This window comes from Novosphingobium huizhouense (assembly GCF_020179475.1).
GTDB lineage: Bacteria > Pseudomonadota > Alphaproteobacteria > Sphingomonadales > Sphingomonadaceae > Novosphingobium > Novosphingobium huizhouense.
The window spans coordinates 56,437-279,901 of record NZ_JAILXZ010000001.1 but is presented as its reverse complement, the minus strand read 5'-3'; the positions used below and the strand labels follow the sequence as shown (position 1 = coordinate 279,901).

Here is a 223,465-nt window from a genome sequence, read left to right as displayed (position 1 = left end):
GGGCGTTCAGGTCGTCGAGCCCGCCGAACCAGTCGAACACTTCGCCGCTCGCCGGATCGACGTAGAGCGCGTTGATGGTGAAATCGCGCCGGGCGGCATCCTCGCGCCATTCCGTGCTGAAGGCCACGGTGGCATGACGGCCGTCGGTCTCGACGTCGCGGCGCAGCGTCGTGATCTCGACCGGCCCGCCTTCGAGCACGGCGGTGACGGTGCCGTGGGCAAGCCCCGTCGGCACGGCGCGGATGCCGGCGGCGGCGAGGCGCTCCAGCGTCGCCTGCGGCAGCAGCACGCTCGCCATGTCGACGTCCTTGGGCGCAAAGCCCAGCAGCGTATCGCGCACCACCCCGCCGACATAGCGCGCGTTGCCGGGGCCGAGCGCGGCAACCAGCGCGGCGAGATCGGTCCGGCCGAACCAGTCCGAAGGTGGCAGGAGAACCGGCTCAGCCATGCCAGGCGAGCCGTCCGGTGAGGTTGGCGATGATCCCCCCGGTCACCCCCCAGATGCGGTGCTCGCGCCACAGGATCTCGACGTAGGAGACGTTGCGCCCTTGCCAGTCGACGGAATGGCGCTGCTGGTTGGCGGGATCGAGCACGAAGCCCAGCGGCGGCTCGAACCAGCTCGCAACCTCGGCGGGGTTGGGGCGGAGCGGCAGATCGGGCGGGATCATGGCGAGGACGGGGGTGATGTCGTAGCCGGTGCCGGTGCGGTACTGGTCCGACGCGCCGACCACGGTCACGTCGGCAGGATCGATGCCCAGTTCCTCGTTCGCTTCGCGCAGCGCGGCCTCGATCGGGGTTTCGCCCGGATCGAGCTTGCCGCCGGGAAAGGCCGCCTGTCCGGGATGCGCCCGCATGTGCGACGGGCGATGGATCAGCAGCACGCCGGGGCCATCGGGGTGATCGCCGCGATCGGTCACCGCGATAAGCACCGCGGCGGGACGCAGGCCGCTCTCGGGGATCGGACGGAAGTCCTCGTAGGCCGGTTCGAAGGGCTTGGCATGGCCCTCGTCGAACAGCCGCTTGAGCCGGTCGAGCAGCGCGCTCACGCGAGCGGCGCCAGCGCGAAACGCGCGCCCATGCTGGTGACTTCGAGCGCGTCGGCGTCCGAGACGGTGAGCGCGTAATCGATCAGCTGGCCATAGGTGCTGCGGTTGAGCCGCGCCTCGGTGCCATGGCGCACGGCGATGTAGAAGGCGGGCAGCTCGGCTGTCCCGGCGACGCGCAGCGGATTGTCGGGGCCGCAGAGCACGAGGTCGTCGCTGTTCAGCCGGAAGGCGAGCACGGGACGGCCATCGCCATCGTGGCGCACTTCCATGTCGGTGGCGAGAAAGGCCGCGTCCTCGACCTCGATCGACAGGCGCTGGAACGGGGTCTTGAGCCAGTGCCGCCCATCGGCCTCGCGCACCAGCAGCGCGGAAAAGGCCCGGACCATTGCCGGACGCTTGATCTCGCCCCCCTGGTGGAACCAGCGCCCGTCGCGGGCGATGCGCATCTCGCTGTCGCCGGTTTCGGCCGGAGTCCACTGGTCTACCGGCGGAATGCGCCGCGCCTCCACCTCGGCCGCGAGCTGGGCGAGCGAGAGCGAGGCGAGTTCTGGCGGTGGCGTATAGGGCATGTCGGCTCAGCCGATGCCAGAAGCGATCAGCGCCGCCAAGGCCCCAAGGTGCCGTCTTGCGGCAGGACGGCCGGGTTGGCGGTGCGGCACAGCAGGCGGTGCTGCTCGAATGGCCCCGGCAGCGTCCATCCGCCGGTGTGCGCGTTGGAGAAGCCGAAGAAGCGCTCGTAGTATTCGGGATCGCCGATCAGCACCTGCGGCAGCGGCGCGCGCGGGTCGATGGCGGTGAGCGCGGCGGTCATCAGCGCCTTGCCATAGCCCTTGCCCTGCAGTCCCGGCAGCACGGCGACCGGACCGACCATGATCATCGGATGCGCACGCCCCGCAGAATCGGTCAGCGCGACGGGCCAGCACTGGATCGTGCCGGCGAGCATCTCGTCCTCGTCGAGCGCCGCGAACGAGAGCGCGGGCAGCCACTCCATCCCCTCGCGCACCTTGTACGCCGTGCGGGTGTGGCGCTCGGGCTCGAACGCCGAATCGAGCAATTCCTCGACCAGCGCGGGGTCGACATCGGCAAGGGGGATGATCGTGGACACCGCGCGGCGGATAGCGGCGGGGGCCGGGGGGCGCAAGGGCGGGGGCGAAGGGGGAACAGCCACCAAGGCCACGATCCTTCGGCTTCGCCATCCGCCATGCATTGAAGAATTTCCAAAGGAGTGATATCTCATGGGATATGTTTCGGGTCGTGCTCGATACGGATGTGGTCGTCACCGCACTGCGTAGTGCAAGTGGCGGCAGCAATGCCGTCCTTCGCGAGCTCGCCCACGGTCGGCTGACTGCGCTCGTTACGCCGGCCCTGTTCCTCGAATACGAGGCCGTGCTCAAGCGGCCCGAACAACGCTTGGCTCACGGTTTGGGACTGCGGGAAATCGATCGATTCCTTGCTGCCTTTGCGAGCGCGTGCGAGCCGGTCGAGGTGAGCTTTCAATGGCGGCCGCAATTGAGCGACCCCAATGACGAAATGGTGTTGGAAACGGCCGTAAACGGTCGCGCTGATGCGCTTGTCACGCACAACCTGCGCGACTTCGTCAAAGGCGCGGATCGGTTCGGACTGAAGGTCCTACGCCCCGGCGAACTTTTGAAGGAACTGCGATCATGAGCAAGGCATCCTACCCGCTCAAACTGCCCGCCTCGGTCAAGGCCGCCGCCGCGCGACTTGCCAAGGAGGACGGCGTTTCGCTCAACCAATGGATTTCCGTGGCGATTGCACAGAAGATCGGCGTGGTCGAAACAGCCGCGGATTTCCTCAAGCGGCGCGCTGGAATGTCGCAACCGGCGGACATGCTGCCGTTCCTCGACAAGGCGAAGCGGGAGACGCCACCGGCGGGGGACGAGATCTGAAAGTTTCGCCAGGCGTTGGGGGGGCGCCCCCCGGGGCCATTGGCGCTCCCCATGCGTTGCAGCCCATGCAATCGCCGCGCAATCATTGCACTTTACGCCCCTGCGCAAGAGGCCTAGCGCGCGCCTTGCCCGCCCAAAGAGCGGACAGTCCTTAGGGGAGAAGCGCCGTGTTTTCGGGCTTTGACGCGACTGTGCTGGCACGCATGCAGTTCGCCTTCACGGTGAGCTTCCACTTCATCTTCCCGGCCTTCTCGATCGGCCTTGCCAGCTACCTCGCCGTGCTCGAGGGGCTGTGGCTCAAGACGGGCAAGGCGCTCTATCTCGACCTGTTCCGCTACTGGCTGAAGATCTTCGCCGTGGCCTTTGCGATGGGCGTCGTTTCGGGGCTGGTCATGTCCTACCAGTTCGGGACCAACTGGTCGGTGTTCTCCGACAAGGCGGGCGGGGTGATCGGGCCGCTGATGGCCTATGAAGTGCTGACCGCCTTCTTCCTCGAGGCCGGGTTTCTGGGCGTGATGCTGTTCGGCATGGGCCGGGTGGGCAAGGGGCTGCACTTTGCCGCCACGCTGATGGTGGCGCTGGGCACCTTCATTTCGGCCTTCTGGATCCTGTCGGTCAATTCGTGGATGCAGACGCCGACGGGCTACGAGATCGGACCCGGCGGCCAGTTCCTGCCGGGCCCGAGCTGGGCGGCGATCATCTTCAACCCGAGCTTTCCCTACCGCCTGGTCCACACGGTGATCGCGGCGTACCTGACGACCGCGCTCGCTGTCGGCGCGGTGGGCGCATGGCACCTGCTGCGCGACCGCCAGAATGCGCATGCGCGGAAAATGTTCTCGATGGCGATGTGGATGGCCGCGCTCGTCGCGCCGGTGCAGATCTTCGCGGGCGACGCACACGGGCTCAACACGCTGGAGCATCAGCCGGCCAAGGTGATGGCGATGGAAGGCCACTACCAGAGCCACCCGCACGGCGCGCCGCTCTATCTGTTCGGCATTCCCGACGACAGGACGCAAACCCTGCGCTACGCCATCGCCATTCCCAAGGCGTCGAGCCTGATTCTCAAGCACGATCCGGATGCGCCACTCGCCGGGCTGGACACCATCGCGCCCGACAAGCGGCCGCCGGTGTGGATCGTGTTCTGGTCGTTCCGGGTGATGGTGGGGCTGGGCTTTGCCATGCTCGGGCTGGGGCTGTGGAGCCTTTTTGCCCGCGCGCGCAAGAAGCTCTACGACTGGCCCTGGCTGCATCGCGCGGCGCTGGTGATGGGGCCATCGGGCTTCGTCGCGGTGATCGCGGGGTGGGTCACCACCGAAGTTGGCCGCCAGCCCTATACCGTCTATGGCCTGCTCACCACGGCTGAAAGCCGCAGCCCGATCGCGGCGCCCGCCGTCGCGGCTTCGCTGCTCGCGTTCATCCTAGTCTACTGCGCGGTGTTCGGCATCGGCGTGTGGTACATCCTCAAGCTGATGAACCAGGGCGCGCATCCGCACGAAACCGGGCCTGAACAGGACGAGCGCGCCCCGATCCGCAGCGCCGGGATCACGCCGGGGCCGCACCAGCACGCCGCCATAGAAGAGATGGGCGAAGATTCCGGCGCAGGAGCGGTGACATGATGGTCAACTTCGATCTCGCCACCGTCTGGGCATTCATCATCGCCTTTGCCGTGCTGATGTACGTGGTGATGGACGGCTTCGACCTTGGCATCGGCATCCTCTTCCCGTTCTACCGCCCCGGCGCGGAGCGCGATCAGGCGATGAACGCCATCGCCCCGGTGTGGGACGGCAACGAGACCTGGCTGGTGCTGGGCGGCGGCGGGCTGTTCGCGGCCTTTCCGCTGGCCTACGCGATCGTGCTGCCGGCGACCTATCCGCTGATGATCGCGATGCTGCTGGGCCTCGTATTCCGGGGTGTGGCCTTCGAATTCCGATGGCGCGATCCGCGGCACCAGCGGTTCTGGGACAGGGCGTTCTTCGCCGGTTCGCTCGTCGCCGCAATGGCGCAGGGGATGACGCTGGGCGCGCTGCTGCAGGGCGTGCATGTGGAAGGGCGCGCCTATGCCGGTGGCTGGCTCGACTGGCTTTCGCCGTACTCGCTGCTGACCGGCGCGGGCGTCGTCGTCGGCTACGCGCTGCTCGGCGCGTGCTGGCTGGCGATCAAGGTCGAAGGCGATGCGCAAACACGCGCCTTCCGCCATGCCCGCGCCGCCGCGCTGGCGACGCTGCTCGCCATGGCGGCGGTGAGCCTCGCCACCCCGTTCCTGGGCCAGCAATACTTCGCGCGCTGGTTCCATATGCCGCTGCTGATCGCGCTGGCCCCGGTGCCGGTCGCGACGGTCAGCGTCGCCGTGCTGCTGTGGCGCGCGCTGGGCCGGCGCGAGGAATGGCCGCCGTTCCTCTATGCGCTGGCGCTGTTCGGCCTCGGCGCGATCGGCCTCGGCGTGTCGATGTGGCCCTATGTCGTGCCGCAGTCGGTCACGATCTGGCAGGCCGCCGCGCCCGAGCGATCACAGGTGTTCATGCTGATCGGTGTCGGCTTGGTGATGCCGCTGATCCTCGCCTACACCGGCTGGGCCTACTGGGTGTTCCGCGGCAAGGTGGGCGAGCATGGGTATCATTGATCCGCGCTTCGACCCGGCGGGGGCGGAAGGCGTGCCGCTGTGGCGGCGGCTCGGCTGGATGGCGGGGATATGGGTGGCGAGCGTGGTGACGCTGGGGGCGGTGGCCGGGGTGCTGCGGATGTGGTTGACGGGGTAGGGGCGGGGGCAATAGGTCAACAAGGGTTGCGCCAGTTGCGGATGTTAGTCGAGCCTGCGAAGCATTGCGTGACTCGGAAACTAATTGGGGGGAAGTATGTCAAGAGAAGTTGGACTAAGGAGTATCAGAGGCTGGCTGGCGGTTTTGACTGGCTTCGTCGGTGTTCTGATTCCATTGGGCCAGCTAGGAAGTTTCTTGGCGCTGTTAAAGGCAGAGCCAATTCTACAGCCCCGCTTCGGTCAAAATTGGCCGACTTACTTTGCACTGACCTCAGCGATCATTGTTGCTCGCGCCGTCATCTGCTTGCTTGTTGCAAGAGCATTGATTTGGAATCGTCATACTTCGACCCCAAAGACTGCGGCTATCGGGATTTGGGTTGCTCTCTTTCTGCTCGGGCTAGTCAGTGTTGCTATCGCGGGTGCCCTAAATCCCGAACCAGTTCATTACAATGGCGCAGCTACGAACCTTTTTTGGATAGTGCTGATATGCGTAGTTGCAACAGCCTACCTTCTTCGATCAAAAAGGGTCGCCCAAACCTACGGCAACTTTTAAGCCTCAATCGCTCGAATTATTGATTGCGACAGCAGCGTCCGCTCCCCACCTATTTTCCACCGTCACCCCGGGCTGGACCCGGGGTCCCGCTTCTTCTGGCGCGACGTCACGAAGAACAGCGGGATCCCGGGTTAAGCCCCGGATGACGATGCAAGGCGGACGTCGGGTTCGGAGCCAGCTCAACTTTCCGCAAAGGCGAACGGTTCGGCTGTGCGGCGGTAGTCGTCGGGAAGGATTTCGCGGCCCAGTGGCGGTTCGGCGCGGGCGGCGCAGTCGGCGCGGTTGCACAGGCGGCAGGTGACGCCGATGGGCGTGGGCCTCGCCTCCTGTCCCCCAGCATTCTGTCCCGCCGCATAGACCAGCTTGCCGGCGTGTTCGGCGGCGCAGGCGAGGGCGATCGCGCGCAGCGTGCGGGGGCGGCCGTGCGCCCCGCCGCCCGATGACACCGTCCGCGCGATCGAGAAAAAGCGCTGGCCGTCGGGCAGTTCGAGCCACTGCGTCAGCACTTCGTCGGGGCGGCGGAAGGCCGAATGGAGGTTCCACAAGGGGCAGCCGCCGCCGTGCGCGGCAAAGGGGAAGCCTGCGCCGTCCAATCGCTTCGATACGTTTCCTGCTTCGTCCACGCGGATGAAGAAGAACGGCACGCGTTCCTGCCCCGGCCGGCCGAGCGTGGTCAGCCGGTGGGCGACCTGTTCGAAGCTGGTGCCGAACTGTCCGGCGAGCGCCTCGATATCATAGGCGCGCGCATCGACCGCGCGGGCGAACTTGTCGTAGGGCATGACCAGCGCTGCCGCGCCGTAGGCGGCGAGCGCGCGGCGGACGAGCGTCGCCGCTGTCGGGCTGGCAAAGCTTTCGCCGCGCAGCAGGGCCGAAATCTCCGGCCGCAGCGCGGTGTAGGCCATGTGCATCGCCATCTGCCAGGTGCGCTGGGTGGGGTTGAGCGTATCGTCGAGCAGCAGCTGTTCGTTGTGCCGGTCGTAGCGCCGGATCGATCCCATCATCACGTCCGAGGGCAGCAGGCGCACGCGCAGGCCCTGCTGGCGCAAGGCTTCGCGGATCGACCCGGCCTTGTCGATCTCGCCCGCCAGCTGCTCGGCGCGCGAATCGAGCGTCGGGAAGTAGTTGCGCCGATCAGCCACGAAGCGCCGCGCTTCGGCCACCGGATCGACGCCGCGCGGGGCGCCGCCATCGGCCCGCAATCCGGCAAGCGCCTGCTGTTCGCGCACATAGGCACCGTGGAGCCGCAGCATCGCCTCGGTCACGCCGGGAAAGCTGGTGGCAACGTCGGCCACTTCGAGCGCGGGCAGGTCGATTTCGGCGAAGATCGGATCGCGCAGCACATCGGCCAGGCGGCGCGCGTAATCGTCGCGCTCGTCCGCGGCGAGGTCCGCCATGTCGAGCTTGTAGGCGCGGGCGAGGCGCAGCAGCAGGTCGGCGGTCAGCGGGCGCTGGTTGCGTTCCAGCAGCGCGATGTAGCTCGCAGAAATGCCCAGTTCGTCGGCCATCGCCGCCTGGGTCAATCCCAGTTCGCGCCGCAGCCGCTTGATGCGCGGGCCGAGGTAGAGCGGGCGATTTGCTGCCGGACCCATTGCCATAAAATGCGCTCCTGTAACGCCTGCACAACTTTACAAGCATTTTCTGTCAAGTTTGACAACAGGACTTCGCAAGGGGTGTCCGAATCCCCTTGGCCGCCGTTATCCGGGTGCCACGCAAACGAACTCCTGCGCTCCAAGGAACTGCTGCCATGACCTATCACAGCCAGATCAACGAGGCCGCCAAGGCCATCGCGCCCTTCCAGACCACATGGGACGGGATCGAGCCGGAAAGCGTCGCACGCATGCGCCTGCAGAACCGCTTCCACACCGGGCTCGACATCGCGCGCTACACCGCAAAGATCATGCGCCGCGACATGGCCGCCTATGATGCGGACCCGGCGAACTACACGCAGTCGCTCGGCTGCTGGCACGGGTTCATCGGCCAGCAGAAGATGATTTCGATCAAGAAGCACTTCGGCACCACCAAGGGCCGCTACCTCTACCTGTCGGGCTGGATGGTCGCCGCGCTGCGCAGCGAATTCGGTCCGCTGCCCGACCAGTCGATGCACGAGAAGACCAGCGTTCCCGCGCTGATCGAGGAACTCTACACCTTCCTGAAGCAGGCCGATGCCCGCGAACTGGGCATGCTGTTCCGCGATCTCGACGCTGCGAAGAAGGCGGGCGATGCGGTCAACACCCACCGCCTGCTGCACAAGATCGACGAATTCGAAACCCACGTCGTTCCGATCATCGCCGACATCGACGCAGGGTTCGGCAATGCCGAGGCGACCTACCTGCTCGCCAAGAAGTTCATCGAAGCTGGCGCCTGCTGCATCCAGATCGAAAACCAGGTCTCGGACGAAAAGCAGTGCGGCCACCAGGACGGCAAGGTTACCGTGCCGCACGAGGACTTCCTCGCGAAGATCCGCGCGGTCCGTTATGCCTTCATGGAACTGGGCGTCGATGACGGCGTGATCGTTGCGCGCACCGACAGCCTCGGGGCTGGCCTGACCAAGCAGATCGCCTTCGTGAAGGAGCCGGGTGACATCGGCGACCAGTACAACAGCTTCCTCGATTGCGAGGAAGTCGATGCCGCCAACCTCGGCCACGGCGATGTGCTGATCAGCCGCGACGGCAAGCTGATGCGCCCGAAGCGCCTGCCTTCGAACCTGTACCAGTTCCGCGCCGGAACGGGCGAGGACCGCTGCGTGCTCGACTGCATCACTTCGCTGCAGAACGGGGCGGACCTGCTCTGGATCGAAACCGAAAAGCCGCACATCGGCCAGATCGGCGGCATGGTCAGCCGCATCCGCGAAGTGATCCCGAACGCCAAGCTGGTCTACAACAACAGCCCGTCGTTCAACTGGACGCTGAACTTCCGCCAGCAGGTCTACGACGCGATGGTCGAAGCCGGCAAGGACGTTTCCGCTTACGACCGCGCCAAGCTGATGAGCGTGGACTATGACGGCACCGAGCTGGGCGTCGAGGCGGACGAACGCATCCGCACCTTCCAGCGCGATGCGGCGCGTGAGGCCGGCATCTTCCACCACCTGATCACCCTGCCGACCTACCACACCGCGGCGCTCAGCACCGACAACCTCGCCAAGCGCTACTTCGGCGAAGAGGGCATGCTGGGCTACGTCAAGCAGGTGCAGCGCGAGGAAATCCGCCAGGGCATCGCCTGCGTGAAGCACCAGAACATGGCCGGTTCGGACATCGGCGACGACCACAAGGAATACTTCGCCGGTGAAGCCGCGCTCAAGGCCGGCGGCGCCCATAACACGATGAACCAATTTGCTGCCTGACGGCAGCAGACACCCCACACGCTTACCTTTCGCGGCAATCACGCCACGAAGATCCAAGGAGGACGACCAATGTCTGAACCGCAACGCGCCCGCGCGGTCCTCTCGACCGAGGACTTCAAGCTGATCCGCGAAGCCGTACTGCACTACCTGAAGGCGATCGAGGACCAGCCGGAATCGGTGAAGTTCTCGAACCTCTACCATCGCCTCGGCAGCGCCATGGGCCGCTGAGGCATCACGAGACTTTCCTGGGGAGGAAAGCGGGCCCGTCGCACCACCGGTGCGGCGGGCCCTTTCATATCTTCATCATTTCATTGCCAAATTGTATCAAATTGCAACTGCGAGACTCTTGCAACATCGTTGTAAGACGCCAACCATAGTCGCGCCCCGACCGCTCTCGTTTGTAAGTCAGGGGACCTAACCATGATCAATGCTCCGGCGGGCCTGCGCCCGCGTCGCGCCGCCATGCGCGTGCTGCTCGCCTGCACCGCCGCGCTCGTCGCCGCGCCGGCCTTCGCCGCCGAAGCCGATGCCGGCGCAGAGGATGAAGCCACTCGTTCGGCGCGCGAGATCGTGGTCCAGGGCGACATCGGCTTCCGCAATCGCGAGGAAGCCGGCGCCGAGCCCAAACTCGTCTACGACACCGAATACTTCCAGCGCTTCGAGCCGCTGACTGCGGGCGATGCGTTGAAGCGCGTGCCTTCGGTCACGTTCCTGTCCGACGTGCTCGAAAGCGACGGGGCGCGGCTGCGCGGGCTCGATCCGGGCTACACCCAGATCCTGATCAATGGCGAGAAGGTCCCCGGCGCCAATGCCGACCGCTCGTTCTTCCTCGACCGCATTCCCGCCGAACTTGTCAACCGGGTGGAGATCGTCCGTTCGAACTCGGCGCGGCGCACCGGCGATGCCGTGGCCGGCACGCTCAACATCGTGCTGCGCGATGCGCTCAGCATGGACGGCGGCTACGTCAAGGGCGGCGGGCTGTTCTTCGACGACGGCAAGGTCAAGCCGAGCGGCGGCCTCTACTATGGCGGCGCGCTGGGGCCAGGACGGCTGCTGATCGGCGCCAACGTGCAGGGGCGCTACAATCCCAAGGACAAGAAGAGCCTGCGCTACGGCGATGGTCCCGAAAACAACCCGAACTTCGCGACCGAGGAATTCGATAACCGCGAGGACCAGAGCGACGTGCGCAACGGCACCGACTATGCCGGCAACGCCGCCTGGTCGTTCGACAACGGGCCGACCCGGTTCGAAATCTCGGGCAACTACGTGCGCACCGAGCGCGACCAGATCGAGCGCTCCTTCGAGTACGACGACCTCACCGCCACCAGCGGGCCGATCGACCTCGCCGATGACGGGCACCTGCTGACCGACAACTACAACCCGGTGTTCATCACCCAGGAAAGCTGGGCGGCGCAGGGCAAGCTGGCGCACGACTGGTCGCTCGGCACGACCACGCTGCGGATGGGCTACGCCTCGTTCCGCGACGTGACCGACGAGGAAGAGCACGAGATCGACTTCGACCGCGACGAGCCCCGCTATACCGGCGATCTGACCCGCCAGCGGATCAAGGATCGCGAATTTTCGGCGCAGATCGAGCAGACCTTCAAGATCACCCCCGAGGTCGATCTGGCGGTCGGCGGGTTCCTCCAGAACAAGCGCCGCAACACCGACATTTCGGCCACGCGCAACCGCTTCAACATCGACGCGGACCTCTCGGGCTACGACCAGTTCGCTGCGCGGCCCGACCAGTTCGCGATTGCCTTCGAGGATCTCGAAGCCGAGCCCGGCGGGCTCAACCGCATCGCCGAGGATCGCCGCGATCTCTACGCGCTGGTCGAGGGCAAGAGCGGTCCGGTGAAGTTCGAGGCGGGCCTGCGCTGGGAGAACACGACCGTGCGGATCACCGACCGCACCGTCGATCCGGCGGACGCAAGCTCGCGGGTCAAGTACGACTTCCTGCTTCCCTCGGCCTCGATCAAGCTCGACGTCGGGCAGGCCGGGCGCCTCACCGCCTCGGTCGCGCGGACCGTGCGCCGGCCCCGCTTCGACTACATCTCGCCCGCGCTGCTCGAGGCCGAGCTTGGCGACAACGACCTGCTCGGCAATCCGCGGCTTCGCCCCGAGACCGCGTGGGGCGGCGATCTCGGCTACGAGCACCGCATCGGCCGGACCGGCGTGGTCGGGGTCAACGTGTTCTACCGCAAGGTCCAGAACCTCGTCGAACTCGCCAACACCGGCGTCGAGGGCTCGGAAGGCGAGGGCACGTTTGTGCTCCAGCCGCGCAATTCGGGCGACGGCGAGGTCTGGGGCATCGAGTTCGACCTCTCGGCAAGCCTCGGCTTCCTCGGCCTTCCCGATACTGGCGTGTTCGGCAACCTGTCACTGATCGACAGCTCGATCCGCGACGAGTTCGGCTCGCGCCGGTTCAACGGGCAGTCGAAGTACGTGACCAACTTCGGCGTGATCCAGAATTTCCGCAAGATCGGGGTGTCGGCCGGCGCGACGTACCGCAAGCAGGGGCCGGCCTTCGACCGCATCGTCGGCGAGGAGATCCGCACGACGTACGGCGCCGACCTCGAGGTCTTCGTCGAGAAGCGCTTCGGCAAGAGCTTCACGATCCGCGCGGTGGGCTCGAACCTGCTCGACGGCAGCAAGGACGAGGCGTTCAACAAGTTCAACACGATCGCCGAGCAGCGGGCGCGCGAATACGACGAGTACGAACTCGAGACCGAGAGCGCGGGGCCGGTGTTCCAGATCGTCGCGCGGTACGCGTTCTGATGCGTGGCGCCGTATTGGGCCTGCTTGCGGGGATGGCGCTGGCCGGACCTGCGAGCGCGGCGCCGGTGACGGTCGAGGTGACGGCCAAGGCGGAGACCGCGCCGGTGGGCACGGGCAACGCCGACGCCGCCGACGATCCCGCGATCTGGCGCAACCCGGCCAATCCCGCCGCCAGCCTCATCGTCGCGACCGACAAGAAGGCGGGGCTGTACCTCTACGGCCTCGACGGACGGCCCCGCGACTTCTCGCCCGACGGGCGGCTCAACAATGTCGATCTGGTCGACATGGGGGCAGCGGGCGTGATCGTCGTCGCGAGCGACCGCAACGACGAGGCGCGCGCGAAGCTGCGGCTGTACCGGCTCGACACCCGCGCGGCCAAGCTGGTGCCGCTGGGGACGGTGGAGGCCGGGTGGGGCGAAGGGTACGGCGTATGCCTGTGGCGGCAGGGCAAGGCCCTGCACGCGTTCTCGGTGATGAAGCACGGCTTCGTCAGCCAGGTCGCGATCGATCTTTCGGGTGCAGCCCCCGCGGGTGAGATCGTGCGCTGGCTCAAGCTGGCGACCCAGACCGAGGGCTGCGTGGTCGACCCGCGCAGCGCGACGCTGTTCGTCGGCGAGGAAGATCGCGGCATCTGGGCCTTCGATGCGCGCGCCGGCGCCGCCATCGACGGGCGGCTGGTGGCCGAGGTCGATGGCGCGCAGCTCGTCGCCGATGTCGAAGGGCTGGCGCTCGCGCCCGTGGGCAGGCGCGGCGGTTGGCTGGTCGCCTCGAGCCAGGGCGACAATGCCTATGCCCTGTTCAAGCTTCCCGGCATGACTCCTGCCGGACGCTTCCGCATCGCGGCGGGCAAGCTGGGCGCAACCGAGGAGACCGACGGGATCGCGCTCGCCACCGGCAGCTTCGGCGGGCAATATCCCGCGGGACTGTTTGTCGCGCAGGATGGCGAGAACGCGCCGGCAGCGCAGAACTTCAAGCTGGTGTCGTGGGCCGACGTGCTCGCAGCGCTCAACGGGGGCAGCCGTTGAACGAGGCCAAACCTCATCTTGGCGCACGGCAACTTTAATACACTACCACTTCGGTAGAGTTTGCGGCAGGATCGAGGCATCCCGAGTCCCAGCGAGCCCGCCTGCCCCATGAAGACCGCGCTGATCATCCGACACGTGCCCCGCGAAGGCGTCGCCGGCTTTCGCGCGCCGATCGAGGCGGCAGGCTATGCGATCGACCGGGTCGACGTGACCGGTGACGACTTCGAGGCGCTCGACCTCGTCGCGCCCGACCTGGTGGTAATGATGGGCGGACCGATGGGGGTCTACGAGCGCGAGGCGCATCCCTGGATCGCCTGCCAGCTCAAGCTGCTCGCGAGGCGCCTCGCCGCCGACCGGCCGACGCTGGGGGTGTGCTTCGGCGCGCAGATGATCGCCGCGGCGCTGGGGGCCGAGGTCTATCCGGGGCCGGCCAAGGAGATCGGCTTCGGCGCCGTTGCGCTGCACGATCCGGCAAGCCCGTTGCGCCATCTCGCCGACGTGCCGGTGCTGCACTGGCACGGCGATACCTTCACTCTGCCCGAGGGCGCCGAACTGCTCGCCTCGAGCCCGCTCTACCCGCACCAGGCGTTCCGCCGCGGCCGCAAGGTGCTGGCGCTGCAGTTCCACGCCGAGATGGGCGAGGACCCGCGTTTCGACGACTGGCTCGAACAGGACATGGACTACCTGCTCCGGGCCGGGCAGTGCCCCGAGGCGCTGCGCGCCGCGCACGCAACGCACGGCGCGAACGCGGTCGCGGCAGGGCGGGCGATGATCGCCGAGTGGCTCGACCAGCTCGGCTGATCCGCCGGCGCGGGGCGGGCGGCGCGAACAGGCGGCTCGAGAGGCCCCAGGTTGACACAGTTGACACGGTCCAGAGAGCGGTTCGCGCCGGTCCGGCACGGGGCCTTCGCGCTGGACCATGACGAGGCGCGGGGCGCGGGACGGCTGCGCGCAAGTTGACACAGTTGACACGGTCCAAGGGGTGCTTTTCACGGCGCCCCGGCGGAGCGAACGAACCCGGTCCGGGCAGGGCCGCAAGGGCGCGATCGTGCGGGCTGGAGCGCGTGACATGGCGCGCCGGTCTACTTCGCGCGCCGCGTGTAGGACAGCGCCTTCGTCGTTACACGTGCAAGGCGCGCGTCAACCGTGGCCCAAGCCCTCGCGCCAGCGCGCCAGCCGTCCCACGGCCTCCTCGATCGTCGCGAGCGGCTTGCAGTGGCACAGGCGGACCACATGGGTCGGGGCCGCGTCGCCCTCCCACAGCGCCGAGACCGGAATCGTCGCGACGCCGGCCTCGCGGACGAGGCGCTCGGCGAAGGTCGCATCGTCGAGCGCGATGCCGGTGGCGGCGAGGTCGATGCAGGCAAACCACGTCGCGGCATTGGCGGTCACCGCGAAGTCGGCCTCGAACAGCCCGTTGAGCAACGCGAGGCGCGAGGCGCTCCAGCGTTCGTGGAGCGCGCGCGGGATCGCCGGGTCGGCAAGGCCCTCGGCCACCGCCCATTGCAGCATCGGCGGCGTGGTGAAGGTGAGGAACTGGTGCGCCTTGGCAAGCACGGCGGCCATTTCCGGCGCGCCGATCAGCCAGCCGACTTTCCACCCGGTGGCGCCGAAGATCTTGCCGGCCGAGCCGATCTTGATCGCGCGGCTCTCCATCCCCGGTTCGGCCAGCAGCGAGCGATGGCGCCGGCCGTCGAAGCGCACCGTTTCCCAGACTTCGTCGCAGATCGCGACGAGATCGTGCTCGCAGGCGATCCGCGCGAGCATGGCGAGATCGTCGTCGCTGGCGACGGTGCCCGCAGGGTTGAGCGGATCGTTGACGATCATCGCCCGGGTGCGGGGCGTGAGCGCGGCGCGGATGCGGGCTTCGTCGTAGCACCACAGCGGCGGCGCGAGCGGCACGAACACCGGCGTTGCGCCGGCGCGGCGGACCATCGGCGCATAGACGTCGTAGGCGGGTGAGAAGACGATCACTTCGTCGCCCGGGCGGACCACGGCGAGGATCGCGCAGGCGACCGCCTCGGTGGCGCCCGAGGTGACGACGACATGGTCCCGGGCAAGGTCGAGGCCCTGTTCGCGCGCATAGAACGCGGCGACCGCGTCGCGCAGCTCGGGCAGGCCGGTCATCGGCGGGTACTGCTGCGAGCGGGTGGAAAAGGCGCGGACCGCGGCGTCGGACAGCGCCTGCGGCGGCGGATCGTCGGGGAAGCCCTGGCCGAGATTAATCGCGCCGGATTCGCGGGCGAGGCCCGACATGCGTTCGAAGATGGTGAGCGGCAGGCCGGTGTAGACGGGCGAAAGACGGTCGGCAGGGGTGGTCATGGGCACCGAAGGTAGGCGAGCCGGGCAAGGCGCGCCACGCCTTTTGGCAGTCGAATGGCCTGTTCCGGGACGCATGACGGCAGGAGATGGGGCGGCGAAGGGGCGCCGGGGACGGACGCCAGCGCCCCCACGCAGCCCCCCCCTCGCAGCCCCTTGCCGCGGCGTCGGAAAGAATGCGGCGGTCCTCGTGGCGACCTTTGTCGGGCGTGCTCTTGCGCAGGCGCGTCGGGGGCCGCATACCGCTTTGCAATCAGACCGTTGCGAGAGAAACCTGATCATGGCCCTGACGTCCCGTGCCGCCGCGCTTTTCCTTCTGACCGCGGCGCCCTTCGCGCTGGTTGCTTCGCCGGCTCCGGTGCTGGCGGCGAGCGCCGCGCCCGAGCGCAGCTTTACCGGAGACGACCTGTTCAAGCTCGAAGGCGCGACCGATCCGCAGATCAGCCCCGACGGCAGCAAGGTCGCCTATGTGCGCAGCTCGGCCGATGTCATGGCCGACAAGGAAGTGCGCACGATCTGGCTGGTCGACCTTGCCAGCGGGCGGCACACCCCGCTCGTTGCCGGCGGGTCGCCGCGCTGGTCGCCCGACGGCAAGCGCATCGCCTATGTCGGGCGCGGCAGCGGGGAAGGGGCAGGCCCGGAACTGCACGTGCGCTGGCTCGACAGCGGGGCCGACGCCAAGCTGACGACGCTGGTCGAGGCGCCGGGCGGGCTGTCGTGGTCGCCCGACGGCAAGGCGATCGCCTTCACCATGCGCGTTGCCGACGAGGGGCTGAAGCTGGGCAAGGCGCCCGACAAGCCCGAGGGCGCGAAGTGGGCGGACGGGCTCGAGATCATCGACCGCGTGACCTATCGCTACGACGATGCGGGCTACATCGCGCCGGGCTTCGACCATCTGTTCCTGATCTCGGCCGAAGGGGGCGCGTCGCGCCAGCTGACCTTCGGCAAGTTCGACGACGGCGCGCCGCTGTCGTGGACGCCCGATGGCCGCTCGGTCGTGTTCTCGGCCAACCGCCGCGCCGACTGGGAGCGCGAGGCCAACGACAGCGAGGTATGGTCGCTCGACGTCGGCTCGGGGGCGCTGACCCAGCTGACCAAGCGCTATGGCCCCGACGGCAACCCGCAGGTCTCGCCCGACGGGCGGATGATCGCCTACCTCGGCTTCGACGACAAGTACCGGTCCTACGAGAACAACCAGCTCTACGTGATGAACCGCGACGGCAGCGGCGCGCGGTCGCTGACCGCCAAACTCGACCGCAGCATCGACGGGGTGATGTGGAGCGGCAATGCGCTGGTCGTGTCCTACGACGACAAGGGCGAGAAGAAGGTCGCCCGCATCGGCCTCGACGGATCGACCAAGCTGCTGGCGAGCGGCCTTTCGGCAGGGACCGGCTACGACCGGCCCTATACCGGGGGGGACTACTCGGTCGCGAGGAACGGCACGGTCGCCTATACCGCGAGCGGCCCCGACCGCCCGGCGGACCTGTGGGTGACGAGCGGGGGCGCCCCGCGCAAGCTGACCGGCCTCAACGCCACGTGGCTGGCCGACAAGGCGATGGCGCCGGTGCGCAAGCTGCCGGTGACCGCGCCCGACGGCCGCGCCATCGACGCCTGGCTGGCGGTGCCGCCCGGGCTGCAGCCGGGCAAGCGCGCGCCGCTGATCCTGGAAATCCACGGCGGGCCGAACGCCGCCTATGGCCCGGCGTTCTCGACCGACGTGCAGCTCTATGCCGCGCACGGCTATGCGGTGCTCTACACCAATCCGCGGGGCAGCACCTCGTACGGGGCGGAGTTCGCCAACCTGATCGACCGCGCCTATCCCGGCACCGACTACGACGACCTGATCGCGGCGGTCGATGCGGCGATCGCGAGCGGGGTTGCCGACCCCGACAACCTGTTCGTCACCGGCGGATCGGGCGGCGGTGTGCTGACCGCGTGGATCGTCGGCAAGACCGACCGGTTCAAGGCGGCGGCGACGCAGAAGCCGGTGATCAACTGGCTGTCCGAGGCGCTGACCATGGACGGCACGACGTTCACCTCGCGCTACTGGTTCGACAAGAAGCCGTGGGAAGACCCGATGGCGTACTGGAGCCGGTCGCCGCTGAGCCTGGTCGGCAACGTCAAGACGCCGACGCTGGTGGTGGTCGGCAGCGAGGACTACCGCACGCCGGTTTCCGAAGCCGAGCAGTACTACGCCGCGCTTCAGATCCGCGGCGTGCCGACCGCGCTGGTCAAGGTGCCGGGCGCGAGCCACCACGGCCTTGCCGGCCGTCCGTCGCAATCGGCGGCCAAGGCGGCGGCGATACTTGCCTGGTTCGACAAGTATCGTACTGACAAGCCTGCCGGAGATGCTGCCGCGAAATGACGAGCAACGCCCGGCGCGGATGCGAGAGGAGTTGCGCGTGATGAAGGGCTTGTTCGACCTGACCGGCAAGGTGGCGCTGGTCACCGGGGGCAACGGGGGCATCGGCCTCGGCATGGCCAAGGGCCTGGCCATGCACGGCGCGAGCGTCGTGATCTGGGGCAACAAGCCGGACAAGAACGCGCGCGCGCTCGAGACGCTGCGCGCCTTCGGCGGCGAGGTGCGGTGCGAGGCGGTCGACGTCGGCGACGAGGCGGCGGTGATCGCGGGCGTCGAGAAGATCGTCGACGAGTTCGGCCGGATCGACACGGCGATCGCCAATGCCGGCATCTCGATCGGGCGGGCGAGCATGTTCGACATCGCGATCGAGGACTGGCGGCGGATCGAGGCGGTCAACGTCCACGGCGCGTTCTGGACGATGCGCGAGGCGGCCAGGCACATGCTGGCGCGGGGCGAAGCCAACCCCGAGGACCGCGGCGGCTCGATCGTGTCGATTTCGTCGACCAGCGCGATCCACGGCGCGGCGCGCAACGAGCACTATGCCGCGAGCAAGGGCGCGGTGGTGACGATGACGCGGGCGATGGCGGTCGAGCTGGGGCGCAAGGGCATCCGCGTCAATACGCTGCTGCCGGGCTGGATTCGCTCGGACCTGACCGGACCGATGCAGGACAACGAGAAGTTCGAGCGCCAGGTGATCATGCGCGCGCCGGTCGGGCGCTGGGGCGAGGGCGACGATTTCTCGGCCATCGCGGTCTATCTCGCCAGCGACGCCTCGCGCTTCCACACCGGCGACGATATCGTGATCGACGGGGGATACACGATCTATTGAGGCGCGTGGCGCGGGCCATGCGGTTGACCACAGGGCGCGCTTGGTGACAAGGAACGGCATGGCCAGCCAGCCCGCCCACGCCGATGCTCCCGTTGCCCGCCCGCGCAAGCTGACCCGGCGCGGCGCCGACACGCGCGCGCGCATCCTCGATGCCACGGTGCGGGTGATCGTCTCTTCGGGGTTCGCCGCAATGACGATCGAGCGCGTGATGGCCGAAAGCGGGATCAGCCGGGGATCGGTGCTGCACCAGTTCCCCAACCGCCTCGCGCTGGCGGTGGCGACCGCCGAGCGCACGCTCGAGGCGGTGATCGAGCTCGCACGCAAGGCTGCCGAGGCCAAGCCCGATCCGTTCGAGCGGATGGCGAGCCATGCCGACGTGATGTGGCAGGCGCATTCGAGCCCCGAAGGCCTCGCGCTCAACGAGATCGTGACCGCGGCGGGCTGGGACCGCGAGCTTGCCGAAGGCATCCGCCCGATCATCGAGGAGGTCGAGGCCGACATCCGCGTCCAGTTCCTCGACATGGCGCGCGAGGCGGGTCTGCCCGATCCCGACGCCTTCGTGGCGCGCGGCTGGTGGCTGGTGGCGAGCGTGCGCGGCCTGGTGATCGAGCATCGCCTGCACCAGCCGCGCCCGATGATCGACGCGGCGCTCGAAGAGATGAAGGCAAGCCATCGCCGCTATTGCGAAGCGCAGCGCGACAAACTGGTCATGCTTGATTAGTTTTGGTTGACCGACTCCCCGCGCGGTGCCAGCTTGGCCGCGCAAACGGCGATGCGGACCAACGCGCGCCTTCGGGAGCAGGCAATGCGGTTCAAGGACAAGGTTGCGATCGCGACAGGCGGCGCTTCGGGCATCGGCGCGGCGTTCGTGCGCCGGCTGCACGGCGAGGGCGCCAGCGTGATGATCGCCGACCTCGATGCAGAGAAGGGCGGCGCATTGGCCGCCGAACTGGGCGAGCGCGCGGCCTTCCGCCAAGTCGATGTGTCCGACCCCGCCGCGATGGCCGCGCTGGCGCAGGCGACGGCAGACACCTTCGGCGGGATCGACGTGCTGTTCAACAACGCCGGCATCGGCTGCTTCGGCGAGACGCCGGATCTCGACATCGAGCAATGGAAGCGGGTGATCGCGATCAATCTCGACGCCGTGTTCTACGGCTCGAAGGCGGTGATCCCGTTCATGCGCCAGCGCGGCGGCGGGGCGATCGTCAACACTGCGAGCGCTTCGGGCATGGCGGCCGACTATGCCTTCACCGCCTACAACGCGGCCAAGGCCGGCGTGATCAACTACACCCGCTGCCTTGCCATCGACCACGCCAGGGACGGCATCCGCGCCAATGCGATCTGCCCGGGGCCGGTCGATACGCCGCTGCTGGTGACCGGCGTCGATGCGATCCAGGGCTTGCGCGCCGACTGGGAGCGGCGCGTGCCGATGAACCGCTTTGCCGATCCCGCTGAGATCGCCGCCGTCGCCGCATTCCTCGCGAGCGACGATGCCAGCTACCTGACCGGGGCTTCGATCCCGGTCGACGGCGGCCTGACCGCCCATACCGGGCAACCCGACCTGCGCCCGCTGATGGGCGCGTGAACCAGACAACCCCCGAGGAGAGTGCCATGACCGACGAAACCGAAAAGGCGATGGCCGACGTCGCTCCGTTCAAGATCTACCGCGCGGCGACGGCGAAGGACTTCAACGAGCTGAGCCACATGGAATATGCCGGGCTCACCCCGATCATCGAGGCGGGCCTCGCCAAGGCGGGCGAAGTGACGGCCAAGGATGCCGGCAACGTCGTCAAGGAGCTGTTCTCGATGCCGGGGATGAGCCTGACCTACGCCTGGTTCAAGAGCGGCTTCCCGCTGCCGCTGCACACCCACAACGCCGATTGCCTCTACTACATCGTGGCAGGCTCGCTGAAGCTCGGCACCGAGGAGCTGGGGCCGGGCGACGGGTTCTTCGTGGGCAGCAACGTGCCCTATACCTACAAGCCGGGCCCGAACGGGGTCGAGGTGCTGGAGTTCCGCACCGCCGACAAGTTCGACATCCGCTTCCTCGGCAAGACCGAAAGCTACTGGAACAAGACCGCGCAGGCGCTGGCCGACAAGCAGGACGCATGGGTGGGCGAACGCAAGCCCAGCGAACTCGCCGGACAGATGGTCCCCGCCGAATGAGCCACGGCGCGACGATGCGGGCCGTGGTTCGCCGCGGCCCGCGCCTGCTGGTCGACGACGTTCCCGAGGCGGTGGCCGGCGAAGGCCAGATCCTGACCAGGGTGCTGTCCTGCGGCATCTGCGGATCGGACCTGCACGCGGTGCACAGCCTGGAGCACACGGTCGAGATGGGCCGCCGCTCGGGCGCATCGGACACGATCGATCCGGCGCAGGACCTGGTCATGGGCCACGAATTCTGCGCCGAGGTGCTCGAAAGCGGCCCGGGCAGCGAAGGCAGGTTCAAGGCGGGCACGCGCGTGGTTTCGACGCCGTTCGCGTTCGGGCCACAGGGCGGCGAGCTGATCGGCTTTTCGACCAGGTTCCGCGGCGCCTATGCCGAGCGGATGGTGCTGACCGAAGCGCTGTGCCTTGAAGTGCCCAACGGCCTTGCCAGCGAGAGCGCGGCGCTGACCGAGCCGCTGGCGGTGGGGCTGCATGCGGTCAATGCCGCGCACCTGACCGACCGATCGGTGGCGCTGGTGGTCGGCTGCGGCCCGATCGGCCTTGCCGTGATCGTCGCGTTGAAGCGGCGCGGCGTGGGGCCGGTGATTGCGGCGGACTTCAGTCCGGCGCGGCGGGCGCTGGCCGAAAGGCTGGGGGCGGACGTGGTGCTCGATCCGGGCGCGGCATCGCCGCACGGGCAGTGGGAAGCGTTCGATGTGCCGCAGACGCTCGCCTCGATGGGGCAGGCGGCACTGACCGGACGCATGATCCGCGATGCGGTGATCTTCGAATGCGTGGGCGTGCCCGGCATGCTGCAATCGCTGATCGAGCAGGCCCCGCCGACGGCGCATGTCGTGGTGGTGGGCGCGTGCCAGGAAGACGACCGCATCCTGCCGGTGATCGCGATCAACAAGCAGCTGCGCTTCAGCTTCGTGTTCGCCTATACCCCCGACGAATTCGCCGAAGTGCTCCACGCGCTGGGCGAAGGCGCGATCGACGGCGCGCCGTTCCTGACCGGCGAGGTTTCGCTCGACGATACGCCGGGTGCGTTCGAGCGGCTGGGCCAGCCGGGGGGCGACGTGAAGATCATGGTCCAGCCCTGGCGGTAAGGCAGCGGCAGGACCGACCGTAAGGCAAACGGGGCGCCTGCTCCCTCAAGCAGGCGCCCCGGGCCCGTCTCCCAAGCGACGGGCCGGACAGGTCCGGCGCGCGCGGGTCCCTCAACCCGCGGCGCCGGACTAGCCGATGACGGTCGGTCCGGTCAGGCGAAGGCAGGTTCCTCGCCGAGCACGCGCGCGGCGTGTTCGCGGGTGAAGGCTTCGGGCGGCAGCGCCTCGGGCCCGGCGAGGACCGCGGCGGCGTGCATGCCGATGGTGGGATCGACCGCGCCCAGCTCGTGATAGCGGTGGCGGCGCGCGCGCGCCCTTTCGTCGAACTCCATGTCGAGCGTCGCCTGGATATAGGCGGTAAAGCGCAGGCGGCGCATGCGTTCGCGGCGCTCTTCCTCGTAGGGTCGGAAATCGGGCGCGGCGCCCGATGCCGTATCCTTGAGGATGTCGCTCACCATGCGCACGTCGCGATAGGTGATCGACTGGCCGAGGCCGAGGATCGGGTCGTTCCAGCCGGCCGCATCGCCCACCAGCACCGCGCCTTGCGCGTGCGGCGCATCGACGAGCGAGCTGTTGTTGTAATAGGCGTAGAGCGGGCCGGCGGGGGTGCCGTCGGCAATGGCGTCGTTGTGCGGCGCGCTCTTCATGCGGAAGGCGGCGAGGAACTTGTCCGCGCCGTCTGCCCCGGCAAAGCGCTTGGCTTGGTCGAGCGCCCAGCCGCCGTAGACGCGCATGCGCGTTCCCCCTTGCGGGAAGGCGAGGAAGGCGAAGTCGTCCTCGGTGCCGATCGCCTGGCGGGTATCGTTCCAGCCTTCGACGCCATCGACCAGCAGTCCCGCGAACCAGTGGTGAGGCTTGTCCTGCACCAGCGCGCGGCCGCAAGCCTTGCGCACCAGCGACTGGCGGCCTTCGGCGCCAACGACGAGCGGGGCGTGGGCGGTGTGCTCCACGCCGTCGTGGACGTAGGTGACGGACGGATCGGCGCCGAGCTGAACTTGCCTGACCTCGACCCCGCGCAGCGTGGTCGCGCCATCGCTGCCGGCCTTGTCGAACAGCGTCTGGCAGTGGACCGGGTGGCGCAGGCACAAGGGCCCCGCCACATCGGGCGCGAAGATGCCGAGGTCGATGGCCTTGGCTTCGGCTTCGCCCGGGGCGACGGTTTCGTCGTAGGTGACGTGGCTGGTGAGGTGGTGGCCGCCCGCCGCCATCAGCGTGTCGTAGAGGCCGACGCGGCGGACTTCGGTAACGCCCCAGGGCGCGATCCATTCGCCGCGCACGCGGTCTTCGTAGACCGTCGACTTTTCGAGCAGCAGCACTTGTCTGCCGGCACGGGCCATGACCGAGGCGAGGGCGGAGCCGGCAAGGCCGCCGCCCACGATAATAAGGTCGTGCCGGCTCATGCCGCCACCGCTGCCGCATAAGTGGCGCGCAGGGCCTTCTTGTCGGGCTTGCCCACCGCCGTCTGCGGGATGGCGTCGACGAAGACGACACGCTTGGGCGCCTGGACCGGCCCCTTGTGTTCGCGCACCAGCGCGATCAGCTCGCCGTCCTCGACCGTCTGGCCCGGGCGCAGCACGCAGGCGGCCCAGACCGCTTCGCCCCACTTTTCGTCCGCAATGCCGAAGACCGAAACCTGCGCCACGGCGGGGTGCTGGGCGATGACGTTTTCGACTTCGCTGGGGAAGACGTTGAAGCCGCCGGTGACGATCATGTCCTTCTTGCGATCGACGATGCGCAGGAAGCCGTCGGGGTCTTTGACCGCGACGTCGCCGGTGTGGAGCCAGCCGCCCGCAAGCGTTTCGCGGTTCTGCTCCTCGCGATCGAGGTAGCCGTCCATGACGAGCGGCCCGCGCACGCAGATCTCGCCCGGTTCGCCATCGGGCACCGGCTGGTTGTCGTCGCCCAGCAGCGCGACGTCGATGTAGGGTACAGGGCGGCCGCACGAGGCGAGGCGCAGCGGGTTGTCGGGATCGTGCTCGCTGCGGCGCAGGACCGAGACGGTCATCGGCGCTTCGGCCTGGCCGTAGAACTGGAAGAACACCTTGCCCAGCCGCTCGATGCCTTCCTTGAGGCGCGCCGGGCTCATCAGCGAGGCGCCGTAGAAGATCGTTTCGAGGCTGGAGAGGTCGTACTTGTCGAAATCGGGGTGATCGAGCAGCGCGTAGATCATCGTCGGCACCAGCATGGTGCAGGTGATCCTGTACTTCTCGATCGCGGCGAGGACGGCGCCGGGTTCGAAGGCGGGGAGCACGACCATCGTGCCGTGCTTCAAGAGCGTGGGGCCGAACAGCGAACCGCCGGCGTGGCTCAGCGGCACGACCGCGAGGACGCGCGGCTCGATCGGCCATTCCCACTCGCTCATCATGATCGACAGCGCGGTGCCGCCGGTGCGCGGGTTGCCGGGGATCGCCTTAGGCTTGCCGGTGGTGCCGCCCGAATAGGACAGGCGGGTGATCGTGCCCGGGTCCATGACCGGAGGCACCAGCGGGCCCGGCGTGTACTGGCGGGCGAGCGCGAGCAGGTCCTGGCCGCTTTCGCCATGGCCGAGGCTGAGCACGACCTTGAGCCGGTCGGTGCGCGCGGCGAGTTCGGCGGCGCGGCGCTCGAACTTCTTCGGATCATAGAGCAGGACTTCGACGTTCGCGTCCTCGATGGCGAAGAGGTGGTCGTCGGCCGAGCCCATCGGGTGCATCGCGACGAGGCAGCCGCCGGCATAGCCGATGGCGTTGTGCAGCAGCAGCACCTCGACCGAGTTGCCGGCCAGCAACGCGATGCGCGTGCCGTTGCCGATGCCGGCGGCGATCAGCGCCTGGGTCAGCTGGCTGGTGGTGTCGAGGATCTGGCCGCCGGTCCAGGCCGGTTCGCCCGCGAGTTCGACGATCGGCTTGTTGCGATCGCGTTCCAGCGCATTGAGGACGGCGTTGACCGGGTAGAGCGAAGGGTGGAGAAATTCGGTCACTGTGCGGCCTCCTTCATGCCTTCGAGCAGCGGGGCGATGAGGTTGGGATACCAGTTCTGCGCGGTGGCGCGGCCCAATGCGATGCCCTGCGCGATGGCCTGGGAGCCTTCGTCGGTGAAGTTGGGCAGGACGTAGAGATCGCCGTTCCCGATCGCGTCGTAGACCATGCGGACCAGCTCGGCGCGGGGCAGACCGTTGTCGACGGCTTCGCGCATCGATGCTTCGACGGCCGCCAGAACCGGGTTCGACAGGCGCTGGGCAACTTCACCTTCGAGCGCGCCCGAGGTCTTTTCGGGGAACATGATCTTCGACTGGACCACGCCCGGCATGACCACGGTGACGCCGATGTTGGGCACGCCTTGCGTCTGCAGGTCGAGCCAGAGCGCTTCGGTCAGCGCGAGGACGGCGTGCTTGGTCATCGAATAGGAGCAGAAGCCCGGATTGACCGTGATGCCCGCGCCCGAGGAAACCGTGACGACGTGGCATTCATCGCCTTGCGCGATCATGCGCGGCACGAAGGCCTTGATGCCGTGGATCACCGAGCGCTGGTTGACGCCGATCACCCAGTCGTACTGGTCGAGGCTGACTTCCCAGGTGACGCCCGCGGCAAAGACGCCGGCGTTGTTGAACAGCACGTTGACCTTGCCGAAGCGGTCGACGGCGGCCTGGGCCAGCGCTTCGACGTCCTCGTACTTCGCAACGTCGCCCTTCAAGCCGAGCACGTCGCCCTTGGCAGAGAGCGTCGCGACGGCCTCGCCGAGGGTGTCTTCGCGGATGTCCGAGATCACCACTTTCGCGCCGCGATGGAGCGCGCCTTCGGCCAGCGCATAGCCGATGCCCGAAGCGCCGCCGGTGACGACGACGACCTTGCCGTTCAGATCCTGCATCATGCCTTCTCCAGCACGTGGATGGCGCAGGCGGTGCCCATGCCGGGTCCTCCGCCGACGACGTGGGTGAGACCGATGCGGGCCCCTTCGACCTGGCGTGCACCGGCCTTGCCGCGCAGGTGGGTGGCGACTTCGTAGATGTTGGCGATGCCGGTGGCGCCGAGCGGATGGCCCTTGGACAGCAGGCCGCCCGAGACGTTGACCGGAACCTTGCCGCCAAGCGCGGTGACGCCTTCGTCGATCAGCCGGCCCGCTTCGCCATCGGCGCAGAGGCCGAGGTTTTCGTAGTGGACGAGTTCGGCGGTGGCGAAGCAATCGTGCAGTTCAACCAGGTTTACGTCGTCCGGGCCGATGCCGGCGCGCTCGTAGGCCGACTTGGCGGCGAGGCGCGTCGCGGCGCTGAAATCGGGCATCGCCATCTGCCGTTCGGCAAAGGGGTTCGAGCTCATCTCCGAGGCGCGGATGCGCACGGCGCGGTCCATCAGGCCAAGGCGGCGGACTTTCTCCTCCGCCATCAGCACCGCCGCGGCCGAGCCGTCGACGTTCACCGAGCACATCAACTTGGTGTTGGGGTACGCGATCATCTCCGCGCCCATCACTTCCTCGAGCGGCGTTTCCTTGCGGTACATCGACTTGGGATTGAGCGTGGAGTGGTGGTGGTTCTTCACCGAAACTCGCGCGAACTGCTCGAAGGTCGTGCCGTACTTGCGGGCGTGCTCGATGCCGATCTGCGCGAACATCGCGGGCATGGTGTACGAGCCGACGAGACCCTCGGGCGAAGGGCCGCCGCCGGTGCCGCCGAGCAGGCCCTTGCCCATCTGCTCGACCCCGACGGCCAGCACGGTGTCGTAGAGCCCGGCCTTGATCGCGATCCAGGCATCGCGGAACGCCGTGGCGCCGGTGGCGCAGGCGTTGGCGACGTTGACCACCGGGATGCCGGTCTGGCCGATCTCGGCCAGCATGCGCTGCCCGACCATGCCGTTCGCCTGGCCGAGGTTGCCGCAATAGAGCGCCTGGATGTCGCGGATCGAGAGCCCGGCGTCGTCGAGCGCGAGCAGCGCGGCTTCGGCGGCGAGGCCGGGGACGGTGCGGTCGGGGAAGCGACCGAACCGGATCATGTCGATGCCGACAACGTAGACGTCGCTCATGCCGCTGGCTCCTTCACGCGGGGACGAACAGGTAGGTGAGGTAGGGTCCGTCCGCGCCCGCCGGGTTCACCTCGCGGAAGACCATGCGCACGGGCATGTCCGGGGTGACGGCTTGCGGGTCGACATCGACCAGCGTGCCCTTGATGTGCGCGCCATCGTCGAGATCGACGATCACGTCGACGAACGGGGTGGCGACGCCCGGGAAGCTGCGGTGGACCACGGTCCAGGCCCAGACCTTGCCGGTTTCGGCGAGGCGGACGGCCTCCATCCGGTCGCGCGCGGTGCACTTGGCGCAGACATCGCGCGCGCCGACGTAGGTGTGGCCGCATTCGGTGCAGCGGCTGCCGGCGACGTAGGGGTGCCCGTCGTTCGGCGCGATGATCGGCAGCAGCGGGCGGACCAGCTCGGAAACGGTCATGCCGCGTCCTCCGGCGCGGGGGCGTGCGCGGCCATGGCGAGATGGAGCGGGAGCACCGCTTCGGGGTTCCAGGCGATGCGCTGGCCGGTGGTGATGCCGCCATCGACGACGATGTGCGTGCCGGTGACGAACGCGGAATCCTCGCTCGCCAGAAACAGCGCGGCGCCGGCGATGTCGGTGGGGGAACCGGCGCGGCGCAGGGGCTGCATCTGCGCCGCGCCTTCGACCAGCGCGGCGGTCATCTGGTCCGCCGCGGCCCGGTCGAGCCCCAGGGTCATGCCGAAGATCGGCGTCACGATCACGCCAGGGCAGATCGCGTTGACCCGGATGTTGTGGACGGCGAGGTCCGCCGCCGACAGCTTGGAAAGGTGGATGACGCCCGCCTTGGCGACGCCGTAGGCAAGGCCCCAGCCGGCTTCGAGCCCGGCGATCGAGGCGATGTTGACCACCGACCCGCCGCCGCGCGCGATCATCAGCGGGGCTGCGTGCTTGGTGCCGAGCATCGGCGCGCGCAGCAGCAGCGCGTGGGTCTGGTCCCAGCCGTCGACGGTCATGTCGAGGGAGCCCGCCGGAGTGCCGCCCGCGCCGGCGTTGTTGACGAGGATGTCGAGCCCGCCGAACTCGGCAGCCGCGGCGGCGCAGGCGGCGGCAATGTCGGCCTCCTGCGTCACGTCGCAATGGCGATAGGCGACCTTGCCGGCAAAGCGCGCGACGAGGTCGGCGCCCTTGCCGTCCTGCAGGTCGGCTGCAAGGATCTGCGCCCCTTCGGCGACGAAGCGTTCGACGATGCCGAGGCCGATCCCCGAGCAGCCGCCGGTGACGAGCGCGACCTTGCCCTGGAGGCGGCCCATCACGACACCTGCCGCGACAGGTAGGCCGCTTCATGGATCGCGTTGGCGTAGGAGCGCGGGCTGCGCGCATCGCCGACGACGTGGACGGTGACCGGCCTGCCCATGAACGCGCGTTCGAGCGCATTGTCCTTTTCGCGGCCCGCGCAGATCACGATGGTGTCGGCCTCGATCCGCACCTCGCCGTCGGCACCGGCGAACACCGCTTCGTTGCCCTCGATTGCCTTGAGCGCAAGGCCCGGTTCGGCGGCAAGGCCGGCATAGGCCATCATGCCCATGATCGCCCAGACGCGCGAGCCGACGTAGTTGGCGGGCGCGTAGGCTGGCGCCGCATCGACAAGGCGGACGTCGTGGCCGCGCAGCTTGTAATCGATGGCAAGTTCGGCGCCTTCGGCCGCGCCGACCACGACGACGCGCTTGCCGATCGCGGGCGGATCGTCGCGGCGCATGGCCTCGTCGATGCGCAGTGCAAGGCCACCGGTGCGCGCTTCGGCGAGGCCCGGCACGTCGACGGCAACGGGTTTCGCGCCGGTGGCGATGACGACCACGTCGGGGTTCTCGGCAAGGATCGTCGCGATGTCGGCCTCGACGCCGCAGCGCACGTCGACCTTCGACTTGGCGATCATCTTGCGGTGATAGTTGGGCTGGTAGCGCAGCATTTCCATGTTGGGCAGGCCGGGGTAGTTGCCCGCCCAGTCCATCGCCCCGCCGAGCGTTGCCGCCTTTTCGAACAGCACGACCTCATGGCCGATCTCGTCGGCGGTGAGCGCATATTCCATGCCGCCCGAGCCGCCGCCGACGACCACGACTTTCTTCGGGCGGTTGGTCGGCACGATGCGGTATTCGTCCTCGCGCCCGAACACGGGGTTCTGCGCGGAGCCTGCCCAGCCCTTGCCGAAGATGTTGCCCTGGAGCAGCGAGGCGCCGGTGTGAGTGGACAGCCGGATCTCGTCCTCGCGGCCCTGCATCATCTTGTTGGGGAAATCGGGATCGTCGAGCGACAGGCGGCAGACGCCGGCGAAGTCGGCGCCGGCTTCGTCGACCATCGTGCGCAGGTGATCGGGGGTGATGAGGTTGGCCGAGCCGATCAGCGGCATGTCGATGCCGCGCTTCTGCAGTTCGGCGCGCAGCTTGAGGATGTTGTCCTTGTTGACGACCTTGGGCGTGTAGAACGACGGGCCGATGAACTCGGTCGAATGGATGTCCGCCCGCCGGCTGGGCGCGCCGAGCATCGAGCCGAAGGTGCAGTCGAGCACCGAAATGCCGAGCGCATGGAGGCGCGGGGCATAGTGTTCGGCGAAGTATTCGATGTCGTAGCCGCCCTCGAGGTTCTCGTCGCAGCACAGGCGCGGAATGAGCGGGAAGTCCTTGCCGCACAGCTCCTGCGTGCGCTCGATGATCGCCTCGCACATGTAGAAGCGGTCGGCGTACTTGTCGGTGCGGCCTTGGTTGGCGAGCAGCGACAGGTTGGTGTGCGGCAGCGAGCCGTGGCAGAAGTGGAACGAGAGGAAATCGAACCCGGCTTCCTTCGCGCGGCGCCCCGCCTGCGCAAAGCTTTCGACGATATCGTCATAGACTTCGGTGGGGACGACGCCGCTTTCGGGGTTGCCGATCACGTACTTGTTGCTCGGGCCCCAGGCGACGGTGCCCGGGATCCAGCCCTTGCCGGCCTCGAGCGGGATGGTGGTGCCAAGGCCCGGGATGAGCCCGCCGTAGAACAGCTGGATGCCGGCGAGCGAGCCGTTGTTCTTGATCTCCGTGACGGTGTCGCGGAATTCGATGACGTAGTCCTCGTCGTAGAGGCCGAGCATGCGTTCGTTGATCAGGCCATCGCGGCGCACGCAGGTCGCGCCGACGATCGTCGCGGCATAGCCCCCCTTGGCGAGCGAGCCGTAGGCGGCGGCGAGGCGGCGCGTGGCGTACCCCTGCGGGTCCGACAGGTTGAGCGTGGTCGGAACGTGGATCAGGCGGTTCTTGAACGTGAGACCCTTCGCCTCGAAGGGCTCGAACAGCTTGCTCATGGTCATCCTTTCCCGGCGCCGCGTTTTGGTCTAGCGGTCGCCCCGTGATCTAAGTCACCTGACTTAATTGTACGATTAACTACAGGCGGGCGCAGTGCAAGTCAATTCGGTTCCGGTTATCGAAGAGAGCGAGAGCGATACCTCGCGCCTGCTGCTCAGGACGGCGCGCAAGTTGTTCGCCGAGCGCGGAATCCGCGCGGTGACGGTGCGCGAGATCGCGCGCGAGGCGGGGCAGCGCAACCAGGGCGCGGTCGCCTATCACTTCGGCACCAAGGACGCGCTGGTCGAGCGCATCCTGGTCGACGGGGCGCAGCGAATTGAGGCGCGGCGCCATGCATTCCTGGCCGAGCTGGAAGCAGCCGGCGGCCCGCACACCGTGCGCGAAGCGGTGGCGGCGGTGATCGTGCCCTCGGTCGCCTTCGCCGACGAGGACGAGGAGCACGGCTCGTACTTCAACCGCTTCCTGATGCGGCTGGCGCTCTACGATCCCGGGCTGATCGACCGAACGCTCGCCGGGCGGTACAACGCCGGCTACCAGCGCTGCCTGACGCACTTGCGTCGCCTGCTAGCGCACCTGCCGCGCGAAACGCAGAGCCGGCGCTTCGGCTTCTTCGGCAGCTACATCTCTGCGCTGCTCGCCGAGCGTGAGGCCGTGCTTGCCGAAGGGTCGGCCGAACGGCGCCGGTGGCGGTCGGACAAGGCGCTCGACGACCTGATCGTGACGGCGGCGGCGCTGCTCGAAACGGCATGATAAAGAGCCCGGTCGCAAGATCGGGGCTACCGTAATACCACCATTTTGGTGCAGTAGTGCTCCCCGTGCGAGCCCGATTGGGCGCGTCACCGGGGTATTCATATCATGTTAGCAAGAATAAAATGCCTGGTTAATCGCCATGCGCCGAGGCGCAGTGCCGTGGAGTGGGATGGCGATGACTTCGTAGGTCATTGTCGTCATTGTGAAAAATCCATCAGGCGTATTCGCCGCGGGCATTGGGTACTGCGCGAAGACCAGTCCGCTCCGGCCAAGGGCAGCACTGCACGCTGATTCGCGCCCGCCGCATCAGCGCAAGGTCCAGAACTGTACCCCTTCGGCTTCGAGGAAGGCTTCGGCATCGCGGCCGCGCAGCATCGCCAGCGTGGCCAGCGTGCCGGCCTCGAGGCAGGTTCGCGCCGCGACGGTGACCGAGCGCGGCGGGTCGGCGACCGGCCAGCCGCTGCGGGGATCGAGGATGTGGCCGTAGCGCACCCCGTCCTTGAGCAGGAAGCGCCGCGCATCGCCGCTGGTGGCGAGGCCGGACGCCGCGAATTCGAGCACGCCGCCCGCGGCCCTGGCAGGATCGACCGATTCGATCGCGACCTTCCAGCGGCCGCCGCGCTTCGCCGCAGTGGTGCGCAAGTCGCCGCCGAAGTTGACCAGCGCGGGCAGCTGCGCGCCGTTCAGGATCACCTGCGCGGCGCGGTCGACGGCATATTCCTTGGCGATGCCGCCGAGATCGATCTCCATGCCGGGCGGCAGGGCGAGCATGCCGTCGCGCCAGCGCACCTTGTCCCAGCCGACCAACGGCAGCAGCGCCGCCACCTGTTCGCTCGTGGGGAGATTGGCCGAACCATCGAAGGTCCAGGCGCGCCGCAGCACGCCCGAGGTCGCGTCGAACAGCCCGCCCGACAGCGCGTGGAGCTGCGCTGCATAGTCGATCAGCCCGGCCGCCTCGGCGTCGAGCGCGATCGCCGCGCCGCCTGCGTTGTTGATCTGCCAGACCACGCCGGTGTCGCGATAGCGGGTGAACTTGGCCTCGATCCGCCGCGCTTCGGCTTCGGCGGTGCGGGCGAGGCGCACGGCGAGCGCGCCGTCGTCGCACTCGATCTGGATCTCGCAGGGGCTGGCCATCGCCGAAAAGCGGTGGTGGTGGACGGGCACGTCGGGACTCGACCTTTCAGCGCAAGTGGTAGCGCAGGCCCGCGACGAGGCTGGTCGATCGCGAGCCGGCGAAGAGATCGACCTTGGCCATCGTGCCGGGGGCGTCGCGATAGAAGCGCTTGCCGTTCTGCACGTAGCGCTGGGCCGAGCCGTAGAGCTCGACGCGATCGGACAGGTGCACCCCGCCCTTCAGCCCGAAGGTCCAGGCGCCGAACGCGCCGAGGCGGCTGTCGGCGCTGACGTAGGTGGGGGTCGGCTCGTCGAGCAGCAGGTAGTTGCGGAAGAAGTCGGCCTTGCTCTGGTGGTAGTAGCGCACCAGCGGCTCGACGTAGGCGCTGCGACCTGCGGGGAGGTGTTCGGACAGGCCGAAGGTCCAGGCGGTGATCCCCCAGCTGTCGTGATACCAGCGCGCGGTGGCGTCGGTGACATAGGAGCCGAGCGCGAGCTTGCTGGCGAGGAACAGGCTGTTGCGGATGCGCCGGCGCGGGCGGCTTTCGTAAACGTAGAAGAACGGATCGCCGCTGTCGCGGTCGGTCAGGGTGACGAGCTTGTAGGGATCGGTGTGGTAGCCGCGGCTGTTGCCGGTGCTCCAGTTGAACTGGACCAGCCACGCGGGCGTCAGCACCTGGGTGATGCCGAGCACGAGGCTGTCGACCCGCTTGATCCGCTGCTTGCCGATCGCAGGATCGCCCATGCTGCCGAGCGGCATGGGAATGCCGGTGATCGGCTTCGATTCATCGTGCTCATAGTTGTAGCCGAGCGAGAGCGTGGTGTTCTTGTCGAACAGGTCCTTGGCAAGGCCGACGCGCCACGACCACGAGGTGTAGTCGCTCTCCCACGAGGCATTGCCGCCGAGGCTGAGCCGGAACCCGGCGCGCGCGGGCAGGGTCAGGCCGAGGTCGCCGGCCTTGCGCTGGTCCTTGAAGTGCGGGTCGACCGGGAGCGTGCCGGCGGGCGCGGTATAGGCGCCCGAGGCGCCGGTGCGGGTATCGGCGGCGGGCAGGTGGCCGCCGGCGGGAAGCGGTCCGATGAAGTCCTGGTCGTAGCGCGCGCGCGTCGCCCCGTTGGGGGTTGCGCCGGTCAGGCTGTCGTAGGTGAAGCGGCCCGACACGGCGAGGCCGTCGGCGCCGGTCCAGGCAAGCCCGGTCTCGGCCTCGACCGCTCGGACGCGGCCGCCGTCTTCCTGGTAGTATAGCACCGCGCTGTCGGCGACGAGCGCGTCGACGTCGCTGGCGCTCTGGTCGTAGGCATTGCCCGGGGCGACGGATGGTGCGTCCTGCTGCTGTTGCTGGGCGGCCGCGGGCAGGGCGACGAGGCCGGCGGCGAGCGCGCCGATGGTGGCAGCGATCCCGCCCGGCTTCAGTTGCACCCGCAGCCTCCGCCGTCGAACCCCCGCCCGCCGGCGGCGGCTTCCTTGCTGAAGTAGGTGTGATCGTCGAAGGCGAGCAGCGCCGGTTCGACCGCGAGCTGCATCGACTTGCGCGCGAGCACGTCGCGTTCCCACGGTCGCGCGCCGAGCTTGAGGTGCGGCGCGGCGCCGTCGTGCGCGCAGGCGGCGAGCGCGAGCGTGCCGGCGGTCAGCGCGAGCAGCGCGAGACGACGATCGACGGACATGGCCTTTCCCCTTCGAACGGGCGCGATCAGTGTTCGCGCACCAGCGTGGCGACGTGGGCTTCGTATTCGCCGGTCTTGCCCGGGAAGAAGCCCTGGTGGCGGAAGCGCATCGCGCCCTTGCGGTCGAACACCAGCGAGGTCGGCATGTCGGCAACCTTCCATGCCTTCGCGCTCGCGCCCTGGGCGTCGTAGATCACCGGAAGGGTCGAGTGGACCTGCTTGAGGAAGGCGTCGGCCTGCGGCTTCTGCCGGTCGAGGTTGACCGTCACCACCGCGACGTCGTTCGGATAGCGCGCGGCGAGGCCCTGCATCCACGGGAACGAGAGCTTGCACGGACCGCACCACGAGGCCCAGAAATCGAGGTAGACGACCTTGCCGCGATAGCGCGAGAGATCGGGCGGCGCGGCATCGGCGGCGTGCGCTGCGAGCGGCGCGAGCGCGAGGCCGGCGAGAGCGGAACCGGCAAGGGCGAGCAGGCTGCGGCGGGCGAAGGTGCGCATGGGGCGATGGCTCCGGCAGGCGGTCACAGGACGAAATCGCTCGACGCGAGGGTGTGGACCCCATCGATCTTGATGCACCAGTCGGCGGTCGTGTCGCCGTCCATGTTGCCATAGACGTAGGTGTTGCCGCCCGAGACCTCGTAGCGCAGCTGGCGCCCGGTGTGGTTGGTGAACTTGTTGGTCGAAATGAACAGAAACGCCTGGTCGCCGGGCTGGCCGTAGCCGCTTGCCGAGACCAGCGCGTCGATCTGGCTGACGTCGATCTTGTCGCCGCTGGTGAAGTCGACGATCTCGTCGGCGCCGATCGAAGTGCGGCTGGCGAAATCGCCGGGCGCGAAGACGAAGACGTCGGCGCCCGCGCCGCCGGTGACGATGTCGAGCCCGGCGCCGCCGATCACCCGGTCATTGCCGCCGCCTGCAAGGATCGTGTCGTTGCCGGCAAGGCCCGAAAGCACGTTGGCGGCATCGTTGCCGGTGAGCGTGTTGTTGCCGCCGTTGCCGGTGCCGTCGATCGCGCTCGTGCCGGTCAGCAGCAGCTTCTCGACATTGGCGGCAAGGGTGTAGCCGATCGAGGCCCGGACCGTGTCGGTGCCCTCGTTGAGGTTCTCGATCACCGTGTCGCCGGCATTGTCGACCACGAAGGTATCGTCGCCGAGCCCGCCGCGCATCGTGTCGGCGCCGAGGCCGCCGTCGATCAGGTCGTTGCCGCCCAGCCCCGAGAGTGCGTTGGCCGCGGCATTGCCGGTCAGCGCGTTGGCGAGGTCGTTGCCGGTCCCGTCGATCGCGGCCGTGCCGATCAGCAGCAGCTTCTCGACATTGGCGGCGAGGGTGAAGGTGATGCTGGCCTTGACGGTGTCGGTCCCTTCGCCGGCGTTCTCGATCACCTTGTCGCCGACATTGTCGACGACATAGGTGTCGTCGCCGAGCCCGCCCTTCAGCGTATCGGCGCCCGCCTTGCCGTCGAGCAGGTCGTTGCCGCCAAGGCCCGACAGCGTGTTCGCCGCGGCATTGCCGGTGAGCGCGTTGGCGAGATCGTTTCCGGTGCCGTCGATGGCGGCGGTGCCGAGCAGCAGCAGCCGCTCGATATTGGCGCCGAGCGTCCAGGAGATTTTCGCCCGCACGGTGTCGATTCCTTCCCCGGCGTTTTCGGTGACGGTGTCGCCGAGGTTGTCGACGACATATATGTCGTTGCCGAGCCCGCCGCTCATCGTGTCGGCGCCGCTGCCGCCGTCGAGGGTGTCGTTGCCGGCGAGGCCCTGGAGCGTGTCGCGCCCGGCGAGGCCGAGGATGATGTCGTCGAGCGCCGTTCCGACGAGATTGTCGATGCCGCTGGTGCCGTTCACGTTGGCCATGTCGTTCCTCCGCGCCCCGCCCGGCAGCCTAGCGCGCGCGCTGCCGCGCCTTTTGACCTAGCGCAAAGCCGATGGCGGATTTGCGACAATTCCATCCGTTCCGGCGCCGACATCGGCACTCTCCCGGGTCAGAGCGCGGTGCGGCGCTTGAAGAAGGCGATGACGTCCTGCTCGACCTTGCGGGTCGCGCTGCCAGGTTCGTCGACGAGGTGCCAGGTGAGCACCGAGTGCGGCGGGATCGGCGCGTCGGGATTGGCGTCGCGGTCAGGGAGTTCGACGGTGACGCAGCGTTCGCCGAACGTCTCCTTGAGCATCGCGAACCGCGCGTCGGGCACGTAGCCGTCGCTGGGGAAGCGCAGCGCCATCATCGTCAGGTCCTCCTCGACCATGCGCTTCTTCGCGCAGCCGATCTCGGCCGGGCTGGCGTCGATCGTGCCGGCGCCTTTGCGGCCGAGGGGCAGCGAGGGTTGCGACAGGACTGGTGCGACGACCGAAGGCTCGGTCATCATCGCCAGCGCAAAGCCGCCGGTGAAGCACATGCCCACCGCGCCCACGCCGCGGCCGCCGCACTCGGCGTGCGCCTTGCGCGCCAGCGCGCGCAGCCAGTCGACGATCGGGCTGGACCTGCCGTTGGCCCAGACATTGAATTCGCGCCGCACGCAGATCGACCAGATCATCTGGCGCACGGTGTAGCCCCGGCTGGGGCTACGCCCGTCCTCGCCGAACAGGCTGGGGCAGTAGACGGTCATGCCCTGTGCCGCCACGCGATCGGCAAAGCGCAGCACCTGGGGGTGGAGGTTGGGCATTTCGTGCATGACGATCACCGCCGGCCCGACGCCCTTGCGCCAGACGCGGCGGGTCCATGGCCCAGCGGCGAAGTCGAACGCGTCGTAGCCGGCGAAGGCTTGCGCATTCTGCATGGCGATCTCCCCCCGTATCTGCCGGCAATGTGGACTGTCCGGCGCGCCGAGGCAATCGGGGAGAGCCCCCTGGCGTTGGGGCGCACAAGGCGTTTGCAAAACAGGAGCTTGTGCCTAAACCCCGGGTGCATGCGCAACCTTGTCCGTCCGGCCCTTGCCGTCCTCGCCGCAGCGCCTGCTGTCCTGTCCGCCCCCGCCCGCGCCCAGGCGGCGCCCGATTCGGTCGCCTGGGACATCGTCTCGGGCCTGACCACCGAAGTCGGCCAGCGCCTTGCCGGCAGCGAGGCCGAGGCCCGCGCGCGCGACTGGGGCGCAAGGAAGCTGGCAGCGCTGGGCTTTCGCGAGGTGAAGGTCGAGCCGTTCACCATTCGCGGCTACCAGCGCGGGGTGGACAAGGCTCGGATCACCGCGCCGGTGCCGCAGATGCTCGCCGTGACCGCGCTCGGCTACAGCGGCGCGACCGCCGACAAGGGGATCGAGGCCGAGATCGCCTACTTCCCCACGCTCGCCGCGCTCAAGGCCGCGCCCGATGGTTCGCTCGGCGGCAAGATCGCGTTCATCGACCACGCGATGCGCGCGGCGCAGGACGGATCGGGCTACGGCCCCTACGGACAGGTGCGGCGCGAAGGGCCGAGCGTCGCCGCGCGCAAGGGCGCGCTGGCGGTGGTGATCCGCTCGGTCGGCACCGACAGCCACCGCAACCCGCACACCGGGGTGACCAGCTGGGCCGAAGGGGTCAAGCCGATCCCGGCAGGCGCGGTCTCGAACCCGGATGCCGACCTCGTCGCCCGGCTGGTGAAGCTCGGCCAGCCGGTGCGGATCGCGCTGACCCTGACCGGCAGGACCGTCGAGGGGCTGCCTTCGGGCAATGTCGTCGCCGACCTGCCCGGGCGCGACCCCGCGCTGCCGCCGGTGCTGGTGGGCTGCCACCTCGACAGCTGGGATCTCGGCACCGGGGCGATCGACGATGCTTCGGGCTGCGCGATCGTGACCGCCGCCGCGCTGCGCGCGCAGGCCGCCGGAAAGACGCTGCGCACGATCCGCGTGCTGTGGGCGGGAAGCGAGGAAATCGGCGGCTTCGGCGGCGAAGCCTATGCCAAGGCCCACCCCGAGCGGCACGCGCTGGCGATGGAGAGCGACTTCGGCGCCGACCGGGTGTGGCGGGTGCAGACCCGCTTCGCCGCGGCGGACAAGCCGCTGGCGGACCGCATCGTCGCGGCGCTGGGGCAGATGGGCATCGTCGCCGGGCGCGCCACGGCCGGCGGAGGCACCGACGTCGAGCCGGTGATCGCGGCGCAGAAGCTGGCGGTGGTCGATCTCGGCCAGGACGGCACGCACTACTTCGACCTGCACCACACGCCCGACGACACGCTCGACAAGATCGATCCGGCGGCGCTCGAGCAGAACGTGGCGGCCTGGGCGCAGGTGCTCGCGCTCGTCGCCAATGCCGAGGCGATCGCCAGCGCCCCGGCCGGCGCGGGCGACTGATCAGCCTTCGGGAAACTCCACGACGGTCGTCACGCCGCCGAGGCTTTCGACCGTCATGGTCCCGCCGAGCTGGGCGACGAAGCCCTTGATGATCGCGGTGCCTAGGCCGCGCCGCGGCTGGGGCAACTCGGCTTCGGGGGGCAGGCCCGAGCCGTTGTCGCAGACGGTCAGGCGCAGGCGCGCATCGCCAGTGCGCGCGATCACCACGCGTACGGCGGGGGCCGAATGGTCCTCGAAGGCGTGCTTGAAGCTGTTGCCGAGCAGCTCGCTGATCAGCAGCACGACCGTCATCAGCCGTCCGGGTTCGAGCCGGGCATCGGCCACTTCGACATCGAGCCGCACGTGGTCGGCCGAACCCACCGCGCGCGCATGGTCGGCGGCGCGGCGGATCTGCTCGACCAGCGGCAAGTCGAGCGCGGCCGGGTCGTAGAGCTGGCGGTGGACCTCGCCCATCAGCTCGATGCGCGCGTTGGCGCGGTCGATCGCGTCGAGCGCGGTGGCAGGGTCGGCGGCGATCTGGCGGCGCTGCATGCGCAGCATCGCGGCGACCGTGGCGAGGTTGTTGGCGACGCGGTGCTGGAGCTCCTTGAACAGCAGTCGCTCGCGCTCGGCGGCGAGCGTGAGGCGGGCCTCGTTCTCCTCGAGCCGTTGCTGGCGATGGACCAGCCCGTCGATCAGCATGATGTCGACCGCGACGACGAAGCCGTAGAACAGCATCGCGGTGGCGACGCCCGAGGTGACCGCGAAGCTGTAGACCGGCGGAACGAAGAAGTACCACGCGGCGAGCCCGGACAGCACCGCGCACAGCACACCCGGGCCGCGCCCGGCAAGGAACGTCGCGACGATGACCGCGGGGAAGAAGGTGAGGAACGGGAAGCCCGGCGGGAACAGGTGGTCGGCCGCCCAGCGCACGGCGAGGCCGAGCGCGAACAGGGCGATGCCCAGCGCATAGCCTGCGATCCGACCACGGACCGGCTGAAGGAGTTTGCGCGGGAAATAGGGCATCGTCGCCGCCACTGTGCCCGCGCGTTGTTGCTTTTGCAACTGCTCGAAGACGCGGAACGGGCAGGCGCAGGAACGACGAAGGCCCGGAACGACGAAGGCCCGGAACGACGGAAGGCGGAATGCCTTGCGCCGGCCGGGCCTCGCGGAGTGTCGCGCCGAAGCGCGCTAGCTCGTCAGATGCGCTCGATGATCAGCGCCGGGGCCATGCCGCCCGCCGCGCACATCGTGATCAGGCCGTAGCGGCCGCCGGTCCGCTCCAGTTCGTCGAGCGCGGTGCCGATCAGCATCGAGCCGGTCGCGCCGATCGGGTGGCCGAGCGCCATCGCGCCGCCGTTCGGGTTGACCTTGGTGCGGTCGAGCTGAAGGTCGCGGATGAACTTTTCCGCCACGACCGCGAAGGCTTCGTTGATTTCCCAGTGGTCGATGTCTTCCTTCTTGAGGCCGGCCTTCTCGAGCACCTTCTTCGCCGCCGGAACCGGGGCATTGAGCATCAGCGTCGGGTCATCGCCCTGGTTGGCATAGGCGACGATGCGGCCGCGCGGCTTGAGGCCGTGCTTCTGCGCATATTCGGGCGAGGTGATCAGCAGCGCGGCGGCGCCATCGACGACGCCCGAGCTGTTGCCGGCGTGGTGCACGCCCTTCCAGTTGAGGTCGGGGTAGCGCCGCTGGATCTGCTTGCGGAAGGTGAAGCCGCCGCCCTGGTCGAAATCGGCGATGCCGTCAAAGCTCGCCTTAAGCGAAGCAAGGCCCTCGGCGGTGGTTTCGGGGCGGGGGAACTCCTCGCGATCGAGCGCGACGGTGCCGTCGGGGTTGTAGACGGTGACCAGCGACTTGTCGAAGCGGCCTTCGCGGATCGCGCGGTCGGCGCGTTCCTGGCTGACGAGGGCGAGCGCGTCGAGCTCTTCACGGGTGATGCCTTCGAGCGCGGCGATCGCGTCGCCGCAGACACCCTGGTGCGACTGCGGATGGATCGCGTCGAGCTCGGGATTGCCCGAGCCCATGCCCAGCGGACGAATGCCGGCGTTGGCCTGCTCGGCGCCGTAGGCGGCGGTGAAGCTCATCATTTCGGTGCCGCCGGCGATGACGCAGTCTTCCATGCCCGACATCACGGCCGCCGCAGCGAGGTTCACCGAGGTGATGCCGCCGCCGCAGAAGCGGTCGAGCGTGGTGCCAGAGGCGGTGATGTCGTAGCCCGCGGCGAGCGCCGACATGCGGCCGAGGTCGCCGCCCTGCTTGCCCACCTGCGACGAGGTCGACCAGATGATGTCGTCGACGGTCGAGGTGTCGAGGTTGTTGCGGTCCTTGATCGCCTTGAGGCAGGTGGCGGCAAGGTGCTGCGGATGCAGGTGCGACAACGCGCCCTTGCCGGGCTTGCCGATGCCGCGCGGGGTGCGCACGGCGTCGATGATATAGGCTTCGGCCATGGTTCTCTCCTCAACAGTCCGGCGAGACCCCCCTCTGGGGTCCGGCTCTGAGTCCCGGTTGTTTAAACGAGCGATTAAAGCCTGGCCCGGCTTTCCGCAAGGGTAAAGCTGCACGCCGGGCGCCCTCGACAGCGCGTCGCCGCTGGTCCACAGATCGGCGCGAGGCAACAGGAGACCACCAGCGATGACCGAGGCTGCCCTGCTCGAAGGCGCGCACGCGCTTTCGGACAAGATCGTGGGCTTGCGCCGCGCGATCCACGCCGAGCCCGAGCTGGGGCTGCATACGCCGCTGACCCGCGACAAGGTGCGGGCGGCGCTCGCCCACCTGCCGCTGACCTGGCGCGAAGGACCTTCGACCACCGGCCTCGTTGCAACGCTCGAGGGCGGGGCGGGAGCGGGGCGCACGGTGCTGCTGCGCGGCGACATGGATGCGCTGCCGATGCCCGAGGAGACCGGGCTTGCGTTCGCCTCGACCATCCCGGGGCGGATGCACGCCTGCGGCCACGACACCCACACGGCGATGCTGGCGGGGGCGGCCGAACTGCTGTGCGGCCGGCGCGACACGCTGGCGGGACGCGTCCAGTTCATGTTCCAGCCGGGCGAGGAAGGCCATCACGGCGCGCGCTTCATGCTCGACGACGGGCTCATCGACCCGCTGCCCGACGCCGCCTTCGCGCTCCATATCATGCCCGACAGCCCGCACGGTCTCGTCGCCGGGCGCAACGGCGCGCTGCTGGCCTCGGCCGATCAGTTCACGATCACCGTCGAAGGGCGCGGCGGCCACGCCTCGATGCCGCACCAGACGCGCGACCCGGTCCCTGTCGCCTGCGAGATCGTCACCGCGATCCAGGCGATGGTGACGCGCAAGTTCGCCGTCTCCGACCCGGTGGTGGTGACCGTGGCGAAGATCGAGGCGGGCACCGCGCACAACGTCATCGCCGATCGCGCGGTGCTGACCGGCACGATGCGCACGCTCTCGCGCGAGAGTCGCGAGCGCCTGCCCGCCGAGCTCGAGCGGCTGGCGACGCATATCGCCGCGGCGCACGACATGACCGCGCGGGTGCGGATCGAGCCGGGCTTTCCGGTCACCGTCTGCGACGAACGGGCGGTGGCGCTGGGCGAGGCGGTGACCGGCGACCTCGTGGGCGCGGAACGCTTCGTCCGGCTGGCCCACCCGATCATGGGCGCCGAAGACTTCTCCTACGTGCTGGAGAAGGCGCCGGGCGCGATGTTCTTTCTCGGCGTCAGCCACGAAGGCGACGACTGGCGGCAATGCTGCGGCATCCATTCGACGCGGATGATGGTCGATGAAAGCGTGATGCCGCTGGGCACGGCGCTGCTCGCGGGCTGCGCGGTGCGGTTTCTGGAAAAGGGGTTTGCATGATCTGGTTCGGTGGCAAGGCGCCCGGCGAGGACTATCTGCGCGGCAGCTTCAAGACCGCCATGCCGGGGTTCCTGGGCATCGAGTACGTCTCGATCGACGACACCTCGCTGACGCTGCGGATGCCGGTGACCGAGAAGGTCCACCAGCCGTTCGGGCGGCTCCACGGCGGGGCCTCGGTGGTGCTGGCCGAGACTGCGGGGTCGATGGCGGCGGCCTTCTGCGTCGATCCGGAGAAATTTGCCTGCGTCGGGATGGAGATCAACGCCAACCACATCCGCCCGGTGCGCGATGGCTTCGTCTATGCAACGGCAACCGCGGAATCGATCGGCCGGACGACCCAGGTCTGGTCGATCCGCATCCGCGACGAGGCCGAGCGGCTGGTCTGCATCTCGCGGCTTACGGTCGCGGTCATCCCGGTCGAGCGCAAGTAGCGGACCCGCCTTGCCCTCGCGGGCGGTGCAACTGTTTTTGCATGATTTTCAATTGCAGGAAGGGAACCGGATCGCGAGCGCCTGCATTAACGCGCAAGGGATTGCAGCGCGCAAACAGAGACGAGACCGGGAACCTTCATTGTCCACACATCGGGAAGATCAGGCGCATCGGGCGTATGACGACAGCCCCGATCGCTTTCGCGCCAGTCATCCGGAGGATGCGTTCTCCGGAGCGAACGGCGTGCTTTTCGAGCAGGCCATGGCGCAGACGCGCATGGCAATCTGCCTGTGCGATCCGTACGCGCCCGACCAGCCGATCGTGTTCGCCAACCGCGCGTTCCGCGACCTGACCGGCTACGACGAGAGCGAGATCGTCGGGCAAAACTGCCGCTTCCTGCAGGGTCCGGGAACCAGCCGCGAGGCGGTGGCGCGCATCCGCAAGGCCCTGGCCGAAGAGGACGTGGTCGTCGTCGAGGTGCTGAATTATCGCAAGGACGGCACCGCGTTCTGGAACGCGCTCCACCTCGGGCCGATCTACGACACCAGCGGGCGCCTGCTCTATTTCTTCGGCAGCCAGTGGGACGTGTCGGACGTGCGCGCTGCGCGGGCCGACGAGCGCCACGCGCGCGAACTGGCGCGCGAGCTTTCGCACCGCATGAAGAACATGTTCGCGGTGATCGGCGGGATCGTGAACTTCACCGGGCGCGCGCGCGGGATCGAGGTCGAGGCGCGCGAGATCAACGACCGCATCCAGGCGCTCGGCCGCGCCTACGAGACCACGCTCGACGAGGCCTCGTCGGGCTCGATCGAAGTCGGCCAGGCGATCCGCTCGGTGCTCGGCCCCTACGATCCCGAAGGACGTCGCATCCGCTTCGAAGGCAACGGCCTGCGCAGCGATTTCTCGGCCGTGTCGGTGCTCGGCCTGTCGCTCCACGAACTCGCCGCGAATGCGGTCAAGCACGGCGCGCTGAGCGAGCCCGACGGCCACGTCACGGTGCGCTGGAACCGCAACGGCGGCGCGACCCAGCCGACCATCGTGATCGACTGGCTCGAGGAAGGCGGCCCGCACGTCGACATCGCGGGGGTGACGATGAGCCCCAAGGCGGGCAGCATCGTCGACCGCATGCTGGGAATGGCCCGCGGCAACATCGAGCGCGAGTGGCGGCCGCAAGGGCTCCGCGCGACGCTGCGCCTGCCGCTGCGCGAGGAGGTGGGATGAGCGAATTGCCGCGGCAGGTTCTGGTCCTCGACGACGAGCCGTTGATCCTGCTCGATCTCGAGTTCGCGGTGGAGGACGCAGGCTGCGTGCCGCTGACCGCGCTCGAGGCCGAGGAGGCGCTCGAGATCGTCGCTGCCGAGGCGATCAGCGCGGCGATCCTCGACGTTTCGCTGGGGCAGGGCCGGACATGCGAGCCGGTCGCGCGCGCGCTGGCGGCGCTGGGCGTTCCCTACGTGCTCCACACCGGCGACCTCGACCGCATGGACGAGGCGGTGCGCCGGCTCGGCGGCGTGCTCGTGCCCAAGCCGACGCCCGCCGCAGTCGTGGTGTCGCGGGCGCTGCAGACACTTGCCGAGCCGCAGCGCCAGGCGGGCTAGTCCCGCACCTCCTAGCCCCGCACCCTTTAGCCCCGTTCGGGCAGCTTCAGCATGGCCGCGATTGCGCCGAGCATGTCGCGCGAGAACGCCTTGGCGATGCGCGCCTCGGCAATGACGTTGAAGGCGTGGATCGCGCCGGGATAGCTGTGCAGTTCGACGGGCACGCCCGCATCGACCAGCCGCCGCGCGTAATCGAGATCCTCGTCGAAGAACAGGTCGAGACTGCCGGTGCCGATCCAGGCGGGGGCGAGGCCGGAGAGGTCCTCGGCAAGGCTCGGCGAAAACCAGCCCTTGCGGTGGTCGTCGGCGGCATAGTCGCCGCGCAGCGCCTCCCAGCCGAAGCGGTTGGACTGGCGGGTCCAGATGAATTCGCCGGTGGTGCGGTTGCGCCAGCGGCAATCCTCGCCGCCGGTGCGATGATCGATCATCGGATAGACGAGGATCTGCGCCGCGAGCGGCGGGCCCGCGAGGTCGCGGGTCATCTGCGCGACCGCCGCGGCAAGACCGCCGCCCGCGCTTTCGCCGATCACGCCGAGCCGCGCCGCATCGACTCCGAGCGCGTCGGACTGTCCCGCCAGCCACTCGAGTGCGGCGAAGCAGTCTTCCTGCGGCCCCGGAAACGGGGTCTCGGGCGCGAGCCGGTAGTCGACCGACGCGACCGGGATGCCGAGCGCCCGGGCCATGCCCGAGGGGCCCGCCATCATCGCCTTCGCCGAGCCCATGATCATGCCCCCGCCGTGGATGTGGAGCAGCGCAGGCCGGCCCTGTGCGCCGGGCTCGGAATCGTACCAGTAGACTTCTAGCTCGCCCGCAGGTCCGGGGATGCGGCGGATCTCGGGCGCGATCGGCGGCGTACCGAGCGCTGCATAATTGGCCTCGCTGGCGCTGCGGATGGCGGGGAGGAGTTCGCGGGTGAACGGCACCGCACGACCCAGCGCATCGAGCAGCGGCAGCGTCTCGGGATCGACGAGATGGATCGTATCGCGCTGTTCTGTCATATTTCCTCTCCAACCTGTGCCGGTCTTTTCCTGTCGCTTTGTGCTTGCACGAGGGGCTCTTGTCGAGCCAAGGGCGACAGCGATCAGTTGCGATGCGAAACCGGCACGGGGATTCGAGACGATGCAGGACAGGGTGCTCCCCCTCGAAGGAATCCACAATTTCCGCGACTACGGCGGCTACAAGACGCGGGGTGGTGCGCTGAAGACCGGCGTGCTGTGGCGCTCGGGCCAGCACGCCGAAGCCACCGAGGCCGATCTCGAGACGGTCCATGCGCTCGGCATCGGCACCGTGATCGACTTGCGCGGCGACAGCGAGCGCGCGGTCTACCCGTGCCTGCGCCATCCCGAGTTTGGCGCGGCGGTGGTGTTCGAGCCGGGCGAGACCGCCAGTCTCAAGGGCGCGGCGGTGCACGAGGAAATGGCCCGCGAAGTCGTCACCGAGCAGGACGCGATCAATGCGATGACCGCGCTTTACGAACGCCTGCCGTTCCGCCCGGTCCTGACCGGGACCTACCGGCTTTACTTGCGCACCCTGGCGCAGAACGACCATCCGACGTTGCTCCACTGCCTTGCCGGCAAGGACCGCACCGGGGTTGCCGCGGCGCTCGTCCACACGCTGTTGGGGGTGCACCCCGACGACGTCATGGCCGACTATGTCCTCACCAACACCGCCGGCAACGCCGAGGCGCGCATCGCCGCGGGCGCCGGCGCCGTGCGCTCGGGCTTCGGCGCGACCATGGAGGACGGCGCGGTGCGCGTGCTGATGGGAGTGCGGCCCGAGTTCCTCGAAACCGCCTTCGCCGCGATCCGCAAGGAATACGGTTCGGTCGAAGCCTATGCCGAGCAGGCGCTGGGCGCGGGGCCGGACGCGGTGCGGGCGATGGAAGCCAACCTCGTCGCCTGAGCGATCAGAGCATCGAGCGGTGGCGTTCCACCGCATAAGTGCGCATGCGGCTGCGGTCGAACAGCTTCACCTCGTCGTCGACGATCTCGTTCATCGTCGCCGGGTCGGCCATCGCGGCGAAGCAGGCGTCGCAGGTCGCCTGGTCGGGAAAGTCGATCTCGAGGACCACGTCGTAGTCGTGCGCGAGCGTGGCGCCGTCGAGCGGATGGAGGTGCAGCCGCTCGTAGCGGCTGGCCCAGCCCGACAGCACCTTTTCGCCGATCAGGCGGTGCTTCGTTTCGTAGTAGGCGATGAAGTCGGCCTTGCTCATGCCCTCGCGGCGCTTGAGCAGGGTGAGCACGGTCACCGTCATTCCGCGAACCTCGCTTGCCGGAGGGGCGGACGCGCAGAGCCGATGCGTCGACGCCCGCGCGTCCGCTGCGATCACATTTCGGGTTCGGGAAGGTCGGCGTCGTCCTGCAGGTACCAGTTGAGCCATTCATGGAAATACTGGTTGCCGCGCTCGTTGCGCCCGAAGGTGAGTTCGTCGTGCGCGCCGCTTTCGAGGCCCTTCTGGATTTCCAGCCCGATCAGGTAGTCCTCGGTATAGGTCACGTCGCGGAAGAAGTTCATCGCCGCATCGACATTGGCGCGATCCTCTTCGTCGCGGATCGGCTCGCGGCGCAGGTAGTTGAGCACGGTGCGGTTCTCGCCCGGCGTCGGCCCGGGGAACAGCTGGGCGACCTGGGTGATCTCGGGCGCGATGAACGCCGAGACGTTGGGGAACATGATGCGCACGAAATCGAAGCCGTTGTTCTCCTGCGTGCCCCACTGATCGCGGGGCACGTCCTTGAGCGCGTCGGCGATCTTGTGGTGCGGGAAGCCGATGCGCTGGTGCGGGCCGAAGCCTTCGTAGTGCATGCAGTTCGACGGGGTGCGCGGGAAGATCGTCTCGGGGTGGAGCGAGGCGAAGTGGTAGCCCTCGAGATAGCCGTCGTAGGCGATCTTCCAGTTGGCGCCCTCGATCACGCGGCTGCCCATGTAGGTCCACGAGCCGAAGTCGAGCGCTTCGAAGTCGTCGAGGAAGCCGCGGTAGAACTTGTCGACGTCGAGCGGCGCGTTGGGCGTGAGCACGACGAAGATCATACCGGCCTTTTCGGCGCAGGGCAGCTCGCGCAGGCCCATGCCGGGCTTGTCGACTTCGCCGAACTTGCTCGCCTCGGAAACGCCGATCAGGCGGCCGTCCTGGCCGAAGGTCCAGCCGTGGTACTTGCAGGTGAAGCGCGGGCAGTTGCCGTGGCCTTCGCTGGCGACGGGCGCGCCGCGATGCGAGCACACGTTGAGGAAGGCGCGGACCAGGCCCTGTTTGTCGCGGCTTATCAGCACCGGCAGGCCGACCGCTTCCATCGCCTTGTAGTCGCCCGGATTGGGCATCTCGGCGGTGAAGGCGAGCATCAGCGGCACGCGCTTGAACACCAGCTCCATTTCCGCCTTCCACTGGTCGGGATCGGTGTAGCTGGCGGTCGGAACGCGCATCGTCTTCTCGGTGAGGAAGGTCTGCTTGTTCTCGACATAGTCGCGCATGATGGCGGCCACTTCGCCAATGCGTTCGATGCGGTCCATGGCGTTGAAATCTCCCAAGGGGTCAGGCGGTCCGTTCGGACTTGTCCGGTTCGACATCGCCGATTTGGCGACGAGGGAAAAGCTGTGACACTTGGCAGGTGGCCGCCTCTCCCTTTGACCAATTGAGGCCATCGTCGCGGGGACGGATGAGGGCGCCATGCGCACGACAACGACGCCGCCATGGGAGTGGCTTGCAATTCCTCCGGCTCATCACGCGGCCTATGTCGCCGCCGGAGCCTACCAGCCGACCACAATTGCCGACCTTGCGATCGCGCGGGCGGCGAGTGACCCCGACTTCGTCTGCATGGTTGACGCCGAGGGCAGCCACACCTTCGCCACGCTGCTCGCCGAGGCGCAGGCGCTGGCGGCGGCGCTCGCCGCGCGGGGGCTCCTGCCCGGCGAGGTCATCGCCTTCCAGGTGCCCAACTGGCGCGAGGCTGCGGCGATCAACCTTGCCGCGGCGCTCGGCGGCTGGGTGGTCAACCCGATCGTGCCGATCTACCGCGACGCCGAAGTGACGATGATGCTCGCCGATTGCCGCGCGCGCGCGATCTTCGTGCCCGAGAGCTTCCGCAAGGTCGACTATGCGGCAATGGCGCGGCGCTGCCAGGCCGCGCTGCCCGATCTCGCGCACGTGTTCACGGTGCGGGGCGAGGGGCCGGACGACTTCGCCGCGCTCGTCGCCCAGGGACGCGGGATGCGGTTCGAGCGCCCGACGGTCGATCCGCTGGGCGTGAAGATGGTGCTCTACACCTCGGGCACCACCGGCCGGCCCAAGGGCGTGCTGCACAGCCACGCGACGCTGCAGCGGATCGTCGCGCGCAGCGGCGAGCACTGGGGGTTGAAGGCAGGCGAGGCGACGCTGATGCCATCGCCGGTCACGCATGTCTCGGGCTATGCCAACGGGCTCGAGGCCCCGCTCATCTGCGGCATCCGCTCGGTGCTGATGGAAGCCTGGGACGCGCGCGAGGCGCTGGCGCTGATCGAGCGCCACGGCCTCGTCGGCACGGTCGCGGCGACGCCCTTCCTGGTCGAGCTGGCGGCAGCGGCCCGCGCGGCGGGAACCGGGGCGCCCAGCTTCCGCTTCTTCGCCTGCGGGGGCGCGGCGGTGCCCAACGACCTGATCCCGGCGGCGGACGCGGCATTCGACAATGCCCATGCCTTCCGCGTGTTCGGCGCCTCGGAAGTGCCGCTCGTCAGCTTCGGCTGGCCGAACGATCCGCAGCTTGCCGCGACCACCGACGGCGAGGTCGTCGACTACGAGGTGCGCATCGTCGATGGCGCGGACAACGACCTGCCGCTCGGGCAAGAGGGCGAGATCCTCGCCCGGGGCCCCGCGATGATGCTCGGCTATGCCGATGCGCAGCAGAGCGCCGAGGCGATCACCGCCGACGGCTATTTCCGCACCGGCGACCTCGGCGTGCTGTCGGCCGATGGCGCGATCACCATCACCGGGCGCAAGAAGGACCTGATCATCCGTGGCGGCGAGAACATCTCGGCCAAGGAGATCGAGGACGTGCTGCACACGCATCCGGCGGTGCGCGAGGCGAGCGTCGTCGCGATGCCGCACGCGCGGCTGGGCGAGGGCGTGTGCGCCTACGTGATCCTGTCGGACAAGGCCGATGCTGGGGCGCTTGCCGCGCATGTCGGCGCGAGCGGGCTCGCCAAGCAGAAGATTCCCGAGCGCTTCGAGTTCGTCGACGATTTCCCGCGCACCGCGAGCGGCAAGGTCCGCAAGGACCAGTTGCGCGCAGACATCAAGAAAAGGGTGGCGGCGCCGGCCTGACGGCTCAGGCCGTGGCGCGAAGCCTTGCAAGCTCGGCGATGTGCTCGGGGCCGATCCCGCAGCATCCGCCGATGATCGACGCTCCCGCCTGCGCCCAGGCGCGGGCGAAGGCCGCATAGCCTTCGGGCGTCAGGTCCTCGCGGATCGGGTCGAGCCCGGAATTGGCTTCGGAATCGCTGTTCATCGGCGGGAAGGCGTTGGCATAGACGCCGATCGGCAGCGCGCGGCCTGCGGCGCCCGCAGCGCGCGCCTGCTCCACCGCGGAAAGCATCACTTCGGGCTGCGAGCAGTTGAACAGCAGCGCCTGCGCGCCCGCGCGCAGGGCAAGGTCGACCGCTTCCTCGACGCTCTCGCCCGAGCGCAGCGCCGGAGCCGCGCCGGTGTCCTCGTCCTGCAGCGTGAAGCTGAGCCACAGCGGCTTGCCCGTGCCGGCGACGAGACGCGCGACGAGCTCGGCCTCGGCGAGCGCGGACAGCGTTTCGGCCTGCCAGTGGTCGACGTGGGGCGCGAGGGCTTCGACCAGCACTTCGAGCACCGGCCGCGCCCGGTCGAGATCGACGAGGTCGGGGCGGTAGGAGCCGCAGACCGGCGGCAGCGAGCCGGCGACGCGCACCGGGCGGGCGGCGCCATCGGCCGCCTCCCGCGCCAGACGGCCGGCCAGTGCGGCCAGCCGCGCGCCGTCGCGGGCGAAGCGCTCCTCGGAAATGTGGAAGGGCACGACGGCGTAGGAATTGGTGGTGATCACGTCGGCGCCCGCCGCGATGTAGGCGTGGTGGACCCGCGACACGTATTCCGGCGCCTCGATCAGCGCGAGAGCGGACCACTCGGGCTGGCGGAACGGGGCGCCGCTGCGGGCGAGTTCGCGGCCGGTGCCGCCGTCGAGGATCAGGACCTGCGTCATCCGTGCGATCTAGGCCCGCGCCGGCGCGCGATGCAAGCGCGGCCGGGGGTTTTGCCCGGTCCTGACAAAAAGGGCAGTGCCACCCTGCGCGCGCGCCGGGCATCGTCCGCGCCAAGCAACCGACAACGAACCTTACGGGATCGAGGAGAACGTCATGGATCTGGGCCTCAAGGGCAAGAAAGTCATTCTGACCGGCGGCAGCCGCGGCATCGGTCGCGCCACCGTCGAACTGTTCGCGGCCGAGGGCGCGGACGTCGCGTTCTGCTCGCGCAATGCCGAGCAGGTCGCCGAGACCGTCGCCGCGCTCGAGGCGCATGGCGGCAAGGTCCACGGTTCGGCCTTCGACATGGAAGCCGGCCACGACGCCTATCGCGCCTGGCTCCAGCAGGCCGAGGCGGCGCTCGGCGGCTGCGACATCTTCGTGCCGATGATCTCGACCTCGGGCGCCGGCGCCACGGGCGACTGGCACAAGACGCTCGACTTCGATATCATGGGCGCGGTGATCGGCGCCGAAGTGCTCGACGAGGCGCTGAGCAGGAGTGGCGAGGGCTCGATCGTGATCACCGCTTCGACCGCCGGGCTCGAGACCTTCATCGTGCCGCAGGGCTACAACGCGCTCAAGGGCGCGCTGATCGTCTATGCCGGCCAGCTGAGCCAGGCGCTCGGTCCCAAGGGCATCCGCGTCAACACCGTCTCGCCCGGGCCGATCAAGTTCGCCGGCGGCAACTGGGAAGCGATCGAAAGCGCCGTGCCCGATCTCTACAACGCCACCCAGGCGCAGTTCGCGCTCGGCCGCTGGGGCGGCCCCGAAGAGGTCGCAAAGACCATCGTGTTCCTCGCCAGCCCGGCCTCGTCCTACACCACCGGCACCAACGTCGTGATCGACGGCGGCTACACCAAGCGCGTCCAGTTCTGAAGGCGGCGAGGCCATGACGATCGGGGCCCGCGGCATCCAGCACGTCGGGGTGTCGGTCCCCGATCTCGACAAGGCGCGCGAATTCTACATCGACCTGCTCGGCGCCGAGGAGGTCGGCCCGCCGTTCGAATGGAGCGCCAATCCGTTCATCGATGCGGTCGTCGGGCTCAAGGACAGCGCGGCGCGCCAGTTCATGTGCCGGCTCGGCAATGCGCATATCGAGGTCTTCGAATACCTCGCACCCCGCTCGGCGCCGCAGGATCCCGACCAAGGGGTCAACCGCTACGGCTACACCCACTTCGCGGTGCAGGTGGAGGACGTCCAGGCCTGCTACCGGCGGCTGCTCGAGGCCGGAATCCGCGTCCACACGCCGCCGTCGATGGGGGGCATCACGGTGGACGAGGAGGGCCGCAAGCAGGGCTATGCCGCGACCTATTGCCGCGACTTCTTCGGCAACGTGTTCGAGATCATGGAGATCTATTCGGACGCCCAGATCCGCCCGGTCTGGCGTGAAGGCGAGGGCGTGATCGCACCGTCGTGAAACGGCGCGGGCGATGACGCGGGGCCTAGTGCCGCGCCATCGCCCCGCCGTCGACCCACAGGCCGTGGCCGGTGACGAACCGCGCGTCGTCGCTGCACAGGAAGGCGACGACGTCGGCGATGTCCTGCGGCTCGCCGAGCCGGCGCAACGACGCCTTGTTCTCCCAGAACGTCTTGTATTCGGGCATCTCGGTGAAGGCGGGCGCGGTCATCGGCGTGTCGATCGCGCCGGGCTGGACGCAAGTTGCGGTAACGCCAAACGGACCGAGCTCGGCGGCGATCGCCTTCGTCAGGCCGAGCACCGCGTGCTTGGATGCGGCATAGGCGGCAAGGCCCTCGTCGCCGAAGCTCGAGGTGGTCGAGCCGATCGTCACGATCCGCCCGTTGCCCGCCGCCTTGAGCAGGGGCACCGCATCGCGCACCAGCCGGAACACCGCGAACACGTTCACCGCGAAGACGCGCTCGAAATAGGCGTCCTCGTGTCCTTCGAGCGGGGTGAAGGCGCTGATGCCGGCGCAGGGCACCAGCGTGTCGAGCCCGCCCATCGCCACCACCGCCCGCGCGACGAGATCGGCGCTCGCGCCTTGCGCGGCGACGTCGGCGAGATGGTCGACTTCGCCTTTCAGGTCGCAGGTCAAGACCTGCGCCCCCTCGGCCCGCAACCGTGCCGCGACGGCCGCGCCGATGCCCGATCCGGCGCCCGTGACGATGGCCTTGCGGCCCTTGAGGCGCTCACAGGCCATCGGCGATCTTCAGCACGAGCTTGCCGGTGTTGGCCCCGGTGAACAGCCGCATGAACGCGGCGTAGGCGTTCTCGAGCCCCTCCTGCACGTCCTCGTCGATGCGCAGCCGGCCTTGCGCCATCCATCCGGCCATGACCGCCCCGCCTTCGGCAAAGCGCGGGGCATAGTCCATGATCAGATAGCCGTAGAGCGTCGCCTGCTGCGCCAGCACCTGCCACAGGTTGCGCACGCCGATCTTCTGCGGCGAATTGTATTCGCTGATCAGGCCGCACAGCACGATCCGCGCATGCTTGGCGAGGTTCATCAGCTCGGCGTCCATGACATCGCCGCCGACGTTCTCGAAGACCACGTCGGCGCCTTCGGGCGCGGCGGCGCGGATCTCGGCGGCGAGCTGGTCGACGCTCTTGCCCTTGTAGTCGATGGCGACATCGAAGCCGTAGTCGTCGAGCAGGCGGCGGCACTTGGCCGCCCCGCCGGCGATGCCGATGACCCGCGCGCCCATGATCTTGCCGATCTGGCCGACCGCCGAGCCCACCGCGCCCGCCGCGCCCGAAACCAGCAGCGTTTCGCCGGGCCGGGGCTTGGCCACGTCGACGAGGCCGAAATAGGCGGTGAGGCCGACGGCGCCCATCGCCGAGAGGAACTTCGAGGGCGAATCGACCAGTGAAGGGTCCACCTTCATCGTGAAGCCGCCGGCCTGGTTGACCGAGTAATCCTCGAGCGCGTTGAGACCCATGACCCAGTCGCCGACCTGGAATTCGTCGGTATTCGAAGCCGATACGACGCCCACCGTGGTCGCGCGCACCGGATCGCCGAGCGGGATCGGCGGCATGTAGCTGGGCGCATCGTCCATCCACCCGCGCTGCGCGGGATCGAGCGAGGCATAGCAGTTGCGGACCACGAAGCCGCCCTCGGGCGCGTGCGGGATCGGCTCGGAGACGAGGTCGAAATCTTGCGGCACGGGTTCGCCATGGGGGCGGCGAGCCAGCAGGAATCGGCGATTCACGGACATCTTGCGTACTCTCCCTTATCTTGTCCGAAGCATGCCCTGCGGCGCACGGGACACACCTGTAACAAGTTGCAGTTGGTTCGGGCAGCGGTGGTGTCAGGATTGGCAGCGTGGAAACGGCGTCAACGATGCGCCGTTCGGCCATGGGAGGATGACATGGGTAACGCGTTCGCGCGGAGGGCCACGCTGGCCGCTCTCGCTGGCATTTCGACAATCGCACTTTCGGCGCCCGCCTTCGCCGCGGACGAACAGGCGCAGGCGCCGCAGACCGCGCAGGCCGACGCCACGGCGGTCGACGATGGCGCGATCATCGTGACCGCCCGCCGCCGCGACGAAACGCTGCAGTCGACCCCGGTCGCGATCACCGCGGTCAACACCGCGATGCTCGAAGCCAAGGCGGCGGTGAACATCGGCGATCTCCAGGGCGCGGCGCCCGGCCTGCTCATCACCCAGCAGAATTCGGGCGCGCAGGCCGCCAACATCTCGATCCGCGGCCTGACCTATGCCGACATCGAGAAGTCGCAGACCCCGACCGTCGGCGTCGTCGTCGATGGCGTCACCATCGGCACCAACACCGGCCAGCTGCAGGATGCCTTCGACATCGCGCAGATCGAAGTGCTGCGCGGACCGCAGGGCACGCTGTTCGGCGCCAACACCATCGGCGGCGTGATCAACATCACCCGCAGCAAGCCGACGATGGAGCCGGGCCTGAAGGCCGAGCTGACCTATGGCCGCTGGAACACCTGGGCGGCCAAGGCGATCGCCAACTACGGCGACGGCGAGACCTGGGGCATCAAGGCCTGGTACTTCCACAACCAGACCGACGGCTTCTACCGCAACGTCGTCCGCAACGTCGATGCCGGCTGGAGCAAGGGCGACAGCTATGGCGCGAGCCTGCTGTTCAAGCCGACCGGCAGCGCGTTCGATGCGCAGTTCACGATCGAGAACGTCGTCCAGACCTTCGACCCGGTGGTGAGCAACATCACCAAGACCGGCGAAGTGTTCTGCGGCTTCATCCCGGCGCGCGAATGCAACCGCAACACCACCGACGACCTCTACACCACCTTCGGCGCGGCCGCGTCGAGCCGGTACAATGCGCCCAACGGCACGCTGGAGATGAACCTCGATCTCGATGCGGTGAAGCTGACCTCGATCACCGGCTGGCGCCATTCGAAGGAGACGCAGACGCAGGACTTCGACGGTTCGTCGACCGACCTGTACTATGTCGATCGTCGCCAGCACTACACCCAGTTCAGCCAGGAACTGCGCGCGGCCGGCAAGCTGATGGACGGCTTTGACTACGTCGTCGGCGGGTACTTCTTCAAGTCGAGCTACGACCTGACGCAATGGTCGCGCGTGTTCGGCTTCTCGCCCGACGTGCCCCCGGTCGATTTCGACAAGAACGCCCAGCATGTCGAAGGCAAGACCGAAAGCTATGCCTTCTTCGGCGACTTCAACTGGGAAGTGGTCGACAAGGTCCGCCTGTCGTTCGGCGGTCGCTGGAGCCACGACAACAAGAAGCTGACCAACAGCTTCGCCACGTCCGGCCTGATCGGCAAGGGTGACGCAAGCTTCAGCAAGTTCACGCCGAAGGTCGGCATCGACTATCGTCCGAACAACGATCTGATGGTCTATGCCTCATGGTCGCGCGGCTATCGTTCGGGCGGCTTCAGCCCGCGCGCCGCGACTGCCGAGACCGCCAGCACGCCGTTCCAGCCCGAGACGGTCGACGCTTTCGAAATCGGCGCGAAGCTCGCCGCGTTCGACCGCAAGCTCGAGCTCAACCTGGCCGGCTACGTGTCCGACTACAAGGACATGCAGCAGAACCTGACCGTGCCCGGCGGTCCGACCGGCAACCAGACGATCACCGGCAACGTGCCGGGCGGCGCGCTGATCAAGGGCATCGAGATGGACGGCAGCTTCCGCGTCTCGAACAACCTGAAGATCACCGCCTCGGCCGCGTACATGGAATCGCACTTCCGCAACTTCGTCACCTGCGGCGTTGCCGGGGGAGCCGAAGCGGTCAATCGTTGCAGCCCCGACGCTGCCGCACCGACCGGCCTGGTCCCGGTCGACTTCTCGGCCAACCGGCTGATCTACGCGCCCAAGTTCACCGGCTCGCTCGGGCTCGAGCACACCCTGCCGACGAGTTTCGGCAAGGTCGTGACCAACGTCGGCTGGCGCCACATCAGTCCTTACGACGAGCAGCTCTCGGTCGCCTCGCAGACCGTGGCCAAGGACGCCGCAGGCAAGATCACCGGCATTACCGTCAACGGCAACGACCCGCGGGTCCGCACCGTCACGCAGGACCTGGTCGACGCCAGCATGACGTTCAACTTCAACCTGTCGAACGGCTCGGAGGCCTACTTCCGCGTGTTCGGCCGCAACCTCGCCGACATCCGCACTACGACCCACGCGTTCACCGTGGCCGGGCTGTGGTCGTTCGGCATGGCGCTCGAGCCGCGCACCTTCGGCGGCACGATCGGCATCAAGTTCTGACGCCGGCGCGGTGTAAACTCTCTACCACCCTCGGGGGCGGGGCCTTGCGGCCTCGCCCCTTTTTTTACGGAGTTCTGTAATGTCCCGACTTTCCGGCAAGATCGCGCTCGTCACCGGAGGCGCCTCGGTGCCCGGCCTCGGCAGCGCGACGGCGAAGCGCTTTGCCGAGGAAGGCGCCAAGGTCTGGATCACCGACCGCGACGCTGCCGGTGCGCAGGCCCGCGCCGACGAGATCAACGCGGCGGGCGGACAGGCGCGCGCGATGGGCCACGACGTGACCGACGAGGCGGCGTGGGATGCAGTGTTCGCCGCGATCGAAGCCGAGGACGGCCGGCTCGACGTGATCGTCAACAATGCCGGGATCGCCGTTCTCGGCCCGATCGCGGAGGTGACGACCGCGGACTGGAACCGCCAGCTCGGCGTCAATCTCGACAGCGTGTTCTTCGGCACCAGCCGGGCGGTCGCGCTGATGCGCAAGACCGCGACCAAGGGGTCGATCATCAACATCAGCTCGGTCGCGGGGATGATCGGCGTGCCGGGTTGCAGCGCCTATGCCGCGTCCAAGGGCGGGGTGCGGCTGTTCAGCAAGACGGTTGCGATCGAGACCGCGCGCGAAGGCATCCGCGTCAACTCGGTCCACCCCGGCATGATCCTGACCAACATCCAGGGCGTGGCGCAGGAGGACAATGCGGCCAACTTCGATGCGGTGCTCGCCGCGGTGCCGATGGGCTTCATGGGCGAGCCCGAAGACATCGCCAACATGAACCTGTTCCTTGCTTCGGACGAGGCGAGATACGTGACCGGCGCCGAGTTCGTCGTCGACGGCGGGATGACCGCGGTCTGAGCTGCACCGCCGCGCCGGCGCAAGGGGCCGGTCCGCTTCGGTCGGGCCGGCCTTTTTGCACGAAGGCGCGGGTCAGTCGTCGCCGGCGACGCGGACGATGACCTTGCCGATGGCCTTGCCGCTCAGCATCCGGTCGTAGGCGACGAGCGTGTTCTCGATGCCCTCGCTCTCGTCGAGCGGGACCGCCAACCGGCCCTCGTCGTGCCATTGGCGCAGCACCGGCAGGAACTCGGCGCCGCGTTCGAGGAAGTCGGGGATGAAGAAGCCCTCGATCCGCAGCCGGCGCATCAGCACCTGGTCGAAGCGCGCGGGGCCGGGAAGCGGCGCGTCGGCATCGTAGGCCGCGACCATGCCGCAGATCGCGACGCGGCCGTAGTGCGCCATGTTCGGCAGGACCGCATCGAGCAGCGGCCCGCCGACATTGTCGAAATAGGCGTGGACGCCGCCCTCGATTGCCGCAAGCCCGGCGGCGACATCGTCGGCCTTGTAATCGAGCGCGAGGTCGACGCCGAGCGTTTCGCGCAGGAACGCGCACTTGGCCGGGCCACCGGCGATGCCGACGATCCTTGCGCCGAGCGCCTTGCCGACCTGGCAGGCAAGGCTGCCGGTGGCGCCCGCTGCGGCCGAGACGACCAGCCATTCGCCCGCTTTGACGGCAGCCACTTCCTTCACCCCGACATAGGCGGTCCAGGCATTCATGCCGAGCGCGCCGAAGTGCTGGCGTACGTCGGCAATGCCGTCGTCGACCACTTCGAGCCCGGCGAGCGCGGGGAGCATGGTGGCGAATTCGGCCCACTGCCCGAAGCCGCGCACGAGCGCGCCAACCGGGAAGGCGGGGTCGCGACTTTCGGTCACGCGCCCGAGCACCAGCCCGACCATCCTGGAGCGGAGCGGCAGCGGCGGCTGGTAGCCGTCGGTGCGCGGGCTCATCCACATCCGGGTGCCCGCGTCCATCGACAGCCAGCCGGTGCGAACCCGCACTTCGCCCTCGCCGAGCGGCGCGAGCGCTTCCTCGCGCAGCGACAGCGCGGCGGCAAAGTCGTTGCCCCTGGGATGGCGGTCGAGCTGCCAGAAGCGATTGGTGCTGGTCATCGGGGATCCTCTCGTTCGTGGCGACGGGATCGGCCTGCGGGCGGTGCGGGGCAACTGGCCAATCCCCGAGGTCGGGGTGCGAAAGCGCCCGCCCTCGGCAGGGAGAGCGGGCGCCTTGCAGGTCGGCCGAGGGGACGCGCCGTCAGAATTCGACTTGCGCCTCGACGCCCCAGGTGCGGTTGGGGATGCGATCGCTGAACCAGAACGGTCCGGCATAGCTCGACCGCACGATGCGCCCGCCATCGTGGAAGGCGTCGTTGACGAAAGCCGAAATCTTGTACTGCTTCAGCGAGGCGAGGCGCCCGGTGTAGGTCAGCGAAGCATCCACCGCGGTGTGCGCCGGGATGATCTCGCGGCCGAGGCCAGCCGGATCGACGCTCGACTCGGTAACGTACTTGTCGATGTACTTGAGGTTGGTGTTGAACACGATCTGGTTGTTGCCGCCGAGCTCGAAGGTGTATTCGCCGCCGATGCTGGTGTTCCACTTCGGCGCGTAACGCAGCTGCTTCGTGGCGCTGACGTCGTTGCCGCTTCCGTCGAGGAACTGGAGGTACTTGGCCTTGAGATAGCCGGCCGAGGCGAACAGGTGGAATTCGGGCACCGGACGCAGCTGCGCCTCGAGCTCGACGCCCTGGAAGCGCGCCTTGCCCGCGTTCTCGACGAAGGTGACCGTCGAAGTCGGCAGCACCGGGTTCGAGCGGATCTGGTCTTCCTGCTTGTTCTTGTACTCGGTCTGGAACAGCGTCACGTTGAAGATCGCGCGGTTGTCCCAGAACTTCGTGCGCAGGCCCAGTTCGTAGCTGTCGACGATTTCCGGCTGGTACGGGCCGATCGAATCCGGGGTCGAGCCCGGGCGCCCGTTCCAGCCGCCCGACCGGAAACCGCGCGACCAGGACGCGTAGGTCATGATGTCGCGAGCGAGTTCCTGGTCGATCGAGACGCGCGGGGTGAAGCGGTTGAACTTGAGCGAGGGATCGCGGCACGGGGCGTAGGTCGAGTTGACGTCGGGGCACTTGTAGGGCCCGCCCTCGGCCGCCGACACCGCCGGCTTCTCGACGTGGAAGTCCTTGGTTTCGTGCGTGTAGCGACCGCCGATGGTGATGCGGGTGGTCGGCGTCACCTTCCAGTAGGTTTCGGCGAAGGCGGCATAGGACTTGACCGTCTGGCCGGCGCTGAAGGTGTCGACGCGGTTGGCGGGATTTGCCGTTCCGTCGGCGATGTAGACGCTCTGGTTGTCGAGCGAATAAGTCGACTGGAAGTAGTAGACCCCGGCGACCATGTTGAACAGGCCGTCGAAGTCGGTGTCGATGCGCAGCTCCTGGCTGAACTGGTCGCCGTGGAGCTTGCGCACCGGGTGGAACAACGGCGTGCCCGGGGCCAGCGCATCGCCGATGTTGTCGATGTCGAGCGAGTCCTTGTTCTTCCAGTAGCCGGTGACCGACACGATCGAGAAGTTGTCGGCCTTGTACTTCATGTTCAGGGTGAAGTTGTCGGCATCGAGCGGCGCCGAGAAGGGCAGGCCGCCATAGGAGACGCGGTAGCCGCTCTTCTCGTATTCCTCGGGATGGCCGCAAAGCGCGAAGACGGTGCAGGCAAGCTCGCCGCCATAGCCGTTGCTCTGCGCGCCGACCGACTGGTTGACCGGGTTGGGATAGTGCGAGCGGTCGCGCAGGTGCTCGTAGGTGAGCAGCGCCTCGAAATCGGGCGTGGGGGTGAACAGCAGGCTGCCCTGGATGTCGAGGCGGTCGAGGCCGGGCTCGGCCTTGCGGGTGGTCGCATCGTAGGTGAAGCTGTTGCTGTTGATCGAGAACACGCCAATCTTGGCGGCAAGCACGTCCTTGATCAGCGGGGCGTTGAACACGCCGCGGTAGTCGTTGCGGCCGTAAGAGCCGACCGTGACCGAGAGCTTGGCGCCGAGTTCGCCGGTCGGGCGCGAGCGCTTGACGTTGATGATGCCGCCGACGGTGTTGCGGCCGAACAGCGTGCCCTGCGGGCCACGCAGCACTTCGATCGATTCGACGTCGAACATGTCGACCAGCGCCCCGGTGTTCGAGGCGAGGAAGATGCCGTCGATCGAGGTTGCGACGGCAGGTTCGAACGAGCGTTCGATGTCGGCGAAGCTGATGCCGCGGATCGAGGCGGACAGCGTGGCGCCCGAATACTGGACCTGGCCGAGCTGGACGTTGGGGATGTACTTGGCCACTGCCCGCACGTCGGGGACGAAGCGCGCCTCGAGCGCCTTGCCGCCGATCGCGGAGACGGCGAGCGGGACGCTCTGCACGTCCTCGACGCGCTTGCGCGCGGTGACGGTGATCTGTTCGATGCCGCTGTCGGCCGAGCCACTGGCCGGGCTGGCGGCCGGGGCGGCGTCTTCGGCAAAGGCGGGCGCGCTGGCGAGCATCGTCGCGGCGAGCGCGGCGGCGCGCAGGGCAGTCCGCGTCGGCAGGTTGGCTGGTGCAAGGCCGGTCTTCATCTTTCCCCCCAAATCAATGTCCCCGGGCGGCGGCCGGATGCCGATCGCGCCGCAGGACGCGTGACGGGAGGAAAGCTCGACGTGCGACGCGGACGGACCACGCCCCTGGCGTGATCGCATGACGGTTCCGCGCTTGGCTGCGGCAGCTCGCTTGCGGGCCTGCTGCAACCGGATGCCTTTTCGGCTTCTCTCCCACCAGCAACATTACGCCGTCGACCGGAAACGGAACCCTGTAAAAAAAGCCAGTCGGATTGCTTTTGTCGGCGACGTCGGCGCGGCTCTGCGGGCCTTTCGTCCGATCCGCCATGTCCCTGATCTTTCTGCTAGTCTGGCGCAAATTGCAGGCGGCGCGGTGCGGGCGGGCGGGTACGTGGCGCGGGAAAGCAACTCTGGGAGGACTACATGAAGGCATCGCTCAAGGGCGTGCTGCTCGCATCGTGCATGCTGGGCGGCGCGCAGGTCGCTCACGCGCAAGCCGCGCAGGCCGGTGACGCCGCCTCCGCCGGCGGCCTCGAGGAAATCATCGTCACCGCGCGCAAGCGCGAGGAATCGGTGCAGACGGTTCCGGTGGCGGTCACCGCGATTTCGGAAAAGGTCATTCAGCAGCGCGATATCACCTCGATCGAGAAGATCGCGGCGGCGACGCCCAACCTCAACGTCGGGCGCGCATCGAACGGTTCGGGCGCGCAGCTGACGATGCGCGGCATCGGCTCGTCCTCGACCTCGATCGGCATCGAGCAGTCGGTGGCCGTCGTCGTCGACGGCGCCTACTACGGCCAGGGGCGCATCATCCAGGAAGGCTTCTTCGACCTCAAGCGCGTCGAAGTGCTCAAGGGTCCGCAGGCGCTGTTCTTCGGCAAGAACGCGACCGCCGGCGTGATCAGCCTGACCACCAACGATCCGGGCAGCGAGCGCGAGTTCGTCGCCAAGGCCGGCTACGAGTTCAAGGCGCAGCAGTACATGGGCGAGTTCATCGCCTCTGGCCCGCTGTCGGACACCTTCGGCGTCCGCCTGGCGCTGCGCGGCACCAAGATGGACGGCGCCTACTACGACAACGTCTCGGTGGTCCGCACCTATACCACCGCCGACGTCGCCGACGGCTTCGCGGCCACGCCGCACACTGCCAGCGTTGCCTCGGACGGGCCGGGCGAGAAGGAATTCCTCGGCCGGTTGACGCTGAAGTACACGCCCAGCAACGACCTGACGGTCACGCTCAAGGGCAGCTTCGACTACAACAAGACCAAGAACAGCTCGTGGAACTACGTCGCCTACGACTGCCCGGCGGGCAAGAGCCAGCTGACCGGCTATGTCTGCGGCCGGGACTTCGTCACCCACCAGAACAACATCCCGACCGATATCGCGGCCAACTTCCCGTTCTCGGAGGAAGACGGCCAGCTCTACAACCGCTACCGGTCGTGGGCGATCAACGGCAACATCACCTACAACGTGGGCGACGTGACGATCAGCTCGGTCACCAACTACAACACCAACAACAACCGCTGGGCTTGCGCCTGCGACTTCCAGTCGAGCGACAACGGCACCTGGGCGACCGAGAACTCGACCTGGCGCTCGTTCAGCCAGGAGCTGCGCGCGCAGACCGCGTTCGACGGCCCGATCAACCTGATGGTCGGCGGCCTGTACCAGAAGACCAAGCGCATCTTTAACCAGTACGTGATGTTCGCGGGGCTGTCGAACAGCGCGGCATCGCCCGAAAACGAGTACCTCGCCAGCACCAAGTACAGCACCACCGATGGCGAGACCGCGGCGCTGTTCGGCCAGGTCAGCTGGAAGATCGTCCCCACGCTCGAACTGGCGAGCGGCGTGCGCTACACGCACGAAACCAAGGACAGCTTCTTCACCCAGCCCTACAACAACCCGGCGCTGACGACGATCTTCCGCCCGCAGGACGACCCGGACGGCCTGGGCGAGATCGCGACCAAGCAGACCTTCGACGACTGGTCGCCCGAAGTGACGCTGACCTGGAAGCCGCAGCGCGGCATCCTCGTCTATGGCGCCTACAAGACCGCCTACAAGTCGGGCGGCTTCTCCAACGGCGGCATCAACTCGAAGTTCTCGCCCGATCCCTTCGCCGACCTCACCTTCAACCCTGAAAAGGCGCGCGGGTTCGAAGCGGGGGTCAAGACGACGCTGGCCGACAACCAGCTGCGGCTGAACCTGACCGCCTTTACCTACAAGTATGGCGACCTGCAGGTCGACTTCTTCAACTCGCCGATCTTCGCGTTCCAGACGTTGACCGCCGATGCCCGGACCAAGGGCGTCGAGCTCGAATTCGAGTATGCCCCGCGCAGCATCGAAGGGCTCAACGTCCACGGCGCGCTCAACTACACCCACGCGCGCTACACCCGCTTCCCGCTGGCGCCGTGCTATGCCGGGCAGACCCCGACCGAAGGCTGCAACCTGGCCGATCCGGCGACCGGCGCGCCGCGCCAGAACCTGAACGGCAAGCCGCTTTCGGTCGCGCCCGAGTGGACCGGGGCGTTCGGCGTCGGCTACGATACGGCGGTGGGATCGGGCTACAAGGTCGGCCTGAACGTCGATGCGCGGTTCTCGTCGAGCTACCTCGCTTCGGGCTTCGGCGCCGAGCATTCGCGCCAGGACAAGTACGCCACGCTCGACGCCGGCATCCGCTTTGGCGCCGAGGACGACAACTGGCAGGTCGCGCTGATCGGCAAGAACCTGACCAACACGTTCTACGTCAGCGGCGTGGTCGACGGTCCCTCGACCGGCAGCGGCACGGGCACGGCAGCAGGCGTCCATGCCGACCAGCTCGGCTTCGGCAACCTGCCGCGCACGGTGCAGGTGACGGTGACCAAGCGCTTCTGACGCGCCTGCGCCATCGCAACGAAAAGGGGGCGGGGCCTTGCGGCTCCGCCCCTTTCTTGCACCGGACTGCGCCGGTGTCGTCAGAAGTCGAGCCGCACTGCGGCCTGCACGGTGCGACCGTTGACCGAGCGGGCGAAGCCGATCCCGTTGGCGGGCACGCTCGACTGGTTCACTTCGAAGATGCCGGTCGTGTCGAACAGGTTCTGCGCGGTGACCGACACCTGGACCCGGTCGATCGGCCGGAACGAGGCATAGGCGCCCACGGTGGTGAAGCCGGGCATCACCAGCAGATTCGAGTCCTGCGCATAGCTTTTGGTGATCGTGACGATGCTCGCTCCGATCGCGGCCTTGCCGAAATCGACCTGCGGGGTGGCGGTGAAGGTCCAGTCGGGCTGGTGGCGCGGCTCGTTGCCGGTGAGCGTCGGGTCCAGCCGGTCGGCGGTGATCTTCGCCTTGGTATAGGTCGCGCCCAGCATCAGGCTGAAGATCCCGCGCTGGAACCCGCCTTCGAGTTCGACCCCGGTCGCGCGATACGACCGGTCGGTGCGGTTGGCCGAGCCGTTGAGCACGTTGTGGTCGTCGGCCGTAACGCGGAAGGCGGTGGCGTTGACGGTGATGCCGTCCTTGCGGAACTTGAACCCGCCTTCAAGCTGGCGGACCTTGTCGGCCTTGTCGCGCGAACTGGCGACGCTGCCGTCGAGCGTGCTCACCACCGGGGTGAACAGGATCTTGTCGGCATTGGCGCGCGCGCCGAGGCTGTAGCGTGCGAACAGCGAGAAGGGCTCGGCCACGCGGTAGTTCACGCCCGCCGAATAGCTCAGGTAGCCGTAGTTGTACCGGACCGGCGCCGGCTGGGTCAGCGGCAGGTAGGCGACGCGCGTTTCGGCCGCGCTGATCTGCCCATCGCCGTTGATGTCGTAGGAGATCAGCCCGTTGCGGCCACCGCCGAGGTCCGCCCCGACGAGCGAGCCGCGGACGCGCCCGCTGTCGTAGCGCACGCTCCCGCCGATCGCGATCTTGCCGATGTGGTAGTTGATCGAGCCGTAGGGCGCGAAGACGCGGTAATCGACGTCGAAGCCGCGCCGGAACAGGCTCGTTCCGCGCGCGAAGGCATAGTAGCCGCCTTGCGTCTGCGGCGTGCCGGCGGCGTTGATGATGTCGACCATCGCGGTCTTGCCGCCGTTGACGTCGACGTCCATCGCCGTGTGCAGCCAGGTGGTCTGGAGCTTCTGCGAGGCGAAGTAGGCGCCGATCGTGGTGGTGAGGTCGCCGCCCGAGAGCTTCCACACACGCGTTGCGCGCAGGTCGTTGGTGAAGTTGTCGAGCGCGTGCGCACGCACGTAGGACACGTAGTAAAGCGCAAGCAGCCCGTTGCCGTTGATCGGCGTGGTGGTCGAGATCGGCTGGCCGGCCAGCGGGCCGCTGGCATAGACCGCGCTCGCGCCCGCACCACCCTGCGCCGCGGCGAAATTGGCGACGCTATTGGCGCTCGACGGGAAGGCGCGATTGAAATCGCCGCTGTTGGCCGAATAGCGCATGCGTTCGGTCACGGTCCAGCCGCCGAGATCGAACTGGGACTCGAGCCCGACCGACTTCGACACCGCATGCTGACCGGTCGAAAGCGGCAGGGCGGCGGGCCGGTTGTTCTCGTCGAGCGTGACCACCGGGCCGAGATAGGGCGAGAGCACCGAGTCGCGGTTCAGCCGGAAGCCGGGAAAACTCCCGAACTTCGGGTCCGCATCGGTCCCGGTGATGTTGACGAAGTAGGGGGCGTAGGTCGGCGAGCGGTCGTCGAGCAGCTTGAGATAGAGCCGGACATAGCCGCCGGCGAACGAGCGGGTCACATTGAGCTTGACCTGTCCGCCGCGCCAGCCGTCGAAGCCGATGTGCCGCGGGCCTTCGCCCTGGCGGAAGAAGCCGCCGACCTGGAAGCGGGTGTTGTCGCCGAGCGGGGCGCCGTAGGTGAAATCGACCCGCTTCTGGTCGAAGTCGAGCCCGCTCGAGGCCTGGATCGAGCCGCCTTCGACGTCTCCGGTGCGGCTGATGATGTTGATCAGCCCGCCGGGCGAGTTCGACGCAAAGGTCGAGGCCGAGCCGCCGCGGATCGTCTCGATCGCGGCGATGCTGAAGTCGTTGCGCAGGTAGACGTCGGTGCCGATATTGAACAGGTCGCCGAATTCGAGGATCGGCAGCCCGTCTTCCTGGATCTGCATGTACTTGGAACCACCCGCGGCGAGCGGCAGCCCGCGCACGGTGTAGTTGTTGTTGCCTTCGCCGATGCCGGACTCGACGCGCAGGCCCGCCATCGTGCGCAGCACGTCGGCGAGCGAGCGTGGTCCGAACTTCTGGATTTCGTCGCCGCGCAGCGCGCTGGTCGAAGTCGCGCTGTCCAGCCGGTCGCGGCCCTTGGCGACGCCGGTGGAGAAGACCTCGACGGGCGGCTTGGTAGCAGCGCCGCCGTCACTCGTCGTGGTCGCGTCGGGTTGGTCGTCGGCCGCAGAAGCCGCCGCCGGTGCCATGGCCGCGAGCGACGCGGCACAGAAGAGAAGTCCGGTGTTCCTCATGTTTCAGTCGTCCTCCAAGGCGGGATCTATAGCGGTCCCGCGCTTTTTTCTGGTACGACTGAGGCTACTTAAGGCGCTTCGCTTAGAATTACGCCTGCAGGGCTTATGGACTTGTCCTGAGTGAAGGGAACCGGGGTGCGTTCAGCAGCCCTTGGGCGCGTGCTGGCGGTGGATGTTGCGGAACGAGCGCGACTTGAACAGCCAGCGGCCGTCGACTTTGACGCAGGTGTCCTCGTAGACGCCGCGATCACGCTTGGTCACCCCGTCCTGGTCGTAGACCTCGCTGGTGTAGCTGCGCATCGTCGCGGTATCGCCATCGACCTCGATCGAGCCGGGCCATGCTTCGAACATGATCCCGGGATAGCCCTTCATCGCCTCGACCCACATCGCGCGGATCGCATCGCGGCCCCTGGTCGTGCCGAGCTCGGGATAGTCGGGCAGCGACCATTCCGCGTCCTGTGCCCAGGTCGCCGACCATGCGTCCGCATCGCAGCGCGTGACCGCGTCGGCATAGGTTTCGAGCAGCTCGCGGATGGCGAGGCGGTCTTCGGCGGGGCCGGTAAAGGGCATGGATGTCTCTCCCGTGGGTGATTTTGCAGGCAAGACTAGCGCCCGCGCCGATGCGGCAAACTATGGGTTAGGTCAGGTGCAGGGCGGCGCGGTTCAGGCGGTCACGACCGGCAGTTCGTCCATCGCCGGCGGCGCGTCGGGCAGGCAGACCTCGATCGTCCCGTCGGTCACGCGCAGCGGGAACGTGCGCAAGTCGCGATAGGCGCTGCCGATGCACTTGCCGGTGGCCATCTCGAAGCGCGCCCCGTGCAGCGGGCACATGATCGCGCCGCGGCGGATGCGCCCGGTCGACAGCAGCGCGGCTTGGTGGGTGCAGCGGTCGTTGACGGCATGAAGGCCGTCCTCGGTCTTGCCGACCAGCACGTACCACCCGGCGATCTTCGCGGCGAGCTTGCCTTCGGCGGGAAATTCGGTCTCGGCGATGACGGGATGCCAGCTTTCGCTCACGGGCGGACGGTCCTCTTCAGGAAAAGGCGATGGGGGTGATGATGTCGCCGCCGGCATAGCTTGCCGCCGCTTGCGCGACCATCGCGTAGAAATCGGTCAACGTCGGCACCGGGGCATAGAGCTCGGTCATGTGGCCGAGCGTCGCGCTGGTGTCGGCGAAGGCGAAGATGAAGCCGTCGTTCATTTCCGCACGCAGTGCGCAGGGCGCGCCCGCGGCGGCGAAGCGTTCGATCGCGGCGTCGACATCGTCGACCCACAGCGCGACGTGATGCAGCCCGAAGCGGCCCGAGCCTTCTGGGAACAGATCGTGGAAGGGCGAGGGGCCCGGATTGTTCTGCGCGACGAATTCGATCATCACCTCGCCCCACTGGCCGTAGGCGCTGGAGTGGTCGAGCGCGCGCTCGACGCCGCGATGGACCGCGCGGGCGAGCGGAATGTGGTCGGCGACGAAATAGGGGCCGGAGCCGAACGCGGCATGGTGCGCCAGCGCCGCCTCGCGCACGTCGTGGCAGAAATAGGCGACCTGGCGGATCGGCAGCTTGGGCAGCGGACTCAAATCGAAGCGCCCCCGTCGATGCGGAATTCCGCGCCGGTGGCAAAGGCGCTCTCGTCGCTGGCGAGGTAGACCGCGATCGCGGCGATTTCCTCGGGCTTGCCGAGCCGGCCGACCGGGTGGACCTCGACGAAGCTCCTGTAAAGCGCATCGGGATCGTCCGATTGCGCCAGCACCTTGTCGATGATCGGGGTGTGGATCGCGCCGGGATGGATCGAGTTGCAGCGGATCGGATAGCCCGCCTGCGCGAAATGCAGCGCGCAGGACTTGGTCATCAGCGTCACCGCCGCCTTGGCCGCGTTGTAGACGACGAGGTTGGCCGAGGCCTTGATCCCCGACAGCGAGGACATGTTGATGATCGAGCCGCCATGCGCCTTCATCTTCGGCAGCGCCGCCTGGATGCCGATGAACACGCCGAGCACGTCGATGTCGAGCTCGTGGCGGAACTGCGCGACGGTGCAGTCCTCGATCGAGCCGAGCGTGGTGATTCCGGCATTGTTGACCAGCACGTCGATGCGCTCGAACGGCGCGACTGCCGCCGCCCACGATTCCTCCGACGTGACGTCGAGCGGCGCGAAGCGCGCATCGGCAAGCTCGCCGGCGAGCGCCGCGCCGTTCGCCTCGTCGATGTCGGCGATGACCACGCGCGCGCCTTCGGCAGCGTAGGCGCGGGCGATGGCCGCGCCGAGGCCCGAGGCTCCGCCGGTCACGAAGGCGAGTTTGTCGGCCAGCCGCGCCATCGCGTTTCCCCCGTTCAGATCAGGACGAGCGTTTTGCCGGTGGTGCGCCCGCTCATCAGGTCGATAAAGGCCTCGGGCAGCCGCTCGATGCCGGTGCGCACGTTCTCGAGCGGCTTGAGCTTGCCGCTGGCGAACAGCCCGTCGAGCATCGCCTGCGCCTCGGCCAGCACCTCGGGATGGTCGTAGGTGATGAATCCGCGCATGGTCAGGCGGTTGACCACCAGCTGCCACAGGTTGCGATTGCCGTGCGGGTGGTCGGCATCGTTGTACTGCGAGACCATCCCGCACACCGCGATCCGGCCGTGGAGGCGCATCAGCGGGAGGACGGCGTCGAGCGTTTCGCCGCCGACATTGTCGAAATAGACGTCGATCCCGTCGGGCGCGGCCTCGCGGATCGTGGCGGCGAGGTCGGGGACGGCCTTGTAGTCGATCGCGACGTCGGCGCCGAGGTCGCGCACCACCTGCGCCTTCGCCGCGCCTCCGGCAAGACCGATCACCCGGCAGCCCGCCGCCTTGGCGAGTTGCACTACGGTGCTGCCGGTGGCGCCGGCCGCCGCGCTGACCAGCACGGTCTCGCCCGCCTTCGCCTTGCCGATCTCGAACAGCCCGACCCAGGCGGTCAGGCCGACCGGGCCGAGCGCGCCCATGTAGTGCTGCAGCGGCACGCCGGGCGCGGCTTCGACCTTTTCAAGGCCCAGCGCATCGCCGCGGATCACGTAGTGCTCCGACCAGGTCGCCATCGTGCGCAGCAGCGTGCCGACCGGCCAGGCCGGATCGTTCGATTCGACCACCTCGCCCAGCGACATGCCGTTGATCGGCGCACCGAGCGCGACCGGGGGCAGGTAGCTCGGGCGGTCGTCGAGGAAGCCGCGGATCGCGGGGTCGCACGAGCACACGCGCATCTTGACGAGGATCTCGCCCGGACCGGGGCGCGGCAGCGGCGCGCTTTCGAGCGCGAAGTCTTCGGGGACCGGCACGCCCGAGGGGCGGCGGGTCAGCACGATCTGGCGTATCTCTCCCATGCAGGCGGGCATACTGCATGGCCCGCGGCGCGCGCGCTAGCCATTGGGCTAGGTTCGGCACCGCCGGCAAATCGGCGATGGTGGGCGAAACCGCCACGACGGGCGGGATCGAGGAGAGAGAAGCGCGATGACCCCCGACGAGATGCAGCAGTTCGTCGTCGACCTCTATGCCGCAACCGGCGTCGGCGACTGGGACAAGGTCTCCACCATGCTGACCGAAGACTTCTTCGTCAGCGAGGCCGACACGCTTCCGATGAAGGGCGTCTATCGCGGCAAGAACGCGCTGCGCGAACTCTATGTCCGGGTCATGGGAATGATGGATGTCGCCGGGCTCGATATCGTCGAGACCTGCGCCGGCGAGGATCACGCGGTGACGATCCTGTCCTTCCGCTTCGCCGATCCCGATCTCCCGCCCGCGCACTTGTGCGAGATGTTCCGCTTCCGCGACGGCAAGGTCTGCGAGATCAAGCCCTATTACTACGATCCGGCCCCGATCGTCGCCGCGTGCGCGGCCAAGGCGGGCGCCACGCCAGCGTGATTGTAAGAAATTAGTAAGCCAACAAGCTGCTGATTTCCGCCGGATTGGCAGAAGCCCCGCTCCCGCCGGGGCTTCTCCGGCAAGGATTGCTAAACGGTTTTGGTCTAGCGTTTGCAGCGTGACCAGAACCTTCGAAACCGGCTCCAGCGCGCTGCCGCGCAAGCTGCCCGCACTTGCCGTCCTTGGCCTCGTCGATCCGGATGAAGGCGATTGGGGGCGGCTTCGGGGGCTGCAGTATTCGAGCCTCGCCCGGCTCACCCCGGCGCGGATGATTGCCCACGCGCTCGCCGCGCTCCTCGCGGTGCGGGCGCTTGCGGGGGCGGTGCACTGGCTGCTGCTGATCGGCTGGGTCGCGCTGGTCATCGCGACGCTGATCTACGGCGTCCGCTTCGATCGCAGCCTCGAGGATGCCGACCGCCGGCGCATGACCCGCGCCGAGATGCACCAGCAGACGATCAGCACCGTCGCGCTCGCGCTGGTCTGGGTCGTGCCGATGGCGGGTTTCGGACCGCTGGCGGACGAGACCCAGCGGCTGACCGTCTGGGGGGTCATGGCCCTGCTGATGACCGGGACCGCGGTCGCCTTTGCCGCCGTGCCGCTGGGAACGGTGTTGTTCTGCTCGATCCTCGGCCTTGCCGGAGTGGCGACCTTCGCGCTGACCGGCAACCTCGTGGCCGCCTTCGTCGCGCTGACCTTCTCGATCGTGGTGTCGGTCGGCAGTCTCGAGTCGGCGCGCACCTTCCTTGCCGGGAAGGTCGCCGAAGCGAGCATTGCCGAAAAGAGCGAGGTCGTCTCGCTGCTGCTGCGCGAATTCGAGGAAGGCGAGGCCGACTGGCTATGGCAGGTCGACGCCTCGCGGCGGGTCCGCTCGGTGTCGCCCCGCTTCGCCTTCGCGCTCGGGCAGGATCCGGAGGATCTCGAGGGCAAGCCGTTGATCCAGCTTGTCGCCGGCCCCTCGTGGGAAAGCGGCCATTTCGATTCCTCGCTCCACGACCTCGCCGAAAAGCTCAAGCGCCGCGAAAGCTTCTCGAACCTGCTGGTGCGGGTGACGCTGCGCGGGCAGGACCGCTGGTGGGAGCTCTCGGCTTCGCCCAAGGTCGACGAAAACGGCGCCTTTTCGGGTTTCCGCGGGGTCGGGTCGGACGTGACCGAGCAGCGCGAGAGCAGCGAGAAGATCGCCTATCTCGCGCGCTACGACACGCTGACCGGGCTGCCCAACCGGATGATGCTGACCGAGGCGCTGGGCGCGGCGATGACCGCCGCCGACCAGTGGCGCAGCCGCTGCGCCTTCCTGATGATCGACCTCGACCGGTTCAAGGCGGTCAACGATACGCTCGGCCACCAGGTCGGCGACCAGCTGCTGGCCCGTGTCTCGGACCGGCTCAAGGCGCTGATGACCGACAACGAGCTGTGCGGCCGGCTCGGGGGCGACGAATTCGCCATCGTCATCCGCGACGCTTCGGACGTCCAGCGCATCCATGCCGTCGCCAAGGCGGTGATCTACACGCTGTCGCAGCCCTACGAGATCGACCACCACACGCTTTACGTCGGCGCCAGCGTCGGCTCGGCCCTGGGCCCGCGCGACGGCGCCACGGTCGAGACGCTGATGCGCAACGCCGACCTTGCGCTCTATCGCGCCAAGGACGAGGGCGGCGGGCAGCACTGCACCTACGAGCCTTCGTTGCACGCCCATGCCGAGGAGCGGCGCAAGCTCGAGTTCTCGCTCCGCCGCGCACTCGAACGCGGCGAGTTCACGCTGCACTACCAGCCGGTGGTCGATGCCGCGGGCGAGCAGGTGGTGAGCTTCGAGGCGCTGCTGCGCTGGAACAGCCCCGAGCACGGCTTCGTCAGTCCGGCCAAGTTCATTCCGCTCGCCGAGGACACCCGCCTGATCGTGCCGATCGGCGAATGGGTGCTGCGCACGGCCTGCCACGAGGCGGGCAACTGGCCCTCTCACGTCAAGGTCGCGGTCAACGTCTCGGGCGAGCAGTTGCTCGATCCATACTTCGCCGAAGTGGTGGTGAGCGCGCTCGCGCAGAGTGGGCTTGCCCCGCATCGGCTCGAGATCGAAGTCACCGAAAGCGTGTTCCTGCGCGACGGCACGGCTGCGCAGGCGACGCTCGAGCGGATCATGTCGCTTGGCTGCGGGGTCGCGCTCGACGATTTCGGAACCGGCTATTCCTCGCTCGGCTACCTGCGCAAGCTGCGCTTCTCGACGATCAAGGTCGACCGCAGCTTCGTCCAGGGCGCGGCGCGCAACAATCCCGAAAGCCTCGCCATCGTGCGCGCGGTGGTGGCGATGGCCGACGCGTTGGAGATGTCGACCACGGCCGAAGGGGTCGAGACCGAGAGCGAGCTCGAGGCGATCCGTCGCCTCGGCTGCAAGAAGATCCAGGGCTATTTCTTCGGTAGGCCGATGGCTGCCGCCGATGCGCTCGGCCTGTTCCACCAGACGGCGCTGCGCGAGCGCGGCGCGGCCTGATCAGCACGCGGTGACCCTCGGGCGGGGCCGCGCCGGGAAGGGCAGGCCCGCCCGCGGCGCTCAGGCGAGCGCGTTGAGCCCGTGGAGCACGCTTTCGAACAGCTTGCGCCCGTCGCTGCCGCCGTGCGCCGGCTCGATCATCCGCTCGGGGTGCGGCATCATGCCGAGCACGTTGCCCTTGGCGTTGAGCACGCCGGCGATGTCGCGCTGCGAGCCGTTGCACGCCTCGAGATAGCGGAACGCAATGCGGCCTTCGCCTTCGAGCCGGTCGAGCGTTTCGGCGTCGGCGTAGTAGTTGCCGTCGTGGTGCGCGACGGGAATCGTTATCGTCTGGCCGGGAAGGTAGGCCGAGGTGAACAGCGAATTGGCGTTCTCGACCTTCAGCTTCACCTCGCGGCAGACGAAGCGGATGCCGGCGTTGCGCATCAGCGCGCCGGGCAGCAGCCCGGCCTCGGTCAGCACCTGGAAGCCGTTGCAGACGCCGAGCACCGGCACGCCGCGGTTGGCCTGCTCGACCACCGCCTGCATCACCGGCGAGCGCGCGGCCATCGCGCCCGATCGCAAGTAGTCGCCATAGGAGAACCCGCCGGGCAGCGCGATCAGGTCGAGCTTTTCGGGAAGGGCGGCATCGCCGTGCCACACGCGGTGGACGTCGCCGCCGCTGATCTCCTCGATCGCCACCGCCATGTCGCGGTCGCAGTTCGAGCCGGGGAAGGTGATGACGGCGGCGGTGAACGGCATCAGGCGGCAACCTTCTCGATGCGGTAGTTCTCGATCACCATGTTGGCGAGCAGCTTGCGGCACATGTCCTCGAGCGCCTCGTCGGTGACGTCGTCGGCGCAATCAAGCTCGATCAGGCGACCGGCGCGAACGTCGTTGACGCCCGAGAAGCCCAGGCCCTCGAGCGCGTGGTGGATGGCGCGGCCCTGCGGATCGAGCACGCCGTTCTTGAGGCTGACGTGGACGCGGACTTTCATGGGCGACGGGCCTTTCGACTGCAAGCGCTGTGGGGACTCGCGCGGCCCTATGCCCCCAAGTGGCGAGCGGGGCAAGTTTGCACAAGCAAGCGTCGGGCAGGGGCGATGCCTCGCCGTCCGCGCGTTCCCAATTCGTCGCAAGGTCGCTATGGGCGGGGAATCGTTTTCCGCCCTATCAGGACCTGCGCTCATGAAGTTCTTCGTCGACACCGCCGATACCGCCGAAATCGCCGACCTCGCCGCCACCGGCCTGCTCGACGGGGTGACCACCAACCCCTCGCTGATCGCCAAGTCGGGCAAGGACTTCATCGAGGTCACCCGCGAGATCTGCAAGATCACCCATGGCCCGGTCTCGGCCGAGGTCGTCGCGCTCGACCACGAGGGCATGATGCGCGAGGCCGAGATCCTGCGCAAGATCGCCGACAACGTGTGCATCAAGGTGCCGCTGACGATCGACGGGCTCAAGACCTGCAAGAAGCTCACCGCCGACGGCACCATGGTCAACGTCACGCTGTGCTTCTCGGCCAACCAGGCCCTGCTCGCGGCCAAGGCCGGCGCGACCTTCGTCTCGCCCTTCGTCGGCCGCCACGACGACAACGGCTTCGACGGCATGGACCTGATCCGCGACATCCGCCTGATCTACGACAACTACGCCTTCGAGACCGAGATCCTCGTCGCCTCGATCCGCCATGGCGTCCATGTCCTCGAGAGCGCCCGGATCGGCGCCGACGTGATCACCGCGCCGCCCGCCGTGATCAAGGGCCTGTTCAAGCATGTCCTGACCGAAAAGGGCATCGACGGCTTTCTTGCGGACTGGGCCAAGACCGGGCAGTCAATTGGCTGATTGACTTGGACGGCGTCCCCGCGCAGGCGGGGAGCCTCGTTCGGCAAGGCGCGTTACCGCTGGGGGTGTCCGTCTTGGCGCGGACACGCACAGGGTGAAGATGCGCGACGAAACTCCTCTCGACCAGTTCCGCACCGTCCTTGCCGGGACGGCGCGCGCGCTCGCCGACGAGCCCGAGATCGAGGTTGCCTGGACCGCCGATGCCGCCAGCCAGTCGGGCGGGAACATGCGGGTTCCGATGCCTGGCCGCTCGCTGCCCGCGGCCCAGGTCGCCGAAGCGCGCGGTTTCGCCGATTCGATGGCGCTGCGCCTGCGCCTCCATAACGAAGCCGTCCACCGCGCCGGCGCGCCGGCCGAACCGGTCGCGCGCGCGGCCTACGACGCGATCGAGCAGGTCCGCTACGAGGCCCTGGGCTCCGAAGGCTATGCGGGGATCCGCGGCAACATCGGCGCGGCCACCGACGTGCGGATCGCGTCCGACCCGATTGCCCGAGCGGGCAAGCCCGAGGACGTGCCGCTCCCCACCGCGCTCGCGCTGCTGCTGCGCGAGAAGCTGACCGGCGAGCCGGTGCCCGAGGCGGCGCAGCTCGGCACCGCGATGGTGCGCAGCTGGATCGAGGCGCGCGCCGGCGAGGACTTCGACGCGCTGGCCGCCTCGCTCGACGACCAGAAGGCGTTCCAGAAGCTCGCGCTCGACATGCTCGGCCATCTCGAGATGACCCGCAAGGATGAGGCCGACCAGCCCGAGACCGACGAGGACGAGGGCGAGGACGAGGAGCAGGAAGGCGAGGAAGAGCCCGAGAGCGGCGAGGACAACCAGGAGCAGCAGCCCAGCGAAGTCGCCGGCGACACCTCCGAGGGCGACGACGAGAGCGAGACCGAGCAGCAGCTCGACGACGCCGAGGACGACGGCGAGGCCGAGATGGCCGACGACGGCGAGGAAGGCATGTTGCCCACGCGCCCCAACCGCCAGTGGACCGACATTCCCGATACCTTCGACTACAAGGCCTATACCGAGCAGTTCGACGAGGTCATCGCCGCCACCGACTTGTGCGACGAGGAAGAGCTGACGCGCCTGCGCGCCTATCTCGACGCGCAATTGAAGGGCCTGCAGAGCGTCGTGTCGAAGCTCGCCAACCGGCTCCAGCGCCGCCTGATGGCGCAGCAGAACCGCTCGTGGGACTTCGACCAGGAAGAAGGCATGCTCGATGCCGCGCGGCTCGCGCGCGTCGTCATCTCGCCCGGCCATTCGCTGTCCTACAAGATCGAGCGCGACGTCGAGTTCAAGGACACCGTCGTCACGCTGCTGATCGACAATTCGGGCTCGATGCGCGGGCGGCCGATCTCGATCGCGGCGATCAGCGCCGACATCATGGCGCGCACGCTCGAGCGCTGCGGGGTGAAGACCGAGATCCTCGGCTTCACCACCCGCGCGTGGAAGGGCGGGCAGAGCCGCGAGCAATGGCTCGCCGGCGGCAAGCCCGCCCAGCCGGGCCGCCTCAACGATTTGCGCCACATCGTCTACAAGAAGGCGGACGAGCCTTGGCGGCGCGCGCGCAAGAACCTCGGCCTGATGATGCGCGAAGGCCTGCTCAAGGAAAACATCGACGGCGAGGCGCTGCTCTGGGCGCACAACCGCCTGCTCGCCCGCCAGGAAGACCGCCGCATCCTGATGGTCATTTCCGATGGCGCGCCGGTCGACGATTCGACGCTCAGCGTGAACAGCGCGGGGTATCTCGAACTGCACCTGCGCCGCGTGATCGACTGGATCGAGAAGCAGAGCCCCGTCCAGCTGGTCGCCATCGGCATCGGCCACGACGTGACGCGCTATTATCGCCGCGCCGTGACAATCATGGATGTCGAGCAGTTGGGCGGCACGATGGTCGAACAACTCGCCGGGTTGTTCGAGGACGAATGACCATTACGGTTCAAAGACGACAATTCTTTTACCGGACTGCTTGATCAATCAGATCATGGTGCTAGCCTGGCGTTGGTAGCTGGGGGGCAAGTCCATTGAAATCGATTGTTGGTCTGCGCCGTTTTTTACGGAGCAGCAGCGTTTTGCTCCTGCTCCATTCAGGCGTCTGCATTGCGCAGGTGTCAGTCGGGGCGGGTGGATCGGCCATAGTCTCATTAGATCGGCAAGCCACGACGGCAACATCTTCGGTTGAGACCGCATCTCCCTGCGGGCGCTGCATTCCCGCACTAACGCCGGTTTCGCTCGTGGTCGACAGCGCGCTCGGAAGTGCGATCAGCAAGACCGGCCAAGTCTTTCAATTGCATCTTGCGAGCTCGATCGTGGTGGACGGCAAGGAACTGATTCCGGCCGGAATTAAGGGCACAGGCGAAGTTGTCTGGGCCAAGCGGGCGGGTGGCAGCGGTGCCGCTGGCGAACTTGTGCTGGCGGCGCGAACTCTCGACTTTGGCGGACGCCTGATTCGCCTGCGATCGATGCGCGTGGCGATTGTGGGCAAGGATGCCATAGGCACGATCGATGCGATCAACGCTGGTGCCGCGGCGGCTATGCCCGTGGCGAGCATCATCGGCTTCGCAATCACCGGTCACGACGTCGTCTATCCTGCCGGGAGCTCTGCAGCCGCCAAGCTGGCAGAAGCATTTGTGATCGATGATGGAGCATCGGCACCGGCCGCAGCTGCGGTGTCCGGTTCTGCGTCTGTCGCACCGCCTGCTTCGGCACCCGCGTCCCCCACTGTGTCTTCGCCGGCTGCGAAAGACGCGGTCCGGCAACCCACCACTGACTGAGTTTCATCAAAGCCTTAGAGGCAGGAGAGAATACCCGATGCGTATGCCAAACCATCTGTCGACGGTGCTCGCCACAGCGACAATTGCCCTTGCCACTGCTCCAGCGGCACATGCTGGCGAAAAGGCCGCTGTCGTCATTCCGCCGCCCCCGGCAGGAAAGGGCCAGATCGTGTTCTATCGCACGGGTACGATCGTGGGATCGGCGATGGGATGCTCTGTCAATGAGAACGGCCAGAAGATCAGTTCGCTCGGCTCCGGTCGCTATTTCATCCTCGTAACCACGCCCGGTCGCCACGAATACACAGTGAAGAGCGAAGCCAAGGACACGCTCGCTCTCGAAGTCGAGGCGGATGAGACGCAGTATGCAATGTGCAAGATCAAGATGGGTATCATGGCCGGTCGTCCCGATCTTGCACCTTCGACCCAGGAGGCCTTCGTGAAGGCAGGAACCGACCGGCTCGTCGATGCCGACGACATGGGACCCGGGCCGGGCGCGTTGCGTCCTGACGAAGTGGCGGCCGCCGTCTCGGCTTCCGCCACCACGACTCCGAGTAAGTGATGCCACGGTGCGTCCGGAGCGGCCAGCCCTAACCGGACGCACCCTTTTCCCGCCAGAGTGTGGACGAATGAGCTTGACCGAAAGCGCTTAACCGATCAATTAAATCGCAAGCAACCTTTCGGGGGAGAGTCCTGTCATGTCCACCGCCACGCTGGATGCGGCGCCGGCCGCCGCTGCCGCCGCCACGCAGATGTCCGTGACCGATGCCGTGCTGTCGCGCCGGTCGATCCGGGCGTTCAAGGATACGCCGGTGCCGCTCGAGGTGCTGCGCCGGATCATGGACAAGGCGCGCTGGGCGCCGTCGGGCTGCAACTTCCAACCGTGGGAAGCGACGATCCTGACCGGCGAGCCGCTCAAGGCGCTCCAGGCCAAGATCCTGCAGAGCCCGCCGCAGGACCCGATCGAATACAGCTTCTCCGATCCCGAAGTGATCCCCGAATGCAAGGCGCGGCTCCAGGCGGTCGGCGCGGCGATGTATACCGCGATGAACATCGGCCGGGGCGACAAGGACGCGCGGATGGAGTTCATGCAGAAGAACGCGACCTCGTTCGGCGCGCCTGCCTTGCTCGTCTGCTACATGGACAGGCGCAACGGCGCGCCGCAGTGGTCGGACACCGGCATGTGGCTGCAGACGATCATGCTGCTCGCGCGCGAGGAAGGGCTCGACACCTGCCCGCAGGAGTTCCTGTCGCTCTATGCCCGGCTGATCAAGGAGCACATCGGCGTTTCCGACGAGAGCCACATCCTGTTCTGCGGCATCGCCATCGGCTACCGCGCCGAGGACGAGGCGGTGAACAACTTCCCCCGCGAGCGCGTGGCCGTGGACGACCACGTCCGCTTCATCGGCTTCTGATCGCTCCAGCACCGGACCCAGCCCCGATGAACGTATCCGAAGCCGTCGAGACGCGCCGCTCGATCCGCGCGTTCCTGCCCGAGGCGGTCGACCGCGCGGTGATCGAGCGCGTGCTCGAAAAGGCGCAGCGCTCGCCCTCGGGCGGCAATACCCAGCCGTGGAATGCGGTGGTGATCGCGGGCGAGCCGCTGAAGCGGCTGGTCGAGGAGACCGCTAGGGTCATCCCGCAGGGCCCGGCGGCGCACGCGCCCGAATACAACATCTACCCGCCCGAGCTCGACGGCGCCTATGCCGAGCGGCGCTTCGGAGTGGGCGAGGCGATGTATGCCGCGCTCGGCATCCCGCGCGAGGACAAGAAGGGCCGCCTGTCGCGCTTCATGGCCAACTTCCGCGCGTTCGATGCGCCGGTGCTGATGTTGGTCCACACGCCGCGCTACATGGGCCCGCCGCAGTGGTCCGACATCGGCATGTGGCTGCAGACGGTGATGCTGCTGCTGCGCGAGGAGGGGCTCGATTCCTGCGCGCAGGAAGCCTGGGCGATCTACCAGAAGCAGATCCGCGCCTGCGTCGCGATCCCCGAGGACCACGTGTTCTTCTGCGGCCTGTCGATCGGCAGGCGCGACGCGAGCGATCCGATCAATGCCTTCCCGGTGCCGCGCGCGCCGCTATCGGAAGCCGTGCGGTTCGAAGGCTTCTGAGCCCATCGCGACGGGGCGACGCCACGAACGTCGCGTCCGTACAATTCGCTTGCGCGCCAATGCGGTAGCTCCGCACTCGCGCCAATCGCGCTTGCGCCTTGCGCGCAAGCGTCCATAACCCGGTCGGATCGGCGCGGGGGATGGCGCGATCGGGGGGAGCGGGAATGCCGGATAGCCACGACCAGACCGGGCAGAGCCTCGGCCAGCGGCTTGCCGGCGGGATCCGCCAACTCGGCGTGCAGCGGGTCGGCGTGCTCGTGCTGCTGCTTGCCGTCGGCGTCGTCGTTGCGCTGGCGAGCTGGACCCTGCCGTTGTTGCGCGACGCCGAATCCGCGCTCTACGACCTGCGCGCGGCGACGCTTGCCCCCGCGGTCGATACCGACAAGCGCATCACGCTCGTCGTCTATACCCCCGATACCAACCGCAAGACCGGCAAGATCTCGCCCGTCGACCGGACGATGATGGCGCAGGCGATCGCTAATATCGGCAAGTTGGGGGCGAAAGCGGTCGGCGTCGACGTCCTGCTCGACAGCGCCCAGCCCGACGATCCGGTGCTCCACCAGGCGCTGCAGGCGACGACGATCCCGGTGTTCCTCGCCTTTACCACCAACAAGGCGAGCCCCGAGAACATCACCTGGGAGCAGGAGCAGGACTTGCGCGCGACGATCGCGGCGGTGCGCGGGCCGACCGTGCGCCCGGCCTCGATCCTGCTCGACAACGACGCCGACAACGTCGCCCGGCGCTGGCCGGCGCGGAAGCCCGGGATGCCGCCGCTGCTGTCGATGGCGATGACCGCCACCGTCCCGGGCGATGCCGACGCGCGCTTTGGCGGCTACACCGGCCCGATCCGCTTTCGCCGCCCGGCCTCGAGCGACCGGCCGGTGTTCGACGAGCTGCCGATCGATTTCCTCGCCGATCCCGAGACCGCCGCCTTCGCGCAGGACCAGATCAAGGGCCGCTACGTCCTGATCGGCGCGCACTTTTCCGACTTCGACAAGTTCGACACGCCGTTCACCCGCACCAACACCCGGATCATGGGCGAGACCCAGACGATCGGCGTCGCGATTCACGCAGCGATGCTCGCGCAAGTGCTCGACCGCGCGCTGCCGCGGGAGATCCCGTCCGTCGCCAAGCTCGGCTTCGCGCTGCTCGCGGTCGGCCTCGGCGCGCTGACCGCGCTCGCCCGCGCGCGCACCTGGCAGCTTGCGCTCGGCGTGGTTGTGCAGTTCGCGCTGGTGCTGCTGCTGCCCTTTGTGATGCAGCGCGCAGGCTTTGACACGCTCAACCTGCCGGCGTTCGGCTGGTTCATGGGCTGGCTGCTCGGCTACCTCGCGGTCAGCTCGGCGCTGCGCGCGCTTAACGCCGCCCAGCGCGAGTTCGCGCAAGGCGCGCTGGGCAAGTACCTGCCGCGCTCGATCGCCAACGAGATCATGCGCAATCCCGAACGGTTGCAGCTGCACGGTGAAAAGCGCGCGATCTTCTGCCTGTTCTCCGACCTCGAGGGCTTCACCAAGCTGACCCATGCGGTCGAGCCGGAAATGATCGCGCGGCTGCTCAACGACTACCTCGACCGCCTGTCCGCGGTGGTGCTGCAATATGGCGGCACGCTCGACAAGTTCGTCGGCGATGCCGTGGTCGCGTTCTGGGGGGCGCCGCTCGCCAAGCCCGACGACGGCGAGCGCGCCATCGCCGCTGCGCTGGCGATGTACCAGGCGGGCGAAGACTTCCGCCGCGCCGTGCCCGAAGGCGTGCCGCCGGTCGGCCGGACCCGCGTCGGCGTCCACTACGGCGAGGCGATCGTCGGCAACTTCGGTGGCGAAGGCCGCATCCAGTACACCGCGCTTGGCGATGCGATGAACACCGCCGCCCGGCTCGAGGGCGCGAACAAGACGCTCGACACGACGGTCCTCGTCAGCCGCGAGGCGCTGGAGCGGCTTGGCGGTGAATTCGCGCAGAGCGCTGGGCAGACGCGGTTTCGTCCGATGGGCACGGTCACGCTGCGCGGGCGGGCGACGCCGGTGGAGGTGTTCGAGCCGCTGCCGCCGGGCGACGAACGCGATGTCGCTCTTGCCGAGGCGCTGGTCGCGGCGCACCGTGCCGGCGATGGCGCGACCGTGCGCAACGTCACAGAGCGAATCGCGCAACGGTCTATGGATGATCGGGCGCTGGCGAACCTTGCCGATCGCCTTGCCCAAGCGCACGAAGGAGAAAGCCATGTTCTGGGTTGATGCCACCAAGTCCGCCAAGTTCCTCGCCACTGCAGCGGGTGTCGTCGCGCTGGTCGCCGGCCATGCCGCGATGGCGCAGGCGGTGGTGGTCCGCTCGACCGGGCCTTCGGCGGCGCAGTACCCGATGGGCAAGAAGCTGCCCGCGAGCGCCACCCTTGCGCTCAAGGCGGGCGACCACGTCACCGTGATCGACCGGTCGGGCACCCGCGTGCTCAACGGCCCCGGCGCGTTTCCCGTCACGGCCGCGGTTAGCCGAGACCAGGCGAGCACGCTGGCGATGGCGCAGATGGCGACGGCCCCGGGCGGCGCGCGCGTGCGCACCGGGGCGGTGCGCGGCGCGCCCACGGCGGCGGGCGAGCCTGCCAGCGGCCCGGATTCGATCTGGTACCTCGATGTGACCAAGGGCGGCACCTTCTGCGTCGCCGATCCGCGCCAGGTGGTGCTGTGGCGGCCCGATCCGGTCGAGACCGGCATGGGCAAGCTGACCGGCGCCAACGGGGCGAGCGCCGACGTCACCTGGAACGCCGGCAATCCGCTCAAGCTCTGGCCGGCCGATGCGCTGCCGATCATCGACGGCCAGACCTATGGCTTCCGCAATCCGGTCGGGCGCACGGTTTCGATCAAGATCAAGCTTCTGGCGCAAGTGCCGACCGACGGGCTCGGCATGGCGAGCCTGCTGGCCGACAGCGGCTGCACCGCGCAGCTCGACGCCATGGCCAACAGCGCGGTGGGGGGCTGAACCGCCACGCTTGACCGGACGCGCCCCGAGCGGGCAAGGCGCTGGCCCATGGATACCACCGCCCGCCCGCTGACGCTGTTCAACAGCCTGACCCGCAGTCTCGAGCCCTTCGTGCCGGTCCACGAAGGCGAGGCGCGCGTCTACTCGTGCGGGCCGACGGTCTACAACTATCCCCACATCGGCAACATGCGCGCCTATGTCTTTGCCGACGTGCTGGGGCGCACGCTCAGCTTCAAGGGCTACCGGCTCACCCACGTCATCAACATCACCGACGTCGGCCACCTGACCGACGACGCCGACGATGGCGAGGACAAGATGGAGCGGATGGCGGCGGCTCAGAAGCAGTCGATCTGGGACATCGCCGAGCACTACAAGCAGGCCTACTGGGCCGATGTGCGCGCGCTCAACATCCGCCAGCCGGCGCAGTGGACCATCGCCACCGACTACGTGCCCGCGATGATCGACTTCGCCAGGAAGATCGCGCCGCAGCACTGCTACGAGCTGGAGAGCGGGCTCTACTTCGACGTTTCGACCGTCGCCGACTATGGCCGGCTGGCGCGCGCGCAGACCGAGGAAGGGGAAGGGCGCATCGAGGCGGTAGAAGGCAAGCGCAACGCCGCCGACTTCGCCATCTGGCGCAAGACGCCTGCGGGCGAGACGCGCCAGATGGAATGGGACAGCCCCTGGGGTCGCGGCGCGCCGGGATGGCATCTCGAATGCTCGGTCATGTCGGGCGAAGTGCTCGGCTTTCCCTTCGACATCCACACCGGCGGCATCGACCACCGCGAAATCCACCACCCCAACGAGATCGCGCAGAACCAGGCGTTCTGCTGCACCAATGGGCTTTCGGTGCCGAGTAACAGCGGCGCGAAAGTGTGGATGCACAACAACTTCCTGGTCGAACGCAGCGGCAAGATGAGCAAGTCGTCGGGCGAATTCCTGCGGCTGCAACTGCTGATCGACAAGGGCTACCACCCGCTCGCCTACCGTCTGCTCTGCCTGCAGGCGCACTATCGCAGCGAGCTCGAATTCAGCTGGGACGGGCTGGGCGCGGCGCTGACGCGGCTGAAGCGGCTGGTGCTGGCCGTCGCGCAGCTGAAGGAGCGGGCAGGTGACGCCGCCCCGGGCGCGCCGGGGCCGAAGTTCGCGCCCCTGCTCGACAAGTTCGACACCGCGATTTCAGACGATCTCAACACCTCGGTGGCCCTCACCGTGCTCGACGAGATCGTCGCGGTGAAGAAGGTCGATCCGATCGAAAAGCTCGCGGCGATCGCCGCGGTCGATGCGGTGCTCGGGCTGGACCTTCTCGATCTCGACCGCGCGGCGCTGCGCCTGCGCCCCAAGGGTGTCGAGGTCGACGAAGCCGAGATCGAGGCGGTGCTTGCGGAACGCAAGGCGGCACGCGCCGAAAAGGACTTCGCCCGCTCCGATGCGCTGCGCGACGAGCTCGCCGCCAAGGGTGTCGAGGTGATGGACGGCGATCCGCTCGGCTGGGAATGGAAGCTGGGCTGAGGCTACCGCTTCGGCACGATCGTCAGCTTGTACGGTATGTACAGCAGAACCTCCGACAGCCCCGCGCGCGTCCATTCGACCGGACGGTTCAGACCTTCGAGCTCTACTCCGTAGTCTGGTCCCAACTTGGCCGCCATTGTCTTGGCGTCGCTGGCGACAATATCGGCAATGGCTGGACGGTACTGGTCAGGCCCGACAATCGAAAGGCTGAGGTCGCCGGTCGTTTCCATCAGCGCACGCCCGGCAGGCTGGACCGATTTCACGAAAGTATTGATCCTGCTTTGTGCGCCCTTCGCATCGCCGCCTGACTGCAAAGGCGCTTTCACCAGGAAAACGATCTTCTGGGAATCAGGACGATCGTCCCGAGCAAGCGACAAGTCGCGGTAGTTCTTGAGAGTGACCGCCTGGATCGTGGTTTCTCCGAACGCTAACGCGACGCCAGCCTTGGGCGCCGCCTCGATGGCGGAAGCGAGCATGGCATAAATTTCACTGGCCCGCTTTTCCGGATCGCGGGTGTCCCCCGTGATGGTCACTTCCTGGACCGCGAAATCGGCAGTTCGGCGAAGGCCGACGGCGGGACGGTTAATGTCGAAATCGTCGGCTTCGCGCCGTTGCGCGGTCACCATGATCTCGTTCATTTCTGCTTGGGCGAGAGCGGTGCTTGTCGACAAAAGCATGGTGGCAGTCAGTGCCAACGAAAAAACTGCCTTCACCTCTGTGCTCTCCCCGCTAGCGTAGTTGCAAAAGAACGCGAGCAGGAGAGCGAAGTCAATGACAGCCGGTCGAACCATCCTCGTCGCCAACGCGATGATCGCGCCGCTTGTCGCAGGGCGGCTCCCCGAATGGGTTGATCTGCGCACCTTCCGCCATACGCAGGAGCTGTTCGACCTCGCGCCCGAGGCCGAGATCGGCTGGTTCGATCTCAACGACAAGGCGCCGATGGCCGAAGCGGTGCGCCGCGCGACGAAGCTGCGCTGGCTAAACTCGATCTATGCCGGCGTCGATGGCATGCCGCTCGATGTCATGGCCGAACGCGGCGTCGTCTATACCAACGGCGTCGGCATCAACGCGGTGACCATCGCCGAATACGTGGTCATGGGCATGCTCACCGTGGCCAAGGGCTATCGCGAGGTGGTGCGGGCGCAGGACCGCCACGAGTGGCTCATGGATTCGCCGGGCAAGGTCGAACTTGCCGGCAGCCGCGCACTGCTGCTGGGCTATGGCGCGATCGGGCAGCGCGTCGACCGCGTCCTTTCGGCGATGGATGTCGAGGTGGTGAAGGTGCGCCGCTCGGGCGGGGAGGGCGCGCTGGGCCCCGACGCATGGCGCGCGCAGCTGGGCACGTTCGACTGGGTGATCCTCGCCGTACCCGCAACGGCTGAGACCGAAGGCATGATCGGCGCGGCCGAGCTTGCCGCGATGAAGTCCGGCGCGGTGCTCGTGAACGTCGCGCGCGGCACCGTGGTCGATCAGGAGGCGCTGGTCGAAGCGCTTGAAGCCCGGCGCATCGGCGCGGCGTTCCTCGACGTAACCACGCCCGAGCCGCTGCCTGCCGAACATCCGCTGTGGTCGCTGCCCAACGCGCACGTGACGATGCACCTGTCGGGCCGGGCGCAGGACAGGATGTTCCAGCGCTCGGCAGCGCGTTTCCTCGAGAATCTCGAGCGTTACCGCACTGGGCAGGAGCTTTCGCCGAAGGTCGACCTCACCCTCGGCTACTGAAAATTCCTTTTTGGTTCCAATGGGGTGACGCAAGGGCAAGGCTTTGGTAGACCTTGCCGCGAGGGGCAGGCCAGGCATGGGCCTCGAACGACCGGGACCGCCCCACGGGCCGCGATCATTGGGGAGAAGGAACGCCGGCTGGCCCCGCGCGCTTCCGAATCGCGCGGAGCGTACCGAATGGCTGGAAACGGCGAAGGGACCAAGGCGTCCGATCTTTTCGTGCAGTGCCTCGAGGAAGAGGGCTGCGAGTACATTTTCGGCGTTCCGGGCGAAGAGAACCTCGACTTTCTCGATTCGCTTTCACGCTCCAAGCAGATCAAGCTGATCCTCACCCGCCACGAGCAGGGCGCCGGGTTCATGGCGGCGACCTATGGCCGCCATACCGGCAAGACCGGTGTGTGCATCGCAACGCTCGGGCCGGGCGCGACCAACTTCGTCACCGCCGCGGCCTATGCGACGCTCGGCGGCATGCCGATGCTGATGATCACCGGCCAGAAGCCGATCAAGAAGTCGAAGCAGGGCCGCTTCCAGATCCTCGACGTCGTCTCGATGATGCAGCCGATCACCAAGTTCACGCACCAGATGGCGAGTTCGGACAACATCCCCAGCCGCGTGCGCGAAGCCTACCGCCTCGCCGAGGAGGAGAAGCCGGGCGCGACGCACATCGAACTGCCCGAGGACATCGCCGACGAGCACACCACGTCGGTGCCGCTGAAGCGCAGCCTGGTGCGCCGTCCGACCGCGGACGCGAGGTCGATCGAGCAGGCAGTCGCCGCGCTCGAGGCGGCCAAGGCCCCGGTGCTGGTGATCGGTGCGGGCGCGAACCGCAAGATGACCGGCAAGATGCTGCGCGAATTCGTCGAGAAGACCGGCATTCCCTTCCTCACCACCCAGCTCGGCAAGGGCGTCATCGACGAGCGTCACCCGCGCTTCCTCGGCTGCGCGGCGCTGTCGGCGGGCGATTTCGTCCACCGTGCGGTGGAGGATGCGGACCTGATCATCAACGTCGGCCACGACGTGATCGAAAAGCCGCCGTTCTTCATGCGCGAAGGCGGGACCCCGGTGATCCACGTCTCGACCAAGACCGCCGAGGTCGACCCGGTCTACTTCCCCAGCATCGAGGTGATCGGCGACATCGCCAACGCGATCTGGCAGATGAAGGAAGCGATCACCCCCAATCCCGCCTGGGCCTTCGACAGGATGCGGTCGTACCGCGCCGCAGAGGTCGCGCACACCGCGCCGCTCGCCGCCGACGACCGCTTCCCGGTGTTCCCGCCGCACCTCGTCCGGCAGGTGCGCGACTGCATGCCCGAGGACGGGATCATCTGCCTCGACAACGGGGTCTACAAGATCTGGTTCGCGCGCGGCTACACCGCCTACCAGCCGAACACCGTGCTGCTCGACAATGCGCTCGCCACGATGGGCGCGGGGCTGCCCTCGGCGATGATGAGCGCGATGCTCTATCCCGATCGCAAGGTCATGGCGATCTGCGGCGACGGCGGGTTCATGATGAACAGCCAGGAGATGGAGACCGCGGTGCGCCTGGGCCTCAACCTCACCGTGCTGATCCTCAACGACAGCGCCTATGGCATGATCCGCTGGAAGCAGGCGAACATGGGGTTCGAGGACTTCGGCCTGACCTACAACAACCCCGACTTCGTCAAGTATGCCGAAAGCTACGGCGCCAGCGGCTACAGGGTCGAGAGCGCCGCGCACCTCGCCGAACTGCTGGCGCATTGTCGTGACACGCCGGGCGTGCACTTGATCGACTGCCCGGTCGACTATTCGCAGAACGACCAGATCCTCAACAAGGACATCAAGGAACTTTCGAAGGCGCTCTAGAAGCCTGGTCGGAACAATATCGTCACCCCGGCCTTGAGCCGGGGTCCCGCTCGCTTGCCGAGTGGGACAAGGAAGCAGCGGGATCCCGGGTCACGTCCGGGACGACGAAGATTGGAAGGCCCGATGAAGCTGAAGGACGTCTACCCGCTCTACCTCAACAACAAGGCGGTGCAGCCCAACACCGACCTGGCCGTGACCGACAAGTTCACCGGCGAGGTCGCGTTCCGCACGGCGCTCGCGACGCCCGACGTGATCGACGAGGCGATCGCCGGGGCGGTGCGCGCCGCACCCGCGATGGCGAAGCTCGCAAGCTACGAAAAGCGCGACGTGCTCGACCACTGCGTCCGCCGCTTCACCGAGCGCAAGGACGAACTGGCCTATGCGCTGTGCGTCGAGGCGGGCAAGCCGATTGCCGATTCCGAAGGCGAGGTCACGCGCCTGATCGACACCTTCCGCATCGCGGCGGAAGAAGCCACGCGCAACTACGGCGAGGTCCAGCCGCTCGACATCAGCCCGCGCGCCAAGGGCTTTATGGGCATGTGGAAGCGCGTGCCGATCGGGCCGTGCAGCTTCATCTCCCCCTTCAACTTCCCGCTCAACCTCGCCGCGCACAAGATCGCGCCGGCGATCGCGGTCGGCTGCCCCTTCGTGATGAAGCCAGCCAGCCTCACGCCGCTCGGCGCGATCATCATGGGCGAGGTGCTGGCCGAATGCGACGTGCTGCCCGAAGGCGCGTTCTCGATTCTGCCGGCGAGCCGCGACGGCGCCGACCTGTTCACCACCGACGAACGGTTGAAGCTGCTCTCGTTCACCGGCTCGCCTGGCGTCGGTTGGGAGCTCAAGGCCAAGGCGGGCAAGAAGAAGGTCGTGCTCGAATTGGGCGGCAACGCCGCGGTGGTGGTCGACAGGGACGCCGATCTCGACCACGCGCTCGCCCGGATCGTGTTCGGCGGCTACTACCAGTCGGGGCAGAGCTGCATCCACGTGCAACGGGTGATCGTCCACGAGGACATCTACGACACCTTTCGTGACATGCTGACCGCCAAGGTGCGCGCGCTGGTCGCCGGCGACCCTAAGGACCGCGACACCTTCATCGGCCCGATGATCTCGCAAAAGGAGGCGGCGCGGCTCAAGGGCTGGATCGACGCGGCCGTGGCAGGCGGCGCGCGCCTGCTCGCGGGCGGCGGGTGCGAGGGCGCGATGCTCGAGGCGACGCTGCTCGAGAACGTCGACCGCAAGGCCGAGCTCTATGTCGAGGAGGCGTTCGGCCCGGCGGTGATCCTGTCGAAGTTCGCCCGTTGGGAGGACGCGCTCGCCGAAGTGAACGATTCGAAGTTCGGCCTGCAGGCGGGCCTGTTCACCCGCGACCTGCACAAGGTGCTCGAAGCCTGGGACGAACTCGAGGTCGGCGGGGTCGTCGTCAACGAGGTCTCGTCCTACCGGGTCGACAACATGCCCTATGGCGGGGTCAAGGATTCGGGGCTCGGGCGCGAAGGCGTGCGCTTTGCGATGGAGGACATGAGCGAGATCCGCAATCTCGTGATCCGGCGCGCCTGAAACTTGCTCCGCTTCTGCGTTTCTGCCCCAAGACTCTGTCGATGTTGGGGAATTTCGGGTGCTTGACGGGCAAATCGGGTCTTGAACCGCAGCGGTGCGCGGCTTAGGCTGGGAAAAAGGGGTCGCATTGCTAAAGCTTCCGCGGGGCCGTCCGCCGGGCGCAACAGCGCCGGCGCCGGCTCGTTTGCGGCAGGAACGAGGGGCAATGCAGGGCACATCCACGGTATTGCGGCAGTTCTGCGCTGCCTGGCGTGACACGCCGCGCGCTGCCCTTGCGGCGGCGCTGCTGTGCTTCGCCATGGCCGGCGCCGCGCTCTGCGCCGCCTTCCTCGCGCCCGCGCCGCTCAAGGCCGAAAGCGCCGCGACGACGTTGCGCGCGCACATGGGCGTCGCCTCCTGCGCCGGCTCGACCTGCCACGGCCGCTCGGTCGCGAGCGGCACGCCGGTGCGCCAGAACGAGATCGCCACCTGGCAGGAAGACAGCTCGCCCGCCGGCGCGCACAGCCGCGCCTGGCGCGCGGTCGAAGGCGCGCGCGGGCAGGAGATCGCTCGCCGGCTCGGCCTCGATGGCGCGGGCGTCCAGCGCGAATGCGCCGGCTGCCACGCCTCTCCCGCCGCCGCCACGGGGCGTGGCCGCCTGTCCGACGGCGTCGATTGCGAAGCCTGCCACGGTCCTGCCGGCGGCTGGCTTTCGACGCACTATGCCGTGGGCGCGAGCCACCGCCGCAACGTGTCGCAGGGCATGACCGACCTCGTCAGCCCGGCGACGCGCGCCAATGTCTGCCTCGATTGCCACCTCTCGGGCGACGGGCGCGGCCAGTTCATCGCGCACCGCATCATGGCCGCCGGGCATCCGCGCCTCTCGTTCGAGCTCGACCTGTTCTCGACGCTGCAGATGCACCATGACGAGGATGCCGACTACGTCCAGCGCAAGGGCGGGCGCACCAATTCGATGCGGATGTGGGCGGTGGGGCAAGCCGAAGCGGTGACGCGCAGCCTCGAGCTGTTCAGCCAGCCGGCCAGGGCGAGCGCCGGGATCTTTCCCGAATTCACCTTCTACGATTGCCATTCGTGCCACCGCCGCATCGTCGATGGCGAGGACGCGCACGTCACCGCGGTGTCCAACCCGGGCCGCCCGATCGCGCAGGGCATGCCTCCGTTCAACGACGAGAACATGATCATGCTGCTCGCCGCGGCCAAGGTCGTCGCGCCCGACCTCGCCGCCGAGTTCGACGCGCGGGCAAAGGCCTTCCACCGCGCGATGGGCGTGGGCCGGGCCGAGACGGTCGCGGCGGTGCAGGCCCTGCGGCAGAGCGCGCAGGCGCTCTCGGCGCGGATGGCGGCGGCCGATTTCGGGCGCGAGCGCACCTTCGCGATCATGGACGCGATCGCCAGCGACGCCATCTCCGACCGCTTCACCGACTACGAAGGCTCGGTGCAGTCGGTCATGGCGATCGACACGCTGCTCAACGGCATGGTCAATTCGGGCATGGTCGGCAGCGGCGCGGCGGCGGGGCTCAGGGTCCAGATCAACCAGGCCTATGCCGCGGTGAAGGAACCCAACGCCTATCGCCCGATCGCCTTCCGCCAGGCGCTGGGCGGGGCGATCCGCTCGATCCGGAGCCTGCGCTGATGGGGCTTGCCGCGTTTCGCCAGCGGGCCACCGGGGTGGTTGCCGCACTGTCGCTGGCGCTTGCCGGGTGCGGCGGCGGCGATTCCTCGGGCTCGGTCGCGCCCAAGCCCACCTCGACCCCCGGCACCGGCCGGCTCTATCCCGAGCTTGCCAGCGAAGCGCTGACCGTGGGCGACGTGCAGAAGGTCATCGCCCAGGCGGTGGGAGAGGCGCAGGCGCTCAACTACCCGGCGGTGATCGCGGTGGTCGACCGGGTCGGCAACGTGCTCGCGGTCTATCGCATGAACGGCGCGCCCACCCGGATGCTGTTCAGCAAGATCACCGGCGCGGGCACCGAAAATCCCGAGCCCGCCGGTTTCCAGGACGTCGACGTCGAAGCCTCGATGGGGGCGATCGCCAAGGCGGTCACCGCCGCCTATCTGTCCTCGAGCGGCAATGCCTTCTCGACCCGCACCGCCAGCATGATCGTGCAGCAGCACTTTCCGCCCGCGCCGAACACCCCCGGGCTCGAAAGCGGGCCGCTGTTCGGGGTGCAGTTCAGCCAGCTGCCCTGCTCGGACCTCAACACCCGCTTCGCCGCGGGCAATGCCGGATCGGCCGCGTTCATCGGGCCCAAGCGCTCGCCGGTCGGTCTCTCGGCCGACCCGGGCGGGCTGCCGCTCTACAAGAACGGCGTGGTCGTCGGCGGCATCGGCGTGATGGCCGATGGCGACTACGCCTTCGACCGCGACGTCAGCAACGTCGACGGCGACGTCGAGGAATACGAGGCGCTCGCCGGGATCCAGGGGTTCGAGCCGCCGGCCGCGATCCGTGCCGACAAGATCCCGGTCGACGGCACCACGCTGCGCTTTGCCGATGCGCGGGTCGAAGGGCTGCACCCGCTCAAGAGCGACTATGCCGCGATCGCGGGCACCGCGGGCACGCTGGTGCCGGTCAACGGCTACTTCGACGGCACCGCGATCCTCCCCGGCACGCCCTACGGCAGCGAGGCGAGCGGCTTCCGCTATGCCACCAGCGCCGAGTTCTCCAATCCCGACGCCTTCGTCCTGACCGACGGGTCGGGCCACAACCGCTACCCGATCCGCGGCGGCGGCGATGGCGCCGAAGTCGGCCAGGCGCTCACCGCCGCCGAAGTGCGCGCGGTGCTCGAAGAAGCGTTCGCGGTGATGAGCCGCGCGCGCGCCCAGATCCGCCGTCCGCTCGACAGCCGCGCCGAAGTGACCATCTCGGTGGTCGATACCTGGGGCACGCCGCTCGGGCTGGTGCGCGGACCCGATGCGCCGATCTTCGGCACCGACGTCTCGCTGCAGAAGGCGCGCACCGCCGCATTCTTCTCGAACAAGGTCGCCGCGGCGCAGCTGCTCGGCGATCTCGACGCGGGCGTGCCCGCCTATGTCGATGCGGTGCGCACCTTCCTCGGCGATCCCGCCGCGCTGACCGGGACCAAGGCCTTTGCCGATCGCTCGGGCGGCAACCTGTCGCGGCCCTATTTCCCCGATGGCGAGGTGGGCCGGCCCAACGGCCCGCTGTCGTTGCCGATCGACCGCTGGAGCCCCTTCGCCACTGGCCTCCAGACCGACCTGATCAAGGCGGACGTGGTGCAGCACGCGGTGTTCGTCGAAGGCTCGCTCAACGCGCGCGACGTCAAGCAGCAGTGCTCGAACGTGCCCGATGCGCCGAACGGCAGGAAGCGGCTCGCCAACGGCATCCAGATCTTCCCCGGCTCGGTGCCGATCTACCGCGGCACGCAGCTTGTCGGCGCGATCGGCATCTCGGGCGACGGCATCGACCAGGACGACATGATCGCTTTCCTCGGCGCGCACAACGGCGGCAAGAAGGCAGGCGGGATCGGCAACGCGCCCAAGGACATACGCGCCGACACGATCGTGGTGAAGGTGGGCGAGGGCGTGCGGCTGCGCTACGTCAACTGCCCGTTCGCGCCGTTCCTCGACAGCAGCGACCAGAACGTCTGCGAGGGCCTGTGATCGCCGCCTCGCTCCTGCTCGCGCCCGCGCTCGTGCTGTCGGCTCCGGTGGCGCAGGCCGATCCGGCGCCGGCGCCCGAGGGGGCTGGCGCCGCGCCCGGTGCGTCCACCCCCGACGACCTGCTGTTCGACGGCCGCCGCCGTCCGGGCTTCGAGAAGAAGCTCCCCGACAAGGTCGAGCAGGACAATCCCGGCGCGGTCAATGCGCCCGAACCCGAAGCGTTCTACGACAAGTACGACGGCGAAGGCCCGCTCGATTCCCTCAGCCTCGACGTCGCCGTGCCCGACCGCTGGCGCATCGTCTCCTCGCTGTGCCCGAAGAAGGACGCGAAGACCGGGGTCACCGATCGCGCGATCTTCACGCTCTACCCGAACCTTGCCGCCGCCTGCCATTCGCAGCTCGATCCGTTCCACCACAACCTGCTCAAGGGCGACCAGCCACTCGCGCGCGGCAAGCGCCCGGGCTTCCTCAAGGGCGACGACTGGTTCCTCGTCCTCAACGGCATTTCCGACACGGTGGTCGAGCCGCGCAGCTTTCCGATCCCGGTCGGCAACCAGACCACCAGCGATCCCAACCAGATCGACGTGTTCGGCCCGTCGAACAGCCTCGTGCTGTCGCAGACCTTCATCGTCGGCGCCTCGCTGCTCAAGGGCCTGACAGCGTTCAAGCCGCCGGTGGTCGAATACCGCCTCGTTCTCGCCGGCAACATCAACCACGTGCAGGTGCCGGCGCGGCGCGTATTGTTCGTCGAGCCGTCGAAAGGCACGAAGCGCACCGATGGCTTCATCGGGGTTCAGGAAGCCTTCGTCGACTACCACATCGGCCGGTTCGACACGAAGCGCTTCGATTTCATCTCCCTTCGCGCCGGCATCCAGCCGTTCCAGTCCGATTTCCGCGGCTTCCTGTTCCAGGACAACCAGCTCGGCGTGCGCCTGTTCGGCAATCGCGACAACAACCGCTGGCAGTTCAACCTCGCCGCCTTCTGGCGGATCGAGAAGGACACCAATTCGGGCCTCAACGACTTCACCAAGCCGCTGCGGCGCAACTGGATCTTCACCGGCAATCTTTACCGGCAGGATTTTCCGGTCGTGGGCCTGACCAGCCAAGTCTCGGTCACCTACGACATGAACCGGGAAAACCGCTACTACAGCGACGACAACGGCTTCCCGGTCCGTCCGGCGCTCCTCGGCGATCTGCGTCCGCGCCAGTACGATATCGTCTACCTGGGCTACGCGCTCGATGGCCACGTCGGGCGCATCAATTTGACCGGTCAGGTCTATGGCGCGCTGGGCGAAGACCGGAACAACTTCCTCACCAGCCGTCCCGCAGTTGTGAAGGCCTTCATGGCTGCTGCCGAAGTCAGCTACGACAAGGACTGGATACGCCTGCGCGCTTCGGGCCTGTGGGCGAGCGGCGACAGCGATCCCTACGACAAGACCGAGGGCGGCTTCGACGCGATCCTCGAGAACCCGCAGTTCGCCGGCGCCGACACCTCGTACTGGATTCGCCAGTCGATCCCGTTCGCTGGCGGCGGGCGGATGGTTTCGGTCAACGGCCGCAACGGCCTGCTCAATTCGCTGCGCCCGTCGAAGGACGAAGGCCAGTCGAACTTCAACAATCCCGGCACCGTGCTCGCAGGTCTCGGCGGCGATTTCGACCTGACCCCGGCCTTGCGCGTCTCGGCCAACGCCAACCACCTGTGGTTCCAGAACACGAAGATCATGCAGGTCCTGCGCAACGAAGGCTCGATCCCCAGGTCCATCGGCTGGGACCTGTCGGTCTCGTCGATCTGGCGGCCCAAGGCGGCGCAGAACGTCGTCTTCCGCCTCTCGGGCGCGATGCTCGCGGCGGGCGCGGGCTTCCGCGACCTGTTCGACCAGAAGAACCACGGGCGCCAGTTCTACTCGGTGCTCGCCAACGCGACGCTGGCTTTCTGATGGAGCGCGCGACGATGCCTTCCGCCCCGTTCCGCCGCCTTGTCGCTGCGCTCACGCTGCTTTTCGCCATGGTCCTCGCGCCGAGCGCGCTTTGGGCCTCGGGCGAGGAAGTCGCGCAGAAGATCACCTATACCCGCGCTCCCCCTGCGCCCCGCATCCAGCCGGGCGAGACGGTCGAGGACCAGTGGGCGGGCGTCGACAGGCAGAACGCGGGCTGCGTCTCGTGCCACACGGCTAGCGATCACAAGACCATGCACGCAAGCCCGGCGGTGGTGCTGTCCTGCGCCGATTGCCATGGCGGCAACACGAAGGTCGTCGCCGACCGGTCCTGGAACCGCGGCTCGATCGACTATCTCGCGGCGATGAAGGACGCGCACGTCCTGCCGCGCTTCCCCGGCGCCTGGGGCTGGCCGAGCTCGGCCAATCCCCGCCGCTCCTATGCCCTGCTTGCCAAGGAAGCGCCCGAATTCATCCGCTTCGTCAACCCGTCGGACTACCGCGTCGCGCGCGAAGCCTGCGGCGCCTGCCACATGCAGATGATCGAGGCCTCGGAGCGCTCGCTGATGAGCACCGGCGCGATGCTGTGGGGCGGGGCGGCCTACAACAACGGCATCGTGCCGTTCAAAAACTATATCTTCGGGGAAAGCTTCACCCGGAAAGGCGAACCGGCGCTGCTCAAGTCGGCCTCGACGCGCATCGGGCCGGACGGCAAGCCGATGTGGGGCACGGTCACGCCTGCGGAGAAGGCGCGCGGCGCGCTGCCCGTGCTCTACCCGCTGCCGCGCTGGAACTCGATCCCGCCCGGTGACGTGTTCCGCGTGTTCGAGGATGGCGGGCGCGTGATCAACCCGCAGTTCCCGGAAATCGGGCTGCCCAATTCGACCGGCGCGATCCAGAAGCTCGACGAGCCCGGGCGCCCCGATCTCAAGCAGTCGAACCGCGGCCCCGCCACGGGCCTGCGCGTCGCGATTCCCGTTCTCAACATCCACAAGACGCGCCTGAACGACCCGTTCCTGTTCCAGATGGGCACCAACGACCAGCCGGGCGATTACCGCTCTTCTGGCTGCGCCGCGTGCCACGTGATCTACGCCAACGACCGCGAACCACGCCATTCATCGCTCTATGGCAAGTGCGGCCGCGACGGGCAGACGATCACCGTCGACCCGACGATCGCCGGCTTGCGCGAAGGCGAACACCGCACCGGCGCCTACGGCAGCTACGACGCGGCAAAGGCGCACCATGAAGAGCGCGTGCGCGGCACCGTGCTCGGCGGCACCGGCAAGTATCTCGGCGGCGATGCCACCGACCCCGAAGCGAGCGCAGACATGGCGGGCGATTGCGCCCGCGCCATCACCTCGGCCGAACAGCTGACCTTCTCGCCCGCGCAAGGCGTCGCGCCGCACGGCTCGATGGACGATCACCGGATGAGCGCGGCCGAAGCGCACGCCACCGCGGGGCTCGATGCCAAGGGCCAGCCGACCGACGGCGCCAATGGGGCAGGCGGCATCCACGGCCCCGCCGCCGGCGGCTACGTGCCGATGCAGCAGCGCGAGCGCGGCCACCCGCTGGTCCACGCCTTCACCCGCGCCATCCCCACGGCGCAGTGCATGAACTGCCACATGCACCAGCCGAACATCTTCCTGAACACCTACCTCGGCTACATCATGTGGGACTACGAATCCGATGCGCCCCGCATGTGGCCCGGCCCCGAGAACACCGCGCCACGCCCCGAAGGGCTGTCCGACGCGGCCTGGCAGAAGGCGTTCAGGACGCAGTTCCACCCGGACATGGTCGAACAGCGCGAAGTGCTCGATCGCAACCCCGAAGGCGCCTCGGCGCGCGGGCTGTGGCGCGACGTCGAATTCCTGCGCAACGTCTATGACCTGAACGCCGGCAACAAGGACACCCAGTTCGCCGACTACCACGGCCACGGCTGGAACTTTCGCGCGATCCTCAAGCGCGACCGGCGCGGCAACCTGCTCGACGCCGATGGCGACATGACGAGCTACGGCACCGACAAGGCGCACATCGTCAGCCCCGACGATCCCGAGAAGTGGCGCAAAGGCAGCGAGGGCAAGTTTGTCGATCCTTCGTACGACAACCCCGGCAAGTCGGTCCATATGATGGACATCCACGCCCAGGTCGGGATGCAGTGCGCCGATTGCCACTTCGCGCAGGACAGCCACGGCAACGGGCTGATCTACGGCGAAGTCGCCAACGCGGTGGAGATCGGCTGCAAGGATTGCCACGGCACGCCCGATGCCTTCCCCACGCTGCTGACCTCGAACCTCGCCGCGCCCAAGGGCGGCACCAATCTCGCCCTGCTGCGCAACGCCGATGGCCAGCGCCGCTTCGAATGGACCGAGGAGCACGGGCGGCGGGTGCTGCTGCAGCGCTCGATCATCGATCCCAAGCTCACCTGGCGGGTCAGCCTGGTGAAGGAATCGGTCGATCCGCAGTACCAGGGCGTGGTCGAACCCGGCGGCAAGCCGGTGTTCAATCCCAAGGCCGCGCGCGCCAAGCTGATGGGCAAGGCGGCGGCCGACGACGGCATGTACCGCTTCGGCCTCGGCATCCCCAAGGACGCGCGCGCCCACCGCGACGACGACATGGCCTGCTTCACCTGCCACCTCAGCTGGACCACCAGCTGCGCCGGCTGCCACCTGCCGATCGAGGCCAACTGGAAGAGCGCGGTCCACAAGTACGAGGAAGACTACACCCGCAACTACGCGACCTATAACCCGCAGGTCGCGCGCGACGACATGTTCCAGCTCGGCAAGCACCAGCGCAACAAGTCGTCGGGCAGCGATCCGGTGCAGTTCGATGCCGAAGGCAACCCGGTGTCGGGCAAGGCGATCACCGCGCCGATCCGCTCCAGCTCGGCGCTGATCCTTTCGTCGACCAACATCAACCGCGAACGCATCTACGTGCAGCAGCCGCCGATCTCGGCGATCGGCTATTCGTCACAGGCCTTCGCGCCGCACTTCCCGCACACCGTCCGCCGGCAGGAAACCAAGCAGTGCACCGACTGCCACCTGTCCGACCAGGACGACAACAACGCGATCATGGCGCAGCTGCTGCTGCTCGGCACCAACTATGTCAATTTCGTCGGCATGAACGCTTGGACCGGCCTGTCCGGCGGGTTCGAGGCGGTGCGCGTGACCGAGTGGGACGAACCGCAGGCGGTGATCGGCTCCTACCTCCACCGCTACGCCTATCCTGACTTCTTCCGCCAGCACGTCGAGAAGAACGGGCGCGAGCTGAAGGACTGGACGCGCGGCGCGATTCTGGATGGCAAGCTGTCAGGCGAAACTACTGGGCGCGAGGAATTCACCAACGTTATCAAGGGCACGGGCGATGCCGTGCGCTGCCTGCAGATGCGCGGCGAATACATGTACGTCGCCGAAGGAACGGGCGGCTTCCGCGCCTATGACATCGCCGCGGTCGCCAACAAGGGCTTCTCTGAGCGGATCACCACCGCGCCGTTCTCGCCGCTGGGGCATGACACGCACGTGAAGACCAGCAACGCCACCTGCATGGCGCTGCCGACCAACCAGTCGATCGCGCCCACCCGCAACACGGCCGAGCTGCGCACGGTCAACCAGGAGCAGCCGTTCAGCCCGGTCTACCACTACGCCTTCGTCACCGATGCGGTCGAAGGGCTGATCGCGGTGAATGTCGACACGCTGGCCGACGGCGAATTCCGCAACAACTTCCTCTCCCGCGCGCTCACCTTCAACCCGGGCGGGGTGCTGACCGGCGCGCGCCACATCACGCTGGCGGGCGATTACGCCTACATCGTCACCGACAAGGCGCTGGTCACGGTCCACCTGCCGGTCGCATGGTCGCCCGATCGCCCGTGCGAGGTTTCGGACAAGACCACTTGCCTCAATCCCAGCATCACCTCGGTCGTGCCGCTCAGGGATCCGCGCGCCACGGCCGTGCAGTTCCGTTACCTGTGGATCACCACGGCCAACGGGCTCGAGCTGATGGACGTGACCAACCTTGCCGAGCCGAAGCCCGTGCCGCAGGCGACCGTGCCGCTCGCCGATGCGCGCCGCGTCTATGTCGCGCGCACTTACGCCTATGTCGCGGCGAAGGCGCAGGGCCTCGTCATCGTCGACGTCACCGCGCCGACGCGCCCGGCGATCTACCAGCAGTTTACCGCCGACGGGCAGCTGAACGATGCCGAGGACGTGATCGTCGGCTCGACCAACGCCTCGCTGTTCGCCTACGTCGCCGATGGCCGCAACGGGATGAAGGTGGTGCAGCTGACCAGCCCGGCGAGCCAGCCCAACTTCTATGGCTTCGCGCCCGAGCCCAAGCCCGAGCTGATCGCCTGGGCGCGCACGCCGTCGCCGGCGCTGGCGATGTCGAAGGGGCTCGACCGCGATCGCGGGGTGGACGAGACCGGCGGCCAGATCGCGGTGTTCGGCCGCCTCGGTTCGCGCCCGTTCAACCGCAAGGAAATGGAGGAGCTGTTCCTCAACAGCCGGGGCGAGCCGTTCAAGGTGTCGAACAGCGTCGACATGAAGCTGTGGGTGGGGGCGAGAACCGCGCCGCAGCTGATGGCGCGCTCGCGGATCGATTGAGCGAAGGCGCGGGCGGCGGGGAAGGGCGCGGCGCCGGGCCGCGCCTTGCGCTCAGTCCCGCGTATTGAGCAGCAGCAGCTCGATTTCGACCTCGAGCACCGGCTCGGGCAGCAGCACCTGGTCGTTGCGGACCACCGCCGCATCGGCGACGAGCACGCCGGGCAGGGTGAACTCGTGCTCGGGCAGCTCGGCGATGAACGCCTCGCCGTCGTCACAGGCCTCCCAGCCCTCGAAGCGCAGCACCAGGCTGTGGCGCGCCCCCGAAAAGGTCACGCTCGCCCACGGCGTCTCGGCGTGGCGGACGATCTGCGCGCGCTCGCCGGCGAGCCTGGCGATGGCGGCGGCGAGGCGCTCGCCCATCGTCGGGCGGACGCGCGGCGCCTTGGGTTCGGTGGTCCCGAACAGGGAGAGATCAAGCAGCATGGACGGTCCCCCAATAATTGTTCATGAAATGTTCCACGCGTTCCACCATCGCGGGACGCGGGTCGCGGCCGTTGCGCAGATCGCCGATCAGGCGGGGGTCGTGCGCGGCGAGGCGGCCGAACTTGGTGACGGGCATGCCCGTCGCGGCGATGAACTTTTCGATCTTGGGCAGGAGCATCGTGGATTTCCTTTTTTCCCGGAGACTCGGCGTTGGATAAATCCTATGTTGACGGAGAAATCCAACTCGTCTAGGAAAAGTCCTTCGAAATCGGAGTAAGGAAATGGCAAGGTTTGGCGAAGGCGCTGATGCCGCAGCGGAAAATGCCATCGAAGGACCGCGCGCGCGGCTGCTCGAACTGGCGACGGCGCGCAATGTCAGCCTCTCGGCGCTCTCCGCGCTGATCGGGCGCAACACCACCTATCTGCAGCAGTTCGTGCGCAAGGGCTCCCCGCGCAAGCTCGAGGAGAACGACCGGCGCACCCTCGCCGAGTTCTTCGGGGTGAGCGAGGCCGAGCTGGGCGCGCCGTTGCGCGACGGTGTCGTCGTGGTCGACCTGCCCGGCGTCGCGCCGCTCCAGCCCGCGCGCCGGCCCGCGTCTCCTGCCGAGCGGCAGGTTGCCGCCGCGCTTGCCGAATGGGCCGACATTCCCCGCCTGCCGCTCGGCGCCTCGGCCGGGCCGGGGGCGATGGCGGGCGAGGAGATTCCCGCAGGGCGCCTGCGCTTCAACAACCGCTGGCTCAAGGGGCAGGGGCTCGAACCCGCCAATCTCTCGGTGATCGAGGTTGAGGGCGATTCGATGGAGCCGACCTTGCGCGATGGCGACGAGATCCTCGTCGATCGCAGCCCGCGCCCGATGCGCGCCGGGGTCCACGTGATCCGGCTCGACGACGTGCTGCTGGTCAAGCGGCTCGAAAGCGGGCCTGCCGGCACGATTCGGGTGATCAGCGACAACCCCGCCTATCCCCGCATGGAGCGCGCGGTAACCGAGGTCGAGATCGTCGGCCGCGTCGTCTGGAAGGGCGGCAGGCTCTGATCCTGCCGCTCTAATCCCCCCTGCAAGGGGAGGGGGACCACCTGCAGGGTGGTGGAGGAGTGGCGTCACCCGCCCCGCCTTGCCATCGGTCCCCCCACGCGCCATCTTCGGCGCATGACCGACGCGACCCAGACCCCCGCCGCCGAACCGCCGATGAAGGTGGCGATCATCCCCGTCACGCCGCTCCAGCAGAATTGCACGCTGGTGTGGTGCACCAAGACGATGCGCGGGGCGTTCATCGATGCCGGCGGCGATCTCGCCCGGCTGCGCATGGCGATCGAGAAGACCGGCGTGACGATCGAGAAGCTGCTCGTGACCCACGGCCACATCGACCACTGCGGCGCGACCGGCATCTTCGCGCGCGAGCTCGGCGTGCCGATCGAGGGACCGGAAGAGGCGGACCGCTACTGGATCGCCAAGCTCAACGAAGATGGCGCCAAGTACGGCATCGAGGGCGAAGCGTTCGAGCCCGACCGCTGGCTGCACGATGGCGACACCGTCACCATCGGCGATCTCGTGCTCGACGTGATCCACTGTCCCGGCCACACCCCCGGCCACGTCGTGTTCCACCATGGCCCGTCGAACTTCGCCATCGTCGGCGACGTCATCTTCCAGGGGTCGATCGGGCGCACCGACTTCCCGCTGGGCAACCACCAGCAGCTGATCGATTCGATCACGCAGAAGCTCTGGCCGCTCGGCAACGAGGTGCGCTTCGTTCCGGGCCACGGGCCGACCAGCACGTTCGGCCAGGAGCGCAAGATGAACGCCTTCGTCAGCGACTACATGCTTAGCTGACGTTCGGCGGTCGATGGTCGACGGGCGCCCGGGATCGCGGGCGCCCGCCCGGTTCACATGTCGAGCGCGATCGTCACCGCCCAGACGGCAAGGCCGATCTGGGTCAGCATCGTGATCAGCGTGCCGACCGTGCGGCCGAAGCCGAGCGGCCCGCCGTCCATGCCCACGCCATGCGCCACGCGGCCGAGCGCATAGAGCCCGGCCACGCCCATCAGCCAGGGATTGCCGCTGCGCGCGGCCTCGATCGCGCCGATCAGCACCAGCACGATCGGCGTGTTCTCGATGAAGTTCGCCTGCGCGCGCATCCGCCGCACCAGGTCCTCGTCGCCGCCGTCGCCGACCGAGATCTTCTTGGCGGTGCGGACCATGCCGATGCGCACCGAAAGCCAGATGTTGATGAAGGCCGCGGCGGCTGCCGAGGCCAGGGTAATGGGCAGGAACATGCCTTTGGTACTCCCCCTCCTGTTTTCGTTCCAAAGGCGAGGCTAGCGCGCCCGCGCTTGCAAAGCATCCCAAAATCCGTATAGGCGCGCCTTCGCCCGCGATTGGCGAATCCCCGTTTCCCGTCTCGTGCCGCGTGTCGCGCAGGGGTTGTGCGACGGAGACGATTTCCCTATCGCGCCCGTGACACAACGACTTTTTTGATCAGGAACAGGTGCCGAGATGGCCGTCCCCAAGCGAAAGACCACCCCGAGCCGTCGCGGCATGCGTCGCAGCCACGATGCGCTGAAGGTCGAAGCCTTCCACGAGTGCTCGAACTGCGGTGAACTCAAGCGCCCGCACAACCTGTGCACCGCCTGCGGTCACTACAACGGTCGCGAAGTCCTCGCCGTCGGCCTCTAAGCTGACCGGACTCGGGGGAATCGCGAGAAGATGAGCCTGCCGCGTATCGCTGTCGATGCGATGGGCGGCGATGAAGGCGTGCGCGTGATGATCGAAGGCGCGGCGCTTGCCCGTCGCCGCCACGATCGTTTCCAGTTCCTGCTCGTCGGGGACGAGGCGCGCATTGCCCGGGCGCTCGAGAATCACCCCAACCTGCGCGCCGCGTCGGAAATCCTCCACGCGCCCGACGTCGTCGCGGGCGACGAAAAGCCGACGCAGGCGCTGCGCCGCGCCAAGACCACCTCGATGGGCCTTGCCATCGATGCGGTGAAGCGCGGGGCTGCCGGCGTCGCGGTCAGCGCGGGCAACACCGGCGCGCTGATGGCCATGGCCAAGCTTGCGCTGCGCACGATGCCCGGCATCGACCGCCCGGCGCTCGCCGCGCTGCTGCCGACGCTCGGCGACCACGATCTCGTCATGCTCGATCTCGGCGCCAATGCCGAATGCGATGCGCGCAACCTGATCCAGTTCGCGATCATGGGCGCGGCCTATGCCCGGATCGTCCACGGCCTCGATGCCCCCAGCGTGCGCCTGCTCAACATCGGCTCGGAAGAGACCAAGGGCACCGACAACCTGCGCGATGCGGCCGCGGCGCTCAAGGCGGCGAGCGAGGAACTGGCGTTCGCCTTCGACGGCTTCATCGAGGCCGACAAGCTCTCGCGCGGGGACGTCGACGTCGTCGTCACCGACGGCTTTTCCGGCAACATTGCGCTGAAGGCGATGGAAGGCGCGGCGCGCTTCGTCGCCGACCTGCTGCGCCGCAGCTTCTCCTCCTCGCTGCGCTCGAAGTTCGGCTTCCTCATCTCCAAGCCCGCGACCGAGCTGCTCAAGCACCACCTCGATCCCAACAACCACAACGGCGCGGTCTTCCTCGGCCTCAACGGGCTGGTGGTGAAGAGCCACGGCGGCGCCTCGGCGCTGGGTGTCGCGCACGCCGTCGCGGTGGCCGCGCGCCTGCTCGAGGAGAACCTGACCGAGCGGATCGCCGCCGACCTGTCGCGCGTCGGGGCCGAGGCCTTCCGCGCGCCCGGGCGCAACGGCGCCAAGGCGCCGGCGGCAGGCGCAGAACAAGAGGTTTCCGGGGAAGGGGCATGAGCGTGCGTTCGGTGATCCTGGGCAGCGGGTCCGCGCTGCCGAAGCGCGTCGTGACCAATGCCGAAATGGCGCAGATGGTCGACACCACCGACGAATGGATCGTCGAGCGCACCGGCATCCGCCAGCGCTACATCGCCGGCGAGGGCGAGACCACCGCCTCGCTCGCGACCGAGGCCGCGCGCCGAGCGCTCGAGGCGGCCGGCGTCGATGCGAAGTCGATCGACCTTATCGTGCTCGCGACGGCCACGCCCGACCAGACCTTTCCCGCCACCGCCACGATCGTGCAGGACCGGCTGGGCTGCAACGGCGGCGTCGCCTTCGATGTCGCGGCGGTCTGCTCGGGGTTTCTCTACGCGCTCGCCACCGCCGATTCGCTGCTGCGCACCGGGATGGCGAAGCGGGCGCTGGTGATCGGCGCGGAAACCTTCAGCCGCATCCTCGACTGGGAGGACCGCACCACCTGCGTGCTGTTCGGCGACGGCGCGGGCGCGCTGCTGCTCGAAGCGCAGGAGGTCGACGAGAGCGACCCGCTCGCGCCCGGGATCATCGCCAGCCGGCTCCACGCCGATGGCGCGCACAACGAGCTGCTGTTCGTCGATGGCGGTCCCTCGACCACCGGCACCGTCGGCAAGCTGCGGATGAAGGGCCGCGAGGTGTTCCGCCACGCCGTCACCAATCTCGCCAACGTGCTCGGCGAAGTGCTGGCGGCGGCTGGCCGCGAGGCGCGGGACATCGACTGGGTCGTGCCGCACCAGGCCAACTTCCGCATCCTCGATGCGACCGCGCGCAAGCTGTCGCTGCCGATCGACAAGGTGGTCGTCACCGTCGACCGCCACGCCAACACCAGCGCCGCCTCGGTCCCGCTCGCCTACGACACCGCCGTGCGCGACGGCCGCATCGCCAAGGGCGATCTGGTGATGTTCGAAGCGATGGGCGGCGGCTTCACCTGGGGCGCCAGCCTCGCCCGGGTCTGAGCCCGTCCGCAAGGGGCCGCTGCGCCCGCGGCTCACAAGAGTTTCACGTCGGGACGCATTTCCTTTTAAGACAGGGCATTGGATTGCGCTGGCGAGAATCTGCGTTATGATCGCCGCCCGGATCGTACTGACGTCTGGGGGAAGTGGAAGAATGCGTTCTGTTGGTACCTTGACCCGCGCCGATCTCGCGGAAAGCATCAATCGCCGGGTCGGTCTGTCGCGGGCGGATTCGCTTGAGATGGTCGAAGCGATCCTCAGCCACATGTGCGACGCGCTGGGCGAGGGCGAGAACGTCAAGATCTCGGGCTTCGGCACCTTTCTCCTGCGCGACAAGGCCGAACGCATCGGCCGCAATCCCAAGACCGGGATCGAAGTGCCGATCACCCCGCGTCGCGTGCTCACCTTCCGCGCCAGCCAGATGCTCAAGGACCGCATTTGCGCCGAGGCCTGACCGGATGAAAGATGGCTGAACCACCACCCGACACTCCGGCCGCCGCCGTGTTCGACGACGGCAAGGCGCCGGACGCCCTGCGCACGATCGGCGAAGTGGCCAAGGCCCTCGGCCTCAAGCAGCATGTGCTGCGCTATTGGGAGGAGCAGTTCCCCACGCTGCGACCGCTCACCCGCGCCGGCGGACGGCGCTACTACCGGCCCGAGGACATCGCGCTGGTCCAGCAGATCAACCGGCTGCTGCACCACGAAGGCTACACCATCAAGGGCGCGCGCCAGGCACTGCTCGCCGCCGCCGGCAAGCCGCAACCCGCCGCATCCGATGTTGCCCCGACTCCGGCCCCGTCCTTGCCCGCATTTCCCGCGCCATCTCCTGCGCCTTCGCCGGCTCCGGGCCTCGCCCTGTCGCCGGGCGGCGGCGAGGACGAGGTGATCGAGGCGCTGCGCATTCTCGCCGGCCACCTCGCCACCATCCGCGACCACCTCGCCGAAGCGGTCGCCGACTAGGCGTCGTTGCCCGCCGGGCCCTCGGCCTGCGCCAGCTCGAGCACATGCGCCGCCACGTCGGGCGGCCAGCCCGCGAGGATCGCGCCGAGCGCCGCCTCGTCGCCCGCGAACAGCGCGCGCGAGGCCGCCTCGAACCCCGGCAGATCGCCCGCGATCGCCGCCATGAAGCGATAGGCACGCTCGCGCCCGGCGCGCGCGCCGGTCCGTCCCGCGTCCTGCTTGCGCGCCTCGTCGATCAGCCGGCGCAGCGCCTGCGAGGCTCCGCCCGGCTGGCCTGCCAGCCAGTCCCAGTGGCGCGGCAGCAGCGTCACCTCGCGCGCGACGACGCCGAGCCGCGGGCGTCCGCGCCCGCGCGGGGCCGCCTCGGTGTCCGGCGCTTCGTCTGCGGCATCGCCCGCCCCCTGCGACGCCAGCCGTCGCAGCGCGGGATGCTCCCCGAGCCGCCGCACCACGTCGGCGGTCGAGCCGCGCAGGTCGAGGTCGAGCGGTCCGCCGGCCACGTCGTCGAAGACCAGGACCGGCGCATCATCGGCTCCCGGCGGCCGCGCGCGCAGCGCGAGCGCGACGTCGACCACGCTGCCGTGGGCGAAGCGGGTGAACCCGGCGAAGGCGGAGCAGGGGATTGACAGGACATCGCGCATCGCGTCATAAATATACCCGGATGAAATAAAGTCAATTCACCCGGTCTAAACAGGAGTTCGCATGCACGGTCCCGATCGCAAGGCGGCCAGCGCCGCCTATCGCCAGCGCAAGGTCGAGGCAGGGATCTACGCGATCCGCTGCAGCGCCACGGGCGAAGTTTGGACCGGCACCGCGCCCGACGTGGCCACCATCCGCAACCGCGTCTGGTTCACCCTGCGCCAGGGCGCCAACCCGCACCGCAGCCTGCAGGACGCATGGACCCGCCACGGCGAGGCGGCCTTCACGCTCGAGATCGTCGACAGCTTCGATTGCGAGGACGAAACCCCGGCGAGCCGCACCCGCAAGCTGCGCGACGGCTTGAACGCATGGGCGCAGCGGCTGGGCTCGATCAAGGTCTAGGAGGCGGGGCAAGGGGGCTTCCCGCTGCCGGTCATGTCCTCGCCGCAAGGGCGCGGTGGCGGGCATGGAGCAGGTAGAAAACCAGGCCCGCTGCGTTCCAGGCAAGGAACGATGTCTGCGTGATCGTCTGCAGCCCGGTGAACAGGTACAGGCACCCGAGGATCGCGACCGGGCAGACCAGCCAGGGCAGGGGCGTGCGGAACGTCGCTCGCGCCTGCGGTTCGCGCTGGCGCAGCACCAGCACGCACAGCGCCACCGCGACGAAGGCGCAGAGCGTCCCGGCATTGGCGAGGCTGGCGATCAGGTCGAGCGGCAGCAGCGCGGCGATCGCGGCGACGAACAGTGCGGTCACCCCGGTGATCCGTGCCGGCACGCCGCGCGCCGACACGCGGGCGAGGCTTTCTGGCAGGAACCCGTCGCGCGCCATGACCATGAAGATGCGGCTCTGGCCGTAGAGAAAGCCCAGGATCACCGTCGGCAGCGCAATCACCGCAGCGCCGGCGACGATGGTTGCGATCCCCGGGCTGCCGATGGTGCGCAGGATCAGTGCGAGCGGCTCGGCGCTCTTGCCGAATGCGGTGTAGTGCACCGCGCCCACCGCGGCGGTGGCGACGAGGATGTAGATCGCGGTGCAGGCGGCCATCGAGCCGACGATCGCGATCGGCAGGTCGCGGTCGGGATTGCGCGCCTCCTCGGCTGCGGTCGAGATCGCGTCGAACCCGTAGAAGGCGAAGAAGATGATCGCCGCTGCGCCCAGCATGCCGTACTTGATCCCGCCTTCGCCGGCCGTGCTGCCATAGCCGTGCGGGGCGAAGGGCTGCAGGTTCGCCGCATCGAAATGCGGTGCCGCGACCGCGACGAACAGCGCCAGGGTAACGAGCTTGAGCACCACCAGGGCGCTGTTGATCCGCGCGCTCTCGTGCGTCCCGCGCATCAGCATGGCGGCCACCGCCGCGATGATGAACACCGCGGGCAGGTTGATCCCGATGTGCTTGAGCGCGCCGTTCTCGACCACCGGTCCGTGGACCAGCGCATCGGGCAGGTGCACCCCCAGCCCGATCAGGAACCCGTTGGCATAGCCCGACCAGCCGACCGCGACGGTCGAGACGACCAGCGAATATTCCAGGATCAGCGACCAGCCCACGATCCACGCGAAGACCTCGCCGAGCACCGCGTAGCTATAGGTATAGGCGCTGCCCGAGGCGGGAATCGCGGTCGCCATTTCCGCATAGGCGAGCGCGGCGCAGGCGCAGATCACCCCGGCGACGACGAACGACCACAGCACGGCCGGCCCGGCCCGATCCGCGCCCACGCCGATCAGCGTGAGGATGCCGGTGCCGACGATCGCGCCGACGCCCATCGCCATGAGATGCGGCCACGACAGCGTGCGCGCCAGCCGCTGGTGGTCGGGCAGGTCTTCGGTCGCGGCAATCGCCTTGCGGCGCAACAGGGATCGCATCTCTATGGTTCGTCCTTGCTTCGCAAAGGGGCAGGCCGCCTTCGCGCGCTCAATCGGGCAGTTCGGGCCCCAGTTCGGGATCGAGGTCGCGCGGGCGCTTCAGTTCGACCAGCTTCGCGCAGCCTTCGTCGAGGTCGGCCCAGCGGTCGATGGCGAGCTCCATCACCGCATAGGTCGCGGTCGGGAACTTCTGCACCACCACGTCGCGCAAGGGGCTGCTGCCGTCGTCGGGCACGAGGTCGAAGATCAGGTCCTCGAGACCGGGATTGTGGCCCACCATCAGCACGCTTTGCGGGTCGCCGCCGATCTCGCGCAGCAGGTCCATCAGCACCGCGCTGCTGGCAAGGTAGATGCGCCGGTCCCATTCGACCGGGAAGGTGCGGCCCCAGGCCTTGCTCGAGGTCTCGATCGTTTCGGCCACGCGCACCGCGGGCGAGGCGACCATGCGGTCGAAGCGCCGCCCGGTCGAGCGGATGTGCCGCCCCATCGCCAGCGCGCCGCGTTGCCCGCGCGCGTTCAAGGGCCGGTCGAAGTCGCGCGCGCGCGCGTCGCTCCAGTCCGATTTGGCATGGCGGAACAGGGCCAGGGTCTTCACGTGGTCCTTCCGTCGAGGGCTGCAGCCGGTGCTGCCGGGTCGCTCCCTGAAACACCGGCGGCGACCAATTGTAAAGCCGCATCGAGTGTCACCCGTCGCACCGGCGTGCCCGGCGGGAAGGCGCTCAGCAGGCGCGAGGGGAAGGCGGCGGACAGGACGACGAAGTGCCCGCGGTCGGTGCCCGAGCGGATCAGCCGCCCGAACGCCTGCGCCAGCCGCGCGCGGATGATGCGGTCGTCGTGCCGCTGCCCGCCGCCGGCGTCCTTCGCCGCCAGCCGCCGCGCACGGTGCAGGATCGACGGCTTGGGCCAGGGGACCTGCTCCATCACCACGACCTTGAGCGAATCGCCCGGCACGTCGACCCCGTCGCGCAGCGCGTCGGTGCCGAGCAGGCTGGCGCGGGGATCGTCGCGGAAGATGTCGACCAGCGTGCCGGTGTCGATCGGATCGACGTGCTGGGCATAGAGCGGCAGGCCTGCGCGGGCGAGCCGGTCGGCGATCCGGCCATAGACCGCGCGCAGCCGCCGGATCGCGGTGAACAGGCCGAGCACGCCGCCGCCCGCGGCCTCGATCAGCCGGCCATAGGCGCCGGCGAGCGCGGCGATGTCGCCCTTGGGCACGTCGGTCACGATCAGCACTTCGGCTTGCGCGGCATAGTCGAACGGGCTTTCCGCGCCGAACAGCCGCGGCGCGACGTCCAGATGCTGCGCGCCGCTGCGCGAAACCGCGCTGTCCCAGTCGTCGCCGCCCGACTCGTTGGTCCGGTCGCACAGCGTCGCGCTGGTCAGCACCACGCCGTGCGCCGGCGCCAGCACGCTCTCGGCGAACGGCTTCATCGGGTCGAGGTAGTGGCGGTGCAGGCCGATGTCCCATTCGCGCCCGTCCGAGCGGTCGACCGCCAGCCAGTCGACGAAGTCGCGGTCGGCCGGCCCGCCGAGCCGCGCCAGCAGCGCGATCCATCCGCCGACGAGGTCGCTCCTCCAGCCGATCGCGCCGCGCGCGCCTTCGATCCGGGCGCGCGCCGGGCCGTCGAGCCAGTCCGGCCCGTCCTCGATCAGCGCCTCGAGCCGCAGGCCCAGGCGCACCAGCGGCTGGCGCAGCGCCTCGAGCGCTTCCTGCGCGCGCCCGGCGATCTCGACGAACGGCCCGTCGAGCTGGGCGACCTCGGTTTCGAGCCCGTAGCCCGCCTCGCTGCCGCCGCTCTCGTCGCGGGCGTGGACCAGCGCGCGCACCGCGGCGAGCAGGTCCTCGAGCGGTCCCGACGGCGTGCCCTCGACGATCCGCGCCAGCCAGCCGTCCGAGGGCAGCGCCTCGGCCGCCGCGACCGCCTCGGCGATCGCCAGCGCGCCCTGCTCGTCGTAGCTCGCGACATCGGCGAGCCGCGCCGAAAGCCCGCGCCGCCGCCCGCGCGACTTGCCTTCGGGGCCGATCACCCAGCGCCGCAGTTCGATCGTCTCTGCACCCGTCAGCGCGGCCGAGAAGGTCGAATCCGCCGCTTCGAATACGTGGTGGCCTTCGTCGAAGACCACCCGCGTCGGCCGGTTGGCGACGTCGCGCCCGCGCGCTGCATTGACCATCACCAGCGCGTGGTTGGCGATCACCAGCTCCGCGCCGGCCGCCGCGCGCGCCGAGCGCTCGATGAAGCACTTCCGGTAATGCGGGCACCCGGCATAGACGCATTCGCCGCGCTGGTCGGTCAGCGCGGTAATGCCGCGCTTGCGGAACAGCGTGCCGAGCCAGCCCGGCAGGTCGCCGCCGATCATGTCGCCGTCCTGGCTATAGGCCGCCCAGCGCGCCACCAGCTGCGCGAGGATCGCGGCGCGGCCCTGGAAGCCGCCCTGCAGCGCGTCCTCGAGGTTGAGCAGGCACAGGTAGTTCTCGCGCCCCTTGCGCACCACCACCGGCGGCTGGCCGCCCGCCGCGCCCTCGCCATAGGCGCGCCGGCTCTCGCGTCGCAGCTGGCGTTGCAGCGCCTTGGTATAGGTCGAGACCCAGACCGTCCCGCCGCTCCTGCCCGACCACAGCGAGGCGGGCGCGAGGTAGCCCAGCGTCTTGCCCGTGCCGGTCCCGGCCTGCGCCAGCACCACGTGCGGCTCCCGGGCGCCCCGGCGCGGCGCGAAGGCGCCGCCCACGGCCTCGGCGAAGGCGAGCTGCGCGGGCCGCTCCTCGGCGCCCTCGCCGGTCAGCGCGGCGAGCCGCAGGCCGATCTCGGCCGCGCCGAGCACGACTTGCGCGGGCTGCGGCCGCTCGGGCGCTTCCTCCCATTCCGGCAGCCGTGCGAACAGCCAGCGCTCGGCCTTGTCGGGCTTGCGCACGTGGGGGGCGAGCAGCCCCGCCCAGGGCCAGCGCAGCCGCGCCAGCGATTGCAGCGCGGTCCATGCGCCCTCGCGCTCGGCCCAGTCCGCCGCCTCGCACTGCGCCAGCAGCGCCGCGGCGGCGCGCTGCAGCAGCTCGGGCACCGCGGCATCGCCCGCCGGCGGCTCGAGCCCGAGCGCCTGGGCGAGGCCCTTGGCCGTCGGCACCACGAAGCGCGCCGGGTGGACGAAGGCGAAGAGCTCGAGCAGGTCGAGCCCCGAGAGGTCGGGATAGCCGAGCCGGCTCGCCACCAGCGGCGCGTTCAGCATCAGCAGCGGCGTGTCCGAGGCCGCCATGATCGCCTCGCCCTTGCCCACGCCGCGCGTCGCTGCGCCGAGCATGTCGCCCTGGCGCAGCCAGCAGCCGCCGTGGGAGGCGTGAATCGCGGGAAGGGGCAGCGGGTCCATCATCGCTCCGGTTGGCGTCTCTCCAGTGAACGGAAACGGAACAGCGGGCAAGTCCCGCCGGCGTCGCCATCCCCCCTTAACACCTCGCCCCGCCGGTCGTTCTTGGCTTCGGAACACGGAACGGAGCGTCTCTCCGGCCCCATAGTGGAGAATGGGAAATGGCAGTCATCAACACCAATATCGCCGCGATCAAGGCGGCCAATGCTTCGAACGCGGCCGGCAAGATGGCCGGCATCGCGATGGAGCGCCTGTCGACCGGCAAGCGCATCAACGGCGCCAAGGACGATGCCGCGGGCCTCGCGATCACCACCACCATGACCTCGCAGATCAAGGGCATGAGCCAGGGCATCCGCAACGCCAACGACGGCATCAGCCTTGCCCAGACCGCCGACGGCGCGCTCAACGAAGTGACCAACATGCTCCAGCGCGTCCGCGAACTCGCGGTGCAGTCGGCCTCGGGCACTTACCAGGACACCGACCGCGGCTACATGGACGCCGAAGTGCAGGAACTGGCGACCCAGATCAACGACGTGCTCGCCAACACCAAGTTCAACGGCAACAACGTCTTCGGTACTGCCGATGCGACCTTCACGATCCAGGTCGGCGGCAATTCGAGCGACACCGTCGACATCACCAGCAAGGGCATCGCCACCGTCACCTTCGACGTCAGCGCCGCCGGCGCCGCGACCACCACGCTCGGCTCGGTCGATACCTCGCTCGGTGAAGTCAGCGCGGCGCGCGCCTCGTTCGGCGCCGGCCAGAACCGGCTCGAATCGGTGATCAGCAACCTCACCGACAACGTCACCAACCTGTCGGACGCGCGCAGCCGCATCCTCGATACCGACTATTCGGCCGAAACCACCACCATGGCCAAGGCCCAGATCCTCAGCCAGGCATCGACCGCGATGATCGCGCAGGCGAACCAGGCCCAGCAGAACGTGCTCTCGCTCCTGAAGTAAGAAAACCCCTTTATTTCATATACTTCAGTCAGCGTCTCCACGGGAAGGCGGTCGTGCCCCGGCACGGCCGCCTTTTCGTCTTGCGCGGCAAAGCGAAGCAATTCGGACCCATCTTTGCCCCCCTTGTTGCGCTGCCGGGGCAAATTCTGATTGATTATTACCGAATACATGTCAGTATTACATCAGGGTTGCAGGAATGCTCGACGGCATTTCGTGGCATGACGATTGTCCCCGGATCGATACCCCGTCCGGTCATCATCACGCCACGCGCTGCGCGGGGTGGTTCGAGCGCCACCCCGCGCACACTGCGGCAGGATCGCCCGCAGCGACAGCATCAGCCGAAGCGCCGAAACGCCGGAACGTCCGAAACAGCCGAACAGCCCACACCGACAAAGCGCATCGCACATGACAGGCCCCGCGCAGCGGCCGGCCCCGCACACCCCGCATTCGTTTCAACCGCGTCACATCGGGCTAGCCGTTCAGGCCCGCGTCCTGCGCATCTCCAGCAGCAGCGCTTCCAGCCGGGCGACGTCGGGCACGGCCTCGACCTCGAAGCGCTCGGTCACCCGGTCGCCGTCGCTGTCGATGTGGCTGCCGGTCTCGATCCGCAGCGTGCCCCAGCCATCAACGGCGACGCGCACGTCGATCGGGCCCATCGCGTCGAACGGCACGCTTCTGACCACGCGCCGGCGCCCCGCGGTCACGCGCAGGATCCGCCGCCCGGTCAGCCCGTAGATCGAGCGCGCCGCCGCGCCGCGCGCCCAGAACGGCGCGCCGAGCATGGCGAAGCCGACGGCGATGAACGGCAGGCCGAAGATCGGAAAGGCGATGCCGAAGGTATAGCGGATCATGCCCGGGGTGCCGCCGGCGCCGAACAGCGGCACCAGCGCCATGGCTTCCCATGCCAGCGCGAACACCGTCCACGGCACCGCGAACAGCCAGATCGCGAACGGCGCGCGCATCCGGCGCGGATCGGGCCGCGCCTGCCACACCAGCCGCTCGCCCGGCAGCAGTTCGCGCGCCAGGATCTCCTGCAGTTCCGCGTCGGTCATCGCTCGTCCCCCTGCCGGTTCCGAAGGCAGCGCAGAGAGCGGCCCCGGAAGCGGCAGGGGGGAGAGTAACGCACCAGGCGTTACCGGCTGCTTGCGCGTGGTCAGGCCGCGTCGAGCGCCTGGGCCAGGTCGGCCAGGATGTCGTCGATGTGCTCGATGCCGATCGACAGCCGCACGTAGCCCGGGCTCACCCCGGTCGCCGCCTGCTCCTCGGGCGAAAGCTGCGAATGGGTGGTCGAGGCCGGATGGATCGCCAGGCTGCGCGCATCGCCGATGTTGGCGACGTGGTAGAACAGCGCCAGCGCGTTGATGAAGCGCTTGCCCGCCTCCGCGCCGCCCGCCAGCTCGAAGCCGACGAGGCCGCCTGCTCCGCGCGTCAGGTACGTGTCGGCCAGTTCCTTCGCGCGGCCCGTGGCCTGCGAGGGGTGGATCACCGCCGTGACCTTGGGATGCGCGGCCAGGAAGGCGGCGACCTTGGCCGCGTTTTCGCTGTGGCGCTCGATCCGCAGCGGCAGCGTCTCGAGTCCCTGGATCAGCTGGAAGGCGTTGAACGGCGAAAGCGCCGCGCCGATGTCGCGCAGCAGGATCACGCGGGCGCGGATGGCATAGGCGATGGGGCCCAGCGGCTTGATGTCGCGCGCCCAGACCGCGCCGTGGTAGCTGGGATCGGGCGTGTTGAGCAGCGGCTGGCGTTCAGGCGACGCGTCCCATTCGAAGTTGCCGCCATCGATGATCGCCCCGCCGATCGAGGTGCCGTGGCCGCCGATGTACTTGGTGGTCGAATAGACCACCACCGCCGCGCCATGGTCGAACGGACGGATCAGCAGCGGCGCCGCGGTGTTGTCGACGATCAGCGGAATGCCGTGTTCGCGCCCGATCGCGGCGACTTCGGCGATGGGGAAGACCTCCAGCTTCGGATTGGGCAGGCTCTCGGCATAGTAGGCGCGGGTGCGATCGTCGGTCGCGGCGCGGAAGGCTTCGGGATCGGCCGGGTCGACGAAGCGCACTTCGATGCCGAGGTCCTTCAGCGTATTGGCGAACAGGTTCCAGGTGCCGCCGTAGAGGTTGGTGGAACTGACGATGTTGTCGCCGGCGCGGGCGAGGTTGAGCACCGCGAAGGTCGAGGCCGCCTGGCCCGAAGCGGTCGCCACCGCCGCCGCGCCGCCTTCGAGCGCGGCCAGCCGCTGCTCGAGCACGTCGGTCGTCGGGTTCATCAGCCGCGTGTAGATGTTGCCCAGCTCCGACAGCGAGAACAGGTTGGCGGCGTGTTCGGTCGACTGGAACTGGTAGCTCGTCGTCTGGTGGATCGGCACCGCCACCGATCCCGTCGTCGGATCGGCGCGCCAGCCCGCGTGCAGCGCCAGCGTCTCGGGGCGGGCCTTGGACAGATCGGTCATCGGCAATTCCTCTCGTGAAACAGGATCGGTGTTTGTCTACCGATTTGATTGATTACTTGGAAGAAGCATTTTCCTACAGCGCCGCAAGCTGATATCTGACGGGCATGTCAGCAACCTTTGCCGCAGATTTCCAACGGTTTCGTGGCAATTTTTCCTGGCCCGGGCGCCCCGTCGAAGTTTTTTCACAGGACTGTGTAAACCCCGTCAACCCCCCTGGTCCCGGCGGGGTCGTCGATGCCCCTTCGCTCTTGCCTTCGCAGCGGCAAAAGGGGAAAGGGCGGTCACCATGACAGACGCCGTTTTCACCGCCGCCCAGACCTCGAAGGCATGGCCGTTCGAGGAAGCCCGCAAGCTCGTCAAGCGCTTCCCGGGCGGCAAGAAGGACGCCGAAGGCAATCTCGTGCCCGTGCTGTTCGAAACCGGCTACGGCCCGTCGGGCCTGCCGCACATCGGCACCTTCCAGGAAGTGCTGCGCACCACGCTCGTGCGCCGCGCCTATGAAGTCCTGACGGGCGGCCATCCCACGCGCCTCGTCGCCTTTTCCGACGACATGGACGGCTTGCGCAAGGTGCCCGACAACGTCCCCAACAAGGACGTGCTTGCGGCCAACCTCGGCAAGCCCCTCAGCCGCATTCCCGATCCCTTCGGCACCCACGAAAGCTTCGCGCACCACAACAACGCGATGCTGCGCGACTTCCTCGACCGGTTCGGCTTCGACTACGAATTCGTCTCGGCCTCGGACCGCTACAATTCCGGCGCCTTCGACGATGCGCTGAGGGGCGTGCTGCGCCACTTCGACGCCATCATGGGCATCATGCTGCCGACGCTTCGCGAAGAACGGCGCAAGACCTATTCGCCCGTCCTGCCGGTCTCGCCCAGCACCGGCGAAGTGCTGCAGGTGCCGATCGAGGTGATCGACGCCGAAGCCGGGCTCGTCCGCTTCACCGATGCCGATGGCGCGGTGGTCGAACAGTCGATCCTCGGCGGCCGGTCCAAGCTGCAGTGGAAGGTCGACTGGGCGATGCGCTGGGTGGCGCTCGGCGTTGATTACGAGATGTGCGGCAAGGACCTCACCGACAGCGTGCGCGAAAGCGGCAAGATCGCCCGCGCGCTGGGCGGGCGCCCGCCCGAGGGCCTGATCTACGAGCTGTTCCTCGATGAAAACGGCGAGAAGATCTCCAAGTCCAAGGGCAACGGCCTGACCATCGAGCAGTGGCTGACCTACGGCAGCGAGGAAAGCCTCGGCTTCTACCTGTTCCGCGAACCCAAGAGCGCCAAGAGCCTGCACCCCGGCGTGATCGCCCGCGCGGTCGACGAATACTGGCAGTTCCGCGAGAAGATCCCCGCCCAGCCGGTCGAACAGCAACTCGGCAACCCGGTCTGGCACCTGCTGCGCGCCAACGGCGAAGCGGCTGGCGGCTCCGGCGGGGAAGGGGAAGCGCTCCCCGTCACTTACGGCCTGCTGCTCAACCTCGTCGGCGTGCTCGGCGCGCACGCGACGCGCGAGCAGGTCTGGTCGTACCTTGCCAACTATGTCGAGAATGCCGATCCGGCGGCGCACCCTGCGCTCGACGGGCTCGTCACCAACGCGCTCGCCTACAACCGCGATTTCGTCGCGCCGACGCTCCGCCGTCGCAAGCCCGAGGAGAACGAGGCGCGCGCGCTCGCCGCGCTCGACGAGGAACTCGCCGCGACCAGCGACGATGCCACCGCCGAGCTGCTGCAGAACATCGTCTACGAGATCGGCAAGGACCCGCACTACGGCTTCGAAACCCTGCGCGACTGGTTCAAGGCGCTCTACGAAACGCTGCTCGGCTCCTCGGCCGGCCCGCGCATGGGCAGCTTCATCGCGCTCTACGGCATCGCCAACACCCGCGCGCTGATTGCCGAGGCGCTCGAGGGGTGAAGCGCCGCCTTGTGACGACCGTTCTGGCCGCGGCGCTCGCGCTTTCGGGCGCGGGCGGGGCGCTGGCCAGGACCGTCCTGTTCGTCGGCAACTCGTTCACCTACGGCCAGGGATCGCCGGTCCGGCGCTATCATCCAGAGCGGGTGACCGACCTCAACGGCGAAGGCATCGGCGGGGTGCCCGCGCTGTTCCGCACGTTCGCCGAGCAGACCGGGCAGGACTGGCAGGTCAGCCTCGAGACCGCGGGCGGGCAGGATCTCGCCTTCCATCTCGACAAGCGCGCAGGCCGGATCGACCGCGCCTGGGACGTCGTCGTGCTCCAGGGCTATTCGACGCTCGATGCGGCAAGCCCCGGCAACCCCGCGCGCCATGTCGCCGCCGCGCTGCGGCTCGCCGAGATGATGGCGCGGCGCAATCCCGCGGTCTCGGTGCGGCTGGTCTCGACCTGGCCGCGCGCCGACCTTGCCTGGCGGCCGGGCAGTCCGTGGTCCGGCAAGCCGCTCGGCGCGCTGGCCGATACCGTCGCTGCGGCCAATCGCCAGGCGGGCGAAGGCTCGAGCCGGTTCGGCCCGCCGCTGCCCGTGGGCGCGGCGTGGATGCGCGCGGTCGAGGCCGGGGTCGCCGACCCCAACCCCTACGACGGCACCGCCTTCGGGCAGGTCGACCTGTGGACCTGGGACCAGTACCACGCCAGCACCGAGGGCTATTACCTCGAGGCGCTGGTCGCCTTCGGCGCGATTACCGGGGTCGACCCGCGCAGCCTCGGCGCGCGCGAGCGCGCCGCCGACGACCTCGGCATGAACCCCGCCGTCACCGTGCGCCTCCAGCAGATCGCCGCCGAGACGCTGGGCATGGCGAGCGCCACCGCGCCCACATTGCGGAAACGTTAGGAAACAATCGGTTCCCCTGCCCGTTGGGGCAGCGATGCCGATCAACGCGCCCACCGCCGAAAGCCTTGCCGAGGAACTGCTCGGGCGCAATTTCGACGACCTCGGCGTCGAGGAGCAGCGCGTCCTCGCCCGCGTCGCCTCGGGCGAGATCGAGGATTGCGACGCGGACGAACTCGCCGCGGTGCAGATGACCTTCGGCCAGCGCCTCGCCGACCGGGTGGCGGCGGTGGGCGGTTCGTGGGGCTTCATCATCGTCTTCGCGGTCGTGCTGCTCGCCTGGATGCTGATCAATTCGAAGCTCGCCGACGGGATCGTGCCCGAGTGGGACGAATACCCTTACGTGTTCCTCAACCTGATGCTCTCGACCCTCGCCGCGCTCCAGGCGCCGGTGATCATGATGAGCCAGAACCGCCAGTCGCAGAAGGACCGCCTGACCGCGCACCACGACTACGAGGTCAACTTGCGCACCCAGCTCGAGATCCTGCGGCTGCACCGCAAGATCGACAAGGTCTTCAACAAGCTCGGCCAGCTCCAGGGCCAGGTCGACGACGTCGCCACCAACACCGAGGCGGTGGTCAACGAAGTCGCCGGGGTGCCGGTCGGCGCCTAGCGCCGCGTCATCGGCGCGGCGGGCATCAGCGCGTCGGACACCGCCTGCGCCTGGGCGCGGGGCACGCCTTCGCGGACCAGCACGGTCGCCAGCGCCTCGCGCGCCGGGACCGCGATGTCGGGCGCGATGCCTGCGCCTTCCCAGTCCTTGCCCGTCGCCGGATCGAAAGTCCTCCCGACCGGGACGAAGGTGGAAAAGCCGTTGGGCAGGTCGAGCCCGTAGCCGAAATGGTTGGCGCCCGCGGTGGCTTCGCCGACGATCGTCGCCCGGCGGGTGGACTTCATCGCTTGCGTGAAGTGCTCGCCCGCCGAGGCGGTCCGCGGCGAGGTCAGGAGATAGACCCGCGCCTTGCGCAGCGCCGGGTTCGCGCCCGGCTCGACCCGGTGCTCCTGCGTCACGAAGGCGGGATCGCCCGCCACCTCGTGCAGCGTGGGCACGCCCTGCAGCGGGCTGTTGCCGCTCGCCGCCACCGACTTGCGCGTCGCCATGCGCACGAGCCCGGTGGGCTTGTCGAACAGCCAGGGCAGGATCGCGTCCATCTCGTCGAGTCCGCCGCCGCGGTGGGTGCGCAAATCGAAGATCAGCACCTTGGCGCCGGCGTGGGTGTCCATGAAGGCGCGCGTCGCCGCGACCTCGTCGTCGTCGCCGGTGAACAGGTTGTAGCGCACGAAGGCGATGTCCGGGCTGATCCAGCGGGCCTGCTCGATTGGCGCCGGGCGCGGCACCGAGGCCGAGTGCGGTGTTGCCGCAGGAGCCTCGTCGGCGGTGAAGCGCACGCGCAAGTGGCCGTCGGGCTGGACCGCCTGCAGGTCGTCGGTCAGCCTGTCGGCAAGGTCCTTTCCGGCGAGCGCATCGTAGGCGCCCCCGGCAAGGTTGCCGCGCAGCATCGCGCCATAGCGCGCGCCGGTCTCGGGATAGACGAAATCGCGCTCTAGCGCGCTCGCCAGCTGGTCGACGACCGCGCGCGCCACCGGCGTCGCGACCGAGACGGCGGGGCGCGAAGCCGGTGCCGGTGCCTGTGCCTGTGCCTGTGCCGCTCCCTGCCCCTGTGCCTGCCCGAGGGCCACGGCCGGCGCGAGGCCGGAAAGAACGAACGGAAGAATGCGGCGCACCATTCGATCAGCTCCCTGATTTTGCCCGCATCCTGGTCATCGCCGGCTGCGCGCGCGAGCCTTGCTCGACGAACCGCCGAGCCCGGGCCGACGAGCGTCAGGGCGCAGGCGCGGCGCGTTCGCGCGCGATCCAGCGGTCGATCTTCGCCTCGAGCACCGGCAACGGCAAGGCCCCGCTCATCAGCACCTGGTCGTGGAAGCGGCGGATGTCGAAGCGTGCGCCAAGCTCCGCTTCGGCCTTGCGGCGCAGGCGCTGGATCGTCAGCGCGCCGATCTTGTAGGCCAGCGCCTGACCGGGATTGGCGATGTAGCGTTCGACTTCGGCGGTCGCGTCGGTGCGGCCCATGCCCGAATTGGCGAGCATGTAGTCGATCGCGCGCTCGCGGCTCCACCCTTGCGTGTGGATCCCGGTGTCGACCACCAGCCGCATCGCCCGCAGCATCTCGTCGTCGAGCGTGCCCCAGTGCTGCATCGGGTCCTTGTACAGGCCCATCTCGTAGCCCAGCGTCTCGGCATAGAGCGCCCAGCCTTCGACATAGGCGGTATTGCCGCCGAAGCGCTGGAAGTCGGGAAGCGCGGTGTTCTCCTGCGCCAGGCTGATCTGGAAGTGGTGGCCGGGCGCGCCTTCGTGGAGGTAGAGCGTGGTCACGCCCGACAGGAACCGGCTCTTGAGGTCGTAGGTGTTGAAGTAGAACACCCCGGGCCGGCTGCCGTCCGGCGCGCCCTGGCTGTAGCTGCCGCCGGCCTCGTACTGCGCCCGATAGGCGGGATAGGCCTGGACCAGCAGCGGCGTGCGCGGCAGGTGGACGAAATAGCGCGGCGCCAGCGCATCGACCTTGCGCCCCACCGCCTCGAAGCCGCGGGCCAGCTCCTCGGCGCTGCGCGGATGAAAGCGGGGGTCTAGCCGGATGCGGTCGAAGAAGGCGGGCAGCGGACCGGCGAAGCCCAGCTCCTGCTTGACCTGCTCCATCTCGGCCTGGATCCGCGCGACTTCGGCGAGGCCGAGCCGGTGGACCGCCGCCGGATCGAGGTCGAGCGTGGTGTGCTGGCGCACCAGCGTGCGGTAGAGCTGTTCGCCGCCCGGCATGGCCGACAGCCCCGGCTCCTCGCGCGCTGCGGCGTAGTATTCGCCGGCAAGGAAATCGCGCAGCCGCCGGTACGCGGGGTAGACCTGGTCGCGCGTGACGTCGAGGAACGCCGCGGCCAGCGCGCGCCGGTCGGCCGCGCGCAGCGAGCGCGCCAGCGGGCGGACCGGCGAGGTGAAGGTCGACTGCGCCGGCGGCGTGGCGAGGATCGCGTCGATCTGGGCGAGCATGTTGCGCACCGTCAGCCGCGGTTCGGTCACCCCGCTGGCGATGCCCTCGCGAAAACGGGCGATCGCGGTGTCGAACACGTCGGGCAGCGCGCGGTCGAGCGCGAGGCGTGCTTCGTAATCGGCAAGGGTGTCGAGCGGCATCGCGCTTTCGGCCGAAACCAGCCCGGGGAATTCGACGTGGAACCCGCCGAAGTGGTTGAACGGGCGCGGCCCGGTCAGCGCGACGGTGGCGGGCGCGAGCAGCGCCTGCTCGTCGAGCTTGCTGGCCCGGAACACGTCGAACGAGATGCGGTGCGCCTCGTCGAGGCCGGCGCGGTCGATCTGCGCGAGCCGCGCCAGCGCTTCGGCGTTCAGTTCGCGCTGGCGGCGGACCAGCTCGGGCGTGAACAGCAGGCGGAAGCGCTCGGCCGAGACCCGTTCGCCGCGCTCCAGCCCGGCCAGCGGATCGAGCGCCTGTTCGCTGCGCGCATCGTCGGCGAAGAGCCGGTCGAGCCTCGCCGCATCGTCCGCCGGCGCAGCGGGCGCGGGCGCGTCCATCGCGGGTAGGGCCGCGGCCGGCTCGCTCGGGGCGGGCTGGACCGGCGCGGGCGCGGGCGCGGGCGCGGGGAGGAGCGGGGCGGGCGCCGGGCGCGGCATCGTGCCGGCGCACCCCGTCAGCGCCAGCAGCGGCGCCGCGGCCAGCGCCAGCGCGGCACGGCCGATCGCGGACGGCGGGCGCAAGGTGGACAGGCGCGGGGCGGAAGACGGGCGCGCGGCGGGGGCCGGGCCGGTCACCACCACGGGCGCGCCCGGTACCATTTGGTCAGCACGTACTTGGTGCCGCGGATCACCGGGGTGCCCGCGTGGAGGCTGCGCGGATTGGGCGTGCCGTCCGGCTTCATGTTGTTCCACACGATCAGCGTGCCGGGCTGCGGCGGGATCGACAGGGGCACCTTGGGAAAGTCGGTCGAACCGCCTTCCTCGACCGCGTTGAGGTAGGCCATCGCGGTCCAACTGCGCTGTCCCCCGCGCGCCTGCTCGGCTTCCCAGAACGCCTGGTCGGGGGAGAAGTGATCGAAGTGGGCGCGGAACTCCTGGCCCACGGTATAGCGCTGGCCCTGGATCGTCTCGCCGTAGGACGGCGCAAGGCCGACGAGGTCGTCGATCCGGCGTTGCAGCATGAGGATGAACGGATCGGCGGGATCGACGTCGCCCGAGTAGCTGGTGCGCCCCGAAAAGGCATCGTTCCCATAGGTTGCCGAAGGCTGCGCCACGGCGTCGACGATGCGCATCAGCCGCTCGCATTCGGCCGCGCTGAAGAACTGCGACAGGCCGTAGATCTCGAATCCCTCGACCGGCAGGCGATAGGCCTGGGGATCGGCATCGAGCCGCGCGCGCACGCTTTCGCCCAGTTCGGCGAGGGCGCGGGTATCGGGATCGCGGAAAGGCGCGCGGCGGGGCGAGGGCATGTCGGTGCCTTGCACCATGGCGCAGCGCGCGACGCCCCGCAAGTGCGGGCGATGGGCAAGCCATTGTTGCGATTGCGACTTGTCGGCGCGGGCCGGCACAGAACCCGCAACAAAGTCGCGCAAACGTTTCCCCGTTCCCCGTCCTTTTCATCCGATCCGGACAGGAAACATTGAAACTTCACCAGAATAATATGATTACAAACCCGTTAACTAGAGGCGGCGCAAACCCACGTGAAAGCTGCGCTCTTCGGTAATTACGTAACGCTCGGGTCGCGGAAGTAGAACGGTTTCACGCTAGACCGGTCGGATATTCGCGACACGTCAGAATGTCGGCAGACGACGACTCTGCGGTTCGGGGAAGGTCGGTTTTTTGGAAGCGAGAGTCGATACCGAAGTCGAAAGCTACCGACTGGCCAAGGCGCTTTACGACCTTCGTCGCCGCCGCGACGCCGCCAACCCGGTCAAGGGTCTGTTCGGCGAACCGGGCTGGGACATTCTGCTCGACCTGTATCTCGCGCGTCATCGCAACGAGGACTTGCAGGTGTCGAGCGTATGCATCGAAGCGGGCGTGCCCTCGACCACGATTCTGCGCTGGATCGCCCGCCTCGAGCGCGAGGGGCTGGTCTATCGCGCCGACGATCGCGGCGATGCGCGCCGCCGCTACGTGCGGCTGACGCCTGATGGCTACGGGCTTATGCAGCGCGTGCTCGGCTCGATCGGCGCCTTGCGCTGACGCGCGAAAAAGGCCCCGCCGCGCGTGCGGCAGGGCCCTTTCCAGCGACGCTCCCGGCGCCTCGTCCGGCAGGACTTACCAGAAGAAGTCGTAGATCACGTCGACCACGCGACCGGTGTAGGTATCGACCAGCAGGACGTCGTCCCAGTAACGCACCCAGCGGTACGGTCCGTAGGCGGGCGGCAGGCGGTAGGCCCAGGGGTCGCTGATCCAGTAGCGATCGGCATAGAACGGCGATCCCAGCGTGATGCCGATGCTCAACCGGCTGTAGCTGTAGTTGCGATAGGGCGAGTAGTAATAACCGCCGCGGAAGATGTTGCGGTTCTGGTTGCGCCAGGCATACCAGTTGTAGCGGTTGTCGCGGCGCCAGTCGTTGTTCCAGCGACGATACTGGTAATTGCCCCAGCGGTTGTAGTCGTTCCAGCGGCGGTCGTTGTCCCAGCGGCGGTCGTTGTCCCAGCGCCGGTCGGCGTCGCGGCGCCAGCTGTCGTTGTCGCGCCAGCGGTCGCGATCCCGGTCGCGGTCCCGATCCCGGTCGGCGTCGCGGCGGTCGTTGTCGCGCCAGTCGCGGTCCCAGCGCCGGTCGCCGTCCCGGCGCTCGCCGTTCCAGCGGTCGTTGTCGTGACGCGCGTTGTCGTTGCTCGACCAGGCCGGGCGCTGTCCGGCGCCGTTCCAGCCGGGCCGGGGCGTGCTCTGGCGCGAGCCGTCGCCGTTCCAGCGCTGGCCGTCCCAGCCGCGCTGCGCAGGCTGGTTCTGGACCTGCTGCGGCGCCTGCGGCTGCGACACGCCGCCCTGCTGACCGCGCCAGGCGGGTTGCGGGCGGTTGGCGGCGCCGGCATTGGACCAGTCGCGGGCGATGCCGTGCGGCGCCTCCTGCCGGACCTGGGGCGCCGGGCGGTCGAAGCCGCCGCGCGGGCCCTGGATTTCGCTGCGCTCGCGACGGTCGCCGCGTTCGCGCTCCTGCGCCTGCGCGGGCAGCGCCGAGGCGAGGGTGGCAAGCGCCAGTGTGGCGCCGATGCCGGTCTTGAGGAAGGACTTGGCACGCATGGCCATCTCTCCGGATACGCGGCGCCGCGATCCATTCGCGGCGTTGTGTGCTATCGCTCTACGCTCGACGCGCTGTCATGGTCCTGAACCGGCCTAGCGCTTTTCGTTCAGGTTTCTCTATGTCAAAGTGAATAGGTCGATGGTGGAAACCACGGATGCGCTTCCTGCCGAGGTGTACCGGCAACTGGCGGCGGCGGTCGCCTCGCGGCGCCACGCGATGCACGCGCCGGTGGTGGCAGGCGGCGATGGCGATGCGCGGGTCATGGTCCTGCGCGGCGTCGACCCGGCGCTCGCCGCGCTGCGCTTCCACACCGATGCGCGCGCGCCCAAAGTCGCGGCGCTTGGCGTCGATCCGCGCGTGACGGTGCTGGGGTACGATCCCGCGGCGCGCGTTCAGATGCGGCTCAAGGGCGTTGCGCGGATCGAACGCGAAGGGGATGCCGCCGATGCGGCATGGGCCGCGACCTCGACGATGGGGCGGCGCTGCTACCTCGCGCTGCGGGCGCCCGGGGTTGCGGCGGCGACCCCGGGCGCAAGCCTGCCCGAGGCCCTCGCCGCGCGCCGTCCCACCACCGCCGAGACCGCCGCCGGCCGCCTCAACTTCGCGGTGCTGCTGGTCAGCGTGCTGACGATCGACTGGCTCCGCCTCGATTCGCGCGGCGGCACGCGCGCGGTGCTGCAGCGGGCGGAACCCGGCGCGCCATGGCACGGCGGCTGGGTCGCCCCCTGATGCGAAAGACCCCGCCGGAGCGTGTCCGGCGGGGCCATTCGACTGCCTTCGAGCGCGAGGCTCAGCGCGTCAGCTTCTTGTAGGCGAGCGCGGTGGGGCGGTCGGCGGCGTCGCCGAGGCGACGGCGCTTGTCTTCCTCGTAGGCTTCGAAGTTGCCTTCGAACCATTCGACGTGGCTGTTGCCTTCGAACGCGAGGATGTGGGTGGCGAGGCGGTCGAGGAAGAAGCGGTCGTGGCTGATGACCACGGCGCAGCCGGCGAAGTTCTCGATCGCGTCTTCGAGCGCCGAGAGCGTTTCGACGTCGAGGTCGTTGGTCGGTTCGTCGAGCAGCAGCACGTTGCCGCCCTGCTTGAGCATCTTGGCCATGTGCACGCGGTTGCGTTCACCGCCCGAGAGCTTGCCGACGTTCTTCTGCTGGTCCTGGCCCTTGAAGTTGAACGCGCCGACATAGGCGCGCGTGCTCATGTCCTGCTTGTTGACGACCATGTAGTCGAGCCCGTCGGAGATTTCCTCCCAGACGTTCTTCTTCGGATCGAGGTCGTCGCGGCTCTGGTCGACATAGCCGAGGTGGACGGTCGAGCCGATCTCCACCGTGCCGCTGTCGGGCTGTTCCTTGCCGGTGAGGATCTTGAACAGCGTGGACTTGCCCGCGCCGTTCGGCCCGATCACGCCGACGATGCCGCCCGGCGGCAGGGTGAACGACAGGTCCTCGAACAGCAGCTTGTCGCCATAGGCCTTCGAGATGTTCTTGACCTCGATAACCTTGCCGCCGAGGCGTTCGGGCACCTGGATGACGATCTGCGCCTTGGTGACGGGGCGGTTGTCCTGCGCGTTCTGCAGTTCCTCGAACTTGCGCACGCGGGCCTTGCTCTTGGTCTGGCGCGCCGCCGGGGTCTGGCGGATCCATTCGAGTTCGCGCTGCAGCGCCTTCTGCTTGCCGCTTTCCTCGCGGCTTTCCTGCTCGAGCCGCTTGGCCTTCTTCTCGAGATAGGTCGAGTAGTTGCCTTCGTAGGGGTAGTACGAGCCGCGGTCGAGTTCGAGGATCCAGCCGACCACGTTGTCGAGGAAGTAGCGGTCGTGGGTGATCATCAGCACCGCGCCCGCATATTCCTTGAGGTGGTTTTCCAGCCACTGCACGCTTTCGGCGTCGAGGTGGTTGGTCGGTTCGTCCAGCAGCAGGATCGAGGGCTTCTGGATCAGCAGGCGGGTCAGCGCGATGCGGCGCTTCTCACCGCCCGAGAGGCTTTCCACGCTCCAGTCGCCCGGCGGGCAGCGCAGCGCCTCCATTGCGATCTCGAGCTGGTTGTCGAGCGTCCAGCCGTCGACCGCGTCGATCTTGCCCTGCAGGTCGCCCATTTCCTCCATCAGCGCGTCGAAATCGGCGTCTTCCGGCGGATCGGCCATGATGTTGCTGATCTCGTTGAAGCGGTCGACGAGGTCGGCCACTTCGCGCGCGCCGTCCTTGACGTTTTCGAGCACGGTCTTGGTCGGATCGAGCTGGGGCTCCTGCTCGAGATAGCCGACGGTGATGTTCTCGCCCGGCCAGGCTTCGCCGGTGAAATCCTTGTCGACCCCGGCCATGATCTTGATCAGCGTCGACTTGCCCGCGCCGTTGGGGCCGACGATGCCGATCTTGGCGCCCTGGTAGAACTGCAGGTTGATGTTGTTGAGCACCGGCTTCTGCGCGCCGGGGAAGGTCTTCGTCATGTTCTTCATGACGTAGGCGTATTGCGCGGCCATGTTTGGTCCTTCGGGGGATGGCTTGGTTGTTGGCCCGCGCTCTACAGGGCGGCGCGCAAGGGAGCAAGCGGGTGGGCGACGAGGCGCACGGCGACGCGCCCCGCTGCGCAGGCTCGAGGGGGCGCGGCGCGGACCCGATCGCGCAGGGCCGTGCCGCACCATCCCGTCACAGCACGAAGTCGCCCACGACCAGCGCCGCGCCGTTGGTCAGGCTGATCGTGAAATCGGCCTGGCCATCGCCGTTGACGTCGCCACTCACGGCGGTCGTTCCCGAGACCGTCACCACGCGCAGTTCGCCCGCGATGTTGTGGAAGCCCTGGCTTCCGATGAAGGTGAACGCCTGGTCGCCGGTGACATTGGCGTTGGCATCGATCTTCGAGACTTCGATCTTGTCGCCTTCGGCATGGCTGAAGTCGGTGATCTTGTCCTTGAACTCGAGCACGGCGTAGCTGAACGTGTCGCTGCCGGTCCCCCCGGTCGAGGTGTCGTCGCCGGCGCTGCCGACGATGAAGTCGTTGCCCGCCCCGCCGTTCAGCGTATCGTTGCCGTCCTCGCCGATCAGGCGGTCGTTGCCGCCGTCGCCGTTGAGCGTGTCGTTGTCGCCGCCGCCGCGCAGGAGGTCGTTATCGTTGCCGCCGTTGATCGTGTCGGCTCCGGCCTCGCCTCTCAGGTCATCCGCGCCGGTGCCGCCGTTCAGCGTGTCGTTGCCCGCGCCGCCTGAGACGAGATCTTCGCCTTCGTCGCCGTTCAGTGTGTCGTTGCCATCGTCGCCACCGAGATTGTCGTTACCCGCGCCGCCGCTGATCACGTCGTTCCCGGCATCGCCGTTGATGACGTCGGTGTCCTCGTTGCCGTTGAGCGTGTCGTCGCCCGCGCCGCCGAAGATCCGGTCGCGGCCGAGTCCGCCGTCGATCCGGTCGTTGCCCTCATCGCCATTGAGCGTATCGCGGCCGTCATCGCCCTTGATCGTGTCGTTCTCGGTACCTCCGCTGATTTCGTCGTCGCCCGCGCCACCCGAAAGCGCATCGGCGCCGGAGCGGCCGAGGATCTGGTCGTTGTCCTCGTTGCCGTTGATCACGTCGTCGCCGTCCTGGCCGTCGAGCAGGTCGACGCCGGCGCCGCCATTGATGATGTCGTTGCCGCTGCCGCCGTTGACGTTGTCGTTGCCGTCCTGGCCGTTGATCGTGTCGGCGCCTTCGTCGCCGCGGATGATGTCCGCGCCCGCGCCCGCGTTGACGAGGTCGTCGCCCGCGCCGCCCGAAACGGAATCGTTGCCCGCGCCGCCGTCGATGCGGTCGTTGCCGTCGCCGCCCACGAGCTGGTCGTCGCCGTCGTTGCCGGTCAGCGTGTCGTTGCCGGCGAGGCCGGTCAGGATGTCGCCCGCCGCACCGCCGACGAGGACGTTGGCGTTGCCGTCCCCGGCGAGGAGATTGGCTTCGGTGGCCGAACCGGTCACGTTCTCGAACCCCGAGAAGACGTCGCCCTTCGCGGCCCCGTCGTTGGCGAACGATCCGTCGAGCGCCAGCGTGACCCCGGCGGAGCGGCTGAAATCGAGCCGGTCGATGCCGGCGCCGGCAGAGACGGCCTCGATCACCGCGCCGGCCACGAAGATGTCGTTGCCCCCGCCCATCGAGACGCTCACCGCGTTCGGGCCGGTCGCGCCGGAATTGTCGAAGAAATCGAGCCCGGTGCCCAGCAGCACGGTGGTGTCGATGCGGCCGCGGTTGACGATGGTGTTGCCGCCGTCGCCCGCCGAGATCCGCCCGATCCGCCCGCCTTCGTTGACGATCGTGTTCGCCCCTGCGCCGAGCGCGATCTCGTCGATGCGCCCGCCGGCGTTGGTCACGGTGTCGTCGCCGTCGCCGCCGGTGACGGCGCCCTTGATCCGCGCGGCGTTGACGAGCGCGTTGCGCCCGTTGCCGAGGTCGATCGCGTCGATCGTGCCGGCGGCATGTTCGAGCGTATCGTCGCCGTCGCCGGCGAGGACCGAGCCGCGGATGGTGCCGGTGTTCTCGAAGCTGTCGGCATCGGCGCCGAGATCGACGTCGCCGAAGATCGTGGCCTCGTTGGTCAGCGTGTCGTTGCCCGCGCCGAGCGCGACGTCGCCGCGGATCCGGCCGAGGTTGAGCAGGCTGTCGGCCAGGGTGTCGGTCTGGATCGCGAAAGTATCGGTGCTGGTGATCAGGCCCTCGTTGACGATCGTCGCCCGGCCGGTGTGGGTCTCGATGCCGACGACCCCGCTGATCGTGCCGTAGTTGCGCACGCGGAACAAAGGCGCTGTATCGTCGGCCACCACCGGCTGCAAAGGCGGCGAGCCGGGATTGTCGACTCTTGCCTGGTCCAGGTAGATCGCCGCGCCGTCGAGGCTGACGATCTCGCCCCGGTTCTCGACGCGGACGAAGCCGCCCTGCAGGCGCACGCCGTAGAGGTCCCCGGTCAGTTGCCCGGTCGAGGTTACGGTCAGCCGCGAGGCTGCGTCGTCGACGCGGATCGCGGCCTCGGCGCCCGACAGCGAGCCGCCGACGACGAAGCGGTGGTCGGTGCCCTGTCCCCACACCGCGGATTCGCCGGTCGAGGTCACCTGGTAGCCGACCGGGGCGATGAGCGTGTCGTTGCCCTGCAGGACGATCGAATACCAGTCGGTCACAATATTTTCAGAAAAGCGCGTGGTCATTTCGGTCCCCTTCGTGCCCGGATCGCAGGCGCATCCTCTTGCGTCACCGAAGCCGATGCTCCGATGCTGCGGGTGATCCTGAAAAACGCGGCGGCCACAGCCAGACCCCCGGCATTTCTACAGTGGGTTATGTCACCGTTTCGGAGATTTGATTGTACGGATTCGATGGAATTTTGCCCGGACCGGACGATCTTTCCGGAAATTCTCTCAAGACATTGATCGTGCAGGGACAATTTCGCGGAAGCGATGGCGCCACGCGCCTCTTTTATCTGACGCGCGTGTCAGTTATAAGCGCGCCATGCCCCGCATCACCCCAGCCGATCGCCGCGCCCGCATCCTCGAAGCCGCGCGCGAGGCCTTTGCCGAAAAGGGCTTTGCCGGAACGCGGCTGGAGGATGTCGCGGCCAAGGTCGGCATCAGCCGCCCCGCGCTCTACCTGATGTTCGACAGCAAGGAGGCGGTGTTCCGCGGCCTCGTCCATGCGCTGGTGGGCGAGGTGCTGCCGGTGGGCCTGCCCGAGAACCTCGGCAACGTGCCCGGACCCTATGCGCTGCGCGGCTTCCTGCGCGCGGCCTTCGTCAGGCTCACCCGGCCCGACCTTGCCTTCCTGCCGCGGCTGATCGTGGGCGAGGGGCGGCAGTTTCCCGACCTCGTGCGCAGCTATCACGACGAGGGCGTGGCGCGCGTGCTCGACGTGGTCGAGCGGATCATCCGCCACGGCGTCACCCGCGGCGAGTTCATCTGCGCCGACCCGGTGCTGGCGGCGCGCAGCGTGGCGGGCGGGGTGATCATGACCGCCTTGTGGAAGAACGTGTTCGAGCCGGCAGGCGCGCCGCCGATCGACGTCGAAGCGATGGCCGCGCTCCATGCCGACCTGGTGATCGACGGGCTCGCGGCGGGCCGGGGCGAGGCGCGGTGAAGACCCCGCCGCGGCCCGTGCTCGCGCTCGGCGCGCTCGCCCTTGCCGGCGGCGCGGCCTTCGTGCTGACCCCGCGCGACAAGCCCGAGGCCTGGCTCGGCTATGTCGAGGGCGAGGCGCTCTACGTCGCGGCGCCGGTGTCGGGCACGCTGTCGACGCTGCCGGTCCAGCGTGGCGGCACGGTCGCGCCCGGGACCGTGCTGTTCGCGCTCGATCCGCAGACCAGCGACGCCGCGACCGCGCAGGCGCGCGCCGAGCTCGCCAATGCCGAGGCGCAGCGCGCCGATCTCGCCGAGGCGCGCCAGCGCGCGCCCGAACTCGACGTCTCGCGCGCGGCGCAGGCCTCGGCGCGGGCACAGCTGGCGCGGGCCGAGGCCGACTATCGCCGCTTCGCCGCGCTTGCCGCCAAGGGCTTTGCCAGCCGCACCCAGCTCGATGCCGCCCGCGCTGCGCGCGATGTCGCCGCCGCCAGCTTGCGCCAGGCGCAGGCCGAGGAGCGCAGCGGCGAGCTGAGCGCGGGGCGTGCGCAGCAGCAGGCCGCCGCGGCCGCCGGAGTCGCAGGCGCGCAGGCCGCGCTCGCCGCGCAGCAGCGCCGCCGCGCCGAGATCGAACCGCGCGCCGCCGTGGGCGGGACGATCGAGCAGACCTTCTTCAATCCCGGCGAATGGGTCCCGGCGAACCAGCCGGTGGTCGAACTGCTCCCCGCCGACCGGCGCAAGCTGCGCTTCTTCGTGCCGCAGCAGCGCATCGCAGGACTGCGCCCCGGCGCGCAGGTCCGCTTCACCTGCGACGGCTGCGCGGGCGAGCGCACCGCGACGATCCGCTACATCGCGCCCCGGCCCGAATTCACGCCGCCGGTAATCTACAGCGAACGCGCCCGCGCCAAGCTGGTGTTCCTGGTCGAGGCCACGCTACCGGCCGACCGGCCGCTGCCGCCGGGCCTGCCCGTCGCGATCACCCCGCCGTGAGCGGCCCGGCCGAGGCGGGCGAGGCGCCGGTCATCGCGGTCCGCGGCCTGACCAAGCGCTTCGGCGGGCGCACGGTGGTCGATGCGGTCGACCTCGCCGTCGGGCGCGGGCGGATCTGCGGCTTCCTCGGCCCCAACGGTTCGGGCAAGACGACCACGCTGCGGATGATCTGCGGATTGCTGATCCCCGATGGCGGCACGGGATCGGTGCTCGGCTTCGACATGCTGCGCGAACGCGCCGCGATCAAGGAACGCGTCGGCTACATGACGCAGAAGTTCGGCCTGTTCGCCGACCTGACGATCGCCGAGAACCTCGAGTTCTTCGCCCGCGTCCACGGGCTCGACCGGCGGCGCGAGCGGGTCGCCGAGGCGCTCGAGCGGCTGGGCCTCGCCACGCGCGGGCAACAGCTCGCCGGCAGCCTGTCGGGCGGGTGGAAGCAGCGCCTGGCGCTGGCCGCCTGCGTGCTGCATTCGCCCGAGATCCTGCTGCTCGACGAGCCCACCGCCGGCGTCGACCCGCAGGCGCGGCGCGAGTTCTGGGACCAGATCCACGCGCTGGCCGCGCAAGGCATGACCGTGCTCGTCTCGACCCACTACATGGACGAGGCCGAGCGCTGCCACGAGATCGCCTACATCGCCTATGGCCGGATGCTGGCGCGCGGCACGATCGACGAGGTCATCCGCGATTCGCACCTCCACGCGCTGCAGGGCGAGGGACGGCTTGCCGACGGGCGCGGCGCCGATCGGCTCGCCGCCGAGATCGAGGGGCGGCCGGGGGTCGCCATGGCCGCGCCGTTCGGCACCGCGATCCACGTCTGCGGACCCGACCGCGCGGCCTTGCGCGCGGCGGTCGCGCCCTGGGCCGAGGCGATCGCCTGGCGCGAGGTGGAGCCGAGCCTCGAGGACGTGTTCATCCACCTGATGCGCGGCGCGCAGGACAATTCGGTGGTGGTGGCGCCATGACCGCGCCCCGCCGCGCTCCGCTGCGCGCGACGAGCGGCCGGCGGGCCGTGGTCCAGCGCATCCTGGCGATGATCTTCAAGGAGATCCGCCAGATGACGCGCGACCGCGGCACCGTCGGAATGATGCTGGCGATGCCGCTGATCCAGCTGATGATCTTCGGCTTTGCCATCAACAACGACCCGCGCGCGCTGCCGATGGCGGTCGAGGTGAACGATGTCTCGCCCTTCGCGCGCTCGGTCGTCGCCGCCTTGCGCAACACCAGCTACTACCGCGTGGTGCAGGTGGTCGACACGCCGGGCGAGGGCGAGCGACTGCTGTCGCAGGGCGAGGTGCAGTTCGTGGTCACCGTGCCGGTCGACTTCGGCCGCGACCTCGTGCGCGGCGCGCGGCCGCAGCTGCTGGTCACCGCCGACGCGACCGATCCCGCCGCCACCGGCAACGCGCTCGGCGCGGTCGAGCAGGCGGTGGCCGGCGCGCTGAGCCACGACCTGATCGGCCCGCTGGCGTTGCGCGCGCAGGGCGCCGGCCCGGTCGAGGTGGTGCTCCACCGCAGCTTCAACCCCGAAGGGATCACCAGCCACAACACCGTGCCCGGGCTGCTGGCGGTGGTGCTGTCGATGACGATGGTCATGCTCACCGCGCTGTCGGTCACGCGCGAGGTCGAGCAGGGCACGATGGAGAACCTGCTGGCGACGCCGCTGCGCCCGTTCGAGGTGATGGTCGGCAAGATCGTGCCCTACCTGTTCATCGGCGTGGTGCAGATGGTGGTGATCCTGATCGCGGCGCGGGTCATCTTCGAGGTGCCGTTCATGGGCTCGATCGGGCTGACGCTGGTTGCGACGTTGCTGTTCATGGTCACCAGCCTCGCGCTCGGCTTCACCCTGTCGACGCTGGCGCAGAGCCAGTTGCAGGCGATGCAGATGAGCTTCTTCTACATGATGCCCTCGATCCTGCTGTCGGGCTTCGCCTTCCCGTTCCGCGGCATGCCGCTGTGGGCGCAGTGGCTGGCCGAAGTGCTGCCGACCACGCATTTCATCCGCCTCGTGCGCGGGATCATGCTCAAGGGCTGGACTTTCGCCGACGCCGCGCCGCAGCTGGGCGTGCTTGCCGCGATGCTGCTGGTGCTCGGCACGGTCGCGGTGCGCCGCTACCAGGACACCGTCGCCTGACGCCTGGCGCTCAGTCCTTCGGCGCAGGCGCGCCGTCGGGCAGGACCAGCACCGTCACCGGCCTTGCGCCGAGCCACTTGCGTGCGGTCGCCTGAAGCTCGGCCGGGGTGATCGCCGAAAGCCGGGCGCGCGCCCTGGCGAAGCGGTCGAGGCGGTCGGGCCGCGACTGCGCGCGCTCGGCAAGCGCCATCCAGCCGCCGTTGCCCTTGAGCGCGTTGTCGAGCCTTTCGAGCATCGGCGCCCGCGCCCGCTGGAGCACGTCGGCATCGACCGGGGCGGCGAGCAGGCCCTGCACCGTCTCGGCAAAGGCGGCGCGGGTCGCGGCGATGTCGGCGACATCGACCGAGGCGTTGAGCGTGAAGGTGCCCCAGCCGCGGTAGACCCGCGACATCGCCGAGCTGGCGCCGGGCGAATAGGACTTGCCGAGGCGCTCGCGCACGGTGTCGGTCACCTCGATCCCGGCGACTTCCTGCAGCAATTCGAGCCGCAGCGTCTCGAGCGCGTCGCCATCGTCTGTGGTCGGCCAGACCAGCCGCACGATCGCCTGGTTCGCCGCGCCCTTGTGGCGGATCACGACGAGGTCGCGGCGCGCGGTGAAGTGGCGCTCGCGCGCGGCTTCGCGCGGGGCGAACTCGGCCGCGCGCGGCGGCAGGGCGCCGAAGGTCCGCGCGACGAGGTCGATCGCCTGCGCCTCGTCGAAGTCGCCGACCAGCGCGAGCTCGATCGCGCCGTGGGCGAAGGGGTCGGCGATGCGCCGGCGCAGGTCCTCGAACGTCAGCTTCTGGTAGGTTTCCTCGCTCTGCAGGGTGAAGCGCGGGTCGTTGTCGGTGAGGATCGCGCTCAGCTCGTTCGCCAGCGCAAGGCCGGGCGTCGCATCGCGGCGGGCGAAGAAGTTGGTCATGTTCTGGCGGAACAGGACCTCGGCCTCGGGGCGATAGCCGGGGTCGGTGATGGTCGCGGCAAGCAGTTGCAGTTCGAGCGCGAGATCGCGCCGGGTGGTCGTTCCCGAAGCGAGGAAGGTCTCGCCGCTCGCGGCGATGCCGTTGAACACCGAGCGCCCGGCGAGCAGCGTCTGCAATTCGTCCTGGCTGTGCTTGCCGAGCCCGCCCATCGCGAGCACCGAGGTCAGCTCGACCGCCGTGGGATCCTCGCGCGTCTCGAGCAGTTCGCCGCCGTCGAGCGAGAGGCGGACCTGGATGCGGTCGGTCTCGATCGTGGTGCGCTTGAGGTTGAGGCGGACGCCGTTGGCGAAGCGGATCGTGCGGATGCCGAAGGCGGGGTCGGTCGCATCGGCCACGACCGCGCCGGCGGGTCCGAAATCGCCATAGGCGAAGCTGCCCCCGACCGCCGAGGCGGCGCGGGGGTCGGCCTGTTCGCGCGCGTGGTTCCACGCCTTGCGCAACGCCGCGGCGCCGCCCTTCGGCGGCGTGCGCCCCTGGAAGCGCAGCAGCGGATCGCGCAAGGGCAGGGCCTCGTCCTTCAGCGCGGCGAGCACCGCGGCCGGGGTGATCGAGGGAGCGAAGGCGTTGAACCGGTCGAGCGCGCTCTGCGGCGTGGTCGGCACCTGCTCGTCGCGCACCAGCGCCAGCGCGGCGGCGACGAGCGCGCCGTTGCTGCGCGTGTCGGCAGAGGCGGCCGCGTTCTCGATCCCGGTGCGGACGATCGCCAGCTGCTCGGCGACCTCGGCCTCGGTGAAACCCTGCCGCAGCGCCTCGTCGAGCACTTGCGCCGCGGTGGCGAGGCCGCGCGCCCAGCCGCCGTCCTCGGTATCGACGATGAGGTTGGTGGTGCGCCCGATCTTGAACACCTCGCTGGTGCCGAACCCCGCGCCGCGGAACGGTGGCGCGACCTGGCGGGTCAGGCGCACGAAGCGGCGGTTGATCGCGCCATAGCCGATCTGGCGCAGCAGGTTGGCGCGGCGGGTCGCGATCGTGTCGGGCTCGTCGATCCAGCGTCCGTGCCGCGAGGCGGTGACGCGCTCGGAGAGCGGTGCATCGACCCAGACGTCGCTCGCCCCCTTCTGCCGGGGCAGCACCTGGCCCTGGTCGGGCCGCGGCGCGACCGGCGCCGCGCGCCAGCTGTCGAACCGCGCGCGGATCGCCGCTTCGACCACCGCCGGATCGAAATCGCCGACGACCACGAGGGTCGCCTTGGCCGGCACGTATTCGCGCGCCCAGAACGCCTTGAGCCGGTCCGCGGTCGCCGCCTCCAGCGTCTGCACGGTGCCGATCGGCAGGCGGTTGCGATAGGTCGCCCGGGGATAGAAGAAGGCGAGCTGGTCCTTGAGGTTGTCGAGCGCGTAGCCCTGCCCGTCGCGCAGCTCGGACAGCACCACGCCGCGTTCGCGCGCCACCGCCTGCGGATCGAAGCGCAGCTCGCTCGCGGTCTCGCGCATCAGCATCAGCGCGGTGTCGAGCAGCCTGGGATCGTTTCGCGGCAGGTCGAGCATGTAGAGCGTGTGCTCGAACCCGGTCTGCGCGTTGGTGTCCGCGCCGAAGGCGAGGCCGCTGCGCTCGAGCAGCTTGACCATCTCGCCCTCGGGCACGGCGGTGCTGCCGTTGAACGCCATGTGCTCGACGAAGTGAGCGAAGCCGCGCTCGTCGTCGCGTTCGTCGAGCGAGCCGGTGGCGACGTTCAGCCGCACGATCGCGGTGCCGACCGGGGTGGCGTTGCGGCGGATCACGTAGCGCATGCCGTTGGCGAGCTTGCCGAAGCGGAACGCCGGATCGGCGGCGAGGTCGCTGCCCTCGAACGCCCAGTCGCGCGCCGGCGCCGGCGGCAGCGCGTGCGCGAGCGAGGACGGGCGCGGCGCGCACGAGGCCAGCAGCATCGCGCCGAGCAGGGCTGCGGTCGCAAGGATCGGACGCGGGGCAGGGCGCGCGAAGCGGGCGCGGCAGGGAAGCGAAGGCATGGCGGGGCGCCTTCTGCCCCGGCTTCGGCGCGGGTGCAAACCCGATCGCCACCCGGTGGCCCACCCGGCAGTGCCGCCCCGGCCGCTGCGTCGGCGGCGCCTGTCAGGCGGCGCGGGCGGCGGCCTCGCGTTCGGCGAGGATGATCGCGGACAGGTCGATGACCTCGCAGGTCCGGCCATCGGGCAGGCGCACGGTGGCCGCGGGCACCCGCGCGCCGTTGCCCGTGGCGGCGAGGCGCTGCAGCTGGACGCGCTCCACCGCGACGAGCCCGTCGATCAGGAAGCCCATGTGGTGATCGTGGTGCTCGGCAAGGATGGCGATGGGGCGGTGCTGGCGGGCGTTGGCGCCGGCGCTGGCGATGCCGAGCCGGGCCGGAAGGTCGACCAGCGGCACGCCGCGACCGCGATAGGCGACGAGCGCCTCGGCAAAGCCGCCCGCGCCGAGCTCGATGCGGTCGACCGGCGCAGGGATGATCTCCTCGACCTGGGCGAGCGGGATCGCGCAGATCGCCTCGCCGAGCAGCGCGATCAGGAACGGTTCGATCCGGCCGAGCGCGGCGAAGTCGCCGGCCTGCGCGGCAAGGCTCGCTTCCTCCTCGATCATCGACAGCGCGACCAGCCGCTCGTCCGCCTCGCAGGCCGTCGCGGCGATCAGCAGGTGGTCCCGCTCGGCGCGATAGAGCCCGCAGAGCATGCCGGGTTCGCCGAGGCGGAACTGCTGCAGCGCCATCGTTTCCTCGCCCCGCACCCGGCGCATGTCGCGAACCTGGTCGATCGCCAGCGCGACCAGCCGCCGGTCGGGCATGCGCAGCACGATGCTCGCGCTTTCGCTGACCCGGCCGGTCTGGCCGAGGCCGAGCAGGCGCAGGGTATCGACCACCGGGATGCGCCGACCGTTGTGTTCGAGCACGCCGATCCACAGCGGCGTCTCGGCCGCCGGGGCGCCGAGGCGGGTGAGCGGGACGGTGGCCTCGACCGCGCTCGCCGGAAGGCCGAGCGGGATGCCGCCGCAGTCGAACAGCAGGATCGGCTCGCCCACTTCGGCATGGCGCGTGCGGTCGACCGTGTGGTCGGTCGTCACGACGAGCCCGGGCAGCCGCGCGAGCGCGTCGGTATCGAGCACCGCGCCGGCCCGGCCTTCGTAGATGAAGCCTGCGCTGGCGAGGCTGCCGGCGGCCCGATCGACGCTGGCGAGCGGCGACTGCGCGCCGGCGTCGAGTTCGACCACGCCGCAAATCTCGTCGATCACCGCGCCGATCACCCCGCCGCCGCAGCGCAGGATCAGGATGATCCCGCCTTCGCCGCGGCCGAGGCCCAACAGCTGCGCGATGTCCATGATCGGGATGACCGAGCCGCGCAGCTCGAGCGCGCCGATCATGTCGGCGCGCTGCGCCGGGAACGGAGCGAGCTGCGCCGGGCGCGGGGTGACCTCGCGGATCGCCGCGATCGGCAGGGCGAGGAGCGAGCCGGCGATGCGGAAGATTCCGCAAAGCCCGCCCCCGAACGCGCCTTGCGCAACGGTGTCGGGAGCGGGGGAGAAGTCGGGGGCGGGGACGGGGACGGGGCCGGGGGCGATGGTCTGGGCGGGAACGGCAGCGGGCGGGCTGTCGGCGGGCCCCGGCGGGCGCTGCCGCATCACGTAAGTCGGGCCGCGCGGCTGGGCCGGCCGCCGCGCTACCACGCGGGTCCTCGCTCGCCCGTGGTCGCTTCGCCGAGCTCGCGGATCAGCACCACCGCATCGCTGGTGACGGCGTCCTGCGCCCGCGCGGATTCGCTGATCGCGCCGATCGCGGCGCCGGTCTTCTCGGCCGATTCGAATATCCCGGTAAAGGCCCGGCTGGCGTCGAGCGAGCGCCCGGTGCCTTCGCTGATCCGGGCGATCGATTCCTCGATCAGCCGGCTGATGTCGCGCGCCGCGGTCGAGCTGCGCTCGGCAAGCTTGCGGACCTCGCCGGCGACGACCGAGAAGCCGACGCCGTGCTCGCCGGCGCGCGCTGCCTCGATTTCCGCATTGAAGGCGAGCAGGTTGGTCTGCCCCGCGATCTCGCCGATGATCGAGACGATCTCGGCGATGCCCGAGGCCGACTTCTGGATCAGCTCGATCGATTCGATCGCGCCGTTGAGCGCCTGGCGCCCGGTCTCGGCGTTGGCGCGGGTCTGCAGCGACAGCGTTTCGGCCTGCTCGGTCGCGCTGTTGATCGCATGGATCGAGGTCGACAGCCGGTCGATCAGCCCGGTCATCTCGCAGGCGCGTTCGCCGATCTGCTTTTCGAGCAGGACCTGGTCGGTGATGTCGGTGGCATACTTGACGATCCGCGCGGGCTTGCCGGCAACGTCGAACAGCGGGTTGTAGGTCGCCTGGATGTAGACGTCGCGGTCGTACTTGCCGACGCGGTGGAACCGCCCGGCGTGGAACTCGCCGCGGTTGAGCCGCAGCCAGAAGTCCCGGTAATCGAGGCTGCGGATATAGTCGGGCGAGCAGAACATCGCGTGATTCTGGCCGATCACCTCGCGCAGCGAATAGCCCATCACGCGCAGGAAGTTCTCGTTGGCCGACAGGACGTTGCCGTCGAGATCGAACTCGATCACCGCCTGCGCGCGGCTTACCGCGTCGACCTGCGCCTGGAATTCGACCGACCTGGTCCTCTGCTCGGTCACGTCGGTGGCGAACTTGACGACCTTGACCGGCTTGCCGTCGAGATCGAAGATCGGGTTGTAGGTCGCCTGGATCCAGATGTCCCGGCCTTCCTTGGTGCGGCGATGGTATTCGCCGCCGTCGTAGTCGCCGCGGCCGAGCTTCTCCCAGAGCGCGGCATATTCGGCCGAGGCGGCGTGCTCGGGGGTGCAGAACATGCGGTGGTGGCGGCCCACCACTTCGTCGAGCTTGTAGCCGGTCAGTGCGAGGAAGTTCTCGTTGGCGTCGAGCACGGTGCCGTCGAGCGCGAACTCGACCACGCCTTGCGCCCGCCCGATCGCCTTGACCTTGCCCTCGAACTCGAGGTTGCGGCGCTGGGTGTCGCTGATGTCGAGCGCGAACTTGACGATCTTGGCCGGCCGCCCCTCGAGATCGAGGATCGGATTGTAGGTCGCCCGGATCCACACCTCGCGCCCGTTCGCGGCGCGGCGCTTGAACACGCCAGTGACGTACTCGCCCGCGCGCAGCCGCGACCACAGATCGGCGTAGGCCGGCGAGGTGTGGTAGGCCTCGTCGCAGAACATGCGGTGGTTGCGCCCGACGACGTCGTTGAGGTCGTAGCCCATCACCGCGAGGAAATTGGCGTTGGCGGCAAGCACGGTGCCGTCGAGCGCGAATTCGATCACCGCCTGGGCGCGGTCGATCGCCGCGACCTTGCCCGCCGCCTCGGCCGCGGCGAGGCGCTGCTCGGTGACGTCCATCGCCACCTTGACGATCTTCACCGGCTCGCCGTCGAGGCCGAACACCGGATTGTAGCTCGCCTGGATCCAGACGTCCTTGCCGTCCTTGCGCAGGCGCTTGTACTCGCCCTGGTCGAAGTCGCCCTTGCCCAGCTTCTGCCAGAACTGGCGATGCGCGGCGCTGCCGGCGTACTCCTTGTCGCAGAAGATGCGGTGGTGCTGCCCGACGATCTCGTCGAGCGTGTAGCCCATCAGCGCGAGGAAATTGGCGTTGGCGTCGAGCACCCGGCCCGACAGGTCGAATTCGATCAGCGCGAAGGCGCGGTCGATCGCGTCGAGCTTGCTCTTGTTCTCGATCCGCACGGTCTGCTCTGCGGTCACGTCGAAGGCGTAGCTCAGCACCGAGACGACCTTCCCGGCGCGGTCGCGCGTGGGCACGAAGACCTCGCGCAGCCAGACGTCCTTGCCGTCGCTGCTGCGGTGACGGCGGATGCAGCGGTGCGATTCGCCGTCGGCGAGCTTGGGCCAGAACGTCTCGGGCGCCTCGCCCGCCGCCAGTTCGGCCTGGAGCGCGCGGAGCGGCAGGCCGACGAGATCGTCCGCCGTGCGCCCGACGAGATGGAAGAACAGCGCGTTGCCGCCGATGATCGACCCGTCGGGAGCATACTGGCAGATCGCCAGCGCATGGTTGATCGCCTCGAAGCGGTGGACCATCAGCGCCGGGTCGATCGGGCTTTCGAAGCAGCGCGCGCCGAGGAACAGCACCTGCCCCTTGCGCCCCGAGGTGCGCGCGCAGGCGCCGCTGATCGCGGCATGGCCGCCCTCGGCGAGCGGAAGCTGGCCGGCCACGGTGCTGGCCGCCTCGCCCACCTGCGCGATGTCGTGATCGGGAAACACCTGCGCGAAGGTGATGTCGGCCGCTTCTGCGAGCAGGGCGCGCGCCGTGTCGTTGGCATCGACGAGCTCGCCGCCCGCGGGATCGAAGGCGAGGACGAACAGGCTGTCGGCGAGCAGCGCCGCGCCTTGTGCGGTCAGGTCGAGCGGCGGATTCTGGTTAACGGTCACGGCGTCTCTCGGCAGGTTCGAACGAGCGATGCCTAAGGCGCGGGACGGTAGCGCTTGGTGGAAGCGGCACTCCGTGTTGTTACGGAGGCGGCGCAGAAGCCGGGCGGATCGGCGGGTGCGACGACCCCAAGTTGACGCAGTTGACACGGTCCTGGCGAAAAAATCAAATCGATCAGTGGTGTGATTTTGATCGATCCGTTCGATTAACCTCCGATCCAGGGGAGGCGGTGTCGTCGCGGACGCTTGCGGACAATCGCAGATCGGGGGGCTGTAGGACAGCCATTTCGCGGGGGCGAGGGGGTGTGATAGGAGGGCAGGACCCCTCCGTCAGCCGTTCCGGCTGCCACCTCCCCATTTGTGCTGCGCAAAAATGGGGAGGATTTGGATGACCTGGCCCATTTGTGCTGCGCAAAAATGGGGAGGATCTGGAAGACCTGGCCCATTCGTGCTGCGCAAGAATGGGGAGGAGCCGGAAGACCTGGCCCATTCGTGCTGCGCAAGAACGGGAAGGACGCGGGCGCCGTTTTACTTCTTGGTGCGCAGCTTGCGGTGGGCGCCGAGGTCGAGCACTTCGCTGGGGCCGCCGTCGTTCTCGAGCAGGCCGAGGCGGCGGGCGACTTCCTGGTAGGCTTCTTCCTCGCCGCCGAGGTCGCGGCGGAAGCGGTCCTTGTCGAGCTTTTCGCCGGTGGCCATGTCCCACAGGCGGCAGCCGTCGGGGCTGATCTCGTCGGCGAGGATCACGCGGGCATAGTCGCCGTCCCAGATCCGGCCGAATTCGAGCTTGAAGTCGACGAGGCGGATGCCGATCGCGGCGAACATGCCCGAGAGGAAGTCGTTCACCCGAATCGCCATCGAAGACATGTCCTGCATCTCTTCGTTGTTGGCCCAGCCGAAGCAGGCGATGTGCTCTTCGGCCACCATCGGGTCGCCCAGCGCATCGTCCTTGTAGTAGTATTCGATCAGCGTGTGGGGCAGCGGCTCGCCTTCCTCGATGCCGAGGCGCTTGGAGATCGAGCCGGCCGCGACGTTGCGCACGACGACCTCGAGCGGGATGATCTCGACCTGGCGGACGAGCTGCTCGCGCATGTTGAGGCGGCGGATGAAGTGGGTGGGGATGCCGATGTGGGCGAGGCGCGTGAACACGTACTCGCTGATGCGGTTGTTGATCACGCCCTTGCCGTTGATCGTGCCGCGCTTCTGCGCGTTGAAGGCGGTCGCATCGTCCTTGAAGTACTGGATCAGGGTGCCGGGCTCGGGACCTTCGTAGAGGATCTTGGCCTTGCCTTCGTAGATCTGGCGGCGACGCGACATGGGCGATTCTTTCCGTGTATGGACCTTGCGCGCGCATGGTAGACCCGGCGCGCGAAATCAAAAGCCCCGGCGGGGCGAGCCGTCGCAGGCAAGCGACCGCGTCGAAAGCGCCGGGGCGTCGAAGCGAGGCCCTTAGGGGAAATCGCGCAAAAGCGCAATTGCGGGCGCGTCTCGTCGAACGTTCGAGAAGTTGGAACGATACGTGCCAGTTTATCCCGCTTAACCGAAATGCGGGAACGGGCCATATCGGCAGCGGTTTTCCGCCGGACCCTCTCCCTCCCGGCCTCATGCACAAAGGAACGATCCCATGAGCAAGGTCCTCGTCCTCTACTATTCGAGCTACGGTCACATCGAAACCATGGCGAACGCCATCGCCGAAGGCGCGCGCGCCGCCGGCGCCGAGGTCGACGTCAAGCGCGTGCCCGAGACCGCGCCGCTCGAAGTTGCGCAGAATGCGCACTTCAAGCTCGACCAGGCCGCGCCGATCGCGACGGTCGCCGAGCTCGAGACCTACGACGCGATCATCGTCGGCACCGGCACGCGCTTCGGCCGGATCAGCAGCCAGATGGCGGCGTTCCTCGACCAGGCCGGCGGCCTGTGGGCGCGCGGCGCGCTGAACGGCAAGGTGGGCGCAGCCTTCACCAGCACCGCCAGCCAGCACGGCGGGCAGGAGACGACGCTGTTCTCGATCCTGACCAACCTGCTGCACTTCGGCATGACCATCGTCGGGCTCGACTACGGCTTCCAGGGCCAGCTCGACAATTCGGGCGTCCACGGCAATGCGCCCTACGGCGCGACGACGATCGCCAACGGCGACGGCAGCCGCCAGCCGAGCGAGAACGACCTTGCCGGCGCGCGCTACCTCGGCGAGCGCGTGGCGAAGACCGCGAACAAGCTGTTCGGCTGACGCCTGAAACCGGGAGGGGCGGGACTCGACAAACCGCCCCTTTGCCGCTAGGGGCGCGCCTTTCCATTATTGGGGCCGGTCGGAACCGGTCCTCGACCGGAGCGCGACGATGAAGGCCAATATCCACCCCGACTACCACACCATCAAGGTGCAGATGACCGACGGCACCGTGTTCGAGACCCGCTCCACCTGGGGCAAGGAAGGCGACACGCTGGCGCTCGAAATCGATCCCACCTCGCACCCGGCGTGGACCGGCGGCACCCGCCAGCTCGACCAGGGCGGCCGCGTTGCCCAGTTCAACAAGCGCTTCGGCGGCCTCAGCCTCAAGCGCTGATCGCCACGCATCGCGACAAGCAGGAGGGCGGTCCGTCGGGCCGCCCTTTTCGTTTGCGCAGGCTGCGCGTAAGCCTGCCGCGATGGTTACGCTCTCCCGCCCCGCCCCGCGCCGAAGCGGCTTCTCGCTCGTCGAGATGGTGGTCGTGCTGCTGGTGATGGGCGTGCTGGCGAGCGCGGTGGTGCTGATGCTGCCGGGCGATGCCGATGTCCTGCGCCGCGAGGCCGAGCGCTTTGCCGCGCGCGTTTCGGCCGCGCGCGACGAAGCCATCGCCGGCGGCGCCCCGGTGGCGGTTGTGGTGAGCGAGGCGGGCTACTACTTCGAGAAGCGCGAGGCCGGCGCCTGGGCGCCGGCCGAAGGGGGCGGGCTGTCGCTCGCCACCTGGCGCGAGGGCACGCAGGTCGCGGTCGCGGTGCCGGGCGGCCGGACCGGCGGCCGTGCGCGCGTGGTGTTCGACACCGTCGGCCTTGCCAGCAGCGAGCTGCGGCTGCGCCTCGCGCGCGGGTCGGCGACGCGTGCGCTCACGATCGCGCGCGATGGCATGGTGCGGGCCGATGCCGGCTCCTGAGCGCGAACGCGGCTTCACCCTGATCGAGCTGCTGGTCGCGCTCGCGGTGTTCGCGGTGGCGGCGCTGGCGCTGGTCCGGCTCGAAGGGGCGAGCCTGCGCCAGACCGCCGACCTCGACCAGCGGCTGCTGCGCGAAGTGGTGGCGCAGAACATGGCCAACGAGATCCTGACCGATCCGCTGCCGCCGGCCGAAGGCGAGGCGGCGGGCACGATCCGCAATGCCGGACGGCAGTTTCGCTGGCAGCGCCGCGTGGGGCGCAATCCGGCGCTGGGCGTGCTGGCGATCGCGCTGTCGGTGCGCGAGGTGACGCCCGGGCGGCGCAGCCCGGCGACCACGCTGCAGTTCGCGCGGGTGCCCGCGGCATGAACGGCCGCCGCGGCGAGGCCGGCTTTACCCTGATCGAGATGCTGGTCGCGCTCGCCGTCTTCGCGCTGATCGCGGGCGGCGCGCTCGCGCTGCTGCGCTTCAGCGTCGAGGCGGAACTCGGCGCGCGGCGTCGGACCGAGGCGATGGCGGCCGAGCGGCGCTTCCTCTCGGTATGGACCGCCGACCTTGCCCAGGCCGCGGCGCGGCCGGCGCGCGATGAGGCGGGCGCGTCCCATCCGGCGTTCGAGGTCGGCGGCCCCGTCCTGCTGCGCTTCGTGCGCAGCGGCTGGAGCAATGTCGACGGCGCGGCGCGGCCGAGCCTGCAGAAGGTCGAATGGCGCTGGGACGGCAAGGCGCTGGTGCGCAGCGGCTATCCCTTTCCCGACGGCGCCGCGCCCGATCCGCCCGCCGCGATGCTCCCGCTCGCCGCGCCGCCCGCCTTGCGGTTCCGCACGAGCGACGGGGTATGGCGCGACCGCTGGGAGCCGCAGCGCGAGGCCGAGCTGCCGGTCGCGGTCGAGCTGCTGCTGCCGCAGCCCGGCGGCGAGCCGCTGCGCGTGGTCTCGCTGGTCGGGGTCAACTACCAGTGAAGCCGCTTCCCCCGAACGAGCGCGGCGCTGCCCTGCTTTCCGTGCTGCTGCTGGTGGCGGTGATGGCGGTGCTGGCGGCGGTGATGCTCGACCGGCTGGGCCTCGCCACCCGGCTTGCCGGAAATGCGCAGGACACGATGCGCGCGCGGCTGGTCGCGACGAGCGCGGAAAGCGCCGGGCTCGCGCGGCTGCAGGCGCTGGTCGCGGCGCAGGGCGAGCGCACCATCGATCCGGCGGGGCTGCTGTCGCGCGACCTGCCGCTCTCGCTTGCCGGCGCCAGCGTCACCGCGCGGATCGACGATGCGGGCAACTGCTTCAACGTCAATTCGCTGGTCGAGGAGGACATCGACGGCAACCTCACGCTGCGGCTCGCCGCGCTCAACCAGTTGCGCGCGCTGATGGCGCAGCTGGGGATCGAAAGCGGCGAGGCGGCGCGCCTGTCCGACGCGATGGCCGACTGGATCGACAGCGATTCGGCGCCGCTGACCAACGGCGCCGAGGACGAGGCCTATCGCAGCCTGCCGGTGCCCTATCGCACCGCCAACCGGCTGGTGGTCGATGTCAGCGAACTGCGTGCGGTGCGGGGGATGAGCGCGGCGCTCTACCAGCGGCTGCGACCCTGGCTCTGCGCGCTGCCCGCGCCCGAGCTTTCACCGATCCAGCTCAACACGCTGCGGCTCGACCAGGCGCCGTTGCTGGTGATGCTGGCGCCCGGCGCGCTTCCCCCGGCGCGGGCGCGCGCCGCGATCGCGGCGCGGCCGGCGCAAGGCTGGGCCTCGAGCGCCGAAGCCTTGCGCGTGCTGGGGCTCGCCGGAAGCGAGGGCGGCATCGGCGTGGTGCCGCCCGGCCAGCTCACCGTGCGCAGCCGCTGGTTCCTGCTGTCGCAGACGGTGAGGGTGGGGCGCGCGACGCTGACCGAGCAGGCGCTGGTCGACGCAGGCCTCACGCCGGCGCGGATCGCCGCGCGCAGCTGGGGCGACGAAACCGGGCAGTGATGGGCCAGCGCAAGTTTTCGCTTTCCATTTGGCCGCGCTTCTGCAAAGGGGCTCGCCCGCGCCGATCGTTGCTGGTAACGATCCGGGCGGCCTGTGGCGATCGTAGCTCAGTTGGTTAGAGCGCCGGTTTGTGGTACCGGAGGTCGTGGGTTCGAACCCCATCGATCGCCCCATTCTTCCCCGAGATCAGATGGTTGGGCGCGAAAGCCGAAAGGCTCTCGGACGTCGCTTGCCCGACAGCCTGCCCCTGCAAGACCCTTGCCGAGGGGCGGGCTTGGTGGCAAGGGCGGAAGCCGAGCCGGCGTCGGGGGTCGCTGCGGCTTCATCGGATTCGTCTTGTCCCCCAAGGCCACACTCGCCGCTCCATGCACGGTTTTGCCAATCCCGCCCGGTTCCTGCGCCTCGCGCGCTGGCTGACGCCGCTGCTGCTGGTGCCGGGGCTGGTCATGGCGCTGGGCGCGCTCGCCTGGGGCTTCTTCGTGGTGCCGCCCGACCGGCTGATGGGCGATACCGTGCGCATCCTGTTCATCCACGTGCCCGCCGCCTGGCTCGGCATGGCCGGCTGGTCGACGATCGCGATCTCGAGCGTGGTCGAACTCGTCTGGCGCCACCCGCTCGCCGGGATCGCCGCGCGCGCGGCGGCGGTGCCGGGCGCGGTGTTCACCGCGATCTGCCTTGCCACCGGCTCGATCTGGGCGCGGCCGACCTGGGGCACCTGGTGGGTGTGGGACGGGCGGCTGACCAGCTTCCTCGTGCTGCTGTTCCTCTATTTCGGCTATATCGCGCTCGCCGGCGCCGCGCAGCGCGATGCGGCGGCGGGCAGCGGCGCCAGCCGCGTGACCGCGATCTTCGGCCTGGTCGGCGCGATCAACATCCCGATCATCAACCGCTCGGTGGTGTGGTGGAACAGCCTGCACCAGCCGCCCTCGATCACGATGGGCAAGTCGGCGATCGACGCTGCCTTCCTCTACCCGCTGCTGATCGGCGCGCTGGGCTTCTCGCTGGTGTTCGGCGGCGTGGTGCTGATGCGGATGCGCACCCTGCTTGCCGACATCCAGGCCGAGGCGCGCCTGCGCCGCAAGGCGATGGCGTAAGGGAGCGGCAGGCCAGGATGCACGAAGGGCTCGACCAATGGCACTATGTCGTCGCCGCGCTGGCGATCGGCGTTGCCGGAACGCTCGCGCTGGTCGGCTGGAGCCTTGCCGCGATGCGGCGCGCGGAACGGCGGCGTGACAAGGCGAGGGGCAAGTGAGCGCGATCAAGGCCAAGCATCAGCGGCTGGTGCTGCTCGTCATCGCGCTGGTCGCGCTGGTGGGGGCAGGGCTGCTCGCCGCCTGGGCGCTGCGCAACCAGGCGGCCTACTTCTACGTGCCGAGCGATCTCGTCGCGCGTCCCCCCGAACCTGGCCGCGCGGTGCGGCTGGGCGGAATGGTCGAGAAGGGCTCGATCCGCCGCGCGGCCGACGGCGTGACGATCGACTTCGTCGTCGGCGACGGCAAGGCGCGGGTGCCGGTGCGCTTTACCGGGATCACGCCCGACCTGTTCGTCGAAGGCTCGGGCGTGGTCGCCGAAGGGCGCATGGAGGGGCCGACCTTCGTTGCCGACAACCTGCTGGCCAAGCACGATGAAAAGTACGTGCCGCGCGAGATGAAGGACATGACCGCGAGCCAGGCCAAGCAAGTGGTGGCCGAGACCAAATGATCGCCGAACCCCATGATCGCTGAACTCGGCCTTGCCGTGCTGTGGATGGCTGCGGCGCTCGCAGTGCTGCAGCTCGTTTCGGGAATCCTCGCGCTGCGGCCCGAGGGGCGGCAGATCGCGGGGCTGGTCCGGCCCGTCGCGGTGATGCAGGGGGTGCTCGTCGCCGCTGCGTTCGCCGCGCTGATCACGCTGTTCCTGACCACCGACCTGTCGGTCAAGCTGGTCGCCGAAAACAGCCATTCGATGAAGCCGTTCATCTTCAAGCTGGCGGGCACCTGGGGCAACCACGAAGGCTCGATGCTGCTGTGGGTGACGATCATGGCCGTCGCGGGCGGCTTCGTCGCGCTGGTCGAGAAGCGCCTGCCCGAAAACACCCTGATCGCGACGCTCGCCGGGCAGGCCTTCGTCAGCCTCGGCTTCTATGCCTTCCTGCTGCTGTCCTCGAACCCGTTCGAGCGACTGGCGGAGCCCGCCCCCGAAGGCGCAGGGCTCAACCCGCTGCTCCAGGACGTCGGCCTCGCGTTCCATCCACCGACGCTCTACGTCGGCTACGTCGGGCTTTCGATCGCGTTCAGCTTCGCGATCGGGGCGCTCGTCACCCGCGACGTCGGCCCGGCCTTCGCCCGCGCGATGCGGCCCTGGGTGCTCGGCGCCTGGATCTTCCTGACGCTCGGCATCACGGCGGGATCGTACTGGGCCTACTACACGCTCGGCTGGGGCGGCTGGTGGTTCTGGGACCCGGTCGAGAACGCCTCGCTGATGCCCTGGCTCGCCGCGACGGCGCTGCTCCATTCCTGCTCGGTGCTCGCCAGCCGCAATGCGCTGAAGGCGTGGACGGTGATGCTGGGCGTGATCGCCTTCTCGATGTCGATGGTCGGCACGTTCCTGGTGCGCTCGGGCATCCTCACCTCGGTCCACGCCTTCGCGGTCGATCCCGAGCGCGGCTCGTTCATCCTCGCGCTGCTCGCGATCTACATCGGCGGCGCGCTGACGCTGTTCGCCTTGCGCGCCTCGACCGTGACCGAAGGCGCGCGCTTCAGCTTCGTTTCCCGCGAGGCGGCGCTGGTGTTCAACAACGTGATGCTGTGCGGCATCCTCGGCATCGTGCTGGTCGGCACGCTCTATCCGCTGCTGACCGAGGCGATGGGCGTGAAGGTGTCGGTGGGGCCGCCCTACTTCAACCCGGTCTCCGCCGTGTTCGCGATCCCGATGATGCTGGTGATGGGCGTAGGGCCGCTGCTGCGCTGGCGGCAGGACAGCTTCGAGGGCAAGCGCGGCGGGCGGATCACGCTGCCGGTGGGCCTGTGCGCGCTGCTCTCGGCCGCCGTGCTGTTCGGCGTCGAGCTGATGGCGCCGCGGATCGGGCTGCTCCCCGCGCTCGGCCTCGCCATCGCCGCGGGGCTGGCGCCGGCGAGCTTCCTCCCCTTGCGCGGCCGCAACCTGCGCCGCACGCCGCTCAGCATCTGGGGCATGGTGCTGGGCCACTTCGGCATTGCCGTCGCGCTGTTCGGCATGGCGAGCGAAAGCGCGTTCTCGACCGAGCGCCTGGCCGCGATGCGCCCCGGCGACGTGCGACAGGTCGGGCCCTACACGGTGAAGCTCGAAGGCATCGGCCCCGTCGCCGGGCCGAACTGGACCGCGCTCGAGGCGACCGTTTCGGCAAGCTACGAGGGCGCCGCGCCCGCGATCCTGCACCCGCAGGCGCGCACCTTCTCCAACCCGCCGGGCAACCGCACCGAGAGCGCGCTCAAGACCCGCTGGAACGGCCAGCTCTACGCCGTGCTCGGCGAAGAGGGCGAGGACGGGCGCTGGCAGATGCGCTTCTGGTGGAAGCCGTTCGTGCCGATGATCTGGTACGGCGGCGCGCTGATTGCGCTCGGCGGCCTGCTCGCGCTGCTGGGGCGCGTCGCGGCGGACGTCCGCCGCCTCGTCGCGACGGGCAAGATCGCCTATCGCCGCAGCCGCAAGGCGGCGCTGGGAGCGCGGCCATGAGCGGCGAGGTGCGCAAGAAGCCCGGCCTTGCGCTGTGGCTGCCGCTGATCCTGTTCGCCGGCTTCTTCGCGCTGGTGATCTGGGGCCTGGTGCGGCCCGCCGACCGGGAGGTGGCGAGCGCCTTCATCGGCAAGCCGCTGCCCGCGTTCGACCTGCCGCCCGCGACCGACGACCGCCCGGGCCTTGCCACCGCCGTGTTCAAGGCGGGCAAGCCGCGCCTGCTCAACGTCTTTGCCAGCTGGTGCGTGCCCTGCGCGGTCGAATCGCCGCAGCTCGCGCAGCTGGCCGGGCAGGGTGTCGAGATCGACGGCGTGGCGATCCGCGACCGCAAGGAGGACGTCGCGCGCTTCCTCGCGCAGAACGGCAACCCCTTCGCGCGGATCGGCAAGGACGACCTGAGCCAGGTCCAGCTCGCGATCGGCTCGTCGGGCGTGCCCGAGACGTTTGTCATCGATGGCAAGGGCGTGATCCGCTACCAGCACATCGGCGACATCCGCCCCGAGGACGTGCCGCTGATCTTGGCCAAGCTCGAGGAGGCGGGGAAGTGATGCGGCGCCTGCTGATCGCCTTCTTCGCGCTTCTCCTCGCGCCGACGCTGGTGGTGGCGCAGGATGCGATGCCGCCCGCGCCCTATGCCTACCGCCAGCTCGACGATCCGGCCAAGGAGGCCAAGGCGCAGGCGCTGATGGAAACGCTGCGCTGCCTCAAGTGCCAGAGCCAGTCGATCGCCGACAGCGACGCGCCGATGGCGGGCGACATGCGCCACCAGGTGCGCACCCGCATCGCCGCGGGCGAGGACCCCGAGGCGATCCGCCAGTGGCTGATCGAACGCTATGGCGACTACGTGAGCTATACCCCGCAGGTGAAGCCGATCACCTGGCCGCTGTTCGCGGCGCCGCTGGTGTTCCTCGCGCTCGCCGCGCTGCTGCTGCGCGGCCGGTTCCGGCGCAGGGCCGACAACGAGGGCGACAAGCCATGACCTGGGCGCTGATCCTGCTTGCCGCCGCCGCGGTGTTCGCGGTGCTGGTGTTCGTGCTCAAGATCCCGCGCGCCGGCTGGGAGATCGCCGGCGCCGCGCTGCTGTTCGGGATCGCGGGCTACGCGCTGCAGGGGCATCCGGGCTATGCCGGCGCCCCCAAGCAGGCGGCCGAGACCGAGAAGACCGCCGATGCCGCGCTGCTCAAGCAGCGGCAGGAAATGGGCGATGCCTTCGGCAAGGGCGCCTCGTGGCTGACGCTGGCCGATGCGCTGTCGCGCGAGGGGCAGTTCCGCGCCGCGTCGGACGTGCTCAAGACCGCGGTGGGCAAGAACCCGGACGATGCCGACCTGTGGGTCGCCTATGGCAATGCCCTCGTCGGGCACAGCGACGGGCTGATCACCCCGGCGGCGCAGTTCGCCTTCCAGAAGGCGGCGCAGATCGCCCCCGACCATCCCGGGCCGCCGTTCTTCATGGGCCTCGCGCTGGCGCAGTCGGGCAAGCTCGCCGACGCGCGCGCGATCTGGGCCGAGCTGCTGCGCCGCGCGCCGGCCGACGCGCCCTATCGCGCCGACCTCGAAAGCCGGCTGGCGCGACTCGACCAGATGCTCGCGGCGAGCGGGCAGGCGATGCCGCCGCCTGCGGGGCCGGCTGCCGATTCGGCCCCTCCCGCCCGCTAGACCCTCGCGGAACCGCCCTGAATCAAGGGCGTTGCAGGCTGGCGTCGCTTGCTCTTCACTCCCATTGCGGGGGCTAAGGGGCAATGCTAAGCGCCGCGCCGATCCGGGTCCGAAGTGGGTCTGGAGGGACAGGACCAGACGGGACTGGGCCGGATAGGACTGGGCAATGGTCGGGGATCGCGTGGCATGAACGACGCCGTTGTTGGCTCCGATAGCGCCCCGGCCGGACACGCCGACGCCGCGCAGGGCGGTCACGGCGGCCACGGGCAGGGCAGCCTGCTCAAGATGGCGGTCGGCGCGATCGGCGTGGTGTTCGGCGACATCGGCACCAGCCCGCTCTACGCGTTGCGCGATACCTTCGCCGGGCACCATCCGCTGCCGCTCGACCAGTTGCACGTCTACGGCATCATCAGCCTGATGTTCTGGTCGATGATGATCATCGTGACGCTCAAGTACGTCTCGGTGATCATGCGCGCCGACAACAAGGGCGAGGGCGGCAGCCTCGCGCTGCTCGCGCTGATCAACCAGCACACCTCGGGCAACCGCTGGGGCAAGGGGATCATCCTCCTGGGCGTGTTCGCGACCGCGCTGTTCTACGGCGATTCGATGATCACGCCGGCGGTGTCGGTGATGGGCGCGATCGAGGGCGTGGCGGTCTACCAGCCCGAGATGCACCCGCTGATCGTGCCGATGGTGGTGACGATCCTGATCGGGCTGTTCCTGATCCAGTCGCGCGGCACCGAAAAGGTCGCGACCTTCTTCGGCCCGATCATGCTGTTCTACTTCGCCACGATCGCCGTGCTGGGCCTCGTCAGCATCGCGCAGATGCCGCAGGTGATCGCCGCGCTGTCGCCGCACCATGCGGTCGCCATGTTCCTGTCCGACCCGTTCCGCGGCTTCCTCGCGATGGGCGCGGCCGTGCTGGCGGTGACCGGGGCCGAGGCGCTCTATGCCGATATGGGCCACTTCGGGCGCAACCCGATCCGCATGTCGTGGCTGGTCTTCGTGCTGCCGGCGCTGGTGCTCAACTACCTCGGCCAGGCCTCGCTGCTGATGCGCAACCCGGCCGCGCTCGAGAGCCCGTTCTATTTCCTCGCGCCCGACTGGTTCCAGTGGCCGCTGCTGATCATCGCCAGCCTCGCCGCGGTGATCGCCTCGCAGGCGGTGATCTCGGGCGCGTTCTCGGTGACGCAGCAGGCGATCCAGCTGGGCTTCATCCCGCGCATGACGATCAAGCACACCAGCACGGCGGCGGGGCAGATCTACATCCCGGTGATCAACTTCGCGCTGATGATCGCGGTGATCCTGCTGGTGCTGGTGTTCCAGCGCTCGTCGAACCTCACCGCCGCCTACGGCATCGCGGTGACCGGCGCGATGCTGATCGACAACTTCCTGCTGGCGGTGGTGCTGTTCAAGCTGTGGTGCTGGAAGAAGCCGCTGGCGATCGGCCTGCTGACGGTGTTCTTCCTGATCGACGCGGGTTACCTCGGCGCCAACCTCACCAAGATTCCCGATGGCGGCTGGGTGCCGCTGCTGATGGGCGTCGCCATCTTCACCCTGCTCACCACCTGGTCGCGCGGGCGCGCGCTGATGCGCCAGGGCATGGCCGAAGGCTCGATCCCGCTCGAGGTGTTCACCAAGTCGGCGCATTCGAGCGCGACGCGGGTGCCGGGCACCGCGGTGTTCATGGCCTCGACCGTGGCGGGGGTGCCCTCGGCGCTGCTCCACAACATCAAGCACAACAAGGTGCTGCACGAACGCGTGGTGATCCTGACCGTGCACATCGAGGACGTGCCCTACATGGAGCCGGCGGAACGCTCGACGGTGAAGGACTTCGGCAATGGCTTCTATCGCCTGACGCTGCGCTTCGGCTTCCTCGAAGAGACCGACGTGCCCGCCGCGCTCAAGACGGTGACGATGTGCGGCGAGGCCTTCGACATGATGAAGACCAGCTTCTTCCTTTCGCGCCAGACACTGATCCCTTCGGACAAGCCGGGCATGGCGCTGTGGCGCGAGAAGCTGTTTGCCTGGATGCTGCGCAATGCCGCGAGCGCGATGGAGTTCTTCCGCCTGCCGACCAATCGCGTGGTCGAACTGGGCAGCCAGCTCAAGATCTGAACGTTTCGGATAAAAGTTGCGTAGCCCATTGGAATTGCGTGGGTTGATGGTAGGTTGGTTCCCGAAACAGGGAATTAATACCGCCGCCATGCCGGATTCCGCGATGTTGCTGGAAATCCTCGACGCGCAGCTCGAGATGGTGTGCCGGTTCCGCGCCGACGGCACGATCCTGTTCGTCAACCGCGCCTATGCCGAAAGTCTGGGGGAGAGCCGCGAGACCCTGGTCGGACGCTCGCTGTGGGACTTCGTCACCGGCGAGGACCGCGCCGGCGTGCAGGCGCAGGTGGACCTGCTCACGCCCGACAACGTCGAGGTCACCATCGAGAACCGGTTCGAGACCAGTGCGGGGGCGCGCTGGATGCTCTGGCGCAACCACGCGCTCGAATTCGATGCCGATGGCAGGCTCGCCGTCGCGCAATCGACCGGGATCGACATCACCGAGCGCAAACTGCTCGAGGAGCGCACCGCGCTGCTGGTCGGCGAGTTGAACCACCGCGTCAAGAACACGCTGATGGTGGTCCAGGCGATGGCGCAGCAGACCTTCCGCGACGCCGACTTGCCCGAGCGGCCGGTCGAGACCTTCAACGAACGGCTCTCGGCGCTGGCGGGCGCGCACACGATGCTGAGCCGCGCCAGCTGGGGCGGGAACACGCTCGACGAGATCGTGCGGCAGGGCACCGCGATCTGCCGGCGCGGCACGATCCGGGCCGAGGGACCCGAGATCACGATTGCGGCGGGACCCACCATTCCGCTGATCATGGTGCTGCACGAGCTTTCAACCAACGCGATGAAGTACGGCGCGCTGTCGCGCGAGGGGGGCTGGGTCGAAGTCGACTGGGGGCTCGACGCCGCACGCCGGCGGCTCTCGCTGATCTGGCGGGAACTGGGCGGCCCGCCGGTCGCCGCGCCCAGCCGCAAGGGCTTCGGCTCGCGGATGATCGAAGGCGCGGTCAAGCGGCAGCTGAGCGGCGAGACCAGCGTCGACTACGCGCCGCAGGGGCTGGTGTGCCGTCTATCGTTTCCGATGGGAGAAGTCGGGTGAGTCTGGCGGGCAAGCGCATCCTCGTGGTCGAGGACGAGTTCATCGTCGCGGCGATGATCGGCGACATCCTCGAGGACGAGGGCGCGCAGGTGATCGGCCCGGCCGGGACGCTGGCCGAGGGGCTCGACCTCGGCGGCGGGGAGACGCTCGATGCGGCCGTGCTCGACTGGAACCTCGGCGGGGAGCCGGGGGCGCCGGTCGCACGCCTGCTGCGCCAGCGCGGCGTGCCGTTCGTGATCGCGACCGGCTACGGCGCGGTGCAGGCCGAGTTCGCCGACATCACGGTGCTGTCCAAGCCCTATCGGCCGGACGCGCTCGTCGACGAGCTCGTCCGGCTGACGACGGGCTAGCGCCCGAAAGCTCAGTCCTTCTTCGCCTTCGACACCGGCTCGTCCTGGATGGTCGCCTCGGCCTCGGCCGCGCCCTGCTTGACGTGCTCGCCCATCCGGTCGGCGGCGACGCCTGCCTTGTCGGCCGCGGCGCCGGCCTTGTCGACCGCGTCGCTGGCGGCCGCGCTCACCGCATCGGCGCTGTCCTTGGCGGCATCGCCGACGTTGTCGGCGGCATTGGCGACATCGCCGGCGGCCGAGGAGGCGGTCGCGGCGGCGTTGTCCTGGGTCTTTTCCGAGCAGGCGGCGAGGGACAGCGCGCCGGCGGCGGCGAAGGACATGGCGACGATGGAAAGCTTGCGCATGAGGGGTCTTGCTCCAATCCCGTGAACCGGTTGCGCCCGGCATCGCCTCGACGCCGGACATGGCCCGCCAACGCCCGCCCGTGCGAAGGGTTCCGCAAAACGCGAACGGCGCGCCGCCCGCTCGGGACGACGCGCCGTTGCAGGCGGGCCGGGAGGCCGCCGGGTCAGCCGAGGTTGGCGCTGACCATGCAGTAGAGCATCGGCAGCGAGAGCAGCAGGTTGGTGCGGCTGGCGATCAGGGCGCGCGGCGCGGCGGCGGCCTTTTCCTCCGCGCTCGCCTCGACGATGCCGAGGATCTTCTTCTGCGCCGGCCAGATGATGAACCACACGTTGAAGGCCATCACGATGGCGAGCCACATGCCCACGCCGATCAGCTTGACGTTGCCTTCGCCGGTGAAGGTCAGCGCGGCGTGGCCGTAGCCGTCGACGATCGAGATCGCGAGGCCGGTGAGCAGCGTCAGCAGCGCGCCGTAGCGGAAGAAGAAGAACACCCGCGGGGCGATGTGCCCGGTGATGGCGCCCTTCTGCTCGGCCGGGATCTTGGGCATGGTCGGCACCTGGACGAAGTTCAGGTAGTAGAGCAGCCCGATCCACACGATGCCGAAGAAGACGTGCAGCCAGCGGAAGATGGAATTGCCGTCGATCGGCGCGCTGTCGACAAAGCCGACCATGACGGCAATCGCCGCGACGAGGCCGATGCCGAGAACGAGATGCAGATTTCCGAAGAGCTTGGCCATTATTTCCCCCTTTTTCAGCTTCTTGAAGCAGCTTCGCGGCAAGCCGGCGCGCTGCTCGCGGCGAAACTAGCGCCCGTGGGGAAAATGTCACACCTTTTTGACGGTGCGACAAGCCGTTTCAATCGTGCGGCGGGTTCTGCTCGACGGTGCTTGCCTGGTCCTCGCCGAGGCCATGGCGCATCAGCATCGGGATCTGCGCGAAGGTGAACAGGAACGACAGCGCGGTGACGCCCCACAGCTTGGCCTGCAGCCAGCCGTCGAAGCTGAGCGTGTGGCGCAGCACTTCGTTGAGGGCGGCGAGGAACAGGAAGAAGAACGCCCAGTTGCGCGACAGCTTCATCCAGCCTTCGTCGGACAGGCCGTCGAACGCGCTCTGCAGCAGCGTGCGCAGCACCGGCTTGCCGCGCATCAGTCCGCCGAACAGGACGGCGGCGAAGAGCAGGTAGATCGCGGTCGGCTTGACCTGGATCCAGAACGGATCGCCCAGCAGCACGGTCAGCGTGCCGAAGCCCATGATCAGCGCGGTCGACAGCCACAGCATCGGCGAAATCTTGCCCAGCCGCCACTTCGAGACGACCAGCGCGACGACGGTCGCGCCCATGAACGCCAGCGTCGACTTGGTCACCGCCACCGCCGAGCCGAGGTCCATCCCGCCGTGCGCATCGCCCTTCGGGCTGAACAGGCGATAGGCGAGGAAGAACACCAGCAGCGGCCCGTAGTCGACGGCAAGGTTGACCCAGGAAGACTTGGGTTTCTCGGACTTGGGCTTTTCCGACGAAGGCTGGGGACGGGGTGCTTCAACCATGGCTGTTCTCAAATACCGTCCGTCCTGAGCTTGTCGAAGGACCGTCCTTCTTGCGGAGCGCGCCTCGCTGAAGGCGAAAGGCAGCCCTTCGACAGGCTCAGGGCGGTCGGGGCGGGGTGGCGGAGATTTGGCGGCAGGCTCACTGGAACACTCCCGCGATGACCTTGGCGACGAGATCGGGATCGAACGGGCGCAAGTCGTCGATCTTCTCGCCGACGCCGATCGCGTGGATCGGCAGGCCGTACTGCTCGGCCGCGGCAACCAGCACGCCGCCGCGCGCGGTGCCGTCGAGCTTGGTCATGATCAGACCGGAAACGCCCGCCACTTCCTTGAAGATCTCGATCTGCTGCAGCGCGTTCTGGCCGTTGGTCGCATCGAGCACCAGCACCACGTCGTGCGGCGCCTCCGGGTTGAGCCGGCCGAGCACGCGGCGGATCTTGGCGAGCTCGTCCATCAGCTCGCGCTTGTTGTGCAGGCGCCCGGCGGTGTCGACGATCAGCGCATCGATGCCGGTGTCGGTCGCCGCCTTCACCGCATCGAACACGATCGAGGCGGGATCGCCGCCTTCGGGGCCGGTGGCGATCGGAACGCCCAGCCGGTCGGCCCAGACCTTGAGCTGCCCGATCGCGGCGGCGCGGAAGGTGTCGCCCGCCGCCAGCATCACGCCATAGTCCTGCTCCTGGAACAGGTGGGCGAGCTTGGCGATGGTGGTGGTCTTGCCCGAGCCATTGACGCCGATGACGAGGATGACCTGCGGGCGCGGGAAGGCGACCACGTCGAGGGGCTTCGCCACCGGGCGCAGGATTGCGGCGATCTCCTCGGCCACCGCTTCGCGGATGGCGCGGTCGTCGATGCCCGCCTCGAACCGCGCACCGGCGAGCTTCTCGCGGATGCGCGCGGCGGCGCGCGGGCCCAGGTCCGACAGGATCAGCGCGTCCTCGATGTCGTCGAGCTGCGCGTCCGACAGGCGCGTGGTGCCGGAAAAGCCGGCGAGATTGCCGACGAGGCGTTCCGACGTCTTGCGGAAGCCGCCGAGCAGTCGGTCGGACCAGCTTTCGCTACTCATGCCAGCATTCCTTCGACGATCCTTGTGGGTTCGAGCGTGACGAGACTGCCCGCCGCGATGCCGGGCGGCAGGCGATAGGGGGCGAAGTCCGCGCCATGGCCGGTGCCGTCGCGTTCGGCAAGCACTTGCGCCGGCTTCCCGACGCGCGAGGCGAGCCAGCGTTCCCGGCTGGCCGCGACCGCGGCGCGCAGCTCGCCCGCGCGTGCCCGCACCAGCGGCGGCGGCACTTGCGGCATCCGCGCGGCCGGCGTGCCGGGGCGCGGCGAATAGGGAAAGACGTGGCCGTGGACGATCTGGCAGGCGGCGACGATCGCCACGTTGTCGGCATGCATCGCGGCGTCCTCGGTCGGGAAGCCGGCGATGAGGTCGGCGCCGATCGCGATCTCGGGCCGGGCGCCGCGCAGCCGTTCGACCAGCGCGATGGCCTGGGCGCGGGCATGGCGGCGCTTCATCCGCTTGAGGATCATGTCGCTGCCCGATTGCAGCGAAAGGTGGACGTGCGGCATGACCCGCGCCTCGCCGGTGATCAGCTCGAACAGCAGCCCGTCGATCTCGATCCCGTCGAGCGAGGACAGGCGCAGGCGGGGGAGCGCGGGGCAGGCGGTCAGGATCGCCGCGACCAGATCGCCGAGCCGGGGCGCGCCGGGCAGGTCCGCCCCCCAGCTGGTCACGTCGACGCCGGTCAGCACCACTTCGTTGACGCCGAGCGCAAGGTGGCTTTCGACCTGCCGCACGACGTCGGCGACGGGCAGCGAGCGGCTGGCGCCGCGCCCTTGCGGGATGATGCAGAAGGTGCAGGCGTGGTCGCAGCCGGTCTGCACCGGCACGAAGGCGCGGGTGTGGTGGGCGCTGACCTTGGCGCTGACCTGGGCGCTGACCTGCGCAAGGGCGCCTGGTGGAGAGCGATCCCGGCTTTCGCCCGAATGACGATAGAGCGCAGGGTCGGTCTTGCTCGCGTTCGGCACCACGCCGTCGACTTCCGCCATCGCGGCGAAGGCGTCGGGTTCGATCGTCGCGGCGCAGCCCGTCACCAGCAGGCGCGCGTGCGGGTGCTCGCGGCGCAGGCGGCGCACCGCGCGGCGCGACTGGCGCACGGCTTCGGCGGTGACGGCGCAGGAATTGACCACCACTGTCGGCGGCCCATCGGCGAGCGCGCCACGGATCGCCTCGCTTTCGGCAAGGTTCAGCCGGCAGCCGAGCGTGACCACCTCAACGCTCACGCCGTCACCATCATGCGGGATAGTCCGCGTCCTCGAACGAACCTTCGAAGCTGGTCGCGGCAGGCCCGGTCATCAGGATCGAGCCGTCCTCGCGCCAGGCGATGGTCAGGCCGCCGCCGGGCAGGTCGACGCGGGCCTTGCGGCCGACCAGCTTGCGCCGCATCGCCCCGATCGCGGTGGCGCAGGCCCCCGTGCCGCAGGCGCGGGTGAGGCCGACGCCGCGCTCCCACACGCGCAGGCGCAGGTGGTCGGGACCGACCACGCTCGCCACGTTGACGTTGACGCGCGCGGGGAACAGCGGGTCGGTCTCGATCAGCGGTCCCAACCGGGCAAGGTCGACCGCATCGCAATCGGGCACGAAGAAGATCACGTGCGGATTGCCGACATTGACCGCCGTCGGATCGGCGAGGTCCTCCCAGCCGACCGGCATGGCCAGCGTGTCCATCGCATAGGCGAGCGGGATCGTGTCCCAGTCGAACCGGGGCTGGCCCATGTCGACGCTGACGCCATCGGCGGCGGCGCTCGCGTGGATCAGGCCGCCGAGCGTCTCGATCCGCTGTTCGCCGCCCAGCAGCAGGCCGACCGCGCGGCTGGCGTTGCCGCAGGCTTCGACCTCGCCGCCGTCGGCATTGAAGATGCGCATCCGCACGTCGGCGACCGCGCTCGGTTCGAGCACGATCAGCTGGTCGCAGCCGATGCCGGTGCGCCGGTCGGCGAGGGCGGCGGCGCGCTTGGGCGACATCGCGACGGCGCGCGCGCGCGCGTCGATCACGACGAAGTCGTTGCCGAGGCCGTGCATCTTGCGGAACGGGGTGCGCATGGCGCGCGGGTCTAGGCGCGTGCGCCGCGCCGCGCAATGCACGAGGCGCCGCGCGCGCGAAGGAAATGCTCAGCGCAGCGCGACGCGCGTGGCGTTCGCCGGTGCAAGCGCGGGGGCAGGGTCAGCGACAGCGGCAGAAGCCTCGTCGCGGGGGGCAGGGGCCGGCATGGCCAGCAGGCCCTCCGCCGCGAGCGCTGCCTTGACCTCGTCCGAGCTTGCGGGCTCGCCATAGAGGTAGCCCTGGCCCTTGAAGCTGCCGTACTTGCGCAGTTCCTCGAGCACCGTGTCGCTTTCGATGCCCTCGGCCGTGATCGGCAGGTCCATGCCGCGGCCCAGCGAGGAGATCGCCTCGATGATCGTCGAGCTGTCCTTGTTGCGCCCGAGCGTCGAGACGAAGCTGCGGTCGATCTTGATCCGGTCGAACGGCAGCGAGCGCAGCTGCGCAAGGCTCGAATAGCCGGTGCCGAAGTCGTCGAGGCTGATCGCGATGCCCTGGTTGCGCAACGAGGTGATCAGCGAGCGCACCACCCCGATGTTCTCGTGCAGGCAGGTCTCGGTGATCTCGATCTCCAGCCGGCTCGGCGGGAAGTTGGCCTCGACCAGCAGCTTGAGGATCTTCTGTGCGAACCAGGGATCGCGCAGCTGCAGCGGCGAGATGTTGACCGACAGCGTCAGCCGCGGGTCCCAGCCGCGCGCATCGGCCAGCGCCTGGCGGATGAGCGCTTCCGACAGCGGCGCGATCACGCCCATGTCCTCGGCGATGGGGATGAACGTCTCGGGGCTGACGAGGCCGAAGCGCGGGCTCTGCCAGCGCGCCAGCATCTCGAAGCCGGTCAGCGCGCCGGTCTCGAGATCGACCTGCTTTTCGTAGAAGGGCACGAACTCGCCGTTCGCGATGCCGTCGCGGATGCCGCGCTCGAGCTCGGCGCGGAACTGGATCTCGCGCTCCATCGACGGGTCGAACCAGCAATAGCGGTTCCGCCCGTTCTTCTTGGCCTGGTACATCGCCAGGTCGGCGCGGTGCTGGAGCGCGTGCGACAACGCGCGCGGGGAATTGTCGACGTCCACCGCGCTGCGCGCGATGCCGATCGAGCCGGTGATGTCGAGCGTGGTGCCGTGCCACCCGATCGGCAGCGCGATCGCTTCGTTGAGCTGCGCCGCCAGACCGTCGATCGTGGCGACGTGCCCCGGCGGCAGGGCGGCCGCGCAGACGAACTCGTCGCCGCCGAGCCGCGCGAGCACCGATCCGTCGGGCAGCAGCGCGCGCAGCCGCCGCGCGGTCTCGACCAGCACCGCATCGCCCGCCTGGTGGCCGTGGAGGTCGTTGGAGCGCTTGAACCCGTCGAGGTCGATCATGGCGAGGACGATCTCGTCGCCCGAGGCGGCGGCGGCGGCGACGAGCGATTCGATCGCCGGGTCGACGCTGCGCCGGTTGAGGCAGCCGGTCAGCGGATCGGTCTCGGCCAGGAGGCGGGCGTTCTCTTCGGCATTGCGCCGTTCGCGCACCTCGCGGGTCAGCTCGGCATGGCGGCGCCAGCCGAAGATGATCAGCGCGATGTTGAGGATCAGCGCATTGCCGAGCGCGGAATCGGCGGGCGTATCGCCATAGGCGAGATTGCGCACCAGCGGTCCCAGCACGCTCGAACCGGTGCCGACGAACAGCAGGATCGCGGCGACGAGGATGCCGAGCGCAACGATGTCGCGCTCGGCGCGCGCAAGCGGAGGCGAAGCCGTGGTGCCCGCCAGCTTGTCCGCCTCGGTCTGTGCCATCCGTGCTTGCCCCCGTCGCAAATCTCTTTCGAAGGCCTACGCATCCGTCCTCAATTTTCGGTTAATGGTCCGATCCGGAGGTCGGGAAAGGGGGCCGACCGGCGTGTCCATCGGCGGGCAATCGGGCGGGCAATCGGGCGGGCGCTTGCGTTTGCCGGATATCTTGGCTAGGGGCGCCCCGGTGAGGCCGCACCTTCGTGTGCTGCTGCAACGGATTCGACCCTGGCCCATGACGCCACACGCTGGTCTGCGAGGTTTCGCACACCGGCGTTTTTGGCGTTTGGCGGCCGACAGGAGTGTGGCGCGTGTTCGATAGTCTGTCAGACCGGCTTGGCGGCGTGTTCGATCGCCTGCGCGGCCGCGGCGCGCTGCAGGAGGAAGACGTCCGCGCGGCGATGCGCGAGGTGCGCATCGCGCTGCTCGAGGCCGACGTCGCGCTGCCCGTCGTCCGTCGCTTCGTCGACCAGGTGACCGAGCAGGCCGTCGGCCAGCAGGTGCTGAAGTCGGTCACGCCCGGCCAGCAGGTGGTCAAGATCGTCAACGACGCGCTGGTCGAGATGCTCGGCGGCGGCGCGGCCGACCTCGATCTAAACGCCGCGCCGCCGGTGGTGATCATGATGGTCGGCCTGCAGGGCTCGGGCAAGACCACCAGCACCGCCAAGATCGGCAAGCTGCTCAAGGAAAAGCGCGGCAAGAAGGTCCTGATGGCCTCGCTCGACGTCAATCGTCCGGCGGCGCAGGAACAGTTGAAGGTGCTCGGCGAACAGGCGGGCGTCGCCACGCTGCCGATCATCGTCGGCCAGCAGCCGGTGGAAATCGCCACCCGCGCGATCAACGCGGCCAAGTTGCAGGCAGTCGACGTCCTGCTGCTCGACACCGCGGGCCGTCTCCACGTCGACCAGGCGCTGATGGACGAGATGAAGGCGGTCGCCGCCGTGTCGGCGCCGAAGGAAACGCTGCTCGTCGTCGATTCGCTGACCGGCCAGGACGCGGTCAACGTCGCGCAGAACTTCGCCGGCGAAGTCGATCTCACCGGCGTCGTGCTGACCCGCATGGACGGCGATGCTCGTGGCGGCGCCGCGCTGTCGATGCGCGCGGTCACCGGCAAGCCGATCAAGTTTGCCGCCACCGGCGAAAAGCTCGACGCGATCGAGGCCTTCCACCCCGAGCGCGTCGCCGGCCGCATCCTCGGCATGGGCGACATCGTCTCGATCGTCGAAAAGGCGGCCGCGACGATCCAGGCCGAGGACGCCGAGAAGCTCGCCGCGCGCATGGCCAAGGGTCAGTTCGACATGAACGACCTGCGCACCCAGCTGCGCCAGATGCAGAACATGGGCGGGCTCGGCATGCTCGCCGGCATGATGCCGGGCATGAAGAAGGCCAAGCAGGCGATGGCGCAGTCGGGCATGGACGACAAGGTCCTGCTCCACATGGACGCGATCATCGGCTCGATGACCCCCAAGGAGCGCGAGAAGCCCGAACTGCTCAACGCCAAGCGCAAGATCCGCATCGCCAAGGGTTCGGGCACGCAGGTGCAGGACGTCAACAAGCTGATCAAGATGCACATGGAAATGGCCAAGGCCATGAAGCAGATCAAGAAGATGGGCGGTCTGAAGGGCCTCGGCGCGCTGTTCGGCAAAGGCGGCCTGGGCGCTGCCATGCCCGGCCTCGACCAGCAGATGGGCGGCGGAATGGGTGGCCTTGGCGGCGGTCTGGGAGGCCTCGGCGGCGGCAACGGAATTGGCGGTCTTCCGGGATTGGGCGGCGGCATGCCGGGCAATCTGGGCGACCTGCTCAAGAAGAAGTGAATTTGATCCAGTTTTTCGGAAAGGTGAAGTAAATGTCTGTTTCCATGCGTCTTTCGCGCGGCGGTTCGAAGAAGCGCCCGTACTACAAGATCGTCGTCTCGAACAGCCGCGCCCCGCGCGACGGCAAGTACCTCGAGCAGGTCGGCACCTACAACCCGCTGCTCGCCAAGGATGACGAGAACCGCGTGCGCCTCGTCGAAGACCGCGTGCGCTACTGGCTGGGCGTCGGCGCGCAGCCGACCGACCGCGTCGCCCGCATGCTCGACAAGGCCGGCGTGAAGGAACGCGCTGCCACCAACAACCCGCAGAAGGGCGAACCCGGCAAGAAGGCCAAGGAGCGCGCCGAGGAAAAGGCCGAGAAGCTGCGTGAGGCCGAAGAGGCCGCCGCCGCTGCCGCCGCCGAGGCTGCCGAAGCCGCTGCCGCTCCGGCCGAAGCTCCGGCCGAGGAAGCTGCCGGCGAAGAGCAGGCCGAGGCCTGATCTTGCGCGGCACCGGGCGCGATCGGCCTGTCACGCTCGCCGCCGTCACCGGCGCGCACGGCGTGACGGGCGAGGTCCGCCTGAAGCTGTTCGGGGAAGGCGTGGCGGCGCTCAAGCGCTACCGCGCCTTCAACGATTCCACGCTGACGGTCAGCGCGATCCGCGACGATGGCAAGGGCGGGGCGATCGCGCGCTTCGTCGAAGTTCCCGATCGCACGGCGGCCGAACGCTTGCGCGGCACGGCGCTGACCGTCCCGCGTTCGGCCCTGCCGCCGCTGGCCGATGGCGAATACTACCATGCCGACCTGATCGGCCTGCCCGCCGTCTCGACCACCGGCGAGGCGCTCGGCACCTGCATCGCGGTCGACAACTTCGGCGCGGGCGACGTGCTCGAGATCGAGCGAGTGCCGGCCGAAGACGGCAAGAAGCCCCGGCGCTTCATGGTGCCGATGCGCCCCGAAGCCGTGCCCGACTGGAACGACGAGCGGCTGCTGATCGAAGCCGCCTTCGCGGAGGAGTAGGCCCTATGGTCTGGCTGATCGCCGCGCTGGTTCTGATCGGGGTGCCCGCCGTGCTCGCCACGGTGTTTTCCTGGCGCCTTGCCGCCCGCGTTCCGGCGATGCCGCGCTGGCGGCGGGTGGCGCTCGCCGCGGTGCCTGCCGGCCTCGCGCCCGTCACCCCCGGCCTCATCGCCGTCTGGCGCGCCTACCGCCTGACCACGCTGGTGCCGCTGGGCACGGTGTTCACGCTCGGCCTGATCGTGGCGCTCGTGGTCGGCGTTCCCGCCGCCTGGCGCGCGACGCGGGTGAAGGGCTGACGTCGAAAAGGCATTGGCTTTTCGCGCCCGCGCGCGCCACTCTCCGACCGGCCAAGGGGGGAGGGCGATCATGCGCAAGGCAAGCGGACTGATGGCGGTGGCGCTCGCGCTCCAGCCGCTCGCCGCGCAAGCGCAGGCCGCGCAGCCCGATCTCGCCGCGCTCGACCCGCAGATCGATGCGATCCTCACCAAGTGGATGGCCGCCAACCATGTCCCCGGGCTGGTCTTCGGCGTGGTCAGGGACGGCCACCTTGCCTACGTGAAGGGAGAGGGCGTGCAGGACACGGTGCGGCAACGCCCCGTCACCCCCGACACGCTGTTCCGCATCGCCTCGATGACCAAGGCGTTTACCGCGCTCGCCATCCTGCGCCTGCGCGACGAAGGCCGCCTCGGGCTCGATGACCCTGCCGATCGCTACGTCCCCGAACTGCGCGGCTGGACCTATCCCACCGCCGATGCCCCGCGCATCACCATCCGCGACCTGCTCACCCACACCGCCGGCTTCGTCACGGATGATCCCTGGGGCGATCGCCAGACGCCGCTGTCGCAAAGCGCCTTCACCGCGCTGCTGCGCACCGGCGTGCCCTTCACCCGCGCGCCCGAGATGAAGCACGAGTACGCCAACCTCGGCTACGCCATCCTCGGCCGGGTGATCGCCAACGTGACCAAGGCACCTTACCGCAACTACGTCGAAAAGACTTTGCTCGGACCGCTCGGCATGACCGCGAGCGGCTTCGACGTGCTCGCGCATCCGCAGGACAAGCGCGCGATCGGCTATCGCTGGGAGAACGAGGCCTGGGCGCAGGAACCGACGATGAAGGACGGCGCGTTCAACGCCATGGGCGGGCTTGAGGTCAGCGCCACCGACTACGCCAAATGGCTCGCCTTCATCCTCTCCGCCTGGCCGCCGCGTGACGATGCCGAGGCAGGCCCCGCACGCCGCGCCACCGTGCGCCGCATGGCGCAGGGCCTCAACTTTGCCGCCGTGTTCCACCGCTACGCCACCGGCGGCGACAAGCAGTGCCCCGGCACGGTCTCCTACGGCATGGGCTGGCGCGTGATCGGCGATTGCGACTACGGCACGGTGCTCGCCCACGGCGGCGGCTTTCCGGGCTATGGCAGCCACGTGATGGTCCTGCCCGAATACGGCGTCGCGCTCTTCTCGCTCACCAACAGGACCTATTCCGGCCCCAGCCAGCCGGTGTGGGACGTGGCCGCGCTGCTGCGCGAAAAGGGCGTGATCGCGAGGCGGCAGGAGCCCGTCTCGCCCGATCTCGCCAGCTTCTACGCCGCCGCGCAAGCCGTCTGGGCCGCAGGCTCGGTCGATCCGCTGCAAGGCCGCGTTGCGATGAACTTCGCGATGGACCGCACGGCCGCCAACTGGGCCAAGGTGCTCGCCGAGACCAGAGCCAAGGCGGGCCTCTGCGAAACCACCGCCCCCGTGAAGCCCGACGGCGCGATGAGCGGCGCCTTCACCTGGCCCTGCGCCAACGGAAAGATCGCCGGAACCCTGACGCTCGCGCCGACCCGGCCGATCACGCTGCAATCGCTGAGCTATACGTTCAAACCCGGGGATTGAGCGCGACGGCGTTTACGTATATACGGCATGTATATACGGAGGCTATGATGGGCAAAGACGAAAAAGTGGGCGAAGATCGCAAGAAATTCGACATGAGGGTTTTCGGTTCGGCGCCTTGGATGAAAGCGGTCGAGAAGCAGCGCCATCGCACCAAGGTGTTCAAGTCAGGGAATTCGCTCGCGGTTCGCATTCCATCCGGCACCAAGCTTTCCGCAGGAATGGAGATGGACCTCGTGGTCGAGGACGGTCAGTTCCTTTCCTATGAGCCGGTTGAGCAGCCCCGCCGCATGTTCAACATCGCCAAGGTTGCAGGCTCCGCGACGAGCCTCAAGCCGATCCGTCCGGAAGATCGCGTGTTCGAAGATCGCCCGTTGCGGAGCATGGGTGGTGCGAAGGACGAGACGTGAAGTACCTGCTCGACAGCAATGTCATCATCGCGCTGGTCATGAACAATGACCAAGGCGTCTATGCCCGCGCATCGCAGTGTGAGGCTGGTGAAATGGTGACGTCGGCAATCTGCTACGCCGAAGTTGCCTATGGTTCTGCTAACGAGAAGCCGCCCGCGACAGAGCAGCTTCGCGCATTCGTCGAGGAAGTGCCGGTGCTGAACTTCGATTTCAAGGCAGCCCAAGCCTACGCGACGTTGCCCTTCAAGCGCGCCAGCTACGACCGGCTGATCGCCGCCCATGCGCTTTCGCATGGGCTGATCGTGGTGACCGACAACGAAAGCGACTTTGCCGATGTGCCGGGGTTGGTGGTCGAGAACTGGACGGCGTGATGGATCTCATGCTCTCTGGCATGCTTGGGGTAGCGATAGTTTCAGCGTCCCTTGCATTATTTGCAGATTGGCGATGGCCGTCTGCACCTACGCGGAGGATCGCGCTGATAAGCGGTTTCGCCGTGCCGCTTTGCTTTTCGCTCATCTATCCGCTGGCGTTGCTCTGGATATGGAATAGGCCCAGTCGTGGACTCGACGCCGATGGCATGACGCTGTTGGTGATCGGAATGTTTGTTGGCTTTGCGTTTCTGGCGGCGCTGATTGCTGGTGTTCCTGCCGCAATCCTAACGTTGACGTTTCTTCGAAAGAGATCATGACCTTCCTCGCCACCGTCCTCACGCTCTATCCCGAGATGTTCCCCGGTCCCCTCGGCGTCAGCCTTGCCGGGCGCGCGTTGCGTGAAGGGACGTGGGCGATGGACGCGGTGCAGATCCGCGACTTCGCCATCGATAAGCACAAGACCGTGGACGACACGCCCGCAGGCGGCGGCGCGGGGATGGTGCTGCGCGTCGATGTGCTGGCAAAAGCCATCGACCACGCGCGCGACCCGGCGCGGCATCCCAGACCCGTCCGCCCTGAGCCTGTCGAAGGGCTGCCTTGTTCTTCGGACCTTGCGCTGCACGACGAAGGCAAAAGCAGCCCTTCGACAAGCTCAGGGCAGGCGGTGGAGGGGGCTCTCCCCGAAACGCGACGCCAGTCGGACAACCCCCTCCACCATCCTGCGGATGGTCCCCCTCCCCGTGTGGGGGAGGTTCTGGACCGCCCGGTCATCGCGCTTACCCCCCGCGGCAAGCCGCTCACTCAGGCCCGTGTGCGCGAACTCGCGCAAGGCCCCGGCGTCATCCTCGTCTGCGGGCGCTTCGAGGGTTTCGACGAGCGCATCTTCGAAGGCCGCAACGTCGAGGAAGTGTCGGTCGGCGACATAGTGCTCTCGGGCGGGGAATGCGCCGCGCTGATGCTGCTCGATGCTTGCATTCGGCTGCTTCCCGGCGTAATGGGCGCGCCTTCAAGCGGGCATGAGGAGTCGTTCGAGAACGGTCTCCTCGAATACCCGCACTACACCCGGCCCGCTGAGTGGGAAGGGCGCACGATCCCTGAAGTGCTGCGATCGGGGGATCATGCGAAGATCGCGGCTTGGCGCAAGTCACAGTCCGAGATCGATACACGGCTACGCAGGCCGGACCTTTGGGAGCGCCACACCGGCGCTCGGGTCCAGTCTGCCTCTGGTGCGCGGCACGAAGTGCAGGACGATTGAAAAATGAACCTGATTCAGCAGCTTGAAGCTGAAGCCATCGCCGAGTTCAAGGCGAAGAAGGAAATCCCGGACTTCCGTGCGGGCGACACCGTGCGCGTCGGCGTGCGCGTCGTCGAAGGCGAGCGTACCCGCGTCCAGGCTTACGAAGGCGTGTGCATCGCGCGTTCGAACCGCGGCCTCGGCTCGAACTTCACCGTTCGCAAGATCTCGTTCGGCGAAGGCGTGGAGCGCGTGTTCCCGCTGTATTCGCCCAACATCGATTCGATTACCGTCGTTCGCCGGGGCGTCGTGCGCCGTGCGAAGCTCTACTATCTGCGCGGTCGGACCGGCAAATCGGCGCGTATCGCCGAACGCAAGGTCACCAAGACCAACGCGGAAGGTTGACCAGGACGGGTGGCGAAACCACCCACGCCCAACGGATCGAACCCCGGTGAAAAGGCGTCCTGGCACAACGGCCGGGGCGCCTTTTTCGCGTCTCCGGCCCCAAGCGCCGGGCAGCGCCATTAAACGGGACATTGGATGGCCGAAAGGCCAATTGGCTTGGCTGGAAGCCTCCAGCCGCTAAGGGACGGCCGCAAGACGCCCGGGCGACGCGCGCGGGCAGGGCCACGACCCCAAGGAGTGCTTGAAATGGGTTATCGGGTAGTCGTCGTCGGCGCCACGGGCAACGTGGGCCGCGAAATGCTGAACATCCTCGCCGAGCGCGAGTTTCCGATCGACGAGATCGCCGCGGTCGCCTCGCCGCGCTCGCAGGGCGTGGAGATCGAATTCGGCGACACCGGCCGGATGCTCAAGGTCCAGAACGTCGAAAACTTCGACTTCACCGGCTGGGACATCGCGCTGTTCGCCGCAGGCTCGGGCCCGACCAAGATCTACGCGCCCAAGGCCGCGTCGCAGGGCTGCGTGGTGATCGACAATTCCTCGCTCTACCGCATGGACCCGGACGTTCCGCTGATCGTGCCCGAAGTGAACCCGGACGCGATCGACGGCTACACCGCGCGCAACATCATCGCCAACCCCAACTGCTCGACGGCGCAGATGGTCGTGGCGCTCAAGCCGCTGCACGATGCCGCGAAGATCAAGCGCGTCGTCGTCTCGACCTACCAGTCGGTCTCGGGCGCGGGCAAGGACGGCATGGACGAGCTGTTCGAGCAGAGCCGCGCCATCTTCGTCGGCGATCCGGTCGAGCCCAAGAAGTTCACCAAGCAGATCGCCTTCAACGTGATTCCGCACATCGACGTCTTCCTGGATGATGGTTCGACCAAGGAAGAATGGAAGATGGTGGCCGAAACCAAGAAGATCCTCGATCCCAAGGTCAAGGTCGTCGCCACTTGCGTGCGCGTGCCGGTCTTCGTCGGCCACTCCGAGGCGATCAACATCGAGTTCGAGAACGAGCTTTCGGCTGAAGACGCCCAGAACATCCTGCGCGAGGCGCCGGGCGTCATGCTGATCGACAAGCGCGAGGACGGCGGATACGTCACCCCGATCGAATGCGTCGGCGATTTCGCCACTTTCGTGTCCCGCGTGCGCGAGGACAGCACGATCGACAACGGCCTCAACATCTGGTGCGTGTCGGACAACCTGCGCAAGGGTGCGGCATTGAACGCGGTGCAGATCGCCGAACTGCTCGGCCGGCGTCACCTCAAGAAGGGCTGATCGCAAGCACGGTTGGCGGGCGCTGCGGCGTCCGCTAACCTTGCCCGATGCGTGAGACGACGACCGGCGGCTGCCAGTGCGGCCGCATCCGCTACACCGTGGCGCTGGAAGGCAACGACGCCTACTTCTGCCACTGCCGCATGTGCCAGCGCGCGACCGGCGGCGTCGCGGCGGCCTTCGTCCAGGTCAAGGCGGCGGATGTCGCCTGGCACCACCAGCCCGACTGGTACCAGTCCTCTCCCATCGCCCGCCGCCCGTTCTGCAGCACCTGCGGCACGCCGCTCGGCTTCGTCTTCAACGACGGCGAGGGCATGGACCTGACCGTCGGCTCGTTCGACGATCCCGCGCGCTTCCGCCCGGTGGCCCACGCCGGCGCCGAGAGCCTGCACGAAGCCTGGCTCGACACTACCGCCCTGCCGCGCCACCGCAGCGAGACCACGCCCAGCATCGCCGAGCGCTGGAAGGCGGCAGGCCTGCCGGTGCCCGACTGAGCCGTCCTCGCGCTAAAGCTGGCGTCCCTGCCGGCAAACCAGAGATTGTCGCCACGCCCATTGCGGGCGCGCGCCTTGAACCCCTATGGCGAACCGGCTTGAGGGACCCGACCACGGGACCGAGGGGGACAGATGCTTGAACACCTCGACGCGGCTCATGCCGTCGCCGGATTGCTGGTCGGCACGCTGGTCGGCCTGACCGGCGTCGGCGGCGGATCGCTGATGACGCCGATCCTGGTGCTGATCTTCGGCGTCAATCCCGGCACCGCGGTCGGCACCGACCTGCTCTTCGCCTCGATCACCAAGATCTTCGGCTCGTTCGTCCACAACCGCCACGAAAGCGTCGACTGGAAGATCATGCGCCGCCTCGCCATGGGCAGCGTGCCGGCCGCCATCGTGACGCTCGCGGCGGTCTCGATCTTCGGCAGGTTCGGCAAGGACACCAGCCAGGTCATCCTGACCGTGCTCGGCGTCATGCTCGTCATCACCGCGGTCGCCACGCTGTTCCAGAAGCAGATCGTCCGCTTCGCCCGGGGCCACGAACGGCTCAAGGACTCGCGCGCGCTCCTGCCAACGATCGCGCTCGGCGCCCTGCTCGGCGGGGCGGTCTCGGTCTCGTCGGTCGGCGCGGGCGCGATCGGCGTGACCGCGCTGCTGATGCTCTACCCCGCGCTTCGCGTCTCGCGCATCGTCGGCACCGACATCGCCCACGCCGTGCCGCTGACGATGGTCGCAGGCTTCGGCCACTGGCTGATCGGCGGTGTCGACCCCGTGCTGCTGCTTGCCCTGCTACTCGGCTCGATTCCGGGGGTGGCGGCAGGAAGCCTGTTGTCGACGCGCTCGCCCGACCATATCCTGCGACCTGCGCTGGCGGCTGTCCTGCTGGCCTCGGGGATCAAGTTGCTCAACTGATGGACGTCACCACCGAATATTACGAAGGCTTCGGCGGAGCGCGCCTTGCGCTCCATCGCGCGGGATCCGGCCGTCCGCTGGTCCTGCTGCACGGGCTGTTCTCCTCGGCCCACGTCAACTGGGTCAAGTTCGGCACCGCCGCGCAGCTCGTCGCGGCCGGGTTCGAATGCCTGATGCCCGACTTGCGCGTCCATGGGGACAGCGCCGCGCCCCACGATCCGGCCGCCTATCCGCCCGACGTGCTTGCCCGCGATCTCGAAGCGCTCGTCGCCCACCTCGGGCTCGACGACTTCGACCTCGCCGGATTTTCGCTGGGTTCGCGCACCTCGGCGCGCGCGGTGATCGCCGGCCTGCGCCCGCGCAAGCTGATCCTCGCCGGCATGGGGCTCGAAGGGCTCGCCGGCTGGGCGCGGCGGCAGGACTTCTTCCTCGACGTGATCGACCGCTTCGGCACGATCCGCCCGGGCGACCCGGCCTATGTCTCGCAGCAGTTCCTGAAGACGATGCAGGTCGACCGCGCCGCCGCCCGGCTGCTGCTGCAGACGATGGAGGACACCGACCCCGCGCAGCTTTCGGCGATATCGATGCCCACGCTGGTGCTCTGCGGCGACAAGGACAACGACAACGGCAACGCCGACCGGCTGGCCGAGGCGCTGCCGCACGCCGTGCGCGCCACGATCCCCGGCACGCACATGAGCAGCGTCACCATGCCCGAGATGGGCCGCGAAATGGTTTCATTCCTCACCACTTGACCTCGGGAAGGCACCGGTTAACCAAGGACAGGTAGCGCCGCGCGGGAGAGCCCGGCGCCGATGCCCTTGGGGAGTGTTTCGATGAAGTCGCTCGTTTCCGTGCTCGCGCTCGCCGCGGCGAGCCTTGCCGTTCCCGCCGCCGCGCAAAGCGCGCCCCCCTCCGCTGCGGCGCCCGCTCCGACGTCGGCGCCCGACTGGGTGAAGTCGGCCGAGCAGGAGCTTTACGACGCGACGGTGCGCGCCGGCCGCAACGAGTGGATCTACGAGACCTACATCACCGACGACACCGAGGCGCTCGCCGCCGAATCCAACGCCTCGATCAACAAGCTCCAGGTCGCGCAGGCCAAGCAGGCTGCCGATTACGCGAGGGCCGGCGGCATTTCGCCCGAGCTTGCGCGCAAGCTGACGATCATGCGCACGCAGATCACGTCGCCTGCGCCGACCACGCCCGGCGCGGCCGAGGAATTCGCCACGCTCCAGGCGCGCATCCAGGGCATGTACGGCAAGGGCAAGGGCACGCTGAAGGGGCAGCCGATCAACGGCAGCGACATCGAAGCGGCGATGGGCGAGAACCGCAACCCGGACGAGCTCAAGGAGATGTGGCTCAGCTGGCACGACAACGTCGGCAAGCCGATGAAGGCCGACTACGCGCGGATGATGGAAATCTCCAACGCCGGCGCCGCCGAACTGGGCTTTGCCGATACCGGCGCGCTGTGGCGCTCGAACTACGACATGACGCCCGAAGCCTTCGCCGCGCTCACCGAGAAGATTTGGGGCGAGGTGAAGCCGCTCTACGAGCAGCTGCATTGCTACACCCGCACCAAGCTCAACGAGAAGTACGGCGATGCCGTGCAGGCGAAGACCGGGCCGATCCGCGCCGACCTGCTCGGCAACATGTGGGCGCAGGAATGGGGCAACATCTACGACATCGTCGCGCCGGCGGGCGCCGGTGACATCGGCTACGACGTCGGCGAACTGCTCAAGGCCAAGGGCTACGATGCGACGAAGATGGTCAAGGCGGGCGAGAACTTCTATTCCTCGCTCGGCTTCGCGCCACTGCCCGACAGCTTCTGGCAGCGCTCGCAGTTCGTGAAGCCGCAGGACCGCGAAGTCGTCTGCCACGCCTCGGCCTGGGACATCGACAACAAGGACGACCTGCGCATCAAGATGTGCATCAAGGTGAACGGCGACGACTTCACCACGATCCACCACGAGCTTGGCCACAACTACTACCAGCGCGCCTACAACAAGCAGGACACGCTCTACCTCAACGGCGCCAACGACGGCTTCCACGAGGCGATCGGCGATTTCATCGCGCTGTCGATCACGCCTGAATACCTCGTCCAGATCGGCCTGCTCGATCGCGCCAAGGTGCCGCCGGCGTCCAAGGACACCGGCCTGCTGCTGCGCCAGGCGATGGACAAGGTCGCCTTCCTGCCCTTCGGCCTGCTGATCGACCGCTGGCGCTGGGGCGTGATGGACGGCTCGATCAAGCCCGCGAACTACGAATCCGCATGGAATGACATGCGGCTCAAGTACCAGGGCCTCGTGCCGCCGGCCGAGCGCGGCGCCGATGCCTTCGATCCGGGCGCGAAGTTCCACATTCCCGGCAACGTCCCCTATACGCGCTACTTCCTTGCCCGCGTGCTGCAGTTCCAGTTCTTCGAGGCGGCGTGCAAGCAGGCGGGCTGGAAGGGTCCGCTCCACCGCTGCAGCTTCTACGGCAACAAGGAAGTGGGCAGGAAGCTCGACGCGATGCTGTCGATGGGCGCCTCCAAGCCCTGGCCCGATGCGCTCGAGGTCTTCACCGGCAGCCGCGAGATGAGCGGCGGGGCGATGATTCGCTACTTCGCGCCGCTGCAGAAGTGGCTTGCCGCGCAGAACAAGGGCAAGGACTGCGGCTGGTAAAAGTCCCGTAAATTCAACGTTCCGGTGGGGCGCGGCAGGCCGATCAAGGTGCTTGCCGCGCCCCTTCGTTTGTGAGACGCTGGGGGCACAATAAAAAAATTCGAGGATGCCCCTGATGAAGTCGACCATCGACTCGATCTGCAGGCTCATTGCGTCCGGCGCCCTGGTGCTGCCCTTCGCCGCCCATGCAGCCGAGCCTGCCGCAGTTCCCGTTCCCGCACCCCGCAGCGTCGCCGAAAGCGCGCCCGTCACCGTCTCGGCGATGCAGCCGCAAAGCGTCGTCGCGGCGCTCGAAAGCCTCGGTCACGAAGCCCAGCTGGTCGCCGATTCCTCCGGCGATCCGCTGGTCAAGGCCGACATCGGCGGCTGGCGCACGCAGGTCGTGTTCTACGACTGCAACGAGATCACCCATGAAGGCTGCCAGTCGCTCCAGTTCAACGCGAGCTTCGTGCCCGACCGGCCGTTCGATGCCCAGAAGGCGGCCGCCTTCGTCCGCGACAACCGCTTCGGCGCGGTCTCGGTGGGCGAGGACAAGTCGGTCAACATGACCTGGGACGTCGTCACCGGCGAAGGGATCAAGCCCTCGGTCTTCGCGCTCGTGGTCAAGAGCTTCGGCCTCGCGCTCGACACGATCGGCAGCGAAGCCTTCACCCCCGGCCGCGCGCCCCAGCTCGCCAGCGCCGCCTCGCGCTGAACGCAAGACCCGCTCCCGGGGGTGCCCGGGGAGGGACGACCGGGCTGCGCTTCGACCGGACGCGCTGTCCTACATCGGACAAGCAGGGCATTATGCGCGCATGCTCCACCGCGCGCGCCCTGCGATCACGCACTCGACTTCCTCTCTCCCCGGCGGGGAGGGCGCGCACCTGACTTCCCCCCTCCCCGGCGGGGAGGGGCCGGGGGTGGGGGGCTCCTCGTCCGGGTTCGCTGCAGGACCTCGAATTTTCTCTGAAAATCAATGCTATGACCGCGCCCGGCGCAAGCCCCCGGTTTTTGCGCAGGACCGTGTCAACTGTGTTAACTTGCGCTCTCCCGACGCACCGGCAAGCGGCCGTCGCAACCCGCGCCACAGCCCCGCGCCTTTCCTCCCGGGACTGTGTCAACTGTGTCAACTTGGCGCCGCTGGGCCACCGCGGCGTCGCGATTCGCCGCAGCCGCGTCAGCGGAACGGCGGCTCGTTGAACGCGCGCAGCTTGCGGCTGTGCAGCCGCGCGCCTTGCGCCTTGAGCAGCGCGCAGGTGGTCGTGCCGATGGCGAGGTGGCCGGCGATCGCCTCCTCGTAGAAGCGGTTGGCCTGGCCCGGCAGCTTGATCTCGCCGTGGATCGGCTTGTCCGAGACGCACAGCAGCGTCCCGTAGGGCACGCGGAAGCGATAGCCCTGGCCGGCGATGGTGGCGCTTTCCATGTCGATGCCGACTGCGCGCGACAGGCTCAGCCGCTTGGCGGTCTGCGAGATGCGCAGCTCCCAGTTGCGGTCGTCGGTGGTCACGATCGTGCCGGTGCGCATCCGCGTCTTGAGGTCGGCGCCGCCGCTGCCGCTGACCATCTCGGCCGCCTGTGCCAGCGCGACCTGGACTTCGGCGATGGCGGGAATCGGGATTTCGGGCGGCAGCACGGGGTCGAGCACGTGGTCGTCGCGCAAGTAGGCATGGGCGAGCACGTAGTCGCCGATCTTCTGCGTGGGGCGCAGGCCGCCGCAGTGGCCGATCATCAGCCAGGCCTCAGGCCGCAGCACGGCCAAGTGGTCGCAGATCGTCTTGGCGTTCGACGGGCCGACGCCGATGTTGACCAGCGTGATCCCCGACTTGTCCGGCGCGATCAGGTGGTAGGCGGGCATCTGGTGGCGCCGCCAGGCGGTGTCCGACAGCCGCGCCCGGGCATCGTCGGTGTGGGCGTCGAGGTAGAGCCCGCCCGCGCCCGACAGCGCGACATAGGCTTCGCCGTCGAGCTGGCGCGCGGCCCAGTCGACGAACTCGTCGACGTAGCGGTGGTAATTGGTGAAGAGCACGTACTTCTGGAAGTCCTCGGGTCGGGTGCCGGTATAGTGGGCAAGGCGGGCGAGGCTGAAATCGGTGCGAAGGCCGTCGAACAGCGAGAGGGGCAGCGGGCCGTCGCCGGTGAGGTAATCGCCGTCGGCGATCTCGTCGCCGATGTGGGCAAGCTCGGTCGCGGGGAAGTGGCGCGCCAGCTCCTGCGGGGTGACCTTCCCGATCTGCGCCGCCGAGGCGCCGTCGAGCACGTAGGGAAAGGGGATCTCCTGGCGCGAGGCGGCAACGGTGACCGAGACCTCGTAGCCGCCGCAGATCAGCTCGAGCTGCTCGGCAAGGTAGTCGGCGAAAAGGTCGGGCCGGGTGACGGTGCAGGCATAAGTGCCGCGCTGCGTCAGCCGCCCGAACGAGCGCCCGGTCGAGACGTTGTCGGGCTCGCTCGCCAGGCGGATGCGCAGCTCGGGATAGCAGTAGCTGCCATCGTGCCGGCGCGAGGCGGGCGGCAGCGCGCCGTCTTCGGCAAACCGCGCGATGTCCTCGCGCAGCCGGGCCACCGACTGGGCGTAGACGTGGGACAGGTCGGAGAGGATCTTGGCGATATCGTGCATCGCATCGGGTTTAGCGGGGCTCGATGACCGTGGGAAGAAGCCCCGCTGCCCTTTCAGATGACCACGATGTCGCTGCCGTGGAGGTCGGCATGGTTTTCGAGCACGGCGATGCGAAACTGCGCCTGCGCGCCCGAACCATCCGGGTCGTAGAACAGCGTCCCGGTCGTGGCGTTGTAGATCAGGTGCTGGTCCGGCGTCCTGGCCTTGGTGCCATACGCCAGCTCGGCATCGGACAAGGTGCTCCCCTCGCGGTCGTAGAACGCGAAGAACGCCTTGAGCGCGAGGTGATCGGTGCCGGGGGTGAAGTCGGTGATGGTGGGAGCGCCCCTGCCAAGCTGGATCAGCTCGAACGTATCGGCCCCACCGCCGCCGGTCAGGCGATCGCTGCCGCCGGCGCCGAAGATGAAATTGTCGCCACTGTTGCCGACGATGACATTGTCGAGGCCGTTTCCGAACGCGTGAAGGTCCGCCGATCCGGTCAGCGTCAGCCTTTCGACCAGGTCGGGAAGGCGGTAATCGACCGAAGAGACGACCCGGTCGTTGCCCCCCAGCGGCTTGCCGCTGACGGGGTCGCGAAAGCTCGATTCGATCACGACGTCGCCTGCGTTGTCGACGTAATACGTGTCGCTGCCCCGCCCGCCGATCATCAGGTCGGCTCCCGCGCCACCATCGAGCGTATCGTTGCCCAGCCCACCTTCCAGCCGGTCGTTGCCGCCAAGGCCCCGCAGGGTGTCGGCTCCCGCGCCGCCCGACAGGACGTTGGCGGCGCTGTTGCCGCCGAGCCGGTCGTCGAACGCCGAGCCGATCAGCCCCTCGATCGAGACCAGCTTGTCCACCCCTGCGCCGATCGTGTCGTGCGCGACCGTCGCCGCGAGCGACACGACGACCCCCGCGCCCGCCGCGGCATAACTCACAGTGTCGAAGCCGCCCCTGCCGTCGAGCACGTCGTTCCCGGCAAGCCCGATCAGCGTGTCGTCCTTGCCCGTGCCGGTCAGCATGTCGGCGCCCCCGGTTCCGGTGTAGGTCCGCCCTGCGTGGGAGGCGAGGACCTGCATGCGGACATCGCCGGACACGAACGGATCGGCGGAACTGCTCGCGTCGGTCCAGCCGATCACCATGCTGCCGTTGGCGAGCACACCGATCCGGGGATTGTACTGCAGGCCGGTGGTGGTGGTGTTGACGACCTGCTCGAGACCGATCTCGTCTCCCGAAGCATTGAAGGTGCGCAGCGCGATGTCCGAGCCGTCGCCGATCCGCTTCGCCCAGGCAATCGCGAAATCGCCGTTGGGCAGCGCGGCGAGGTCGAACGAATCGACCTTGGCCGGGCCGGTCGGGCTGACGACGATGTCCTCGCTCGCCGCCTTGCCCGCTGCGTCGAAAACCTGGGCGTGCAGCGCGCCGATCGAGATGTATCCGCCCGAGGAGAGGTTCTCGTCCCACACGACGGCAAAGGCGCCGTTCTTCAAGGCGACGATCTTCGCCTCAAGGGGGATCGAGGAGCCTTGCGCCTGCGTCGTGTCGATCGTTACAACCGCCGGCGTTCCCGAAAGATCGGCGGCGAATATGCTGACCTGGTGCGCATCGTGGTTGAACACCGCGATGCGCCCGTCCGACAGGACCGCCATGTCGCTCTCGCCGTTGATGCCGGCGTCGCCGACTTCGACGCCCGAGCCGACCGGCTTTCCTGCGGCATCGAAAACCTGCGCGTAGATCTGCGTGGTGTAGCCACCGACCGGCTGGAGCGCGAGCGATATCGCGAAGCCCCCGTTCCCGAGCGCGACCGCGGCGGGCGAAATCAGGCGATAGAACCCGCCGGTCGGATCGACGACGAGGTCGACCGGCTTCCCGCTCGCGGCAAAGGAGGAGGTCAGGAACTGCGCGCTGATCTTGCCGTAGGCGACGTCGTCGACGACGAGTTCGACCAGCCGTCCGTCCGCGAGCACGATCGCGGGCGCGGACTTGCCGAGGTTGGTCTCGGCGCCGCCGGTCGCACCGTCGAACACGCGGACATCGTAGTGCTGCGCCTGGGGATTGCTGCTGTCATAGTATTCGACCGCGAACTTTCCACCGCCGAGCGCGAGGATCCCGCCGAGCTGCTGGCTTCCTGCCGTCGTCTGGTTGGCCACGAATTCGCTGCCGAAGCGCGCGTAGGTCATACTTGTCGTCCCCCCTCGACGACAGTCATACCCCGGCGCCGCTCAACACACGCGTCTTGGGCTCTCCGCGGCGCAGCCTCAAGCCGAAAACGCACCGTCCTGGCGCGCCGGTGGGTGCGTGCCGGTCCGCCGCGGCACGTCTGTGCGCAAAAAAGGGCGCCCCTTGCGGAGCGCCCTCTTCATGTCTTGCCGTGTCAGCGCGAAGCGGTCAGGCTTCGGCTTCCTCGCCGCCTTCGAGAAGCTCGGCCGGGATTTCGCCCGGTTCGGCATTGGGATCGTAGGCTTCGGTGAAGCCGCCGGTCTCGGTGTCGAACATCGCCGCCATGACGTCGACGCCCTGCGACTGCAGTTCGGCTTCGTCGGGCGAGCGGGCGACGTTGACCTTGACGGTCACCGCCACTTCCGGGTGCAGCGAAACCTTGACGTCGAACACGCCGATGGTCTTGATCGGGCGTTCGAGCACGATCATCGCCTTGGTCACCTTGGCGCCCTGTTCGACCAGCGCGTCGACGATGTCGCGGACCGAAACCGAACCATAGAGCTGGCCGGCGTTCGACGAGGCGCGGATGAGGACGACTTCCTTGCCCTCGACGTTGCCGGCTTCCTTGCTGGCTTCGTCGCGGCGGGCTTCGTTCTCGGCCTCGATGCGGGCGCGGTTGGCTTCGAAGACCTTGCGGTTGGCTTCGTTGGCGCGCAGCGCCTTCTTGTTGGGCAGCAGGAAGTTGCGGGCGTAGCCGTCCTTGACGGTGACTTCGTCGCCGATGGTGCCCAGCTTCTCGATGCGCTCGAGCAGGATGATCTGCATGTCTGGCGCTCCTTACTTCACGATGTAGGGCAGGAGGCCGATGTGCCGGGCGCGCTTGATCGCCTGGCCCAGCTCACGCTGCTTCTTCGCCGAAACGGCGGTGATGCGCGACGGCACGATCTTGCCACGCTCGGACATGAAGCCCTGGAGCAGGCGCACGTCCTTGTAGTCGATCTTGGGCGCGTTCTTGCCCGAGAACGGGCAGCTCTTGCGGCGACGGAAAAACGGACGAGCCATGTCTTATTCCCCTTCGCGTTCGCGGCGGCGGGTGCGCTCGCGGTCGTTCTTGCGCATCATCACCGACGGGCCGGCTTCATGTTCGTCGACGCGGACGGTCATGTAGCGGATCACGTCTTCGTTGATCTGGGTCTGGCGCTCCAGCTCGGCGATGACATCGCCCGGCGCTTCGATGTTCAGCATCACGAAGTGCGCCTTGCGGTTCTTCTGGATCTTGTAGGCCAGCGAACGGAGGCCCCAGGTTTCGGTCTTGGTGACCTTGCCGTTGTTGCTCTCGACGATTTCGGTGGCGGTGGCGGCAAGCGCATCGACCTGAGCCTGGCTCAGATCCTGGCGCGCCAGAAACACATGCTCGTAAAGCGGCATGCTTTCGCGTCCTTCATTCCTGTAACCGATTGCTGGCTAATCCGCGGGATTGCGGGGCCCCTCCGGCTTTCTTCGATTCCCCGCATCGGCTCGGCCGGCGCGCGAAGCGGTGGCCCTTAGCGACTTTGGCGGCGATTGCAACCCCTGCCGGCGGCGCGGATCGCCGGTTCCGGCTCAGGCGGGGGCGGCGGCCGGTGCGCGCGGGGCGATCGGCTTGCCGCAATAGATCAGCGCAAGCACCGCATTGCCGCGCACGGCGAGGAACGCCGCGAGCGAAAGCAGGAGGACAAGCGCCGAGCCTGCCAGCCACTGGATTTCCGGGATCAGCGGCAGGCGCGGTAGCCACGCGACCGTGGCGATCACGAAGACCATGTGGAACAGGTAGATCGCCATCGCGCCATCGACGAGGAAGCTGACGGTGCGGCTCGGCCGGTCGGCCACGCGGGCGAGCAGGCGCAGCGCGAGCAGCGAGAGCACCAGCGCGGTGGGCAATTCGATCAGGTTGCCGATGAAGTTCCATTCCGCCGAAAGCCCGCGCGACAGCCCCAGCACCGGGCGCAGCAGCGGGGCGAGCATGAGGTAGAGCGGAACGAGCGCGGCCGCGAGCAGCGGCAGGCGGCTCCCCGGCAGGTCGAACAGGCGCTCGCCCACGCGCAGCCGGAAGGCGAGCACGCCGATGGCAAAGGCCGGGGCGTGCATCAGGTACTGCCACAGCAGGTCGATCTCGAACGCGCGCTGGCGGGGCAGGACGTCTTCGAGCGCGCCCTGGCCGAGGCTCCACAGCGCGAGCAGGGCAAGGAACGAGAGCCAACCCTTGCCGGAAAGGCACAGCGCCTCGCCGATCGCCTTGCCCCAGCGGCTGCCGGCGGCCGGCAGGCGGTCGACCGGAACGAGGTAGAACGTGCCGACGAAGGCGAGCAGCACGCACAGGAACCACAGGTGATCGAAGGCGAGGGGCAGCCCGTGGATGCCGCCGGGCGTTTCGCCCAACAGTTCCTGGTGGAAGAAGTGCTGCAGCACGCCCAGCGTGAACAGGCTGCCGACGAGCGGGAAGCCGAGCCGGGTCAGGCGGTCTTCCAGCCAGCTCCGCTTGCCCCGCTTTTCGCGGACCATCGCGGCGAAGTAGCCCGACAGCATGAAGAAGGCGAACATGCGGAAGGCATGGATGAACGTCAGCGAAAAGACGATCGCGCCCGCCTGCTTGAAGCCGGGGACCGCCGGCGCGCGGTTGAACACCGCGATCATGCCGACGTGGAAGGGAATGCCGAGCAGAAGGAACAGCGCCCGCGCCGCATCGACGTGGTGCATCCGGCCGGATGCACCGCTCGCACGCGTGCCCGCGCGCCCTTGTTGGTCCGAAAGCTGCGATCCCGTCATTGGCTCGCTCATTGGCCCTTTTCGGCGCGAACGGCAAGCATTGCTGCGGTGGCAGGCGCCTTTCGCAACCGTCGGGCGGCCGCTCAGGCGGCGCGGCGCACGGGGCGGCGCGCGGCCTTGCGATGGTGGCCGATGGCGAAGTCGCTGACCAGCGTCTCGAACACCGCCTGGTGCAGCGGATGGTCGAACTCGAGGCCCGAGGACATCGGTTCGGACCACACGACGAAGGCGGTCTTGGCGTGAAGCCCGGGAATGAACAGGGTCAGCGGTTCGCCGATGCGCTGCTTGTCGAGACCGTCGATCCGCGCCCCGTACGGGGTGAGGTCCTTAAGCATGACGGTCGACCGGACGAGGCCGTGCTTGCAGCGCACGGGAAGCTCGAAACCGATGCGTTCGACGCGGCGCAGGCTGGCGAGATCGAAGTCCTGCGCGTCGCTGCCGATGTCGAGAAACATGATCCGTCTCCAGCCTTGCGTTAACTACCGGTCGGGAAGAACGGGGACTTGCGGCGGGGTTTCACCCCTTGCCCGGGGGCTAGGGGTTCCTACGCGGACGGGCGGTAGCCGAAACCAACCAGACCTTGCGCGTCAGCCATGCGCAGCAAGCTGCTTTTCGACAAGCGCGATCGCGGCCGCAATGGCGGCTTCGGGCGGCAGCGCGGAGGTATCGAGCAGGGCGGCCCCTTCCGCCTGGCGCAACGGGGCCTGCGCGCGGGTGCGGTCGCGCTCGTCGCGCGCGGCGAGGTCGGCTTCGATCGCCTCGCGCGCGACGTCCTCGCCGCGGCCCTTCATCTCGAGCCAGCGGCGCAGCGCGCGCGCGGCGACGCTGGCGGTGACGAACAGCTTGGCATCGGCATGGGGCGCGATCACCGTGGCGATGTCGCGCCCGTCGAGCACGGCGCCGCCCGGCTGGCCGGCGAAGGCCTGCTGGCGTTCGAGCAGCGCGGCGCGCACCGATGGGTGGACCGAGACGCGGCTGGCGAGCCCGCCGGTCACTTCCGAGCGCAGTTCGGGATCGTCGAGCAGCGCTTCGGGAAAGCTGGTCGCGGCAAGGGCATCGCCGCTGTCGTCGGGATCGCCGCCATCGAGGAACACCTGGCGGCCCACCGCGCGGTAGAGCAGGCCGGTATCGAGATGCGGCAGGCCGAAGTGCGCGGCGAGCGCCCTGGCGATCGTGCCCTTGCCCGAGGCGGTGGGACCGTCGACCGCGATGATCATGCAGGTTCGCTGGCGCTGGCGGTGGCGGTGGCGGTGGCGAGCAGCTGCTCGAACACCGGGAAGCTGGTCGCGATCGGCCGGGTATCGTCGACCTCGACGCCGCCGCCGCTGGCGAGCCCTGCGACCGCCATGCTCATCGCGATGCGGTGGTCGAGGTGGGTGGCGATGCTTGCGCCTTCGGGCGTGCCGGCAAGCGGCTCGCCGCCGGTGCCGTCGATGATCAGGCCATCCTCGGTCTCGGTCACCCGCGCGCCGGCAAGGTCGAGCGCGGCGCGCATCACCGCGATGCGATCGCTTTCCTTGACGCGCAGTTCTTCGAGGCCCCGGGTCACGGTGCGGCCCTGCGCCAGCGCGGCGGCGACGAACAGCACCGGAAATTCATCGACCATGCTCGGCACCACCGCAGGATCGACCTCGATGCCGGTCAGCAGCGAATGGCGCACGCGCAAGTCGGCCACGGGCTCGCCGCCGACGTCGCGCCGGTCCAGTTCCTCGATCGCACCGCCCATCAGGCGCAGCACGTCGAACAGTGCGGCGCGGGTGGGATTGAGCCCGACGTTCTCGATCACGAGGTCGGAGCCGGGTGCGAGCAGCGCGGCCACCACGAAGAATGCCGCGGAGGACGGATCGCCCGGCACCTCGATCGCCTGCGGCTTCAGCTCGGCCTCTCCGGTCAGGCGGATCACGCGGGTCCCGTCGGCTTCGACTTCGACGTGAAGTTCCGCGCCGAAGCCCTTGAGCATGCGTTCGGAATGGTCGCGGGTCGGCACCGGCTCGATCACCGTGGTGACGCCTGCGGTGTTGAGCCCGGCGAGCAGCACCGCGCTTTTCACCTGGGCCGACGCGACGGGCAGGCGGTAGCTGATCGGGATCGCCGGCTGCACGCCGGTCAGGGTCAGCGGCAGGCGTCCGCCCGGCGTGGCGGTGAAGCTCGCGCCGATCTGCGAGAGCGGTTCGATCACCCGGCCCATCGGCCGCTTCGACAGGCTGGCGTCGCCGATGAAGGTGGCGGTGATCGGATGGCTGGCGACGAGACCCATCAGCAGCCGGGTCGAGGTGCCCGAATTGCCCATGTCGAGCGCGGTCTGCGGCTGGAGCAGCCCGCCGACGCCGACGCCGTGGACGTGCCAGGTGCCGAGCGCGTCGCGCTCGATCGTGGCGCCCATCGCGCGCATCGCCGCCGCGGTCGAGAGCACGTCCTCGCCTTCGAGCAGGCCGGTGACGGTGGTCTCGCCCACCGCGAGCGCGCCGAGCATGATCGAGCGGTGGCTGATCGACTTGTCGCCGGGCACGCGGATACGGCCGGTAAGCGGGCCGAGGGCGGTGAAGCGGCGGGGGCGCATCTGCGCGGGATCGTGGGACGACACGGGGAGCCTATGGTCTTTCCGGCTGGGTGTGCGGGGAAAAGCGCGCGGCTTTTGACAGCGCCACGCCGCTATGGCAAGGCGCGCGCCGCTCTTGATTCCCCCGCATCGTCGATTTCGCGCATCCTTGATTTCGCCGGTGAGCGGGACCATCAAGCACTGGTATCTGCAGCCCGGGCCGGTTTCTGGCGTCCGGGGCAAGACTTGAGGAATTTTCATGGTCAAGCCTGAATGGGGCGCCAAGCACGGCTGTCCGAAGTGCGGCACCCGCTTCTACGACCTCGGCAAGGACGATCCGGTCACTTGCGTCGAGTGCAAGTATTCGTGGAATCCCGAGCCGGTGCTCAAGTCGAAGCAGCCGATCCCCTACGAGGAGATCCAGAAGGAGAAGGTCGTCGCCGATCCCGACGTCGATCTGGCCGACGAGGATCTCGACATCGACGAGGACGGCGATTCGCCCGACAACGACGTCGATCTCGGCGGTGACGACGATCTCGGCGTCGCCGGGCACGAAGGCGAGGACGACGAGGCCTGACGCCTTGCCGGCGCGACGGCTTCGGCCCGAAGCGCCCTGCGCCGCGGCTTTGGCCTGGTTGCGAGGGCCGCGGCAAAAAAATCGGCTGGCAGGAAAAAATGGTCTTGCCAGCCGTCCGGGCCTCCCTTAGAGGCGCGGCTCCCGGCGATACAGACGCCGCGGACGGTTCGCCTTCCCAGGGCGAAACATCGGAAATGTGGGGCCTTAGCTCAGCTGGGAGAGCGCCTGCATGGCATGCAGGAGGTCAGCGGTTCGATCCCGCTAGGCTCCACCATTTCCCGCTTTTCTCCCCGCGCTGCACCACGCACCCATCCGGGGGAGCAAGTTCATGATCGATTGCAACATCGCCGGCCATGTCGCTGAAATCGTGCTCGATCGTGCGGGCACGCGCAATGCGCTGGGGCTCGACGACTGGCGCGCGATTGCCGACGCGGCAGCTGCGGCCCACGCGCAGGGCGCGCGGGTCATCGTCTTGCGCTCGGCCGTGGCGGGCAGCTTCTGCTCCGGCTCGGACCTGCGCGAGATCGGCCGCCTGGCCAACGAGCCCGAACTCCGGCCAGAATTCCGCGCCGCGATGCGCGCGGCGATGGACCCGCTGCAGACGCTGCCGCTCGCCACGATCGCGTTGGTCGAGGGTGATTGCTTCGGCGGCGGGGTGGCGCTGGCGCTCGCCTGCGACATCCGCATCGCTGCGCCATCCGCCGTCTTCGCGATCACCCCCGCGAAGCTCGGCATCTCCTACCCGCAGGAGGACGTGAACCGCCTCGTCGCGCTCGTCGGGCGGGGGCAGGCGGCGCGGCTGCTGTTCGGGGCAGGGCGGATCGGCGCGGACGAAGCCATGCGCATCGGCCTCGTCGAGCAGGTCGAAACCGATGCGCTCGCCGCTGCGCGCGCGCTTGCGAGCGAAATCGCCGCCAATGCGCCCGCCAGCGTGGCTGCAATGAAGGCGACGCTGGGGGACAGCGCCGGCGACACCACAGGCCACGATCCGGCGCACGACGCGGCGTTCGACGCAGGCTTCGGCGGCGCGGCCTTCGCCGAGGGCCTCGCCGCCTTCCGCGAACGCCGCAAGCCGCGGTTCTGACCTACTTCTTGAGGCCGATCTCGCGCAGGCGTTCCTGCAGGTAATCGTCGGCAGTGATCGAGACAGGATAGCGGTCGGGATTGTCGGCGCTGATGCAGCCGGGCAGCGTTTCGAAGCGGAAGTCGCTGCGCAGGTGCAGGAAGAACGGCATCGAATAGCGGCTGTGCGCGGCGCGCTCGCCCAGCGGGTTGCGCACGCGGTGCGTGGTCGAGGGCAGCACGTGGTTGGTCAGGCGCTGCAGCATGTCGCCGATGTTGACCACCAGCGCGCCTTCGGGCGGGGCGACGTCGATCCATTCGCCCTGCCTGGTCAGCAGTTGCAGCCCGGCTTCGTGCGCGCCGAGCAGCAGCGTGATCAGGTTGATGTCCTCGTGCGCGCCGGCGCGGATCGCGCCTTCCTCGGCATCGGGCACGGGCGGATAGTGCAGCAGGCGCAGCACCGAATTGCCATCCTCGATCGGACCGTCGAACCAGTGCGCGTCGAGCCCCAGCCACACCGCGATGCGCGACAGGATCGTCGCTCCGACCCGGTCGAGGGCCTCGAACAGCGCCTCGAAGGTCTCGCGGAAGCCTTCGGGCCGCTCGGGCCAGACGTTGGCCGGCATCGACGGCCCGGCGAGCGGATGGCCTGCGGGCAGGGTCCGGCCGACGTGCCAGAACTCCTTGAGATCGTGGACTTTGGCGCCCTTGGCGATCTCGGTGCGGAACGGGGTGTAGCCGCGCGCGCCGCCTTGGCCTGCGAGGAAATAGCGGCGCTTCTCGTCCTCGGGCAGGGCGAAGAAGCGCGCGGTGAGGTCCCAGGCGCGCGCGACCAGCGCCGGGTCGAGCCCGTGGTCGCGGACCATGGCGAAGCCGAAGGTGCTGAAGCTTTCGCCGAGGTCGCGCGAAAGGTCGGCCGGGTCGCTCGCGAGCGAAAGCACGGGGAGAGTCTCGAGGGGCATGGTTTTCCTGTTGGCGCGTCTTGGCGTAAGGGGCGTCGATAGCGGGATTCGACGGGGTATTCATGACCAAAATCAACGGGCCGGACATCGCGGGCAAGCAGCTCTGGCTGATGAAGTCCGAACCCGACGTCTACAGCTGGGACGACCTCGTCGCCGAAGGCGAAGGCACCTGGGACGGGGTGCGCAACCATCTCGCGGCGCGCAACCTGCGCACGATGGCGGTGGGCGACCTTGCCTTCTTCTACCATTCGAACATCGGCAAGGAGATCGTCGGCATCGCCACGATCAGTCAGGGCGGCCTCGTCGATCCGACCGACCCCGACGGCAAGTGGGCGGCGGTCAAGGTGAAGCCGGTGGTCAAGCTCGCCGATGCGGTCACGCTGAAGACGATCAAGGCCACCCCCGCGCTTGCCGAGATGGAGCTCCTGCGGCTGTCGCGCCTGTCGGTCTCGGCCGTGCGCCCGTCCGAATGGGCCCTGGTGCTGGAGATGGCCGGCGGAACGATCTGACGCGCTCGTTCGTAGTCCTGTCGAACCGGCGATGCCAATTCCGCCGGTAACGCAAGGAGCTACGACATGGGTGAACTGACCGATCGCGCCAAGGCCGCGGGCAACAAGATCGCCGGCGCCGCCAAGCAGGTCGCGGGCGAAGTGACCGAGGACCAGAGCCTCAAGAACGAAGGCGCGGCGCAGAGCCTCAAGGGCGATGCGCAGAACGTTTCGGGCAAGGTCAAGGGCGCGCTCGGCGACGCCGTCTGAGGCTTGCGCCCGTCGGAAACCGGCGAAAGGGCCGTCCCCGCGGGGCGGCCCTTTTTCGTATCCATTTCGGTTCCTGTGCGATCCTGTGCCGGAGCGGGACTGGAGCAACTTTTCGCGTGGGCCGGGATACCAAATCGTAAACAATGCGTTAACCTTGGGCCATGACGAGCTTCCGTGCCCTCAACCCCGAGCTTGCCGGACATCCGTTCCGTCGCACGCTGCCCGCCCACGTCTTCGCGCGCCTGCCGGTGTTCGAACCCGAAGTGCTGGAATGCATGCGCCGGGCCGAACTGCGTTCGAAGGATGTCGAGGGGCGCAAGCTGGGACTGCAGGACGTCAAGGACTTCCTGATGGCCTATTGCGCCTGCTTCACCGCGGTGATGCTGTTCCTGTCCTGACCGGCGGCGCGCGGGCTGCCCGCGCTTACTGCGTCAGGTGCTCGATCTCGCCGGGATGGGCCTTTTCCGCGCGATAGAGCAGCCATCCGAGCCATGCCGAGACGAGGCACATCGCGGCGCCGAGCAGCAACTGGTCGACCAGCGCGACCTTCGCTGCACTGAGGCCCACCGCGAGCACCGAGCCCACCACCATCGCGCCCGAGTTGACGATGTTGTTCGCCGCGATCGTGCGCGCCGTTTCCGACTTGTCGACCACGGTGGTGAGGAAGGCATAGAGCGGCACGACGAACATTCCGCCCGCGATGGCGATGCCGAGCAGGCAGGCGAGCAGCGGCACCGCGTGGGGGTGCACGACGAAGGTCGGCACGTCCATCAGCGCGCCGCCGGCCGGCTCGATCCAGCCGCGGCAGACGAAGTGGAAGGCGACCACGAACAGTCCCATCACGATGACGCTGGCCGGCGAATAGCGTGCCGATACGGTTCCCTTGAGCAGCGCATTGATCGACACCGAGCCGATCGCGATGCCGATCGAGAACACCACCAGGAACAGGCTGGCGACTTCCTTGCTGGCGCCGAGCACGTTCTTGGCGAGCGGGGGGAACTGGATGAACAGCACCGCGCCCACGGTCCAGAAGAAGCTGATCGCGGCGATCGCGAGGAACACGCGCGGGTGGCGCATGGTCATCCGCACCAGCGTGATCGACGAGCGGATCACGTGGAAGTCGAGCGCCTGGCCTTCGACCTGCGGCGGCGCCGGGGGCACCTGGCGGCCGGCGAGCCAGCCCACCGCCGCCGTCGCCACGACCACCATCGCGGCCACCTCGACCGGGATCCAGCCGGCGAGGATCGTGCCGGCAAGGATCGCGATGTAGGTCCCCGCCTCGACCAGCCCGGTGCCGGCGAGCACCTCGTCGCCGTGGAGGTGCTGGGGCAGGATGGCGTACTTGATCGGGCCGAAGAAGGTCGAGTGCACCCCCATCGCCAGCAAAGCGGCGAGCATCAGCGGGATCGCGAAGGTCTGCACCGCCACGCCCTGCCAGGCGAGGAACAGGCCGCCGCCGCCGACCAGCATGATGCCGATCTCGCAGGCTTTCACGAAACGGATGATCTTCGCCTTGTCGCGCATGTCGGCCAGCTGCCCGGCGAGCGCCGAGAGCAGGAAGAAGGGCAGGATGAACAGAGCCGAGGCGATCGCCGAAAAGCGCGCCTCGGCCGCCTCGCTGCTGTAGATCGAATAGACGACGTACAGCACCATCGCGTTCTTGTAGAGATTGTCGTTGAACGCGCCGAGCAACTGGGTGACGAACAGCGGCAGGAACCGCCGCTGGCGGACGAGGTGCGTGGAGGTCGTCATTCGCGTCTTGTCACCATCCCGTTTAGCGCGCAGACCCATAACCCGATGGCAGGCATGGGCAAGAGGCATCTGATGCTTTCAACCACAGCGCGGCGGGGTTAAGGCCGGCCCATGTCCCGACCGCGCACGATGCTGACCCTGCCCAACCTGCTGACGCTGTCGCGGATCCTCGCCGTGCCGCTGCTCGCGGCGCTGCTGTGGTGGCCCGACTGGCCGCTCGGCTATGGCCTGGGCTTTGCGATCTACTGCCTGATGGGGATCACCGACTACTTCGACGGCTATCTCGCCCGCGCGCAGGGGACGGTGAGCAAGCTCGGCGTGTTTCTCGATCCGATCGCCGACAAGATCATGGTCGCGGCGGTGATCCTCGTGCTGTCGGCGCAGGGCGTGCTGCGCGGGCCCTATGTGGGCGACATGCACGTGATCGCCGGGCTCGTCATCCTGATCCGCGAGATCGCGGTCTCGGGCCTGCGCGAATTCCTCGGCGGCATCCAGGTCTCGGTCCCGGTGTCGCGCCTCGCCAAGTGGAAGACCACGTTCCAGATGGTGTGCCTCGGCGCCCTGATCCTCGGCCATGCGCTGCCGGGCTGGACCATGGCGGTGGCGGGGCTGGTCATCAACGTGCCGCATACGGTGGGCCTGACGACGCTGTGGGCGGCGGCGGTGCTCACCGTCATCACCGGCTGGGACTACTTGCGCGTCGGGCTCAAGCACATGGATTGACCGCGACGGGCGGGCGGCCGGACCGGCGCCCGGCCGGGCCATCAGCCCCCCAGCCGACGCGGCGGCGGCGACGGGTGCGCCGGCGGCGCCTCGTTGGCATCGCTGCCGGGCTCGCCTGCCTCGCCTCCCGCGGCCCCCGGCGCGGCGGCGCTGCGCGGATCGACCTCGATGCCGAAGCGCGCGTCCTCGACCCAGCGTACCACGCCCCACAGCGGCGCGATGTCGGGAAGCGCGATGCGCACCTGCGCGCCGACCGGCGGGGCACCCTGCGCGCAGCGGGCGAGCACCCCGCTCGCCGAGACGTTTTCCACCACCACGCTGCAGGTGGATCCGTCCTCGCGCGTCAGCACGACCGGCGCCAGAACCTTGCGGCGGCGCGGGCGCGGCACCGGGGTGGCGCGGAACAGCGACTTGTCGACGATGGCCATGACCGCCTGCCTAGCAGGCGTGGGATGATCCGCCGATGCGCAGCCCCGCACGTAGTTCTGCGTAGCGCGGTCAGCCCGCCCGCAGCTCCTGGCCGAGCAGGCGGAACTCGGCGCTGCGCGGGCTGTTGCGGCGCCAGACCAGCGCGATCTCGCGGAAGGCGTGGTCGGCCTTGAGCGGCCGCGCGACGATCTGCGTATCGTGGAGGATGCCCGCCTCGATCGCCATTTCGGGCAGCATGGTGAGCCCAAGGCCATTGTCGACCATCTGCACCAGCGTGTGCAAGGACGTGCCGATCACGCCCGCGCTCGCGCGCAGTTCGGGCCGGTTGCAGGCGGCGAGCGCGTGTTCCTTGAGGCAGTGCCCGTCCTCGAGCAACAGCAGCCGGTTTTCGTCGATCACCGCAGGGCTGACCACCTCGGGCGGGTCGCGCGGGTCGTCCTTGGGGAAGGCCACGAACAGGCGGTCGTCGAACAGGTGCTCGACCTCGACTTCGCCGGTGGCGAACGGCAGCGCGAGCAGCACGCAGTCGGCGCGGCCGTGGTGCAGCGATTCGATCGCCGCCGCGCTCGGCTCCTCGCGAAGGAACAGCTTGAGCTGCGGCCGCTCCTGCCGCAGCCGGGGCAGGATGCGCGGCAGCAGGAATGGCGCGATCGTCGGGATCACGCTCATCCGCAATTCGCCGACCAGCGGCGCGCCGTGGCTCTGCACCAGCTCGGACAGTTCCTCGGCCTCGCGCAGCAGGCGGTGCGCCTTGGCCACGACCTGGTTGCCGAGCGGCGTGAAGCGCACCACCCGGCGGGTGCGCTCGACCAGCGTCACGCCGAGCAGCGATTCGAGTTCGCGCAGGCCCGCCGAAAGCGTCGACTGCGAGACGAAGCACGAATCAGCGGCGCGCCCGAAGTGGCCGTGTTCGTGCAGCGCGACAAGGTATTGCAGCTGCTTGAGCGTGGGAAGGTAGGTGCTCATTCCGTCTCGGTGGCGGATCCGTCGGGCGTACCTTCGGCGACGAACAGCGGCGCATCCTCGTCGTCCTCGACGACCGGGGCGGGCGTCTCGCGCTCGCCGCCGATCTTGTCGATGTGCGCCATCTTGAGCTTGCCCTTGACCACCGCGAAGGCGAGCTTGCCTTCGACCAGTTCGAGCGCATCACGACCGAACTGCTCGAAGCGCCAGCCTTCGAGGATGGGCAGGTTCTTGCGCTGCCCGGCGGCGAGCAGTTCGAGATCGTCGCTGCGCGCGAGCAGCCGCGCGGCGATGTCGATCTCGCGGCTGCGGATCTTGAGCAGCAGCTTGAGCAGGTCGGCGACCAGCGCGCCTTCCTTGCCGAGCGGCGCCCCGCGCGGGGTGCGCGGCGGCATTTCGTCGTCGCGCAGGGGCTTTGCCGCCTCGAGGCACTGCATCAGGCGGCGGCCGATGTCGTTGTCCTTCCACCCGGCCGAGAGACCGCGCACTTTGGCGAGTTCGGCCTGTTCGCGCGGCGGGTGGCTGGCGATGTCGGCCAGTGTTTCATCGCGCATGATCCGGCCGCGCGGGATGTTCTTGTCCATCGCCTCGGCCTCGCGCCAGGCAGCGAGCGCCTTGAGGCGCCCGAGCACCGAGGCGTTGCGGCTCGGCGCGCGGATCTTCTGCCACACCGTGTCGGGATCGCTGCGGTAGTTCTCCGGGTCCGCCAGCTTCTCCATCTCGATGTCGAGCCATTCGCCGCGGCCGGTCTTGATCAGCCGCTTGAGCATCTTGGGGAAGATTTTGGAGAGGTGGGTGACGTCGCCGATGGCGTATTCGATCTGCCGCTCCGTCAGCGGGCGGCGCCCCCAGTCGGTGAAACGCGCGCCCTTGTCGATGGAAAAGCCGAGCCAGCTTTCCACCAGGTTGGAATAGCCGATCTGCTCGCTCTGGCTGATCGCCATCATCGCGATCTGGGTATCGAAGATCGGGTGCGGGGTCTTGCCGGTCAGGTTGTAGATGATCTCCACGTCCTGCCCGCCGGCGTGGAAGACCTTGAGCACGTCCTCGTTGTCGACCAGCAGGTCGAGCAGCGGCGACAGGTCGATCCCCGGCGCCATCGGGTCGATCGCGGCTGCCTCGTTCTCGTCCGCGATCTGCACCAGGCAGAGCTCGGGGAAGTAGGTGTTCTCGCGCATGAACTCGGTGTCGACCGTGACGAACTTGGCCTTGGCCAGTCGCTCGCACAAGTCGGCGAGCGCATCGCTCGTGGTGATCAGCGGGTGTATCTTCATCGTTCTTTTCTGTATTGGGGCGACCGGATCGCTCCGGCCCGCCCTTCGTGGTGGCCCCGTCCGGGGCCTTCGGCTTGACAAAACCGCGGCCATCGCCTCTTGGCCGCGCCCGTGATATCAGCCCGTGTCCCTGCCCGATTGCAGGGCGATTGGAAAGAGTTTCGATGCACCCTTATCGTTCCCACACCTGCGGCGCGCTCGTGCGCGGTGACGTCGGACAGGCCGTCCGCCTCTCGGGCTGGGTGCACCGCAAGCGCGACCACGGCGGCGTGCTGTTCGTCGACCTGCGCGACCACTACGGCATCACCCAGATCGTCGCCGACAGCGACAGCCCCGCGCTCTCGGTGCTCGAAGGCGTCCGCGTCGAAAGCGTCGTCACCATCGAGGGCGAGGTCAAGGCGCGCAACGAAGCGACGATCAACCCGAACCTGTCGACCGGCGAGATCGAGGTCTTCGCCCGCGCCGCGACGGTGATCTCGGCCGCCGAAGAACTGCCGCTGCCGGTCGCCGGCGAGCAGGAGTACCCCGAGGATATCCGCCTGCGCTATCGCTTCCTCGACCTGCGCCGCGAAACGCTCCACGCCAACATCGTCACCCGCACCAAGGTGATCCGCGACATGCGCCGGCGCATGGAGGATGCAGGCTTCACCGAGTATTCGACGCCGATCCTGACCGCGTCCAGCCCCGAAGGCGCGCGCGACTTCCTCGTGCCGAGCCGCATCCACCCGGGCAAGTTCTATGCGCTGCCGCAGGCGCCGCAGCAGTACAAGCAGTTGCTGATGGTCGCAGGGTTCGACCGCTACTTCCAGATCGCGCCCTGCTTCCGCGACGAGGACCCGCGCGCCGACCGCCTGCCGGGCGAGTTCTACCAGCTCGACCTTGAAATGAGCTTCGTCACCCAGGAGGAAGTCTGGGAAACGATGGAGCCGGTGATCGGTGGCGTGTTCGAGGCGTTTGCCAACGGCAAGTCGGTCACCCCCACCGGCAGCTTCCCGCGCATCGCCTACGACGATGCGATGCTCAAGTACGGCTCGGACAAGCCGGACCTGCGCAACCCGCTGATCATCCGCGACGTGACGGGCGAGTTCACCCAGTCGGGCTTCGGCCTGTTCGAGAAGATCGTCGGTTCAGGCGGCAAGGTTCGCCTGATCCCGGCGCCGAACACCGCCGACAAGAGCCGCAAATTCTTCGACGAGATGAACGACTGGGCCCGCGCCGAAGGTCACGCAGGGCTCGGCTACGTCACCCGCAAGGGCGGCGTGTTCGGCGGCCCGATCGCCAAGAACCACGGCGAGGAGCGCATGGCCGCGCTCTATGACGCGCTGGGCCTCGGGCCGGACGACGGCTGCTTCTTCGCCGCGGGCAAGGAAGAACAGGCCGCCAAGCTGGCGGGCGCGGCGCGCACACGCGTGGGCGAACAGCTCGGCCTGATCGACAAGGACCGCTTCGAGCTGTGCTGGATCGTCGACTTCCCGTTCTACGAATGGGACGAAGACAACAAGAAGGTCGAATTCAGCCACAACCCGTTCTCGATGCCGCAGGGCGGGATGGACGCGCTGACCAACCAGGATCCGCTGACGATCAAGGCGTTCCAGTACGATCTCGTCTGTAACGGCTACGAGATCGCATCGGGTTCGATCCGCAACCAGAGCCCCGAGACGATGGTCAAGGCGTTCGAGATCGTCGGCCTGACCAAGGCCGACGTCGAGGAGCGCTTCGGCGGCCTCTACCGCGCCTTCCAGTACGGCGCGCCGCCGCACGGCGGCATGGCGGCGGGCGTCGACCGCATCGTCATGCTGATCTGCGGCGTGCAGAACTTGCGCGAGATTTCGCTGTTCCCGATGAACCAGCGCGCCGAGGACCTGCTGATGGGCGCGCCCACGCCGGCTGAGCCCAAGCAGCTGCGCGAATTGAGCCTGCGCACGGTCGAACAGCCCAAGGCCTGAGGCCCGCCGACAGCGACCGTTTGTCGAGAGCCGCAGCCTGCCACTTGCCAGCCTGCCCTGCGCCCATTAGGGCGATGGGCTGATCGAGATACCCAACACAGTTCCTCAAAGGGGCATAATAATGAGCGATACCGCCGACCGCGTTAAGAAGATCGTCGTCGAGCACCTGGGCGTCGAGGCCGAGAAGGTCACCGAAGACGCCAGCTTCATCGACGACCTGGGCGCCGACTCGCTCGACATCGTCGAGCTGGTCATGGCGTTCGAGGAAGAATTCGGCGTCGAGATCCCGGACGATGCGGCCGAGAAGATCGCCACCGTCTCGGACGCGATCAAGTACATCGACGAAAACAAGGGCTGATCGCCCGGCGTTTCGCCGATAGACCCCGTTCGCCCCGCGCCTGTTGTTGCCAGTCCTCAGCGGCCGGCCCGATCGGCGCGGCAGGCGGGGGACGGGGGTTCGACAGGCTCAGCCCGGACGGGTTGGGCCTGTTGTCTTTCCGGCCCGTTGATCCTTCCGGGGCCGTTTTGATCGCAGGCACGGGCACTCGCGCCTTGCCGTTTGGTCACTTCGGCTTACCTGAACCTGCATAGTCGTTTCGGAGCACAATATGCGTCGTGTCGTCGTAACCGGTCTTGGCCTCGTCACCCCGCTCGGCGCGGACGTCGAGACCACCTGGGCCAACCTGCTCGCCGGCAAGTCCGGGGCAGGGCCGATCACCCGGTTCGACACCACCGGCCAGAAGTGCCTGATCGCCTGCGAAGTGAAGCCGGCCGATCACGAATACGGCTTCGATGCGGGCAAGCGCGTCGACCACAAGATCCAGCGCCAGGTCGATCCGTTCATCGTCTACGGCATCGATGCGGCGGGCCAGGCGCTCGAGGACGCCGGCCTCGTCGACATGGACGACGACCTCAAGATGCGCACCGGCTGCTCGATCGGTTCGGGCATCGGCGGGCTTCCGGGCATCGAATCGGAATCGATCGTGCTGCACGAAAAGGGGCCGGGCCGCGTGTCCCCCCACTTCGTCCACGGCCGCCTGATCAACCTGATCTCGGGCCAGGTCTCGATCAAGTACGGCCTGATGGGCCCCAACCACGCCGTCGTCACCGCCTGCTCGACCGGCGCGCACTCGATCGGCGATGCCGCGCGCATGATCAAGGACGGCGATGCCGACGTGATGCTGGCGGGCGGTGCCGAAAGCACGATCAATCCGCTCGGTGTTGCCGGCTTCGCCCAGGCGCGCGCGCTCAACTGCAGCTTCAACGACCGCCCGACCGAAGCCAGCCGCCCCTACGACAAGGACCGCGACGGCTTCGTCATGGGCGAGGGCGCGGGCGTCGTCGTGCTCGAGGAATACGAGCACGCCAAGGCGCGCGGCGCCAAGATCTACGCCGAAGTCGTCGGCTATGGCCTGTCGGGCGATGCCTACCACGTCACCGCGCCGCACCCCGAAGGCAAGGGCGCCGAACTCGCGATGCGCATGGCGCTGCGCAAGGCCGGGCTCGAGGCGGGCGACATCGACTATGTCAACGCCCATGGCACCTCGACCATGGCCGACACGATCGAGCTCGCTGCGGTCAAGCGCGTGCTGGGCGATGATCTGTCGGGCGCGTCGATGAGCAGCACCAAGTCGGCCATCGGCCACCTGCTGGGCGGTGCCGGCGCGGTCGAGACGATCTTCTGCATCCTCGCCATCCGCGACCAGATCGTTCCGCCCACGCTCAACCTGCATAACCCCGACGAAGGCACCGAGGGCGTCGACCTCGTGCCGCTGGTGGCGAAGAAGCGCACCGTGCGCGCGGCGCTGAACAACTCGTTCGGCTTCGGCGGCACCAACGCCAGCGTCATCGTCAAGGCGATCTGAGGCGGGCTTTGGCCCGCCACAGGAACAGGAGAGCGCGCGTGAAGAAGCGTCCCGGCAAGCTCGCGATCCTCGCCCTTGCCGTGGCGCTGGTCGTCGCGGGTTGGCTCGTCCATTTCTTCTACGGCTGGTACGGCCCCGGGCCGCTGGGCAAGGAGACCGCGTTCGTGGTGCCCTCCGGCGCTTCGCTCGGCAGTGTCGCGCCGGAACTCGAGCGCGAAGGCGTCGTCGCCTCGGCGGCAACCTTCCGCGCCCGCGCGCGCCTGCTCGGCGGCAAGGAGCCGATCAAGGCGGGCGAGTTCACCATTCCCGCCGGCGCCAGCGGGTCGCTGGTGCTGCGCATCCTCCAGGGCCAGGAAGGCGTCACCCAGCGCCTTGTCACCGTGCCCGAGGGCATGCCTGCGGTGATGGTGCGCGAGCGCCTGCTCGCCCAGCCGCTGCTGACCGGGCCGGTGGGCGAGATCGCCGAAGGCTCGATCCTGCCCGACAGCTACGATTTCCAGCGCGGCGAACCCCGCGCCGCGCTGCTTGCGCGGATGCAGAAGGCGATGGACCGTACCCTCGCCGAGCTTTGGGCCACGCGCGGCAAGGACACGGTAGCCAGGACCCCGCGCGAAGCGCTGATCCTCGCTTCGATCGTCGAGAAGGAGACCGGCAAGCCATCGGAACGCAAGATGGTCGCCGGGCTTTATTCGAACCGCCTGCGCACCGGCATGCTGCTCCAGGCCGATCCCACGATCATCTACCCGATCACCAAGGGCAAGCCGCTGGGCCGCCGCATCCGCCAGTCGGAAATCCAGGCGGTTAACGGCTACAACACCTATACCATGACCGGGCTGCCCGAAGGCCCGATCACCAATCCGGGGCGCGATTCGATCGAGGCGGTGCTGCACCCGGCGCAGACCAAGGCGCTCTACATGGTCGCCGACGGCACCGGCGGCCACGTCTTTGCCGACACTTTGCCGCAGCACAACGCCAACGTCGCCAAGTGGTTCGCCATCCGTCGCGCCCGCGGCGAGCTCTGACGCGCGCTTCCTGCGATCAGCCCTTGGGGATGCCGATCACGTGCGTCCCATCGGCGACGAACACCCCGCGCGCGACCTGTTGCGTCACCGCAGCGATATTGTTCGCCAGCACTTCGGCGAGCGGCATGCCCCGCGGCGATTCGCCGGGCAGGCGGTCGGCGAGCGCGAGCATCTGCTCGGCGATCTGCGGGGTCATGATGCCGGCCACCGGGTAGATCACCGGCTGCGCCATCTCGTGGTAGCGCGCCGCCTGGCTGGCGTTGATCGTCACCGCGGTGACCGTCGCGGCGAAGAACGCGGCATCGCCCCGCGCGAATTCGGCGGGCGAGGGAGTGGCGCCGCTGCCGATCGCGCCTTCGGGCACCGGCGGCAGCGCGGGCACGGACGGCGCGGGCGGCGGCGTGAACAGGCCGGGCAGGCCATCGCCGGTGATCGACATGGTGGTGGCGAGGACCGGCGCGATCGCCTGCTGCACGGCGCGCGCGGTGTTGTCGCCGACGCTGTCGAGCAGCACGGTGCGGATCAGCCGCGCCGGCGCAGTGCGCGCCCGGTTGCCGGTGAGCGGCGCGCTCGAGCGGAACGCCGGGGTGCCGTTGCCGCCCGACGAGGACGAGCCGCCCGGCGTCGTCTCGAAGCCGTTGCCGACGATGATCGACACGCCCCCGGGCGAGGCGTAGTCCCACGCGCTCGCCATGTCAGGCGCTGCTCCGCCGGCGCCGGCACCGGCGCCTGCACCGGCGGCCGCCGTCTGCGCCTGCGCGCTTCCTGCCAGCGCGAGCGCGCAGAGCAAGCCGACCGCGGCGCTCCGCACCGATCCGGCTGCGTGCATGACCCTGTCCTCCACCGCGCGGATCGCGGTGCTGCGGGTCTAGGGCCGGCGTCGCTGCACAAAGCCGAAGCGCGCCCTCCGGCGCATCACCGGGGGTGCGGAGAGGATTGGGTAACGATAGTTCGGCGGGCGCGCGCTCAGTTGGCGACGAGCGAGACGATCACCGCGCTGCCGGTGGCGGCCGAGGGAATCACCACTCCGCCCGCACGCAGCGAGACGCCCGCAGGCTCGGCCCCGTTCCCCGCGTTGACAAGGGTGTTGTAGTTGTAGGTCAGCACGCGGTTGTCGTTGACCTGGATCACCGCGCGCGACGACCCGGTGCTGAGCCGCACCGAGGTCTCGGGCATCCCCGGCGCGGCGCCGGGGTTCTGCAGCGACATCGGCGCGATGCTGTCGGTCTTGCCCGCCGGATGGAAGTCGGCCGGGGCGATCGAGGCAAGCGCGCCGAACCCCGAACCGATCGCCTGGGCGAGAACCGGCGCGGGCAGCGCGGCCAGCGCGAGGCCGGCCAGCATGATGATCCGGGTTTGGCGGGTCATGGCGGTCCTTTTCACCGTGTTCGATTGCAGCGAATATGGATTAATACTTAGTGAGGCGCAACGCTGCTGTAAATTTCACCAATTCCGCACGCCTTCGATTGGCGCGATGCTTGATTCGGCTCTCCCGCAACCGGCTTAGGAACCCGGCGCGGTGGGCGCGCATTGAGCGGGCAACCGCCGGTGCTCGCCCTGCGCGTGCCCGCCCGAAGGAGACCTCCTGCGATGATCGACCGCCAGATCCCCGACGTCGTCCTCAAGACCCGCGTTCGCGACGAAAGCGTCGGTGGCGACAACCCCTTCCGCTGGCAGGACTTGCGCGTGCGCGACGCCTTCGCCGGCAGGAAGGTGGTGCTGTTCTCGCTGCCCGGCGCCTTCACCCCCACCTGCAGCAACGAACAATGCCCCGCCTTCGAGCGGCTCTACGACGAGCTGCGCGCGGCGGGCGCCGACGAGGTCTACTGCATCGCGGTCAACGATGCCTTCGTCATGTACCAGTGGGGCAAGCACCTCGGGCTCGAGCGGGTCAAGCTCCTGCCCGACGGCTCGGGCCACTTCACGCGCCGCATGGGCATGCTGATCGACAAGGACCATTTGGGCTTCGGCTTGCGCTCGTGGCGCTATGCCGCGATCATCGACGACAACCGGGTGACCGCCTGGTTCGAGGAACCGGGCATCAACGACGAAGGCGCCGACGACGATCCCTATGGCGAGACCAGCCCGGAAAAGGTGCTCGAGGCCCTGCGCGCCGGCTGACATGGCGGCGGGCGCGGCGGCTGATCGGGCGGGGGGCGCGCCGTGACCGCTCGCGACCTTCCCGCGCGCCCGCCGCTGGTGATCACCGCCACGCTGCCCGACGACCTTCAGGGCTGGGCCGAGGGCTTGCGCCGCGCGCACTTCCCGCCCGAGCGCAATTACCTGGCCGCCCACGTCACGCTGTTCCACGCGCTGCCGGCGATGGTTGAGGACGAGGCGCGCTCGGTGCTCTCGCGCCTTTGCGCCGAAACCCCGCCGCCGCCGGCGCGGCTCGAAGCGATCATGAACCTTGGCGGCGGCACCGCCTTTGCCATCGCCAGCCCCGCGATGCTCGATCTGCGCGCTGCCATCGCCGAACGCTTCCACGGCCTGCTGACCGGGCAGGACGGTCATGCCCCGCGGCTCCACGTAACCGTGCAGAACAAGGTCACTGCGGCAGAGGCGCGCAGGCTGCAGGCCGCGCTCGCCGCGCAGTTCCGCCCCCGCGACTTCGCCTTCGCCGGGCTCGAACTTCACCGGTACTTCGGCGGCCCCTGGCAGAAGCTTGGCGCCTGGACCTTCCGCGGGCGACGCTGATGGCGCGTCGCGGGAGGTTCTACGGCAGGCAAGCATATGGTATCACTGGAGAATGGTCAGCTCTGTCGGGATCGTTTTCGTCGGACGAAGCAATCGCGAGAAGCGATCCGAAGTTTTCCCCAAGTTGGCAGAGGCGCTTGCCGACGGCCGCTTCTCGGTCATGTCGTTCGTCCCCGCGCGCGTCCAGGTGCTGGATCAGATCGACGAGCGCTTGGCGCGGCTGGCGCCCAGGATCGCGGCGAGCGCGGGGCCGCGGCACCGTCTGCACCACCGCATCATGCGCTTTGTCGTCAAGGCGGCGATGGTTGTGTGGACCAAGCCGCATTGGGACTTCGTGGCCGCCTCGTTCCGGCCGAAGCCGTTCACCGTGGCGCGTGAGCTCGACCGCTTTCTCGAGCGCGCCCCGTTCGCCCGGGTCCACCTCATCACCCATTCGGCGGGCGGGATCTCCGCCACGAAAATCGCGGCAAATCCCAAGATCGCCAGCATCTGCTGCTTCGGCTACCCGTTCATGCATCCCCGGTCGGGGCCGGAGAGCTACCGCACCCGGCACCTTGCTTCGACGACCAAACCCCTGCTGATCGTCCAAGGAAGATCTGACGAATACGCGCCTGCCCCGACCGACCTCAACGCAATGCTCCCGGCCCATGCGGCCGTTATCGCGGTCGATTGCGATCACGATTATGCCGAGATCCCCGATACACAGTTCGAGGCGGTGTTGCGCGCGCTGCGCGCGCTCGTGGCCGAACCTGCCGGCGAACCGATGCTCCAGCCGACGCACAGCGCGTGAGCGCGCCGTGTTCCCGACCGAAGATTGCCTTCGGCCAGCGTCGGCGGTGCGCAAGGTCTGGCGAGATGGTAGCGGAGGAGGGACTCGAACCCCCGACACGCGGATTATGATTCCGCTGCTCTAACCGACTGAGCTACTCCGCCCCAAAAGCGCGCCGGGCCTCGATGCCCATGCGCGGGGTAGGGGGCGCACATAGGGGGCAGGGAAGGGCTGGTCAACCGTGTAAATGCCGCCGCGAGCACCGCATGTCCCGATCCCGCGCTCGATCGCCGCTTGAGGCCTTCGGGCGCCAGTCCATCCCCATGCAGCCCCGCTGCGCATCGAAGGCTCGAGGGTGTTCGCTACGCCTTGGGGATTGGTGCCGGCTGAGGGATTTGAACCCCCGACCTTCGGTTTACAAAACCGCTGCACTACCACTGTGCTAAGCCGGCCCACCGTGCGGTGCGCCATGCGCATAGCCTTACCTTGCGCCGAAGGTCCAGCCCTCGGTGCGCGCAATCTCGTCCGTGAGGCCGGCGGGGCGCCACAGGGCGGGGTCGTGCGCCACCTTGCGCAACCACGCCGCGGTGAGGATCGCGTCGGTGCTGTGGTCGTCGTACTTGTCCAACGGACGATGGGGATCGGAGTCGAGCGCGGACAGCACTGCGTCGAGCGTTTGCGGATCGCGGACCTTGCTGAGGCCCTTGCGCATCCCCCCGGCGCGCGCCGCGATCGAGGTGTAGATTTCGACGACCAGCGGGCCCTTGGCCGGAACGGGGTCGAACGGCCAGACCGGGATGGCTCGCTCCAGCCGGTGCAGCATGCGCATGCCGGTCAGGCTCGATTTGCCGACCTGCGCGGCGCCGACGAGATTGAAGCAACTGACCGGACTGACCCCGGCGAGGCGCTGGCGGTGCTCGACCATACGGAACCGTCCGGCTCCGCCGCCGAAGGCGCTACCGGTCTGGTCGCGATTGCGGAAATGGTCACGCAAGCGGTCCCGCAACGGGAACGACGAGGCGGCAAGGTGCGGCTCGTGGGCGCAGAGCCGGTCGATCATGGCCCACAAGGCCGGGGCGTCTGCCGGGCTCTCCTCCTGACCGGGGAAGTAGGCGCCGGCATCGGCGAACGGCAGGGCAGGGGACAGATCGAGGCCGACCAGCATGCGCGTGCCGCCCGCCGCGTGGCGTTGCAGCCAATCGAGCACGCCGATGCGGGACCAGCCCTTGTCGGGTCGCAGCAGCACCGGCGCGCGGCGTCCGGGCTCGCACCATGCGACGGCCAGTCCGGGCGGGCGCGCCACGGCGGCGCCAGACCAGTCGACGCAGGCGAAAACATCGAAATCGACCATGCTGTCGGGCCTCACCCGCGCTCCCGGCGCTTCTTGTCCCACCATTCGAGCCGCTTGCTCACCTCGCGCTCGAACCCGCGTTCCACCGGGCGGTAGAAGGTCTGCGGCGCCATGTCCTCGGGCCAGTAGTCCGCGCCCGAAAAGCCGTCCTCGGCATCGTGGTCATAGGCGTAGTCCTTCCCATAGCCGATGTCCTTCATCAGCTTGGTCGGCGCGTTGAGGATGTTGGCAGGCGGGCTCAGCGATCCCGTATCGCGCGCCGACTTCCACGCCGCCCTCTGCGCGGTGTAGGCGGCGTTCGATTTCGGCGCCGTGGCAAGGTAGAGGCAGGCCTGCACGATCGCCAGTTCGCCTTCGGGGCTGCCGAGGAAGTCGTAGGCGTCCTTGGCGGCAAGGCACTGCACCAGCGCCTGCGGATCGGCCAGGCCCACGTCCTCGCTGGCAAAGCGCACCAGCCGCCGCAGCACGTAGAGCGGCTCCTCGCCCGCCACCAGCATCCGCGCCAGGTAATAGAGCGCCGCCTGCGGGTCCGATCCGCGCAGCGATTTGTGCAGCGCGCTGATCAGGTTGTAGTGCCCGTCGCGATCCTTGTCGTAGACCGCCACGCGCCGCATCAGGAACTTCGAAAGGCCAGCGGGATCGAGCGGTTCGGGCAGCGATACGTCGAACAGCGTCTCGGCCTGCCCCAGCAGGAAGCGCCCGTCGCCATCGGCCGATGCGATCAGCGCCTCGCGCGCCGCCGGGGTCAGCGGCAGGCGCAGGCCGGTGTGCTCTTCGGCGCGCGACAGCAGCGCGCCCAGCGCCTCGGCGTCCAGCCGGTGTAGGATCAGCACTTGCGCGCGGGAAAGGAGCGCGGCGTTCAGGGCAAAGCTCGGGTTCTCGGTCGTCGCGCCGACCAGCGTCACCGTGCCCTTTTCGACGAAGGGCAGGAAGCCGTCCTGCTGCGCGCGGTTGAAGCGGTGGATCTCGTCCACGAACAGCAGTGTCTTGCGGCCGGCGCCCCCGCCCATTTGGGCCATCGCCTCGGCCTCGGCGAACACCTTCTTCAGGTCGGCCACGCCCGAAAACACCGCGCTGATCGCCACGTAGCGCATGCCCACCGCATCGGCGAGCAGGCGGGCGATGCTGGTCTTGCCGGTGCCCGGCGGACCCCACAGGATCATGCTCGAAAGCTTGCCCGCCGCCACCATCCGCCCGATCGCGCCGTCCGCGCCGGTCAGGTGTTCCTGCCCGATCACTTCTGAAAGTTCGCGCGGACGCAGCCGGTCGGCCAGCGGAGCGGCCTCATCGGCGGCGGGGCGGGGCGTATCCTGCGGGGGCGGGGCGAAAAGGTCGGCCATGGCGTCCTCTCCCACATAGGACCTGCGATGGGGAATTGCATCCTTGCCCTTGCAAAGAGTGTTTAAAGATATATCTTAGAGCCATCGAATCGAACTAGGAGTTATCATGCGCTTCGAACATGGCGGACATCCGCGCCACGGCCAGATGGGCCACAGGATGATGAAGAAGATGGCCATGGCTGGGTTCGGCCGCGGCTTTGGCGGAGCCTTCGGTGCGGGTCGCTTCGACGATGACGGAGAAGGCTTCGGCGGGGGCTTCGGCTTCGGCGGCGGGCGTCACGGCGGCCGCCATGGCGGGGGTCCGCGCGGCGGTGGCCGCATGGGCCGGATGTTCGCCCCGGGCGAACTGCGCCTGTTCCTGCTCCACCTGCTCGGCGAACAGCAGCGCCACGGATACGAACTGATCAAGGCAATCGAGGAACTGACCGGCGGCATTTATGCGCCGAGCCCGGGCGTTGTGTACCCCACGCTCAACCTGCTCGTCGACGAAGGCCTGATCGCCGAAGTTCCCGGCGAAGGCGCGCGCAAGGCCTTTGCCGCCACCGACGAAGGCCGTGCCGAACTCGCGGGCAAGGATGAAGCCATCGCCGCGATCCGCGCTCGCCTCGAAGGCCTTGCCGAAATGCGCGGCCGCGAAGCCAGCCCTCCGGTGCTGCGCGCGATGAGCAACCTCAAGCTCGCGCTGCGCCAGCGCGCCTTTGCCGGCGCGCTCGACAAGGACGTCGCCCACCAGATTGCCGACATCATCGACGATGCGGCGCGCAAGATTGAAAGGCTCTGACGGCCATGACCGACACCGCTTCCCCCGCCACCTGCTCCAGCACCGCGCGGGTGCCGACCGCCAGCGCCTCGCGCTACCTCCAGCAGCTGTGCAAGCACTGGGCCCACAACCTCGCGGTCGAGTTCGACGAGCATCGCGGGCGCGTCACCTTTCCGCGCGATGCCCGTGGCGCGGCCTGGGCGGGCGACGCGGTGGTCGGTTTCCTTGCCGAGCCCGAGGCGCTCATCTGCACGATCGAAGCGAGCGAGCCGGGGCAGCGCGACGGGCTCAAGGGTGCGGTCGCGCGGCACCTCGACCGCTTCGCCTTCCGCGAGGCGCCGCTCGCGTTCGACTGGATCGACGGCTGACGTTGCCGCAGGCGCGGGAGAGGCGTATTGTGTCTCCTGCGCCCTGTCGCATGGGGGGAGTCCCGCAATGGTCCGCACTGCACCTGCCCGGCCCCGCGCCGCCGCGCCCTGGCACCTCTGGGCCGTGGCCGCGATCGGCCTGCTGTGGAACGCCTTCGGCTGCTACGACTACCTGATGAGCAAGCTCGAGCCCGAGAGCTACTTCCGCGAGATGGGGCTGGGGCCGGACATGATCGCCTACATGGCGGCCTTCCCGGCCTGGCTCACCGCGTTCTGGGCGCTGGGGGTGTGGGGCTCGCTCGCCGGCTCGGTGCTGCTGCTCGCGCGGTCGCGGCTGGCGGTGGCCGCCTTCGCGCTCTCGCTGCTGGGCCTTGCGGTGAGCCAGGGCTCGCAGATGACCTGGCTCGCCCCGCCGCAGCAGCCGCCGTTGGCGGTGGTCGTGACGATCTGGGCGGCGCTTGCGTTCTTCCTCGCTTATGCCGCCGCGATGCGGCGCGCCGGCGTGCTCGGCTGAGGCGCCGCGCTCAGCCGCCGGCCATGCGTTTCTTCTTCTGGCGGATCAGTCGCAGATAGGTGTCCGCCACCGCCTGGTTGATCCGGTCCCAGCTGAATTCGAGGCTGCGCTCCTCGCCCGCCGCGCCGTGGGCCGCGCGCAAGGCGCCGTCCTCGACGTAGCAGCGCAGGGCTTCCGCAAACTGGCGCACCGCGCCCGGGGTGATCAGGCGGCCCGAGACGTGGTCGTCGACGAGGCTCTGGCTGCCGGTCGCCGCTGCCGCCACCACCGGCACGCCGCAGGCCATCGCCTCGAGCGTGACGTTGCCGAAGGTTTCGGTGATCGAGGGGTTGAACAGCACGTCCATGCTGGCGACCGCGCGGCCGAGGTCGGCGCCGCCTTGGAAGCCGGCGAAGACCGCCCGGGGCAGGCGCTCGGTGAACCAGTCGCGCGCGGGGCCTTCGCCCACCACCAGCACCTTGTGCGCGATGCCGCGGCGCTCGAGCTGGTCGATCGTGTCGGAAAAGACGTCGAGCCCCTTTTCCATGACCAGCCGGCCGAGGAAGCCGATCACCACGTCGTCGTCGCCGATGCCGAGGCTGCGGCGCCAGGCGAGGTCGCGGCGGGAGGGGTTGAAGATGTCGCGATCGACGCCGCGCGACCAGATGTCGATGTCGTAGTTCATGCGCTGGTCGCGCAGCACCTGGGCCATCGATTCCGAAGGGGCGACGAGCGCGTCGCAACGGCGGTAGAAGCGGCGTAGCATGGCTTCGAGCACGGGCTCGAGGAAGGCCATGTTGTAGTAGCGCGGATAGGTCTCGAAGCGGGTGTGGACCGAGGCGAGGATCGGCAGGCCCCGCCGTCGCGCCCAGGTCACCGCGCGGTGGGCGGCGATGTCGGGCGAGGAGACGTGCACCACCTGCGGCGCGAAGCGGGCAAGGTCGCGGCGCACCCGGGGAGACAGTGCCATCGGCACGCGGTATTCGGCGCGGCCGGGAATGGCGAGCGCCGGCACGCCGATCAGCTCGCCGGTCGGCTCGAACGCCGGGTTGGCGACCTTGGGGGCATAGACGCGCACTTCGGCGCCTTGGCGCAGGAGGTAGCCGACCAGCCGGTTGAGCGCCTGGTTGGCGCCGTCGCGGACGTAGTTGTAATTGCCGCTGAACAGCGCGACGCGCAGGCCCTCGAGGGGGAGGGCGCGAGGGAGGGGGGTGGCGCGGGCGAGCGGGGTGGAAGTGTCCGACGGGTCCATCCGCCGCGCCATAGCCCTCCCGCCGCTTCTTGGCGAGAGGGCGGCAGGCGCGCGTTCGCCTACCAGCCGCGGCGGCGCCAGCCGTCGCGGTCGTAGCCGCGCCAGTCCCGGTAATGGCGGTAGCGGTCGTCGTCACGATAGCGATAGTCGCCGCGCCAGGCCGGCGCGTTGTAGTAGTACCCGCCGCGGTTGTAGCGCGGGTAGGCGTAATAGCCGCGCTCGCGGTAGTAGGGGCCCCGGTCGCCGTGGTCCGAGGCGATCGCCGCGCCGAGCGCGAGGCCGATGATGCCCGCGCCGATGGCGATGGCGGCCTCGTCGCCGCCGCTGCCGCCGCGATCGTAGTAGCCGTCGTGGGCCTGCGCCGGCGCCGCGGTCGCGGCGAGGGTGGAGGCGGCAAGTCCGAGCGCGAGCGCGCCCTTCTTCACAAGGTTCATGGGCTTTCTCCGGTCCCCGGCGGGTTGCGGCGGCGGAAAGGTGCCGTCGGCGCCGGAGCGAACTGCGAGGCACTATGCACGCTGGCGCTGAACCCTTGCTGAAATCTTTGTTAATCAATGCCTTGTCGGGGAAACGTCCGGTCGCGGGGGAAGGGCCTTGCGGCGTTGCGCAGGGAACGCCCGCCGCGCCGCCCCGCTGATCGGGGGAAGCGCCCGTGCGGCAATCGTCCCGCCGTGGCGCCAGGAGAGCCTCCATGTCGTTCCTCGACCGCATCGCCGCCAAGATCATGCCGCCCGAAACCGAGGAGGACCGCCAGCGCGCCCGCGCCAAGGCCGAAAGCATGGCCCAAGGGCGGGACTGGCTCGGCCTCGCGCTCGAGCACCATCGCCGGATCGAGGCGAGCTTCGCGCTGGTCGCCGCCGCCGCCACCGCCGAGGAGCGGACGAGCGCGCTCAAGCAGCTCGCGCTCGTGCTCAACGGCCATGCCGGGGCCGAGGAGACGGTGCTCTACCCCGCGCTGACCGAGCACGGCGAGAAGACCCACGCGACAATGGCCTACGAGGAGCAGGCCATGACCAAGATCGAGATGGCGCGGCTGGAAAAGCTCGACCCCGAAAGCCGCGAGTGGGCCGAAAAGCTCGAGCATATCCGGGGCGCGGTGCTGCACCACATCTACGAGGAGGAGAACGACTGGTTTCCCGCGCTGCGCGCCGCGGTGCCGGCCACCGACGATGCGCTGCTGACGCAGCGCTTCGCCGAGGAGTTCGAACGCTATGCCGGGAAGGGCGAGCGCGACCTCACGCGGGGGGCGCCGCAACAGATGACGGCGCAGATGGACGAGAGCAATCGCCAGCCCAGCGCCAATTGGGGCGCGGCCGACTACTGAGCAAGGCGTCCCGCAGGCTAGCGAATGCTGCGGCCGGCGCACCAAGTTGACAGAGTTGACACGGTCCAGCGGCACCGTTCGCGGACTTGAACCCGATGGCGCCGGCCTCGATCGGGATTGCTTCGATCAGGGGGCGTGCGGCGTCGTCCTCGCGCAAGCCCGCGTCGATCGCAGCCGGCCCCTCCGGCGCCGCCGTCAGCGCCGCATCGACGCAGGACAGGCGCCCGGCACGCGCGGCGGCGTATTGCTCCCGCAAGCTGCGCATGTACCTTGGCGGTGAGGAAGGGTTCGGTGGGATCGCAATCGCTATCGTGGTCCAACCTGCTCCGTCAGCCCTGCGGGCTGCCACCTCCCCCGGAGGGGGAGGATCGAGGTGGCGGGCCGGCTCGACCCGCCGTCAGCCTTGTGCTTTCGGGTCGGCGGCGGAAGGGGCGGCGCCGCGGCGCCAGGGCCAGCGACCTTCGATCTCGACCTCGAGCGAGAAGCTGAGGAAGGTGCGGATCAGGACGATGCCGGCGAGCACGGCGAGGCTGGCGAGCGTCGGTTCGATCGCGACGGTGTTGATGATATCGGCGGCGACGAGGAATTCGAGGCCGAGCAGGATCGAGCGTCCGAGCCCCGAGCGGAAGTCGGCGACCAGACGGTCACGCCCGGTCCCGCCTTTCGCCATGCGCAGGAGGAACAGCGCGAGCGCGCCGAACGCGCCGATGGCGATGATCCCGGTGCCGGTGAACTCGACCGCGCGGGTCAGCAGGCGGACCCAGTCGGCAAGGTGCGTCGTCATGCGCGGGGAATCCTCCTGCCGTCAGGGGTGCAATTGCGCATCGCGGCGGTCCTCCTCGGCCGGGGACGCGCGGGCATAGTCGCGGATGCGGCGCTCGACCGGCGGACCGGCGACCAGCACGAGCAGGGCGAGGCCGAGCCCGCCGACGATCAGCGGCCAGATCGCGAGCGCAGCGGCAGCGCCGAGCGCGGCGGCGACCCAGATGCTGGCAGCGGTGGCGAGGCCGTGGACCTCGCCGCCCTGGCCGCCGCGGATCAGCGCGCCGGCACCGACGAAGCCGACTCCGGAAAGCACCCCCTGGATGACGCGTCCGGCAGCGTCGGCGTTCATTTCGGGCAGGCCGCTGTGGACGATCGCGAGCACCGCGATGCAGCTCGCCAACGCGACCAGGCTGAGCGTGCGAAAGCCCATGATCGCGCGGTTCTGGCACGATCGCTCGAAGCCGAGGACGGCTCCGGCGGCGGTCGCCGCGGCGAGCCGCGCGACGAGGTCGAGACCGTCAGCGGTCACGGGCGAGGGCGCCCGCCGCGGCGCGGGAGATGGCGCGGGACATGATGGTGGAACGCAGCGGGGCGCGTGAGGCTCCCGCGGCGGAGCCGCCGGGCTGGGCATCTACCCCTCCACCACCCGCTGCGCGGGCGGTCCCCCTCCCCTTGCAGGGGAGGATGGGGTGGAGGGTGGACTGGTGCCCCCTCCGTCAGCCCTGCGGGCTGCCACCTCCTCGGAGGGTGGTGGGGCCGGGGTGGCGCTGCCGGCGTTCGAAGCAAAAGGGCGGCCCCTTGGGACCGCCCTTCGTGTTCCTTAGGCCGCTTCCTTCTTGCGCGACGCCTTCTTGCGCTCGTTGGGGTCGAGGATGGCCTTGCGCAGGCGGATCGACTTGGGGGTGACTTCGACCATCTCGTCGTCGTCGATGTAGGCGATCGCCTGTTCGAGCGTCATGATCTTGGGCGGGGTGAGGCGGATCGCGTCGTCCTTGCCGCTCGAGCGGAAGTTGGTGAGCTGCTTGGACTTCATCGGGTTGACCTCGAGGTCCTCGGGCTTCGCGTTCTCGCCGATGATCATGCCCTCGTAGAGCGCCTCGCCGACGCCGACGAAGAGGATGCCACGTTCCTCGAGCGGCCCGAGCGCGTAGGCGACGGCTTCACCGGCGCCGTTCGAGATGAGGACGCCGTTCTTGCGGCCCTCGATCTTGCCCTTGTGGGGGCCGTACTTCTCGAACAGGCGGTTCATGATGCCGGTGCCGCGGGTGTCCGACAGGAACTCGCCGTGGTAGCCGATCAGGCCGCGCGAGGGGGCCGAGAAGGTGATGCGGGTCTTGCCGCCGCCCGAGGGGCGCATGTCGGTCATCTCGGCCTTGCGCAGGTTCATCTTCTCGACGACGGTGCCCGAGAATTCGTCGTCGACGTCGATCATCACGGTCTCGTAGGGCTCGGTGCGCTGTCCGTTCTCGTCCTCGCCGAACAGCACGCGCGGGCGGCTGATGCCGAGCTCGAAGCCTTCGCGGCGCATCGTCTCGATCAGCACGCCCAGCTGGAGTTCGCCGCGGCCGGCGACTTCGAAGCTGTCCTTGTCGGCAGATTCGGTGATGCGGATGGCGACGTTGGATTCGGCCTCGCGCTCCAGCCGGTCGCGGATCATGCGGCTGGTGACCTTCGAGCCTTCGCGCCCGGCGAGCGGGCTGTCGTTGACCGAGAAGCGCATCGACAGCGTCGGCGGGTCGATCGGCTGCGCCTTGATCGGCACGGTGACTTCGGGCGCGGCGATGGTGTTGGCGACGGTCGCCACGGTCATGCCGGCAAGCGAGATGATGTCGCCTGCGCGCGCTTCGTCGACCGGCACGCGGTCGAGGCCGCGGAAGGTCATGATCTTGGAGGCGCGGCCGGTCTCGATCACCTTGCCTTCGCTGTCGAGCGCGCGGATCGGGTCGTTGACGCGGATCACGCCCGACTGGACGCGACCGGTGAGCACGCGGCCAAGGAAGTTGTCGCGATCGAGCAGCGTCGCAAGGAAGCTGAACGGCGCGTCGGCGTCGAGGTTCGGCGGGGGCACGTGGTCGACGATCAGCTGGAACATCGGCTCGAGCGTGCCTTCGCGCGCGTCGGGATCGGTGCTGGCGTAGCCGTTGCGGCCCGAGGCGTAGAGCACCGGGAATTCGAGCTGGTCGTCGTTGGCGTCAAGCGTGACGAAGAGGTCGAAGACTTCGTCGAGCACTTCCTGGATGCGCTGGTCGGGGCGGTCGACCTTGTTGACCACGACGATGGGGCGCAGGCCGAGCGCGAGCGCCTTGCCGGTGACGAACTTGGTCTGCGGCATCGCGCCTTCGGAGCTGTCGACCAGCAGTATCACGCCGTCGACCATGCTGAGAATGCGCTCCACCTCGCCGCCGAAGTCGGCGTGGCCGGGGGTGTCGACGATGTTGATGCGGATGCCGTTCCACTCGATCGAGGTGGGCTTGGCGAGAATGGTGATCCCGCGCTCCTTTTCGAGGTCGTTCGAATCCATCGCCCGCTCTTCGACGCGCTGGTTGTCGCGGAACGTGCCGGACTGGCGGAAGAGCTGGTCGACGAGGGTGGTCTTGCCGTGGTCGACGTGGGCGATGATCGCGATATTGCGCAGGGGCAGCGACATGGGATGCTTTCGGTTGAGAATCGGATGGAGCCCCATGCGCGCCGACGAGCCGCGAGGAGGGCGATACGGGCGCGCGCCTACACGCAATTGTGCGTTGCGGCAAGGTTGCAGCGGCGGAGCGAGCCGCAGCGGGGCGATGTGCCTTTGCGGCAACAGGCGGGCCGCCGACGTGCTCGCCGGCGCGCGCAAGATTGTTTCGTGGGCGCAACGCGGGTAGGGCAAAGGATCGTGGCGTCTCGCGCGTTCCGGCCCATCGGGGCGGGCGCAGCGGTTCCCCACGCGCAAGCAAGACCAAGAGCAGGGGAAGCCACACATCATGAAGTCCGTTTCGATCGCGCCGCGCGCGCTGCTGTTGGCGAGCGTCGCCCTGGCCCTGCCGGCGCAGGCGCAGGCGCAGGACGCCGCGGCGCCCGCCGAGGAAATGGCGCAGCCCGCGACCGACGCCGGCCCGGCGAGCGAAGACGGCGCGGGAAGCGACCAGATCATCGTCACCGCGACCAAGCGCGAGCAGACGCTGCAGGACGTGCCGATCGCGGTCAGCGTGACCAGCGGCAAGACCATCGAACAGGCGCAGATCCGCGACATCAAGGACCTGTCGAGCCTGGTCCCGTCGCTGCGCGTGAACCAGCTGCAGTCGAGCGCGAACACCAACTTCTTCATCCGCGGCTTCGGCAACGGCGCCAACAACCCGGGCATCGAGCCTTCGGTCGGCGTGTTCATCGACGGGGTCTACCGTTCGCGCTCGGCGGCGCAGATCGGCGACTTCCCCGACGTCGAGCGGATCGAGGTGCTGCGCGGGCCGCAGTCGACGCTGTTCGGCAAGAACGCGAGCGCGGGCGTTGTCTCGATCGTGACGGCCAAGCCCAGCTTCACCTTCGGCGGCAACGGCGAGGTGAGCTATGGCAACTATAACGCGATCGTCGCCAAGGGCGTGGTGACCGGGCCGCTGTCGGACACGGTCGCGGTGAGCCTGGCGGGCGGCTACAACCGCCGCGACGGCTATGTGAAGGACCTCGGCACCGGGGCCGACGTCAACGACCGCAACCGCTGGTTCGTGCGCGGGCAGCTCTATGCAGAGCCGACCACGGGCCTGCGCGTGCGGTTGATCGGCGACTATTCGCAGATCGACGAGCTGTGCTGCGCGACGGTGAACCTGCGCCGGTCGAGCGCGACCGACGCGATCGCGCTGCTGGGCGGGCAGGTCAACGATCCGCGCAAGATCTACGACGACCGCGTCTATTCGAGCTACGAGCCGCGCAACCTGATCCGCAACTACGGCCTGTCGGGCCAGGTCGACTACGACTTGGGGCCGCTGACGCTGACCTCGATCACCTCGTATCGCAAGAGCAAGAACCGGAGCGACACCGACGCCGACTTCACCAGCGCGGACCTGATCGGGACGTTCTCGAACGACACGAAGATCGACACCTTCACGCAGGAGCTGCGCGTCGCCACCAACATCGAGGGGCCGCTCAACTTCCTTGCCGGAGCCTACTACTTCAACGAGAAGATCGACCAGGGCGGCGCGCTCAAGTGGGGCGCCGACGCGCGCGGCTATGCCGACGTGCTGATCCGGGGCCTGAGCAGCAACGCGCTCAACCTCAACGCGCTCGAGACGACGTTCGGCGCGCTGTCGGGGCAGAATTTCGCCGGGCGCTTCTTCGCCGACGGACAGGGGCTCGACGAGAAGTACCGGCTCAAGAATGAGGCGATCTCGCTGTTCGGCCAGGCCGACTTCAAGATCGGCGACCGGGTGACGCTGACCGGCGGGATCAACTATACCCGCGACAAGAAGCGCTTTTCGACCGACGTGCAGTCGAGCGACGTGTTCTCGCAGCTCGACATCCCGGCGATCCGCAACGCGGCGACCAACTTCGGCATCGCGCAGTTCATCGGCACCCAGTTCTTCGGGGTGCCGCTCGCCTCGCCGGCGCAGGTCCAGGGCTTCGCCGCGGCGCAGCCGGCCGCCTTCGCCCAGATCAGCGCCGGCGCGCAGCAGCGCACCGCGCCGCTGCTCGGCTTGCGCAAGCTGCAGTACCTGCCGGCGTTCCTCAACGTGCCCAATGCGGTCGAGCCGGGCAAGACGCGCGACAGCAAGGTCAGCTGGACCGCGCGCGTCGCCTTCGACGTGACCGACCAGGTCAACCTCTACGCAAGCTATGCGACGGGGTTCAAGGCCAGCTCGATCAACCTGTCGCGTGACAGCCGGCCGAGCGGGGCCGACCAGAACGCGATCGAGAGCGCCGGGATCGGCGTGGTCAACCAGAGCTACGGTTCGCGCTTTGCCGGGCCCGAATACGCCAAGGTCTACGAGATCGGGCTCAAGGCCGACTGGAAGGTGGCGAGCGCCAACATCGCGCTGTTCCAGCAGTCGATCGAGGGCTTCCAGTCGAACGTGTTCACCGGCAGCGGCTTCCTTCTTGCCAATGCGGGCAAGGAGACGATCAAGGGCATCGAGTTCGAAGGCACGGTCAAGCCGGCCAAGGGCTGGCTGTTCTCGGCCGCGTTCACCTATCTCGACGCGCGCTACGACAGCTTCGAATTGTCGGCGGTGGGCGACCTGTCGGGCACCGATCCGGCGGGCATTCCCTCGCTCGCGACGACGATCGCCGCGCAGAAGGACTTCGAGCTGCCCTGGGGCGACCACCTGATCGTGCGCGGCGACTACCACTACGAAAGTCCGTCGCAGATCGTCGAAGGGATGCCCGCGTTCCTCGACTTCGGCGTGGCCGCGGCGGTCGACGCGGCGCGGCCCTATCGCCGCGAGGTGAGCGAAGTGAACGCCTCGATCACTTATGCCTTCGCGATGGGGCTGGAGATCACCGCCTGGGGCCGCAACATCGGCGACAACCGCTACCTGCTCAACGCCTTCGACAGCCCGGCGCAGCCCTATTCGATCAGCGGCTACACCAACCAACCGCGCACTTGGGGCGGCACGGTGCGGTACCGGTTCTGATCCATCGCGCCCGCGTCACCCTCGCCTTGCGCGGGGGTGGCGTGGGGGGGGACGGGGGGCGTCAGATATTTCCCTGTTCCTCTTCCGGCACGTCGTCGTTCGGGCCGTAGTAGAGCGAGGCGCATTCGGCGGCGAGGCAGCCGCCGGTGATCTCGATGTCGTCGCGGTATGCGTCGGCGATGAAATCGAGCGTGTTGATGTGGCGGTCCTCGAAATACATGCGGTGCACGTCGGCGCGGCCGGCGCCGTAGACGACCCGGCCAACCTTCGACCAGATCGTCGCCATCGTGCACATGCCGCAGGGCTGGAGCGTCGAATAGAGCGTCGCGCCGCGCAGCTCCATGTCGCCGATGCCCTCGCAGGCGCGGCGGATCGCCATCATCTCGGCGTGCGCGGTGGCGTCGGGCAGTTCCTGTGTCTGGTTGCGCTCGGCGCCGAGCACCTCGCCGTCGCGCACGATCACGCAACCCAGCGGCGAGGTCGACGGGTCCGAGCCCTTCGATCGGGCGATGTCGATCGCCATGCGCATCCATTGCTCGTCTTCGGCGGTGATCGTCATCGGCGCGGCTCCTGTTGCGCGAGGCATAACGCGCGAGCGGCGATTTGGAGGCGGATGTCCTTTGGGGGCGGTGCGAGGGCGCGGTCCGGTCAGCCCCTTCCACCGCCTGCGGCGGTCCCCCTCCCCGTGCCGGGGAGGATGGGCGCGGGGATGGGGCCTTGCGCAGGGGCGGGATTGGTGGCTCAATCGGCGATGTCCGCAACGGATCGCGGACGGACCAAGGGGGACTGTCAATGGAATGGATGCTTATGCCCTACCGGCGCTACGCCGACTTTTCGGGGCGTTCGCGGCGCATGGAATACTGGATGTTCGTGCTGCTGAGCGTGATCGTCACCGCCATCTGCGCCGCGCTGATGGTGGCGGGCGGCTGGCAGGGCGAGACCCTTGGCGGCGGCGAGCCCAGCGGCACGTTTTGGCTGGGCCTGGGACTGATGGTGGTCTGGATCTTCGGCAGCCTGATCCCTTCGATCGCGGTGCAGGTGCGGCGCTTCCACGATCAGGACCGTTCGGGCTGGATGGTGCTGCTGGGATTCATCCCCTATATCGGCGGGATCATCGTGATCGTGTTCATGTGCCTCGAAGGCACTCGCGGGGCCAATCGCTATGGCCCGGACCCCAAGAACCCGTCGGGCAGTTCGATCTTTGCCTGACCTGATGTGCAAGGACGTGCGCCGATGACCTGGATGCTGCTGCCCTATCGCCGCTATGCCGAGTTTTCCGGCCGGTCGCGGCGGCGCGAATACTGGATGTTCGCGCTGTTCTACGTGCTCGTCATGGTGGCGCTGAACGTGGCGTTCGGGACCAACGAGGTGACGCGCGGGGCGGGCACGTTCGTTTATGGCTCGCGTCTGGTCGGGCGCGGCAGCTGGGTCGCCGGGCTGTTCTGGCTGGTGACGATCGTGCCGAGCCTTGCCGTTTCGGTGCGGCGGCTGCACGACCAGGACCGCACCGGGTGGCTGCTGCTGCTGGCGTTGATCCCGTTCCTCGGCTGGTTCGCGCTGTTCGTGCTGATGTGCCTCGAAGGCACGCGCGGGGCGAACCGCTATGGTCCGGACCCGAAGAACCCAGCCGTGGCCGACGTTTTTGCGTAAACGCCGCAGGGCGGGCGACGGCCCGCCCCCCGACCTTCATCCTCATCCCTTCGTCGTGCGGATGTATTCGGTGATGTTGTCGGCCAGCACATCGAGCGGCACGTTGCCGCCGCCGACCACCGCGTCGTCGAAGCTGCGCAAGTCGTAGGCCTTGCCGAGATCCTGCTGGGCGCGGCTGCGCTGGCGCAGGATTTCGGTGTGGCCGATCTTGTAGCCGCAGGCCTGGCCCGGCCAGCTGCAGTAGCGATCGACTTCGGGGGCCACTTCGGCCACGCTGGAGCCGTTCGTTTCGGCGAACCACTTCACCGCCTGTTCGCGGGTCCAGCGCTTGGCGTGCAGGCCGGTATCGACGACCAGGCGGCAGGCGCGGAACGCGATGGATTGCAGGTAGCCCAACTGGCCGACCGGATCGCCATCATAGGCGCCGAGTTCATCGCCCAGCGTTTCCGAATAGAGCGCCCAGCCTTCGGAATAGGCGTTGAAGGCGAGCATCGACCGGATCAGCGGCAGGGTCTGCGCATATTCGCCCTGCCACACGTGGCCGGGAATCGCTTCGTGGTGGACGAGCGTGGGCAGGCTGAACTTGTTGTGCAGCTTCGTGGTGCCGAGGTTGATCCACATGCGCCCCGGAATCTTGCCGTCGATCGAGCCGGGACCGCCATAGGCGCCGGGTGCGCCGGGCTCTTCCTCGGGCGGCAGGCGGCGCACTTCGACGTTGCCGCGCGTCAGCTTGCCGAAGGCGCGCGGCATCTGCGCGCGGATATAATCGAGGCGCTTCTGGATGAAGGCCATGATCTGGGCGCGGCCTTCGTCGTTGTCGGGGAAGGCGAAGCGCGGATCATCGCCCAGCGCGGTCATGCGCTGGCCGACCGACCCTTGCGTATAGCCGAGCGAGCGCAGGATCGGGTCCATCCGCGCGTGGAGCGCTTTCAGTTCATCGAGCCCGATCTGGTGGATCTGTTCGGGCGAAAGCGTGGTGGTGGTGCTGGCCTTGAGCGCCCAGCCATAGAAGGCATCTCCGCCGGGACGCGCCCACAGGCCGGCGTCGGGCTTGGCAAGGGCGCGCTGGCGGGTGAGTTCGGCGATCTGGCGGCCGAGCGCCGCGACCACGGGGCCGGTGGCGAGCGTGCGGGCGCGGGCCTCCCAATCGCCGGCGATGCCCTTGGCCTTGGTGCGGCGGGCGATCGATTCGACCAGGCCGCCGCCGCCCTGCGCGCCGGCGAGCGAGGCCTTGAGCTGGACCAGCGTCTTGTCGATGAGGAAGTCGGGCGCGATGACGCCCTGCGCCGCGGTGGTTTTCAGGCGCTCCGTTTCGCCGTCGAGCACGCCGGGGTAGGCGGCAAGACGGGTGAGGTAGGCTTCGGCATCGGCGGCGGTGTCGATCGGATGGTCGCTGTCGAGGAAGCGCGGAATATCGAGATAGGCGCCGACGTTCTGGATCACGACGTAGGGCGTGTTGCGATAACCGCCCACCGCGACATCGCCATAGGGAAGCGCGAAGCCTTCGAGCGCGGTCCTGTAGGCGCTGCGGATCACGGCAAAGCTGGTGCGGGTGGAATGGTCGAGCGCAGAGGCGTCAAACGCTTCGACGCGGGCAAGATCGGCGCGGACTTGGGCGGCGATGGCGCGCTGGCCGGCGGCGGAGCGGTCGGTGAGGCGGCTGCGCAAGTCGGCATGCGCGCCGGTATCGACACCGAGGCTGGTCGCGCCCTCGGGCGAGAGCGCGAGCATGTTCCAAGCGATCGCGTCGAGTAGCGCGCGGGCACCATCGGGCGTGGCGGGCGGCGGCGGGGCGCTGGCGATGCTCGGCGCGCAGGCGGTGACGGCGAGGGCGGAGCTGCCGGCGGTGAGCGAGGCGAGGGCCTGCCTGCGGGAGATCGCGCGGCGGGCCAGGGTGTTCGTTTCGGGTGCAACCATGCGCGCACCCTGTCGGGGCGCGCGCGCGGTGTCAAATGGGCTGTCAAATCGCGCCGTGCGATCAGTCGGTCATGCTGGCGGGAACCTTGCCGCCGTTTTCGGCAAGCTTGCGCATCGTCGCCTTGTGCAGCCAGATGTTCATCTCGGCCGAGCCATCGAGCGCGCCGGTGTAGCCGAGTTCGCGCGCCAGCTCCTTGCGGTTGTCGAGGCTCGAATCAATGCCGACGAGCTTCATCAGATCGACGATCGAGCTTTGCCAGTTGAGGTTCTTGCCCTGTGCGAGCTGGGAAAGCTGGGCTTCGACGTCGACGTCCTTGAGCACCGGGGCGGCGGTGGCGGGCGGCACGGCCGGGGCGGGAGCCGCCTGCGGTGCGGCGCCGGCGGCGGACGGGACGGGGGAGGGTGGCGGGGCGCTGTGCTGGACCGGCGCGTCGTGGTGCTGCCCGGTCTGGGTGGCGCGGGTGCCCTTGAACGAGATGGCGTCCATGATCTTGGAGAAGATGCTCACGAGGGGAAGGCTCCTGTTGTCTGCAACAGGCAACCGGTGGGGGCGGCGCGCGGTTCCGCCTTGCGCGGGGACGGCCGAGCGGACTAACGCAACCGGCATGCTCGACGCCGTTCTCTCGCTGCTGATGCTCGCCGCGATCGCCTTGCTGGTGGGCGCTGCGTTCCTCTGGCGCCGCGGTGAGCGGCAGCGGCCGGGGCTGATGGTGGTGCTCGCCGCGGTGATGCTTGGCAACCTGGTGATCTGGACGCTGCCGATGAGCGGGGGCGCCACGCTGGCGCAGGCGGCAGGCAAATGAAAACGCCCGGCGGCAAGGCCGGGCGCTTCTGGTTCGCATCGCCAGGTGGGCGCAATTACTTGATCGGGCAGTCGGGCGAGAGGCGCATGTCGAGGTAGTTGTCGACCGCGCGCATCATGTCGTCGAGCTCGTTCTCAAAGAAGTGGTTGGCGCGCGGCACTTCGTCGTGGTGGATGGTGATGTGCTTCTGCGTGCGCAGCTTGTCGACCAGCTTCTGCACCGCGTTGGGCGTCACCACCGTATCGGCCGAGCCCTGGACGATGATGCCCGAGGCCGGGCACGGCGCGAGGAAGCTGAAGTCGTACATGTTTGCCGGCGGCGCGATCGAGATGAAGCCGCGGATCTCCGGCCGGCGCATCAGCAGCTGCATGCCGATCAGCGCGCCGAACGAATAGCCCGCGATCCAGGTGGTGCTGGCTTCGGGGTGGATCGACTGCACCCAGTCGAGCGCGGCGGCGGCGTCCGACAGCTCGCCGATGCCGTTGTCGAAGCTGCCCTGGCTGCGGCCGACGCCGCGGAAGTTGAAGCGCAGGGTGGCGAAGCCGCGGTTGACGAAGGTCTTGTAGAGCGCCTGGGTGATCCGGTCGTTCATCGTGCCGCCCGCCTGGGGGTGCGGGTGGAGGATCATCGCGACCGGAGCGCGGGGGCGGGTGGCGGGCTGGAAACGGCCTTCGAGGCGGCCTTCGGGACCGGGGAAGATGACGGCTGGCATCGGGTGTCCTGGTGAACCTTGCTGGAAAAGCCACGCCGGCGGCAGGAGCGCCGGGGCTTGGGAAATGAAGCAACCGCTATATAGAAACGCGTGACCCAAAAGCAACTTTTGCAAGGATTCCTTTTGCCGGCGATCTACCTCGATTACGCGGCCACCACCCCGCTGCTGCCGCAAGCCCACGCGGCAATGGAAGAGGGTTTCCGGATCTGGGCCAATCCCTCGAGCCCGCACAAGACGGGCCGGGCGGCGCGGGCGGCGCTGGAAGAGGCGCGGTCGCGGCTGAAGGCGCTGCTCGACTGGCCGGGCGAGGTGGTGTTCACCAGCGGGGCGAGCGAGGCGCTGGCGCTGACAATATCACGCTCAGTCAAGCCGCTGTCGGCGGTTTCTCAGGTAGAACATGAAGCCGTGCTCCGGCTGGCGGGCGAAGCGACGCGGCTGGCCGTGAACAGCGCTGGCATCGTCGAGATCGATGCGTGCGGCGGCGGGCTAGTCGCGGTGCAGCAGGTCAACAACGAGACCGGCGTGATCCAGCCGCTGGATGCGATCGCCGCGGCGGTGCGCGACAGCGGTGGCTGGCTGCTCGCCGACTGCGCGCAAGGGTGCGGCAAGATCGCCTTGCCGGACGCCGACCTGATCGCGCTCTCGGCGCACAAGTTCGGCGGGCCGATCGGGATCGGCGCGCTGCTGGTTCGGGACTGGGCGATGCTGAAACCGACCGGCGGACAAGAGCGCGGCTATCGCCCCGGCACCGAGAACCTGCCCGGTGTGCTGGCGATGGTCGCCGCGCTCGAGACGGGGAACGGCTGGATGGAAGAGGCTGCGAAACTTCGTAAACGACTTGAACAACAGTTGCTTGAGAGCGGTTGTGAAGTCGTTGCCGCATACTCGCCGCGGCTGCCCACCATCGGCGCCTATCGCATGCCGGGTCGCTCGGCCAACGCCCAGCTGATCCGCTTCGACGGGATGGGCCTTGCCGTTTCGGCGGGGAGCGCCTGTTCGTCGGGATCGTTGAAAGCGAGCCATGTGTTGACCGCGATGGGGTTCGAGGGCGCTGGCGAAGTGATCCGCGTGTCGATCGGGCGCGAGACGACCGCGGCCGAGATCGACGCCTTCGTGGCGGCGTGGCGGAGCATTGCGGCATGATCTACCTCGATTACCAGGCGACGACGCCGCTCGCTCCCGAAGCGCGCGAGGCGATGCTGCCCTGGCTCGGCGGGGCGGAGGGGACCGGGTTCGCCAACCCGCACAGCGCGCACCGCGCCGGGCGCGGCGCCGCCGCCGCGATCGAGGTGGCGCGCGAGCAGGTCGCCGCGCTGCTGCCGCCGGGAGGCCGCGTGATCTTCACCTCGGGCGCGACCGAGGCGATCAACCTCGCCATCCAGGGCTCGCACGCCACCCGGCTGGCGGTCTCGGCGATCGAGCACGCCGCGGTGCTCGACACCGCGCGCTTCGTCGATCCCGAGACCGCGCTGCTGCCGGTGGACGGCGAGGGCCTGGTCGCCGCGGACGTCGCGATCCCCGAGGGCACCGAGCTGGTCGCGGTGATGCAGGTCAACAACGAGATCGGCACGATCCAGCCGGTCGAAGCTCTCGCGGCACGGGCGAGAGCGATGGGCGCGCTGTTCCTGTGCGATGCGGTGCAGGGCGCGGGCAAGCTCGCCGCGCCGCAGGGCGCCGACCTGATCGCGGTCTCTGCGCACAAGCTCTACGGCCCCAAGGGCGTGGGCGCGCTGTGGGTGCGCGATGGCGTCGAGCTGTTCCCGCTGATCCACGGCGGCGGGCAGGAAGGCGGCTTGCGCTCGGGCACGCTGAGCTCTGCGCTCTGCGCCGGGTTCGGCGCCGCGGCTGCCCTGTGCAAAACCTGGTGGGAAAGCGATGGACAACACGTGGAGCGGCTGTGGACGAAGGCGCGCCAGCTCTTCGCTGGCTGGACGATGAACGGCAGCGAGGGGCAGCGCTGGCACGGCAACCTCAACATCCGGCGCGAGGGGCTCGACGTGGCGCGACTGTTGTCCGAATGTCGCAGCGTGGCGATTTCCGCAGGCTCGGCCTGCGCCAGCGGCTCGGGCCGGCCCAGCCATGTCTTGCGCGCGATCGGCTTGTCGGACAAGGATGCCAGAAACGCGATCCGGATCGGCTTCGGTCGCTATACCGGGGAAGAGGAGCTGGAACGGGCCGCCGCGGCGATCGACGCTGCGGTGCGGGCGCAAGGAGTCTAGCCGGATGGTTCGGGTCACGTTCGTTACTGCCGAGGGCACGCGCATCGAGGCCGAGGGCGCGGAAGGCCAGCGCCTGCTCGAGCTGGGCCAGAACGCCGGGCTGCCGCTCGAAGGCACGTGCGAAGGGCAGATGGCCTGCTCGACCTGCCACGTGATCGTCTCGGCCGAGTGGTTCGACCGGCTCGTGCCCGCAGTCGAGGACGAGGAGGACATGCTCGACCTCGCCGCCGGGGTTACCCGCACCAGCCGCCTGTCGTGCCAGATCGAACTGACCGAGGCGCTCGACGGCCTCGAAGTGCGCGTGCCCGAAGAGGCGCGCGACATGCAGGGCCGTTAGGCGGCTGCGCGACGCCGGGCTGGGGCGCGGGCATAAAGCGAGGGCGTTCAGCGCTCTCAGCTTTCGCTAGGATGACGACAGGTATCCAGTCACGCCTGTGGCGCCGGGTCCTCCCCGTTCTCACGCAGTGCAAATGGGGAGGTGGCAGCCTGAAAGGCTGACGGAGGGGCTTCCTGGCCCTCCACCTCGCTTGCCCCTCCACCACCCGCTTCGCGGGCGGTCCCCCTCCCCGTTTGTGCTTCGCAAAAACGGGGAGGATCTGTTGGGCAGGCGGGGGCTCAGAGCTCTTCGACTTCGTCGTCTTCCTCTTCGTCCTCGTCGTCCTCGTCGAGGTCTTCCTCGTCTTCTTCCTGCGCTTCGAGCGCGTCGATCAGGGCCTGGGTGAAGGCGGGGATGTCGTCGGGCTTGCGGCTGGTGATGAGGTTGTCGTCGATCGCGACTTCCTCGTCGACCACGTCGGCGCCGGCGTTCTCGAGGTCGGTGCGGATCGAGGGCCAGCCGGTGACGGTGCGGCCGTCTACGATGTCGGCCTCGACCAGCAGCCAGGGGCCGTGGCAAATCGCGGCGATCGGCTTGCCGAGGTCGTCGAACTCCTCGACCAGCGCGATCGCGCGTTCGTCCATGCGCAGCACGTCGGGGTTCATCTGCCCGCCGGGCAACATGAGCGCGTCGAAATCGTCGGCGGAGACATCGTCGAGATCGGCGTCGACGGGGACCGACTGGCCCCATTCGCCGTGGTTCCAGCCCTTGATCTCGCCGACCTTGGGGCTGGCGACGACGGTCTGGTAGCCGGCCGCCTCGAGCAGCTTCTTGGGTTCGATCAGCTCCGACTGCTCGAAGCCGTCGGTGGCGATGATGAGCACGCGCTTGGCCATGGTGGAAACTCCGGGGGGGGGAAGGGAGGGGAGGGGGATTCGCCCCGCCATAATGAGCAGGCAACGTGACAGTTCCTCGCGCGGCCACGCCCCATCGCGCCGCCTTGTTGATACGGCGCGAATTCCGAGGCGACGGGTGATTTCATCGCGCCCGAAATGGCTCTAGGAAGGATCGCCTATGCCCAGCACCACGTCCGAGCCCGATCCCTTCGATGCGATCGTTGATGCGCCGTTCGATTCCGCGCTGTCGGAGCGCTACCTCGTCTACGCGCTCTCGACGATCACCGCGCGCTCGCTGCCCGACCTGCGCGACGGGCTGAAGCCGGTGCACCGCCGCCTGCTCTGGGCGATGCGGCAATTGAAGCTCAACCCCACCGATGCGTTCAAGAAATCGGCGCGCGTGGTGGGCGACGTGATCGGCAAGTACCACCCGCACGGCGATGCCTCGGTCTACGACGCGATGGTGCGCCTCGCCCAGGACTGGTCGCTGCGCTACCCGCTGGTCGAGGGGCAGGGCAACTTCGGCAACGTCGATGGCGATAACGCCGCGGCCTACCGCTACACCGAAGCGCGGCTGACCCGCACCGCGATGCTGCTGATGGCGGGGCTCGACGAAGGCACCGTCGCCTTCGTTCCGACCTACAACGGCGAGGACGAGGAGCCCGAAATATTCCCGGGGCTGTTCCCCAATCTGCTCGCCAACGGGGCGAGCGGGATCGCGGTCGGAATGGCGACCAACATCCCCAGCCACAACGTGACCGAGATCGTCGATGCGACGCTCCTGCTGATCGAAAATCCGGCGGTCGAGCATGCCCAGCTGATGGAGGTGTTCCATGGGCCCGACTTTCCGACCGGCGGCGTGGTGGTGGACAGCCCGGCGGTGATTTCCGCCGCCTATGAAAGCGGGCGCGGCTCGATCCGGGTGCGCGGGCGGTTCTCGACCGGCAAGGGAGAAGACGGCGCCTGGGAAGACACGGGCATCGAAAAGCTGGGCAGCGGGCAATGGCAGCTCGTCGTCAGCGAGATCCCGTACATGGTGCAGAAGAGCAAGCTGATCGAGCAGATCGCCGCGCTGATCGCCGACAAGAAGCTGCCGATTCTGGAGGACGTGCGCGATGAATCGGACGAGGCGATCCGGATCGTGCTGGTGCCGAAGAGCCGCAACGTCGATCCCGAACTGCTCAAGGAATCGCTCTATCGGCTGACCGACCTCGAGACGCGGTTCGGATTGAACCTCAACGTGCTCGACGCGCACCGCACGCCGGGCGTCCTGGGGCTGAAGCTGCTGCTGCAGGAATGGGTGATAGCCCAGATCGACATCCTGCTGCGCCGGTCGCGCCACCGGCTGGAAAAGATCGCCGCGCGGCTGGAGCTGCTCGAAGGCTACATCATCGCGTACCTCAACCTTGACCGGATCATCGAGATCATCCGCACCGAGGACGAGCCCAAGACGGTAATGATGGCCGAGTTCGGCCTGACCGACCGGCAGGCCGAAGCGATCCTCAACATGCGGCTGCGCAGTTTGCGCAAGCTCGAGGAAATGGAGCTGCGCAAGGAGCGCGACGAGCTGCTGGCCGAGAAGGAGGAGCTGGAAAAGCTGCTCGACAGTCCGGCGCGGCAGCGCACGCGGCTGAAGCGCGACCTGAACGCGCTGCGCAAGGAATACGGGCCGGAGACCGCGCTCGGCCGCCGTCGCACCTCGATTGCCGAAGCCGCGCCGACGCGCGAGTTCAACATGGACGCGATGATCGAGAAGGAGCCGGTGACGGTGATCCTGTCCGCCAAGGGCTGGATCCGCGCGGCCAAGGGGCACGTGCCGCTCGATGGCGACTTCAAGTTCAAGGAAGGCGATGGCCCCGCCTTCGCGCTCCATGCGCAGACCACCGACAAGCTGCTGGTGGCGGCGGACAACGGGCGGTTCTACACGCTGGGCGCCGACAAGCTGCCCGGCGCGCGCGGCTTTGGCGAGCCGATCCGCACGATGGTCGACATCGATCCCGAGGCGCAGATCGTCGCCATCCTGCCGTGGAAGGCCAAGGGCCAGCTGCTGCTCGCCAGCAACACCGGGCGTGGCTTCACCGCCGAGATGGACGAACTGCTCGCCGAA

The 223,465-nt window shown here is 68.5% G+C and carries 215 protein-coding genes and 4 tRNA genes (2 of these 219 running past the window's edge); 125 read left to right on the top strand and 94 right to left on the bottom strand.

All coding sequences use genetic code 11. The features are described from left to right. The 4 genes in view from K3A85_RS01355 to K3A85_RS01340 are tightly spaced (at most 26 nt apart) and all read right to left on the bottom strand, a layout consistent with a single transcriptional unit that may run on beyond the window. Positions 1–448, bottom strand: the 5' end (the start) of a protein-coding gene (locus K3A85_RS01355) for a CCA tRNA nucleotidyltransferase (RefSeq protein ID WP_225204695.1). 728 nt of this gene lie to the left of the window's left edge; only the first 448 of its 1,176 coding nucleotides appear in the window; it begins with the start codon at positions 446–448; its stop codon lies beyond the left edge, outside the window. After that, positions 441–1,046 carry an NUDIX hydrolase gene (locus K3A85_RS01350; RefSeq protein ID WP_225204694.1) on the bottom strand — a complete coding sequence of 202 codons (606 nt, stop codon included), beginning with the start codon at positions 1,044–1,046 and terminating at the stop codon, positions 441–443. The genes K3A85_RS01355 and K3A85_RS01350 overlap by 8 nt, the downstream gene beginning before the upstream one ends. Continuing rightward, complete coding sequence (locus tag K3A85_RS01345) at positions 1,043–1,615, bottom strand: DUF1285 domain-containing protein (protein ID WP_225204693.1); 573 nt, start codon at positions 1,613–1,615, stop codon at positions 1,043–1,045. The genes K3A85_RS01350 and K3A85_RS01345 overlap by 4 nt, the downstream gene beginning before the upstream one ends. Positions 1,616–1,641: 26 nt before the next feature. After that, entirely contained in the window at positions 1,642–2,151 is a 510-nt protein-coding gene (locus tag K3A85_RS01340) for a GNAT family N-acetyltransferase (protein WP_225204692.1), read from the bottom strand. Between the two features lie 137 nt (positions 2,152–2,288). Here K3A85_RS01340 and K3A85_RS01335 point away from each other — a divergent pair, with 137 nt between their 5' ends. The 6 genes from K3A85_RS01335 (at position 2,289) to K3A85_RS18175 (ending at position 6,264) form a co-directional block, all read left to right on the top strand. Then, entirely contained in the window at positions 2,289–2,714 is a 426-nt protein-coding gene (locus K3A85_RS01335; protein ID WP_225204691.1) for a putative toxin-antitoxin system toxin component, PIN family, read from the top strand. Then, the gene (locus K3A85_RS01330; RefSeq protein WP_225204690.1) at positions 2,711–2,956 is read left to right on the top strand and encodes a toxin-antitoxin system HicB family antitoxin; all 246 of its coding nucleotides are present in this window, start codon (positions 2,711–2,713) and stop codon (positions 2,954–2,956) included. The genes K3A85_RS01335 and K3A85_RS01330 overlap by 4 nt, the downstream gene beginning before the upstream one ends. Before the next feature lie 203 nt (positions 2,957–3,159). Further along, complete coding sequence (locus K3A85_RS01325) at positions 3,160–4,572, top strand: cytochrome ubiquinol oxidase subunit I (RefSeq protein WP_225204689.1); 1,413 nt, start codon at positions 3,160–3,162, stop codon at positions 4,570–4,572. Then, positions 4,569–5,576, top strand: a complete 1,008-nt coding sequence (gene cydB / locus K3A85_RS01320; RefSeq protein WP_225204688.1) for a cytochrome d ubiquinol oxidase subunit II — start codon at positions 4,569–4,571, stop codon at positions 5,574–5,576. The genes K3A85_RS01325 and cydB overlap by 4 nt, the downstream gene beginning before the upstream one ends. Continuing rightward, entirely contained in the window at positions 5,563–5,712 is a 150-nt protein-coding gene (locus K3A85_RS01315) for a DUF2474 domain-containing protein (protein WP_225204687.1), read from the top strand. The genes cydB and K3A85_RS01315 overlap by 14 nt, the downstream gene beginning before the upstream one ends. 96 nt (positions 5,713–5,808) lie before the next feature. Then, on the top strand, positions 5,809–6,264 hold the full coding sequence (locus K3A85_RS18175) for a DUF2569 family protein (protein ID WP_225204686.1): 456 nt from the start codon (positions 5,809–5,811) through the stop codon (positions 6,262–6,264). A gap of 179 nt (positions 6,265–6,443) precedes the next feature. Here the strand turns inward: K3A85_RS18175 and K3A85_RS01305 are convergent, their stop codons facing one another. After that, complete coding sequence (locus K3A85_RS01305) at positions 6,444–7,859, bottom strand: helix-turn-helix domain-containing protein (protein ID WP_225204685.1); 1,416 nt, start codon at positions 7,857–7,859, stop codon at positions 6,444–6,446. Between the two features lie 149 nt (positions 7,860–8,008). Here K3A85_RS01305 and K3A85_RS01300 point away from each other — a divergent pair, with 149 nt between their 5' ends. The 5 genes from K3A85_RS01300 (at position 8,009) to K3A85_RS01280 (ending at position 14,208) form a co-directional block, all read left to right on the top strand. Continuing rightward, positions 8,009–9,604, top strand: coding sequence for an isocitrate lyase (locus K3A85_RS01300; protein WP_225204684.1), 1,596 nt, complete (start codon positions 8,009–8,011; stop codon positions 9,602–9,604). Positions 9,605–9,673: 69 nt separating this feature from the next. Further along, the gene (locus K3A85_RS01295; protein WP_225204683.1) at positions 9,674–9,832 is read left to right on the top strand and encodes a hypothetical protein; all 159 of its coding nucleotides are present in this window, start codon (positions 9,674–9,676) and stop codon (positions 9,830–9,832) included. Positions 9,833–10,024: 192 nt separating this feature from the next. Further along, positions 10,025–12,382, top strand: coding sequence for a TonB-dependent receptor plug domain-containing protein (locus K3A85_RS01290; protein WP_225204682.1), 2,358 nt, complete (start codon positions 10,025–10,027; stop codon positions 12,380–12,382). Continuing rightward, positions 12,382–13,407, top strand: a complete 1,026-nt coding sequence (locus tag K3A85_RS01285) for a phytase (protein WP_225204681.1) — start codon at positions 12,382–12,384, stop codon at positions 13,405–13,407. Before K3A85_RS01290 ends, K3A85_RS01285 begins: the two co-directional genes overlap by 1 nt. 108 nt (positions 13,408–13,515) lie before the next feature. Then, positions 13,516–14,208, top strand: coding sequence for a glutamine amidotransferase (locus K3A85_RS01280; protein WP_225204680.1), 693 nt, complete (start codon positions 13,516–13,518; stop codon positions 14,206–14,208). A 339-nt stretch (positions 14,209–14,547) separates the two neighbouring features. Here the strand turns inward: K3A85_RS01280 and K3A85_RS01275 are convergent, their stop codons facing one another. Then, positions 14,548–15,729 carry an aminotransferase gene (locus K3A85_RS01275; protein WP_225204679.1) on the bottom strand — a complete coding sequence of 394 codons (1,182 nt, stop codon included), beginning with the start codon at positions 15,727–15,729 and terminating at the stop codon, positions 14,548–14,550. A gap of 277 nt (positions 15,730–16,006) precedes the next feature. On the opposite strand from K3A85_RS01275, the gene K3A85_RS01270 reads away from it, so the two are divergent. The 6 genes from K3A85_RS01270 (at position 16,007) to K3A85_RS01245 (ending at position 22,174) form a co-directional block, all read left to right on the top strand. Beyond that, positions 16,007–18,091 (top strand): S9 family peptidase, encoded by a 2,085-nt coding sequence (locus tag K3A85_RS01270; protein WP_225204678.1) that lies wholly within the window; start codon positions 16,007–16,009, stop codon positions 18,089–18,091. A 40-nt stretch (positions 18,092–18,131) separates the two neighbouring features. Then, on the top strand, positions 18,132–18,917 hold the full coding sequence (locus K3A85_RS01265; protein ID WP_225204677.1) for an SDR family NAD(P)-dependent oxidoreductase: 786 nt from the start codon (positions 18,132–18,134) through the stop codon (positions 18,915–18,917). A gap of 58 nt (positions 18,918–18,975) precedes the next feature. Beyond that, on the top strand, positions 18,976–19,638 hold the full coding sequence (locus tag K3A85_RS01260; protein ID WP_225204676.1) for a TetR/AcrR family transcriptional regulator: 663 nt from the start codon (positions 18,976–18,978) through the stop codon (positions 19,636–19,638). Between the two features lie 84 nt (positions 19,639–19,722). Further along, entirely contained in the window at positions 19,723–20,502 is a 780-nt protein-coding gene (locus tag K3A85_RS01255) for an SDR family NAD(P)-dependent oxidoreductase (RefSeq protein WP_169491895.1), read from the top strand. 26 nt (positions 20,503–20,528) lie between these two features. Then, positions 20,529–21,083, top strand: coding sequence for a cupin domain-containing protein (locus K3A85_RS01250; RefSeq protein WP_225204675.1), 555 nt, complete (start codon positions 20,529–20,531; stop codon positions 21,081–21,083). Continuing rightward, positions 21,080–22,174: a zinc-binding dehydrogenase gene (locus tag K3A85_RS01245; protein ID WP_225204674.1), complete on the top strand. Its 1,095-nt coding sequence runs from the start codon at positions 21,080–21,082 to the stop codon at positions 22,172–22,174. Before K3A85_RS01250 ends, K3A85_RS01245 begins: the two co-directional genes overlap by 4 nt. Positions 22,175–22,326: 152 nt before the next feature. Here K3A85_RS01245 and K3A85_RS01240 read toward each other — a convergent pair whose 3' ends face one another. The 7 genes from K3A85_RS01240 to K3A85_RS01210 are packed head-to-tail and all read right to left on the bottom strand — an operon-like array spanning position 22,327 to position 30,455. After that, positions 22,327–23,574 (bottom strand): FAD-dependent oxidoreductase, encoded by a 1,248-nt coding sequence (locus K3A85_RS01240; protein WP_225204673.1) that lies wholly within the window; start codon positions 23,572–23,574, stop codon positions 22,327–22,329. Next, positions 23,571–25,133 carry an AMP-binding protein gene (locus K3A85_RS01235; protein ID WP_225204672.1) on the bottom strand — a complete coding sequence of 521 codons (1,563 nt, stop codon included), beginning with the start codon at positions 25,131–25,133 and terminating at the stop codon, positions 23,571–23,573. Before K3A85_RS01235 ends, K3A85_RS01240 begins: the two co-directional genes overlap by 4 nt. Further along, positions 25,130–26,023: an SDR family NAD(P)-dependent oxidoreductase gene (locus K3A85_RS01230; protein ID WP_225204671.1), complete on the bottom strand. Its 894-nt coding sequence runs from the start codon at positions 26,021–26,023 to the stop codon at positions 25,130–25,132. The genes K3A85_RS01235 and K3A85_RS01230 overlap by 4 nt, the downstream gene beginning before the upstream one ends. Next, positions 26,020–27,168: a thiolase family protein gene (locus tag K3A85_RS01225; RefSeq protein WP_225204670.1), complete on the bottom strand. Its 1,149-nt coding sequence runs from the start codon at positions 27,166–27,168 to the stop codon at positions 26,020–26,022. Before K3A85_RS01225 ends, K3A85_RS01230 begins: the two co-directional genes overlap by 4 nt. A 13-nt stretch (positions 27,169–27,181) precedes the next feature. Beyond that, positions 27,182–27,586 carry a Zn-ribbon domain-containing OB-fold protein gene (locus K3A85_RS01220; RefSeq protein WP_225204669.1) on the bottom strand — a complete coding sequence of 135 codons (405 nt, stop codon included), beginning with the start codon at positions 27,584–27,586 and terminating at the stop codon, positions 27,182–27,184. Next, complete coding sequence (locus K3A85_RS01215) at positions 27,583–28,437, bottom strand: SDR family NAD(P)-dependent oxidoreductase (RefSeq protein WP_225204668.1); 855 nt, start codon at positions 28,435–28,437, stop codon at positions 27,583–27,585. The genes K3A85_RS01220 and K3A85_RS01215 overlap by 4 nt, the downstream gene beginning before the upstream one ends. Next, positions 28,437–30,455: an oxidoreductase gene (locus K3A85_RS01210; protein ID WP_225204667.1), complete on the bottom strand. Its 2,019-nt coding sequence runs from the start codon at positions 30,453–30,455 to the stop codon at positions 28,437–28,439. Before K3A85_RS01210 ends, K3A85_RS01215 begins: the two co-directional genes overlap by 1 nt. A gap of 94 nt (positions 30,456–30,549) precedes the next feature. On the opposite strand from K3A85_RS01210, the gene K3A85_RS01205 reads away from it, so the two are divergent. Further along, a complete protein-coding gene (locus K3A85_RS01205; RefSeq protein ID WP_225204666.1) occupies positions 30,550–31,206 on the top strand; it encodes a TetR family transcriptional regulator in 657 nt (218 codons plus the stop codon). 306 nt (positions 31,207–31,512) lie between these two features. Here the strand turns inward: K3A85_RS01205 and K3A85_RS01200 are convergent, their stop codons facing one another. From K3A85_RS01200 to K3A85_RS01175, 6 genes are all read right to left on the bottom strand, one after another. Further along, on the bottom strand, positions 31,513–32,370 hold the full coding sequence (locus K3A85_RS01200) for an FAD:protein FMN transferase (protein WP_225204665.1): 858 nt from the start codon (positions 32,368–32,370) through the stop codon (positions 31,513–31,515). A gap of 16 nt (positions 32,371–32,386) precedes the next feature. Further along, positions 32,387–33,739, bottom strand: coding sequence for a DUF3570 domain-containing protein (locus K3A85_RS01195; RefSeq protein WP_225204664.1), 1,353 nt, complete (start codon positions 33,737–33,739; stop codon positions 32,387–32,389). Next, positions 33,730–33,984, bottom strand: coding sequence for a DUF4266 domain-containing protein (locus K3A85_RS01190; protein WP_225204663.1), 255 nt, complete (start codon positions 33,982–33,984; stop codon positions 33,730–33,732). Before K3A85_RS01190 ends, K3A85_RS01195 begins: the two co-directional genes overlap by 10 nt. 26 nt (positions 33,985–34,010) lie before the next feature. Continuing rightward, complete coding sequence (locus tag K3A85_RS01185) at positions 34,011–34,484, bottom strand: TlpA disulfide reductase family protein (protein WP_225204662.1); 474 nt, start codon at positions 34,482–34,484, stop codon at positions 34,011–34,013. A gap of 23 nt (positions 34,485–34,507) precedes the next feature. After that, positions 34,508–35,836 (bottom strand): calcium-binding protein, encoded by a 1,329-nt coding sequence (locus tag K3A85_RS01180; RefSeq protein ID WP_225204661.1) that lies wholly within the window; start codon positions 35,834–35,836, stop codon positions 34,508–34,510. A 128-nt stretch (positions 35,837–35,964) separates the two neighbouring features. Continuing rightward, complete coding sequence (locus K3A85_RS01175; protein ID WP_225204660.1) at positions 35,965–36,756, bottom strand: dienelactone hydrolase family protein; 792 nt, start codon at positions 36,754–36,756, stop codon at positions 35,965–35,967. A 129-nt stretch (positions 36,757–36,885) separates the two neighbouring features. Between K3A85_RS01175 and K3A85_RS01170 the strand changes: the two genes are divergently transcribed. Continuing rightward, the gene (locus tag K3A85_RS01170; protein ID WP_225204659.1) at positions 36,886–38,244 is read left to right on the top strand and encodes a M20/M25/M40 family metallo-hydrolase; all 1,359 of its coding nucleotides are present in this window, start codon (positions 36,886–36,888) and stop codon (positions 38,242–38,244) included. Here K3A85_RS01170 and K3A85_RS01165 read toward each other — a convergent pair whose 3' ends face one another. Together K3A85_RS01165 and K3A85_RS01160 are read right to left on the bottom strand one after the other, a co-directional pair. Beyond that, the gene (locus tag K3A85_RS01165) at positions 38,245–39,249 is read right to left on the bottom strand and encodes a sensor histidine kinase (protein WP_225204658.1); all 1,005 of its coding nucleotides are present in this window, start codon (positions 39,247–39,249) and stop codon (positions 38,245–38,247) included. It abuts the gene before it with no gap. A gap of 173 nt (positions 39,250–39,422) precedes the next feature. Continuing rightward, positions 39,423–40,673 carry an acetyl-CoA C-acetyltransferase gene (locus K3A85_RS01160; protein ID WP_225204657.1) on the bottom strand — a complete coding sequence of 417 codons (1,251 nt, stop codon included), beginning with the start codon at positions 40,671–40,673 and terminating at the stop codon, positions 39,423–39,425. A gap of 184 nt (positions 40,674–40,857) precedes the next feature. On the opposite strand from K3A85_RS01160, the gene K3A85_RS01155 reads away from it, so the two are divergent. From K3A85_RS01155 to K3A85_RS01140, 4 genes are all read left to right on the top strand, one after another. After that, positions 40,858–42,057: a M20 metallopeptidase family protein gene (locus K3A85_RS01155; protein ID WP_225204656.1), complete on the top strand. Its 1,200-nt coding sequence runs from the start codon at positions 40,858–40,860 to the stop codon at positions 42,055–42,057. Next, entirely contained in the window at positions 42,054–42,488 is a 435-nt protein-coding gene (locus K3A85_RS01150) for a hotdog fold thioesterase (protein WP_318248054.1), read from the top strand. The genes K3A85_RS01155 and K3A85_RS01150 overlap by 4 nt, the downstream gene beginning before the upstream one ends. Positions 42,489–42,627: 139 nt before the next feature. Continuing rightward, positions 42,628–43,707 carry a PAS domain-containing protein gene (locus K3A85_RS01145; protein WP_225204655.1) on the top strand — a complete coding sequence of 360 codons (1,080 nt, stop codon included), beginning with the start codon at positions 42,628–42,630 and terminating at the stop codon, positions 43,705–43,707. Further along, on the top strand, positions 43,704–44,084 hold the full coding sequence (locus tag K3A85_RS01140; RefSeq protein ID WP_225204654.1) for a response regulator: 381 nt from the start codon (positions 43,704–43,706) through the stop codon (positions 44,082–44,084). The genes K3A85_RS01145 and K3A85_RS01140 overlap by 4 nt, the downstream gene beginning before the upstream one ends. A 26-nt stretch (positions 44,085–44,110) precedes the next feature. Here K3A85_RS01140 and K3A85_RS01135 read toward each other — a convergent pair whose 3' ends face one another. Beyond that, positions 44,111–45,082: an alpha/beta hydrolase gene (locus K3A85_RS01135; RefSeq protein ID WP_225204653.1), complete on the bottom strand. Its 972-nt coding sequence runs from the start codon at positions 45,080–45,082 to the stop codon at positions 44,111–44,113. 121 nt (positions 45,083–45,203) lie between these two features. Between K3A85_RS01135 and K3A85_RS01130 the strand changes: the two genes are divergently transcribed. After that, complete coding sequence (locus K3A85_RS01130; RefSeq protein WP_225204652.1) at positions 45,204–45,986, top strand: tyrosine-protein phosphatase; 783 nt, start codon at positions 45,204–45,206, stop codon at positions 45,984–45,986. A 4-nt stretch (positions 45,987–45,990) separates the two neighbouring features. Here the strand turns inward: K3A85_RS01130 and K3A85_RS01125 are convergent, their stop codons facing one another. Both K3A85_RS01125 and K3A85_RS01120 read right to left on the bottom strand, forming a co-directional pair. Then, complete coding sequence (locus tag K3A85_RS01125) at positions 45,991–46,338, bottom strand: EthD domain-containing protein (protein ID WP_225204651.1); 348 nt, start codon at positions 46,336–46,338, stop codon at positions 45,991–45,993. A gap of 71 nt (positions 46,339–46,409) precedes the next feature. After that, on the bottom strand, positions 46,410–47,588 hold the full coding sequence (locus tag K3A85_RS01120; protein WP_225204650.1) for an aromatic ring-hydroxylating oxygenase subunit alpha: 1,179 nt from the start codon (positions 47,586–47,588) through the stop codon (positions 46,410–46,412). Positions 47,589–47,745: 157 nt separating this feature from the next. Between K3A85_RS01120 and K3A85_RS01115 the strand changes: the two genes are divergently transcribed. Further along, positions 47,746–49,374, top strand: a complete 1,629-nt coding sequence (locus tag K3A85_RS01115) for an AMP-binding protein (RefSeq protein ID WP_225204649.1) — start codon at positions 47,746–47,748, stop codon at positions 49,372–49,374. 4 nt (positions 49,375–49,378) lie between these two features. Here K3A85_RS01115 and K3A85_RS01110 read toward each other — a convergent pair whose 3' ends face one another. Then, positions 49,379–50,275: a homocysteine S-methyltransferase family protein gene (locus tag K3A85_RS01110; protein WP_225204648.1), complete on the bottom strand. Its 897-nt coding sequence runs from the start codon at positions 50,273–50,275 to the stop codon at positions 49,379–49,381. 154 nt (positions 50,276–50,429) lie between these two features. On the opposite strand from K3A85_RS01110, the gene K3A85_RS01105 reads away from it, so the two are divergent. Both K3A85_RS01105 and K3A85_RS01100 read left to right on the top strand, forming a co-directional pair. Next, positions 50,430–51,191, top strand: a complete 762-nt coding sequence (locus K3A85_RS01105) for an SDR family NAD(P)-dependent oxidoreductase (RefSeq protein ID WP_225204647.1) — start codon at positions 50,430–50,432, stop codon at positions 51,189–51,191. A 13-nt stretch (positions 51,192–51,204) separates the two neighbouring features. Then, positions 51,205–51,732, top strand: a complete 528-nt coding sequence (locus K3A85_RS01100) for a VOC family protein (RefSeq protein WP_225204646.1) — start codon at positions 51,205–51,207, stop codon at positions 51,730–51,732. A gap of 25 nt (positions 51,733–51,757) precedes the next feature. Here K3A85_RS01100 and K3A85_RS01095 read toward each other — a convergent pair whose 3' ends face one another. Together K3A85_RS01095 and K3A85_RS01090 are read right to left on the bottom strand one after the other, a co-directional pair. After that, a complete protein-coding gene (locus K3A85_RS01095) occupies positions 51,758–52,474 on the bottom strand; it encodes an SDR family NAD(P)-dependent oxidoreductase (RefSeq protein WP_225204645.1) in 717 nt (238 codons plus the stop codon). After that, positions 52,464–53,486: an NADP-dependent oxidoreductase gene (locus tag K3A85_RS01090; protein WP_225204644.1), complete on the bottom strand. Its 1,023-nt coding sequence runs from the start codon at positions 53,484–53,486 to the stop codon at positions 52,464–52,466. Before K3A85_RS01090 ends, K3A85_RS01095 begins: the two co-directional genes overlap by 11 nt. Before the next feature lie 153 nt (positions 53,487–53,639). Between K3A85_RS01090 and K3A85_RS01085 the strand changes: the two genes are divergently transcribed. Together K3A85_RS01085 and K3A85_RS01080 are read left to right on the top strand one after the other, a co-directional pair. After that, positions 53,640–55,982 carry a TonB-dependent receptor gene (locus K3A85_RS01085; protein WP_225204643.1) on the top strand — a complete coding sequence of 781 codons (2,343 nt, stop codon included), beginning with the start codon at positions 53,640–53,642 and terminating at the stop codon, positions 55,980–55,982. A 79-nt stretch (positions 55,983–56,061) separates the two neighbouring features. Then, positions 56,062–56,826 carry an SDR family NAD(P)-dependent oxidoreductase gene (locus K3A85_RS01080; protein WP_225204642.1) on the top strand — a complete coding sequence of 255 codons (765 nt, stop codon included), beginning with the start codon at positions 56,062–56,064 and terminating at the stop codon, positions 56,824–56,826. Between the two features lie 72 nt (positions 56,827–56,898). On the opposite strand, the gene K3A85_RS01075 is transcribed toward K3A85_RS01080, so the two are convergent. Next, the gene (locus K3A85_RS01075; RefSeq protein WP_225204641.1) at positions 56,899–57,918 is read right to left on the bottom strand and encodes an NADP-dependent oxidoreductase; all 1,020 of its coding nucleotides are present in this window, start codon (positions 57,916–57,918) and stop codon (positions 56,899–56,901) included. 142 nt (positions 57,919–58,060) lie between these two features. Then, positions 58,061–60,391 carry a TonB-dependent receptor gene (locus K3A85_RS01070; protein WP_225204640.1) on the bottom strand — a complete coding sequence of 777 codons (2,331 nt, stop codon included), beginning with the start codon at positions 60,389–60,391 and terminating at the stop codon, positions 58,061–58,063. A 402-nt stretch (positions 60,392–60,793) separates the two neighbouring features. On the opposite strand from K3A85_RS01070, the gene K3A85_RS01065 reads away from it, so the two are divergent. Further along, positions 60,794–63,235 carry a TonB-dependent receptor gene (locus K3A85_RS01065; RefSeq protein ID WP_225204639.1) on the top strand — a complete coding sequence of 814 codons (2,442 nt, stop codon included), beginning with the start codon at positions 60,794–60,796 and terminating at the stop codon, positions 63,233–63,235. A gap of 80 nt (positions 63,236–63,315) precedes the next feature. Here K3A85_RS01065 and K3A85_RS01060 read toward each other — a convergent pair whose 3' ends face one another. The 6 genes from K3A85_RS01060 to K3A85_RS01035 form a co-directional block, all read right to left on the bottom strand. Next, complete coding sequence (locus K3A85_RS01060) at positions 63,316–65,799, bottom strand: TonB-dependent receptor domain-containing protein (RefSeq protein WP_225204638.1); 2,484 nt, start codon at positions 65,797–65,799, stop codon at positions 63,316–63,318. A gap of 141 nt (positions 65,800–65,940) precedes the next feature. Then, positions 65,941–66,369: a nuclear transport factor 2 family protein gene (locus K3A85_RS01055; protein ID WP_225204637.1), complete on the bottom strand. Its 429-nt coding sequence runs from the start codon at positions 66,367–66,369 to the stop codon at positions 65,941–65,943. Positions 66,370–66,462: 93 nt separating this feature from the next. Continuing rightward, entirely contained in the window at positions 66,463–66,816 is a 354-nt protein-coding gene (locus tag K3A85_RS01050; protein WP_225204636.1) for a Rieske (2Fe-2S) protein, read from the bottom strand. Between the two features lie 16 nt (positions 66,817–66,832). Then, a complete protein-coding gene (locus K3A85_RS01045; RefSeq protein WP_225204635.1) occupies positions 66,833–67,372 on the bottom strand; it encodes a VOC family protein in 540 nt (179 codons plus the stop codon). Beyond that, positions 67,369–68,109, bottom strand: a complete 741-nt coding sequence (locus tag K3A85_RS01040; RefSeq protein ID WP_225204634.1) for a glucose 1-dehydrogenase — start codon at positions 68,107–68,109, stop codon at positions 67,369–67,371. The genes K3A85_RS01045 and K3A85_RS01040 overlap by 4 nt, the downstream gene beginning before the upstream one ends. A 14-nt stretch (positions 68,110–68,123) precedes the next feature. Further along, positions 68,124–69,131, bottom strand: coding sequence for an NADP-dependent oxidoreductase (locus K3A85_RS01035; protein ID WP_225204633.1), 1,008 nt, complete (start codon positions 69,129–69,131; stop codon positions 68,124–68,126). Between the two features lie 127 nt (positions 69,132–69,258). Here K3A85_RS01035 and K3A85_RS01030 point away from each other — a divergent pair, with 127 nt between their 5' ends. Both K3A85_RS01030 and K3A85_RS01025 read left to right on the top strand, forming a co-directional pair. Further along, a complete protein-coding gene (locus tag K3A85_RS01030; RefSeq protein ID WP_225204632.1) occupies positions 69,259–69,669 on the top strand; it encodes a nuclear transport factor 2 family protein in 411 nt (136 codons plus the stop codon). Positions 69,670–69,787: 118 nt separating this feature from the next. Next, positions 69,788–72,151 (top strand): putative bifunctional diguanylate cyclase/phosphodiesterase, encoded by a 2,364-nt coding sequence (locus K3A85_RS01025; protein WP_225204631.1) that lies wholly within the window; start codon positions 69,788–69,790, stop codon positions 72,149–72,151. A gap of 60 nt (positions 72,152–72,211) precedes the next feature. On the opposite strand, the gene purQ is transcribed toward K3A85_RS01025, so the two are convergent. Together purQ and purS are read right to left on the bottom strand one after the other, a co-directional pair. Then, positions 72,212–72,892 (bottom strand): phosphoribosylformylglycinamidine synthase subunit PurQ, encoded by a 681-nt coding sequence (gene purQ / locus K3A85_RS01020; RefSeq protein WP_225204630.1) that lies wholly within the window; start codon positions 72,890–72,892, stop codon positions 72,212–72,214. After that, positions 72,892–73,128, bottom strand: a complete 237-nt coding sequence (gene purS / locus K3A85_RS01015; RefSeq protein ID WP_225204629.1) for a phosphoribosylformylglycinamidine synthase subunit PurS — start codon at positions 73,126–73,128, stop codon at positions 72,892–72,894. Before purS ends, purQ begins: the two co-directional genes overlap by 1 nt. Before the next feature lie 190 nt (positions 73,129–73,318). Here purS and fsa point away from each other — a divergent pair, with 190 nt between their 5' ends. The 9 genes from fsa (at position 73,319) to cysS (ending at position 83,324) form a co-directional block, all read left to right on the top strand. Beyond that, entirely contained in the window at positions 73,319–73,972 is a 654-nt protein-coding gene (gene fsa / locus K3A85_RS01010; RefSeq protein ID WP_225204628.1) for a fructose-6-phosphate aldolase, read from the top strand. Between the two features lie 100 nt (positions 73,973–74,072). Then, the gene (cobT, locus tag K3A85_RS01005) at positions 74,073–75,890 is read left to right on the top strand and encodes a cobaltochelatase subunit CobT (RefSeq protein WP_225204627.1); all 1,818 of its coding nucleotides are present in this window, start codon (positions 74,073–74,075) and stop codon (positions 75,888–75,890) included. A 305-nt stretch (positions 75,891–76,195) separates the two neighbouring features. After that, a complete protein-coding gene (locus K3A85_RS01000) occupies positions 76,196–76,735 on the top strand; it encodes a hypothetical protein (protein WP_225204626.1) in 540 nt (179 codons plus the stop codon). Positions 76,736–76,772: 37 nt separating this feature from the next. Then, positions 76,773–77,294 (top strand): DUF2846 domain-containing protein, encoded by a 522-nt coding sequence (locus tag K3A85_RS00995; RefSeq protein ID WP_225204625.1) that lies wholly within the window; start codon positions 76,773–76,775, stop codon positions 77,292–77,294. 136 nt (positions 77,295–77,430) lie between these two features. Further along, positions 77,431–78,147 carry a nitroreductase gene (locus K3A85_RS00990; protein ID WP_225204624.1) on the top strand — a complete coding sequence of 239 codons (717 nt, stop codon included), beginning with the start codon at positions 77,431–77,433 and terminating at the stop codon, positions 78,145–78,147. Between the two features lie 26 nt (positions 78,148–78,173). Then, entirely contained in the window at positions 78,174–78,845 is a 672-nt protein-coding gene (locus K3A85_RS00985; protein WP_225204623.1) for a nitroreductase, read from the top strand. Between the two features lie 164 nt (positions 78,846–79,009). Continuing rightward, positions 79,010–81,073 (top strand): adenylate/guanylate cyclase domain-containing protein, encoded by a 2,064-nt coding sequence (locus tag K3A85_RS00980; RefSeq protein WP_225204622.1) that lies wholly within the window; start codon positions 79,010–79,012, stop codon positions 81,071–81,073. Then, positions 81,060–81,812 carry a hypothetical protein gene (locus tag K3A85_RS00975; protein ID WP_225204621.1) on the top strand — a complete coding sequence of 251 codons (753 nt, stop codon included), beginning with the start codon at positions 81,060–81,062 and terminating at the stop codon, positions 81,810–81,812. The genes K3A85_RS00980 and K3A85_RS00975 overlap by 14 nt, the downstream gene beginning before the upstream one ends. A gap of 48 nt (positions 81,813–81,860) precedes the next feature. Continuing rightward, positions 81,861–83,324, top strand: coding sequence for a cysteine--tRNA ligase (gene cysS, locus K3A85_RS00970; protein ID WP_225204620.1), 1,464 nt, complete (start codon positions 81,861–81,863; stop codon positions 83,322–83,324). A gap of 2 nt (positions 83,325–83,326) precedes the next feature. On the opposite strand, the gene K3A85_RS00965 is transcribed toward cysS, so the two are convergent. Continuing rightward, positions 83,327–83,962 (bottom strand): TonB-dependent receptor, encoded by a 636-nt coding sequence (locus K3A85_RS00965; protein WP_225204619.1) that lies wholly within the window; start codon positions 83,960–83,962, stop codon positions 83,327–83,329. 133 nt (positions 83,963–84,095) lie between these two features. Here K3A85_RS00965 and K3A85_RS00960 point away from each other — a divergent pair, with 133 nt between their 5' ends. The 7 genes from K3A85_RS00960 (at position 84,096) to K3A85_RS00930 (ending at position 98,592) form a co-directional block, all read left to right on the top strand. Further along, the gene (locus K3A85_RS00960; RefSeq protein ID WP_225204618.1) at positions 84,096–85,046 is read left to right on the top strand and encodes a D-2-hydroxyacid dehydrogenase; all 951 of its coding nucleotides are present in this window, start codon (positions 84,096–84,098) and stop codon (positions 85,044–85,046) included. A gap of 177 nt (positions 85,047–85,223) precedes the next feature. Beyond that, positions 85,224–86,888 carry an acetolactate synthase large subunit gene (locus tag K3A85_RS00955; protein ID WP_225204617.1) on the top strand — a complete coding sequence of 555 codons (1,665 nt, stop codon included), beginning with the start codon at positions 85,224–85,226 and terminating at the stop codon, positions 86,886–86,888. 123 nt (positions 86,889–87,011) lie between these two features. Continuing rightward, positions 87,012–88,445 (top strand): aldehyde dehydrogenase family protein, encoded by a 1,434-nt coding sequence (locus tag K3A85_RS00950; protein WP_225204616.1) that lies wholly within the window; start codon positions 87,012–87,014, stop codon positions 88,443–88,445. Between the two features lie 205 nt (positions 88,446–88,650). Then, on the top strand, positions 88,651–90,078 hold the full coding sequence (locus K3A85_RS00945; RefSeq protein WP_225204615.1) for a cytochrome c family protein: 1,428 nt from the start codon (positions 88,651–88,653) through the stop codon (positions 90,076–90,078). Further along, positions 90,078–92,063: a heme-binding protein gene (locus K3A85_RS00940; RefSeq protein WP_225204614.1), complete on the top strand. Its 1,986-nt coding sequence runs from the start codon at positions 90,078–90,080 to the stop codon at positions 92,061–92,063. Before K3A85_RS00945 ends, K3A85_RS00940 begins: the two co-directional genes overlap by 1 nt. Beyond that, a complete protein-coding gene (locus K3A85_RS00935; protein WP_225204613.1) occupies positions 92,060–94,000 on the top strand; it encodes a hypothetical protein in 1,941 nt (646 codons plus the stop codon). Before K3A85_RS00940 ends, K3A85_RS00935 begins: the two co-directional genes overlap by 4 nt. A 14-nt stretch (positions 94,001–94,014) precedes the next feature. Further along, positions 94,015–98,592: an LVIVD repeat-containing protein gene (locus K3A85_RS00930; RefSeq protein ID WP_225204612.1), complete on the top strand. Its 4,578-nt coding sequence runs from the start codon at positions 94,015–94,017 to the stop codon at positions 98,590–98,592. Between the two features lie 51 nt (positions 98,593–98,643). Here K3A85_RS00930 and K3A85_RS00925 read toward each other — a convergent pair whose 3' ends face one another. Beyond that, on the bottom strand, positions 98,644–99,015 hold the full coding sequence (locus K3A85_RS00925) for a hypothetical protein (RefSeq protein ID WP_225204611.1): 372 nt from the start codon (positions 99,013–99,015) through the stop codon (positions 98,644–98,646). Further along, positions 99,005–99,193 (bottom strand): hypothetical protein, encoded by a 189-nt coding sequence (locus K3A85_RS00920; protein WP_225204610.1) that lies wholly within the window; start codon positions 99,191–99,193, stop codon positions 99,005–99,007. Before K3A85_RS00920 ends, K3A85_RS00925 begins: the two co-directional genes overlap by 11 nt. A gap of 103 nt (positions 99,194–99,296) precedes the next feature. Here K3A85_RS00920 and K3A85_RS00915 point away from each other — a divergent pair, with 103 nt between their 5' ends. Continuing rightward, on the top strand, positions 99,297–100,049 hold the full coding sequence (locus K3A85_RS00915) for a S24 family peptidase (protein WP_225204609.1): 753 nt from the start codon (positions 99,297–99,299) through the stop codon (positions 100,047–100,049). Between the two features lie 114 nt (positions 100,050–100,163). Next, positions 100,164–100,844, top strand: a complete 681-nt coding sequence (locus K3A85_RS00910; protein ID WP_225204608.1) for an MBL fold metallo-hydrolase — start codon at positions 100,164–100,166, stop codon at positions 100,842–100,844. Between the two features lie 53 nt (positions 100,845–100,897). Here K3A85_RS00910 and K3A85_RS00905 read toward each other — a convergent pair whose 3' ends face one another. Then, positions 100,898–101,287, bottom strand: coding sequence for an MAPEG family protein (locus tag K3A85_RS00905; RefSeq protein WP_225204607.1), 390 nt, complete (start codon positions 101,285–101,287; stop codon positions 100,898–100,900). Positions 101,288–101,507: 220 nt separating this feature from the next. Here K3A85_RS00905 and rpmF point away from each other — a divergent pair, with 220 nt between their 5' ends. The 5 genes from rpmF to K3A85_RS00880 all read left to right on the top strand — a co-directional run bounded on the left by rpmF (position 101,508) and on the right by K3A85_RS00880 (position 104,752). Next, positions 101,508–101,687, top strand: a complete 180-nt coding sequence (rpmF, locus tag K3A85_RS00900; protein WP_225204606.1) for a 50S ribosomal protein L32 — start codon at positions 101,508–101,510, stop codon at positions 101,685–101,687. A gap of 30 nt (positions 101,688–101,717) precedes the next feature. Further along, positions 101,718–102,821: a phosphate acyltransferase PlsX gene (plsX, locus tag K3A85_RS00895; RefSeq protein ID WP_225204605.1), complete on the top strand. Its 1,104-nt coding sequence runs from the start codon at positions 101,718–101,720 to the stop codon at positions 102,819–102,821. Next, complete coding sequence (locus K3A85_RS00890) at positions 102,818–103,795, top strand: beta-ketoacyl-ACP synthase III (protein ID WP_225204604.1); 978 nt, start codon at positions 102,818–102,820, stop codon at positions 103,793–103,795. Before plsX ends, K3A85_RS00890 begins: the two co-directional genes overlap by 4 nt. Positions 103,796–103,946: 151 nt before the next feature. Beyond that, positions 103,947–104,246 carry an integration host factor subunit alpha gene (locus K3A85_RS00885; RefSeq protein WP_225204603.1) on the top strand — a complete coding sequence of 100 codons (300 nt, stop codon included), beginning with the start codon at positions 103,947–103,949 and terminating at the stop codon, positions 104,244–104,246. A gap of 11 nt (positions 104,247–104,257) precedes the next feature. Next, the gene (locus tag K3A85_RS00880; protein WP_225204602.1) at positions 104,258–104,752 is read left to right on the top strand and encodes a MerR family transcriptional regulator; all 495 of its coding nucleotides are present in this window, start codon (positions 104,258–104,260) and stop codon (positions 104,750–104,752) included. Here the strand turns inward: K3A85_RS00880 and K3A85_RS00875 are convergent. Continuing rightward, positions 104,749–105,393, bottom strand: coding sequence for a DUF2239 family protein (locus K3A85_RS00875; RefSeq protein WP_225204601.1), 645 nt, complete (start codon positions 105,391–105,393; stop codon positions 104,749–104,751). The genes K3A85_RS00880 and K3A85_RS00875 overlap by 4 nt on opposite strands. A gap of 61 nt (positions 105,394–105,454) precedes the next feature. On the opposite strand from K3A85_RS00875, the gene K3A85_RS00870 reads away from it, so the two are divergent. Next, positions 105,455–105,793 (top strand): GIY-YIG nuclease family protein, encoded by a 339-nt coding sequence (locus tag K3A85_RS00870; RefSeq protein WP_225204600.1) that lies wholly within the window; start codon positions 105,455–105,457, stop codon positions 105,791–105,793. A gap of 31 nt (positions 105,794–105,824) precedes the next feature. On the opposite strand, the gene K3A85_RS00865 is transcribed toward K3A85_RS00870, so the two are convergent. From K3A85_RS00865 to K3A85_RS00855, 3 genes are read right to left on the bottom strand one after another with little or no spacing between them, the layout of a single operon-like run. Further along, entirely contained in the window at positions 105,825–107,252 is a 1,428-nt protein-coding gene (locus tag K3A85_RS00865; protein ID WP_225204599.1) for an amino acid permease, read from the bottom strand. A 49-nt stretch (positions 107,253–107,301) separates the two neighbouring features. Further along, positions 107,302–107,847, bottom strand: coding sequence for a SixA phosphatase family protein (locus K3A85_RS00860; RefSeq protein WP_225204598.1), 546 nt, complete (start codon positions 107,845–107,847; stop codon positions 107,302–107,304). After that, on the bottom strand, positions 107,844–110,609 hold the full coding sequence (locus K3A85_RS00855) for an ATP-dependent DNA helicase (RefSeq protein ID WP_225204597.1): 2,766 nt from the start codon (positions 110,607–110,609) through the stop codon (positions 107,844–107,846). The genes K3A85_RS00860 and K3A85_RS00855 overlap by 4 nt, the downstream gene beginning before the upstream one ends. A 158-nt stretch (positions 110,610–110,767) precedes the next feature. Between K3A85_RS00855 and K3A85_RS00850 the strand changes: the two genes are divergently transcribed. Beyond that, positions 110,768–111,568: a flagellin N-terminal helical domain-containing protein gene (locus K3A85_RS00850; protein WP_225204596.1), complete on the top strand. Its 801-nt coding sequence runs from the start codon at positions 110,768–110,770 to the stop codon at positions 111,566–111,568. Positions 111,569–112,047: 479 nt separating this feature from the next. Here K3A85_RS00850 and K3A85_RS00845 read toward each other — a convergent pair whose 3' ends face one another. Continuing rightward, positions 112,048–112,620: a hypothetical protein gene (locus K3A85_RS00845; protein WP_225204595.1), complete on the bottom strand. Its 573-nt coding sequence runs from the start codon at positions 112,618–112,620 to the stop codon at positions 112,048–112,050. A gap of 101 nt (positions 112,621–112,721) precedes the next feature. Then, positions 112,722–114,017: an O-acetylhomoserine aminocarboxypropyltransferase/cysteine synthase family protein gene (locus K3A85_RS00840; protein WP_225204594.1), complete on the bottom strand. Its 1,296-nt coding sequence runs from the start codon at positions 114,015–114,017 to the stop codon at positions 112,722–112,724. Positions 114,018–114,303: 286 nt separating this feature from the next. Here K3A85_RS00840 and K3A85_RS00835 point away from each other — a divergent pair, with 286 nt between their 5' ends. From K3A85_RS00835 to K3A85_RS00825, 3 genes are read left to right on the top strand one after another with little or no spacing between them, the layout of a single operon-like run. Then, entirely contained in the window at positions 114,304–115,923 is a 1,620-nt protein-coding gene (locus K3A85_RS00835; protein ID WP_225204593.1) for a lysine--tRNA ligase, read from the top strand. Next, on the top strand, positions 115,920–116,813 hold the full coding sequence (locus K3A85_RS00830; RefSeq protein ID WP_225204592.1) for an SGNH/GDSL hydrolase family protein: 894 nt from the start codon (positions 115,920–115,922) through the stop codon (positions 116,811–116,813). The genes K3A85_RS00835 and K3A85_RS00830 overlap by 4 nt, the downstream gene beginning before the upstream one ends. Positions 116,814–116,847: 34 nt before the next feature. After that, positions 116,848–117,423, top strand: a complete 576-nt coding sequence (locus tag K3A85_RS00825) for a DUF1003 domain-containing protein (RefSeq protein ID WP_225204591.1) — start codon at positions 116,848–116,850, stop codon at positions 117,421–117,423. Here the strand turns inward: K3A85_RS00825 and K3A85_RS00820 are convergent. The 3 genes from K3A85_RS00820 to K3A85_RS00810 form a co-directional block, all read right to left on the bottom strand. Continuing rightward, complete coding sequence (locus K3A85_RS00820) at positions 117,420–118,538, bottom strand: S41 family peptidase (RefSeq protein ID WP_225204590.1); 1,119 nt, start codon at positions 118,536–118,538, stop codon at positions 117,420–117,422. The genes K3A85_RS00825 and K3A85_RS00820 overlap by 4 nt on opposite strands. A 94-nt stretch (positions 118,539–118,632) precedes the next feature. After that, positions 118,633–120,624, bottom strand: coding sequence for a DUF885 domain-containing protein (locus K3A85_RS00815; protein ID WP_225204589.1), 1,992 nt, complete (start codon positions 120,622–120,624; stop codon positions 118,633–118,635). Continuing rightward, positions 120,621–121,298, bottom strand: a complete 678-nt coding sequence (locus K3A85_RS00810; RefSeq protein ID WP_225204588.1) for a prolyl hydroxylase family protein — start codon at positions 121,296–121,298, stop codon at positions 120,621–120,623. The genes K3A85_RS00815 and K3A85_RS00810 overlap by 4 nt, the downstream gene beginning before the upstream one ends. A gap of 370 nt (positions 121,299–121,668) precedes the next feature. Here K3A85_RS00810 and K3A85_RS00805 point away from each other — a divergent pair, with 370 nt between their 5' ends. Next, positions 121,669–122,031, top strand: coding sequence for a winged helix DNA-binding protein (locus K3A85_RS00805; protein ID WP_225204587.1), 363 nt, complete (start codon positions 121,669–121,671; stop codon positions 122,029–122,031). Positions 122,032–122,106: 75 nt separating this feature from the next. On the opposite strand, the gene K3A85_RS00800 is transcribed toward K3A85_RS00805, so the two are convergent. Further along, positions 122,107–123,078, bottom strand: a complete 972-nt coding sequence (locus tag K3A85_RS00800) for an RcnB family protein (protein ID WP_225204586.1) — start codon at positions 123,076–123,078, stop codon at positions 122,107–122,109. A gap of 139 nt (positions 123,079–123,217) precedes the next feature. Here K3A85_RS00800 and K3A85_RS00795 point away from each other — a divergent pair, with 139 nt between their 5' ends. Continuing rightward, the gene (locus K3A85_RS00795; RefSeq protein WP_225204585.1) at positions 123,218–123,808 is read left to right on the top strand and encodes a PNPOx family protein; all 591 of its coding nucleotides are present in this window, start codon (positions 123,218–123,220) and stop codon (positions 123,806–123,808) included. A gap of 61 nt (positions 123,809–123,869) precedes the next feature. On the opposite strand, the gene ettA is transcribed toward K3A85_RS00795, so the two are convergent. Beyond that, positions 123,870–125,549: an energy-dependent translational throttle protein EttA gene (ettA, locus tag K3A85_RS00790; RefSeq protein ID WP_225204584.1), complete on the bottom strand. Its 1,680-nt coding sequence runs from the start codon at positions 125,547–125,549 to the stop codon at positions 123,870–123,872. A 166-nt stretch (positions 125,550–125,715) separates the two neighbouring features. Then, a complete protein-coding gene (locus K3A85_RS00785; protein ID WP_225204583.1) occupies positions 125,716–128,223 on the bottom strand; it encodes a calcium-binding protein in 2,508 nt (835 codons plus the stop codon). Positions 128,224–128,521: 298 nt separating this feature from the next. Here K3A85_RS00785 and K3A85_RS00780 point away from each other — a divergent pair, with 298 nt between their 5' ends. From K3A85_RS00780 to K3A85_RS00765, 4 genes are read left to right on the top strand one after another with little or no spacing between them, the layout of a single operon-like run. After that, positions 128,522–129,142, top strand: coding sequence for a TetR/AcrR family transcriptional regulator (locus K3A85_RS00780; RefSeq protein ID WP_225204582.1), 621 nt, complete (start codon positions 128,522–128,524; stop codon positions 129,140–129,142). After that, a complete protein-coding gene (locus K3A85_RS00775) occupies positions 129,139–130,110 on the top strand; it encodes an HlyD family secretion protein (RefSeq protein ID WP_225204581.1) in 972 nt (323 codons plus the stop codon). Before K3A85_RS00780 ends, K3A85_RS00775 begins: the two co-directional genes overlap by 4 nt. Then, entirely contained in the window at positions 130,107–131,072 is a 966-nt protein-coding gene (locus K3A85_RS00770; protein ID WP_225204580.1) for an ABC transporter ATP-binding protein, read from the top strand. The genes K3A85_RS00775 and K3A85_RS00770 overlap by 4 nt, the downstream gene beginning before the upstream one ends. After that, a complete protein-coding gene (locus tag K3A85_RS00765) occupies positions 131,069–132,241 on the top strand; it encodes an ABC transporter permease (RefSeq protein ID WP_225204579.1) in 1,173 nt (390 codons plus the stop codon). The genes K3A85_RS00770 and K3A85_RS00765 overlap by 4 nt, the downstream gene beginning before the upstream one ends. Positions 132,242–132,251: 10 nt before the next feature. On the opposite strand, the gene K3A85_RS00760 is transcribed toward K3A85_RS00765, so the two are convergent. The 4 genes from K3A85_RS00760 to purC form a co-directional block, all read right to left on the bottom strand. Further along, complete coding sequence (locus K3A85_RS00760) at positions 132,252–135,152, bottom strand: M16 family metallopeptidase (RefSeq protein ID WP_225204578.1); 2,901 nt, start codon at positions 135,150–135,152, stop codon at positions 132,252–132,254. A gap of 103 nt (positions 135,153–135,255) precedes the next feature. Further along, positions 135,256–136,788, bottom strand: coding sequence for a chemotaxis protein CheW (locus K3A85_RS00755; protein WP_225205982.1), 1,533 nt, complete (start codon positions 136,786–136,788; stop codon positions 135,256–135,258). Between the two features lie 38 nt (positions 136,789–136,826). Beyond that, the gene (locus tag K3A85_RS00750) at positions 136,827–139,592 is read right to left on the bottom strand and encodes a methyl-accepting chemotaxis protein (RefSeq protein ID WP_225204577.1); all 2,766 of its coding nucleotides are present in this window, start codon (positions 139,590–139,592) and stop codon (positions 136,827–136,829) included. Between the two features lie 525 nt (positions 139,593–140,117). After that, on the bottom strand, positions 140,118–140,903 hold the full coding sequence (purC, locus tag K3A85_RS00745) for a phosphoribosylaminoimidazolesuccinocarboxamide synthase (protein ID WP_225204576.1): 786 nt from the start codon (positions 140,901–140,903) through the stop codon (positions 140,118–140,120). A 307-nt stretch (positions 140,904–141,210) separates the two neighbouring features. Between purC and wrbA the strand changes: the two genes are divergently transcribed. From wrbA to K3A85_RS00660, 17 genes are all read left to right on the top strand, one after another. Beyond that, positions 141,211–141,810, top strand: a complete 600-nt coding sequence (gene wrbA / locus K3A85_RS00740) for an NAD(P)H:quinone oxidoreductase (protein WP_225204575.1) — start codon at positions 141,211–141,213, stop codon at positions 141,808–141,810. Between the two features lie 109 nt (positions 141,811–141,919). Then, positions 141,920–142,144 (top strand): 50S ribosomal protein L31, encoded by a 225-nt coding sequence (gene rpmE, locus K3A85_RS00735; protein WP_169491980.1) that lies wholly within the window; start codon positions 141,920–141,922, stop codon positions 142,142–142,144. 82 nt (positions 142,145–142,226) lie between these two features. Continuing rightward, entirely contained in the window at positions 142,227–142,712 is a 486-nt protein-coding gene (locus K3A85_RS00730) for a GspH/FimT family protein (RefSeq protein ID WP_225204574.1), read from the top strand. Beyond that, entirely contained in the window at positions 142,699–143,079 is a 381-nt protein-coding gene (gene gspI / locus K3A85_RS00725; RefSeq protein ID WP_225204573.1) for a type II secretion system minor pseudopilin GspI, read from the top strand. Before K3A85_RS00730 ends, gspI begins: the two co-directional genes overlap by 14 nt. Beyond that, positions 143,076–143,669, top strand: coding sequence for a type II secretion system minor pseudopilin GspJ (gene gspJ / locus K3A85_RS00720; RefSeq protein WP_225204572.1), 594 nt, complete (start codon positions 143,076–143,078; stop codon positions 143,667–143,669). The genes gspI and gspJ overlap by 4 nt, the downstream gene beginning before the upstream one ends. Next, positions 143,666–144,664 (top strand): type II secretion system minor pseudopilin GspK, encoded by a 999-nt coding sequence (gspK, locus tag K3A85_RS00715; protein ID WP_225204571.1) that lies wholly within the window; start codon positions 143,666–143,668, stop codon positions 144,662–144,664. Before gspJ ends, gspK begins: the two co-directional genes overlap by 4 nt. A 96-nt stretch (positions 144,665–144,760) precedes the next feature. Next, positions 144,761–144,837: transfer RNA gene (locus tag K3A85_RS00710), tRNA-His, on the top strand. A gap of 192 nt (positions 144,838–145,029) precedes the next feature. Then, positions 145,030–145,758 (top strand): heme ABC transporter permease CcmC, encoded by a 729-nt coding sequence (ccmC, locus tag K3A85_RS00705; RefSeq protein WP_225204570.1) that lies wholly within the window; start codon positions 145,030–145,032, stop codon positions 145,756–145,758. Positions 145,759–145,775: 17 nt separating this feature from the next. Continuing rightward, complete coding sequence (locus K3A85_RS00700; protein ID WP_225204569.1) at positions 145,776–145,916, top strand: hypothetical protein; 141 nt, start codon at positions 145,776–145,778, stop codon at positions 145,914–145,916. 5 nt (positions 145,917–145,921) lie between these two features. After that, the gene (gene ccmE, locus K3A85_RS00695) at positions 145,922–146,365 is read left to right on the top strand and encodes a cytochrome c maturation protein CcmE (RefSeq protein WP_225205981.1); all 444 of its coding nucleotides are present in this window, start codon (positions 145,922–145,924) and stop codon (positions 146,363–146,365) included. A gap of 12 nt (positions 146,366–146,377) precedes the next feature. Further along, positions 146,378–148,357, top strand: coding sequence for a heme lyase CcmF/NrfE family subunit (locus tag K3A85_RS00690; protein ID WP_225204568.1), 1,980 nt, complete (start codon positions 146,378–146,380; stop codon positions 148,355–148,357). Further along, the gene (locus tag K3A85_RS00685) at positions 148,354–148,905 is read left to right on the top strand and encodes a DsbE family thiol:disulfide interchange protein (protein WP_225204567.1); all 552 of its coding nucleotides are present in this window, start codon (positions 148,354–148,356) and stop codon (positions 148,903–148,905) included. Before K3A85_RS00690 ends, K3A85_RS00685 begins: the two co-directional genes overlap by 4 nt. Then, entirely contained in the window at positions 148,905–149,336 is a 432-nt protein-coding gene (locus K3A85_RS00680) for a cytochrome c-type biogenesis protein (RefSeq protein ID WP_225205980.1), read from the top strand. The genes K3A85_RS00685 and K3A85_RS00680 overlap by 1 nt, the downstream gene beginning before the upstream one ends. After that, positions 149,333–150,013 carry a tetratricopeptide repeat protein gene (locus tag K3A85_RS00675; protein WP_225204566.1) on the top strand — a complete coding sequence of 227 codons (681 nt, stop codon included), beginning with the start codon at positions 149,333–149,335 and terminating at the stop codon, positions 150,011–150,013. The genes K3A85_RS00680 and K3A85_RS00675 overlap by 4 nt, the downstream gene beginning before the upstream one ends. 186 nt (positions 150,014–150,199) lie before the next feature. Further along, complete coding sequence (locus tag K3A85_RS00670; protein ID WP_225204565.1) at positions 150,200–152,131, top strand: potassium transporter Kup; 1,932 nt, start codon at positions 150,200–150,202, stop codon at positions 152,129–152,131. 88 nt (positions 152,132–152,219) lie between these two features. Continuing rightward, positions 152,220–153,173, top strand: coding sequence for a sensor histidine kinase (locus tag K3A85_RS00665; protein WP_225204564.1), 954 nt, complete (start codon positions 152,220–152,222; stop codon positions 153,171–153,173). Then, positions 153,170–153,523 carry a response regulator gene (locus K3A85_RS00660; protein WP_225204563.1) on the top strand — a complete coding sequence of 118 codons (354 nt, stop codon included), beginning with the start codon at positions 153,170–153,172 and terminating at the stop codon, positions 153,521–153,523. Before K3A85_RS00665 ends, K3A85_RS00660 begins: the two co-directional genes overlap by 4 nt. An 11-nt stretch (positions 153,524–153,534) precedes the next feature. Here K3A85_RS00660 and K3A85_RS00655 read toward each other — a convergent pair whose 3' ends face one another. The 7 genes from K3A85_RS00655 to K3A85_RS00625 all read right to left on the bottom strand — a co-directional run bounded on the left by K3A85_RS00655 (position 153,535) and on the right by K3A85_RS00625 (position 160,285). Further along, positions 153,535–153,867 (bottom strand): hypothetical protein, encoded by a 333-nt coding sequence (locus K3A85_RS00655; RefSeq protein WP_225204562.1) that lies wholly within the window; start codon positions 153,865–153,867, stop codon positions 153,535–153,537. A 164-nt stretch (positions 153,868–154,031) separates the two neighbouring features. Then, entirely contained in the window at positions 154,032–154,604 is a 573-nt protein-coding gene (locus tag K3A85_RS00650) for a urate hydroxylase PuuD (protein ID WP_225204561.1), read from the bottom strand. Positions 154,605–154,722: 118 nt separating this feature from the next. Next, the gene (locus K3A85_RS00645; protein ID WP_225204560.1) at positions 154,723–155,409 is read right to left on the bottom strand and encodes an inner membrane-spanning protein YciB; all 687 of its coding nucleotides are present in this window, start codon (positions 155,407–155,409) and stop codon (positions 154,723–154,725) included. A gap of 139 nt (positions 155,410–155,548) precedes the next feature. After that, the gene (gene ftsY / locus K3A85_RS00640; RefSeq protein ID WP_225204559.1) at positions 155,549–156,475 is read right to left on the bottom strand and encodes a signal recognition particle-docking protein FtsY; all 927 of its coding nucleotides are present in this window, start codon (positions 156,473–156,475) and stop codon (positions 155,549–155,551) included. Next, positions 156,472–157,695 carry a MiaB/RimO family radical SAM methylthiotransferase gene (locus K3A85_RS00635; RefSeq protein WP_225204558.1) on the bottom strand — a complete coding sequence of 408 codons (1,224 nt, stop codon included), beginning with the start codon at positions 157,693–157,695 and terminating at the stop codon, positions 156,472–156,474. The genes ftsY and K3A85_RS00635 overlap by 4 nt, the downstream gene beginning before the upstream one ends. Before the next feature lie 10 nt (positions 157,696–157,705). Further along, positions 157,706–158,515, bottom strand: a complete 810-nt coding sequence (dapF, locus tag K3A85_RS00630; RefSeq protein ID WP_225204557.1) for a diaminopimelate epimerase — start codon at positions 158,513–158,515, stop codon at positions 157,706–157,708. Between the two features lie 69 nt (positions 158,516–158,584). Next, the gene (locus tag K3A85_RS00625; protein WP_225204556.1) at positions 158,585–160,285 is read right to left on the bottom strand and encodes a putative bifunctional diguanylate cyclase/phosphodiesterase; all 1,701 of its coding nucleotides are present in this window, start codon (positions 160,283–160,285) and stop codon (positions 158,585–158,587) included. A gap of 305 nt (positions 160,286–160,590) precedes the next feature. On the opposite strand from K3A85_RS00625, the gene ffh reads away from it, so the two are divergent. From ffh to K3A85_RS00545, 16 genes are all read left to right on the top strand, one after another. After that, complete coding sequence (gene ffh / locus K3A85_RS00620) at positions 160,591–162,093, top strand: signal recognition particle protein (protein WP_225204555.1); 1,503 nt, start codon at positions 160,591–160,593, stop codon at positions 162,091–162,093. A 32-nt stretch (positions 162,094–162,125) separates the two neighbouring features. Beyond that, positions 162,126–162,572 carry a 30S ribosomal protein S16 gene (gene rpsP / locus K3A85_RS00615; protein ID WP_225204554.1) on the top strand — a complete coding sequence of 149 codons (447 nt, stop codon included), beginning with the start codon at positions 162,126–162,128 and terminating at the stop codon, positions 162,570–162,572. A 2-nt stretch (positions 162,573–162,574) separates the two neighbouring features. Further along, positions 162,575–163,093, top strand: a complete 519-nt coding sequence (rimM, locus tag K3A85_RS00610; protein WP_225204553.1) for a ribosome maturation factor RimM — start codon at positions 162,575–162,577, stop codon at positions 163,091–163,093. A gap of 5 nt (positions 163,094–163,098) precedes the next feature. After that, positions 163,099–163,389, top strand: coding sequence for a hypothetical protein (locus K3A85_RS00605; RefSeq protein ID WP_225204552.1), 291 nt, complete (start codon positions 163,099–163,101; stop codon positions 163,387–163,389). A gap of 70 nt (positions 163,390–163,459) precedes the next feature. Further along, positions 163,460–164,968, top strand: a complete 1,509-nt coding sequence (locus K3A85_RS00600) for a serine hydrolase domain-containing protein (RefSeq protein ID WP_225204551.1) — start codon at positions 163,460–163,462, stop codon at positions 164,966–164,968. Positions 164,969–165,015: 47 nt separating this feature from the next. Next, positions 165,016–165,375 carry an AbrB/MazE/SpoVT family DNA-binding domain-containing protein gene (locus K3A85_RS00595; RefSeq protein ID WP_225204550.1) on the top strand — a complete coding sequence of 120 codons (360 nt, stop codon included), beginning with the start codon at positions 165,016–165,018 and terminating at the stop codon, positions 165,373–165,375. Beyond that, a complete protein-coding gene (locus K3A85_RS00590) occupies positions 165,372–165,746 on the top strand; it encodes a type II toxin-antitoxin system VapC family toxin (protein WP_225204549.1) in 375 nt (124 codons plus the stop codon). Before K3A85_RS00595 ends, K3A85_RS00590 begins: the two co-directional genes overlap by 4 nt. Beyond that, entirely contained in the window at positions 165,746–166,063 is a 318-nt protein-coding gene (locus K3A85_RS00585; protein ID WP_225204548.1) for a hypothetical protein, read from the top strand. Before K3A85_RS00590 ends, K3A85_RS00585 begins: the two co-directional genes overlap by 1 nt. Continuing rightward, a complete protein-coding gene (trmD, locus tag K3A85_RS00580) occupies positions 166,060–167,001 on the top strand; it encodes a tRNA (guanosine(37)-N1)-methyltransferase TrmD (RefSeq protein ID WP_225204547.1) in 942 nt (313 codons plus the stop codon). The genes K3A85_RS00585 and trmD overlap by 4 nt, the downstream gene beginning before the upstream one ends. Before the next feature lie 3 nt (positions 167,002–167,004). Next, on the top strand, positions 167,005–167,385 hold the full coding sequence (gene rplS / locus K3A85_RS00575) for a 50S ribosomal protein L19 (RefSeq protein ID WP_169492005.1): 381 nt from the start codon (positions 167,005–167,007) through the stop codon (positions 167,383–167,385). Between the two features lie 246 nt (positions 167,386–167,631). Continuing rightward, positions 167,632–168,657 carry an aspartate-semialdehyde dehydrogenase gene (locus K3A85_RS00570; RefSeq protein WP_225204546.1) on the top strand — a complete coding sequence of 342 codons (1,026 nt, stop codon included), beginning with the start codon at positions 167,632–167,634 and terminating at the stop codon, positions 168,655–168,657. Between the two features lie 47 nt (positions 168,658–168,704). Further along, positions 168,705–169,148 (top strand): GFA family protein, encoded by a 444-nt coding sequence (locus K3A85_RS00565; RefSeq protein ID WP_225204545.1) that lies wholly within the window; start codon positions 168,705–168,707, stop codon positions 169,146–169,148. Between the two features lie 132 nt (positions 169,149–169,280). Next, entirely contained in the window at positions 169,281–170,060 is a 780-nt protein-coding gene (locus K3A85_RS00560; protein WP_225204544.1) for a sulfite exporter TauE/SafE family protein, read from the top strand. Then, positions 170,060–170,812: an alpha/beta fold hydrolase gene (locus K3A85_RS00555; RefSeq protein ID WP_225204543.1), complete on the top strand. Its 753-nt coding sequence runs from the start codon at positions 170,060–170,062 to the stop codon at positions 170,810–170,812. The genes K3A85_RS00560 and K3A85_RS00555 overlap by 1 nt, the downstream gene beginning before the upstream one ends. Positions 170,813–170,893: 81 nt before the next feature. Then, positions 170,894–172,720, top strand: coding sequence for a M2 family metallopeptidase (locus K3A85_RS00550; protein WP_225204542.1), 1,827 nt, complete (start codon positions 170,894–170,896; stop codon positions 172,718–172,720). A 115-nt stretch (positions 172,721–172,835) separates the two neighbouring features. Then, complete coding sequence (locus K3A85_RS00545) at positions 172,836–173,414, top strand: YbjN domain-containing protein (RefSeq protein ID WP_225204541.1); 579 nt, start codon at positions 172,836–172,838, stop codon at positions 173,412–173,414. Between the two features lie 462 nt (positions 173,415–173,876). Here K3A85_RS00545 and K3A85_RS00540 read toward each other — a convergent pair whose 3' ends face one another. The 9 genes from K3A85_RS00540 to aroA all read right to left on the bottom strand — a co-directional run bounded on the left by K3A85_RS00540 (position 173,877) and on the right by aroA (position 182,814). Continuing rightward, positions 173,877–175,370, bottom strand: a complete 1,494-nt coding sequence (locus K3A85_RS00540; protein ID WP_263624639.1) for an AMP nucleosidase — start codon at positions 175,368–175,370, stop codon at positions 173,877–173,879. Beyond that, positions 175,367–177,469: a calcium-binding protein gene (locus K3A85_RS00535; RefSeq protein ID WP_225204539.1), complete on the bottom strand. Its 2,103-nt coding sequence runs from the start codon at positions 177,467–177,469 to the stop codon at positions 175,367–175,369. The genes K3A85_RS00540 and K3A85_RS00535 overlap by 4 nt, the downstream gene beginning before the upstream one ends. A 208-nt stretch (positions 177,470–177,677) precedes the next feature. Next, a complete protein-coding gene (gene rplI / locus K3A85_RS00530) occupies positions 177,678–178,274 on the bottom strand; it encodes a 50S ribosomal protein L9 (RefSeq protein WP_225204538.1) in 597 nt (198 codons plus the stop codon). A gap of 12 nt (positions 178,275–178,286) precedes the next feature. Next, positions 178,287–178,511, bottom strand: coding sequence for a 30S ribosomal protein S18 (rpsR, locus tag K3A85_RS00525; RefSeq protein ID WP_169492015.1), 225 nt, complete (start codon positions 178,509–178,511; stop codon positions 178,287–178,289). Between the two features lie 3 nt (positions 178,512–178,514). After that, entirely contained in the window at positions 178,515–178,877 is a 363-nt protein-coding gene (gene rpsF, locus K3A85_RS00520) for a 30S ribosomal protein S6 (protein ID WP_225204537.1), read from the bottom strand. A 174-nt stretch (positions 178,878–179,051) separates the two neighbouring features. Further along, complete coding sequence (locus tag K3A85_RS00515; protein WP_225204536.1) at positions 179,052–180,254, bottom strand: acyltransferase family protein; 1,203 nt, start codon at positions 180,252–180,254, stop codon at positions 179,052–179,054. A gap of 83 nt (positions 180,255–180,337) precedes the next feature. Further along, the gene (locus tag K3A85_RS00510) at positions 180,338–180,709 is read right to left on the bottom strand and encodes a hypothetical protein (RefSeq protein WP_225204535.1); all 372 of its coding nucleotides are present in this window, start codon (positions 180,707–180,709) and stop codon (positions 180,338–180,340) included. 132 nt (positions 180,710–180,841) lie between these two features. After that, the gene (locus tag K3A85_RS00505) at positions 180,842–181,471 is read right to left on the bottom strand and encodes a (d)CMP kinase (protein WP_225204534.1); all 630 of its coding nucleotides are present in this window, start codon (positions 181,469–181,471) and stop codon (positions 180,842–180,844) included. Further along, entirely contained in the window at positions 181,468–182,814 is a 1,347-nt protein-coding gene (gene aroA, locus K3A85_RS00500) for a 3-phosphoshikimate 1-carboxyvinyltransferase (RefSeq protein WP_225205979.1), read from the bottom strand. Before aroA ends, K3A85_RS00505 begins: the two co-directional genes overlap by 4 nt. A gap of 238 nt (positions 182,815–183,052) precedes the next feature. Between aroA and K3A85_RS00495 the strand changes: the two genes are divergently transcribed. The 3 genes from K3A85_RS00495 to K3A85_RS00485 all read left to right on the top strand — a co-directional run bounded on the left by K3A85_RS00495 (position 183,053) and on the right by K3A85_RS00485 (position 184,454). Continuing rightward, entirely contained in the window at positions 183,053–183,370 is a 318-nt protein-coding gene (locus tag K3A85_RS00495; RefSeq protein ID WP_225204533.1) for an FYDLN acid domain-containing protein, read from the top strand. 198 nt (positions 183,371–183,568) lie between these two features. After that, positions 183,569–183,644: transfer RNA gene (locus tag K3A85_RS00490), tRNA-Ala, on the top strand. A gap of 54 nt (positions 183,645–183,698) precedes the next feature. Continuing rightward, the gene (locus tag K3A85_RS00485; protein WP_225204532.1) at positions 183,699–184,454 is read left to right on the top strand and encodes an enoyl-CoA hydratase/isomerase family protein; all 756 of its coding nucleotides are present in this window, start codon (positions 183,699–183,701) and stop codon (positions 184,452–184,454) included. Position 184,455: 1 nt separating this feature from the next. Here the strand turns inward: K3A85_RS00485 and K3A85_RS00480 are convergent, their stop codons facing one another. After that, positions 184,456–185,394 carry an isopenicillin N synthase family dioxygenase gene (locus K3A85_RS00480; RefSeq protein ID WP_225204531.1) on the bottom strand — a complete coding sequence of 313 codons (939 nt, stop codon included), beginning with the start codon at positions 185,392–185,394 and terminating at the stop codon, positions 184,456–184,458. A 62-nt stretch (positions 185,395–185,456) separates the two neighbouring features. Between K3A85_RS00480 and K3A85_RS00475 the strand changes: the two genes are divergently transcribed. The 3 genes from K3A85_RS00475 to K3A85_RS00465 all read left to right on the top strand — a co-directional run bounded on the left by K3A85_RS00475 (position 185,457) and on the right by K3A85_RS00465 (position 186,550). Beyond that, a complete protein-coding gene (locus tag K3A85_RS00475; protein WP_225204530.1) occupies positions 185,457–185,903 on the top strand; it encodes an EVE domain-containing protein in 447 nt (148 codons plus the stop codon). A 66-nt stretch (positions 185,904–185,969) separates the two neighbouring features. After that, the gene (locus tag K3A85_RS00470) at positions 185,970–186,152 is read left to right on the top strand and encodes a CsbD family protein (protein WP_225204529.1); all 183 of its coding nucleotides are present in this window, start codon (positions 185,970–185,972) and stop codon (positions 186,150–186,152) included. 161 nt (positions 186,153–186,313) lie between these two features. Then, positions 186,314–186,550: a hypothetical protein gene (locus K3A85_RS00465; protein WP_225204528.1), complete on the top strand. Its 237-nt coding sequence runs from the start codon at positions 186,314–186,316 to the stop codon at positions 186,548–186,550. Between the two features lie 25 nt (positions 186,551–186,575). Here the strand turns inward: K3A85_RS00465 and K3A85_RS00460 are convergent, their stop codons facing one another. Continuing rightward, entirely contained in the window at positions 186,576–187,904 is a 1,329-nt protein-coding gene (locus K3A85_RS00460; protein ID WP_225204527.1) for an MFS transporter, read from the bottom strand. 129 nt (positions 187,905–188,033) lie between these two features. On the opposite strand from K3A85_RS00460, the gene pgsA reads away from it, so the two are divergent. Further along, positions 188,034–188,627, top strand: a complete 594-nt coding sequence (gene pgsA, locus K3A85_RS00455; protein WP_225205978.1) for a CDP-diacylglycerol--glycerol-3-phosphate 3-phosphatidyltransferase — start codon at positions 188,034–188,036, stop codon at positions 188,625–188,627. 41 nt (positions 188,628–188,668) lie between these two features. Here the strand turns inward: pgsA and K3A85_RS00450 are convergent, their stop codons facing one another. From K3A85_RS00450 to rnd, 3 genes are all read right to left on the bottom strand, one after another. Next, a complete protein-coding gene (locus K3A85_RS00450; protein WP_225204526.1) occupies positions 188,669–189,055 on the bottom strand; it encodes a signal transduction protein in 387 nt (128 codons plus the stop codon). 70 nt (positions 189,056–189,125) lie between these two features. Next, positions 189,126–190,022 (bottom strand): hydrogen peroxide-inducible genes activator, encoded by an 897-nt coding sequence (locus K3A85_RS00445; protein ID WP_225204525.1) that lies wholly within the window; start codon positions 190,020–190,022, stop codon positions 189,126–189,128. After that, positions 190,019–191,293, bottom strand: a complete 1,275-nt coding sequence (gene rnd, locus K3A85_RS00440) for a ribonuclease D (RefSeq protein WP_225204524.1) — start codon at positions 191,291–191,293, stop codon at positions 190,019–190,021. Before rnd ends, K3A85_RS00445 begins: the two co-directional genes overlap by 4 nt. A 164-nt stretch (positions 191,294–191,457) precedes the next feature. Here rnd and aspS point away from each other — a divergent pair, with 164 nt between their 5' ends. From aspS to mltG, 4 genes are all read left to right on the top strand, one after another. Further along, on the top strand, positions 191,458–193,239 hold the full coding sequence (aspS, locus tag K3A85_RS00435) for an aspartate--tRNA ligase (RefSeq protein ID WP_225204523.1): 1,782 nt from the start codon (positions 191,458–191,460) through the stop codon (positions 193,237–193,239). 121 nt (positions 193,240–193,360) lie between these two features. Beyond that, positions 193,361–193,597, top strand: coding sequence for an acyl carrier protein (locus K3A85_RS00430; RefSeq protein WP_169492034.1), 237 nt, complete (start codon positions 193,361–193,363; stop codon positions 193,595–193,597). Between the two features lie 250 nt (positions 193,598–193,847). Beyond that, a complete protein-coding gene (fabF, locus tag K3A85_RS00425; protein ID WP_225204522.1) occupies positions 193,848–195,104 on the top strand; it encodes a beta-ketoacyl-ACP synthase II in 1,257 nt (418 codons plus the stop codon). A gap of 38 nt (positions 195,105–195,142) precedes the next feature. Beyond that, on the top strand, positions 195,143–196,126 hold the full coding sequence (mltG, locus tag K3A85_RS00420) for an endolytic transglycosylase MltG (protein WP_225204521.1): 984 nt from the start codon (positions 195,143–195,145) through the stop codon (positions 196,124–196,126). 16 nt (positions 196,127–196,142) lie between these two features. Here the strand turns inward: mltG and K3A85_RS00415 are convergent, their stop codons facing one another. Together K3A85_RS00415 and K3A85_RS00410 are read right to left on the bottom strand one after the other, a co-directional pair. Further along, positions 196,143–196,955: a hypothetical protein gene (locus K3A85_RS00415; RefSeq protein ID WP_225204520.1), complete on the bottom strand. Its 813-nt coding sequence runs from the start codon at positions 196,953–196,955 to the stop codon at positions 196,143–196,145. Positions 196,956–197,092: 137 nt separating this feature from the next. Next, a complete protein-coding gene (locus K3A85_RS00410) occupies positions 197,093–197,494 on the bottom strand; it encodes a hypothetical protein (protein ID WP_225204519.1) in 402 nt (133 codons plus the stop codon). Positions 197,495–197,716: 222 nt separating this feature from the next. Here K3A85_RS00410 and K3A85_RS00405 point away from each other — a divergent pair, with 222 nt between their 5' ends. From K3A85_RS00405 to K3A85_RS00395, 3 genes are all read left to right on the top strand, one after another. Beyond that, complete coding sequence (locus K3A85_RS00405; protein ID WP_225204518.1) at positions 197,717–198,247, top strand: peroxiredoxin; 531 nt, start codon at positions 197,717–197,719, stop codon at positions 198,245–198,247. A 42-nt stretch (positions 198,248–198,289) separates the two neighbouring features. After that, positions 198,290–198,823, top strand: a complete 534-nt coding sequence (locus K3A85_RS00400; protein WP_225204517.1) for a 2'-5' RNA ligase family protein — start codon at positions 198,290–198,292, stop codon at positions 198,821–198,823. 124 nt (positions 198,824–198,947) lie between these two features. Continuing rightward, entirely contained in the window at positions 198,948–199,613 is a 666-nt protein-coding gene (locus K3A85_RS00395) for an alpha/beta family hydrolase (RefSeq protein ID WP_225204516.1), read from the top strand. 66 nt (positions 199,614–199,679) lie between these two features. Here the strand turns inward: K3A85_RS00395 and K3A85_RS00390 are convergent. The 4 genes from K3A85_RS00390 to K3A85_RS00375 all read right to left on the bottom strand — a co-directional run bounded on the left by K3A85_RS00390 (position 199,680) and on the right by K3A85_RS00375 (position 202,283). Further along, positions 199,680–199,756 (bottom strand) — tRNA-Met (locus K3A85_RS00390). Between the two features lie 213 nt (positions 199,757–199,969). Beyond that, positions 199,970–200,044: transfer RNA gene (locus K3A85_RS00385), tRNA-Thr, on the bottom strand. Between the two features lie 29 nt (positions 200,045–200,073). Continuing rightward, positions 200,074–200,958, bottom strand: coding sequence for a hypothetical protein (locus K3A85_RS00380; protein ID WP_318248053.1), 885 nt, complete (start codon positions 200,956–200,958; stop codon positions 200,074–200,076). Next, positions 200,955–202,283, bottom strand: coding sequence for a replication-associated recombination protein A (locus tag K3A85_RS00375; protein ID WP_225204515.1), 1,329 nt, complete (start codon positions 202,281–202,283; stop codon positions 200,955–200,957). Before K3A85_RS00375 ends, K3A85_RS00380 begins: the two co-directional genes overlap by 4 nt. Positions 202,284–202,389: 106 nt before the next feature. Between K3A85_RS00375 and K3A85_RS00370 the strand changes: the two genes are divergently transcribed. The 3 genes from K3A85_RS00370 to K3A85_RS00360 all read left to right on the top strand — a co-directional run bounded on the left by K3A85_RS00370 (position 202,390) and on the right by K3A85_RS00360 (position 203,925). Further along, on the top strand, positions 202,390–203,064 hold the full coding sequence (locus K3A85_RS00370; protein WP_225204514.1) for a PadR family transcriptional regulator: 675 nt from the start codon (positions 202,390–202,392) through the stop codon (positions 203,062–203,064). A gap of 5 nt (positions 203,065–203,069) precedes the next feature. After that, on the top strand, positions 203,070–203,411 hold the full coding sequence (locus K3A85_RS00365; protein WP_225204513.1) for a DUF2218 domain-containing protein: 342 nt from the start codon (positions 203,070–203,072) through the stop codon (positions 203,409–203,411). A gap of 67 nt (positions 203,412–203,478) precedes the next feature. Further along, entirely contained in the window at positions 203,479–203,925 is a 447-nt protein-coding gene (locus tag K3A85_RS00360; protein WP_225204512.1) for a hypothetical protein, read from the top strand. A 10-nt stretch (positions 203,926–203,935) separates the two neighbouring features. On the opposite strand, the gene K3A85_RS00355 is transcribed toward K3A85_RS00360, so the two are convergent. Further along, positions 203,936–205,156, bottom strand: a complete 1,221-nt coding sequence (locus tag K3A85_RS00355) for a glycosyltransferase family 4 protein (RefSeq protein ID WP_225204511.1) — start codon at positions 205,154–205,156, stop codon at positions 203,936–203,938. A gap of 59 nt (positions 205,157–205,215) precedes the next feature. Continuing rightward, the gene (locus K3A85_RS00350) at positions 205,216–205,590 is read right to left on the bottom strand and encodes a hypothetical protein (protein ID WP_225204510.1); all 375 of its coding nucleotides are present in this window, start codon (positions 205,588–205,590) and stop codon (positions 205,216–205,218) included. A gap of 254 nt (positions 205,591–205,844) precedes the next feature. Here K3A85_RS00350 and K3A85_RS00345 point away from each other — a divergent pair, with 254 nt between their 5' ends. Continuing rightward, the gene (locus tag K3A85_RS00345; protein ID WP_225204509.1) at positions 205,845–206,477 is read left to right on the top strand and encodes a hemerythrin domain-containing protein; all 633 of its coding nucleotides are present in this window, start codon (positions 205,845–205,847) and stop codon (positions 206,475–206,477) included. 397 nt (positions 206,478–206,874) lie between these two features. Here the strand turns inward: K3A85_RS00345 and K3A85_RS00340 are convergent, their stop codons facing one another. The 3 genes from K3A85_RS00340 to typA form a co-directional block, all read right to left on the bottom strand. Further along, the gene (locus tag K3A85_RS00340; protein ID WP_225204508.1) at positions 206,875–207,261 is read right to left on the bottom strand and encodes a DUF1622 domain-containing protein; all 387 of its coding nucleotides are present in this window, start codon (positions 207,259–207,261) and stop codon (positions 206,875–206,877) included. A 21-nt stretch (positions 207,262–207,282) separates the two neighbouring features. Then, the gene (locus tag K3A85_RS00335) at positions 207,283–207,771 is read right to left on the bottom strand and encodes an MgtC/SapB family protein (RefSeq protein WP_225204507.1); all 489 of its coding nucleotides are present in this window, start codon (positions 207,769–207,771) and stop codon (positions 207,283–207,285) included. Positions 207,772–208,062: 291 nt separating this feature from the next. Further along, positions 208,063–209,883 carry a translational GTPase TypA gene (typA, locus tag K3A85_RS00330; RefSeq protein WP_225205976.1) on the bottom strand — a complete coding sequence of 607 codons (1,821 nt, stop codon included), beginning with the start codon at positions 209,881–209,883 and terminating at the stop codon, positions 208,063–208,065. A gap of 322 nt (positions 209,884–210,205) precedes the next feature. Here typA and K3A85_RS00325 point away from each other — a divergent pair, with 322 nt between their 5' ends. Then, positions 210,206–212,845 (top strand): TonB-dependent receptor, encoded by a 2,640-nt coding sequence (locus K3A85_RS00325; RefSeq protein ID WP_225204506.1) that lies wholly within the window; start codon positions 210,206–210,208, stop codon positions 212,843–212,845. A gap of 61 nt (positions 212,846–212,906) precedes the next feature. Here K3A85_RS00325 and K3A85_RS00320 read toward each other — a convergent pair whose 3' ends face one another. Next, positions 212,907–213,404, bottom strand: coding sequence for a nucleoside deaminase (locus K3A85_RS00320; RefSeq protein ID WP_225204505.1), 498 nt, complete (start codon positions 213,402–213,404; stop codon positions 212,907–212,909). 233 nt (positions 213,405–213,637) lie between these two features. On the opposite strand from K3A85_RS00320, the gene K3A85_RS00315 reads away from it, so the two are divergent. Both K3A85_RS00315 and K3A85_RS00310 read left to right on the top strand, forming a co-directional pair. Continuing rightward, positions 213,638–214,054: a DUF805 domain-containing protein gene (locus K3A85_RS00315; protein WP_225204504.1), complete on the top strand. Its 417-nt coding sequence runs from the start codon at positions 213,638–213,640 to the stop codon at positions 214,052–214,054. A gap of 24 nt (positions 214,055–214,078) precedes the next feature. Continuing rightward, entirely contained in the window at positions 214,079–214,495 is a 417-nt protein-coding gene (locus tag K3A85_RS00310; protein ID WP_225204503.1) for a DUF805 domain-containing protein, read from the top strand. A 42-nt stretch (positions 214,496–214,537) separates the two neighbouring features. Here K3A85_RS00310 and K3A85_RS00305 read toward each other — a convergent pair whose 3' ends face one another. Further along, positions 214,538–216,412, bottom strand: coding sequence for a DUF885 domain-containing protein (locus K3A85_RS00305; protein ID WP_225204502.1), 1,875 nt, complete (start codon positions 216,410–216,412; stop codon positions 214,538–214,540). 61 nt (positions 216,413–216,473) lie between these two features. Beyond that, a complete protein-coding gene (locus K3A85_RS00300; RefSeq protein ID WP_225204501.1) occupies positions 216,474–216,920 on the bottom strand; it encodes a DUF3597 domain-containing protein in 447 nt (148 codons plus the stop codon). A gap of 97 nt (positions 216,921–217,017) precedes the next feature. Here K3A85_RS00300 and K3A85_RS00295 point away from each other — a divergent pair, with 97 nt between their 5' ends. Next, positions 217,018–217,215: a hypothetical protein gene (locus K3A85_RS00295; RefSeq protein WP_225204500.1), complete on the top strand. Its 198-nt coding sequence runs from the start codon at positions 217,018–217,020 to the stop codon at positions 217,213–217,215. Between the two features lie 55 nt (positions 217,216–217,270). Here K3A85_RS00295 and K3A85_RS00290 read toward each other — a convergent pair whose 3' ends face one another. Then, on the bottom strand, positions 217,271–217,927 hold the full coding sequence (locus K3A85_RS00290) for an alpha/beta hydrolase (RefSeq protein ID WP_225204499.1): 657 nt from the start codon (positions 217,925–217,927) through the stop codon (positions 217,271–217,273). A gap of 123 nt (positions 217,928–218,050) precedes the next feature. Between K3A85_RS00290 and K3A85_RS00285 the strand changes: the two genes are divergently transcribed. From K3A85_RS00285 to K3A85_RS00275, 3 genes are read left to right on the top strand one after another with little or no spacing between them, the layout of a single operon-like run. After that, positions 218,051–219,070, top strand: a complete 1,020-nt coding sequence (locus K3A85_RS00285; RefSeq protein WP_225204498.1) for a cysteine desulfurase family protein — start codon at positions 218,051–218,053, stop codon at positions 219,068–219,070. Continuing rightward, the gene (locus tag K3A85_RS00280; protein ID WP_225204497.1) at positions 219,067–220,146 is read left to right on the top strand and encodes a cysteine desulfurase family protein; all 1,080 of its coding nucleotides are present in this window, start codon (positions 219,067–219,069) and stop codon (positions 220,144–220,146) included. Before K3A85_RS00285 ends, K3A85_RS00280 begins: the two co-directional genes overlap by 4 nt. 4 nt (positions 220,147–220,150) lie before the next feature. Continuing rightward, a complete protein-coding gene (locus K3A85_RS00275; RefSeq protein ID WP_225204496.1) occupies positions 220,151–220,483 on the top strand; it encodes a 2Fe-2S iron-sulfur cluster-binding protein in 333 nt (110 codons plus the stop codon). 278 nt (positions 220,484–220,761) lie between these two features. Here the strand turns inward: K3A85_RS00275 and K3A85_RS00270 are convergent, their stop codons facing one another. Then, positions 220,762–221,358 (bottom strand): type 1 glutamine amidotransferase domain-containing protein, encoded by a 597-nt coding sequence (locus K3A85_RS00270; protein WP_225204495.1) that lies wholly within the window; start codon positions 221,356–221,358, stop codon positions 220,762–220,764. A 178-nt stretch (positions 221,359–221,536) separates the two neighbouring features. Between K3A85_RS00270 and parC the strand changes: the two genes are divergently transcribed. Continuing rightward, positions 221,537–223,465: the 5' portion of a DNA topoisomerase IV subunit A gene (gene parC, locus K3A85_RS00265; RefSeq protein ID WP_225204494.1), read on the top strand. 357 nt of this gene lie beyond the right edge of the window; only the first 1,929 of its 2,286 coding nucleotides appear in the window; it begins with the start codon at positions 221,537–221,539; its stop codon lies beyond the right edge, outside the window.

Bases quoted from the DNA above. Each gene is read 5' to 3' on its own strand.
- K3A85_RS01345 (WP_225204693.1), bottom strand. From the start codon at position 1,615: ATGCCCTATACGCCACCGCCAGAACTCGCCTCGCTCTCGCTCGCCCAG.
- K3A85_RS01335 (WP_225204691.1), top strand. From the start codon at position 2,289: ATGTTTCGGGTCGTGCTCGATACGGATGTGGTCGTCACCGCACTGCGT.
- K3A85_RS01330 (WP_225204690.1), top strand. From the start codon at position 2,711: ATGAGCAAGGCATCCTACCCGCTCAAACTGCCCGCCTCGGTCAAGGCC.
- K3A85_RS01325 (WP_225204689.1), top strand. From the start codon at position 3,160: ATGCAGTTCGCCTTCACGGTGAGCTTCCACTTCATCTTCCCGGCCTTC.
- cydB (WP_225204688.1), top strand. From the start codon at position 4,569: ATGATGGTCAACTTCGATCTCGCCACCGTCTGGGCATTCATCATCGCC.
- K3A85_RS01315 (WP_225204687.1), top strand. From the start codon at position 5,563: ATGGGTATCATTGATCCGCGCTTCGACCCGGCGGGGGCGGAAGGCGTG.
- K3A85_RS18175 (WP_225204686.1), top strand. From the start codon at position 5,809: ATGTCAAGAGAAGTTGGACTAAGGAGTATCAGAGGCTGGCTGGCGGTT.
- K3A85_RS01305 (WP_225204685.1), bottom strand. From the start codon at position 7,859: ATGGCAATGGGTCCGGCAGCAAATCGCCCGCTCTACCTCGGCCCGCGC.
- K3A85_RS01300 (WP_225204684.1), top strand. From the start codon at position 8,009: ATGACCTATCACAGCCAGATCAACGAGGCCGCCAAGGCCATCGCGCCC.
- K3A85_RS01295 (WP_225204683.1), top strand. From the start codon at position 9,674: ATGTCTGAACCGCAACGCGCCCGCGCGGTCCTCTCGACCGAGGACTTC.
- K3A85_RS01290 (WP_225204682.1), top strand. From the start codon at position 10,025: ATGATCAATGCTCCGGCGGGCCTGCGCCCGCGTCGCGCCGCCATGCGC.
- K3A85_RS01285 (WP_225204681.1), top strand. From the start codon at position 12,382: ATGCGTGGCGCCGTATTGGGCCTGCTTGCGGGGATGGCGCTGGCCGGA.
- K3A85_RS01280 (WP_225204680.1), top strand. From the start codon at position 13,516: ATGAAGACCGCGCTGATCATCCGACACGTGCCCCGCGAAGGCGTCGCC.
- K3A85_RS01275 (WP_225204679.1), bottom strand. From the start codon at position 15,729: ATGACCACCCCTGCCGACCGTCTTTCGCCCGTCTACACCGGCCTGCCG.
- K3A85_RS01270 (WP_225204678.1), top strand. From the start codon at position 16,007: ATGGCCCTGACGTCCCGTGCCGCCGCGCTTTTCCTTCTGACCGCGGCG.
- K3A85_RS01265 (WP_225204677.1), top strand. From the start codon at position 18,132: ATGAAGGGCTTGTTCGACCTGACCGGCAAGGTGGCGCTGGTCACCGGG.
- K3A85_RS01260 (WP_225204676.1), top strand. From the start codon at position 18,976: ATGGCCAGCCAGCCCGCCCACGCCGATGCTCCCGTTGCCCGCCCGCGC.
- K3A85_RS01255 (WP_169491895.1), top strand. From the start codon at position 19,723: ATGCGGTTCAAGGACAAGGTTGCGATCGCGACAGGCGGCGCTTCGGGC.
- K3A85_RS01250 (WP_225204675.1), top strand. From the start codon at position 20,529: ATGACCGACGAAACCGAAAAGGCGATGGCCGACGTCGCTCCGTTCAAG.
- K3A85_RS01245 (WP_225204674.1), top strand. From the start codon at position 21,080: ATGAGCCACGGCGCGACGATGCGGGCCGTGGTTCGCCGCGGCCCGCGC.
- K3A85_RS01240 (WP_225204673.1), bottom strand. From the start codon at position 23,574: ATGAGCCGGCACGACCTTATTATCGTGGGCGGCGGCCTTGCCGGCTCC.
- K3A85_RS01230 (WP_225204671.1), bottom strand. From the start codon at position 26,023: ATGATGCAGGATCTGAACGGCAAGGTCGTCGTCGTCACCGGCGGCGCT.
- K3A85_RS01225 (WP_225204670.1), bottom strand. From the start codon at position 27,168: ATGAGCGACGTCTACGTTGTCGGCATCGACATGATCCGGTTCGGTCGC.
- K3A85_RS01220 (WP_225204669.1), bottom strand. From the start codon at position 27,586: ATGACCGTTTCCGAGCTGGTCCGCCCGCTGCTGCCGATCATCGCGCCG.
- K3A85_RS01215 (WP_225204668.1), bottom strand. From the start codon at position 28,437: ATGGGCCGCCTCCAGGGCAAGGTCGCGCTCGTCACCGGCGGCTGCTCG.
- K3A85_RS01210 (WP_225204667.1), bottom strand. From the start codon at position 30,455: ATGAGCAAGCTGTTCGAGCCCTTCGAGGCGAAGGGTCTCACGTTCAAG.
- K3A85_RS01190 (WP_225204663.1), bottom strand. From the start codon at position 33,984: ATGTCCGTCGATCGTCGTCTCGCGCTGCTCGCGCTGACCGCCGGCACG.
- K3A85_RS01185 (WP_225204662.1), bottom strand. From the start codon at position 34,484: ATGCGCACCTTCGCCCGCCGCAGCCTGCTCGCCCTTGCCGGTTCCGCT.
- K3A85_RS01180 (WP_225204661.1), bottom strand. From the start codon at position 35,836: ATGGCCAACGTGAACGGCACCAGCGGCATCGACAATCTCGTCGGAACG.
- K3A85_RS01175 (WP_225204660.1), bottom strand. From the start codon at position 36,756: ATGCAGAATGCGCAAGCCTTCGCCGGCTACGACGCGTTCGACTTCGCC.
- K3A85_RS01170 (WP_225204659.1), top strand. From the start codon at position 36,886: ATGCGCAACCTTGTCCGTCCGGCCCTTGCCGTCCTCGCCGCAGCGCCT.
- K3A85_RS01165 (WP_225204658.1), bottom strand. From the start codon at position 39,249: ATGCCCTATTTCCCGCGCAAACTCCTTCAGCCGGTCCGTGGTCGGATC.
- K3A85_RS01160 (WP_225204657.1), bottom strand. From the start codon at position 40,673: ATGGCCGAAGCCTATATCATCGACGCCGTGCGCACCCCGCGCGGCATC.
- K3A85_RS01155 (WP_225204656.1), top strand. From the start codon at position 40,858: ATGACCGAGGCTGCCCTGCTCGAAGGCGCGCACGCGCTTTCGGACAAG.
- K3A85_RS01150 (WP_318248054.1), top strand. From the start codon at position 42,054: ATGATCTGGTTCGGTGGCAAGGCGCCCGGCGAGGACTATCTGCGCGGC.
- K3A85_RS01140 (WP_225204654.1), top strand. From the start codon at position 43,704: ATGAGCGAATTGCCGCGGCAGGTTCTGGTCCTCGACGACGAGCCGTTG.
- K3A85_RS01135 (WP_225204653.1), bottom strand. From the start codon at position 45,082: ATGACAGAACAGCGCGATACGATCCATCTCGTCGATCCCGAGACGCTG.
- K3A85_RS01130 (WP_225204652.1), top strand. From the start codon at position 45,204: ATGCAGGACAGGGTGCTCCCCCTCGAAGGAATCCACAATTTCCGCGAC.
- K3A85_RS01125 (WP_225204651.1), bottom strand. From the start codon at position 46,338: ATGACGGTGACCGTGCTCACCCTGCTCAAGCGCCGCGAGGGCATGAGC.
- K3A85_RS01120 (WP_225204650.1), bottom strand. From the start codon at position 47,588: ATGGACCGCATCGAACGCATTGGCGAAGTGGCCGCCATCATGCGCGAC.
- K3A85_RS01115 (WP_225204649.1), top strand. From the start codon at position 47,746: ATGCGCACGACAACGACGCCGCCATGGGAGTGGCTTGCAATTCCTCCG.
- K3A85_RS01110 (WP_225204648.1), bottom strand. From the start codon at position 50,275: ATGACGCAGGTCCTGATCCTCGACGGCGGCACCGGCCGCGAACTCGCC.
- K3A85_RS01105 (WP_225204647.1), top strand. From the start codon at position 50,430: ATGGATCTGGGCCTCAAGGGCAAGAAAGTCATTCTGACCGGCGGCAGC.
- K3A85_RS01100 (WP_225204646.1), top strand. From the start codon at position 51,205: ATGACGATCGGGGCCCGCGGCATCCAGCACGTCGGGGTGTCGGTCCCC.
- K3A85_RS01095 (WP_225204645.1), bottom strand. From the start codon at position 52,474: ATGGCCTGTGAGCGCCTCAAGGGCCGCAAGGCCATCGTCACGGGCGCC.
- K3A85_RS01090 (WP_225204644.1), bottom strand. From the start codon at position 53,486: ATGTCCGTGAATCGCCGATTCCTGCTGGCTCGCCGCCCCCATGGCGAA.
- K3A85_RS01085 (WP_225204643.1), top strand. From the start codon at position 53,640: ATGGGTAACGCGTTCGCGCGGAGGGCCACGCTGGCCGCTCTCGCTGGC.
- K3A85_RS01080 (WP_225204642.1), top strand. From the start codon at position 56,062: ATGTCCCGACTTTCCGGCAAGATCGCGCTCGTCACCGGAGGCGCCTCG.
- K3A85_RS01075 (WP_225204641.1), bottom strand. From the start codon at position 57,918: ATGACCAGCACCAATCGCTTCTGGCAGCTCGACCGCCATCCCAGGGGC.
- K3A85_RS01070 (WP_225204640.1), bottom strand. From the start codon at position 60,391: ATGAAGACCGGCCTTGCACCAGCCAACCTGCCGACGCGGACTGCCCTG.
- K3A85_RS01065 (WP_225204639.1), top strand. From the start codon at position 60,794: ATGAAGGCATCGCTCAAGGGCGTGCTGCTCGCATCGTGCATGCTGGGC.
- K3A85_RS01060 (WP_225204638.1), bottom strand. From the start codon at position 65,799: ATGAGGAACACCGGACTTCTCTTCTGTGCCGCGTCGCTCGCGGCCATG.
- K3A85_RS01055 (WP_225204637.1), bottom strand. From the start codon at position 66,369: ATGCCCTTTACCGGCCCCGCCGAAGACCGCCTCGCCATCCGCGAGCTG.
- K3A85_RS01040 (WP_225204634.1), bottom strand. From the start codon at position 68,109: ATGGCGCGGCTGGCCGACAAACTCGCCTTCGTGACCGGCGGAGCCTCG.
- K3A85_RS01035 (WP_225204633.1), bottom strand. From the start codon at position 69,131: ATGGGAGAGATACGCCAGATCGTGCTGACCCGCCGCCCCTCGGGCGTG.
- K3A85_RS01030 (WP_225204632.1), top strand. From the start codon at position 69,259: ATGACCCCCGACGAGATGCAGCAGTTCGTCGTCGACCTCTATGCCGCA.
- purQ (WP_225204630.1), bottom strand. From the start codon at position 72,892: ATGCCGTTCACCGCCGCCGTCATCACCTTCCCCGGCTCGAACTGCGAC.
- purS (WP_225204629.1), bottom strand. From the start codon at position 73,128: ATGAAAGTCCGCGTCCACGTCAGCCTCAAGAACGGCGTGCTCGATCCG.
- fsa (WP_225204628.1), top strand. From the start codon at position 73,319: ATGAAGTTCTTCGTCGACACCGCCGATACCGCCGAAATCGCCGACCTC.
- cobT (WP_225204627.1), top strand. From the start codon at position 74,073: ATGCGCGACGAAACTCCTCTCGACCAGTTCCGCACCGTCCTTGCCGGG.
- K3A85_RS00995 (WP_225204625.1), top strand. From the start codon at position 76,773: ATGCGTATGCCAAACCATCTGTCGACGGTGCTCGCCACAGCGACAATT.
- K3A85_RS00990 (WP_225204624.1), top strand. From the start codon at position 77,431: ATGTCCACCGCCACGCTGGATGCGGCGCCGGCCGCCGCTGCCGCCGCC.
- K3A85_RS00985 (WP_225204623.1), top strand. From the start codon at position 78,174: ATGAACGTATCCGAAGCCGTCGAGACGCGCCGCTCGATCCGCGCGTTC.
- K3A85_RS00980 (WP_225204622.1), top strand. From the start codon at position 79,010: ATGCCGGATAGCCACGACCAGACCGGGCAGAGCCTCGGCCAGCGGCTT.
- K3A85_RS00975 (WP_225204621.1), top strand. From the start codon at position 81,060: ATGTTCTGGGTTGATGCCACCAAGTCCGCCAAGTTCCTCGCCACTGCA.
- cysS (WP_225204620.1), top strand. From the start codon at position 81,861: ATGGATACCACCGCCCGCCCGCTGACGCTGTTCAACAGCCTGACCCGC.
- K3A85_RS00965 (WP_225204619.1), bottom strand. From the start codon at position 83,962: ATGAACGAGATCATGGTGACCGCGCAACGGCGCGAAGCCGACGATTTC.
- K3A85_RS00960 (WP_225204618.1), top strand. From the start codon at position 84,096: ATGACAGCCGGTCGAACCATCCTCGTCGCCAACGCGATGATCGCGCCG.
- K3A85_RS00955 (WP_225204617.1), top strand. From the start codon at position 85,224: ATGGCTGGAAACGGCGAAGGGACCAAGGCGTCCGATCTTTTCGTGCAG.
- K3A85_RS00950 (WP_225204616.1), top strand. From the start codon at position 87,012: ATGAAGCTGAAGGACGTCTACCCGCTCTACCTCAACAACAAGGCGGTG.
- K3A85_RS00945 (WP_225204615.1), top strand. From the start codon at position 88,651: ATGCAGGGCACATCCACGGTATTGCGGCAGTTCTGCGCTGCCTGGCGT.
- K3A85_RS00940 (WP_225204614.1), top strand. From the start codon at position 90,078: ATGGGGCTTGCCGCGTTTCGCCAGCGGGCCACCGGGGTGGTTGCCGCA.
- K3A85_RS00930 (WP_225204612.1), top strand. From the start codon at position 94,015: ATGCCTTCCGCCCCGTTCCGCCGCCTTGTCGCTGCGCTCACGCTGCTT.
- K3A85_RS00925 (WP_225204611.1), bottom strand. From the start codon at position 99,015: ATGCTGCTTGATCTCTCCCTGTTCGGGACCACCGAACCCAAGGCGCCG.
- K3A85_RS00920 (WP_225204610.1), bottom strand. From the start codon at position 99,193: ATGCTCCTGCCCAAGATCGAAAAGTTCATCGCCGCGACGGGCATGCCC.
- K3A85_RS00915 (WP_225204609.1), top strand. From the start codon at position 99,297: ATGGCAAGGTTTGGCGAAGGCGCTGATGCCGCAGCGGAAAATGCCATC.
- K3A85_RS00910 (WP_225204608.1), top strand. From the start codon at position 100,164: ATGACCGACGCGACCCAGACCCCCGCCGCCGAACCGCCGATGAAGGTG.
- K3A85_RS00905 (WP_225204607.1), bottom strand. From the start codon at position 101,287: ATGTTCCTGCCCATTACCCTGGCCTCGGCAGCCGCCGCGGCCTTCATC.
- rpmF (WP_225204606.1), top strand. From the start codon at position 101,508: ATGGCCGTCCCCAAGCGAAAGACCACCCCGAGCCGTCGCGGCATGCGT.
- plsX (WP_225204605.1), top strand. From the start codon at position 101,718: ATGAGCCTGCCGCGTATCGCTGTCGATGCGATGGGCGGCGATGAAGGC.
- K3A85_RS00890 (WP_225204604.1), top strand. From the start codon at position 102,818: ATGAGCGTGCGTTCGGTGATCCTGGGCAGCGGGTCCGCGCTGCCGAAG.
- K3A85_RS00885 (WP_225204603.1), top strand. From the start codon at position 103,947: ATGCGTTCTGTTGGTACCTTGACCCGCGCCGATCTCGCGGAAAGCATC.
- K3A85_RS00880 (WP_225204602.1), top strand. From the start codon at position 104,258: ATGGCTGAACCACCACCCGACACTCCGGCCGCCGCCGTGTTCGACGAC.
- K3A85_RS00875 (WP_225204601.1), bottom strand. From the start codon at position 105,393: ATGCGCGATGTCCTGTCAATCCCCTGCTCCGCCTTCGCCGGGTTCACC.
- K3A85_RS00870 (WP_225204600.1), top strand. From the start codon at position 105,455: ATGCACGGTCCCGATCGCAAGGCGGCCAGCGCCGCCTATCGCCAGCGC.
- K3A85_RS00865 (WP_225204599.1), bottom strand. From the start codon at position 107,252: ATGCGATCCCTGTTGCGCCGCAAGGCGATTGCCGCGACCGAAGACCTG.
- K3A85_RS00855 (WP_225204597.1), bottom strand. From the start codon at position 110,609: ATGGACCCGCTGCCCCTTCCCGCGATTCACGCCTCCCACGGCGGCTGC.
- K3A85_RS00850 (WP_225204596.1), top strand. From the start codon at position 110,768: ATGGCAGTCATCAACACCAATATCGCCGCGATCAAGGCGGCCAATGCT.
- K3A85_RS00845 (WP_225204595.1), bottom strand. From the start codon at position 112,620: ATGACCGACGCGGAACTGCAGGAGATCCTGGCGCGCGAACTGCTGCCG.
- K3A85_RS00840 (WP_225204594.1), bottom strand. From the start codon at position 114,017: ATGACCGATCTGTCCAAGGCCCGCCCCGAGACGCTGGCGCTGCACGCG.
- K3A85_RS00835 (WP_225204593.1), top strand. From the start codon at position 114,304: ATGACAGACGCCGTTTTCACCGCCGCCCAGACCTCGAAGGCATGGCCG.
- K3A85_RS00825 (WP_225204591.1), top strand. From the start codon at position 116,848: ATGCCGATCAACGCGCCCACCGCCGAAAGCCTTGCCGAGGAACTGCTC.
- K3A85_RS00820 (WP_225204590.1), bottom strand. From the start codon at position 118,538: ATGGTGCGCCGCATTCTTCCGTTCGTTCTTTCCGGCCTCGCGCCGGCC.
- K3A85_RS00810 (WP_225204588.1), bottom strand. From the start codon at position 121,298: ATGCCCTCGCCCCGCCGCGCGCCTTTCCGCGATCCCGATACCCGCGCC.
- K3A85_RS00800 (WP_225204586.1), bottom strand. From the start codon at position 123,078: ATGCGTGCCAAGTCCTTCCTCAAGACCGGCATCGGCGCCACACTGGCG.
- K3A85_RS00795 (WP_225204585.1), top strand. From the start codon at position 123,218: ATGGTGGAAACCACGGATGCGCTTCCTGCCGAGGTGTACCGGCAACTG.
- ettA (WP_225204584.1), bottom strand. From the start codon at position 125,549: ATGGCCGCGCAATACGCCTACGTCATGAAGAACATGACGAAGACCTTC.
- K3A85_RS00785 (WP_225204583.1), bottom strand. From the start codon at position 128,223: ATGACCACGCGCTTTTCTGAAAATATTGTGACCGACTGGTATTCGATC.
- K3A85_RS00780 (WP_225204582.1), top strand. From the start codon at position 128,522: ATGCCCCGCATCACCCCAGCCGATCGCCGCGCCCGCATCCTCGAAGCC.
- K3A85_RS00765 (WP_225204579.1), top strand. From the start codon at position 131,069: ATGACCGCGCCCCGCCGCGCTCCGCTGCGCGCGACGAGCGGCCGGCGG.
- K3A85_RS00760 (WP_225204578.1), bottom strand. From the start codon at position 135,152: ATGCCTTCGCTTCCCTGCCGCGCCCGCTTCGCGCGCCCTGCCCCGCGT.
- K3A85_RS00755 (WP_225205982.1), bottom strand. From the start codon at position 136,788: ATGCGGCAGCGCCCGCCGGGGCCCGCCGACAGCCCGCCCGCTGCCGTT.
- purC (WP_225204576.1), bottom strand. From the start codon at position 140,903: ATGTCGCGTCGCCGCCAGATCTACGAAGGCAAGGCCAAGATCCTCTAC.
- wrbA (WP_225204575.1), top strand. From the start codon at position 141,211: ATGAGCAAGGTCCTCGTCCTCTACTATTCGAGCTACGGTCACATCGAA.
- rpmE (WP_169491980.1), top strand. From the start codon at position 141,920: ATGAAGGCCAATATCCACCCCGACTACCACACCATCAAGGTGCAGATG.
- K3A85_RS00730 (WP_225204574.1), top strand. From the start codon at position 142,227: ATGGTTACGCTCTCCCGCCCCGCCCCGCGCCGAAGCGGCTTCTCGCTC.
- gspI (WP_225204573.1), top strand. From the start codon at position 142,699: ATGCCGGCTCCTGAGCGCGAACGCGGCTTCACCCTGATCGAGCTGCTG.
- gspJ (WP_225204572.1), top strand. From the start codon at position 143,076: ATGAACGGCCGCCGCGGCGAGGCCGGCTTTACCCTGATCGAGATGCTG.
- ccmC (WP_225204570.1), top strand. From the start codon at position 145,030: ATGCACGGTTTTGCCAATCCCGCCCGGTTCCTGCGCCTCGCGCGCTGG.
- K3A85_RS00700 (WP_225204569.1), top strand. From the start codon at position 145,776: ATGCACGAAGGGCTCGACCAATGGCACTATGTCGTCGCCGCGCTGGCG.
- K3A85_RS00690 (WP_225204568.1), top strand. From the start codon at position 146,378: ATGATCGCTGAACTCGGCCTTGCCGTGCTGTGGATGGCTGCGGCGCTC.
- K3A85_RS00685 (WP_225204567.1), top strand. From the start codon at position 148,354: ATGAGCGGCGAGGTGCGCAAGAAGCCCGGCCTTGCGCTGTGGCTGCCG.
- K3A85_RS00680 (WP_225205980.1), top strand. From the start codon at position 148,905: ATGCGGCGCCTGCTGATCGCCTTCTTCGCGCTTCTCCTCGCGCCGACG.
- K3A85_RS00675 (WP_225204566.1), top strand. From the start codon at position 149,333: ATGACCTGGGCGCTGATCCTGCTTGCCGCCGCCGCGGTGTTCGCGGTG.
- K3A85_RS00670 (WP_225204565.1), top strand. From the start codon at position 150,200: ATGAACGACGCCGTTGTTGGCTCCGATAGCGCCCCGGCCGGACACGCC.
- K3A85_RS00665 (WP_225204564.1), top strand. From the start codon at position 152,220: ATGCCGGATTCCGCGATGTTGCTGGAAATCCTCGACGCGCAGCTCGAG.
- K3A85_RS00655 (WP_225204562.1), bottom strand. From the start codon at position 153,867: ATGCGCAAGCTTTCCATCGTCGCCATGTCCTTCGCCGCCGCCGGCGCG.
- K3A85_RS00650 (WP_225204561.1), bottom strand. From the start codon at position 154,604: ATGGCCAAGCTCTTCGGAAATCTGCATCTCGTTCTCGGCATCGGCCTC.
- K3A85_RS00645 (WP_225204560.1), bottom strand. From the start codon at position 155,409: ATGGTTGAAGCACCCCGTCCCCAGCCTTCGTCGGAAAAGCCCAAGTCC.
- ftsY (WP_225204559.1), bottom strand. From the start codon at position 156,475: ATGAGTAGCGAAAGCTGGTCCGACCGACTGCTCGGCGGCTTCCGCAAG.
- dapF (WP_225204557.1), bottom strand. From the start codon at position 158,515: ATGCGCACCCCGTTCCGCAAGATGCACGGCCTCGGCAACGACTTCGTC.
- K3A85_RS00625 (WP_225204556.1), bottom strand. From the start codon at position 160,285: ATGGCACAGACCGAGGCGGACAAGCTGGCGGGCACCACGGCTTCGCCT.
- rpsP (WP_225204554.1), top strand. From the start codon at position 162,126: ATGTCTGTTTCCATGCGTCTTTCGCGCGGCGGTTCGAAGAAGCGCCCG.
- K3A85_RS00605 (WP_225204552.1), top strand. From the start codon at position 163,099: ATGGTCTGGCTGATCGCCGCGCTGGTTCTGATCGGGGTGCCCGCCGTG.
- K3A85_RS00600 (WP_225204551.1), top strand. From the start codon at position 163,460: ATGCGCAAGGCAAGCGGACTGATGGCGGTGGCGCTCGCGCTCCAGCCG.
- K3A85_RS00595 (WP_225204550.1), top strand. From the start codon at position 165,016: ATGGGCAAAGACGAAAAAGTGGGCGAAGATCGCAAGAAATTCGACATG.
- K3A85_RS00585 (WP_225204548.1), top strand. From the start codon at position 165,746: ATGGATCTCATGCTCTCTGGCATGCTTGGGGTAGCGATAGTTTCAGCG.
- trmD (WP_225204547.1), top strand. From the start codon at position 166,060: ATGACCTTCCTCGCCACCGTCCTCACGCTCTATCCCGAGATGTTCCCC.
- rplS (WP_169492005.1), top strand. From the start codon at position 167,005: ATGAACCTGATTCAGCAGCTTGAAGCTGAAGCCATCGCCGAGTTCAAG.
- K3A85_RS00570 (WP_225204546.1), top strand. From the start codon at position 167,632: ATGGGTTATCGGGTAGTCGTCGTCGGCGCCACGGGCAACGTGGGCCGC.
- K3A85_RS00565 (WP_225204545.1), top strand. From the start codon at position 168,705: ATGCGTGAGACGACGACCGGCGGCTGCCAGTGCGGCCGCATCCGCTAC.
- K3A85_RS00560 (WP_225204544.1), top strand. From the start codon at position 169,281: ATGCTTGAACACCTCGACGCGGCTCATGCCGTCGCCGGATTGCTGGTC.
- K3A85_RS00555 (WP_225204543.1), top strand. From the start codon at position 170,060: ATGGACGTCACCACCGAATATTACGAAGGCTTCGGCGGAGCGCGCCTT.
- K3A85_RS00550 (WP_225204542.1), top strand. From the start codon at position 170,894: ATGAAGTCGCTCGTTTCCGTGCTCGCGCTCGCCGCGGCGAGCCTTGCC.
- K3A85_RS00545 (WP_225204541.1), top strand. From the start codon at position 172,836: ATGAAGTCGACCATCGACTCGATCTGCAGGCTCATTGCGTCCGGCGCC.
- K3A85_RS00535 (WP_225204539.1), bottom strand. From the start codon at position 177,469: ATGACCTACGCGCGCTTCGGCAGCGAATTCGTGGCCAACCAGACGACG.
- rplI (WP_225204538.1), bottom strand. From the start codon at position 178,274: ATGCAGATCATCCTGCTCGAGCGCATCGAGAAGCTGGGCACCATCGGC.
- rpsR (WP_169492015.1), bottom strand. From the start codon at position 178,511: ATGGCTCGTCCGTTTTTCCGTCGCCGCAAGAGCTGCCCGTTCTCGGGC.
- rpsF (WP_225204537.1), bottom strand. From the start codon at position 178,877: ATGCCGCTTTACGAGCATGTGTTTCTGGCGCGCCAGGATCTGAGCCAG.
- K3A85_RS00515 (WP_225204536.1), bottom strand. From the start codon at position 180,254: ATGACGGGATCGCAGCTTTCGGACCAACAAGGGCGCGCGGGCACGCGT.
- K3A85_RS00510 (WP_225204535.1), bottom strand. From the start codon at position 180,709: ATGTTTCTCGACATCGGCAGCGACGCGCAGGACTTCGATCTCGCCAGC.
- K3A85_RS00505 (WP_225204534.1), bottom strand. From the start codon at position 181,471: ATGATCATCGCGGTCGACGGTCCCACCGCCTCGGGCAAGGGCACGATC.
- aroA (WP_225205979.1), bottom strand. From the start codon at position 182,814: ATGCGCCCCCGCCGCTTCACCGCCCTCGGCCCGCTTACCGGCCGTATC.
- K3A85_RS00495 (WP_225204533.1), top strand. From the start codon at position 183,053: ATGGTCAAGCCTGAATGGGGCGCCAAGCACGGCTGTCCGAAGTGCGGC.
- K3A85_RS00485 (WP_225204532.1), top strand. From the start codon at position 183,699: ATGATCGATTGCAACATCGCCGGCCATGTCGCTGAAATCGTGCTCGAT.
- K3A85_RS00480 (WP_225204531.1), bottom strand. From the start codon at position 185,394: ATGCCCCTCGAGACTCTCCCCGTGCTTTCGCTCGCGAGCGACCCGGCC.
- K3A85_RS00475 (WP_225204530.1), top strand. From the start codon at position 185,457: ATGACCAAAATCAACGGGCCGGACATCGCGGGCAAGCAGCTCTGGCTG.
- K3A85_RS00470 (WP_225204529.1), top strand. From the start codon at position 185,970: ATGGGTGAACTGACCGATCGCGCCAAGGCCGCGGGCAACAAGATCGCC.
- K3A85_RS00465 (WP_225204528.1), top strand. From the start codon at position 186,314: ATGACGAGCTTCCGTGCCCTCAACCCCGAGCTTGCCGGACATCCGTTC.
- K3A85_RS00460 (WP_225204527.1), bottom strand. From the start codon at position 187,904: ATGACGACCTCCACGCACCTCGTCCGCCAGCGGCGGTTCCTGCCGCTG.
- pgsA (WP_225205978.1), top strand. From the start codon at position 188,034: ATGCTGACCCTGCCCAACCTGCTGACGCTGTCGCGGATCCTCGCCGTG.
- K3A85_RS00450 (WP_225204526.1), bottom strand. From the start codon at position 189,055: ATGGCCATCGTCGACAAGTCGCTGTTCCGCGCCACCCCGGTGCCGCGC.
- K3A85_RS00445 (WP_225204525.1), bottom strand. From the start codon at position 190,022: ATGAGCACCTACCTTCCCACGCTCAAGCAGCTGCAATACCTTGTCGCG.
- rnd (WP_225204524.1), bottom strand. From the start codon at position 191,293: ATGAAGATACACCCGCTGATCACCACGAGCGATGCGCTCGCCGACTTG.
- aspS (WP_225204523.1), top strand. From the start codon at position 191,458: ATGCACCCTTATCGTTCCCACACCTGCGGCGCGCTCGTGCGCGGTGAC.
- K3A85_RS00430 (WP_169492034.1), top strand. From the start codon at position 193,361: ATGAGCGATACCGCCGACCGCGTTAAGAAGATCGTCGTCGAGCACCTG.
- fabF (WP_225204522.1), top strand. From the start codon at position 193,848: ATGCGTCGTGTCGTCGTAACCGGTCTTGGCCTCGTCACCCCGCTCGGC.
- K3A85_RS00415 (WP_225204520.1), bottom strand. From the start codon at position 196,955: ATGCACGCAGCCGGATCGGTGCGGAGCGCCGCGGTCGGCTTGCTCTGC.
- K3A85_RS00410 (WP_225204519.1), bottom strand. From the start codon at position 197,494: ATGACCCGCCAAACCCGGATCATCATGCTGGCCGGCCTCGCGCTGGCC.
- K3A85_RS00405 (WP_225204518.1), top strand. From the start codon at position 197,717: ATGATCGACCGCCAGATCCCCGACGTCGTCCTCAAGACCCGCGTTCGC.
- K3A85_RS00375 (WP_225204515.1), bottom strand. From the start codon at position 202,283: ATGGCCGACCTTTTCGCCCCGCCCCCGCAGGATACGCCCCGCCCCGCC.
- K3A85_RS00370 (WP_225204514.1), top strand. From the start codon at position 202,390: ATGCGCTTCGAACATGGCGGACATCCGCGCCACGGCCAGATGGGCCAC.
- K3A85_RS00365 (WP_225204513.1), top strand. From the start codon at position 203,070: ATGACCGACACCGCTTCCCCCGCCACCTGCTCCAGCACCGCGCGGGTG.
- K3A85_RS00360 (WP_225204512.1), top strand. From the start codon at position 203,479: ATGGTCCGCACTGCACCTGCCCGGCCCCGCGCCGCCGCGCCCTGGCAC.
- K3A85_RS00355 (WP_225204511.1), bottom strand. From the start codon at position 205,156: ATGGACCCGTCGGACACTTCCACCCCGCTCGCCCGCGCCACCCCCCTC.
- K3A85_RS00350 (WP_225204510.1), bottom strand. From the start codon at position 205,590: ATGAACCTTGTGAAGAAGGGCGCGCTCGCGCTCGGACTTGCCGCCTCC.
- K3A85_RS00345 (WP_225204509.1), top strand. From the start codon at position 205,845: ATGTCGTTCCTCGACCGCATCGCCGCCAAGATCATGCCGCCCGAAACC.
- K3A85_RS00340 (WP_225204508.1), bottom strand. From the start codon at position 207,261: ATGACGACGCACCTTGCCGACTGGGTCCGCCTGCTGACCCGCGCGGTC.
- K3A85_RS00325 (WP_225204506.1), top strand. From the start codon at position 210,206: ATGAAGTCCGTTTCGATCGCGCCGCGCGCGCTGCTGTTGGCGAGCGTC.
- K3A85_RS00320 (WP_225204505.1), bottom strand. From the start codon at position 213,404: ATGACGATCACCGCCGAAGACGAGCAATGGATGCGCATGGCGATCGAC.
- K3A85_RS00315 (WP_225204504.1), top strand. From the start codon at position 213,638: ATGGAATGGATGCTTATGCCCTACCGGCGCTACGCCGACTTTTCGGGG.
- K3A85_RS00310 (WP_225204503.1), top strand. From the start codon at position 214,079: ATGACCTGGATGCTGCTGCCCTATCGCCGCTATGCCGAGTTTTCCGGC.
- K3A85_RS00305 (WP_225204502.1), bottom strand. From the start codon at position 216,412: ATGGTTGCACCCGAAACGAACACCCTGGCCCGCCGCGCGATCTCCCGC.
- K3A85_RS00295 (WP_225204500.1), top strand. From the start codon at position 217,018: ATGCTCGACGCCGTTCTCTCGCTGCTGATGCTCGCCGCGATCGCCTTG.
- K3A85_RS00290 (WP_225204499.1), bottom strand. From the start codon at position 217,927: ATGCCAGCCGTCATCTTCCCCGGTCCCGAAGGCCGCCTCGAAGGCCGT.
- K3A85_RS00280 (WP_225204497.1), top strand. From the start codon at position 219,067: ATGATCTACCTCGATTACCAGGCGACGACGCCGCTCGCTCCCGAAGCG.
- K3A85_RS00275 (WP_225204496.1), top strand. From the start codon at position 220,151: ATGGTTCGGGTCACGTTCGTTACTGCCGAGGGCACGCGCATCGAGGCC.
- K3A85_RS00270 (WP_225204495.1), bottom strand. From the start codon at position 221,358: ATGGCCAAGCGCGTGCTCATCATCGCCACCGACGGCTTCGAGCAGTCG.